The following is a 164,719-nucleotide window of genomic DNA, read 5'->3' as shown; positions in this document are numbered from 1 at the left end:
TCCGGCGACCCGCGCAGGGGTCCCGCCGACCCGCGGTCGCGCCGCTCCGAGGCGGCCTTCGAGGACACCCAGTCGATGCAGGAGGTCGCCGCGGCCGGTCCGGCGGCGCCGCGGCGCGAGCCGTCCGGCGCCGAGACGGTCGTGAGCCGCGACGCGGGGCCCCGGCGCTCCCGCAGGGCGCAGGGTGGTCCCGCCCGCGCCGGCGCGACGGGCGCGTTCGGCGCGCCCGCGGGCCCGGGCGGCCCCGAAGGCCCGGGTGGTCCCGGCGGACCCGGCGGTCCTGGTGGCCGGGGTCCCGGCGACGGCCCGCCCGGCGGACGCCGGTCCCGCCGGGCGAAGGGCGAGGAGCCGCCCCGCCGCCGCGGCTGGACCCGGTTCCTACCGAACTGGAAGATCGTCATGGCGGGCTTCGCCGTGATCGCGGCCGGCGTCTTCGGCATGATCGCCGTGGCCTACGCCAACACCCCGCTGCCCACCGAGGAGAGCGCCAAGGAGAGCGCCAACGCGCAGGGCAGCACGATCTACTACGGCAGCGGCGAGGTGCTGGCCAAGCTCGGGGTCGAGCGCGTCAAGCTCGACAGCCTGAAAGACGTCCCGCAGCACGTCCAGGACGCGGTGATCGGCGCCGAGAACTCCAGCTTCCGCGAGGACTCCGGCATCTCGCTCTCGGGCATGGCCCGCTCGCTGTGGAGCACCGCGAGCGGCCAGCAGGTGCAGGGCGCCTCGACCATCACCCAGCAGATGGCCCGCGGCTACTTCGACAACCTCACCGCCGAGCGGACGGTCACCCGGAAGATCAAGGAGATCTTCATCGCGGTGAAGCTCGACAAGGAGTGGACCAAGGACAAGGTGCTGCTGTACTACCTGAACATCGTGCCGTTCGGCCGCAACACCTACGGCATCGAGGCCGCGGCCCGGTCGTTCTTCGGCAAGCACACCAGCGAGCTCACCCCCGCGCAGGCGGCCTACCTCGCCGGGCGCATCCAGCAGCCGGGCAACTTCGACGCGCAGGAGATCCAGGGCAACTTCAAGGCCACGCAGGAGCGCTTCACCTACGTCATCGGCCAGATGGCGAGGACCTGGCCGCAGAAGTACGGCAACCTGCCGGCCACCGCCAAGTTCCCGAAGATCCAGAAGTACAGGGCGCGGAACTACAACAGCGGCTTCCGCGGCTACATGATCAACGCTGTCATGGACGAGCTCAAGGACCGGCTGCCCCGCTCCGAGATCGAGACCGGCGGCTACAAGATCAGGACGACGTTCGACAAGAAGCTCATGGACGTCGCCGCGCAGGCCGTGCAGAACAACACCCGGCCCCTGTCGCCCGAGATCCACACCTCGCTCGCCGCGGTCGATCCGCGCAACGGCCGGGTCATCGCCTTCTACGGCGGCAAGAACTACCTGGGCAAGCATCCCGACCAGTTCAACGACGCCTTCTACGCCCGCAAGCAGGCCGCGTCGGCGTTCAAGCCGTACGTCCTGGCGGCCTGGCTCAAGGCGGGCTACAGCCTGAACAGCTACGTGCCCGGCAACGAGACCGTGCCCAAGGTGCTGCCCAACACCACCAAGATCACGAACGAGGAGCGCATGCCCTCGGGCATCACCGTCACCTCGGCCACCGCGCACTCGATCAACACGGCCTACGCGTCCATGGCCTACCAGGTCGGGCTGGACAAGGTGATGGACATCGCCGCCGGGGCCGGCATCCCGCGGGACGAGCTCGACCGGGACGAGAAGGAGCACAAGTTCCTGCTGGCGATCGGCACCGCCCTGGTCTCGCCGCTGGAGCAGGCGAGCGGGTACTCGATCTTCGCCAACCAGGGCAGGCACTACAAGTCCCACGTGGTGCGGCAGGTCGAGGACGTCAACAAGAACGTGGTCATCCCCGAGGAGAAGTCCTTCACCCAGGTGATCGACCCGTCCGCGGCCGCGGACGCCATCGAGGCACTGCGCGCCGTCGTCAAGGAGGGCACCGGCCGCGGCGCCGCGCTGTCCGACCGCCCGGTGGCCGGCAAGACCGGTACCAACAGCGAGAACAAGGAAGCCTGGTTCGTCGGCTTCACTCCGCAGATGTCGACCGCCGTCGGCATGTACCGCGAGCAGTGCGTCACCAAGAAGGGCAAGGTGCTGTCCGAGCGGGAGATCTGCCCGAACGGCAGCACCGGCAAGGAGGTCTCCCTGGGCAACATCCAGGGCGCGACCTACCCGAGCCAGGTGTGGCGGGCGTTCATGGCGGCGGCCATGAACGGCAAGCCCGTCGAGCAGTTCCCCGACCCCGTCAACGGCGGGTCGCCGGAGAACATCGTGCCCAAGCCGATCCCGACGCCGACTCCCTCGGCCGACCCCGGGTTCCCGGACGACAACGGGTTCCCGAACGACAACGGCGACCCCAACGGCCACGGCGACCCCAACGGCAACCCCGACGACAACGGCGGCTGCCTGCCCTGGGACGACAGCTGCAACAACGGCGGCAACGGCGGAGGCGACCCCTTCAACCAGGGCAGCACCCCCTCCGACGCCGCCACCCCCGCGCCCACTCCGACCGCGCCGGGCGGGCGCCGATCGACGCCCGCGCCCTCTCGCTGATCGGACGACGACATGACCCGTTCCACGTCCACGCCGGGTGCCGCCGGCTCCGTGGCGCGTGCCGCCCTGCCATTCGTCCCTCTCGGGCTGCTCGCGGCCCTGGGGGCGATCCTCGCGTACGCGTGGAAGGCGCCGTGCCGGTTCGGCGGGGCGTGGAACGACGGAACGCAGCAGTTCCTCAACTTCTGCTACACCGACATCTATCCGCTGTGGTGGAACGAGAAGCTCGACCAGGGGTTGACGCCCTACTTCGGTCATCCCGTCGAGTACCCGGTCGGCATCGGCTCGCTGATGTGGGTCATCCAGAAGCTCGTGACGGGCACCAGCGATCCGGGCGTCCGGTTCTTCGACCTCACGGTGATCGTCATGGCGGCGTCGCTGGTCGCCGGGGTGGTGGTCATGGTGGCGCTGGCCGGACTGCAGCGCCGGCCGTGGGACGCCGCCTGGTACGCGCTGGCGCCCGCGCTCATCCTCACCGCGTTCATCAACTGGGACCTGATGTGCGGGGCGCTGAGCCTGGGCGCCTTCCTCGCCTGGTCGCGGCGGGCCCACTTCACGGCCGGGGCGCTGCTGGGCCTGGCCATCGCCACCAAGTTCTACCCGGTCGTGTTCTTCGGCCCGCTGCTGCTGCTGGCGCTGCGGACGCGCAAGCTGCCCGCCCTGCTGTGGGCGGTCGGCGGCACGGTGATCACCTGGGTGGTGGTCAACCTGCCGTTCATGCTCTTCGCGTTCGACGGCTGGAGGAGGTTCTACGTCTTCAGCAGCGAGCGCGGAGCCGACTGGGGGTCGCTGTGGTTCTTCTTCCAGAACCGGCAGTGGCCCTTCCTTGGTGACGCCGGGCGGGTGGACATGCTCGGCATCGTGTCGTTCGGCCTGCTGTGCCTGGCCGTGGCCGTGCTGGCGCTCACCGCGCCCACCCGGCCGCGTCTCATGCAGCTCTGCTTCCTGGTGCTGGCCGCGTTCATGGTCACCAACAAGGTGTGGTCGCCGCAGTACGTGCTGTGGCTGGTGCCGTTCGCGGTGCTGGCGCGGCCGAACTGGAAGCCGCTGGCGCTGTGGCAGGTGGCCGAGTGCTGGTACTTCTTCGCGATCTGGCTGTACCTGGTCCACGTCCAGCCGGGCAACGAGACGCTCGGCATCGGCGACGGCGGCTACTTCGCCGCCGTGTGGGCCCGGGCGATCACCATCGCCATCCTGGCGGCGTTCGTGGTCAGGGACATCCTGCGCCCCGAGCACGACGTCATCCGGCAGGGCGGCGTGGACGACCCGGTGGGCGGCGTCTTCGACGGCGCCGAGGACCGTTTCGTCCTGCGGATGCCGTCCCGGACGGCGGTGCGCGAGGCCGCTCCCGAAGCCTCCTGACCCTTGCGTCCAGGAGGCGGCGCTCGGCGTAACCGCTGTGAGCTCCCGGCCGTCCCGGCCGTTCCGGCCGGGACGCGGCGATCGTGCCGGCCGGCTCCGCGGGTTTCCGACCGTCCCGTCCGGGAGCCGGCTCCGAGCTCTTCCCGGCAGCCGGGCTTTTTCCGGTTCTCTCTGATCGAGAAGTCCAGCTTGACCCTCTATTCTCCTATGCGTGCAGACCTCCCCCCCGGAGACCGTTTCCCCGGCGCCCGCACGCTTCTCCGACCGCGAGGCGCTCCTCGCGTGGCTGGGGTCGCGGATCGGGATCATCGTCGCCATGACGGTCGGCGCCGGAGTGCTCAGCAGCGAACAGAAGGACACCCCGTTCCTGGAACGCTGGACGCACTGGGACGCCGGGCTCCTGGTGAAGATCGCGAAGTTCGGCTACGGCGGTGACCCGGCCGAGAACCCGGATGCCGGGCTGCCCGCCTTCTTCCCCGGCATGCCCATCGCGCTGCGCCTGGTCCACGTGATCATCCCCGACTGGTCGCTCGCCGGCCTGCTGATCTCGTTCGTCGCCGGAGCGGTGGCGATGGTGGCCCTCGCGCGGCTGGCCGAGTTCGAGGGCCCCGCGGGCGCAGGACGGCGGGCGGTCCTTGCGATTTTGCTGTTCCCGATGGCGGTGTTCCTGTTCGCCGGCTACAGCGAGTCGCTGTTCCTGGCGTTCGCGATACCCGCCTGGCTGTACGCGCGGCGCGGCGACTGGCCGGCGGCGGCGCTGCTGGCCGCCGGGGCGTCGTGCGTGCGCATCACGGGTCTGTTCCTCGCGCTCGCGCTGATCGTGGAGTACGTCACGCGCCGAGGGAGCCTCCGCCAGGCATGGTGGCTGGCGGTCCCCTTCCTGCCTCTGGTCGCCTATTCGTTCTACCAGCACCAGCGCACGGGAGACTGGCTGGCCTGGCAGCACGCCCAGCAGGCCGGCTGGGGACGGGACATGGTCTGGCCGTGGCAGTCGTTCCTGACCACCTGGCAGATGGCGGCCGGCGACGGTCAGTTCGTGTGGGCGTTCCGCATGGAGGTCGCCGGCGCGCTGCTCGGGGTGGCCGTGCTGATCTGGCTGCTCGTCGCCCGCAGGTGGAGCGAACTGGTGTACGTCGGACTGCAGCTGAGCGCCCTGCTGTTCTCGGCGTACTATCTGTCGGTGCCGCGTTCGGCCCTGCTGTGGTGGCCGCTGTGGGTGATGATCGGCCGGGTGTCGGTGCGCCGCCGCTGGGTGCTGCTGCTGTACGCGCTGGTGGCCGGGCCGCTCATGGTGCTGAACACCTTGACCTTCATGCGCGGCGCCTGGGCCGGCTGACCCGTGCCGGTGTCACCGGCCCCCGCTGGATGGCCTGCCCCGCGTCCGCTGCGAACGCGGTCCGTGCCCGGGCGGGCCGATTCGCGTCCGTCCGCGGGTCGTCCCCCGCCGGGGCGAGGGAACGCCTTACCCCTTTCTCCGGCTCCGTAATCCAGGGGATTTATCCACAGGCTGTGGACTAAAGGTGGTCACGAAGGAAGGCGATGTCGGCCGCCTGCCCGTCGCCGGGTGTCTCGACCACGATCGGCGCCCCCGCGGCGCGGCACACAGACAGGATCAGCTCGGGGTCGATCTGTCCCTTGCCCAGGTTGGCGTGACGGTCGGCGCCGGAGTCGAAGGCGTCCCGCGAGTCGTTGCAGTGGATCAGGTCGATGCGGCCCGTGATGGCCTTGACCCGGTCGACCACGTCGGCGAGCTCTTCGCCGCCGGCGTGCGCGTGGCAGGTGTCCAGGCAGAACCCCACGTCGAAGCCGTCCAGCGCCTCCCACAGCCGGGCGATGCGCTCGAGCCGGCGCGCCATCGCGTTGCCGCCTCCGGCGGTGTTCTCGATCAGGACGGGGATCGGCGTCTCCAGCCGCTCGAAGACCTTGCGCCAGTTGTCGAACCCGACCTGCGGGTCGTCGTCCTTGCCGACGTGGCCCCCGTGCACGATGAGGCCCTTGGCGCCGATCGACGCCGCCGCCTCCAGCTGGCCGGCCAGCAGCTTGCGGCTCGGGATGCGGATGCGGTTGTTCGCGGTGGCGACGTTGATCACGTACGGCGCGTGGACGTAGACGTCGATCTCCGAGGAGGCCAGCGCCTCGGCGTTCTCCGGCAGCACGGGGCCTTTCCACCCTTGCGGATCGCCCAGGAAGAACTGCGCGACCTGCGCGCCGCGGGCCGTCGCGTGGGCCAGGGGATCATCTCGGTCGACGTGAGCTCCGATACGCACCATGGGTCGAGCCTAGCCGTTTCAAGGTCTCCACCAGGGGCAGTAGGGGCGCCAGGCTGGTACGCCCTGATACCCGCGTACCGTGACAAAATAGGAGACGACTGTGGCCTACTACCGCCGCGGGATCAGCCTCTTAGGCCTGATCTACATCCTCATCGGCATTTACGTGGCATGGGTTCACGACTACATCACCCCGAGCCTGCTCAGGAAGATCGCGCAAGCCCTGCTCGCCATCGTCCTGTGGTTCCTCATTCTCCTCGGCATCGACCTCCACATCGGCGGACAGTGACGCGGCGACCTCCACGGACGCGGGGAGAAGCGACGACATGGCACGCCGATCTCCACGCCGGCGGGAAGTGAACGGCGGGGGCGCCTCGGGGGGCGCCCCATCGTGCCGCACCGGACGGGCGTGACGGCCTTCGCGGGTCGGACGGACCGGCCGTCCGGGCCGGTCAGACGAACCCTCCGTGATAGACGCCCATCGCGACGCCGACGAACGACATGACGATGGCGACGATGTTCACCGACCGCTCGGCGGTCGTGGCCGACACATATTGCGAGTACATCCCGACGACGAACCCGACGACCCCCGCCCACGAGGCGACGATGTGCGCGCTCACCACCAGGCCGCTGATGAAGGCGACGCCGCCGCAGGCCAGCGCCACCAGCGTCAGGGCGTTCTCCAGGGTGTGCTTCCTGCCGTCGGTGTTCAGCGACAGGTGGAAGTGCTCTCTGCCGGAGCCGGTGGCAGATCGCATGATGACCACCCCCTTCCTCTTCTCCCACGTTCCCCTTGTGGCGGCGGGCAATCGCGGCAGGTCAGTCGCGGCGCCCTGGTAGACTTCGTGGGCTGCGTTCGTTATGCGTGCCGTTCGGCGTACCCGATCTCGAAGCACGCGGTCGCCCCGCCACCGAAGGCGGGGGCGACGACGTCAGCGTCCTCCTGTCACGGCATGGTGTCGTGACCGCGATAGTCCAGAGGAGGTTGGAAGTCCGCATGCGTCATTACGAAGTGATGGTCATTCTGGACCCGTCCCTCGATGAGCGCACGGTGACTCCCTCGCTCGACCAGTTCCTCACGGTCGTCCGCAACGACGGCGGCACGGTGGAGAAGGTCGACGTGTGGGGTCGTCGCCGGCTGGCCTACGACATCATCAAGAAGTCCGAGGGCATCTACGCCGTCATCGACCTGACGGCGGCTCCGGCCACCGTCAAGGAGCTCGACCGCCAGCTCAACCTGAACGAAGGCATTCTGCGCACCAAGGTGCTGCGCCCCGACATGCACTGAGCGGCTCCGAGTCCGCCGAAGCCCGGCTTTTGTCGGGCCGGAGCCGTACTCTGAGGCCCGACAGGCTGCGCAGACTCACGCAGGAAGGCGAAAGCGACCGATGGCAGCAGGCGACACAACGATCACCATCGTCGGCAATCTTGTCGACGACCCCGAGCTGCGTTTCACCCCTTCGGGGCAGGCCGTGGCCCGGTTCCGCATCGCGTCCACTCCGCGGTTCATGGACCGCCAGACCAACGAGTGGAAGGACGGCGAAAGCCTCTTCCTGACCTGCAACGTGTGGCGTCAGGCGGCGGAGAACGTCGCCGAGAGCCTCCAGCGTGGGATGCGGGTCATCGTGCAGGGGCGGCTGAAGCAGCGCTCGTACGAGACCAAGGAAGGCGAGAAGCGCACGGTCTACGAGGTCGAGGTCGACGAGGTCGGCCCGTCCTTGCGCAACGCCACCACCAAGGTCAACAAGACCGCCCGCCAGGGCGGCGGCGGAGGCGGCGGAGGCGGCGGGTTCGGCGGCGGCGCCGACGACCCGTGGGCCTCGGCCACTCCGGCGCCCGCCGGTGGCGGGTTCGGCGGTGGCGGTGGCGGTGGCTACGGTGGCGGCGGCGGTGGCGGCTACAACCAGGGCGGCTACGGCGGCGGTGGCGGTGGCGGCGACCTGAGCGACGAGCCTCCCTTCTGATCCACTCATCCATTCCAGTAACCGATCGACCATTCCCGCGTCATGCGGGGCTCTCTTAGGAGGAGCACCAAGATGGCGAAGCCGGCACTGCGCAAGCCGAAGAAAAAGGTTTGCCTGTTCTGCCATGACAAGATCTCTTACGTCGACTACAAGGACACGGCGCTGCTGCGGAAGTTCATCTCCGACCGCGGCAAGATCCGTGCCCGCCGGGTGACGGGCAACTGCACCCAGCACCAGCGTGACGTGGCGACCGCGATCAAGAATGCCCGTGAGATGGCGCTGCTGCCGTACACGAGCACCGCGCGCTGACAGGAGGCTTGCGAGATATGAAGCTCATTCTCACCAATGAGGTCTCCGGCCTCGGCGCTCCCGGCGACATCGTCGAGGTCAAGGACGGCTACGGCCGCAACTATCTGATCCCCCGCGGGTTCGCCATGCGGTGGACGCGCGGCGGCGAGAAGCAGATCGATTCGATCAAGAAGGCGCGCGACGCCCGCGAGATCCGCGACCTCGGCACCGCCAAGGAGGTCGCCGGCCGGCTCGGCGCCCTTCGGGTCACGCTGAAGACGCGCGCCGGCGACTCCGGCCGCCTGTTCGGCTCGGTCACCACCGGTGACATCGCCGACGCGGTCAAGGCCGCGGGCGGTCCGCTCCTCGACCGTCGTCGCATCGAGATCACCAACGCGATCAAGAGCGTCGGCTCCCACCGCGTCTCGGTCCGGCTGCACCCCGAGGTGTCGGCCAACCTCGACGTCGAGGTCGTCGGTTCCTGACGGTTCCCGTGCACAGACGGCCTCCGGTCGCCGGCGGTCGCCGGCGGTCTCCGGGGTCTGACGATCTTCGGGTTGTGACGGTCTCCGGCGCCTGAGGTCCCGGTCGCGGCTCGCCGTCCCGCCTTCGCGGGGTGGTCGCGCCGTGGCCCGAGGTCCGGTGAAGGCCCCTTTCCTTCCGGGAAAGGGGCCTTCGTCATCTCTACGGAGCGAAGCCGCAGGTTATCCCTGTTTGCTGCTGGTTGGCGCTATATGTACGAATGCGTGCTTCCCGCTATCCTGGGCGACGAATTCCCTCGGTGAGACGCCTTCTGGAGGCACGTATGCTCCGTCCCTCGATGCTGCCGGCGCTCGGCGCCCTCGCGCTGGTGGCGGTGGCGTGCGCTCCGGCCTCCGACACGACGACCCCCTCCGCCGGCGCGAGCGGCACTCCGCAGGCGTCGGCCTCCTGCGCCAAGGACCAGCTCAAGCTGCTCAAGTCCGGCACCCTGACGATCGCGACCGACAAGCCCGCCTATGAGCCGTGGTTCAAGGACGACAAGCCCGCCAACGGCCAGGGCTTCGAGAGCGCCGTCGCCTACGCCGTGGCCGCCAAGCTCGGCTTCGCCGACGGTGAGGTGTCCTGGGCGAGCATCCCGTTCAACTCGGCGTTCGCGCCCGGCGACAAGCAGTTCGACTTCGACGTCAACCAGGTGTCCATCACCCCGGCCCGCGCGAAGGCCGTCGACTTCAGTAGCGGGTACTACACGGTCAAGCAGGCGGCGGTCGCCCTGGAGGGCTCGAAGTTCGCATCGGCGACCTCCCTGGCCGCCCTGAAGGACGCCAAGATCGGCGTGCAGATCGGCACCACTTCCCTGCAGGCCGTGAAGGACGTCATCCAGCCGAGCGCCGAGCCCAACGTCTACAACGAGCAGATCGACGCGATCACCGCGCTGAAGAACAAGCAGGTGGACGCCCTGGTGGTCGACCTGCCGACCGCCTTCTACGTCACGGCGGCACAGGTGGAGCATTCCAAGATCGTCGGCCAGTTCGGCGCGGGCTCGGGCACCCCCGAGGAGTTCGGCCTGGTCTTCCAGAAGGGCAACCCGCTCGTGAGCTGCGTCGACCAGGCCATCGGCGAGCTGAAGTCCTCCGGCGAGCTGGCGAAGATCGAGACTCGGTGGCTCGGCTCGGCGGCCGGCGCGCCGGAGCTGAAGTGAGCGACCGGGCCCCGGAAGGGAGCCCGGCCGACCCCCGCGTCCCCGGCGGCACGCCAGGTGAGCCCCCCGTGCCCATGGACGGGCGAGCTCAGGCCCCCGTCTCTACGGACGGGCCGGGTCAAGCCCGCGTCTCCATGGACGAACCGGGTCAAGCCCCCGTCTCCGCGGACAGACTTGGTCAGACCCGCGTCTCCATGGACGAACTGGGCCATGTCCGCGGCTCCACGCACGGGCCTGGCCGGGACCGCGCTTCGCGGGAGGGGCCGGGCTCGGATGGCGGGCCGGGCGAGGACGGCTCGTGGCGCAGGAGCGAACGGCAGCGCGAGCGGGAGCGACTGCGCCGCCGCTCGGACCTGCGGTCCGGCTCGATCGCCACGGCGTCCACCGTGGTGTTCATCGTCCTGGCGATCTGGCTGGTCACCACCTCGCCCGGCTGGCCGCGGGTCAAGGAGACCTTCTTCGACCTCGGCGAGTTCTCCGGCGCCCTGCCCGACGTCCTGTGGGGCTTCCTGCTCAACATCAAGATCTTCCTGATCGCCGAGCCGCTGATCCTGGTCGTCGGCCTGCTCGTCGCGCTGGTGCGCAACCTGCACGCTCCGGTGTTCTACCCGCTGCGCGCGCTCGCCGTGCTGTACACCGACGTCTTCCGCGGCGTGCCGACGATCCTGGTCATCTACCTGGTCGGGTTCGGCCTGCCCGCGCTGCGCCTGCAGGGCATGCCCACCGACCTGGCGACCCTGGGGATCATCGCGCTGGTGCTGTCGTACGGAGGGTACGTCGCCGAGGTGTTCCGGTCGGGCATCGACTCGGTGCACCCGAGCCAGCGCGCCGCTGCGCGGTCGCTGGGCCTGACCCACGGCCAGGCCATGCGCTTCGTCGTGCTGCCCCAGGCCGTGCGGCGCGTCGTGCCGCCGCTGCTCAACGACTTCGTCTCGCTGCAGAAGGACACCGCCCTGGTGGCCACCATCGGCCCGCTGGAGGCGCTGCGCCAGGCGCAGATCCACACCGCGGAGACCTTCAACTACACCCCTTATCTGGCCGCGGCGCTGCTGTTCATCGTGCTGACCATCCCGATGGCCCGCTTCACCGACTACCTGGCGGCTCGTTCGCAGAGAAGGAGGGGAGTGTGACCGTGCCGGTCGAGCAGGGGCGGAGCCTGCTGGAGATCGAGGGCGTGTGGAAGTTCTACCACCGCCACAGCGTGCTGCGCGGCATCGACCTGTCGGTGGACTCCCACGAGGTGGTCTGCCTCATCGGAGCCTCCGGCTCGGGCAAGTCGACCCTGCTGCGCTGCGTGAACCTGCTGGAGACCGTCGACGACGGCGCCATCCACCTGGACGGGGCGGAGATCACCGATGTGCGGGCCGACCCCGACGACGTGCGCAAGCGCATCGGCATGGTGTTCCAGGCCTACAACCTGTTCCCCTCCATGACCGTCCTTTCCAACATCACGCTGGCGCCGCGCAAGGCGCACGGCGTCGGCAGGGCCGAGGCCGAGGAGCGGGCACGCGAGCTGCTGGCCAGGTTCGGCCTGGCGGACAAGGCGGAGGCCTACCCCGACCGGTTGTCCGGCGGCCAGCAGCAGCGGGTGGCCATCATCCGCGCGCTCGCCACCCGGCCGCGCCTGCTGCTGCTGGACGAGGTGACCTCGGCCCTGGACCCCGCACTGGTCGGCGAGGTGTTGGAGATCATCCGCGAGCTGAAGGACACGGGGATGACGATGGTCCTGGCCACCCACGAGATGGGGCTGGCCCGGGACATCGCCGACAAGGTCTGCTTCCTGGACGGCGGCGTGCTGCTGGAGCAGGGGACTCCGGAGCAGATTTTCACCGACCCCCGCGAGCCGCGTACCCGCGAGTTCCTGAGCAGGGTGCTCAACCGCCGGTGACCAGCCAGGCGCGCCCGTACGCACGCGAGCCCAGGGTCACCAGACGGGCCGCCATCCACACGCCCAGCGCCGCCCACAACGCCACCAGGCCGCCGCCCAGGTGGACGACGGCGTACGCCGCGGGCAGGTAGACGGCCGTCGTGATCGCCGAGGCCCAGGCCAGATAGCGGCGGTCCCCGGCGCCGATGAGCACGCCGTCGAGCACGAACACCACCCCGGCCACGGGCTGGAGCAGCGCCACCGGCCACAGGACCGCGACCAGCTCGGCGCTCACGGCGGCGTCGGCGCCGAACAGGTGCGGGATGACCGGCCGCAGCGCGAGGGTGGCGGCCCCCAGCGCCACCCCGCAGCCGACGCCCCACACCACCATGGTGCGGGTGGCCGCCCGCGTGTGGTCGCTGCGCCCCGCGCCGAGCGTGCGGCCGGTGATGGCCTGGCCGGCGATGGCGATCGCGTCGAGGGCGTAGGCGAGCAGCGACCAGATCTGCGTGGCGATCGCGTGGGCGGCGAGCTGGGCGACGCCCATGCGGGTGGCCACGGCGGTGGCGGCGATCAGCACGACCCTCAGGCACACCGTCCGGATGATCAGGGCGATGCCGGCCGTACCGGAGGCCCGTACCCCGGCCAGGTCAGGGCGGAGGGAGACCCGGTGCCGGCGGGCCGCGCGGGCGACGACGACCAGGTAGACCAGGGCGCCGAGTCCCTGGGCCGTGACGGTGCCCCACGCCGAGCCCGTGATGCCCCAGTGGAACCCCAACACGAACACGGCGTTGAGCACGGCGTTCAGCGCGAAGGACCCGACCGAGACGGCCAGTGGGGTCACGGTGTCCTGCAGGCCGCGCAGGATGCCCGTGCCGGCCAGGACGACGAGCATGGCGGGGACACCGAACAGGCTGATGCGCAGGTAGGCGACAGCGGGCCCCGACACCTCGGCGGCCGCGCCGAACCACTGGACGATCCACGGGGACAGCGGCCAGCAGACCACGATCAGCGCCAGCCCGATCGCCGTGGCCAGCCACAGCCCGTCGATGCCCTGCTTGACCGCCCGGACGAGGTTGCCCGCGCCGACCTGCCGGGCCACCGCCGCCGTCGTGCCGTACGCCAGGAAGACGCAGATGTTCACCAGGGTGGTGAGCGCGGCCCCGGCGATGCCGAGGGCGCCGAGCGAGGCCGTGCCGAGACGGCCGACGATGGCGTAGTCGACCAGGATGAACAGCGGCTCGGCCACGAGCGCGCCGAAGGCCGGAACGGCGAGCCTGAGGATCTCCCGGCTGCCGACCCGGGGGGTAAGAGTCACTTGTCTATATTGCCCCTTACCTCAGCATGCTCGGCACCGGTCCCGCTGCCCATCGGCCTGTCGCGCGGACTTTCTTTTCTCCACAGCCCGTGGATACCGTTTCCCCTGCTCAGTCGGGGGTCTGTGGTTATCCCCCATGGTTATCCACAGACTTGTCCCCAGCGTGCCCACATCTCCAGGCCAGAACTGCACACGTTATCCACAACGTTGTCGACAGGACGCGTTGCCGCTCGCCCGAGAACCGGCGAAACTGTCACCCCGGCTACTTCGGGGGTGGCACGGGGGAGTCAGGGAGGGCCGCCAGTTGAGCAGTGAAGTCGTGCAGGCCTTCGACGCACCATTCGAGCGTACGCCTCCCAGCAACATCGAGGCCGAGCAGTCCGTGCTGGGCGGCATGCTGCTGTCCAAGGACGCCATCGCCGACGTGGTGGAGATCCTGCGTTCCGACGACTTCTACCGTCCGGCGCACCAGGTCATCTACGACGCCATCCTCGACCTGTACGGGCGCGGCGAGCCGGCCGACGCGGTGACGATCTTCAACGAGCTGTCCCGCCGGGGCGAGATGGCCCGGGTGGGCGGCGGCACCTACCTGCACACGCTCACCGCCATCGTCCCCACGGCCGCCAACGCCGGCTACTACGCCAAGATCGTGCGCGAGCAGGCCATCCTGCGGCGGCTCATCGAGGCGGGCACCCGCATCGTCTCCTACGGCTACGGCGGGCAGAACGAGGAGGTCGACGAGCTGGTCGACCGCGCCCAGGCCGAGATCTACGCGGTCACCGAGCGCCGCACCAGCGAGGACTACCGCCCCCTGTCCGAGATCATGCCCGGCGCGCTGGACGAGATCGAGGCCATCGGCAGCCGCAGCGGCCAGATGGTCGGCGTGCCCACCGGCTTCCAGGATCTCGACGCCCTGATGAACGGCCTCCACCCCGGCCAGATGATCGTCGTCGCCGCCCGCCCGGCCATCGGCAAGTCGACGCTTGGTCTGGATTTCGCACGATCCGCTGCGATCAAGCACCATATGGCCACTGTGGTGTTCTCGCTGGAAATGTCGCGCAATGAGATCACCATGCGCCTGTTGTCGGCCGAGGCGCGGGTGGCGCTGCACACCATGCGTTCGGGCACCATGAACGACGAAGACTGGACGCGCCTCGCGCGCCGCATGAGCGAGGTCGCCGAGGCGCCGCTGTTCATCGACGACTCGCCCAACATGTCGATGATGGAGATCCGCGCCAAGTGCCGTCGTCTCAAGCAGCGCCACGACCTGCGCTTCGTCATCGTCGACTATCTCCAGCTGATGAGCTCGCCGAAGAAGACCGAAAGCCGCCAGCAGGAGGTCTCCGAGATCTCCCGTGCCCTCAAGCTGCTGGCCAAGGAGCTGGAGGTGCCGGTCATCGCGATCTCCCAGCTCAACCGCGGCCCCGAACAGCGCACCGACAAGCGTCCCCAGGTGTCCGACCTGCGCGAGTCCGGCTCGATCGAGCAGGATGCCGACGTGGTGATCCTGCTCCATCGCGAGGACGCCTACGAGCGCGAGTCGCCGCGCGCCGGCGAGGCCGACCTGATCGTGGCCAAGCACCGCAACGGCCCCACCGCCACCGTGACCGTCGCCTTCCAGGGCCACTACAGCCGCTTCGTCGACATGGCGCCTCACTGACCCTCCCCTCCCTTGTAGGGTCTCAACCCATCCCCGCCCACGCCTCCGTAAGCGGCAGCCCCCCGCCCTGTCCCCTCCTCCGCGAACGGCGGCGGCCCCGGCCGGCATTTCTGACGCGGGCGGTCCGACCACCACCACGGGCAGCCCCCGCGACGCGCCTCACGACGGGGAACCGCCGGGGCGGTAGGCGATGCGGCCGGCAGAGCGGAGATCGGACCTGACCCCGGCCAACGCCGCTGACCGGGACGAAGCCGGACCGGCCGTCAGGACGAGGAGTCGCCGGGGTGGTAGGCGATGCGGCCGGTGAAGCGGCGATCGGGCCTGGCCCCGGCGAGCGCCGCTGACCGGGACGAAGCCGGACCGGCCGTCATGACGAGGAGCCGCCAGGCTGGGAGGCGATCTTCCGGAGGGTGTCGGCGGTGAACTCGTCGGCGGGGTAGAAGGACTCGATGGCCAGCTCGGCGACCGTGATGTCCAGAGGCGTGCCAAAGGTGGCGATCGTACTGAAGAAGGTCAGTTCGCCGTCCTCGTGGCGCAGCTTCAGCGGCACGACGATCTCGCCGGGGCCGGGCAGCTCCACCTCGGGTTCCGGCTGGTCGCACGGGTAGGCGCGCAGTTCTTGATCCAGTGTTTCGAGCTGTGGGTCGGCGGTGAGGGCGATCTGGCGGCGCAGCCGGCCGAGCAGGTGGGCGCGCCACTCGCCGAGGTTGACGATGTGCGGAGCCAGACCGTCCGGGTGCAGGCTGGCCCGCAGCACGTTGGCCGGGGCGGCGAGCAGCGTGGGCGACACCAGGCTCGTGAGCACCCCGAGGCTGGTGTTGCCGTCCACGAGGTTCCAGCGGCCGTCCACCACGACGGCGGGGTAGGGTTCGTGCCCGGCGAGGACCTGCTTGATCGCCCGGCGCACCGCCCGCATGCCCGGAGCGTCCAGCGTGGTCTCGGTGAAGACCGGCGCGAACCCGGCCGCCAGCAGCAGGCGGTTGCGCTCACGCAGCGACAGGTCGAGATGCTCGGCCAGGAGCAGCACCATCTCGCGGCTGGGGTTGGAACGCCCGGTCTCCAGGAAGCTCAGGTGCCGGGTGGAGATGTCCGCCTGGATGGCCAGGTCGAGCTGGCTGAGCCGGCGGTGCTCACGCCACTGGCGGAGCAGCTCGCCGACCGGCCGCCGGGAGAGCGCCGTCGTCGTCATGGCCCGACCCTATGCGTCCCCCCGCGCCCCCGCGATTACCTGCCACGTAACGGCCACCAGCACCGCCCTAGCCCCGCCGAAGCCCCCCACCGCCGAACCCCATGTGATGGCCGTGACCATCTCGGCACATCCGGAGCCACCGGGGGCGACGTCCCGCCTGTGCCTGAGCCCGGCGTGATGGCGGTGATGGTCCCGGCACAGCCTGGAGCGGCCGGGGCCGCGTGTTTCCTTGTGCGCGGAGCGGAGCGTGATGGCCGTGGATGCGGGGCCCGTGGGCGCACCCCGCGTGGACCAACGCGCGAGGGGGTGGCTCAGGCGGTGGAGCCGCCGTCCACGACGAGATCGTGGCCGACGGTGAAGGCGGCGTCGTCCGAGGCGAGCCAGAGCACGGCCGAGGTGATCTCCTCCAGCGTGCCGACTCGGCCGATGGGAAGCTGCTCTTTCATGCGGTCGGCGCGGTCGGCCTCGGTCTCGCCCGGGCGCATGGACATGGGGGTGTCGTGCGGTCCCGGGCTGACCGCGTTGATTCGGATGCCCTCGCGGATGCACTCCAGGGCCGCCGTGCGGGTCAGCGCGGTCACCGCCGCCTTGGACGCGGCGTAGGCGCCCAGGCCCGGGACCCGCTTGTGCGCGCCCACCTGGGACGACACGTTGACGATCACGCCGGCGCCCTGCCGGCGCATGGCGGCGATCTCGTGCTTCATCGACAGGAAGACGCCGGTGGCGTTGCCGGCCATGGTGCGCGCCCAGTCGTCCTCGTCGATGTCGGCGACCTGCCCCAGGGCCAAGACGCCCGCGTTGTTGACCGCGACGTCCAGTCGCCCCTGCCTTCGCACGATCTCGGCGACGAGCCGGGCGACCTCCGGCGAGCTGGTCACGTCGGCGGTCAGGGCGGCCGCCCGGCCGCCCTCGGCCTCGATGAGCCGGACCGTCTCCTGGAGCGGCCCCTCGCGGCGGCCGGCCACGAACACCGTCGCGCCCTCGCGAGCGAAGCCGCGTGCGACCGCCCGGCCGATGCCCGAGCCGCCACCGGTGACCAGAACCGTCCGGCCGTGGAATCTCATCGCTCCCCCTGATGGTGATGCCGCATGTGTCGCGACGCTTATTAGATCGTTCGTTCTTGAAATAGCTGACGTTTTGAGTGACCGCCCACTGCGGAGTCGGTGGTCACGCCGACGCCGGCCGGAAGGTGGTCAGCCGAGCACCGACAGGGCCTGGGCCGCGGCGTCGCGCACCCGTGCCGGGTCGGGGAAGCCCTTGCCGACCACCCTCAGCCCTTGCAGGAAGACCAGCAGGAAGCGGGCCAGCGCCCTCGGGTCGCGACCGGCGGGCAGTTCGCCCTGGGCCCGCGCCCGGGTCAGCGCCGACGCCAGCGCGGTCTCCATGGCGGTCCAGTTGGCGTCCAGGATGCGGGTGACCTCCGGGTCGCCCGGGAGCATCTCGGCCGCCGCGTTGACCACCATGCACCCCCGGCGCCGCCCGTCATCGAGGGCGTCGGCGGCGTAGGACTCGACCAGCGCGCGCACCGCCGGCAGAGCCGGGCCCGGCTGGGACAGGATTTCGACGAGCGGCGGGTTGCGGGTCTCGATGTAGCGGCGCAGGGCGAGCACATACAGGTCGTGCTTGCCGCCGAAGGTGGAGTAGAGGCTGGCGCGGGCGATGCCGAGCGTCTCGACCAGATCGGCCATCGACGTCGCCTCGTAACCGCGCTCCCAGAACAGCTCGAGCGCCGCCTGGAGCGCCTTCTCGGGATCGAATTCCTTCGTGCGTGCCACGGCATGGGACTCTATCAAGAACGATTGGTCTAAAACAACCCTGAGACCACCCCGTCTATCCCCACGGACGGTTTCCCCGACGAACCGTCCCTGGCGCACAGCGTGTTCTGTCACTCCCAGCGGAAGAACCGCACCGCGAACGCTCCGGCGGCCAGTGTCCAGGCGGCGAGGACGGCGAGGTGGAGAGGCTGTGGGGCGGCACCGGCCCAGGCGTCGCGTAACACCTGGCCGAACGCTCCCGTCGGGGTGAAGTCGCTGAACCGCACCAGGGTCTCGGGCATCAGCTCGCGAGGAAGCCACATGCCGCCGAGGAACAGCAAGGGGAACATCACCACCGCGCCGACGCCGCCGGCGGCACGGCCGTTGGGCACCACGGCGGCGACCGACAGGCCGATCGCGAAAAGAGCGCACACTCCAAGGACGAAGGACAGCACGAACCACGGCAAGGCGGCAGGCACGTGCGTGTCCAGCACGAGGTGCCCGAAGAGGATGGTGAGGAACGCGGCCAGCAGCGCCACGGCCAGGTTCAGCACCAGTTGGGCGCCCAGCAGGGTCGCCGGCGAGGCGGGCGTGATGGACAACCGGCGCAGCACGCCGCGCTCGCGATAGGTGGCCAGCACGGTGGGGATGACGCTGAAGGCCGAGGTCGCCACCGCCAGCATGATCATCATCGCGGGCAGCTGGGTGTCCACCACCCGCTGACCGCCCAGCGAGGGGTCGGGTTCCCGAAAGCCCGGAATGGCGCTGCCGAGGATCAGCAGCAGGCCCAGTGGGAGCACGAGCGTGAAGAAGGCCGTCAGAGGGTCGCGCAGATAGAGCCTGGTCTCGGTGAACAGCACCTTGCGCAGCGCACCGGGCCTGGGCGGAGCCACGTGGGGAGGGCGCGAGCGGGTCGTCGTCATGGGGGCTCCTAAGAGGCGTCGGCGGCCGGGCGGCCTGTCAGGGCGAGGAAGGCGTCCTCCAGCGTGGCCTGGTCCATCTGGAGGCCCGCGGGAACGACCTGGCAGGCCGCGAGGGCCTTGGTCACGGCGAGCAGCAAACCCTCGGACCCGGTCACCGTGACCGAGTCGCCTTCACGGGTCAGGCTCGCGACCTCGGGGAGCGCCCTGAGCACCTGGTCGGCGTCAGGAGCGCTGCGGAACCGGACGCGCTGGCCGCCGTCCACCCGGGCGATCAGGCCCGCGGGCGTGTCCACCGCGGCCACGCGCCCCCTGTCGATCACCGCGACGCGGTCGCAGAGCCGCTCGGCCTCCTCCATGAAGTGGGTGACCAGGACGATCGTGACGCCGCGTCGTTTGACCTTCTCGATGAGCTCCCAGGTCTCACGGCGGGCCATGGGGTCGAGGCCGGTGGTCAGCTCGTCCAGGACGGCCACGCGAGGGTCGCCGACGAGCGCGAGGGCGATCGACAGGCGCTGGCGCTGCCCGCCGGACAGCTTGGCGAACGGAGTGTCGCGTTTGGGACCGAGCCCGACCTCCTCCAGCAGCGCCCGCCAGTCGGCAGGGCGATCGTAGAAGGAGGCGTACAGCTCGAGGGCCTCCCCGACCCGCAGCCTGTCGGGGAGCGAGCAGTCTTGCAGCTGCACGCCGACCCTCTGGCGGAGCACGGCGCGGTCGCGGCGCGGGTCCAGGCCGGTGACGGTGATGGCGCCGCCGTCGGGGACGCGAAGGCCGCACACGCACTCGACGGTCGTGGTCTTGCCGGCGCCGTTGCGGCCGACGACGCCGAACAGCTCGCCCTCGTGCACGGTGAACGACACCTCGTCGACCGCCACCTGCTCGCCGTACACCTTGCGCAGGCCGGCGATCTCGATGATTTCCATGCCGCCGACGGTAGGAAGCGCGGCGTCGCGGCGGAATGCGGCTGCGGCCCGGACGGAGGTGTACCTAGGTACACCTTCGAACGGGCGCCACGGCCACTGTGAGCTAAGTGCCCGATGCCGCAGACTTGACGGCATGGTTCTCAGGACGGTGGTCGGCTTCGGGCGGGCTTTGGTGCTGCTCGCCCTGGCCGTGGTGAACGCGGCGCTCGCCGCGGTGGCGCTGCTCGTCTTCCTGCTGTGCTTCGGCCTCGGCCTGGTGTTCCTGTTCCCGGCCACCATCCGCCTGGTCCGCCGCCGCGCCGTCCAGGCGCGACGGCTCGCGCTGGCCTGGGCCGACGTGCAGATCGTCCCGCCTTACCGCGCCGCTCCGCCGCCGCCCGTGCCGCAGCGCGACGGCTGGTACCGCGAGGGCCGCAGCCTGTACCGCACGTCCCTGGTCCCGAACTTCAACCGCACCTTCGAGTGGATGTTCAAAGACCCCGCCACCTGGCGTGACCTCGCCTGGCTGCTCGGCGACCCGCTGATCGGCGGCGTGGCGGTCCTGCTGCCGCCGCTCCTGGTGGCGTCCGGGGTGGCGCTGATGGCGCAGGGCCCGGTACAGGCGGTGGCCGGGGTGCTGCTCGTGCTGGCAGGGCCGCTGCTGGCTCCGCGCGCGGTCCGCCTGCACGGCGTGTGGACGCGGTGGCTGCTGGCCCCCACCTACCGCGCCCGCCTGACCAACGCCATGGCCCAGCTGACGCGGGTGCACACCGACGCCATCGACACCCAGGCCGCCGAGCTGCGGCGCATCGAGCGCGACCTGCACGACGGCGCGCAGGCACGCCTGGTCGCCATCGGCATGACCCTCGGCGCCGCCGAAGAGCTCGTCGACTCCGACCCCGCGGCCGCCAAGGCCCTGATCGCCAAGGTGCGCGAGGCGTCCGCCGCGTCGCTGGTCGAGCTGCGGCAGCTCGTGCGCGGCATCCACCCGCCCGTGCTCGCCGAGCGCGGCCTCGGCGACGCGGTCCGGGCCCTGGCCCTCGACAGCCCGCTGAAGGTCTCGGTCAACGTCGACCTGCCGGCCCGCCCCGAGGCCCCGGTCGAGTCCGCCGTCTACTTCGTGGTCAGCGAACTGCTCACCAACGCCAGCAGGCACGGCGGCGGGCGCCATGTCGCGGTGGACATCAGCCGGCGCGGTCCCGCCCTGCGCATCACGGTCATCGACGACGGTCAGGGCGGCGCCGACCCTTCGCGTGGCAGCGGCCTGCGCGGCATCGAGCGGCGAGTGGCCGCGTTCGACGGCGTGCTGGCGCTGTACAGCCCAGTGGGAGGTCCGACCACGGCCAGCGTCGACATCCCTCGCGCCTTCGCCGGGCACGCCGCGTGCCGCGTCACCCTGCCGCCCTGGAAACACAGGCTGATGGCCGTGTGCTGGGGCTTGATGTGGCTGCCGTTGTTCCCGCAGGGCCTCGTCGCGGCGGGTTTCAAGATCTTCGACGCCGATGAGCGAAGCTGGTTCCTCGCGCTCTACCTGCCCGAAGTGTTCCAGTGGCCCGCCATCATCGGCATGATCGTGCTCGGAGTCGCCATGGCCGTCACCGCCTACGGCCTCACCCAGGAGATCAAGAGGGCCGAGGCCGGAGCGGCCGCGTGAGGGTCGTCCTGGCCGAAGATCTCTACCTCCTCCGCGACGGCCTGGTCCGCCTGCTGCAGGCCCACGGGTTCGAGATCGTCGCGGCGGTCGAGTCGGGGCCCGAGCTGCTCAGGGCCCTGCTCGACGAGCGTCCCGAGGTGGCCGTGGTCGACGTGCGGCTGCCGCCCACCTTCACCGACGAGGGGTTGCAGGCGGCGCTGGCGGCCCGCCGCTCCATCCCCGGCCTGCCGGTGCTCGTCCTGTCCCAGCACGTCGAGCAGCTCTACGCCAGAGAGCTCCTCGCCGACGGCACGGGCGGGGTGGGTTATCTGCTCAAAGACCGCGTCTTCAACTCCGCGCAGTTCATCGACGCGGTACGGCGGGTGGCAGGGGGCGGCACCGCCATGGATCCCGATGTCATCGCCAAGCTGCTGGCCAGCAACGCCCGCCACGAGCCGCTGGGCCGGCTCAGCCCGCGCGAGCGCGAGGTGCTCGAGCTCATGGCCGAGGGCAGGTCGAACGCCGCCATCGCGCAGCGCCTGTTCCTCAGCGAGAGCGCAGTGGCCAAGCACACCGCGAACATCTTCGCCAAGCTCGATCTGGCCGTGTCCGACGACGACAACCGCCGCGTCCTCGCCGTCCTCGCCTACCTCAACGGCACCCGAGCCTGACCCCTCGACACGCGGGGAGAAGGGCCCGGGCTGAGCCGAGGCGGTGCTCGTTCAGGTGGTTCGGGCAGGTCAGGGGGCGCCGATGGTGATCGGTCGGGTGTGGGTCCTTGGAGGGGAGGGCGGTTCGCCCAAGTTGGGCGGGGGTGATGGTGAGTGCTCAACGGGTAAATGTCCCACCCAGGCGCTACCTTGCTGGAAAGCAGACGTGAGCGAAGGGGATGGATCAGGGTGAAGTTCCAGGTGAACCGCGATGTCCTCGCCGACGCGGTGGCGTGGAGCGCCCGGACGCTGCCGGGCCGTCCTGCGATGCCCGTCCTGTCCGGCATCCTGCTGGAGGCGCTCGACGACAGCCTCACGCTCTCGGTGTTCGACTACGACGTCTCGGCCCGCGCCGTGATCGACGCCGAGGTCGCCGAGCCGAGCAAGGTGCTGATCCCCGGCCGGGTGCTGGCCGAGATCACCCGCAGCCTGCCGGGGGAGCCCGTGCAGATCGTCACCTCCGGCGCCGAGGCCGTGCTCACCTGCGGCGGCGCCGAGTTCGGCCTGCTCACCCTCCCGGTGGAGGACTTCCCCACGCTCCCCGCCATGCCGCCCAGGGCCGGCGCGGTCGGGGGCGGCGTCTTCGCCGCGGCCGTCGCCCAGGTGGCGGTGGCCGCCAGCCGCGACCTGACCCTCCCCATGCTCACCGGCATCCGCATGGACATCGACGGCGCCAACGTCTGCCTGGCGGCCACCGACCGCTACCGCATCGCGGCCCGCGACTTCCTGTGGCACTCCGAGGAGCCCGACCAGCGGGCCGCGGTCATGGTGCCCGCCCGGGTCATGGTGGAGGTGGGACGCTCCCTGCGCGCCGGGGAGGTGTCGATCGGTTTCGACGCGGGAGTCGCCGGGTTCGAGTGCGCGGGGCGCACGACCACCGTTCGCCTGCTGGACGAGCAGTTCATCGACTACCGGGCGCGCCTCGCCGAGACCTGGGCTATCCGCGCCGATGTCACGGTGGCGCCGTTCGTCGAGGCCATCAAGCGCGTCGCCCTGGTCGCCGAGCGGCACACCGCGATCAGGCTGTCGTTCACGCAGGGGCAGGTGCTGGTGCAGGCCGGCGGCGGCGAGATCGGCCGGGGCGCCGAGGCGGTGGCCGCCGACCTGGAAGGCGACGACATCCAGATCGCCTTCCAGCCGCACTACCTGCTCGACGGCCTGGCCGGGGTGGAGACCGAGAAGGCGAGCATCCACATGGCCTCGCCCACCCGGCCGTCCCTGATCACCGACGAGGGCGACGACCCTGCGTTCCGCTATCTGGTGATGTCGCTGCGCCTGGCCTGAGGCCGGCCGGCGGGCCGGCCTTCTGGGCCGAAGCCGCTTACCACCGACCAGGGCGATGACCCGGCGTTCCGGTATTGAGTGAGGTCGCGCGCCTGCCTCGGGGCAGGCTGGGGCCGGCCTTCGGGGCGGCGGTCAGTCGAGAAGTTCGGGGGTCTCGGTGAGGGCGATCGCGATGTGCTCCATGCACGCGTGTCCCGCGCGCTCGGCGGCGGCGGCGTCACCGGAGGCGATGGCACGGGCGATGGCGTCGTGCGGGATATGACCGTTCTGGAGGGGCGCGCCCGCGGCGGCGATGCTGGCGCGCAGCGCCGCGGAGAAGTCCTTGTACAGCTCGATCAGCACGCGGTTGTGCGTGGCCTCGACCACCGATACGTGGAAGGCCAGGTCGGCCTCCACGAAGGCGTCGACCTCGCCCTCGGCCCACGCCTCCTCGCGGCGGAGCAGGGCGGCCTCGATCAGCTCGATGTCACCCTCGGTGCGGCGGACGGCCGCGAGCCGGGCGGCCTCGACCTCGAGCGCGCGGCGCACCTCGAGGATCTCCAGATGCTCGGCGGTCCGCAGGCGCCGCGCCATTGCCCCTGAGAGCTCGCTGGTGGCGCGCACGTACGTGCCGTCACCCTGGCGGCATTCGAGCAGGCCGGCGTGGGTGAGCGCGCGCACCGCCTCCCGCACGGTGTTGCGGCCGACGCCGAGCTGCTCAGCGAGGACGGTCTCCGTAGGGATCTTGGCGTGGAGATGCCAGGACCCAGAGGTGATCTGCTCTTTGAGCTGCTCGATCACCTGGTCGACGAGGGAAGCCCGCTGCGCCGTACGCAGACTCACAGTCTGCCTCCTCCGGGTAACCAATCATCCTACGAGTCAATGATTGGTCGACCTTATTTATTCCAGGGCCCCGCGGCCAAATCCGGGGGCCCTGGTTGGAGGCCTACCGTGCGAAGACCGTCGCGGTGACGGCGCCGGCCACGGTCGACCTGACCCCGACCGCTTCGAGTGCCTTACGATACGCGCGCGTCTGCCGCCCGCGGTCACCGGCCTTGCCCCACAGGTCGCCCAGCTCACGCCAGACCTCGGCGATCTCGCGGTCGCGGACCGCGCCCGAGGACGGCACCGCGACCAGGGCGTCGCCCGCGCGCTCAAGGTGGCCCCTGACCGCGTCGTCGGACCGTGCCAAAGCACTCTCGGCGAGCACCAGGTGGGCCGAGGCCCTCATGGTGCGGGGCTCGTCGGCGAACAGCTCCAGCGCCTTGGCCGCCAGCTCGTCGGCGCCGCGGCCGTCTCCGGACCGCAGGTGCACCCGGGCGAGAACGACCAGGCTGTGCGCGTACTCCACCGACTCGGCGGGCAGCACGGAGAAGACCTCCGAGGCGCGGGAGACCAGCGCGTCGGAGTGCTCCCTGCTGGACCGTGCGGCGGAGATCTCGGCCCAGCGCATGGCGATCTTCGCCATCTGGACCGCGACGCGGGCGGGCCGTCCGGCCGCCAGCGCGTCGTCGGCGAACTGCGCCGCGAGCGCGGAGTCCTCACCCTCGGCGGCCGACACGCTGGCCTGCCAGAGCGAGAGGATCTCGGTCGTGCGGTCGTCCGGCACCGGTACGCCCGTGACCTCGAGCACGTGCTCGACGTACGAGAGCCCGATCTCGGCGTCGGCGAGCGCCGCGGCCAGGTCGACCGACACCTCGCCGTGGAACAGTGACAGTTGTGTCACCTGCTCCAGCGCCTTGGCGCCGAGGTCGCGGGCGCGCATGATGTCGCCGGCCTTGTGGTAGCACCGGCACAGCGCGACCGTGAGCGGAAGGTCGGCCAGCCGCTCGGGGTGCGCGGCGGCCTCGCGGCGAAGCCGCTCGTACGCCTCGACCGCGCGGCCGAGCTTGCCCTGCGCCTCCAGCGCACGCGCACGGCCCAGCCGTGCGTGCGCGGCGAGCAGCGCGTTGTCCTCTCCGGCGGCCTTGACGATGTCACCGAAGCGGTCGGCGGCGAGGGCCGCGTCCCCGTGGTGCAGCTCCAGCTCGGCATGGCGCAGGCCGAGCTCGGTGTCGATGCGCTGGCGCGGTTCGATCCCGTGGAGCAGGAACTCGGTGGTGCATCCAAGGCGCTCCGCGAGAAGGCGGGCGACCACCGGCGTCGGCGTGCGCTTGCCGGACTCGATGAGTGAGACATAACTGTCGGAGAGGTCGGGTCCGGCCAGCTGGGCCTGAGACATACGCCTGCTCAGACGCAGCCCGCGGACGCGATCACCGATGGTTCCCTGACTCGGCATGTGATCTCTTAAGGCGATGTTATGGTCAATGGTCTCGCCATGATGGCACGAAGCAGCCGAATCGGGTATACCCACGTCAAGAATCCCGAGGGGCAAGTCTGTCTCACCCCTCGGGATTCAGGACGAACCCGGACTAATCGTCGTCGTCAGAACTGGGAAAGAGCATCTGGCAAACCTCGAGGTACAAGGTCTCCGGATACGGAATGAAGGGGACGGTCGAGAGCGCCTGGTCCTGACCGGCGGACTCCAGGACGAACTCGCCGTAACCGAGCATGCGGCCGAGCAATGAGCGCTGGAAGCTCATGTCGGTCACCTTGCCGAGTGGCATCATCGCCACCCGGCGAGTGATCAAACCGGTGGTAAGGAGCATGCGTTTGGACGTCACCACAAAGTAGTCGACGGACCACTCGGCCACTTTCCACACGAAGCGAATGAGTAAGAGAAGCCACGCCCACCAGACGATCACCAGTGCCTGGGCTCCTTGGTTCTCGCCCAGCCACTTGCTCAGCAGCCCCGCCAGGACCAGGCCGCCGAAGACCTCGGCGACCGGCCGCAGCAGCACGGCCGGGTGGCGCCGCACCATGATGACCTGGTGTTCGTGGGGCAGAAGGTAACGATTGACCGACGACGGAGCAGAGTCCCCGTGGGTCACAAGTCTCATGTCAGCTTCGCGACGAATAGCGCCAGCGAATCCGCGGCGTTCACCACAGTGTCCATTGCTCCTCTGACCGCGCTAGCCGCGTCAGCCGGTCTGGTGAACAGGTAGAAAGCCACAAACGCGATGGCTGCGTACGTTAGAACCTTCTTGACCTGCACTGCCGCCTCCGTTAACCAACTCACCCACTGCACCCACCGTATACATTACCCAGCTGATTCGCTCGGTAAAGGCATCCCGACCCCACAGTCTTTAGGGGTCTGGATGTGACCTGCGTCACCCTTGCTCGCCGGCGACCGCGGCCAGCACCTGGAGGTGCTTGCGCGCGATGCGCTCGACGAGGCTCGGGTACGCGTAACCAGTGACCTCCATCGCGCCGTGGTGCGCCGCCTCTACGCAGCGTGTCACCGTCGCGGCGGGATGGACCCCGGCGAACTCGACCTTCAGCGCGGTCTCGACCTGTGTGTAGGCGTCAATATCCGGCAGTTGGTCCATCGCTCTCCCAGGTGTGCGTCCACGGCCCCGCGGGGGCCGGGAACACAGTGACATTGTCATCACTCTGTGTACCCTCTGAAACACAGTATGTAACGAAGGGTGTGTCAACCTGGGGACGAAGAAGGAAAAAGAATCAGACGACGCCGTACAGGCGGTCTCCCGCGTCGCCCAAGCCGGGGACGATGTAGCCGTGCTCGTTGAGCCGCTCGTCCAGGGCGGCGGTCACCACACGCACCGGGTTGCCCGAGTCGGTGAAGACCTGCTCCAGATATTGCAGCCCCTCGGGCGCGGCGAGCAGGCAGATGGCCGTGACGTCCTCGGCGCCGCGCTGGAACAGAAGCTGGATGGCCGCCGCGAGCGTGCCGCCGGTGGCGAGCATGGGGTCGAGCACGTAGCACTGGCGGCCCGAGAGGTCTTCGGGCAGCCGGGTGGCGTAGGTCTCGGCCTTGAGGGTGCCCTCGTCGCGGATCATGCCGAGGAAGCCGACCTCCGCCGTGGGCAGCAGGCGGGTCATGCCGTCGAGCATGCCGAGGCCCGCGCGCAAGATCGGCACGACCAGGGGCGCGGGACGGGCGAGCCGCACGCCGTGGGCGGGCGCCACCGGGGTGGTGACCGTCGCGTCGGTGACCCGTACGTCGCGCGTGGCCTCGTAGGCCAGCAGCGTGACCAGCTCGTCGGCGAGCCGCCGGAACGTGGGGGAGTCGGTGCGCACGTCCCTGAGAGCGGTCAGCTTGTGAGCGACCAGCGGGTGGTCAACGACGAGGGTCTTCATGGCTGCCAACGCTATCCTCTGCGCCCGGGTGAACGGTACGAGCGGTCCGGTAACCCCCATCACACCCCAAGCGGGTCGGGGGCGGCCGTTTTTGATCACAATTTGCCCGAGGGGCCTACGGGGCCCCAGTGATTCTGGGAGCATGGCCAACCGTGAGAACCGCGTCGGTGGGGTGAAGATGACAGACGTAGATGCTCTTGACTTCGCCATCGTGGTCTACCGCGAGGACGACCGCTGGGAAGCCGAGATGTTGCCGGTGGGTCTCACCGCGGACCTCCACGGGCTGATCCATGCTCTTCGGCAGCAGCCGAGCATGGGCGCCACGATTGGCCTGGTCGCCGTTGGGGATGACTTCTTCGTGGCATTAAGGGTGTTCGGCGAGCGCGTCGACGTCTTCCTGTCCGACATCACCGCGTCGTGGGACTGGCCGCTCGCCCAGCAGGTGCTGGAGTACCTCGACGTCCCCGTGCCGGAGGAGGAGGAGCTCGACATGGTCCTCCCGGCCGGAGACCTGTCGATCTTCGCCGATCTGGGCCTCGACGAGATGGAGCTGGGCGCCCTCTCCGGTGATCTCGAACTGCTTCCTGACGAGGTGCTCTCCAGCATCGCCGCGCGGCTGGGCTTCTCCCAGCCGTTTGAACGTGCCGTCGACTCAGCCATCGGCTGACCTCGGGAGCCCCGATCATGCCCTCGAGACCAACACACAGCGCTCTGTTCGCCGCGGCCTTCGTCCGCACGCCCCAGGGGTGGAGCGGCGCCGAGGTCGATCTCACCAACGCCGAGATCGCCGACGACCTGGGCGACGCCGTCCAGGACGCTCTGGGGCTGAACGGCGAGGAGCTCGCCCTGCTCTGCGTCGAGGTGGAGGACGAATGGTTCGCGCTCGTCCGCTACGACGACGACGCCGAGCCGCGCGCCTTCCTCTCCGACGCCCACGCGGCGGCCGCTGACGGCCTCGGCGAGCTGTTCAACGAGCTGGCCGGGGTCGTCGTCCCCGACAAGGAGGCCGATCTCGGCGTCCGTCCCGCCGGCGACTTCGAGCTGCTCAGCGACCTCGGCGTCAGCGCCGAGGAGCTTTTGGAGCTGAGCATGGAGGAGGGGGTGCTTCCCGCCGACACCCTCTCGGTCATCGCCGAGAAGCTCTCCTTCGCCGATGAGCTCGACCGGCTGCACTAGCGCCTTCCCCCGCGCGGCCTCGCCGGCGGGCCCGCGGCCGTGAGCGATCCGGCGCAGGGCGAGTTCGAGACGCCCATGCGGCTCGCGCTCGAGCAGGCCGCGCTGGCCGGCGAGCGTGGCGAGGTGCCCGTGGGCGCCGTCGTCCTAGGGCCCGGGGGCGAGGTGCTCGCGGTGGCGGGCAACGACCGGGAGGCGAGCGCCGACCCGACCGCCCACGCCGAGGTGCTCGCCCTGCGCGCGGCGGCCCGCGTGCGCGGTGAGTGGCGGCTGAGCGGCTGCACCCTGGTGGTGACCCTGGAGCCCTGCACGATGTGCGCGGGGGCGGCGGTGCTCGCCCGGGTGGACACGATCGTCTACGGGGCGGCCGACGAGAAGGCCGGCGCGGCGGGGTCGCTGTGGGACGTGGTGCGCGACCGGCGGCTGAACCACCGCCCCGAGGTGATCCTCGGGGTTCTCGCCGGGGAGTGCGCGGCCGTTCTCCGGGACTTCTTCGCCGACCGGCGCCACTGAAACCGGCATTTGGTGCATACCAGACGATGAGCGCGCGCGAACAGGGCCCCGGATCCGGTAGGCTGCTCGGCGGTGGAGTCGCCTAGTGGCCGAGGGCGCACGCCTCGAAAGCGTGTGATGGGGCAACCTATCCGTGGGTTCAAATCCCACCTCCACCGCCACCACTTGGCGGCTCCGATGCAGGTCAGTGACCTCGCTCGGAGCCGCCAAAGTCGTCTCTAGGGCCGTTTTGGTCACACGCTGGTCACAGACCCGCTTTGATCTTGGAATTCGGCGCGTCATTTCTCGTCTCCCGCGACAAGAGCGGCGACCCGGGCGGCAGCATCGGCCTGCATCTCGATGTCTACATGGCTGTAGGTCCCGAGCGTGATCGCGACGTTCGCATGTCCGATGCGCTCCTGAACGATCCGCGGTGAGATGCCTGCTCGAAGAGCCAGCGTCGCCCACGTATGCCGGGCGCCGTGCACCGTCAGCCGCGGCAGCTTGAGCCGCTTCACCGTGTGGTCCCAGTGGTAAGAGAACGTCTTCGGGTGAAGGGGACCACCGTCCACCCTGCAGAACACCAAGCCCTCGTCGGCGTACCCGGGGCCGAGCGCGAGCTTCTCGGCGGCCTGGCGCTTGCGATGCTCGCGGAGAGCACGGAGTGACGTCTCGTCGAGCGCCACGGTGCGCCGGCCTTTCGCCGTCTTCGGCTCCGACCATGCCATACCGGGGGAGTCCTTCCGGCGGGCATCCACCGTGATCAGTGCTCGCCGGATGTGGAGCCGGCCGCCCTCGAAGTCGATGTCATCCCACTTCAGCCCGAGCAGCTCACCGCGGCGCATCCCCGTACCAAGTAGCAGGGCGAAGCCGCCGTAGAGACGATGCTCGGCAGCACCGGCCAGGAAGGCGCGGACATCGGCGGCCTTCCACGTCTGCATCTCCGGCTTCTGCGACTTGGGCGGGTCCGCATCGTCGGCAGGGTTGCGGACGATCGCTTTCCATCGCACGGCGTCCTTGAGCGACCGGTGAATGATCGTGTGGATGTAGTAGGTACTGCGACGCCCGAGAGGCCGATGTCCATCCTCGCCAGCAAGCAGGAGCGCATACAGGTGGTTGAGGTGCCCACCCTCGATGGACTGGAGCTTGCGGTTGCCGATCGCCCGGCCGGCGATGTGGAGCCGTACGTTGCGCGCGTAGGACTCGAAGGTGCTCCGGCGGATGGTGTGCTCGATCGCCGGTAACCAGGTGGCCGTGAGGAACTCGCCAAGTGTCTGGTTCTTCGGAGCGACGTACGTCTGTTCGGCCAGCGAGGTCAAGATGCTGGTCAGCTCTGCTTGAGCGGCCCGCTTCGTCTTAAAGCCCCGGCGCCTGGTCTGCTTCCGTGGCTTCACGCCTGGGGGTGTGATGTCGACCACGAAGTAGTAAGTGCCGTTCTTGTCCAGCTTGATGCTGCCACTTCGTCCGTCGCTCACCGCTCGCCGGCCTTTCCTTGGATACTCGCACCCAGTTCGCCGACCTCCCGTGCGCGCTTCACCCAGTGCCGCGCGGTCCGGTCAGAGGTGAGGCCGAAGTGTTCGGCAACTGCCCTGGTGGGATTGCCGCCAACGTTGGCCCTATAGACGTCGGCGACTTGCCGAAGTAGCTCCGGCGTTAGCTTGACACGGGTCTGCCCTCGGAGCTCTCTCACGGCGCGGATAGCTTCTGCGGCATCATCCGGATCGACGTGAACCGACGACACCTTCGCGCCGTTCTCGGCAACCTCGAAAGATCGGGCTACGCGGGATATCGCGAGTTCGAGGAGATCCTCAGTCCGAACAGATCGCACGTCAGCACCTCGGAGTTCGCGCCCTCCGTCCGGGCAAGTCAGGTGGATCTCTCTGCACTGTGGGACGCCGTTGATCACGGCGAATTCGGCTCGCAACGTGGGTTCGTTGCCCTCAGAGTCCTCGCTAGTCAGGGTGAACCTTTCGGGGGCGTGCCGTCTCAGGTCCCCCATCTCGACCCATGGCGCAGTAAGCGAACTGCTGATCTTCACCTTCATCACCACGTCAATCTCCTAGTGCTAGGCAAGCAACTTGTAGGCAACTGTCCTAGCAACTACAGTCCAGCGTGTAAGAGACTACGTGCCATGACAGCTACCGACAATGTCCGACTCAAGCCGAACTCTACGGGAGTCGAGTTGCCCAACCCGAAGACTGAGCCGACGATCTCCGTGCCGCGTGCTGGGGAGATCCTCGGTCTTAGCCGTGACGGCGCTTACGACGCTGCCGCCCGCGGCGAGATCCCCACTCTCCGATTCGGTCGGCGTCTTGTTGTGCCGACCGCTCACCTGCTGGCCATGCTTGGTCTCGGCGAGCAGGTCGGTGCGGTCTGATGCTGCCCCTCGACAACGCCGAAGGGCGGACCCCCGGCCAGGAGTCCGCCCTCACTTCGGCGCCCTACAGCACCAACAACGCTGCTAGCCACACTACCCGCCGCCACGGCCGGCGTCACGCGATCCCCGGGCAACTCCCTCTTGTCCGGGCCGCGACCGTCCACGAGCCCTATCCCGGCCAGAAGCGGGCGATGGTCCTGCCGGACGACGTGTGCCCGCGCTGCGGTTTCAAGCGCCTGCACTGGTCGGACTGGCCGGCGCCCGCGTTGCTGCGCAAGCGTTGCCGTTGTGGCTGCGGCTACGAGTTGACGCTCTACCCGATGAAGGCGAAGCGCCGTAGCGGACGAAGGGCGGCTGCCTGATGGGTGCCGCTCTTGATCGCGTCCTGGCCGCGTGTCGCGAGCGTGGCCAGGACGTGCGCAACCAGGGTGCCGAGTACGTCACCCTGTGTCCCGCCCACGATGACCACAAGCCGTCCCTGTCGTTTCGTGACGCGGCCGGCAAGGTGGTCATGTACTGCCAGGTTGGATGTGCGCTGCAGGACATCGCCGCCGCGCTCAACCTGCCCATGACAGCGCTGTTCGACGAACAGAGCTACACCGGCAAGCGCGGCATTGTGGTGGCGGAGTATCGCTACGCCGATGAGCAGGGGCGCCTGCTGTACGTCAAGGAACGGCGTGTGCCGAAGGACTTCCGCATGAAGCGCCCGAACGGGCGCGGCGGGTGGGTCACCAACGAGGTGTTCAAGGGCAGCGAAGCCCCGCCGAAGGTGCTCTATCGGCTGCCCGAGGTCGTCGAGGCGGTAGCCAAGGGTCATCCGGTGTTCGTCGTCGAAGGGGAGAAAGACGCCGACAACCTCGCCGGCCGCGGCTATGTCGCGACCTGCAACCACGAAGGTGCCGCCCTGCCCGGGCAAAAGCCGAAGTGGCTACCCGTGTACGGCGACACCCTGAAGGACGCCGACGTGGTCATCATCGCCGACCGTGACGAAGCGGGTTACGCGCACGCTGCAGCGATCCACGCCGACCTGACCGGCAAGGCGAAGAGCGTCACCGTCCTTCAGTCTGCGGTGGACGAACCCAAGTCCGATGTATCCGATCACTTCCGAGCCGGGTACGGCATCGAAGACCTGTTGCCCGTCGAGTTCGACCATGAGCAACTGCATGCCATCTCGGCGCCACACCTTCCGGGCATCCCCGACTACCCGGTTGATGCACTCGTCGGTCCCCTGCGTGAACTCGTCCTGGCGAGCAAGTCTGCCGGGCTGTCCCCGGGCCTGGTGGGTGGCGCCGGGCTGGCGGCTCTGGCGACTGCCGCGAGCATGGCAGATCTGGAGATCTACGACTCGTGGGTTGAGCGGCCGTCTCTGTGGGTGCCGCTGATCGCTCCTCGGGGGGCCGGTAAGTCGCCGGCGCAGGACTTCGCGTACCGGACCCTGCGGGACCTGAACGCCGCGAGCTGCCAGCAGTTCCATGACCAGCTGCAGATCTGGAACGAGACCCCTAAGAAGGACCGGGGACCACGGCCGGCGGACACCTCACTCCTGGTCGACGACACGACGATCGAGATGATTGCCCGCTTCCTCGCGCGAGGTAACGGCACTGGCAGTGTGGACGTCGACGAGCTTCGCGGGTGGCTGGAGTCGATAGGCCGCTACCGGTCTGGTGGTGATGGGGGAGAGCGCGGCCGTTGGCTGTCACTGTGGTCGGGTGCGCCGTGGCGGTATCAGCGGGTCTCCAACGACACTGAGCTGTTCGTCCGCCGCCCGGTCGTGACCATCTGCGGTGGACTCCAGCCGCCGTACCATCACCTGCTGGGCAGCGAGGACGACGGTTTCCGTCCGCGCTGGCTACCGCATCTCGTCCAGCTCGATACCAGCTTGAAACAGGGCAAGCCTGGCGACACGACCCAGTGGGACAAGGTGATCACCACCCTGTACGGGTCGCGTGAGGCTCGCACCTGGCGGATGTCCACGTTGGCGCACAACGTATGGAACGCCGCCCAGAGCCGATGGAAGCGCGAGGCCGGTGGAACCGAGACGGCATCGGTAGCCGCAGCGCTCATCAAAGCGGACCGGCAGTGCGCACGGGTCGCGCTGGTCATCGCCGAATCCATGGCGCCGGGTGCCGGTGGCGAGGTGTCGCGCGAGGTGATGGAGTGCGCCGTCGCCCTGGTGGACTACACGCTCAACTGCTGGCGTGCCATGCCGGACAGGGACGGCCTGACCCTGTCTCGTCGCGATGAGCGGCTACAGGAAGCCGTGGACGCCCTCGCTGACTGGCTTGAGCAGCACGGCGGCAAAGCTGATCGGCGTCAACTCACCCGAGCCAAGGCAGCCAAGTGCCGCACCGTCGCGGAGCTCAACCAGGTGTTGGCGATGTACGAGGAGATCTATCCCGGGTCGGTCCGCGAGGAGCGGACGGGGACCCGTGGACCGACCGGCACGGTGGTCTACGCGCCTCGCAGATCTCCAAAACGGCCCTTAAGTGAAACTGTCGACGTCGACAGTTCCGGTAATAGCCATTCCGGGAATGCTGCCGAGGAACCCGCAGGTCACAGCGTTATAGCTCTTCGGGGTCGAACTGTCGACACTGGCGACAGTTCCGGTGGTGACAGTTTCCCGTCGACAGTTACCGACATCCGTGAGCGTGTGAGGGCCGTGGACATCGGCCCGTGCGTGAAGTGCCAGACCCCCACCAACAGGTACGGCGAGAACTCCAACCCGCTGTGTGCTGACTGCCGGGCGGGTGGTGCCGCGTGACCGCATACGGGTCTAGCACCGTAAAACGCCATCGGCGGACGCGTGCCGAACTGGAGAGCATCGACCAGGCGATCGTCGAGGCGATCCTGGCGGACTACCCGGTCACCCTGCGGGGTGTCTTCTACCGGGTCGAGTCCGCAGGTGTGGTCGACAAGAGCGACGACGGATACCGGCTCGTAGGCCGGCAACTCCTCAAGCTCCGCCGTGCTGGCGTGGTCCCCTACCACTACATCACCGACGGAACCCGCTGGATCACCCGGCCGACTACCCACACTGACCTTGACCAGATGCTCGCGGACGCCGCCACCTCCTACCGGCGTTCCCTGTGGCACTCCCAACCGGTCGACGTCCACATCTTCACCGAGAAGGATGCGATTTCCGGCGTGATCCTCCCCGTCACCCAACAGTGGGACGTTCCTCTCGGAGTGCTCCGCGGATTCGCGTCCGAAAGCTTCGCCTGGTCCGTGGCCAGGACGATCGAGGCGTCCGGGAAACTCACCTACGTCTACCAGCTCGGCGACCACGACCCGTCGGGGCTCGACGCTTGGCGCGACTTCACAGAGAAGGTCGTCCAGTTCGCGCCCACCTCGCCGATCATGTTCGAGCGCCTGGCGGTCACCCTGCCCCAGATCGCTAACCTCCGGCTGCCCACACGGCCGACCAAGAGGACTGACAGCCGGGCGCGCGGCTTCCGCGGTGAGTCGGTGGAAGTTGACGCCATCCCGGCCCGCATGCTCCGGCAACTCGTCGAGGACGCCATCACCCGGCACATCGAGCCCGAAGCGCTCCGGCTGACCCGGGTAGCCGAGGAGTCGGAGCGCAGCATCCTGACGCAGATCGCGAACCTCGGTTGGGATAACGAGGCCACCGAGTGACCGACCGGCGCGACTCGCCCTCTGCTGTCTCTCTTGCGGGAACAGCAGGGGGCGTACTGCCATCCTGGCTGATCAAGTACCTGACCCTCGACGCCCGGGACAAGCTCATCGCCGGACAGCGCGTCGACCCGCGAGTAAGAGACCTCCTCCAAGAACAGTTCACTTTGTCCGATTCGCTGTCCACTTCTGGGCCCGGCTCCACCACCGCCGACATGCTCGAACAGCGCAAGAGTTACAGGCGGTTGAGCGAGGTGGCGCGGGAGGTGGGCGTAGCCCCGTGGACCCTGCGTCGCCTCGCCCGATCCGGTGACATCCGCGCGTGGCACGCCGGGCCGGAGTCGCACTGGTTGGTCGATCCCGAGTCCGTCACCGAGTACCTACGGACCCGGAGGACTAAGACCAGTGACTCGACCCAGCCTCTACGAAGCGGTAGCAGCCAAGACCGCGGCTAGCCTCGACGCCGGCGACACCCGCACCCGAGCACGCCACGCCCAACTCGGCCTGCTCGACGGTCTCGCCCAGCTCGCCCGCGACGCCGAAGACCCGGCCGTCGCCGCCGGCCTCACTCCCGTCCAGCGGACCGCCGTCGCCGCCTACCGCACCCGACAGGCCCGCCTCGCCCAGCAGGACGGAGACGACCAGTGACCACCCTGTGGGACGAAGCGATCGCCAAGGCGCAGAAAGAGCAGGCCGCCAACGAGAACCTGCTCGAAGTCCTCCGCGCCCGCGCCGTCGAGGGCGACCCCACCGTCACAGCCGTCGACCTCGCCGAACAGGAAGCGAACATCCGCTTCGCCGAGGTGCTCGTAGAGCGGGCTCGCCGAGACGCGGCCAACGCCAAGCGCGCCGGCCTCGACGTCAAGGCCACCCAGCTCCGCGACCGGGCACGCGAACTCGTCGAGCACGAGGGGACGATCCTGGCCCAGCTCATCGCCAACGCCCTGTCATCCCTCGTGCCGCTCGTCGACTACGCCACCACCCTGCACGCCGACACCAGGCAGACCATCAGCGACCTCGACGTCATAGGCCACCAGATAGCCGACCTCGACCCCGCGCGCCCCAGTCGTGCCGATGTCCTGCGTGAACACCTGAACATCGCCGTAGGCACCGACAGCAACGGCCACGCGGCCATCACCCTGTTCGCAGACGGCGATCAGGCGGGCCGCGTGCTCCGCGCCGTACGACCCGAACGCATCATCGGCGCTCTGATCGAACTCGTCCTCGACCCCGACACCGCACAGCGCATCCTCAAAGACGGCCACGTCCGGGACGTGTTCACCGCGCTCCCCGCCACAGCCGACGCCATCGGCCTCACACCCGAAGACGCCGGCGCGTTCGTCCGCGGCAACCCGGGCCGGAACATCATCGCCGCACGGGTCCGCGACCACGTCACCACCAACCACGACACCCCAGCAAACCGGACATAACGGTGAACAAGGGACGGGAGGGGACTAAGCCTCTGACCTGCGGAAACGCCAGGACCGAGGGTGAGAACGCTCGCAGTTCGCGGGAACCTGAGTTTCACCCGTGCGCGCGCGCGAGGGGGCAGGCGTGATTGATCTGGATTCGTTGGGGCCGCGTGGGGCGCGTCTGTGGGCGTCGCTGGTGGCACGGGACGAGTCGTTGAAGGGTGAGGATGCCCCGGCTCGTGAGGTGGCTCTGACGGCGTGCAGGACGGCCGACAGGGTGGAACGCCTGGAGGAACTGGCCGAGGTGACGGAGCCGGTTGTCGAGGGCCGTACAGGGCCGGTGATTCACCCGGTGTTCGCCGAGGTGCGCCAGCAGGCCGCGCTGTTGGCTCGTCTGGTTGCGGCGTTGCGGCTGCCGGATGAGGAGAGCGGGAAGCGTCCGCAGCGCCGGCAGCTCCGCGGGGTGCAGCAGCCGACCGGTTCGACGCCGGGGACGGTGTCGTCGTTGGAGCGTGCCCGTAAGGCCGCGGGGAGGGGTTGAGTCGTGCCGTGGCGACCGGACTTCGAGGGGCAGCCCTGCTCGCTCGGGTATGAGGTGGCGGACTGGATCACGGCCTACTGCTGTCATGGTCCTGGGGACATTCAGGGTGAGCCGATCGTGCTGGATGACGAGTGGCTCGCGTTCCTGGTGGAGGCGTACCGGATCGACCCGGTGACGGGCCGGCGGGTGTACGACGAGGCGGTGCTGTCGAGGCCGAAGGGGCGGGCGAAGTCGGAGCTTGCGGGGTGGATCGGGGTGGCCGAGGGGTTCGCCCCGGTGCGGTTCGACGGGTGGAACGCCGCCGGTCAGCCTGTGGCGCGGCCGGTCCGGTCCCCGCTGATCAAGTGCCTTGCCACCGAGGAGAACCAGGCCGGCAACACGTTCGAGAACATCGCCTTCATCGCCGGGGAGTGGGGCCCGGACGCCCACCCGGAGGTGTTCGGCGGGGTGTCTGGCATCCGTCAGTACCAGTCGGCGTCAGCGATCTACTTGCCGCAGGGCGGGGAGATCCGGGCATGCACCGCGGGGTCGGCGTCGAAGGACGGCGGCAAGGAAACTCACGTCGTCGCCGACGAGACACACCTGTACGTGCTGCGTGAACTCAAGTCGATGTATGCGACGGTGCGGCGCAACCTCGGCAAACGGAAGATCGCGCAGCCTTGGATGAACCAGACGACGACGGCGTACCGGCCCGGGGAACAGTCGATCGCCGAGGAGACGCTGGTGGCGTGGCGGAAGGGTGAGCTGTCGCCGGCGGTGTACGTCGACCACCATGAGGCGCCCGGGGAGGTGGACCTGGACGACCGTGACCGGACGCTGGCACAGCTCCGCGAGGTGTACGGCTCCGCGGCGGGGTGGATCGACCTTGACCGAATCTACAGGGACATGCGCGACCCGCGTACCTGCCCGGACGATGCGACGGCGGCGCGCTACTTCCTGAACCGGGCGATCGCGGGTCATGACGCGTGGCTGGACATGGCGGTGTGGGAGCGCCAGGCCCGCGCCGAGGTGGTCGCGCCGGGGACAAAGATCGCACTCGGCTTCGACGGTTCTCTACGGGACGACGCCACGGTCCTGATGGGTTCGCGCCTGGACGACGGTTTCCTGTTCCCTGTGGGCATCTGGGCGAAGCCGGCAGGCCCGGAGTCGGGGTGGTGGGAGGTGCCGCGCACGGACGTCCTGGCCGCGGTGCGGGAGGCGTTCGCCCGGTACGAGGTGTCCCGCATGTATGCCGACCCGCACGAGTGGCGCTCTGACATCGACAAGCTCGCCGAGGATCTCGGCTCAGAGCGGGTCCTGACCTGGGAGACGCGCCGGGATGTGCAGATGTCCGCGGCGCTCGACCGGCTACGCACGGACCTGATCGCGGGCACGGTGTTCCATGACGGTGACCGGGTGGTGGCCGATCACGTGGGTAACGCCTACGTGCGGCGCCGCGGGTCGTATGTCCTGGTACGCAAAGAGCATCCGCAGTCACCCCGGAAGATCGATTCGGTGGTGGCGGCTGCTCTGGCCTACGAAGCGCGATGCGATTCCCTGGCTGCGGGGGCGCTTCGGCCGGCGCAAGAGAACTTCATCTACACGGCGTCGTCTACACGGTTGCCGCGCTCTTATGGGCGGCGTTGGTGACGTGGCGGCCCGCCCGGTGCCCTGGCGAGGGATGACGGACCGCCACGCCTTACCCGCCCAACCCGGGCGACGGTTGCCAGGCCGGGCGGGGGCTTTCAGTCACTCCGAGCGAGGTTGAACCACTCCTCGACCCACTTGCGACACCAGTCCTCGGCTTCATCTCGGGTGACGCACAGCCGGACCGGCATCTTGTGGTCGATCACCAGGAACACGCGGCCCTCCCACTGTGAGCCGCGGGGGATGACCGCACACACCTTGGCGCGATGGACCCAACCGACCCGGCCAGCCGGGTACTTCTGGGACCTCTCCCATGTGAGCGGGACGGGGCTCACAGGTGCGGCGCCATCCGGCCGAGGGCTTCCTGTGCGGCCACGCGGGCAACGACGTCGAGGAGGTCGTCCCCATCGACGGTGCGCCAGCAGCCGGCCTCCTCGGCTACCCGGCTGAACCGGCGCTCTCGGCTCGCCCAGTAGCGGCCGGCGTCGCTGGTGAAGACCCGCCAACCGGTCAGGGTCTCATCGATGGTGGGAGCCATACAGTTGTCCACGGGTCAGGACCTGCTTCCTGATCAAGGGCCCGCCGCGGTGGTTGCACACCTGCGTCGGGCCCGCCGTTTGTGGCGCCCTCGGCCTCTCTCCGATCACTCGTCCGGTGTGGCCGAGGGTAATCAGAGTATGACGCGGCATAGAGCGGTGTATAGCGGTAGGCCGCTACCTGCAGATATGTGCAGCTCAGAGCAGTTCTAGCGTGTGCTGTATGGCAGGTGACAAGGTCGCGCCGTTCGTGCAGAGCGGGCCGGCGTACGTCTATATGCAGGTGGCCGATCACGTCGTCGCGCGTATCCGCGCCGGCGAACTCAACCCTGACGCTCGCCTGCCCGGCGAACGCTCGATGGCCGAGGAGTACGGCGTGGCCATCGGCAGTATCCGGCGGGCCGTCGAGGAGCTGCGCGACCGCGGCTACCTGGTGACCCTGCCAGCGAAGGGCACGTACGTGGCGCCGCGCGACCAGTGGCCGGCCGACGAGTCCTGAACTGTGGGCGTCTCGCCCATGATCTGAGTTGCCCTCTCGGCAACGCAGGTCGCCGAGGGTCCGCCCCGAGCGCGCGAGGGTCGCAAACCCTTCGCTTGAGCGAAGGGTTTAACCAGAACGTCCGCCCCGGGCGCGCGGGGGCCGTCTGATCTTGCCGACGACCGCAAGGTGATCTTCGCGGCGCCGGGGGCGTGGCACCGTGGCACCCTCGGGTGGGGGCTTGGGGGGAGTGTTACAGGCCAGAGGGGTGCCACCGACCGTGGCACCCCTCGTGGCCCCTTGCGTGGCAGGGGCGTGGCCCCTGGCCGTGGCACCCGTGGCAGCAAGATCAAAACGGCTGCGCGTTCACTCCCACGCGCAGCCGTGCGCGCGTCAGTCGACCTCGGGCCGCTCGGGCATCAGGTACCGCTGAGCGTCGTCGTCGTACCCGCCGAGGATGCCCGCCTCGACCAGCCGCTTGAGTTGCTTCTGCACCCACGACCGGGACACGCCGCCGTCCTCCCATAGGGGCTTGAGGTCCCCGGAGGAGAAGTCGCGGGCGCCAACGCCCCACAGCACCTGCAGATGGTGTATCAGCGCCGCGCCGCGTTCCTCGGCGGTGAGCTTGGGCCCCTGGTCGAACGTCCACGGCGGGTCGCCCTGGCCCAGGTCGGGGATCTCGTCGTCGAGGCCGGCCTGGACGGTCGTGTCGGGGTCGTCGGTGTCCAGGTACTCTCCGGCCACGTTGCGCACGTCCTCATCATCGTCGCCATCGCCCTGGCCGTCGAGGAGGTCTTGCGGCGTCTCGGAGGTTCGTGCCAGCGCCGCGGTGGTCTCGTCGACCGGCTTGGCCGTGGCCGGCCACTGCGCGGCGTGGGCGCGCATCGCCGCGTTGGCCTGCTCGTCGTCGAACTGGTCGCCGGCCACGCCCCAGGCGTAGGTGCGCAGCGGCATGGCGATGCGCTCCCGGGCGATGGTGGGGGCGCCCAGGTAGGCCATGCCGGGCTGGCCGTTCTCCCACAGCTCGGGCCGCGCCCCGGCGTCCTGCATCGCCTCTGACAGGCCGAACGAGGCGTCCCCGGAGGACTGCACGCCAAAGCACATGTTGCCGAGCTGGCCACGCGCGATCGTCGGCATCTGCGAGTAGTCCGACCGTTGCAGCGACAGCACGATCGTGCCGCCGCCAGAGCGCAGCGCCTTGACCAGAGACAGGAACTTGTCCATCTCGGCATCGGACATGGCGTCGAAGATGTCGGGGCACTCCTCCAGCCAGATCAGCCAGTACGTCAGCCCGCATCCGGGCTTCCACTTCTGCAGACCCTTGGCGGCGAGCTGGTCGGTGCGTTCCTTCACCCGCGCCTGCAGCTCGCGAAGCATCTCCCGGGTGCCGGCCGGGGTGGTCTCCAGCCGGTGCAACGCCGTGGCGAGCGGGCCGAGGGTCTGCTGTCCCTTGGTCACGTCGGCGGCGAACACCGCGACGTCGCACCGGGTGATGGCCTCGCCGAGCAGGTTCCAGCACCCGCCGATGGACTTGCCCGCGCCGGACATGCCCATGATCTGCAGGTGGTGCCCGGTGACGACGTACAGCACCTCATCGAGGTCTTGCCACAGGCCGATGCGCAACGGGTCGGCGATCGAGGCGCCCGGCTTGGACGGCCCCGGCCAGGAGATGGGGTGCTTCATCACCCGCGGGTCGGAGATCACGACGTTCGCCTGACTGGCGTCGTCGGGGTCGATCGAGGTGATGATGGACCCGGGCGGCAGCGGGATGCCGGACTCGATGTACGGCACCTTCCTCTGTAGGTCGTCGGCGGTGTGACGGCCCTGCTCAAGCTGGATCTTCCCCTCGACCTTGTGGGCGCCGGCGTTGGTGGTGGTCGCCTCGATTGCGGGCATCCCGGCCCGGCTGGCGCCCTGGCCGAACAGCAGCGACAGCGGGTCGGAGATCACGCCGGGCTGGTCCCAGCCCTTCATGCGGATGACGCTGCGGATGTTCCAGGTGAGCGCCACGGTGAAGCCGCCGATCAGCGCCAGACGGCCGGTGAACACCCCCGCCGGGCCGTTGATCGTGGCGGCGCACACCCACGTCCCGCCGAGCAGCGTCGTCAACGTCGTGTGCGTCTTACCCCACGGGCCGCGGGCGTGGGACTGGCCGAACGTGACCCCGGTCAACACCAGGATGGCGACGGCCATCAGGAACATGGTCCAGGCGATGACCTGCGGGTCGTCGGAGTCGAGGACGAAGTGGAAAGCCGCGCCCACGCCGAACACCAGCGTGTAGGCAACCCAGGGGCTCGCCAGGGCGAACAGCTTGGACACCTCGCGCGCGGTGACCTTCGACAGGCTCGACTCGGTGTCGACGGACACCAGGTCTTTGGTGCGGCCGGCCATCACACGTCCTCCCAATTGAAGGTGCTCTTACGCCGCTCGGGCTTCGCCTGCGGCAGCACCGACACGAATTCCTTGCGGAACTGGCTGGCGAACTTCACCAGCTCGACCCCGGCGCCCTTCTGCAGCTCGGCAGCGCGCTTGAGCCGCTTCACCACCCGCCGGGCCCGCAGCTTGACGTCGGGCCCGCCCAGCAGCGCCAACGCCGGGTGCCCCTTGAACGAGCGGATCAGCACCTCATACAGCTCGTCGGCGCCCATGTCGAACTCCTCGCACAGGTCACGGCACAGCCCGCGGCCGGTCTTGGCGTACTCGGTGATCGACGCCGGGCCCTCCCATGGGATCGTGGCCAGCTCGGGAATGCGGGCCTTGCCGCTCTCGGCGGTCACCTGTCCTCCTCCTGGCCGTCGACCATCTCGACGTCGTAGACCAGCGGCTCGACCTCGGCGCCCTCGGCCGGCGGACCGTACCGGGCTATCGCCCACAGCCCGCCGGCGACGACGGCCAGGCGCCGGGCGTGCCAGCGAACCGGGCGGATGCCGATCCGGGCGGTCACCCAGTCATCGACGGCGGTGAGCAGCAGCAACACCACGGCGCGGATGGCAGCGCCGATGGCACGCCAGTCCTTGCCGTGGCGGGTGGGGTGTTGGAGCATTGAAGATCCCTCCTAAGGGGTTGGGACCCGCCCCCAGGTACGGCTTGCGAGGCATGAACCTGGGGGCGGGTACGCGGTTACTGGGCGGCGAGCGTCGCCAAGTACGCCTTGACCAGCGCGGCTTTGTCCTGGCCGACGTTCAAGGTGTCCTTGATCTGCCTGATTGACGGCGTGGTGCCCGTGATGATGTCGGGCAGGAACCGGGAAGCGGCGGCTGTCGCCAACTCCTCGGGAAGCGGCTCGGGTACGTACCCGAGGGTGTGGGGTACGGCCTCGACCTCGGGCACCTCGGCGACCGGCCCGGACACCGGGACGGCCTCGACGAGCGTGACCGGCTCAACCTCGACCGGCGCCGGCGACTCCTCGGCGGGCGCGTGGGCGTCCCTGGACAGCATGTGTCCCAGGGCCGCGCCCATGCCGAGCACCAGCACCGGCAGGCAGGACACGACGGTGGTCACCTGCCAGGGCGCCGACGAGCGGCCCGAGGTGGCGAGCAGGTGATATCCGACCTGTCCGAGCATGCCTAGCAGCAGCGACCCGAGCGCCGACCACTTGGCAAAGGCCCGGGTCGGCGTCGAGGCGTCGCGGGCCGACAGCCACGCGTGCAGGGCGTAAGCCGCGTAGGCCTCGACGCCGATCGGCAGCGTGACCGCCGTGTTGATCGTGAACTCGGAGATGCCCGGCAGGGGCTTCACCGGGCCGAACCCGGTGAGCTCGCCGAGACCGACCCAGCCGGACCAGGTGGCCACGCCGGCGGGCAGGGCGAGCAGCAGCAGGGGCCAACGGCGCGTCATCGGTCGGTCTCCTCATCGTGCGGGGTGGTGGCGTCCGCCTCGATCTGCGAGCCGAGGCGCGGCATGACCATGAAGCGCTGGGCGTAGTAGTCGACCGGCTCGTCCCGCTCGCCGAGGAGGATCTGGCCCCGGCCGAGCGCCGCGATGAACTCGCCCACCTGGTTCAGCGGCAGATCGGCGAGCGCGTCGGACAGCACGGCCGCGCCATGCGTGGAGATGTCGGCCCGCTCGTCGAGACGACGGTGGTCGGTCGAGTCGACGAACACGCGGATCACGGCCGGGGCGAGAACGCCGTCCACCTCGATCTGCAGCAGGACCAGGTTGGCGGTCACCCGGCCGGCGTCGAACGTCCCCAGGTCGAGGGAGTGGGAACGGCTACGCGGGTCCAGGTGCGAGCGGGCGCACCAGGTGACCGGGCAGGGCTGCGGACTGGTCACGCGCCACCCCCGACCGACAGGCCGGCCGCGGCCAGGTCGCCCTCGAACCGGTCGAGCAGCAGCGTGGCGGCGAACTGGCCGAGACGCTCCCGGTCCTCGACGGGCAGGATCGACTCCAGCCAGTTCCACATGTCGTCGTCGTGGACGGCCAGGCCGAGACGCTCGGTCGCCTTGGTGGTCTCGCGGACAGCGGTGGTGTACCCGGCGACGAACGCCACGCGCAGGACGTTGGCGATCTGCCCGGTGTCGATGAGCTGGCTCACTGGGCACCCCCGGCGACCCGGAGAGCGCGACGCGCGGCCAGTTCGTCACGGGCGGCGCTGCCGAAGCTGCGGGCGGTCGCGGTCTGCATGACGTCGCTGACGGTCTTGTACGCGTCGAGCATGGTGTTCATCGCCGACGCGAGAGCGGTCATCTCCTCGACCGTGAACGTGACGTCACGGCCGGCCTTAACCTTGGACACTAGGGTCCCCTCCTGGTAGAGCAGGTTCGGTGGATCTAGGGCCTGTTCGGTGGTAGGACACCGGGCAGGCCCGTTATCGAAACTTTGTTGCGGCACTCTGTTCTGATGAAACCGTAGCGTCGCAACTAGACAGAGCGCAACCCTGTTCCGGTACTCTGTTCGGCATGAGTGAAGATGTCGACCCGCTTGACGCCCTCGACGAGAGCACTCGCCGATACCGCGAGACCGAGCTGGCGCACGAGGAATCCCGCAAGGCCGTCATTGCCGACGCCTTAGCCGCCTTGCGAGCAGGGAAGCGGCCCACTGATGTTGTCGCACACTCGCCATTCACCGATACGTACGTGCGGAGACTGGCAAGAGAGAACGGCATCGAGGCGGCAAGGAAGAGGCGAAGTTGAGTCCAGTGCGCTGGAGTGGTCACAGCGCCGGTCACGAACACGGTCCGACTGCGGTCTATAGGACCGAAGGAAGGGCGGGAACCGAGGGCGCTTTCCTGGTGAAATGTCGATTCGATCCGACACGGTTCTACGGGGACCAATAGGCAATGTCGGAGTTCAAATCCCACCTCCACCGCCACCACGAAGGGCCCGCGCCGGGCGACCGGCCGCGGGCCCTTCGGCGTCACCGCGCCTACACCTCGTCGAACGGCTTGGCGTAGGCGAACGCGCCGCGCGTCGCCGGGGTGTAGGCGGCCAGCGGGCGCGCCTGGAAGTGCTCACCCCAGGCCGCGACCGGCGGGACGACGCCGAACTCGGCGGCCGGCCGGAAACCGAACCGCGGATAGTAGTCACGATGGCCCAGCAGCACGACGAGCGGTTCGTCGAGCGCGTCCGCCGCCGCCAGCACCGCGTGCATGAGCGCATGACCGACGCCCTGACGCTGATGGGCGGGCAGCACCCCGAGCGGCCCCAGTCCGAGCACGGGAGCGGAGTCCACGGAGGCCCGGCTGCAGACCACATGGCCAAGGACGGCGCCGTCCGCCCCTGAGGCGACCAGTGAGAGACGCGGCAGCCACGCCTCGCAGGCCCGCAGCGCGTCCACCAGGACGGCCTCCACGGTCGGTTCGCCGGGCGCGTCCGGCTTGGCGAACGCGGCGTTGTGCACTTCGCGGATGGCGGGGATGTCCGCCGGTACCTCGCGTCGGATCAGCATCCGCTCAGGCTGGCCGTGCCGGGACAGGGGTGTCAACGCGATTGTTCCGCGCCGGCCAGCGGACGGCCGCCAGGGCCGCGGACGGCTTGGCGCGCGCCGGGCGGGCGGCTTCGGGGGGCTCCGCGCCCGTCATTCGGGCGCGGAGCCGCCGCGGGACTCGTCCAGTTCGAGAACCCGCGCGTGCAGGACCGAACGCTGGTGCAGGGCGGCCCGCAGCGCGCGGTGCAGGCCGTCCTCGAGGTAGAGCTCGCCGCGCCACTGCACCACATGGGGGAACAGGTCACCGTAGAAGGTCGAATCCTTGGCGAGCAGAGAATGCAGGTCGAGCACCGCCTTCGTGGTCACCAGAGAGTCGAGCCTGACCTGCCGCGGCGGGATCTGGGCCCACTCTCGATGCGACAGGCCATGCTCGGGGTACGGGCGGCCATCACCGACTGACTTGAAGATCACCCTATGTAGTTTAGGAGAGATTTCCTGTTTGCCTGCTTCAGCGGGTGCGCGCTGAAGCCCTGATCAGGTCAGATGCCTCCGGCGAAGGTGTCGCACTTGGCGGGGTCGCCCGAGTCGTAGCCGGTGCTGAACCACTTGGTCCGCTGCTCGGCGGTGCCGTGAGTGAAGGACTCCGGGTCGACGCGGCCCTGCGTCTTCTCCTGGATGCGGTCGTCGCCGACGGCGGCCGCGGCGTCGAGCGCCTCCTGGATGTCGGTCTGGGTGAAGGGCTTCTCGTAGAAACCGGTGTCCACGGCGTTCTTCGCCCAGACACCGCCATAGCAGTCGGCCTGGAGTTCCAGCCGGACCGAGGCGCTGTCGGCGCCCTGGCTGTTCCCCCCGACGCGCTCCATGGTGCCCAGCAGGTCCTGGACGTGATGGCCGTACTCGTGGGCGATGACGTACGCCTGGGCGAACGGGCCGCCCTTCGCGCCGAACTTGCTCTGCAACTCGTCGAAGAAGCTCAGGTCCAGGTAGACGTGCTTGTCGCTCGGGCAGTAGAACGGCCCCACCTGCGAGGTGGCCTGACCGCACCCGGTGTCCACCGCCTGGGAGAACAGAACGGTCTTCGCGGGCGTGTAGGTGCCGCTGCCGCCCTGCCCGAACGCGTCCTTCCAGTACGCCTGGATGCTGTTCACCACGCCCACGACGCGGCAGTTCTCCGACTGATCGGCGTCGGAGCCCTTCTTGCACTCTTGGGACAGGTCGGAGGTCGGCTGGACGCCCGTGGTGTCCCCACCGCCGTCCCTGCCGGTTATGTCACCGGGATTGATCCCGAATATCAGCGCGGCGATGAGGGCGATGATGCCCGCCGCGCCTCCTCCGATGGCGAGCCCGCCACCGGGGATCCCGCCCCCGCCACCACGGTTCTCGACCTGTGAGGCGTCGAGGTCGACATCGTCACGGAAGTCCATCGGCCCGTCTTCCCTTTGTCTCGGTCCTCGGGGTGTCGGCCACTCCGCTGCCCCGCAGAGAAACGATCATGCATGATCGCGGGTACACGCACGTCACGCCGTGCGCCGGTGACGCTCCGTCGCCGATGGCGACGCCTTCGGCCAAGCCCGTCACCGCTGAATGCCAACGGAAGGCCGTGATCGGCTCCACCCGGGCACCGGGTACGGGATCTTCGTCCTGAAGCGGGCTAGCGTGCTGATCGACGATCACTGCCGGTGATACGGAGGTCACCTTGGGTGCGAGAAACGAGGTGCCGCCCCCTCGTCGCGAAGAAGCGCACTGGACGCACGAGGACGCGCGGTGCTCCGATCCCGACGGCGGGCCGTACCCGGGACGTGAGGACGCGCCGGACCCGGTTCGCGATGACGTGCCGGACTTCGTCCGCGATGACGTGCCCCCTCCGGCCTACTTCCTGCGCAGCCTTCCCGCCATGCCGGTGACCGCGTGGCTCAGGGCCTGGGCGACGTCCCTCGGCCCGTTCGCCGCCGGGCTGGTGCTCGCGTTCGCGATGGGCGCGGGTGTGGCGCTGGGCCTGCACCCGGCGTGCGGCGGCGCCGCCGTCCCGCACGCCCGGGTCTCGTCCGCCGGCCACTGAAGCCCCATCGACCGGCCTCTGGCGAACACCCCGGCCGGCCGCTGGAGAACGCGCCGGCCGGCCGCTGAAGGGCTCGCGGGTCGTCTCGCCGGTGGGCTCTGAAGGCTGAAAGCACGAAGGCCCCGGTTGGATCGACCGGGGCCTTCGTGTTCTTGCTGCTCAACCAAGCGCGGAGGATAGGAGATTCGAACTCCTGAGGGGTTGCCCCCAACACGCTTTCCAAGCGTGCGCCCTAGGCCAACTAGGCGAATCCTCCGCCGAGAAGCTTACCGGACTTCGGAGCCTGCCGAGACCATGGAGATGACGACGAATCGGTCTCGACGTTCCCCGGCGGCTGCGCCCCGAGCACTGCCGCGCACGGCTAGACTGTCACCGGACCCCTCGCACGGCGTCATCCTGTGAACCTCCCCAGGGCCGGAAGGCAGCAAGGATAAGCGGGCTCTGTCGGGTGTGCGAGGGGTCTCTTCGCTGGAGCCTCGAGGCGGTGTCGTCACATGATCGCGACGATCGGCACACACGACCCTGAAGACGCTTCGGTGATCACCCACTCCGACCCCCTAGGCGAGGAGACGGCATGAGTCTCGCTCTCTACCGCAAGTACCGGCCTGGGACGTTCGCCGAGGTCAAGGGTCAGGAGCACGTCACCGAGCCACTGCGGCAGGCGCTCAGCACCGGCCGCGTCAACCACGCCTACCTGTTCAGCGGGCCGCGCGGGTGCGGCAAGACCTCCAGCGCGCGCATCCTCGCCCGCTCGCTCAACTGCGAGAAGGGCCCGACGCCCGACCCCTGCGGCGAGTGCGAGTCGTGCGTGGCCCTCGCGCCCACCGGGGTGGGCCACCTCGACGTCATAGAGATCGACGCCGCCTCCCACGGAGGCGTGGACGACGCCCGTGACCTGCGCGAACGCGCGTTCTTCGCCCCGGTGTCGGCGCGGTTCAAGATCTACATCATCGACGAGGCGCACATGGTGACCCGTGAGGGTTTCAACGCGCTGCTCAAGCTCGTCGAGGAGCCCCCGCCGCACCTGAAGTTCGTCTTCGCGACCACCGAGCCCGAGAAGGTCATCGGGACCATCAAGTCGCGCACCCACCACTACCCGTTCCGGCTGATGCCCCCCGCGACGCTGCGGCAGCTGCTGGAGGAGATCCTCCTGTCGGAGTCGGTGCCGTACGAGCCGGCCGCGCTGCCGCTGGTCGTGCGCGCGGGGGCCGGCTCGGCCCGCGACTCGCTGTCGATCCTGGACCAGCTCCTGGCCGGCGCCGACGAGGTCGGCATCACCTACGCCCGCGCCGTGTCCCTGCTGGGGTACACCGACGGCGGGCTGCTCGACGAGATCATCGCCGCGTTCGCGCGGCGCGACGGCGCCGCGGTCTTCCAGGCGGTCAACCGGGTGGCCGAGGGAGGTCACGACCCGCGCCGGTTCGCGATGGACCTTCTCGAGCGCTTCCGCGACCTGGTCATCCTCGCCAACGTGCCGGAGGCGGCGCACAACGGCCTGCTCGACCGCCCGGCCGACGAGCTCGAGCGGCTGGCCGGGCAGGCCGCCTCCATGGGGCCCGGCGAGCTGACCCGCGCGGCCGAGGTGTTCAACGCCGGGCTGATCGAGATGCGGGGCGCCACCTCTCCCCGTCTGCTGCTCGAACTCATGTGCGCCCGGGTGCTGCTCCCGGCCGTCGACCAGGGCGAGGCCGCGATGCTCGCCCGCCTCGAACGGCTGGAGCGCGGCGGCGTGGTCGCGGCGGCCGCGCCGGCGCCGGGCGCCGCGACCTCCGGCACGCGGGCCGGCGCGGCGCACGAGCCGCGGGGCGCCGGCGAGCCGCAGTACCCGCAGCCGGGCCAATCCCAGCGCGCGCCCGTTCCAGATGTCCAGGAGGCCCCTAGGCAGGACATCTCCGGTCAGGGCCGGCCGCCGGTCGAGGCGAGGACGCCCGCCGCCCGTCCGCCCGCGGACGACTGGCCCGCCCCCGCGCGGGCCGGCGCCGCCCGCGCGCAGGAGGGCTCGGCCGCTCCCCAGTCGCCCGCGCACCGGCCGGACACCCCCTCCGCCGGGCCCGTGGTCCAGGCGGCGTCCGGCGCGTTCCAGCACACCTGGCCGCAGATCCTGGACGTGCTCAAGCGGCGCTCGCCGGCCGTCTGGGCGAACGTCAACACCAACTCCCAGCTGATCGGCGTCGAGGACAACATCGTCACGCTGGGCTTCAGCCAGGTCGGCGCCATGCGCAACTTCATCAACGGCGCCAAGGACGCCGTCGTGGCCGCGGCCATCGCCGAGGTCATGGGCGGCAACTGGCGGGTCGAGGCCGTGGTCGGCAACGCGCCCGGCGGCGGCGCGCCCTCGACTCCGGCGGTGCGGCAGGCGCCCGCCGCCAGGCCGGCGCCCGCGCGGCAGGAGGCCCCGCCGGCGGCGGCGCAGGCTCCCGCCCAGCCGGGCCCCACAAGCGCCCCGGCACCGGCGCGGCGGCAGGCTCCGGCCTCCGCGCAGCGGCCTGCGGGGGCGGCGTCCACGGCGTCCACGGCAGAGGAGCCATGGCCGGACGCGCCGCCGCCGGACGACGAGGGGCATCCTCCGGGCCCCGGGTTCACCGCCGCCCGTCCAGGGCTCGCCGCGGCGCGCTCGGCCGCGCAGGCGGCGGCCCAGGCCGGGCCGCGCCAAGCGGGCGCCACCGGGTGGCCGGACGCCGTCCCGGGCCGTCCGGGGCCGGCGTCGGTCGAGACCGACGAGGTCGATCCGGACAACGACGCCGACGCGGACGCCGACGCCCTGACCGGCATGGCCCTCGTCCAGCGCGAACTCGGCGGCCAGATAATCGGCGAGATCGACCACACCTAGCTAGTCGCCGGTGGCGATGACGCCGGCCTTCTCGATCATCAGCACGGCGCTGCGCACTGGGACGACGGGCCTGTGCATCAACCCGGCCGGGACGGTGAAGGCCTGCCTGGGGCCGAGTTCGACCGTGTCGGCGTCCTCCAATTCGATGCGGAACAGCCCGTCCAGCACGAAGAAGAACTCATCCTGCTCATCGTGCTTGTGCCAGTGGTACTCCCCTTGCATGACCCCCAGCCGTACCCAGACGTCCCCGACCTGGATGAGGGTCTGGTTGTACCAAGGGTCATCGACCTGGTCGATCAACGCTTGGACGTCCATGGTCTGCAGGGTGGTGAACAGCGGCTGGTAATGGATGGCGTAGTCGGGCTGTGACACGGTCTCCTCCTTGCGAGGCGGCGGCCATGGGCGAACTCGGCTCTTTCGGGACGGCCCGAGGTCAGGACGTGGTGGTGATGGGGGCGATGCGGGGGGAGGCCAGGCGCACATAGTCGTGGGTGGCCAAGGCGATCGAACGGTCCAGTCGGGCGGCGTTGAAGAACAGCTCCGGCACCCGCATCAGCGCCGGGTCGGCGATGACCTCCAGCCCGGGGTGGTAGCTGAAAGGCAGTACGGTTCCGCTCACACTTCCCGCCAGTTCTTCGGCCTTGTCGCGGCCGGCGAAGGCGACGTAGGTCCCCTTCAGCGACTCCTTGACCGCCTGCAGGTCCAGGCGGGCGTCACCGGGAACCACGGCCAGCACATACCGGGTCCGCTTCTTGCCGAGCTTGACCATGACGATCAGGCACTTGGCCGCGTGCGCGACGTCGTGCCCGCGCAGCGCGCTGACCACCTCGGTACGTCCTTCGGGCGGATGGTCTATGAGTCGGTAGCGGGCCCCGGCCGCGTCCAGATCCGTGATCAACCGTGCGTAAAGCCCCGTGTCGAACGCGTCGGTAGCTTCGAGGCCGAGGCCGGCGGTATCGCCCTGCAGCTCACCACTCACCGCTCAACATCTCCTTCGCCTCGGCGATACGGTCCTCATCGCGCTGATAGAACACCCACTGTTTGATCTTCTTGCCGCGCACCAGACCCGCCTGCGAGAGCACCCGTAGATGCTCACCACAGGTCGGCTGGCTCACCCCGAGCTTCTGGGCGATCAGCAGCGAGCAGACGCCGTCACGCACCAGGTCACCGTCACGCTGCGGCGGAAAGTGGCGCTCCGGGTCACGTAGCCACTCCAAGATGAGCAGGCGCCTGTCGTTCGCCATCGCCTTGATCAGGTCCACATCGAGCACTTAGGGAATATGGCAATTTGCTAATTGCCTGTCAAGCATGAGTGCGCCGCGGCGGCCGCTGCACGGACGGGCGTGCACATCATGCGGTCTTGACGTTATGAGTGCTGTTCCTTGACACCGTCGCCGTGCCGGTTCTGGGACGCTGGAGTCGCGCACCGGGCGGGGGCGGCGCGCCCGGTCGGGCGGTACGGTCACGACCGTGCCGGCATGATCGTCGAGGGCCGGGGCCACCCGGTGCGATGTGGTCCGCACCTGGGGCGGGCATCTTCGGCGCCGTGTCCCGCGGCCGGTCCCCGCTTGCCTACAACGGACGTCGCCAGTGCAACATCCGTGGCAAACCCCGTAGGCTCGTGCCACACGCGAAGCCATGAGGAGCGCACGATCGTGAATCCAGGTGATGTCAACCTGCAGCAGTTGCTCGAGCAGGCGCAGCTCATGCAGCAGCAGCTCGCGACCGCACAGCAGGAGCTCAACGACGCGGAGGTCGAGGGCACGGCCGGCGGCGGCCTGGTCGTCGCCACCGTCAACGGGAGCGGCGAGCTGCTCGAACTGAAGATCAGTCCCAAGGCCATCGACCCCGGTGACCCGCAGGACACGGCCGACACGATCGCCGACCTGGTGATCGCGGCGGTGCGCGACGCCGTCCGCGCGGCGGCCGACCTCCAGCAGGAGAAGCTCGGCCCGCTGGCCCAGGGCCTCGGCGGGGGCGGACTCCAGCTTCCGGGGTTCTGACCGCCATGTACGAGGGGGTCGTCCAGAACCTGATCGACGAGCTGGGCCTGCTTCCCGGCGTCGGTCCCAAGAGCGCGCAGCGCATAGCTTTCCACCTGCTGGCCGCCGACCCGGCCGACGTCAAGCGGCTGGCGCACGCCTTGCTGGAGGTCAAGGAGCGCGTCCGCTTCTGCCGCGTCTGCGGGAACGTCGCGGCCGAGGAGGAGTGCCGCATCTGCCGGGACGCCCGGCGCGATCCCCATGTCATCTGCGTCGTCGAGGAGTCCAAGGACGTCGTCGCCATCGAGAAGACCCGCGAGTTCCGCGGCCGCTACCACGTGCTGGGCGGGGCGATCAGCCCCATCGAGGGCGTCGGCCCGGACGACCTGCGCATCCGCGAGCTGATGACGCGGCTGGCCGACGGGCGGGTCACCGAGTTGATCCTCGCGACCGATCCCAACCTGGAAGGGGAGGCCACGGCCACCTATCTGGCCAGGTTGGTCAAACCGATGGGTTTGAAAGTCACACGATTGGCCAGCGGTCTGCCAGTGGGCGGAGACCTCGAGTACGCCGACGAGGTCACCTTGGGCCGCGCTTTCGAAGGACGGAGGCTGCTGGATGTTTGACGAGTGGAACGCCATGGCGGACCGCATCGCCGCGCACGCGCAGAACTATCTCGACGGCTTGACGAGACTGGCGGGCGGCGAGGGCGGCGACGCCATGCTGCCCATGCTGCTCGTCGAGGTCTCGCAGGTCAGTCTGGCGGGTGCGCAGCTCGGAGCGGCGCAGGATGTGATCCTGCAGGGCAATTTCGAGCCCGCGACCGGTCCCGACCCCGACCTCGACGGGGTGCGCACGGCGCTCGCCACGCGTCTTGGCCCGGTGGACGACTACGCCGAGGTGTTCGACCCCTACAAGGACACCGGGGTCACGGCCTACCGCCTGTCGGACGACCTGGCGGCCGTCGCGGCCGATCTGATCCACGGGCTCGGCCACTACCGCGCGGGGCGCCCGCTGGAGGCGCTGTGGTGGTGGCAGTACTCGTACTTCAACACCTGGGGCAACCACGCGGGGGCGGCCATGCGGGCGTTGCAGGCGCTGGTCGCCCACACCCGCCTGGACGTGGTGGAGGAGACGACCACCGCGTGAGTCCGGCGGCCGGCGCGGGGGCCCCGCGCCGGCACGGTCGTCCGTGGGATCAGTTGTACACAGGCAGGTCCGGTTCGGGCTGGTCAGCGGGGTCGGTTGTCCACATGCTGGGCTTAATCGGCGGCGGTCATGGGTGCCCCCAGTAGACTGTGAGCTCCGCATACTGAACCTTTGGGAGACATCCCGTGGCGCTCGTTGTCCAGAAATACGGTGGTTCCTCCGTCGCCGACGCCTCCCGCATCAAGCGGGTGGCCCAGCGGATCGTCGCGACGAAAAAAGCCGGCAACGACGTCGTGGTGATCGTCTCGGCGATGGGCGACACGACCGACGAGCTGCTCGACCTGGCCCAGCAGGTGACGCCGCTGCCCCCCGGGCGCGAGCTCGACATGCTGCTGACCGCCGGCGAGCGCATCTCGATGGCGTTGCTGGCGATGGCCATCGCCAACCTCGGCGACGAGGTGCGGTCGTTCACCGGTTCCCAGGCCGGCGTGATCACCGACTCCACCCACGGCAAGGCGCGCATCATCGACGTGACGCCCGGCCGCATCCAGGAGGCCGTGCGCAGCGGGCAGATCGCCATCGTCGCCGGCTTCCAGGGCGTCTCCCAGGACACCAAGGACATCACGACGCTCGGGCGGGGCGGTTCCGACACCACGGCCGTCGCGCTGGCGGCCGCCCTGGGCGCCGACGTCTGCGAGATCTACACCGATGTCGACGGCATCTTCACCGCCGATCCGCGCATCGTCCCGGCCGCCCGCCAGATCCCCCGCATCTCCTACGAGGAGTCGATGGAGATGGCGGCCTGCGGCGCCAAGATCCTGCACCTGCGCTGCGTGGAGTACGCCCGGCGGTTCAACCTGCCGATCCACGTCAGGAGCTCGTTCAGCAGCAAGGAAGGCACCTGGGTCGTCTCCGATCCCCACACTGAAGGAACCGAGATGGAGCAGCCGATCATCTCCGGCGTCGCGCACGACCGGAGCGAGGCAAAGATCACTGTCGTCGGGGTTCCCGACAAGGTCGGAGAGGCCGCGGCCATCTTCAGAACGCTCGCGACCGCCGAGATCAACATCGACATGATCGTGCAGAACATCTCGGCCGCAGCCACCGGGCGCACCGACATCTCCTTCACGCTGCCCTCGGCCGACGGCACCTCCGCCGTCACGGCCCTCAAGCGCATCCAGGAGCAGATCGGCTTCGAGAAGATCCTCTTCGACGACCAGATCGGCAAGGTCTCGCTGATCGGGGCGGGCATGCGCTCCCACCCCGGCGTCACCGCCACCTTCTTCGGCGCCCTGGCCGACGCCGGCATCAACATCGAGATGATCTCGACCTCCGAGATCCGCATCTCGGTCATCGTCAGCCAGGACGAGGTGGACGCGGCGGTCGCCGCCGCCCACCGGGCCTTCGACCTCGACAGCGACCAGGTCGAGGCCGTGGTCTACGGAGGCACCGGAAGATGAACGCCCACGAGCACACCGGCGAGGAGAGTGACCGAGCAGTGAGTTCCGACAAGCCCACCCTGGCCGTCGTCGGCGCCACCGGAGCCGTCGGCACGGTGATGCTGGAGATCCTGTCCAGCCGCCCCGACGTCTGGGGCGAGATCCGCCTCATCGCCTCACCCCGCTCGGCCGGCAAGAAGCTGGTGGTCCGCGAGCGGGAGGTCGAGGTCGTCGCGCTGTCGCCCGAGGCGTTCGACGGGGTCGACGTCGCCATGTTCGACGTGCCCGACGAGGTGTCGGCGCAGTGGGCGCCGGTGGCCGCCTCCCGCGGCGCGGTCGCCGTGGACAACTCCGGCGCCTTCCGCATGGATCCCGACGTGCCCCTCGTGGTGCCCGAGTGCAACCCCGAGGCGATCGCCCGGCGGCCCAAGGGCATCATCGCCAACCCCAACTGCACGACGCTGTCGATGATGGCCGCCCTCGGCGCTCTGCACCGCGAGTACGGCCTGCGCGAGCTGGTCGTGGCGTCGTACCAGGCCGTCTCCGGCATGGGCGTCGCGGGGCCCGAGCGGCTCTACGACGAGATCGCCGCGGTGGCGGGAAACCGGGCCATCGGCACGGTGGCCGGCGACGTCCGCAAGGCCGTCCCCGACCTGGTCGACTCGCCGTTCCCTGCTCCGCTCGCGTTCAACGTGGTGCCCGCCGCGGGCTCGCTCAAGGAGGACGGCTGGTTCTCCGAGGAGCTCAAGGTCCGCAACGAGTCGCGCAAGATCCTCGGCATTCCCGACCTGAAGGTCTCGGCCACCTGCGTCCGCGTACCGGTCATCACCACCCACTCGCTGGCCGTGCACGCCACCTTCGACGAGCCGGTGACGGTGGCCGCGGCCCGGGCGGTGCTGGAGGCCGCGCCGACGGTGGTCGTTCTGGACGACCCGGCGAAGGGCGTGTTCCCCACCCCTGCCGACGTCGTGGGCACCGACCCCACCTACGTGGGGCGCATCCGCCAGGCGCTCGACTTCCCCAACACGCTCGACATGTTCGTCTGCGGCGACAACCTGCGCAAGGGCGCCGCACTGAACACCGCCGAGATCGCCGAACTGGTCGCCGTCGAACTCTCCTCCCGCTGACCCACCCGCACACCACTCGATCGCGTCCGCCCTCGGCCGTTACGTCGCGTTCCGCTTCGGCCGCGGGCGGGTGCGGCGTGGGTACCGGAGTGGGTCGATAGTGACATGCGCGACTGGACGCGCCGGCCGCCGTCCACCCGCGCGATCAAGTGCGCGCGTGCCCCGTGCCGCCACGCGCCTCCTCGGGCCGCCGACACAGCCCCGGAGCGGGCGATCGCTCCATCGCAAACGATCGCCCGCTCCGGGAGTCACTGGGCACACAGGCGGCCGGCGGCAAGCCTGTTCGGCGGGGTTCGGGCCGGTCGGAGTGGTCTGCCCCGTTGGGGTCGTGGTGTGGGTGTGGGGTGGGTCAGAGGAATGTGATGTCCCAGTGGCTCGGCTCGTTGGCGTAGGTGGTGTGGCCCTGAGGGCGGTGCTCGTAGAACAGCCGGGCGCCGTCGCCGCGGACCCGTCCCCGGTACTTGCTTCTGATGAACCGGTCGATGCACCGGTTGTGGGCGACGTCGATCTTGTAGCCCTTGCCGTGGCTGTGCACGCCTCCGGCGTGGCCGGTCTCGGTGCCCCCCGTGACCAGGACGTCGCAACCGCTGCGGCGCTTGAGGTCGACCAGGCCCCACAGCGTCTGCAGCCGCACGGTGGCCAGCGAGGTGCAGGAGTGCCGGTGCCGGTTGACGCAGTTGCCCGACGACCGCCATCGCAGGCCCGCCCGCTGGAGCCGCCTCGCGGCCTGCGGGTGCCGGAGCCGCAGGCCTGGGTACAGCAGATGCCGCCTCCACAGCATCGGGCTGACCATCCCGGAGGCCATGGCGACGCGCTGAGCCATGCGCGGCGACGCCGCCGCGCGCCGCGCGGCGGCCACCCGGACGACGACCGGCGCCCGGCGGACGCCTACCGCGGGCAGGCCTCGGCGGGCTCCTACTGCGGGCAGGCCTCGGGGGACGCCTGCCGTGGGCAGACCTAGCAGACCTCGGCGGGCTCCTACTGCGGGTAGGCCTCGGCGGATGGGGGCGGCCATGCGGAGGAACGCTTCGCGGCGCGAAAGGCCTGCTTTGGGAGCGAAGGACCCCCGGCGTGTGGCCTTCGGCGTGAGTGCTCTTCGACCGGCGCCGGCGGTGTTCACGATGAGGTTCGCGCGCCGCGTCGGAGCGGTCTCGATGGCAAGGCGTGCGCGCCGGGACGGAGCGGCTTCGACGGCAAGGCCTGCTCGCCGGTGGTTCGTGATCGCGCTGGAGGACATGGAGGTGCGGACCGCCGAGGTCTCCGGAGCGAGGGCCGCCGCGTTCCTTGACGTCGCGGTCACCCTGACGCGGGCGGCCTTCGGGGTCTGCGGAGTCTTCGGGGTCTGCGGGATGACCTTGACCCGAGCCGCTTTGGTGATGGCCGCGGTCGCCTTGAGCCGAGCCGCTTTCCGGAGGGCCGCGGTCGCCCGGGCGGGAGCCGCCTTCGGGGTGGTCGTGGTCAGGGTGGTGCGGGGCGCCTTTCGAGCGAGGGCGGTGTCCGCGGGGGTGGCGGACCGGGTGAGGGCGGTGCCGGTGCGGGTGGTGCCGGTGCGGGTGGTGGCGCGGCGGACTGCCGCGTCCGGGCCGGCCGCCTCAGGGATGCCCCTTTCGGGTGTCACCCGTTCCGGTACCGCCGGATCGAGGGCGACCTGCCGCGGGAAGCGGGCTCCGGCGCGGCCGGAGGCCATGCCGGAGCCGCTCGACGTCGTGCCGAGCCGATCGGGCGCGGAGCGGAGGTCCGTGCCGCCCGGCCGTGGAGCGGCCGCCGAGGCGGGCTCCGCCGAACCCAACGCCGTCACTGTGATCTGCACGGCGAGCAACGCGCAGGCACCAAGCCACGCGGGCCCCCGTGTGCATGGATGCACACCCATATTGATCCTCTGTCGCAAGGCGCCCCTCCGCCAGAGGATCTATCCCACCCGCCCAAAGTGCTGACTCCACTACTCTGCGTGTTTTTGCGGGAAAATGGCGGGCATGCTGTGCGTCTGTGACCATGGAGGGTTCCTGGCCGTACAGTTGCCACGTGGTCGAATCGACGCCGAGAGCGCGTGGGGGAGAAAAGACCCGGGAGGTCATCGTCGAGACGGCCCTGCGCCTGTTCAGGGAGCGGGGGTACGAGGCGACGACCATGCGGGCCATCGCGGCCGAGGCGGGCGTCTCCGTAGGAAACGCTTACTACTACTTTTCGTCGAAAGAGCAGTTGGTCCAGGCTTACTACGATCGGGCGCAATGCGAGCACGAGGCCGCCTGCCGGGAGCTCCTGGCGGGCGAGCGCAGGTTCGCGGCCCGGCTGAGCGGGGTGCTGCGTGCCTGGGTCCGGGTGTCCGAGCCGTACCACGGGTTCGCCGTCAAGTTCTTCAAGCACGCCTCGGAGCCGAGCAATCCGCTGAGTCCTTTCAGCGGGGAGTCGGCGCCGGCGCGGGAGGCGGCCATCGCGATCTACCGGGAGGTCGTGGAGGGCTCCGCCGACCGCATCGACGCGGAGCTGCGCGAGGAGCTGCCCGAGCTGCTGTGGTTGTCCTCGCTGGGAGTGGTGCTGTTCTGGGTCCATGACACCTCGCCGGGGTGCGAGCGCACGTACCGGTTGATCGAGGTCATGGTGCCGCTGATCGACCGGCTGGTGGGGCTGTCCCATCTGCCGGGCCTGCGCGGGGTGACCAAGGACTTCATCACCGCCATGCGGGAGCTGCGCGCCTGAGCCGCCGTGAACGGTGAGATGACCCGTGCGCGGCATACCGTCCGGTTGGTATGGTCGGCCGTCAGGAGGTGGACAGTGAAGCGCTGGGGCATCACGATCCCGTTCTTCGACCGCACGATGGCCGAGTCCAAGGAGCTGGTGACCGAGCTTCCGGGGCTCGGTTACACCGACGCCTGGTCCGCCGAGGTCAGCGGCACCGATGGCTTCGTCCCGCTCGCCCTGGCCGCCGACTGGGCGCCCGCGCTCCGGCTGGGCAGCGCGATCATCCCGGTGTCCACCCGGGGTCCGGGCCTGCTCGCCATGTCGGCCGCCACACTCGCCGACCTGGCGCCCGAGCGGTTCGTGCTCGGCATCGGCGCCTCGTCCCCGGTGATCGTCGAACGGTGGAACGCCGGGGAGTTCGTCAAGCCGTACGCCAGGACGCGTGACACGCTGCGCTTCCTCAGGAAGGCCCTCGCGGGCGAGAAGGTCACCGAGAGGTACGAGACCTTCGAGGTGAAGGGCTTCCGGCTGGAGCGGGCGCCGAAGGTGCCACCGAAGATCGTCCTCGCCGCGCTGCGTCCGCGCATGCTGGGCCTGGCGGCGCGGGAGGCCGACGGGGCCATCACCAACTGGCTCTCCCCGCAGGACGTCCGCACCGTGCGCGCCGAGCTCGGACCGGAGACCGAGCTGATCGCCCGCCTGTTCGTCTGCGTCAGCGAGGACGCGGAGAAGGTCAGGAAGCTCGGCAGGCGCATGCTGGCCGCCTATCTGACGGTGCCGGTGTACGCGGCCTTCCACGACTGGCTGGGACGGGGCGAGGTGCTTCGTCCAATGCACGAGGCGTGGGCCGCGGGCGACCGCAAGGGCGCGCTCGACGCGATCCCGGACGAGGTGGTGGACGCGCTCATCGTGCACGGCGACGCGGCGACCTGCCGGGCGCGCATCGAGGAGTACGTCGCCAACGGGCTGACGACCCCCGTGCTGGCTCCGATCGCGACGGGTGAGGTCCCGATGGCTCAGGCCGTCCGCGACCTCGCTCCGGCCGCCTCCATCTCGTCCCCGGCCGGCTGAGGGCCGCGCGGCGAGGACGGGCGGCCAAGACGCGTGGCCAAGAAGCGTGGCCAAGGCGCGTGGCCAAGGCGGGCGAGGGGAGTGCCGGCGGCGAGGTCGGGCGGGGAGACCGCGCCGGCGGGCCGTCCGGGACGGAACTCCGGGACGGGGGCGGGCGTTATCCGGGTGCGGTTGGGTAGTGGCGTCCCTCGACGAGTCCCGACCGTGCGCGTGTGGCGGTGGCACAGACGGAGGTGGCCCTCATGAGCAAGGCTGGACGCGCGGCCGCGGCCTACCGCGCCTATCAGGACATCAGCCGCCCGGGCTCGCCCGGGCTGATGGCGCGGCTCAGGGCACTGCCGAGGATGATCGGTGGCGCGCTGCGCGGGGAGTACAGCGACCTGGGCAAGGGCAAGCTCGCTCTGATGGGCCTCGGCATCGTCTACATCGTCTCGCCGATCGACGTGCTGCCCGACTTCCTGCCGCTGATCGGGGTCGCGGACGACTTCGGCGCCTTCCTGTGGCTCATGAGCTCGCTGCTGGGCGAGAGCGGCCGCTACCTCGACTGGGAGCGCAAGCAGGTGCGCGGCGAGGTCTCGGGTGTCTCCGAGGTCTCCGAGGTCTCGCGGTGGCGGCGTCGCTCGCGGGCCTAGTCTTCGCCCTCGCGCAGCAGCCAGGCCCGGGACGGCAGGGGATGGCCGAACAGACGGGCGGCGTTGCCGTAGGCCACCCTGCCGATGTCGGCCGGGGGAAGGCTGCCCAGGTTGCGGGCCAGGGCCTGCTGGACATCCGGCCAGGTGGACTCCGAGCGCGGGTAGCCGCTCTCGAGCAGGACGTGCTCGAGCCCGACGGCCAGGCGCACGCCGGACAGCGCGTAGTCGTCCAGCGTGCCGAAGTAGAAGTTGCGGCGGAGCACCTCGCTCGGCTTGAGCCCGCCCTCCCAGGTCGCCTCGTCCGCGACCGGATGGTCCAGGGCGTAGTCGGCCCGCGCGGCCAGCATGGGTAGCCATCCGACGCCGCCCTCGACGATGAGGATGCGCAGCTTGGGGAAGCGCAGCGGGATGCCCGACCAGAGCCAGTCGGCGCAGGCGAACATCGCGCTCGCCGGGATCATCGTGGTGATGGCCTCGATGGGCGTGTCCGGCGAGGGCACCGGCGACCACGACGAGGCGCCGGTGTGCAGGCAGACGACCGTGCCGGTCTCTTCGCAGGCGGCGAAGAACGGATCCCAGTGGCCGGTGTGGATGGAGGGCAGCCGCAGCCGGGTCGGGAACTCGGGGAAGACCACCGCCTTGAACCCGCGGGCGGCGTTGGCGCGGATCTCCTTGGCGGCGACCTCGGGGTCGGGCAGCCAGGGGAGCTGGAGCGCGATGATGCGCTCGGGGTAGGTGCCGGCCCAGACGTCGCAGTGCCAGTCGTTCCACGCGCGGATGAGCGCGAGGCCGAGATCCTGGTCGCGGGTCTTGGCGAAGGCCATGCCCGCCTGCACGGCCAGCATGCCGGGGAAGCTGAGCGCGGCCCAGACCCCGGCGATGTCCATGTCCTTGACGCGGGCCTCGATGTCGTGGCAGCCGGGCCGCATCTCCTCGAAGCGCACCGGGTCGAGCGTCCACTGGTCGCGCGGAAGGCCGGCGCCGGCGTCCATGCCGGCGCACGCGTAGGTGGCTCCGCCGTATCGCCACACCTGATGGCCCGCGTCGGTCTCGACGACCTTGGGGGCCATGTCGACGTACCTCTCGGGAAGCCGGCCTTCGAACAGATCCGGCGGTTCGATCAGGTGATCGTCGACGCTGATGATCACATAATCTCGCCGCCTCGGCTCGGGGTCAGGGGGCAGCGATGAGTTCACAGGGAAAACCGTATGCCGCAGGAATAACACCAGACAAGCTGGGAGGTCTCCGATCGGTATCCGTTCGCGCGCGCAGCGGTGTCCGCCGCCGTGAGAGCCCTTACCTCAAAACGTGACGATTACGACAAGCGGTCGGTCACGGGACGCTCGCTCGCGGCGCGGAAAGCGGCCGGTGGCAGGCTCGTGGCCGCCGGTGGCAGCCCGGTGGCAGGTCGCTGTCAATGGCCGGTGGGGGGCCGGTGGAAGGCGGCCGTCAATGGCCGCCGGTGGCGGGGGCTTCCCCGGCGACCGGCTGGTCGGCGCCGGGAGCGGGGAGGGCGTCGGTGGCCGGGGCGGCGTCGCTCTCGGCCCTGAGGTCGTGCGCCTCGCGGCGGATCAGGGTGAACCACCCGCCGATCGCGATGCCGATGAACAGCCACCACTGGACGGCGTAGGCGAGGTTGAGGCCGCCGCCTCCGCCCAGGTCGGGCTCGGGGACCGGGTCCGGCGCGGCGGCCGCCACGGGCTGCTGCGCCGTCAGCTCGACGTACCCGCCGAACAGCTTGTACGGCATCGTCCGGGCGAGCTTCGCGGTGTCGATCAGCAGGACCTGGCGGGGCGGCAACCCGGCGCGGTCGGTGATGCCGGTGTTGTCCTCGGTCTCCGCGGGGCGTAGCCGGCCGGTGACACTTACCTCACCCGCGGTGGGCGGCGGCACCTCCGGCGGGGCCTCGGCGGTCGGTCCCATTTGAACCCAGCCCCGGTTGACGATGACGGCGGCGCCGTCCGCGGTCACCAGCGGAGTGATCACGTAGAAACCGGCCTGCCCGTTCTGCGGGCGGCGGCGAACCACCAGCTCATGCGCCTGATCGAAGCGGCCGGTGACCGTGACGGTGCGGAACTTCACCGCCTCGGGCACGCTCGCGCCCGGCCGGTCCAACTCGGCGAGCGGGACGGTCGCCGCGGCGATGTTGGCGTGCGCCCGCTCGCTGGCCGCCGACCGCTCCTCGTAGCGCCCGAACTGCCATCTGCCCAGGAAGACGAACGCGGGGATGAGCAGCAGGACCAGCAGGTGGAACGCCAGCCATCGCGGTCTCAGCAGGAACCGGTACACGCTTTCAGCCTAGGCAGGCCGGTGAGTGGTCCAGGACCCGGCCACGGCAGGCGGCCACCGCGGTCACGCCATGCGCGTCCTTGTACGTGGTGAAGGTCCCCCCACCGGCCGATCATGATCTCGTGGAACCACTCGCGGACGGGGAAGGCATGCCGTACGGTCGTACCGATTTCATCCACGGCACGTCGCTCTGTCCCGCAGGAGCCGTCTCGCATATGACCGCGTCCACTCTCGCGTCGCCGTCCGCCGCCGCCCCGCACCCGGCGTTGCCGAGGATCTCCGTTCTCGTCCGGCACGCGGCGCCGCGCGTGCTGGAGGGCATGATCCTGCCCGTCGCCGTGTTCTACGCGGGCCTGCTGGTGGCCGGGGTCAACGGCGGGCTGGCCATGGCGGTGGCCTGGGTGTACGGAGGGGCCGCGCTGCGGCTGGTCAGGCGGCAGAGCGTTCCCGGCACCGTGCTGCTGGCGATACTGGCGATCACGGTGCGGGCGGCGCTGGCGCTGGTCACCGGTGACGTGGTCATCTACTTCCTGCAGCCGACGCTCGGCGTGTTCTGCGCGAGCCTGGCCTTCCTGGCCACGGCCGCCGCGCCGCGCCCGCTGATCCAGCGGGTCACCACCGATCTGGTGCCGCTGCCCGAGCATCTGCTCCACCATCCGGTGATGCGCCGGTTCTTCAGGCACCTGTCGCTGTTGTGGGGAACGGTGCAGTTCGTCAACGGGACGCTGAGCCTGTGGCTGCTGTTCAGCGAGTCGATCGAGACCTACCTGATCGTCCGGACGTCCGCGGTGGCCGTCCTCATGGTCGCCGCGGCGGGGGTCTCGCTGCTGGCCTTCCGGCGGGTGCTCCGCGTCCTGCAGAGGCTGTGACCGGGCGGCCGTGAGTCGCGGCCGGGACGGGCTCGGGGCCGGTTCCTCGATGCCGCGATGGGCTGGCTTGGCGATGCCCGGCGTCAGCCGGCCAGGCGCGCGCCGGGGCCGAGGCGGGGGGTGACCTCGCGGGGCGAGGGCACCTCGTGGCCGTCCGCGCAGCGCATGTGCAGTTCGACGGGGGAGCCGCAGTCGCGGTGGGTCAGGACGACCGAGGGGCCGTCGGGGTCGGCCACGTAGCGGTCGCCCCAGTGCATCAGGCTGACCATGATCGGGTACAGGTCGAGGCCCGCCTGCGTGAGGCGGTACTCGTCGCGGCTGCGGCTGCCGGGCTCGCGGTAGGGGACCTTGCGGAGCAGCCCTTCCTCGACCAGCCGCGTGAGGCGGGCGCTGAGCACCTGGCGGGGGGCGCCGGTGCCGGCCTGCATGTCGGCGAACCGGCGCACGCCGTTGAAGATCTCCCGTAGCACGAGGAGCGTCCATTTCTCGCCGATGACCGCGAGCGTGCGCTCGATCGAGCAGTTCTCCACCCGGAAATGGGTTCGCCCGGACATGGAGGCATCGTAGGCGTTCATTTCCCTCCCTCCAATGCGGCTAAGTCTAGTTGACAGACTCAGGCGGGCTGGGCGAGTCTGGGTTCATGATTCAGACTCAGGCCGACTCGCGTCGTGCGCTCCCCTCCGTTCCCGGGACGCCCGCGCCCCGACCGGGTACGGCGCCGGTCGCCGCGGTGCGCGTCCGTCCCGCCCGGATGGACGACGAGGACAGAGTGCGGGCCTTCGTCGCCGGACTGTCCCTGCGCAGCCAGTCGCTGCGCTTCTTCGGCGGAGTCCCGCGGCCCGGCAGGGCGCTGGTGAGCGCCATGGTCACCGTCGGCGAGGCGCGCGACGTCCTGCTGGCCGTGGACGCCGGCGAGCGGATCATCGGGCACGCGATGAGCTTCACCCGGGACGGGTCGACCGAGATCGCGGTGGTCGTCGCCGACGCGTGGCAGGGCGTGGGGCTCGGCTCGCGGCTCGTGCGCAGGCTGCTCGCCCGTGCCGTCGCCCGCGGCGCGACGGCGGTGACCATGGACGTCATGGGAGAGAACCGCAAGGTGCTGTCCATGATCGCCCGGTGGTGGCCGCACGCGCGGATGCGCGTGGTCTCCGGCACCGTCGAGATCGCCGCGTCGCTCGAGGCGGCGCCGGCCGGCTGAGCCGCACGCCCCGCCGCCGCCGTCGCTCCCAAGGTCGTTAGGATGGGGTGCGCTCGGAGGGTTGTGCCCCGGGGTTTGCAGAACAAGGTTCTGTTGAGTCACCATTGACATCGTGAAGACCGCGAAGAACGGACGAGACGGCCGCACCCGCATCATCGAGGGTGCCCTGCGCCGCTTCAGCCAGGACGGAGTCTCGGCCACGACGCTCGCCAGCCTCCGCGAAGAGAGCGGCGTCAGCGTGGGGAGCTTCTACCACCACTTCGCCAGCAAGGAACACGTCTTCGGGGTGCTCTACTCCGAGATCCAGAACATGTACCAGCAGGCGTTCGTGGAAGAGCTGTGCCGCCATGACAGCGCCCGGGGCGGCATCGAGGCGATCGTCGCCATGCACATGGCCTGGTGCGGCGAGCACCCCGAGCGGGCCCGCATCCTGATCAGCGAACGCCCGCCCCGCCGCGACGAGCCGGGCGGCCCCGAGGTCGCCGAGTCCCGGCGGGCCTTCTTCCGCCAGGTGTCCGACTGGTGGCGCCCGCACATGAAGGACGGCGTGCTGCGGCCGGTGCACCCCACCATGTGCTACGTGCTGTGGCTCGGCCCGGCCACCGAGATGTGCCGTCTGTGGTTCTCCGGGGCCCACCAGCCGACCGAGGAGGAGATCAGGTCCCTCTGCGAGGCCGCCTGGCTGAGCCTCCGGCTCGCCTGACCCGGCGCGCCTGCGGCCGGGGGTCCCGGCCGGCCGCCTAGAGTGGGCCACCCCCGTTCCGCGCGGCACAGGATGGGGGCGACCCTCATGGAGGTAGGGCTCGGGCTGCCCGTCGGTGACCTCGCGGTGCTGCCCGACTGGGCGTCCCGCGCCGAGGCCGGTCCGTTCTCGGCCCTCGGCCTGCTCGACCGCCTCGTCTACGACAACCCCGAGCCGCTGGTGACCCTCGCAGTCATCGCCGGGGCGACCTCCCGCGTCCGCCTGATGACCGAGGTGCTGGTCGCGCCCCTGCGACCGGCCGCCCTGCTCGCCAAGCAGTGCGCCACGCTCGATCGGCTCTCCGGCGGCCGCCTGACGCTCGGGATCGGGGTCGGCGTGCGCGAGGACGACTTCCGGGTCGCGCAGGTCGACTACCGCGGGCGCGGCCGGCGCCTGGACGAGCAGATGAGGACCATGCGGCGCCTGTGGGCCGGCGAGGCGTACGGCGGGGGCGCCGGGCCGATCGGGCCCGCGCCGGCCCGCACCGGGGGTCCCGAAGTGCTCTTCGGCGGCTTCGTCCCGGCGACCGCCGACCGCGTGGCGCACCACGGCGACGGTTTCCTCGGGGCGATGTTCGGGCCGCAGGACATGGGCCGCTTCTTCCGGACGGTGGAGCGGGCGTGGCGGTCGGCCGGGCGCGAGGGCCGTCCACGGCTGGTCGCGCAGGCCAACGTGGCCCTCGGCCCCGGACAGGTCGTGGACGACGCCGGGCGGGCCTTGCGGGCGTACTACGACTTCGGTGACTACCGGCACAAGGTGGTCCAGGGGCTGCTGACCACGCCGGACGCCGTCAGGCACGCCGTCACGGCCTTCGGCGACGTGGGCGCCGACGAGGTGATGCTCTACTGCTGGTCCGCCGACCCCGGCCAGGTCGGGCGCATCGCCGACGCCCTTCCTTGAGCCGATCGCTCCTGCGGTTCCCCTTCCCGTTTCGGCGCGCCCGCGTACCGAAAGCTCTAATCGTCTTGACAAAAAACTTTGTCGGTGAGACGGTACGACCAGAGGCGCTGATCGGGGCCCGCGAAGGCGGCGATCACGCCGGGGACGACCGCGTGAACGACCACCGACCACGAAGGAATGTGCGATGAACGCCAATGGTGAGATCACCTCCGACCTGCGGGCCGGGCGGCGCGAATGGATCGGGCTGGCCGTGCTGGCTCTGCCGACTCTGCTGATGTCGCTGGACATCAGCGTGCTGTACCTGGCGCTTCCCCAGCTGAGCCGGGGCCTCGGCGCCGACTCCACCCAGCAGCTGTGGATCCTGGACATCTACTCGTTCATGCTCGCCGGGTTCCTGGTCACCATGGGCACCCTGGGCGACCGCATCGGCCGTCGCAAGCTCCTGCTGGCCGGCGCCGCGGCCTTCGGCGCCGCCTCGATCCTGGCCGCGTACTCGGTCAACCCGCAGATGCTCATCGCCTCCCGTGCGCTGCTCGGCATCGCCGGGGCCTCGCTCATGCCCTCCACGATGGCGCTGATCCGCAACATGTTCCGCGACCCCAAGCAGATGGGCGCCGCGATCGGCATCTGGTTCGCCTGCTTCATGGGCGGCATGACGGTCGGCCCGCTGGTCGGCGGGCTGCTCCTTGAGCACTTCTGGTGGGGCTCGGCCTTCCTGCTCGGCGTCCCGGTCATGGCGCTGCTGCTGGTCGTCGGCCCGCGCCTGCTGCCGGAGTACCGCGACCCGAATGCCGGCCGCCTCGACCTGGCGAGCGTCGCGCTGTCCCTGGCGGCGATCCTGCCCGCCATCTACGGCCTGAAGGAACTGGCCCGCGACGGCGCGCACGCACTGCCCGTCGCCTCCCTGGTCGCCGGTGTCGCCATGGGCGCCGTGTTCGTCCTGCGCCAGCGCGGGCTCGCCAACCCGCTGCTCGACCTGCGGCTGTTCGCCAACCGCACCTTCAGCACCGCGATGGGCGTCGGGCTGGGGGCGGGCGTCGTGATGGCGGGCACCACCCTGCTGTCCAGTCTCTACCTGCAGACCGTGCAGGGCCTGGGCCCGATGGACTCCGGCCTGTGGCTCCTCCCGCAGAACGTGGCCATGGTGGCCGGCTCGATGGTCGCCCCGGCGCTGGCCCGCAGGATCCGCCCCGCCTACGTCATCGCCACCGGCCTGCTGATCGCTGGCGCCGGTCTGGTCGCCCACACCCAGGTCCCGGCCGTCGACGGTCTGCCGCTGCTGGTCACCGGCCTGGTGCTGGCGTCCTTCGGCATCGCCCTGCCGATGTCGCTCACCATGAACCTCATCATGGGCTCGGTCCCGCCGGAGAAGGCCGGGTCCGCCGCCTCGATCACCGAGACCAGCGGCGAGTTCGGCGTCGCCCTGGGCGTCGCGGCCATGGGCAGCCTCGGCACCTTCGTCTACCGCACCGAGCTCACCGACGGCCTGCCCTCGGGCGTCCCGGCCGGCGCGGCCGACACGGCGCACCAGAGCATCACCGCCGCGCTCGGCGCCGCGCAGCAGGTCGGCGGGCAGCTCGCCGCCGACCTGGTCGAGACGGCCCGGGTCGCCTTCACCAGCGGGCTGAACGTCGTCGCCGCCGTCGGCGCGACCGTCTTCATCGGCCTGGCCGTCCTGTCGGCGATCGTCTTGCGGGACAGCGGCGTCCCGGCCGGTCAGCCCGCTCAGCCCGAAGACACCGACGCGGCCGGTGCGGTCCTGGCGAGCGTGAACTGACCCTGGAACCGCGAGAGCCCGCAACCCCGGGACCCCTCCCCCGGAAAGCCGGAGCCGGGTGGCCACGACGGATCGTCGGCCACCCGGCTCCATCCATGTGCCGGGCAGGGCGCGGCCGGCGCGGTCAGGCGGAGGCCCCGCCGACCGGCGTACCGGCGGGGCCGGACGCCGTGGGCTCGGGACCACTCGCCGGGGTCGAAGGGCCAGGGTCCGTCGCCGACAGGCCGAGACCCGACCCCGGGGGGTCGAGACCGGCCCCGGATGCCGGGCCGGGGTCGGGCGTCCGCGACGCGGATTCCCTGTGGTGGGCGGCCACGGCCAGATCCAGCAGGAACGGCGCGAACAGCCCCGCGAGCGCGGCCGCGATCCTGACGGGGATGGACTCCCCGGCGAGCATCGCCGAGACGATCGCGAGCGCCATGGACGCCGCGGTGAGCAGGGCGGTCCGCCGGCGCGGGATCCGACGGACGTGGGCGATCAGGGGAGGAACGGCGTCGCCCACGGCCAGGCCGGCGACGTAGGCGCCGCAGACCAGGACTCCGACCGCGACGACGACGCCGGGCGGCGGATGACCCGTGATGTGCGAGATCGCGGCCGCGATCGCACCGGAGGCCACCGCGGCGGTCCGGTGCGGGGTCGAGATCGGCATGGAGCCGCGTCCTTTCAAGGGAGTCCGCTATGAAGAAGCGCCCCGCGCGGAGGGCGTCAGAAGTCGGCTATCAGATCGGTGAGCACCGTTCCGAGGGACGCTGGGTCGGTGGCGTAGTACACCCCCCCGGACGTGGCGTCGGCGATCCTAGCCATTGCTTCGGCGGCCTTGTCGTCGATGTCCCCGCCGTAGGCGACGAGCATCACGCGGACCGCACACCTGCCGTTGACGGGATGGCTCAACTCGTTGACCAGCCGGTCCAGCTCGCGCCCGCCGTCCTTGGCGTTCGCGCCGTCGGTGAGGACGACGACCGTGCCGGTCTCACCGCCCGTGCACCCGTCGGCGACCTTCTCGACGGCGTCCGCGATGCTGTCGTACAGGCCCGTCCTGCGGCGCTCGCCGCCGTGCCGCACGGTGAAGAACCGCTGGAACGCGGCGCGTACCTCGGCCACGGTGTTCTTCGAGGTGACCGGGGAGAACGGCCGGATGTCCTCCCAGTCGCGACCCTTCTCCGGGTGCAGGGTCGCGAACACCCGGACCCCGAGCCGGTCGCCCTCGTGGAAGGCCGCGAGCATCTGGGCGACCCCCGCGAGCGCGATGTCGATCTTGATGGCGCCGGTGTCCCGTACGGGGTCGCTCATCGAGCCGGAGTAGTCGACGAGCACTTCGGTGCGTAGCGGCTTGCGAAGCTCGGTCGCCCACACGGTGAGCGCGTCGTCGAACACCCCGCGCGGGCAATGGTCGTCGGCGGTGACGCAGGGCGGAAGGCGCAGATGGTAGCCCTCCAGCACCCGGTCGTAGACCGACCTGTCCGGATACAGCTTCTTGATCTGCGGGCCGCCGAGGACGTATTTGCCGGTCTCCTGGTCGGGGATCCGGAAGCCGAAGTCCTGGAACTCCCTCTGTTGTTCCGGCTGGAGAAGGTGGTCGCGGAAGTCGCGGGCCGCCCGGTTCTCCACCTCATGCAGCTTCGGCTCGGGGTCGATGAGGACGAACGGGTGGTCCGACATCAGCGAGCGGTCGGCCAGGAAGATCGGCGACAGCGGGTCCTGCGGCTCCTCGCCCTTCGTGGCGCTCCGGCAGCCGAGCCCGACCTGCCGGCCGGTGTTGTACGACCACACCGTCTGCTCATCCACCACGACCGCCTGCCTGACCTTGCCGTCGGCGGACTCGCGGGTCAGCTCGCACAATAGGTCGTTGGTGGTCGCGCCGTAGTGGGTGAAGGCCATCTCCATCCGCCGCACGCCGTCGCGCGCCCGCTTGCGCAGATCGAGGATGCGGGAGTCGGGCGTCCCGTCGTCCTTGTCCCGCACCACGTCGTAGATCATCTGGGCCGCGCCCTCGTTGGGCCGGTCGCCGGCGGCCTCCCAGATCATGCCGAGCTCGGCGGCCAGCCCCATCGTGGACAGGTTGGGGTTGGTCTTCCCCAGGGCCGGGTCACAACCGGTGGGGTAGCAGGTGGTCAGCGCCTTCCAGGTGATGGTGTCGCCGGAGAGCTTGCTGAGCTTGTCCCTGTGCGACCGGGGCACCGCGACGACCATCGGCGAGCGGGCCAGGGACCGGGGCGCGGTGTTCTCCAGCCCGAGCTGGTTGTCGGTGCAGGTGAAGGCGGTCTGCTTACTCCCGCACGAGTCGGTGCGCTCCTTGAGCTGGACCCACCACATGGTGGAGGCCGGGAGCCAGATCAGCGGGTAGTCGTCGAACGGCCCGGGGGTGTCCACCGCGCCCGGCATGTCGTGCCGGCGCCAGGCCTCGATCAGCTTGAGCAGCACCGATCCCGACTGGGACTCCAGGACGTCCAGGCAGACGCGCCTGCCGTCCACCTCGTGGCCGTGCGGGCCGGTGAACTCCTGCGCCATCCGCCGCATGGCGTCGATCTTGTCGATGGACGCGATGACCGGGATCCGCGTGTCGCCGACGCAACCCGTCCCCTGCGGCTTCGTGGTCAGGCCTCCCGAGAACGGGATCAGTGCGGAAGCGGCCAGGACGGCGGCCACCGCACCGCTGAACCGGAACCGACGTGAAAGACCGGCCAAGGTGCTCCCTCTGAGAAATCGCTACGAGAGCCATATGGTGCCAGATATCGCCATTCACAACTGTATCGATGGCGTATGCCGGTCCGTGCGGACGGGGTCATGTCGAATTCAGTGAACGCGCCGGTGAATGTGGATCGTATCTATTCCCGCATACGGCCCGGCCGGATGCGGGACCGTTCTGTGATGAGGGTGAACCCGCAGGTCGGCACACCGGGGGCGTCCGCCCGGTATGCCGACCTGCGGATAGTGACATTCTCTATTTGTCATGATTTGTGCTTGATGCTCCCCGTGGTGGGTGGAGGAGCCTCACGCGCAAGAACTTCCGCGCATGACGATTCCGGCGGAAATTCGACAGGGACGCCCGGATATCTCACGCCGGCCGTGGGAGCCGGTCGCGGAGTCCTGCCTGCTGGATCCAGGCCGGGTACGGAGGAAGGGCGTCGCGGCTCACCTCGTCGAGCCGGGCCAGGTCGTCCTCGGTCAGCGTCAGTTCGGTGGCCGCGAGGTTGTCGGTGAGCTGGTCCACCCGCCTGGCGCCGATGATGACGCTGGTGACGGCGGGCTGTGCCAGCACCCAGGCGAGCGCGACGCGGGCCGCGCTCACCTCGTGGCGGGCGGCGATGGCCTTCAGCACGTCGATGACGTCGTAGGCCTTCTCCGTGTCGACCGGCACGAACTGCCCCTGGGCGTGCCGCGCGCCGGCGTCGGAGACGCCGTTCCGGTCGGTCTTGCCCGACAGCAGGCCGCCGGCGAGCGGGCTCCACACCATCAGGGCCAGCCCCTCCGACCGCAGCATCGGGATCAGCTCCCGCTCGACGTCGCGTCCCACCAGCGAGTAGTACGACTGCACCGAGACGAACTCCGCCAGGCCGCGCGCCGCCGACACGCCGAGCGCCTTGGCGACCTCCCAGGCCGCGAGGTTCGAGCAGCCGATGTAGCGGATCTTGCCCTGGCGCACCGCGTCGTCCAGCGCGCGCAGCGTCTCCTCGATCGGCGTATAGGGGTCGATGCTGTGGATCTGGTACAGGTCGATGTGGTCGGTCCCCAGCCTGCGCAGGCTGTCCTCGAGGCTGCGCGCGAGGTGCAGGCGTGAGAGGCCGACGTCGTTCGGGCCAGGCCCGGTGCGGGCGGCGAGCTTGGTGGCCAGGACGACATCGTCGCGGCGGCCCTTGAGGGCTTGGCCGAGCAGCGTCTCGGACTCGCCGTCCGCGTACATGTCGGCGGTGTCGATGAAGTTGACCCCCGCGTCCAGGGCGGTGCCGACGATCTGGTCGGTGTCGTCCTGCCCCAGCCCGCCGACCATCTTGAACACCGGGTGGTCGGCGCCGCCGAACGTCATCGCGCCCAGGCAGAGCTCGGATACGTAGACCCCCGTACGGCCCAACGGTCGATATTTCATGTTTTGTCCCCCTTGTTACCGTTCGTCTTGCAGGTTACGGAGTTCGTCAACGACAATCCATGCGTGAAAGTCCGTTTTTCTTGAGCGATCGTCCGGAGGTCGCGTGGACCCTCTGTCGAACGTGCTGTCGCTGCTGAACGTCGAGAGCGCCCTGCCCCTGCGTTTCGAGGCGGGCGGCTCCTGGGCGATGACCTTCGACGGGTACCCGCACGTGAAGTGCGGCGCCGTGCTCGCCGGTTCGTGCTGGATCGCCGTCGGCGACCTCGCGCCCGTGCTGGTCGAGGCCGGCGACTGCTACCTGATCAACGGCGGCGCGCCGTACCGCATGTTCAGCGACCCGCTGGTCGAGCCCGTCCACGCCTCCGTCGCGTTCCGCGAGACCGTGGACGCGGTGCTCCGCTGGGGCGGGGACGAGGTCGTCATCGTCGGCGGGCCGATCACGCTGGACACGGCGAACGCCCGGCTGCTGCTGGACGTCCTGCCGCCGTTCGTCCACGCGCCCGCCGAATCCGACCAGGCCGAGGTGCTGCAGGCGGCGCTGCGGCTGCTGGCCAGGGAGAACGCCGCCCCGGGGCTCGGCAGCGAGTTCATGACCGACCGGGTCGCGCAGATCATCTTCATCCAGATCCTGCGCGCCCACGCGCGGGCCGCCTCCGGCGAGGGCCGCGCGCCGGGCGGCTGGCTCAGCGCCCTCATGGACCCGCAGATCGGCGCGGCCCTGCGGCTCATGCACCAGGACAACGGGCGCCGGTGGACGGTGGCCGAGTTGGCCGCCGAGGTCGGCATGTCACGGTCGAGCTTCGCGGAGAGGTTCAGGTCGGCCGTCGGCTCGGCGCCGCTGGACTACCTGCTGCGCTGGCGCATGCACTCGGCCGGTCAGGATCTGCGGGCGACCGGCCGGACGATCAGTGCCGTGGCGGCCGCCTGGGGCTACGGCTCCGAGAGCGCCTTCAGCAACGCCTTCAAGCGCGTGATGGGCGTCTCTCCGCGGGCCTACCGCGCAGGCCGCGGCGCGGCGCAGGCGGCTAGGTGAGCTGACGGAGGCGGGTGGGGACGCGCCAGACCTCCTTGTCCAGGGAGATGTCCAGGCGCATGTCCATGCGGTGGCGGCGCAGGCCGGGGACCCGGAAGCGGTCGTGCACGTCGAAGCGCCCGCGGCGGGGATAGCCGAACCCGAGCGCGTCGGGCAGCACGCGCAGATCGTCCCGGTTGCCGCAGCGCGGACAGGTCCACGCGACCAGGTCCATGCCGCGGTTGTAGTCGTGGCAGGCGAGGAAGTACTCCTCCGGACGGAACCGGGACTCGCAGGCGAAGCACGGGATCAGCATGGAGATCCGCTCCTTGGTGCAGGTGGTGCGGGCGTACGCCCCAGGTCTACCTGTACCCGCTTACGTGCGGCTTGCCGTTCACTTGAGCGCCCGGTACCCCAGGTTGATCCGCCGAGGGCCCGCTTGCAGGGGTGCGATCGGCCGTTGATCCGACGTTGAACCCCGGGCGCGAGCCTTGACGGCAGAGGCGCGGAGCTTGGGGGGTTCAAGATCCGTGCTGACGTCCGGCCGGTCGTCGTCGTGAGGCGGCCGGTCGCCGCGAAGGCGCCACCGGTGACCAACCGGGCCCCCGGCGCCCCGCGGCGGCAGACGACCGGCCGGGCACTTTCACCCCCAGATAGGGCAGACAACGCCGTCATGCGACATATCGGGATGCAGAGTGATAAATCACGTGTGGATGACCAGGTTGGACGACGAACCCATGAGCGGGGTCCGCGAGCTAATCGCCGACCTGATCCAGCTTCAGGAGCGCGCGCAGGTCGTCGGCCTCGGGGGAGCCCAGCCGGGTGAAGATGTCCAGGGCCCGCTTGAGGCAGTCACCGCTGCGCCGGACGCTGCCGAGCCCGGTGAGGGCACGGCCTAGCACGGTCAGCGACAACGCCTCGCCGTACGGGTGCCCGATCTCCCTGCTCAGCGTGAGCGCCTGCTCGGCGTACCGCGCCGCGTCCTTGTAACGCTCGGCGGCGATGAACGTCTCGGCGAGCCGGGTGCACACCCGCTGCTCCCACACCTTCTGGCCGCCGGCGCGGAAGAAGTCCAGGCACTCGGCGTGATGGACGACCGCCTCGGTGAGGCGGCCCACCCGTGACAGGACGATGCCGAGCTGGTACCGCGCGCGGGCCATGCCCGGCTCGCTCCCCAGCTCGGTGAAGATCGCCAGCCCCCGGTGGGCGGCGGCGATCGCCTCCTCGCTGTTGCCCAGGCCCAGGTGGTCGCGGGCGGAGTAGCTGGCCACCAGGGCCTCTCCGGCCGCCGCGCCGATGTCCTGGTAGGCCTTGAGCGCCGAGTCGAACAGGGCCAGCGCGTCCTGGTGGCGGCGCCTGCGCCCGGCGACGACGGCCAGGCCGTTGTAGATCTCTCCCCTGACGATGTGGTCGCCGGTCGAGTCGGCCAGGTCCAGGGCCGCGCGGAACTGCTCCTCGGCGTCGCCCATCCGGTTGCTGCCGAACAGCACGCGACCCAGGACGTACCGGCAGCGCAGCTCGCTGACCTTGTCGTTGACGGCCTGCGCCGCGACGATCACCGCGCCGGTGCGCGAGACGAACTCGCGGCCGTAGGCGCCGGACTCCAGCAGCGGCTCCATCGCTACCAGCAGGTCGGCGGCGGGTGACAGCGCCTCGACGGAGGGGCCGGACTCGGCGATCTGCCCGATGATGGCGAACATCGCCTCGGCCTCGACGGTCAGCCAGGTCACGGCCTCGTCGGCGCCCGCGAAGGTCCGGCCGGGCACGCCCGAGGACACCAGGTGGTCGGAGATCACGCTGCCTTCGTAGGCGAGCCGGTGCGCCGCCTGGGCCGAGGTCAGGTAGAACCCGAGCAGCCGGCGCAGCGCCAGCGCCCCCGCTTCGGGGCTCTCGGTGGCCTCCGCCTGCTTGCGGGCGAACAGCCGCAGCAGGTCGTGGAAGCGGTACCGGCCGGGCGCCGGGGCCTCCAGCAGGCTGACGTCGACCAGCGACTCCAGGATGTCCTCGGTCTCGATCATGCTGAGCGACAGCACCGCCGAGGCCGCCTGGATGCCGATGTCCGGCCCGTTCGGCAGCGAGAGCAGGCGGAAGGCCCGCGCCTGGCCGGGGTCCAGGTGCCCGTAGCCCAGCGAGAAGGTGGCGTCCACGGCCAGGTGCCCGATGCGCATCTCGGAAAGGCGCCGGCGCTCGTCCGCGAGCCGGGGCACCAGCGAGGCCACCGTCCACGACGGCCGGGCCGCGAGCCTGGCCGCGACGATGCGGACGGCCAGCGGCAGGAAGCCGCAGATGGCGACCACGTCCATGGCCGCGGGGCGCTCCGCCGCCACCCGCTCGGCGCCGGCGACCGCCGAGAACAGCGTCAGCGCCTCGTCCGGCTCCATGACCTCAAGATCCAGCAGCCGGGCCGAGGGCAGGTCGGCCAGCTTCCCCCGGCTCGTGATGATCGCCGCGCACCCGGCCGTCCCGGGCAGCAGGTGCTCCACCTGCTCGGCGTCGCGCGCGTTGTCCAGCAGGACGATCATCTGCCGGTCGGCGAGCAGCGAACGGAACAGCGCGCCGCGCTCGGCGAGGCCGTCGGGGATGATGTCCACCGGGATGCCGAGCGCGCGCAGGAACGCCGCCAGCACCGACTCGGGGGCCGTCGGCTCCTTGCCGTAGCCGCGCAGGTCGGCGTACAACTGCCCGTCGGGGAACACGTCGTGCAGCGAGTGGGCCACGTGCACGGCGACCGCCGTCTTGCCGACCCCGCCGATGCCCGAGACGGCCGCGACGGGCATGCCCTCGGAGCCGGTGGCGCTGGTCAGCAGCGTGCGCAGCCGGTTGACGACCTGCCTGCGGCCGGTGAAGTCGCTGACGGCGGCCGGGAGCTGGGCGGGACGGGGCATCTCCTGGAAGCCCTCGTGCTCGGCCTCGGCGCTCTCCGCGCCGGAGAAGGGCGTCTCGCCCGTGGTCCTCGCGGCGGGGGTGTGCGGGGCGCCGCCCTGCTCGCCGCGGTCGGTGGTCCCCGCCGGGGCGGGAGGGGCCGCGGGGCGCCGTTCCTGCGGGGTGGGCGCCCACGCGAGCCGCGGATCGGCGCCGAGGATGCGCTGGTGGAGCGAGGACAGCTCGTGGCCGGGGTCGATGCCCAGCTCCTCCACCAGGGCCCGCCGGGTGTCGGAGAACACCGCCAGCGCCTCGGCCTGACGCCCGCAGCGGTAGTAGGCGAGCATGAGCTGGCCGCGCAGTCGCTCGCGCAGCGGGTGCTCGGCCGTCAGGGCGATCAGCTCGGGGATGACATCGGCGTGCCGGCCGAGCTGGAGGTCCAGCTCCATCAGGCTCTCGACGACGCCGATGCGCCGCTCGACGAGCCTGCCGCGCTGGCTCTCGATGTACGGGCCGAGCGCCCCGGCGAGCGGTTCCCCCGACCACAGGGCGAGGGCGTCGCGCACGGTGGCGGCCGCGCCCGGCAGGTCGCCCGCCTTGCGCCGCGCCTCCGCCGCGGCCACGGAACGCTCGAAGAGCGTCAGGTCCAGGGCGTCGGGCGCCAGGCGCAGCGCGTACCCCCGTCCCACCGATGTGAGCAGCTCAGGACGCATGCGGGGCGAGCGATCCGGCTCCAGTACGGCCCGCAGCCGCGACACGTACGTGCGCAGCGCGCCGAGCGCGCGCGGCGGGGCGTCCTCCCCCCAGATGGCGTCGATCATCTCCATCGGGGTCACCGCGCGGCCCTCGCGGAGCAGCAGCATGGCGAGGATGGATCGTTGCAGAGGGGTGCCCAATTCGACCTCGCGGCCGGACAGCCAGGCCTGAACCGGTCCGAGCACCGCGAAGCGAAGGCCAGCCGCAGCCTCTTGACCAGCCATTTTCCCTGCTTCTCCACCCTCAAGACGGTTCTATTGGCAAATGATAGGTCCCCAGATGCTTTATTCCCTATGCGGCGCCCGTCGCGTTAATCGAGTCGTTGATTTCTCGTTGATCTGCCGTTGACCGGTCGCGGCGATGCTGATGGCACGTCGAACGCGGCCCACCGAAGGGGGGCGGTCACGGGCGGCGGCGGCACCGCCGCCGGATCCGGGTCAGGGGAACCGGGATCCGGCAGGAGCCGGGCAAGTGCCTTGCAGGCGGAGGTAAGGCCGTTGTAAGCGCCCTGCAGGCGATGGGTTCTATCAATTTGGTCATAAGCCCCGAAGCACCAAGCACACGGGGGAACCCGCAATAGGAGAACCGCAATGCACCGCTCGATCCGCAACGTCCTGGGCCTGGCCGCAGCCTCCGCCGTCATCGCGGTGGGCCTCCCCGCCCTCGCCACCTCCGCCTCCGCGGCGACCGCCACGAAGACGGCCTCCGCCTCCAGCTACGACTTCGACGACGACTGGGGCTACTACTACTCCAAGTACTTCAACGGCTCCCGCGCCAAGGCCCGCGGCACCGTCTACGAGGACGAGGACGGCGACTTCCACGTCGAGGGCCGGCTGTACGACAAGTCCTCGCCGGGCTGGCTCTGCGGCTACGTCCAGGTCAAGTTCGAGAACGAGGACGGCGACGACTCGACGTACTGGGCCAAGAAGTGCGGCTCCAGCGGGTCCCGCTACTTCCACTTCTCCTCCGACGACGTCGACAACATCTCGGTCCGCGTCTGCTACTGGGACAACCACCACGCCGCGAAGAAGTACTGCGGCCGCTGGAACTACGTCTACGAGAGCGACGGCGACGAGTGATCCAGGCCACCGAGGCGTCCGCCGGATGAGGCCACGGCCTGATCCGCGCGGCGAGCCCGCGGCACGTTGGGGACGCGCCGCGGGAGCACCACAGGGGACGCCCCAGGGGGTTGAACGGGGGAAGTGAGACCTCCTGGGGCGTTATTCACCGGGGAGACCCGGAGGACACGGGGGAAGTGCCGGGGAGCCGGGTCGCACGGGGGGTGCGCCGGGGAGCCGGAGACACGGGGGAAGTGCCGGGGAGCCGGGCGGGGGGTGCGCCGGGGAGCCGGAGACACGGGGGTGGTGCCGGGGAGGCCCGGAGAGCAGGGGGAGCTCGCAGTACACGGGGGAAGCGGGGGGAAACACACAGCCCGCCCAGTGGCCGGGGAGGCTACCGGGCGGGCTGCGCGTTCCATGGGTTCATCGAAGGGACGGGGAGCTCACGCGGCTTCCACGAGACCGAGTCTCGCGTGCATCCGTTCTCGAACCACCGGCCATTCACCGGCCAGGATGGAGTAGTACGCGGTATCTCGGACCGTGTCGTCGGCGCCTCGGCTGTCCGCCCGCCGCACACCGTCCAGGTGTGCGCCGAGGGCCTCGATGGCGGCCCGGGAACGCAGGTTGCGTACGTCTGCCTTGAGGGTGATGCGGTGGACCTGCCAGGTCTCGAAGGCGAGCGAGAGCATCAGGTACTTGCTCTCCCGGTTCACGCTGGTGCCCTGGGCCGATGCGGCCAGCCAGGTGTAACCGATGTCCGCCACGGACGGGACCTCGCCCACCACGCCTCGCGTGCCCGGAGGCCAGGGCAGGGGTCCCTGCCAGTACTCCAGGTGCATGAGACGGGTGGCACCGACGACTCTGTCGGTGTGCAGCCACCGGATGGCGAAGGGCATGGTGCGGCCCTCCGCCTGCTCAGCCTGAGCGGCCTCGACGTACGAGGTCATCTCTTCCCGACTGGCGGGAACCCGAGTGAAGGCGTAGGTGGAACGGTCTTCACTCGCCGCGGCGACCAGGTCGTCGACCACCGCGAGGCTGAGTGGTTCCAGGCGCACGGAGCGCCCGGACAGGGTGACAAAAGCGGGCATGAGCACATGATGAGGGCTCCATTGCAGACTCTGCGCCAAATCGGATGGAACTTCTAGGTGAGCGTCCAGGAAAGCGGTGATCATGAGGGTAAAGGCGCAGGTCAGAGCCATGATCACCGCACTGTTCCGGTGCTGGTCGACGGTAAAGGTTCGGTAATGCCGATCAGGGTGCCGCCGGTGCCAGCGAGGCGGGCGGCCAGGCCGCCGGACACCCCCTCGGAGTGAGCGCCGCGAGGGCGCCGTCAAGGTGCGAAAGGGCGGCCGCCACCCACGGCAGTTCGAGCGGTTCCGGGCTGTTGAGCGCGGCCAGCCGCCGCTCCTCGTCCTCGCCGTACAGCAGGCTCGTGGCGACCCGGACGCTCAGGTCGGCGGGCCGGTCGCCGAAGGCGGAGCCGGGCAGGACGCCCACGCCGTGCCGTTCGAGCAGGCCGGTGGCCAGCTCGCCTGAGGTGCCGAACCGTCCGAGCGGAGTGAGGTCGGGATACAGGTAGAAGCCGCCCTGGGGCTCGGCCACGATGGCGCCCGCCCGCGTGAAGCGGCCGGCCACCGCGCGGGCCACGATGCCGTGCAGCCTCCTGCTCGCGGCCACCCGCTCGACCAGCTCCGGCGGTTCGGTGTAGGCGTAGGCCGCGGCGTGCTGCACCGGGGCGGCCGGGCTGGACCAGATCTCCGAGGCCACGGCGAGCATCGCCTCCCGGAGCGGCCACGAGGGCAGCCGCGCCACGCCGATGCGCCACCCGCCGAGGGCGAGGCTCTTGCTCAGCCCGCTGGTGACCACGGTGCGCTCGGGCGCGACGTCCGCCGGGCTGAGAAATTCGGCATCGGGATCGTGGACGAGGTCGCGGTAGATCTCGTCGGAGATGATCGTGAGGTCCAACTCGCGGGCGACCTGGGCCAGGCGGCGCACGGTTCGCGGGGTCGCGAGCCTGCCGGTCGGGTTGTCGGGCAGCGTCACCAGCACCGAGCCGACCGTGCGTCCCCGGGCGCGCGCCCGTGAGACCGCCGCGGCCACCTGCTCGGGATCGGGCGTCCCCCCCTCGCCGGAGGGCGCCGGAACCATGATCGGCTGCACGCCGGCCAGACCGGTCTGGGCCGCGTAGCTCACCCAGCTCGGCATCGGCAGGACGATGTCGCCGCCGATCGCCAGCAGCAGGGCGTACAGCAGCGGCTTGCTGCCCGGGCCACAGACCACCAGGTCGGGATCGGTGGGAAGCCCGCGGCGCTCCCAGTAGCCGGCCGCCGCCTCGCGCAGGGCCGCCGCGCCGGCGACCGGCCCGTAACCGTTCTCCCGCGAGGCCGCCTCGAGGCGCTCGCGCAATGCCGGGTGGACGGGGAGGCCCGCCTCGCCGAAGGCCAGGTTGAGAACCCGTTCTCCGGCGCGGCGTCTTCGGGCGATGTCCTCATTAGCTGCCAGGGTTGCTGAAAGCGTGACATTCATCGTCATAACCTCCTGGTGTCTGGGGACCTGCCCAGCTTGAACGGGTACACCCATCGGCACAAGCGAGGCTTTTCGGTGGTGAGCACAAGGAGAACCGATGCTCGACTTACGGCGGCTGTCCCTGCTCCGCGAGTTCGCGCGCAGGGGCAGCATCGCCGCCACGGCGGCGGCGCTCGGCTACAGCGCCTCGGCGGTGTCGCAGCAGCTCGCGACCCTGGAACGCGAGTCGGGTTCGGCGCTGTTGGACCGCACATCCCGCAGCGCCGAACTCACGGAGGCCGGGTACCGGCTCGTCGAGCACGCCGAACGCATCCTCGCCATGGTGGAGACCGCCGAGTCCGACCTGTCGGCCCATGCCGCCACGCCCTCGGGGCGCGTGGTCGTGACCGCCTTCCCCACGGCGGCCGTCGCCTTCGCCCCGGTCCTCGTGCGGTCGCTGCGCCGGCACACCGCACTGTCGCTGCGGCTGCGCCAGGGCCGGTCCGGCCGCGGCATCAGGGAGGTCGAGGCGGGAGAGGCGGACATCGCGCTCGTGGACGACTGGTACGGCGGCATGCGTTCGCGTGGCACCGACACCTTGCGCGTGCTGCCGCTGCTGCACGACCCCATCGTGCTCGTCGTGCCCCGCCGGCACCGGATGGCCGACCCGTCGGTCCCGGTCGACATGCTGACCCTGCGCGACGAGCCGTGGATGGCCACCCCCGACGGAGAACCGTCGCGGATGGCGGTGGACCGCCTGCTGTCGGACGTCGGAGGCGCCCTGCCTGTGCCTTGGGAGTTCGAAGGGCTCGGCACCATCCTCAGCCTGGTCGCCAAGGGCATCGGCATCGCCGCGGTGCCGGCGCTGGCCCTGGCCGCCGGAGTGCGGGGCGTCGCGGTGCGCGAGATACCCGGCAACCCGGTCACCCGGGAGGTGCGGGCCGTCGTCAGGACGGCGAGCGTCAACCGTCCGTCGGTCGCCGCGACGCTGCGAGCCCTGCACGTGGCGGCCCGCTACCTCGCCGCCGACCTCGCGCCCGTCCGGTCCTCCACCGACTAGTGCGGTGACCACATGCGTTCACCGGGCGCGGCTCTCCACCCCCGGCCATGTGCCGCAGTGATCGGCGCCGGGTCGGCGGGTCGTGGTACGGCGATGCCGGCGCCTGCTACGGCGCCGGAGCCGGTGAACGTTCGTGGGCAGCGCACTAGCGGGCGCGGCCGCCGTGGCGGTGCGGGACCGGCCGGTGCGGGACCGGGCGGGGCGAGGACGGCGGGGCAGGCGGGGCCGGAGGCCGGGCCGCCGCCGCGCCTCAGGTCAGCAGTCGACCAGGTCGGGCCGCTGGTTGAGGATCTGCGCGCGGGCGGTGACGAACTGCGCGTGCGCCTTCTCGGCCGCGGGGTCGAAGACCGCGACGCGGTGGCAGTTCTGGAAGGCGAGCCGCACCCCGAAGTGCCGTTCGAGCGCGCCGCGCATCGCGTCGCTCGCCAAGCAGCGCAGCAGCTGGCCCCGCGCCGCCTCGTCCGGCGGCGGCGTGAGGTTGTCGGCGAACTCGGCGCCGCTCTGCTCGCGTTCCCGGACCAGCCCGGTGATCAGGGACCAGGCGTACGGGAGCGAGTCGCGGACGCAGGCGAGGAACGCCTCGTCGTCCACGTCGCCCGCGCGGGCCTGGTCGACGAGCTCGTTCGGAACGGTCAGCGACATGCGGGTTCTCCTCTCGAGATGGGCGGGTCCGACGTCAGGCGTCAGGTCGGACCGGCTCCAGGTGGCGGTGGGGGGACGGTCACATGGGCGGCGCGTGCCGCCGCGGGGGTCGTCCGGCGTCGTCCGGAGTTCCGGCATCGCGGCCTCACAGCCTCGTGCAGGCTCGTCCGGCGTCGTCCGGCGTCGTCCGGCGTCGTCCGGCGTCGTCCGGCGTCGTCCGGCGTTGTCCGGCGTCGTGCGGCGTCGTGCGGCGTCGTGCGGCGTCGTGCGGTGTCATCCGGCGGGGACGGTGGGGCGCTCGCCGAAGACGAAGCCGTGGTCGATCTGCTTGCGCAGGTCTTCCCCGGTGGCGCGGTTCGCCCAGGCTTCGGCGTTGCGGACGTGGAACTCGATGGTCTGCCGGCCGAACCTCTCCCAGTCCTTCTCCTGCGCCTGTACGCGCGCGAGGAGCGTCACGAGGGCCTGCCGGTTGGCCGGCTCCAGGTCCTCCAGGGTGAACGCGCGGCCCTGCTCCATGGCGCGGACGGCCGGCGAGTGCTCCAGGCACACCAATAGGTCCTCGCCCACCTGCTCCTGGAGGAAGGCGACGTCGGCCGCGGAGTGGACCTTGTTGCCGACCACCGTGATGGGCACGTCGAAGTCGCGGGCGTGGTCGCGGTACTGGCGGTAGACGCTGACGCCCTGCCGGGTGGGCTCGGCCACCAGGAAGGTCATGTCGAACCGGGTGAACATGCCCGAGGCGAAGGAGTCGCCGCCGGCGGTCATGTCGACGATGACGTATTCGTCGCGGCCGTCGACCAGATGGTTGAGGAAGAGCTCGACCGCGCCGACCTTGGAGTGGTAGCAGGCGACGCCGAGGTCGTCCTCGCTGAAGGGGCCGGTGACCATGAGGCCGAACCCCTGGACGGCGGTGGTGAACCGGTCGGCGAAGAAGGGGTCGTCGAGACCGACCAGGCGCGACCCGCGGCCGGGCGGAGTCGTCTTGACCATGGAGCCGGCGGAGGCGATCAGCGGATTCTCGCCGCGCAGGTACTCCTTGATCTCGCCGATGTGGACGCCCAGCGGCTCGGGCAGCGCGGCCGGGTCCAGGCCCAGGACCAGGCCGAGGTGCTGGTTGATGTCGGCGTCGATGGCGACCACGGGGCCGCCCTGTCGTGCGACGTAGCGGGCGAAGAGCGACGACAGCGTGGTCTTGCCGCTGCCGCCCTTGCCGACGAAGGCGACTCTCATGCGGGAAATCCAATCTGGTTATGAAAACCATTGCAAGTACCGGCGGCCTCATCATGCCACGCCGCACCGGCTCTCCTCGTCGGCTTCCGGCTCCTCCGGCTCGTCTTTCACCTGCTCTTGCCCTGCCCGAGGCTTGTCCGAGGCCCGCCGGGCAGTCCTGGCCCGGCCGGCGCGGCGGCCGTCCACAACCTGTGGGCGGCGGTCGGGCAAGCGTCCCTTGTCCCCGGCGGCCGGCCGGTGCGTTGTCCACAAGCGCGGTTGCTGTTCGCCCTTTCTGTCCGAGAAAAGCCGCGGGAAGACGTTCTCTGTCCACAGCCGGTGGATTCGGTGGGCTGAGGGCGGCGCGCGTTGAGTAGGGTTCCTGTCGTCCAAGCACTGAGAGGGTGATACGGGTGGCGGCCACTTCGACTCCGCCGGCGTCCGACGAACGCGCCGACGACAAGCTTCGTGCCTGGCTGTTGCACGGGCTTCTGCAGTCCGACCGCAAGTCCGTCGGTCACCACGCCGAGCCGGCGCCGCACGAGCAGCACCACTGGTGGCAGGTCATGTGCCTCACCGGTGTCGACTACTTCTCGACCCTCGGCTACCAGCCGGGCATCGCCGCGCTGGCCGCCGGCGCGTTGTCCCCCGTCGCCACGCTGCTGCTCGTCGCGCTCACGCTGTTCGGCGCCCTGCCCACCTATCGCGCGGTGGCCGCCGAGAGCCCCAACGGCCTCGGCTCGCTGTCCATGCTCGAGGGCCTGCTGCCCGGGTGGCGGGGCAAGCTGCTCGTGCTGTTCCTGCTCGGGTTCGTCGCCACGGCCTTCGTCGTCACCATCACGCTGTCGGCCGCCGACGCGACGGCCCACCTCCTGCAGAATCCTTTCGTCCCCGACTTCTTGGAGGGGTGGAAGGTCCCGATCACACTGCTGCTCATCGCCCTGCTCGGCGTGGTGTTCCTCGGCGGCTTCAGTGAGGCCATCGGCCTGGCGGTCGTGCTCGTCGCGGTCTACCTCGCGCTGAACGTCGTGGTGGTGGTCACGGCCGTCGCGCAGGCGGTGGCCCACCCCGCCCTGGTGGGCGACTGGCGGCAGGCTCTGGTCACCGAGCACTCAGGGCCGCTCGCCATGATCGCCGTCTCGCTGTTCGTGATGCCCAAGCTCGCGCTCGGCCTGTCGGGCTTCGAGACCGGCGTCGCGGTGATGCCGCTGGTCAAGGGCGACCTGGCGCAGCGCGTCAAGGGCGCCAAACTGCTGCTCACCACCGCCGCGCTCATCATGAGCGTGTTCCTCATCGCCAGCAGCTTCGCCACCAGCGTGCTCATCCCGGCCAAGGAGTTCCACGAGGGCGGAAAGGCCAGCGGGCGGGCGCTCGCCTACCTCGCCCACACCTATCTCGGCGACCTGTTCGGCACCGTGTACGACCTGAGCACGATGGCCATCCTGTGGTTCGCCGGGGCGTCGGCCATGGCCGGCCTGCTCAACATCGTGCCGCGCTATCTTCCCCGCTACGGCATGGCCCCCGACTGGACGAGGGCCGTTCGGCCCCTCGTGCTGGTGTTCACGGCCATCGCCTTCGCCATCACCGTCTTCTTCGACGCCGGCGTCGAAGAGCAGGGCGGCGCGTACGCCACGGGCGTGCTGGCGCTGATCCTCTCGGCCGCCGTCGCGGTGACGCTGTCCTGCTGGCAGAAGCGCCATCTCCGCAGGACCGTCGGTTTCGGCGTGGTCGCGCTGATCCTCGCCTACACCGCGATCGCCAACATCATCGAGCGCCCCGACGGGTTGAAGATCGCGTTCTTCTTCGTGCTGGCCATCATCGTCACCTCGCTCATCTCCCGGGCCACCCGCTCCACCGAGCTGCGGGTCAGCGCCATCGAACTGGACGAGGAGGCCAAGCGCCTCATCGACGTGCCCGGGAAGATCCGCATCATCGCCAACGAGCCCGACGCCCGCGACCGGCAGGAGTACGCCGACAAGGACCACGAGACCCGCCGCAACAACCACCTCCCCGACGACGAGCCCCTGCTCTTCCTGGAGGTCACCATCGAGGACGCCTCGGAGTTCCACTCCGAGCTGTGCGTGCGGGGCGAGGAGCGCCACGGCTACAAGATCCTCACGGTCGAGGCCGCGACGGTCCCGAACACGATCGCGGCCGTCCTGCTGCACATCCGCGACGAGACGGACAAGCTGCCGCACGTCTACTTCCACTGGTCCGAGGGCAACCCGATCGCCGCACTCCTGCGCTACCTGGTCTTCGGCGGCGGCGACGTCGCCCCCCTCACCCGCGAGGTCCTCCGCCAAGCCGAACCCGACGACACCCGCCGTCCTCCGGTCCACGTCGGCTGACCCCCGGATCCACCTCGGTCGCCTGTCGGGGAGCCGGTGGGTGGGGCGTCAGGGGTGGGGGGTTGGGGGGTGGTAGTACTTCAGCACGGCGTCGTGGGTGGGTTCGAGGCGGTCCCACTCGGTGCGGGTGGTCACCCAGTCGATGACGCTGATCCGGCCGCCAGAGATGATCATCCGCTGCAGCTCGTGGTACGGGACGCCCTTGACGGCCCATGAGTGGTATCCGGGGCCGGTCCAGGTGCTCTCCCATTCCGCGACGACCACGCCCTTGGCGGGAGCGGAGCCCTTGCGCACGGCCAAGGTGACTCCGGGTGTGCCGCCGTCGGCCGGTGTCGGCGGCGTCGCCGATGCTCCGGGCGTGGTGGGTGTCCTCGGTGTCGCCGATGCTCCGGGCGTGGTGGGTGTCCTCGGTGTCGTCGGTGCTCCCGGCGTCGTGGGTGCTCCCGGTGTCGGCGATGTGGTGGCGGGGGAGGATCGTGTGAAGCTCGCCGGTGTCGCCGGGGTGGTGGGAAGCTTCTCCAGGCGGATCCTGCGGTACTTGCGCACCGACCCGGACAGGGACGTCTCGACCTCGGTGAGCAGGTCCAGCGGGTCCCGCCCATGGGCATCGACGACCTCCACGCCCAGATAGGCGGTGCCCGTCGGCGCCGCCCAGGTGTGCCGGCCGTCCTGTACGGACAGTCGCCAGCCGCGCGGCACGCCGGCCCTCCAGCCCGCGTCCGCGTCGTACCACTTCATCCGCAACCGGTCCGGGGCCGGTGACGCCGTCGCGGGGGCGGCCGCGCGGGTGGACAGCGTGCTCGACGTGGGAGCCTCCGTGGACGGCACGCCGTCCCGTCCGGAGGACGTGGTGTCCGGCGGGCGCAGCATCGCCCACCCGCCGACGGCGCTCGCGATCACCACGGCCGCCGCCACGCCGGCCAGCAGCTTGGTGTGGCCGGCCAGTCTCGGAGCGGTCGCGGCGGGCGTCGCCGCCGGTGAGCGGAGCGGCTCCAGCAGGGCCTTCGCCGCCGACGCGCTCATCCGCTTCGCCGGGTCCTTGGCCAGCAGGCCGGCGAGCACCGGGCGCAGTTCGACGGGCACCCGGGCCAGTTCGGCGTCCTGGGTGAGCAGCGAGGCGAGCGGCCCCATGGAGTTCTCGAACGGCGGGCGGCCGACGACGGTCGCGAACAGCGTGGCGCCCAGCGACCACAGGTCACCCTCCGGGGCGGCGGGCGCGCCGTCGAGGCGCTCGGGCGCGACGAAACCGGGCGACCCTATGGTGCCGCTGCGCTGCGCGTACGGGTCGCCGAGCGAGGTGGCGATGCCGAAGTCGCTGAGCACCACCCGGCCGTCGTAGCCGATCAGGATGTTCGCCGGTTTCACGTCACGGTGGACGACGCCGGCGGCGTGCGCGAGCGACAGGGCCGTGAGCACCTCGCTCGCGATCGTCGCGGCCCGGGGCACCGAGAGCGGCCCTTCGCTGCCGAGGACGCGGTCCAGGGAGCGGGACGGGACGAGCTCCATGATGATCCAGGGGTGCCCCTCCTCCTCGGCCACGTCGTAGACGCCCACGATGGTGCGGTGGTTGAGCCGCGCCGCCGTGCGGGCCTCGCGTGAGGTCCGGTGGAGCATCTGGAGCCGCTGGCGGGAGTCGAGCCTGGGCGGGACCAGGACCTCCTTGACGGCGACCGGCCGGTCGAGGAGCGTGTCGTGCCCCTCCCACACCATTCCCATGCCGCCCTGCCCGAGGGCTCGCACCAGCCGGTACCGCTTCACCACCAGTTGCCCAGGTGTTCCCATCCAAAATGCCCCTTCGCGGGCGATAGAGCGAGAAGTCAGCAGACGGGAAGTCTTCCACAGTTGCCGCCACCGCCGCGCTCCAACAACGCCGTCCCGCATGAAGGTCGCCGGCGCCCACCGCCGCGCCGTCCCGCTCGGTTCACCGTGCCGGCGAGTGGTCTGGCGGGACGCGGTCGAAAGGGTCCGGGTATGCCGACGGCGCGAACAGGTACGCGAACGGGTGGCCGTCCAGCCTGGGAGCCGTGAACGTGGCGGTGAAAGACCCCATGGCCGGGACTCCGTGCCCCCTGGCCACGAGTGGCTCGACACCACCACTGGGCCGGTGAAGACGAAACGGCCCGGACCTCCGTCGGCTGGGCAGAGCTCCGGTGCGGCTTGATGGGGTCCGGCCGCCTCCGGACGGACGCTGTTCACGCGCCTCAGCGCGCGGACGCGGTGGTCGGGTCGCCGGGAACGACGCTTTCAGACAGGTGGGGCGGTGAGGGGTGGGAGGGAGCCGGTGGCGATGTGGGCGAGGGTGATCTCGGTGAGCGTCTCGTTCTCGAAGGTGCGCAGCGCGGACCAGACCTCGGCGAGCGGCCCCGCGACCCCGGGGAACCGCTCGCTGTGGGAGGGCACCCCCTCGACGACGAGGATGACGTCGGCCAGCGTGATCTCGGTGGCCGGCCGGGCGAGCCAGTACCCGCCCTCGGGACCCCGCTGGCTCTCGATGAGCCCCGCGCGCCGCAGCTGGAGCAGGATGTTGTCCAGGAACCTGCGGGGGATGTCCTGGGAGCTCGCGATCCGTTCGGCCGGCACCGGGCCGGGAGGAGCGGCCGCGAGCTCCGCGGCGGCGCGGAGGGCGTACTGCGTCCTGGCGGAGATCCGCATCAGCCGACCGGCTGGTCGAGCCCCCAGCGGCGCCTGAGAGCGTTGTCGGCCGCACCGAAGCACATGTCCACGACGATGCCGATGACCAGGATCACGATCATCGTCGCGAGGAGACCGGGTGCGTCGGACAGTTCACGTGCGTTGTCGAGCTGCTCGCCGATCGAGGTCTGGTGCGCGATGATGACCAGCAGCTCGCCGGCCATGAGGGACCGCCACGCGAACGCCCAGCCCTGCTTGAGGCCCGACAGGAACGAGGGCAGCGAGGCGGGCAGGATGACGTGCCGGTACAGCGCCAGCCGCCGCAGGCCGAGGATGTGCCCGGCGCGCAGCAGAATGGGCGGGGTGTAGTCGACGCCGGCGATCAGCCCGTTGGCGATGGACGGCGCGGCGCCGAGCACGACCACGAACAGGATGGCGCTCTCGCTCAGCTTGAACAGCAGGATCGCCAGCGGGAACCACGCGATGGACGGCATGGTCTGCAGGCCGGTGATCAGCGAGCCGAACGCCGCGCGCAGCGGGCGCACCCGGGACACCGCCGCGCCGACCACCAGCCCCACAAGGACGGCGACCGCGAACCCGAAGATGGCGCGGCGCATGGTCACCGCGACGGCCTGGTAGAAGTCGCCGTCGCCGAGGCGGTGCCCGAGCTCGCCGAGGACGGTGATGGGGCCGGGGAGGACGTACTCGGGACGCCAGCCGCTGAGCACCACCACCTCCCAGATGGCGAAGACCAGGAAGATCGCCGCGATCATCGGCCATGCCCGTGACCAGACGCGCGCGGCGACGCCGCGCCGCTCCTTGCCCGACAGCTCGAGCGCGTCCAGTCCGGCGAGGTGCTGGGAGAGGTCGGCGGTCATCGGTCGGCTCCCGCGGGGACGGCGCCGGCCGCGGACACCGCCTGCGCCGGTCTGGCGTGGCGCAGCACCTCCTGGCGGAGCCGGTCGGTGATGGTGGAGGCCAGACCGGCGACCTCGCCGGAGTCGGTGCGGCGCGGGCGCGGCAGGGTGACGGCGTAGTCCTCGATGACGGTTCCCGGCCGGCTGCTCAGCAGGACCACCCGGTCGCCGAGTCGGACGGCCTCGCGCACGTTGTGCGTCACGAACAGGACGGTCAGTCCCCGCTCGCGCCAGATGCGCTCCAGCTCGTCGTGGAGCAGGTCGCGGGTCATCGCGTCCAGCGCGCCGAACGGCTCGTCCATGAGCAGCACGTCGGCCCGCTGGGCGAGGGCCCTGGCGAGGGCGACCCGCTGGCGCATGCCGCCGGACAGCTCGTGCGGCCGCTTGCCGCCGAAGCCGGCCAGGTGGACCGTCTCCAGCAGCTCGGCGGCTCGCGCGCGGCGTTCCTTCTTGGTGGTGTTCCGGGCGGTGCCGGTCACCCGCAGGGCCAGCTCGATGTTGGACGAGACCGTGAGCCACGGGAACAGGGCCGGCTCCTGGAACATCATCGCGATGCGCGCGCCGCCGGTGTCGATCGTCCCGGCCGTCGGGCGGTCGAGCCCGGCGACCAGGTTGAGCAGCGTGCTCTTGCCGCAACCGGACGCGCCGAGCAGGCAGGCGAACTCGCCTTTGCCCACCGACAGCGTGACGCGGTCCAGGGCGAGCAACTCCCTGCCGTACACCTTGGAGACCGCGTCCAGCCGGACCGCGGGCTCGTGCCCGTCGACCCGGCTGGAGCGCAGCTCCCTGCTCGGAGCTGTCACTTCGACTCCTCACCCGGCGCCCCCGCCGGCCGGTGGCCGTCGGCGCCGTTTGGGCTGTTTCGACCTGCGGTGCCCGTCCGTCCGGGGGCGCCGGTGGAGCGGGGCGGCCGGCCCGCCCGGCCGCGGGGGCCGGACGGGCCGTGCTGAGCGTGATGAGCGGGGTGCCCGCCCGTGAGGGCGGGCGCGGTCACTTGTCGTTCACCGCCTGCTGGCCCTTGGCGGCGAGCACCTCGTTGAGGATCTTGAGGTCGTAGATGCCGTTGAGGTCCACCGGGTCCAGCAGCCCGACCTTCTGCGCGTGGTCGGCGCTGGTGACCAGGGAGGAGGCGATCGGGTCGTTGGTGAAGGTGATGTTCTTGAAGGCGCTGTCCAGCACCTCGGGCTTCAGCGGCTTACCGGTGAGGTCCTGAAGCTCGGCGTTGATCGCCTCCTTGGCGCCCGCCGGGTCGGAGTTGATGTAGGCGGTCGACTCGACGTGCCCCTCGATCAGCTTCTTGACCAGGTCGGGGTGCTCCTTGAGGAACTGCTGCCGGACGATCAGGTGGGTGATCACGAACTTCTTGTCCGGCCACAGGTCGGACTCGTTGACCAGGATCTTGCCCTTGCTCTCGAGCACCAGGCGGCTGGCGAACGGTTCGGGCACCCACGCGCCGTCGATGTCGCCGGTGGCGAAGGTCTGCAGGGTCTGGGAGTTCTCCTGCGGGACGATCGAGACGTCGCCGCCGCCCTTGGTGTCGGTCTTCAGCCCCTTCTCCTGAAGCCAGTAGCGCAGCGCCACGTCCTGGGTGTTGCCGAGCTGCGGCGTGGCGATCTTCTTGCCCTTGAGGCCGGCGACGTCGTTGATGGTGGGCTTGACGACGAGGTACACGCCGCCGGAGGCCGAGCCGGCGACGATCTTGATGGCCTGGCCCTTGGACTTGGACCAGGCGTTGATCGCCGGGTTCGGCCCGATGTAGGTGGCGTCCACCGCGTCCGAGAAGATCGCCTCGGTCGCGGCGGGGCCGGCGTTGAAGGTCGCCGTCTTCAGCGTGACGTTCGAGCCCAGAGCCTTGGCGAACAGGCCCTTCTTGACCCCGACCAGGGCCGTGGAGTGCGTGATGTTCGGAAAGAAGCCGAGGCGGACCTCGGTCTTGGCAGCGTCGCCGCCGGAGGATCCCCCATCCCCTCCGCAGGCAGCCGCGAGGGCGGTCACCGCGACCGCGGCCACCACGGCCGCCATCCCTCGTAGCCTGCGAACCCTCATTGACCTCTCCCTAATTCCTACTTAATAAGTCGGTTAGGTGTCATAACACGACATGCGGAGCCACATGTCAAGCGGGAGCGGGGTTTCGGACGCCTGTCGTTATCGCTTCGTGTCCCTGGCCGGTGGCCTCTACCAGCCCATATGACGAAATATGCCGTTATGTCTGCGAGGGGGCTGAGAGGCCGGTCAGCCGATGGCGAGGCGGTAGGCGTGGCCGGCGCTCGCCTGGAAGGCGGCGGTGTCGCCCTCGACGGCGCAGGGCACGCGCGTGCGGCAACCGTTCAGGAACGCCGGGTTGCGCAGCCGCACCTCACCGTCATGGCCGGCCAGGACGCGCACCTCCACCAGCTCACCGTCCCGCCAGGTGGCGCCCACCGTGTGGCCGCCCCGGGCGCGCAGCCCGTCGAAGGAGCCGTCCGGCCACGCCGAGGGCGGCGCGGGCAGCACGTCGATCACCCCGAGGTGGCTCTGCAGGAGCATCTCGGCGACGCCGGCCGTCGTCCCGAGGTTGCCGTCGATCTGGAACGGCGGATGCGTGCTCCACAGGTTCGGATGCGTGCTGTGCCGCAGCTGCTCGGCCAGCAGGTGGTGCGCCCGGTCGCCGTCCAGCAGCCGCGCCCAGAGGTTGATCTTCCAGGCCCTGCTCCAGCCCGGCCCCGCGTCGCCCCGGTGCTCCAGCGCCACCCGCGCCGCCTCGCCGAACTCCGTGCACGGGTGGATGCGGCGGCCCGGGTGCAGGGCGAACAGGTGGGACAGGTGCCGGTGGGTGTCCTCGGGGTCGTCCCAGTCGTCCCGCCATTCCTGCAACTGGCCGTAGGGCCCGATGCGCAGGCCCTCGTCCAGCTCGCCCAGCGCCTTGAGCACGCGGTAGCCCGGCTCGATGCCGAGCTGGTCGGCGGCCTCGGCGGTGTTGGCCAGCAGGTCCCACACGATCTGCTGGGAGACGGCGGGGCCGGCCGAGAAGGGCCCGTGCTCGGGGGAGTGACCGGGTGAGACCACCAGGCCGCTGTCCTCGACCAGGTTCTCCAGCCAGAACTCGGCGGTCTCGCTGAGCAGGGGGTAGGCGTGGTCGCGCAGGTAGGCGAGGTCGCCGCCGAACAGGTAGCGCTCGTAGACGTGCTGGGCGAGCCACGCGGCCGCCTCGGGGAACCAGAACGCGGTCGGCCAGTCGTGCACGCCGGTGAACCCGAAGGGGTTGGTGCTGGAGTGGACCACCCAGCCCGGGGAGCCGAACATGGTCGCCGCGGTGACCCTGCCGGGGACGCGCAGCGCGTCGACGAAGCGCGTCAGCGGGGCGGCGCACTCGCTCAGCGCGGTCACCTCGGCCGGCCAGTAGTTCATCTGCACGTTGACGTTGGTGTGCCAGTCGCCGTTCCAGGGCGGGGCGGGGCTGTCGTTCCACAGGCCCTGGAGGCCGGCCGGCAGCGGCGAGTCCTCCCGGGAGGAGGCGATGAGCAGGTAGCGGCCGTAGGCGAACAGCAGCGCCTCCAGCGCACGGTCGCCGGGCCCGCCCCGGCCGTACGCCGCGAGCGCCCGGTCGGTCGGCGGCGGGCAGCCCGCCGCGCCGCCCCCGATGTCGAGCCGGACGCGGTCGAACAACCCGCGGTGGTCGGCGACGTGCTCGGCGCGCAGCTCGCCGTACGGGCGGGCGCTCGCGCGGTCCACGTGCGCGGTGACCGCCGCGCCGGGAGGCGCCCCGCGGTAGCCGGGGTGGGCGCAGGCGTAGTCGGTGCCCGCCGAGAAGACCAGCGTGACCGCGTCGGCCCCCCGGACGGCGACCGCGCCGGGCTCGTCGGTCCGGGCGCCGCCCTCCGCGATCACCTGGACCTGGCCCTCGTAGCGCAGCCCGTTGTCCTCCAGCGTCCCGCGCAGCGTCAGCCGGCCCCCCGCCGCGGCGTACTCCGGCGGCGCGGTCAGCGGACCCGGGGCCAGGCGCACGGTCAGCGAGATGTGGCCGGGACGGTCGGCGGCCAGGCGGACGACGACCGCCTGGGCGGGGTGACTGGCGAAGTGCTCGCGCGTGAAGCGCACCTCGCCGGCGGTGTAGCGAACGGTGGCGACCGCCGTCGTCAGGTCCAGCTCCCTGCGGTAGTCCGACACGTCGCCGCCGGGAGAGGCGATGTCGAGCAGCAGGTCGCCGAAGGGCTGGTAGGCGCCGAAGCCGGGGATGCGGCCGTCCAGGCCGGCGGGGTTGCCGAGCAGGTGGGCGGCCTCCACCGGGTCGAGGCGGCCGTGTTCGGCCAGGCGCCGCCTGACCTCGGCCAGGACGCCCGGTCGGGGGGCGGGCCAGTCGCCGGACCGGTAGCCGCCGGGCCCGGCGTCCTTGGACCCCGGGCCGCCGGTCCACAGGGTGCTCTCGTTGAGGGCGAGCCGCTCGGAGCCGAGCCGGCCGAACACCATCGCGCCCAGCCTGCCGTTGCCGATGGGCAGCGCCTGCCGTTCCCACGCGTCGTGCTCATCCGGCCCGTCGGCGGGCCGGTCGTACCACAGGCTCTGCATGTCTCCCCGATCAGCGTGGTGATCGAGTGAATCCTAACGAGATTTATAAGATTCAGTTACAAGAAGCGTTAGGTGACGTTTGTTCCGTTTGTGACGATATGACGGACGGGGTCGCTGAGGCGCGCGACCCGCTCGCCGCCGGGTCGCCGGGGGCGCCTCGCCGCGTGCGGGTGGAGGCGGGCAGCGGCACCCCGGTCGTCTCGGAGACCTTCTCCCTGATCAGCGCCCAGTCGGGGGCGGCCGTGTCGATCAGCGGCGGAACGAATTGCACGCTCTCCAGAGGGGCGTCCTTTATCCTGCGAGAAAGGGTCATAAACGCTGGAAGCGATTCTTGAGGTATATCTGTGGATATGTAGCGCTTTGCCGCATCAGCGAGCCGGCCGAAGCTCCTGATCACCGTGAACGGGTCCGCCTGCCGGGCGACCGCGTCCAGCAGGCACCGCTGACGCCCCATGCGGACGTAGTCGTCGCCGTCCGACCGGGACCTGCCGAACCACAGGGCCTCCGCGCCGCTCAGCCTGCGGGTGCCGGCCCGCAGCACGCCGCCCGCGAGGCCGTACGGGATGTCGTTCTTGACGGTCACCCTGACGCCGCCGGTCGCGTCGATTATCCGCGCGAAGCCCTTCATGTCGACCATCGCGTAGTAGTCGATCGGAAGGCCGAGGATGCCGCCGATCGTGCGCTTGAGCAGGTCGGGCCCGCGCCGTCCCGCCGGGACGCCCGGCACCGACTCCGGGTGGTCCTCGGCCCACTGGTACACCTCGTTGAGCAGGCCGGGATGGTTGAGCGTGCCGTCGCCGGCGAAGCCGCCGGGGAACATCCGCCGCGCCGGCCCCTCGGGCATGGGCACGTGCTGCAGGTTGCGCGGCAGGCTGAACAGCACCGTCCTGCCCGTCCTTGTGTCGATGGCCGCCACCGACATGCTGTCGGTGCGCGCTCCCGGACGCCGGGCCGCCGCGTCCGCTCCGAGCAGCAGGACGTTCACCCGGTACCTGCCCTGCCACGGATCGGCGGAGGCGGCGCCGCGCGGGGCGAACACCGTGGTCACCACGTCGCGGCCCACGTACGCCAGCCGCGCGGCGTAGAGGGTGGGCAGCAGGGCGGCGGCGCACATCACGCCCACCGCGGCCCGCCCGAGCGAGCGTCCCGGGCCGCCGAGCCCCGGGGGCCGGACGAGCCGGTAGGACGAGACGATCACCGTCGCCCAGGCGAGGCCGAGCAGCACCGCCGCGACGGCGAGGGCCGCCAGCCGGCCGGGCCGCGCCACGAGCGCGAGCACCTCGGGGCGCAGCGCCGTGGCCGCCGCCGTCAGGCCCGCCACCAGCAGGACCTGCGCCGCGAGCAGCGCCGCGCCGGCCGCGCGCCGGCCTGCGAGCAGGTGGGCCAGGCCCCACACCAGGGCCGCCGCGAGGGTGAGCCCGAGCGCCCCGCTCAGCCGCAGGGAACCCCGATCGCCTCTCATCGGCATCGCGCCTTCCGAAACTCCCACTCCGTCGGTAATCGATAACAGATTAGTAACGGAGAGTGGCGGCACGTCCGTGTAAGCCCGCGACACACCGGAAAGATCTTCCGGTGGCCGCGGGACGAAACGGCGACCATCGGGCGGAAACCGCGTTTCGCTGGTCGCGCGCCGGCTGCCTCGACCGGAACGGCCGTTAGGCGGGGGTGCGACGGAGGCGCTTCGCGCGACCGGGCCGTGCGCCGGTCGTGCGAAGCGGTCGCGGGTCACCGCCGGACCGGCGTTCCGCCGGCCGGCGGGCGGTCACCAGGTGACGGGGACCTCCAGCAGGCCACCGGTCAGACGGTCCGTGCGGGTGCGCAGCTCCTCCACCGGCACCGCCAGCTCCATCGTCGGGAACCTCTGGAAAAGGGCGCGGAACACCTCGGTCAACTCGACCCGGGCCAGGTTGGCGCCGATGCAGTAGTGCTGGCCGTAGCCGAAGGCGACGTGCGGCTCGGAGGTCTCGCGCCGGATGTCGAAGACGTCGGGGTCGGCGAAGACGCCCTCGTCGCGGTTGGCCGCCGAGGGGATGAGCACGACCGCCTCCCCCGCGCGGATGGTCACCTCGCCGTACTGGATGTCGGTCTTGGCGTACCGCGGCAGGCCGTGGTCGGACGGGGAGGTCATGCGCAGGATCTCCTCGACCGCGGCGGGCGCGAGCGAGGGGTCGGCCGCGAGGGCGTCGCGCTGGGCGAGGTCGCTGAGCAGGAACACCACCCCGTAGTCGATGCGGTTGAGCGTCGTCTCGTGCCCGGCGAACAGCAGGCCGGCCCCCAGTCTGGCGATCTCGGTGTCGTCGGCGTCCATCCCGGCCAGGTCCGACAGCACGTCCTCGGAGGGGTGCCTGCGCTTGTGCTCCACCAGTTCCAGGATGTAGGCGGAGAACTTCTCCATCGCCGCCGAGGACGCCGCGGGGTCGGTGGTGATGGCCATGCCGTCCGACAGCGCCCGGAACAGGTGGCGGTCCTCGAACGGCACGCCGAGCAGCTCGCAGATGACCAGCACCGGCAGCGGGAAGGACAGGTGCTCGTGCAGGTCCAGCGGAGGCGCGTTGCGCGCCATCTCGTCGAGCAGGCCGCCGACCAGCTCCTGGACGTGGCCGGACAGCGCCTTCATCCGGCGCGCCGAGAACGCGGGCGCCAGGAGCTTGCGCATCCTCTGGTGCTCCTGCTTCTCGGTGTCGAACTCGCCCATCGGGCCGCCGAGCATCACCGATCCCGACACCCTGGCCGCCGAGGCGGGGTCGGGGTGCGAGCGGCCGAGGCGGTCGTCGGCGAACATCCGGCGGACGTCCTCGTAGCCGGTGACCAGCCACACCTCGTCACCGACCGGCGTGCGGACCCTGGTGATCGGCGCGTGCTCCCGTAGTTCGCGGTACGTCGGCGGCACGTCGAGCTTGTGGCGGCGCTGGAACGGCATCTGCGGGAGATCTGACACGGTGGCGCCCCTCTGGTCGGTTCGCTTCCCCATCGCGAACGGTCATCTCGACCGTCGCATTTGCGCATCGATCCCGCAATGCCCATTGTCAATACTTGTCATGACAGATTGTGATCCACTGGGCCACGGCCAGCGGGTTCACCAGTGCGCCGCTCCGCGGAAGGACGTCGGAGAAGGACGGTATCCGAGGCGCTCGCGGGCCGCGGTGATGTCCAGCGTGCGCTCCACGGCGAGATGGCCGGCGGCGTACCGGGTGAGGCGCGGCGGGTCCGGGCGTCCCAGCACGCGGAAGGCGGTCTCGGCGGCGGCCGCCAGAGGCCGGGCGACGGCGGCGGGCAGGTACGCCGGGCGCGCCGTGACGCCCCGCTCTCGCAGGAACCACCGCAGGGCGTCGTCCAGCACGACCGGCTCGGCGTCGGTCACGTTGAACACCCCCGCCGCCACCGGACCGGCGGCGGCGAGCACGCACGCCTGGGCCAGGTTCTCCACCGAGGTCAGGCTGATGCGCTGATGTCCGTCCCCGACGGCCCACAGACGGCCGCCCCGGACCGCGCCGAGCAGCCGGGGCAGCAGCGTGCGGTCGCCGGGGCCGTAGACGGCGTGCGGCCGCAGCACCACCGCCGAGTCCCGCACCAGCCGCTCGGCCAGCGCCTTGGAGGCGCCGTAGGCGTTGACGTGCCGCGCGGCCCGGCACTCGTCCTCGCGCGCCATCACGGTCGGCCGGAACGGGTCGTACACGCTGGCGGTGCTGACGTGGACGAACCGGGCGCCGGGGAAGGCCCGCAGGACCCGCAGCGTGCCCCGGGCGTTCACCTCGAAGAACTCCCGGGCCGGGCCCCAGTCGGTCACGCTGCCCGCGCAGTGCACCACCGCGTCCACCTCGGGCAGCTCATCGGGCGGCGCCCCGGTGATGTCCCACGAACGGTACGGCGCCATGGTGCCCGTGGACGGCGGTGACACGGCCGCTCCCCGGTGACCGCCCGGCACCGCGCCCGTCATCCTCATGGGCACGTGGGAGCGGCGGCCGAAGGCGTGGACCTCCCATCCCGCCGCCGTCGCGGCCCTGCACACCGCCCCGCCCACGAATCCCGACGCCCCGGTGACCGCCATCCTCATCGACCGCCGCCGGTGTGTCTCGCGACCGCCGCGCGCAGGCGGGCGCGGTCGAGCTTGTCCGTCCGGCCCGCGCGGGGGAAGTCGGGCAGTACCTCCACCCGGTCGGGCAGCGCCCCGGCGTCCACCCGGTCCGGAAGGGCACGGCGCAGCGCCGCCGCGTCGAAGCCCTCGTCGGGGCGGACGGCGAGCACGACCTCCTCGTCACCGGTCTCGGGGTCGGCGACGCCCACGATGGCCGCCTCCGCCACGCCGGGCAGCGCGGCCAGCGCCGGCTCGTACAGGCCCGGGTAGATGTTCACCCCGTTCCGCAGGATCATGTCCTTCTTGCGGCCGAGCAGGATGAGCCGGCCCTGTTCGTCGAGGCGGGCCAGGTCTCCGGTGGCCACCTCTCGCAGCGGCGGTTCACCGAGGTACCCGCGGGCGAGCTGCGGTCCTGAGATGTACAGTTCCCCGTCGGCGGCGATCCGCGCGGCGACGCCGGGGAGCGGCGCGCCCAGCAGGTCGCCCTCCCGGCAGGCCAGTTTCTCCTCGGCGGAGACGATCGCGATGGGCAGGGCCTCGGTCATCGCGTACACCGACCAGATCTGGGCGCGCGGGGCCGCGGCGCGGGCGCGGCGCAGTACGGCGGGCGGGGAGGGGGCCGTGCCGAGCAGCAGACAGCGCAGGGTGCCGGGAAGCCGGTCGTCCTCCCGCAGGATGCGGTCCAGCCGCACCGGGACGCAGAAGGCGTGGGTGGCGCCCCGCTCGGCCAGCTCGCGGGCGAACGGCCGTGCGCCGGGCAGCGACCAGGTGGCGCCGGCCATGAGGGCGGGCAGGCCCAGCATGAGCTGGTCGGTGTGCACGACGTCGCCGGGGGCCAGCGGGACCGCCGAGCCGAACGACGCGGACCCTTCGGCGAGCGACCCCCGGGTATGGACGACGCCGCGCGGCCGTCCCGTCGTGCCCGAGGTGAACGCCACCACGGCCGGCTGGTCCGGCCGCGCGGCCGGACCGTCGCGGCCGGGAGGGCCCGGGTCCTCGAACGGGCCGGCTCCCTCCAGCGGCGCAGGGTGAGGCGAAGAGGCGCGGTACACGGCGCGCAGTGGTATGGCGTCGCGGGGGACGCCGGGGAGCCACGGGCCGGCGTACAGATGGCGCACCGGACGGCCAGGGGCGGGGTCGCGCAGGTGCGGCAGCGACAGCCCGCGATGACGGGCCAGAGCACGCAGGGGCCCGCTCAGCGTGTATGCCACCGAGTCGGCGACCACCCATGCCGGCACGGCGGTGGCCAGCCGCGCGGCGGCCACGTCGGGGGCGAGGCCGGGGTCGGCGAGGACCAACATCCCTCCGGCCGCCACCGCGCCGAGGGCGAGCGCCACGGCATCGGGGCCCGGACGCGCCGCGAAGAGCACCCCGTCGCCCGGCCGGAGCCCGGTCATGGCCCCCGCGACGGCGAGGACCCGGCGCCGGAGTTCGCCGTACGTCAGCGTCGCGCCACGCCCGTCGATGACCGCGACACCGCCGGGAGCGCGCCGGGCGGTCTCGAGGACGCCGGTGACAACGTCGTTCACGCGGGCACCCGCCTCGTCGGGAGGTCGCCGGCGGGGCCGGTGTCACCGGGATGGTGTCCGTGCGAAGTCGCCGCCGTCCGAAGGTCGTTCACGCGGGCACCGCCCTTATCCACAGATGCCGGTAGGTGGGGATGAGCACGCCGCGCGCCGCGCGGCGGCCGCTCACCCGGACATCGTGCGCCAGGACGGCGCCGGCGATCGCGCGGATCTCGGCCAGCGCCAGCGGGTAGCCGATGCAGAAGTGCGGGCCGGCCCCGAACCACAGGCGGCGCAGCTCCGGCGGGTGCGTCCGCGCAGGGTCGAACGGGCCGTAGGCGCGCGCGCAGTTGTGGGTCACGATGAGCACGCGGTCGCCCGGCCGCACCGGCACCCGCCCGACGCGGGCGGGGGCGGCGACCGAGCGCAGCATCACCGGCGTCGGGGTGGTGACCCGCATCGCCTCCTCGATCGCCCGGTCCAGCTCCAGCGGCCCGGCCGGCCGGGACCGCGCGTCGTGCAGCAGCGCGACGAGCCGGGGGACGAACGTCGCCACCGTCTCGGTGCCGGTGAGGAAGAACGCGCCCGCCGCGCCGCGCGCCTCGGCCGCGGACAGGCCGAGGGACCGCATGCGGCCCATGACCGTCGTCTCCTCGCCCCGCTCGTAGGCCGCCGCGGCGATGTCGCCGACGCGGTCCAGCACCCCGCGGGCGAGCGCGACCTGCCGCGCGGACAGCCGGCGCGAGCGCAGCGACACCATGGACACGATGCGCTCGCCGTCGGCGTACATGGCCCGCGCGTCGCCGGGGGAGACCTCGCCCATGCCGATCAGCCGGCAGATCACCGCGCCCGCCATCAGCCGCGTCTCCGCCACCAGGTCCACCGCCTCGCCGCGCGCCAGCCGCTCCGACAGCCCGGCGAGCGGCGCCCGGAGCACCTGGTCCACCAGCGAGGCGACCTGGGCGGGGGTGAACAGCGGCGCCAGCTTGCGGCGCAGCGCGGCGTGCGCCTCGCCTTCCATGTTGAGCAGCACGGACGGGCCGAGCACCGGCGTCCACAGGTCGCCGGGAGAGCCGGGGCCGTCCTTGCGGAAGCGTTCGTCCATCAGCACGGCGCGGGCGGTCGCGGCGTCGTTGACCACGACGCCGAGGCCGGGAAGCCGCACCACCGGGCCGAGCCGGGCGAGCAGCCGCATCAGCGGGTAGGCGAACGGATGGGCGGCCAGGTGGAGGCGGGTCTCGTGGGAGGCGCCGTCCGGCGCCCACCGGCGCGGGCGGGCGCTCGCCGTGGCGCTCATCGGACGTCGACGACGTCGGGACGGTAGTGGTGGTCGGCGTACCAGGCCAGCGTGCCCGCCAGGCCGTAGGCGCGCAGGCGGCGCACCGAGCCGTACACGACCACGTCCCGCCGCGAGGCGTACGCGCCGGTCACCTTGCGCACCCGGTTGACCAGCGCGCGGTCCTCGTGCACCTCCTCGATCGCCGTGCGGGGGAAGCCGCCCGACCGCTCGTAGAGCGAGGCGGTGATGGCCAGCGTGGCGCCGGGCATCATGACGTAGGGCCCGAGGTAGGCGGCGTCGCGGTTGCCGGGACGCAGGCGGCCGAACGCGGCGGCGACGCCGACCACGAACGGGATGAGGCGCCGCTCCCACAGCTTGAGCGGGAACTCGTCGGTGCGGGGGCGCAGCTTGCCGCCGACCATCTCGAGCCCCTCGCCGAAGGCCCGCCTGATCGCCCGCACCCAGTCGCGGCGCGGCACGCAGTCGGCGTCGGTCCTGGCCAGGTGGGTGGCTCCCTGGGCGATGGCGTGCCGCACGCCGGTGTCGGAGGCGGCGCCGGTGCCCTTGCGGGACTCCTGGACGACCCGGATGGCCATCGAAGACGTGGCGGCATAGGACTTCACCACCTCAGCGGTGCCGTCGGTGCTCATGTTGTCGACCACGAGCACGGTGAAGGCGGGATCGTCCTGCGCCTCGAGCGCGCGCAGGGTGGCCTCGATGCCCGTGGCCTCGTTGTACGCGGGGATGACCACCCACAGGTCCATGGCGCCGGCCGTCACAGGTCCGCGAACAGGACGCCGAGGCTGACGCCGCCGCCGAGACCGAGCAGCGCGACGCGGTCGCCGGGCCGGGCGCCGGCCGCGCAGAGCTGGAGCGGCAGGGTGGCCGAGGCGCAGTTCCCGTGCTCGGGCAGCGTCACCGCCAGGCGGTCCTCGGGGATGCCCAGCGCCTGGGTGAGCACCGCCAGGTAGGGCAGGGCGACCTGGTGCACGGCCACCAGGGAGAAGTCCTCCCAGGTGAGCCCGGTGCGCTTGAGCGCGTCCAGGAAGATGTCCGGTCCGACCAGCTCGAACGCCTCCTTCAGCCGCCGTCCGTCGCCGCGGAAGTAGGAGTACTCGGGGTCGCGCGGGTGGGCCGAGCCGCCGCCGGGCAGCGTGCCGATCGCCCATGCCCTGGAGTCGGCGGAGAAGTCGCGGTAGAAGATGCCGCGGTCGGCGTCCGCGGTGACCAGCACCGCCGCTCCGGCGTCCGACAGCGTGTATCCCGCGAAGGCGTCCACGAACTGCGCCCGCCCCTCGACCCGCCAGCGGACCGCGCGGGAGGGCATCTCGCCCGTGCAGACCAGCACCTTGCGATGCGCCCCCGTGCGGATCAGCGCCTCGGCGACCTGAAGCCCGTTCAGCAGGCTGTTGCAGGCGTTCTTGACGTCGAACACCGGGCACGACAGCCCGAGCTTCGCCGCCACGATGTGCGCGGTCGCCGGCTCCACCATGTCCTGCGAGGCCGAGGCGAAGATCAGCAGGTCGGCGTCGCGGTGGTCCAGCAGGCGCGCGGCGGCCACGGCCAGGTCGGAGGCCTGCTGGTCGTCGGACGCCACGTGCCGGCGCACGACGCCGGTCATCCGCTCGATGACGCCGCGGTGCGGAGCGTACCCCTGGATCCGCGCCTCCACCTCATCACTGGTCATGGTGTGCTCGGGCAGATGCGTCGCGACGCCCGATATCCGGGCCTTCATCGCGCCCCTTAGTGTCATCGAATGACCCCCGTTGTCGGCAATCTACCGAACTTGGACGCATCAGCGGCGCGGCCGGTGCGCGCGGCTCAGGTCGCGGGGATGAGCCCGGTGCTCACGGCGGCGATGACCAGGACGCCGACGGCGACGCGGTAGACGATGAACGGCGTGAAGCGGTGGGTGCTGATGTACCGCATGAGCCAGGCGATCACGGCGTAGCCGACGACGAAGGACACCACGGTGGCCACGATCGTCGGCCCCCATTTCGGCGCCCGGCCCTCCCCGATCTTGAACAGCTCCAGGACGCCCGACATGAGCACGGCCGGGATCGCGAGCAGGAAGGAGTACTCGGCGGCCTCCTCGCGGCGGTAGCCGAGCAGCAGGCCGGCGCCCGTCGTGCCGCCGGACCGCGAGACGCCCGGGATGAGGGCCAGAGCCTGGGCCAGGCCGTAGGTCAGGGCATGCGGCAGGTTGAGGTCCTTGTCCAGGATCAGCTCGTTGCGCGCCATGCGGTCGGCGACCGCGAGCAGCAGGCCGAAGACGATCAGGCACCCGCCCACCAGGCGCAGGTCGCGCAGCGTGGTCTCGATCGTGTCCTGGAACGCCAGGCCGAGCACGCCGATCGGGACGCTGCCCGCGATCACGTACCAGCCCATGCGCGCCGGCGGTTCCTGCCGCAGCGCGGGCGTCCACAGGGACCGCGTCCAGGTGGAGATGATCTCCCAGATGCGCGCGCGGAAGTAGATGAGCACGGCCGTCTCGGTGCCGAGCTGGATCACCGCGGTGAAGGCGGCGCCCGGGTCGTGCCAGCCGAAGAACGCCGACACCACCCTGATGTGCGCGCTGGAGGAGATGGGCAGGAACTCCGTCAGCCCTTGCACCAGACCCAGCACGAGCGCCTCGAACCAGCCGATCAATGCACAACACCTTCCGGGGGAGGGCGGCCGGAAGCGGAGGACCGGCGGCCACGCGTGGCGGGGGTCTCGCGCGGCGCCGCCCGCCTCTCGCGGTCATCCGGCGATCGTCGGCGGACCGCGCTTCAGGCGAGGCTAGCGGACTCGGGGGTCGCGGTGACCGGCCGGACGGCGGGCCCGTCAGAGGGGGGAAGAGAACGGGCCAGCTCACGGGCCAGGTCGGTCATGCCGCACGCGCGGACGCCGTCGACCATCATGCGCAGGTCGCCGGCGACCCGGGTGGAGCGCACCTCCGCCGCCAGCGCGACCGCGCGCCTGGCCTGCTCGGCGCCGGCGTCGCGGTCGCCCTCGCGGACGCGCAGCACCGCCAGGCGGATGAGGCAGCGCAGCCCGGTGCGCGTGCGGCTCTCCCCGAGCCGGCCGAGCGCCGCCGTCAGGTGGTCGCGCGCCCGCGCGTCCTCGCCGAGCTGGAACAGCGCGAGGCCGAGCGCGCTGTCGTGGTGGCCTGGGGCGACGGTGATGTGGTGCGCCCAGTCGGGCGCGAGCGCCGGTTCGGCGCGGCCCAGGGCCTCCTCGGCGAGCCCGATGTGGCGCAGCCCGGCGGCCCGGTCGCCGGCGGTGGCGCAGTGGCGGGCGGCGACGGCGTGGAGGTTGGCCCGCTCTGCACTGGAGATGCGCTCGTCGCCGAGCGCGAGGCGGAGGATCTCGACGCCGTCGCGGGGGCTGCCGAGGTCGGTGAGGGTGACCGACAGGTCGAGCATCGTGTGCGCCCGCAGGTCGCGGTCGGCGCCGCGGGCCGCGGAGTCGAGGGCGAAGGTGAGGATGCGCGCCGCCCGCTCGGCCCTGCCCTGGTCGTAGGTGGCCCAGCCCAGACGGTCGGCCAGCAGCCCGACGGCGGAGGAGAGCCGTTCTCGCGTGGGCTCGGCCATGGGGCGGTCGTGCAGCTTCACCGCCCATTCGAGCGTGCCGCGGGCCATCGCGATCGCCGCGTCGCCTCCGCGGGCGAGATCCATGCGCATGTAGAGGTCGGCGGCGGCCTCGACGGCGTGCACCTCGGGTAAGCCGACCCTGGTCGGCAGGTCGCCGGCCAGGCCGTCGAGGAGGCGCGTCACCGGCTCGCCGGCGGCGACTCCCATGGACGCCGCGGCGATGACTGAGAGTAAGCCCCTGCGCTTCATGTCATCGACGGTACCCTTTTCAGGCGCACCGCTATCGGAGTCAAGAAGTGCGGCAAGGGCGGTGGCCGCGGGCCCGAGAGCGGTCTGGTAGTGCAGGACGAGCGAGGGGGTCACCTCGCGGTCCCCGCGCTCCACCCGGCTCAGGTGACCTGCGGAAACGCCCGTTCTGGCCGCGAGCTGCCCCAGGCTGAGGCCGGCGTCGCGGCGGGCCGCGCGCAGATCGGCACCGACGATCATGGCCACTCCAGCTGTTGCGGCAACGCCGTGCGGCATCACGGAAACGGTGACACCGCGTCATCGAACCCTCACACTGACCGTAGCGCGGATGTCACTCGCGCAGACCGATGACGCCGTAAATGGCAGGCCGATATGCGTGCATGGTGTGCCTTGAGCGGATTTGATGGGCAAGCGAGGTGCACTCAAGTGCGACAGCTCAGCACCCTTCCCGCCCGCCGGCCGTCCTTACCCGGACGCCCGCACGAGGGGGCGAGGTGAGCCGCCCGCCGGCGGACGCGCCCGGGTGGATCGTGTTCCGCTCGGACGCCGGCCGCTTCTGGGCGACCCGCCTCCGGTTCGACGACGCGATCGAGGCGGCGGGGGTGTGGCGGACCGTCGACGCCGACGACGCCGCCACCCTCGCCGCGCTCATCGCCGAGCAGGAACGCCGCGTCCGCAGGGACCCCTGAACCGCGGCGCGCCGTTCCCCTGCTCGTCTTCAGAGCGCGGCGCGCCGCTCACGCGGTCGTCCTCCCGGCGGTGGCGCGCCCCTTCCTCTCGCGGGCCGCGGCGCGACAGTCAGACGTCGACGCGGGCCGCGGCGCGGCCGTCAGACGTCGACGCGGGCCTCGGGACGGTCCGGCAGCTCCCAGTGGGTGTGGTACACCCCGTCGCGGTCGGTCCTGCGGTAAGTGTGGGCGCCGAAGAAGTCCCGCTGCGCCTGGATCAGCGCCGCCGGCAGCCGGTCGGCGCGCAGCCCGTCGTAGTAGGCCAGGGAGCTGGCGAAACCGGGAGCGGGGATGCCGTTCTTGGTCGCGGTGACGGCGACGTCGCGCCAGGCGTCCTGGGCGGCGCCGACCTCGGCGGCGAACCGCGCGTCGGTCAGCAGGGTGGGGGTGCCCGGGTCGGCCTCGTAGGCCTCGCGGATGCGGTCGAGGAACTTGGCCCGGATGATGCAGCCGCCCCGCCAGATGGTGGCCATCGCGCCGAGGTCGATGTTCCACCCGTACTCGGCGCTGCCCGCCTGGATCTCGTTGAAGCCCTGCGCGTAGGCCACGACCTTCGAGGAGTACAGGGCCTGCTCGACGGCGTCGGCGAAGGAGTGGTCCAGCCCGCCGCCGGAGGGGCCGGCGAGCTCGCGCGCGGCGCCCCGCATGTCGACGTGGCCGGACAGCGACCGGGCGAAGACCGCCTCGGCGATGCCGGTGACCGGGACGCCGAGGTCGAGGGCCGCCTGCACGGTCCACCGGCCGGTGCCCTTCTGCTCGGCCTGGTCGAGCACCACGTCCACGTAGGGCCTGCCGGTGGCCCGGTCCACGTGGGAGAGCACGTCGGCGGTGATCTCGATGAGGTAGGACCCGAGCCGGCCCTCGTTCCAGGTGCGGAAGGTCTCGGCGATCTCGCCGGGCGACATCCCCGACGCCCTGCGCAGCAGGTCGTAGGCCTCGGCGATGAGCTGCATGTCGGCGTACTCGATGCCGTTGTGCACCATCTTCACGAAGTGCCCGGCGCCGTCCGGCCCGACGTAGGTGCAGCACGGGACGCCGTCGACCTTGGCCGCGATGTCCTCCAGAATCGGGCCCAGCGACTCGTAGGCCTCGGGCGACCCGCCCGGCATGATGCTCGGGCCTTCCAGGGCCCCCTGCTCGCCGCCGGAGATGCCGACGCCGACGAAGTGGATCCCCCGGTCGCGGAGCGCGTTCTCCCGCCGCCGGGTGTCGGCGAAGTGGGCGTTGCCGCCGTCGATCAGGATGTCGCCGGGTTCGAGCAGCGGCGCGTACTCCTCGATCACCGCGTCCGTCGAGGCGCCGGCCTGAACCATGATCACCATCTTGCGCGGCCGGGCCAGTGAGGCGACGAACGCCTCGGGCGTCTCCGCGGGGATGAACTCTCCCTCGTGGCCGAACTCGTCCATCAGCGCCTTGGTCTTGGTGCTCGTCCGGTTGTGGACGGCGACCGTGTACCCGTGGCGGGCGAAGTTGCGGGCGAGATTGCGGCCCATGACCCCTAGCCCTGTCACACCGATGACCGCTTGCTGTGCCATGTCCGATCACTCTCCTTCTGATCCGGCAATACGCCGTGCGTGCCCACCCGGTTCGATGGAGTGAGGGAACCCCCACGCTGGGCCATCTAGGTAACCCGGGCATCGGCCGGATCAATTCCGGAGAAGTCGTCCTATCGGGCTGTCCTCCAGGTGGCTGAGGAGATCATGGCAGTCCTTGTAGACGGCTTCGGCCCCGGCCTCCACCAGGGAGGCGGTGTCGATGCCCCCGGAGCGCAGGCCCGCGCAGGTCACCTTGGCCGAGCGGGCGGCCAGCATGTCCCAGACGGAGTCGCCCAGCATGACGGCGTCCTGCGGGCGCAGGCCGGCCTTCTCCAGTGCCTGCCGCACGGGTTCGGGATGGGGTTTGGACTTGTCGACGTCGTCCGCGTGGACCATCTCGGAGACCGCGTCCTGCGCGCCGGTCACGGCGATCAGCCGCTCGGCCTGGTCCTTGGGCGCGCTGGTCGCCACCACGACGATCAGGCCGCGCGCGGCGACCGCCTTGAGCAGCTCGCCCGCCCCCGGCACCGGCCGCACCTCGTCCATGCGCGGCTTGTAGAGCCTGGAGTGCGTCGCCGAGATCGCCTCGGCCTCCTCCGAGGTCGCCCCGGGCAGCAGATAGTCGATGAGCGCCTGGTCGGCCCGCCCGATGGCCCCGTGGACGTCCACCATCAGGATGTCATGGCCCTGCCGCCGGAAGCCCTCCCACCAGGCCACCACGTGCAGGTAGTTCGTGTCGACCAGCGTTCCGTCGATGTCGAAGATGACTCCGCGTCGCATCCTTCACCGTCCCTGTGTGACGCCGGGCACTCGCCCGCCCCCGTGCCGTTCGGGCTCCCCATGGCGGACCCGGCCCGCCGTGCCGGATCTCGCCGCATGGATCGCGGAGAGTGGCACATGCCCGTTCCCGTACCCCGGACGGCGCGGATCCAACTAGCCGGCGGCGCGGTGGCGCGCGGCCCGCGGGGTGCCGGGTGCCGGAGCAGGAGTCCTGCCGGGCGCCGGGTGCCGGAGCAGGAGTCCTGCGGGCGGCCGGGACGGCAGTTCCCGGGGTCAGGTGTCGGAGCAGGAGTCCTGCGTCGCGTCGATGCCCTTGAGGTCGTCCTCGGAGGTCGCGATCGGCTTGAGGCCCTTCCAGTCGGCGCCGATGACCAGCACGAGCCGCGCCGTCTTCACATCGGTGACCGGCAGGTTGCGCGAGAGCACGAGGTCGCCGGCGAGCGTAGGCACCCGGGTCTGCCCGTCGGCCGCGTATCTGATCGTCGTCTTGGCGTAGGGCTTCTTCTTCAGGTCGCCGACCTTCACGACGCTGTAGCCCCGCTGCTCCAGCGCCGCGGCGACCTGCGCGCCGAGGCCGCTGCGGTAGGTGCCGTTCTGCACCGAGATCTGGATCTTGGACTTCGGGATCTTGGTGGTCTGGCGGCCGGTCTTGACGTTCGAGCCCTTGATCTTGGTGTCGGTCGCCACCAGCCGGAAGAGCTGCCTGGCCTGCGGCTGGACCCACTCGACCCGGCCGGGCTGGGTGAGGGAGTAGCGCCACGGCGTCGTCACGAAGCGGATGTCGCCGGCCGCGAGTCCCTGGGCGCTGGTCGCCAGGTCCTTCATGACGCCGACGGTGAGCTGGGGGTCGGTGGTGACGGACTTGGTGGCCGCGTCCAGGAAGTGGAACAGGCGGGCGGGGTCGGTGAGGGTGGCGCCGCTCATCGCCTTCTTGATCATCGAGGCGATGAACATCTGCTGCCGCTGGATGCGGCCGATGTCGGACCCGTCGCCCAGGCTGTAGCGGGCGCGCACGTAGCCGAGCGCCTCCTCACCCTTGACGAGCTGGCGGCCGGCCTGCAGGTGCAGCATGGCCTTGACGTCGTTGATCGGCTTGGGCACGCAGATCTCGACGCCGCCGAGCGCGTTGACCATGCTCTTGAACCCGGTGAAGTCGACCTTGGCGAAGTGGTCGATGTGGATGCCGGTGAGCGATTCGATGGTCTTCCAGGTGCAGCCGATGCCGCCGAAGTTGAACGACTCGTTGATCATCCCGACGTGCGGGCGCTGGCCGGTCAGGCCGTTCTTGGGCGCACAGGCCGGCAGTTGCACCAGCGAGTCGCGCGGGAAGCTGATGAGCAGCGCGTTGCCCCGGTCGGGCGAGATGTGTGCGAGGATGATCGTGTCGGTGCGCTCGCCGACTTCCCTGTGGCCGTACTTGACGTTCGCGCCCGCGCGGGTGTCCGAGCCGACGATCAGGATGTTCAGCGCCTTGCTCACCTTCGCGGGGCGGGTGCCGAGATCCTTGGCGTCGACGTTCACGTGCTTGATGTTGCCGCTCAGCTTGGTGTAGGCGCCGACCAGCGTCCCGCCCGCCGCGAGCGACACGCCCGCGACCGCCGCGACCAGGCACCACAGCCACGGTTTCCACAGCCCCTTGGCGCCACCCCGGGTCCCGCCCAGAGGCGGCTCCACGGGATGGGTAGGGCGCACATCGACAAGCCCGCCGTTCATTGTCCCCACGGAATGGCCAGGGCTGGTGGCCTCTGGCCACACGCCGACTACAGGCGCCGGATCCACCCGCCCGGCAAGCCGCGAGCCAGTCTAGCCATGGCCGTCATCTTTGTGGTGACGTGTCGCAGTATTCGCAGGAAATCATCGGTTTTGAGCTATTTTGACCGGCCGTTCGGCGGCGAGTCGGCGGCCCATCATCTGGGCCGGACGCTCGACGAAACGGTGGCCCAGGGCAGCACAGGCGACCACGGCGGCGAACAGCGCCGCCTCCCAGGCCAGCCGCACACCGATCGTCATCGCCGAGGGATCGACGGTGATCCGCCGGACGACCTGGAGCACCAGCGGGTGCAGCAGATAGATCGAGTAGCTGACCAGGCCCAGCCAGGCGAGCACGGGCGGAATGGCGCGCCGGCGCAGGGCGAGACCGGTGGCGAAGGTCAGCCAGGCCCCGATCATGGCGGTCGACCAGCTCCACTTGAACGCCTGCTGATCGGCCTCCGGCATGCCCCAGCCGGGCCCGAGCCACACCGCGGCGGCGACCGCCAGCACCGGCACCAGGCAGATCGCCCAGCCCCACCGCGCGCGCAGGGCGGCCGAGCGCTCCATGTGGTGCAGGGCCGTGCCGCCGAACATCGTCGCCATGATCGCCAGGCTCTGCCAGGCGCCCACCCTGCTGTTGAGGGCGAGCAGCGCCACGGCCAGGACGGCGAGGGCCACGGCCCCGTGCCGCCGCACCTCCGGGCGCCCGGCCAGCACGGCGGCGAACCCGCCGGCCAGGACCGCCGCGGCGACGGCCACGACCGCCTCCACGCCGAGCCCCCGTGACAGCAGCCCGGCGGGCACGAGCGCGCCCGCGATCGGCGCGCCCACCGCGAACGCCAGCGAGGCCCGGGTCCCGGTCCCGCGCGCGCCCAGCACGAACATCGCCGTCACCAGCAGGTAGAAGGCCATCTCGTAGGACAGTGTCCAGAAGACGTTGACGACGCCCGGCACCTGCAGCAGGTCCTGCAGCATCGTGAGGTGCGCGAGCGCGGCGGTCCACGGCCGGTCGGCGATCTGGCCGGGCAGTGTGGTGTAGACCCCGGCGACCGCGAAGGCCGCGCCCGCCGCGGCGGCGAGCGCCCACAGCGGGTACAGGCGGAACACGCGCGTGATCCAGAACGCGCGGACGTCGCCGCGCCGCTCCAGCGAGATCGGTACGACATAGCCGCTGACCAGGAAGAACACCAGGACGCCGTACTGCCCGAAGTCGAACCAGGGGCTGATCACCCCGCGGATCTCCGGGAGCAGCGGGTCCAGCGAGTGCTCGAAGACCACCACCAGCGCGGCGAACCCGCGAAGGGCGTCCAGCCAGGACTGCCGCGTGCGACGCGGGGTCGGACGCATGGTGGGCGGGGGCGGCGGGAGGGTCGCGACCTGCATTCGCGGCTGGCTACCCGCGATGCCCGCGGGTCTAACCCGCCTCCGGCGGTTTTCACCCGATGAGCGGCACGTCGTGGCCCGCCCGTCACCGTGCGGTCACCCGCGGGCGGCGCCGCCCGGCGGACCGCCCGTCACGGTCCGGTCACCCGCAGGCAGCGCCCGCCCGGCGGACGGCCCGTCACGGTCCGGACACTCGTGGCCGGCGCCCGCCCGGCGGACCGCTCGTGACGGTCAGGTCACCCCGTGCGCGGCGCTCGGTCGTCAGCCGGGTGGCTTTTCGTGGGCGTGGTGCAGCAGGCCGGTGATGACGTTCTCCAGGGTGACGATGCCGGCCACCGTGCCGTCGTCGGCGGTGATCGCGGCGAGCTGCGCCCGGCGCCGGCGCATCGTCGCCAGCACGTCCGCCATGGTCGTCCGGCGGCCGACGTGCGGCAGTTCGCGGACCGGCAGCGGCTCGTCCGGCGCGTGGCCGTTGAGCGCGTCCAGGACGTGGAGGTAGCCGCCCAGCCGCCCGGCCGCCCCGCTCACCGGGAAGCGCGAGTGGCCGTACCGGCCGGCGTACTGCTCGAGCTCGGCCGCCCGGGTGGTGGCCGGCACGCTGACCACCTCGCCGATCGGCACCATGACCGACTCCACCGGCCGGGCGTACAGGGCCAGGGCGGCGATCATGCGGTCGTGCTCGTCCCGGTCCAGCAGCCGGTGCCGGTGCGACTCCTGGATCAGCGCGGGCATCTCGTCGGAGGTGAAGACCGACCGCACCTCCTCGGTGCGCGGGATGCGCAGCGCCCGCAGCACGCCCGCCGCGATGGCGTTCACCACGACCAGCAGCGGCCGGGTCGCGCGGGCGACGACGCGCAGGGTGGGCACCAGCCACAGGGCGGCGCGGTCGGGGCCCGACAGGGCGAGGTTCTTCGGCACCATCTCGCCGATGATCACGTGCGCGGACACCACGATGATCATGGCCAGGGCGAACGCCGTCGGGTGGACCAGGCCGGGCGGCAGCCCGAGCGCGGCGAACAGCGGCTCCAGCGCGTGCGCGAGGACCGGCTCGCCGACGGCGCCCAGAGCCAGCGAGGCGAGGGTCACGCCGAGCTGCGCGGCGGCGAGCATCAGCGGCACGGCGTCCATGGCGGCCAGCACCGCCCGCGCCCGCCGGGAACCCTCCTTGGCGGCCGGCTCGATCTGGGTGCGGCGCGCGGAGATCAGCGCGAACTCGGCGCCGACGAAGAACCCGTTGACCGTCAGCAGGACCACGATGGCCAGGGCGTCCAGAATGGTCATCGGTCCTCCTCCGCGTCCGGGGCGGTCAGCGTGATCTGCTCGATGCGGTGCCGGCGCACGGTGTCGGCCCTGAGCGTCCAGCCGTTCACCACCACGCTGTCCCCCGGGTCGGGCAGGCGGCCGAGCCTGCTGATCAGCAGCCCGGCGAGCGTCTCGTAGGGCCCCTCCGGCATCTGGAAGCCGGTGCGCTCCTCCACTTCGTGGGCGCGCAGCAACGCGGGGACGGCGATGGAGCGCCCGGGCGCGAGCAGGGCGCCCGTGGGCTCGTCCGAGCCCTCCTCGGGCAGGTCGTACTCGTCGGCGATGTCGCCGATCAGCTCCTCCGCCAGGTCCTCCACGGTGACGATGCCGGCGAAGCCGCCGTACTCGTCCACGACGACCGCCATCTCCCGGCGGGCTGTGAACAGGCGTTCCTGGACGGTCTCCAGGTCGAGCGTCTCGGGGACCAGCAGGGGAGGCCGCCGGATCGCCGCCACCAGGGTCGCGGCCCGCTCGGACTCGGGCACGGCGAAGGCGTCCACGACCGAGGCGACGCCCACGATGTCGTCCATCTCGCCGCCGGACACCGGCAGCCGCAGGTGGCGCTCGCGCCGGGCCAGGGTCAGGAACTCGGCGACGGTGCCGGTGTCGGTCACGGTAACGCAGTCGGTGCGCGGGGTCATGGCCTCGGCGGCGGTGCGGTCGCCGAAGCTCAGCGCGCGGCGCAGCATGGCGGCGGTGGTGCCCGGCAGGGCGCCGGCCTCCGCGGACTGGCTCATCAGCAGGCTCAGCTCGTCGGGGGACCGGGCCGAGGCCAGCTCGTCCTGCGGCTCGGCCCCGAGCGCGCGCACCAGCGCGTTCGCGACCGCGTTGCATCCCTTGATCAGCGGGGCGAACACGGCGGAGAACGCCCGCTGCACGGGCACCGAGACGCGGGCCATGGCCATGGGGCGGGAGAAGGCGGCGTTCTTGGGCACCAGCTCTCCGAGCACCATCTGGCTCACCGTGGCGACGAGCAGGCCGAGCAGCGCGGCCACGCTCTCGGCGGCCCGGGCGGGCAGGCCGGGGACCAGCTCGACGAGCGGGCGCAGCAGATGCGAGATCGCGGGCTCGGCGATGACGCCGAGCAGCAGCGAGGTGATCGTGATGCCGAGCTGGGCGCCGGAGAGCTGGAAGGACAGGCGGCGCACCGCCGCCAGGATGCCCTGGGCACCCCGGTCGCCCGCCGCGGCGAGCCGCTGCACCTCGCTCCGCTCGACGGTCACCAGCGAGAACTCCGCCGCGACGAAGACGCCGTTGGCGATGACCAGGGCCAGCGCGCCCAGCAGGAAGATCCAATCGACGATCACGGTGTCGCCCTCCCGTGGAGCCGCTCCTTCCGTGGCTCGGACTCCACGCCATGTCCGGCTCTGGCCGGAACCGTACCGGCACGGCTCCGTGCTGGGAACGCCGGGCCCGGCGCCCGCGACCGCCGAGGGCCGGCGGCGGCCGGGCGAACCGGCGGCCGGCCTCCCCTAGGCACGGCGGCGCGCCGACCGGATACTACGCGCAGGCGAGCGACATCGGGGCCGTTGGGCGCAGGGGCGCGGAGGGACCGGTGAAGGCCGTCGGCGATGGCGATACGGGGCAGATACCAGGCAGGAGAGCAAGGCCGCCGCCTGGCGCGCACGACGGCCCGCCGTGGCCGGCCGCCGGAGGCCGAGGCGAACGGCCGAAGGAGGCAATGGTGCTCGGCAAGAAGCTCACCGAGGCACGCTGGACGCACATCGCCCTGCCCAGCGGCGACCTCGACAAGGCCATCGAGTTCTACACGACCATGACCCCGCTCGTGGTGGCCGCCAGGCACGAGGACAAGGACGGGCGCAACGCCTGGCTGTCCAACGACAAGCAGGTGGAGACGCCGTTCGTGCTGGTCCTGGTGGAGTTCGCCAAGGACAGGGGCCGCCGGCAGCCGCAACTGGCGCCGTTCGCGCATCTCGGCATGGAGGTGCCCACCCGCGAGGACGTCGACGAGATCGCCCGCCGGGCGCGCGAGCTCGGCTGCCTGCACTGGGAGCCGATGCGACTGCCGCCTCCCGTGGGCTACGTCTGCGCCCTGACCGATCCCGACGGCAACGTTGTGGAGATCTCGCACGATCAGAAGGTGTTCGAGGAAGTACGCACACTCTGGGCCGACTGACGGCGCGCTCCGCCGTCCGCCGGTGGCGGTCCGCCGCGCGGCTTTGCGCCGAACGGCGGACGAGCGCGGAGTGAAGCGCTTCACTAGAGCTGGATTCCAGCACGGTCCACGATCGTCCGACGCGGCCCGGCCCGCGGGGCCGGTCCCGCGCACGAGAAGGAGTGCCATGCGCATCGCCCGTATCGCGCCGTGCGTGCGCGGCCCGCCCCGGCGTCGCCCGTTCCGGCAGGTCTGACACCGCACCCGAGGGGCGTGCCACGCCCATCTCAGTCGGCAAGATCCGGAAATCCACCATAAGAGGTGATCGATACTGTGGTTCCGCCTACCACCGCGATCGCGGACGTATTGCAACTGCGGGGCCAGACGGGCTGGCTGAGCCCGCCGCTGCGCCCCGTCCACCGGGCGCCGGGGCTGCTCGGCCGGCCCCGTACCGTGCGGCTCGCCCCGGGACCGGGCGAGCACGGCCTGGAACCGCTGCGCGCGGTCATGGACGAGTGCCTGGACGGCCGGGTGATCGTCGTGGCCGGCGCCCAGGCCGCGGCCGGCGCCGTGTGGGACGAGATCATGACCCGGGCCGCGCTGGCCCGGGGAGCGCGCGGCCTGCTCGTGGAGGGCGGGGTGCGCGACGTCAACGCCTATCGCGACCTCGGCCTGCCCGTGTGGGCGCTGTACGAGGCGACGGCCGGTCCGGGCCCGGACGTGCACGTCGCCGCCCTCGGCGGCCCCGTGGAGATCGGAGGCGTGACGGTGGACGAGAGCGCCACCATCGTCATGGACGGCTCGGGCGTGGTCGCCCTGCCCTCGACCGACGTCTTCGCCGACTCCTATATGTACGCCGACGCCGAGGAGAACGTGGTCACGGCGCTGCGCGAGGGTGCCACCCTCGCCGAGGCCAACCGGTACAAGGAGGACATGGTCACCAAGCTGCTCCGCGCGACCTGATCCGCCCCGCCACCGGTCTCGGGGGCCGGCTTCACGGCGTCGCGCCGCGGGGACCCGGCCGCTTCCAAGGCGCCGCCGGCCCCGCGGCGCGTACCTGCCTTCCACCGGGCGGGTCCGCGCCGCGGCGCCGGCGGGAGCGGTCAGTCCTTGAAGGCGTCCTTGACGTCCTTCGCGGCGTCCTTCACCCGCTCCCCGGCCTGCTTCAGGTTGCCCTTGGCCTCGTCGGCCTCGCCTTCGGCCCTGAGCTCCTCGTCGTCGGTCGCGTCGCCGACGCCCTGCTTGATCTTGCCCTTGAGCTGCTCCGCCTTGTTCGAGATCTTGTCGTCAGCGCCCATGATCCGGCCCCCTTCACTGTGGGTCTGTCCCGCTAGTGCACCTGTCCGGTGCGAGGGCCGGTAAACGCCGCCGCCCGCTAACCAGTGCGTCAAGTCCCGGCGGGGCGCCGACAAAGCCGGTCAATGAGCCTTGACCAGAAACCTCGCCATGGCCGGGAAACCCGGACATACTCGATCACGCGCGGGCAACAGCGGTAGTGCGGTTCCGGCGATGTAGCGCGGTTCCGATGATGAGGAAGCAGGACGATGGCCTCTCCCCGGCGCTCGATCGTGGTCGTGACCACGGCGGTGACCGTCGCGGCGCTCGCCGTGCTGTTCGCGGCACTGGTGTCCGGCGGCGGCTGGCCCCCGCAGCAGATCCCCGGCCTTCCCTCGCCAGGCCCGCTGACCACCGCGGGCCTGCCGGTCGTCCGGGTGCTGCTCGACGTGTGCGCGGTCGCGACGGTCGGCACGCTGTTCGCGGCCACGGCGCTGACCGGCGCCCCGGGCGAAAGGCGTGCCGTCACCCGCGCCGCCGGGCCCTGGGCGCTCGGCTGGGCCCTCACCGCGGCGCTCACCCAGATCCTCACCATGTCCGACCTGCTCGGACTGCCGATCGGGCAGGCGCTGGAGTCGGGCTTCCTGACCACCTACAGCATGGAGGTGCCGCAGGGGCAGGCGTTCCTGCTGGTGATGCTGCTGGCCGTGGCCGTGGCGGTGGGGAGCACGCTGCGCCTCGGCTCGCGCGCCGGCGTCCTGCTCCTCGCCGTGGCGCTGTTCGCCGTCCTGCCGCCGGCCTACGTCGGGCACTCCGCGTCGGCCGCGGACCACAACATCGCCGTCTCCAGCCTCATGGCGCACATCGGCGGGGTGACGCTGTGGGTCGGCGGCCTGTTCGCCCTGGTCGCGCACCTGCGCCGTTCGCGGGCCACCGGGGCCGCACGGGTCGTCGCGGTGCGGCGGTTCAGCGCGGTCGCGCTGTGCTGCTTCGTCGTCGTCGGCTTCTCCGGGCTGGTCAACGCCTGGATCCGGCTCGGCGGCGCGGCCCAGTTCTGGGAGACCCGGTACGGCCTGCTGGTCCTGGCCAAGATCGCGGCACTGGGGGTGCTCGGCTGGTTCGGCTGGACCCACCGCCGCGGCACCATCGCCGCCCTGGAGGCGGAGCCCGTCGCTGCGCGGTCCGTCGCTGCGCGGTCCGTCGCTGCGCGGTCCGACGGTGAGCGGTCCGACGGTGAGCGGTCCGACGGCGAACAGCCCGACGCTGAGCAGATCGACGGCGAAAAGGCCGATGGTGAGCGGTCCGACGGGGAGCAGGCGCCGGCCGGGGGGAGGTTCCTGCGGCTGGCGACCGCGGAGGTCGGGGTGATGGCCTGCACGATCGCGCTCGCGGTCGGCCTGTCGCGCACCCCGCCGCCGCGCGCCGACGCCCCGCACGGCCAGCACGAGCTGCTCGGCTACTCGCTGCCGCCGTTCTCCCCGTGGCGGCTGCTCACCGAGACCCGTCCCGACCCGCTGCTGATCCTGGCCGTGGCCGGCGTGGCCGCGGCCTACCTCGTCGGCGTGTGGCGGCTGAACCGCCGTGGGGAGGGGTGGCCGGCCGGCCGCACGGCGGCGGCGCTGGCGGGCGTGCTGGTCCTGCTGTACGGGGTCGCGGGCGGGGTGTCGGCCTACGGTCCCGCGCTGTTCTCCGTGCACGCCCTGCAGTACGCGCTCGTCGGCACCGTCGGCCCGGCCCTGCTCGCTCTCGGGGCGCCTCTGGTGCCGTTCAGGGAGGCCGCGCCGCTGCTGGGCCGCGGGGTGAACGGCCCTGTGGCGACGGCGCTGACCCACCCGGCCGCCGCCACGGCCGTGTACGCGGCGCCCTACTTCGTGCTGTACGTCACCGGCCTGTTCGACCAGGCGCAGTCGAGCCTCGCCGTCCGCCTGACCGCCATGGCCGTCATGGCGCTCAGCGGGACGTGGTTCTTCTCGGTGGCCCTCGGACTCGACCCGCTGTCCCGGGTGATCGGCCCGGCGGCCCGCGTCCGCATGCTCGCGGGCGCGCTGGTCGTCCAGGTCTGGACGGCGCTGCTGTTCCTCGCGGGCCCCCCGCAGGGGCCGGACTGGTACGCCGCCCTCGCCATCCCCTGGGCGCCCGACCGCGCCGCCGACCAGAGCACGGGCGCCCTCCTCGGCGCCGGCCCCGCCGCGGTCACGATCGCGCTGCTGATCGTCCTCATGACCGCCTGGCGGCGGCGGGCCGGCCGGCGCCTCGCGTCCCAGGACGCCCCGCCCCAGACCCACGCGACTCGGCCGTGACCCACGCGACGCAGCCGTGACCCACGCGACGCAGCCGTGACCCACGCGACCCGGCCGTGACCCACGCGACGCAGCCGTGACCTGCGGGGCCCGGCCGTGACCCACGCGATCCGGCCGTGATCTGCGCGATCCGGCCGTGACTTGCGCGGGCCGGCCGTGATCTGCGCGATCCGGCTGTGACTCGCCGTGACCTGCGGGATCGGGCCGTGACCTGCGGGACGCAGCCGTGGTCAGCGGGAACTGGCGGTGACCTGCGGGACCTGGCGGTGACCTGCGCGACCTGGCGGTGACCCGGGCGCTGCGCCGGGATCCGCGGCGCCTTTAGAGTGTGGCCATGACGCGGTCGCCTTCCCCCGACCCCGCGGACGGGGCCCCCGGCACGCTCGCGCGACGGCTCGGCACCGGCGACGCCGTCGTCATCGGCCTCGGCTCCATGATCGGCGCGGGGGTGTTCGCGGCCTTCGGCCCCGCCGCCGCGGCGGCCGGGTCCGGGCTGCTCCCGGCGCTCGCGCTCGCGGCGCTGGTGGCCTACTGCAACGCCACCTCCTCGGCCCGGCTCGCCGCCCGCCACCCCGCCTCGGGCGGCACGTACGTGTACGGCCGCGAGCGCCTGAACGAGTTCTGGGGGTACCTCGCCGGCTGGGGCTTCGTGGTCGGCAAGACCGCGAGCTGCGCGGCGATGGCGCTGACCGTGGGCGCCTACGCCTGGCCCGGGCACGAGCACCTGGTGGCGGTGGCGGCCGTGGCGGCGATCACGGCGGTCGACTACGCCGGCGTGCACAAGGCGGCGTGGGTGACCCGGCTGATCGTGGCGGTCGTCCTGGTGGTGCTGGCCGTCGCCGTCGCCGCCTGTCTCACCGGCGGCCGGCCCGCGCCGGTCGCCTCCGCCGGGGCGACGGCCGGCGGGGTGCTCCAGGCGGCCGGGCTGCTGTTCTTCGCCTTCGCCGGCTACGCCCGCATCGCGACCCTCGGCGAGGAGGTGCGCGACCCGGCGCGCACCATCCCGCGGGCCATTCCCGTGGCCCTCGGCGTGACCCTGGTCGTCTATGCCGCCGTGGCCTTCGCCCTGCTCGCGACGCTCGGCCCCGGGGGTCTGGCGCGCTCGGCGGCGCCCGTCGCGGACGCCGTCCGCGCCGCAGGGGCCGGCGGGCTGGTCCCGCTGGTCACGGTGGGGGCGGCGACGGCCGCGCTCGGGTCGCTGCTGGCGCTGGTCCTCGGCGTCTCGCGCACCGTGCTCGCGATGGCCAGGGACGGGCACCTGCCCCGCCCGCTGGACGCCGTGCACCCGCGCTTCCGCGTGCCGCACCGCGCCGCGCTGGCCGTGGGCGCGGTGGTGGCCGTCGTCGCCGGGACGGCCGACGTCCGCGGCGCGATCGGCTTCTCCTCGTTCGGCGTGCTGGTGTACTACGCGATCGCGAACGCCTCGGCGCTCACGCTGTCAGCGGACGAGGGCCGCCCGCCGAGGGCGGTGCCGGTGATCGGGCTGGCGGGCTGCCTGCTGCTCGCCTTCAGCCTGCCTCTGCCGTCGGCGCTGGCCGGGGCCGGGGTGCTGGCCGCCGGGGCGGTCGCCTGGGCGGCGCGAAGGGCGTGGCGACGCTCCTCCTGACGCCCCCGGCGGCGCCGCGTCCGTGGACGAGGGCGCGTCCGTGGACGAGGGCGCGTCCGTGGACGAGGGCGCGTCCGTGGACGACGGTGTGGCCGGCCGGGTGAGGTCCCGGCCGGCGTCCGGGAACTAGAACAGCCAGTCCAGCAGGCCGGTCTTCTTGGTCTCGGTGGGGCTCGGCACGGGCGCCTGCGTGGTGGGCGGAGCCTGCGTGGGAGCGGAGGTCGTCGGCGAGGCCGTCGGCTTGTCGTCCTGGACCTGCGGGTCGTCCTCCGGCTCCTGCTCACGCTCGGTCGGCTTCGGCGCGGGCGGGGCCGAGGTGTGCCGGGTGCGGGTCGGCGTCGGCCGGGGCGTCGGCTCCGGCGGCGTCCGCGGGCGGGCGGCCGTCGTGGGCGCGGTCGACGGCGAGGGGCTGGGCGTCAGCGTCGGCTCCGCGGTCTCGTCGGGACCCGCGGCACCGGTGGCCTCGTCGGTGGGCGTGGCGGCGGCCGTGCTGTCGGTGGCGGGCGCCTTCTGGCCGGCGGGGGTGCAGTCGGCGGGGGCCGCGCACGCCGCCTCGGACTTGGAGCCGACCGAGGAGGAGACGATCCAGCCCCCGGCGACGGCGAGCACCACGATCGCGACCATGGCGAGGATGAGGCCCTTGTTCTTGCTGCCCTTCTCCTCCTCGAGGTCGGCGTCGCCCGTCCAGCCGGAGCCGAGGAACCCGCGGCGCTCCTCGGTCGCGGGGCCCTGCTCGCCGTCGGGGTCCCAGTCCTCCCCGTCCGGGCGGGCGTAGCCCTCGGGCCGCTCGTAGCCTTCCGGCCGCTCGTGGTCCTCGATCGCGGGGTAGCCCTCGGTGTACTCGCCGGGCTTCTCGTGGCCCTCTGCGCGGTCGTGGCCCTCGGGAGCCTCACTCCGCTCGTAGTCGGGGCGCTCGGGCCGCGCGGGGTCGTCGTGGTGCGGGCGGACGGGCTCCTGCCCGGGCGTCCATCCGTCGGACAGCACGTCGCCGCCGGGACGCTCCGCCTCCGCGGCCCACTCGATGCTGAAGGGACCGGTCTGCTTCAGAGGATCCTCATCATGGGATCTCGGGTTGCCGTCGCGGTCCATATCGAACCTCTCTGCTCTAGAACCTGGCCGCGCACCTGCATAGCAGCTCGGACAGCGGCCTGTCCGGAAACTTCACACTTTTTCCAACTTTCGCAATCTTCCCATGGGTCACCCCGGCCACAGGCCGGAATCGGGAACAAGGCCGCGATCTCCGTCCGTCCGTAACCCCGTCGCCCACGGCACGGCGGACGGCTTTCCCACGCGTTCCGGCACCCGGATACCGATCTGCCGGTGGTCGTCGTATTTTGGGTATATGGCGTCACTAAGCGGGTGAAAGCGCAGGTGGCGGGCAGGTGGTGGCAGGGCCGAACGTCCCATCGCACAGGCGCCGTAAGACCCTGCCAGGTCGCTCGGTCATGGCCGAGTCTGGAAAGCAGATTCCCTGACAGGGAGGTGCCCCATGCGATCCTTGGCCAGGTGGACGGTGAGGTGTGCCCGCCGATATCGGTTCGATCACAACCCATTACGCCGCCGATCCGACCGCATCGAGGCCATCGCCGTGCTCGTCACACTGCTGGCGCTGCTGATCAGCGTGTGGCCGGCCGCCATCGCCGCTCATCTGGTCTACCAGCGCGGCGTGGCCGCCGAACGCCTGGAGCCGGTCCAGCGCAAGCAGGTCACCGCCGTCCTGATGGAGGACGCCGCCAGCACCAGCACGGTCTCCTCCCAGGGCGCCGTGCTCGGCATCAAGGCCAAGGTCCGCTGGTACACCCCGGACGGCCGTCCACACACCGAGACCCTGGCCGTTCCCGCCCAGGCGAAGTCCGGCTCCACTCTGGAGATGTGGGTCGACGCCTCGGGTCGTCCGGTCGCCGCTCCCCGGACGCACGCGCAGACCGTCGCCGACACGGTCGTCGCCGGTCTCGGCGTGCTGTTCGCGGCCTGCGGAGTCCTGTTCACCAACCTCGCGCTGTTCCGGTGGCTGCTCGACCGCCGTCGCTACGCCGAATGGGACCAGGCATGGGCGGGCGCCCACCAGCGGTGGCGGCGGCCACGGCAGCCGTGAGAGCGGTGACGCCGTGAACCGGTCCGTGGTCGTCGGCGTCGACGGTTCGCCCCCCTCGCTGGCGGCCGTGCGCTGGGCCGCCGAGGACGCCGTACGGCGCCGGCGGGGCCTGCGCGTCGTCCACGTCGTCGACCCGTGGGTCTTCGACCAGCCGCTGGCCACCCCTCCGGGATTCCGCGACTCCCTGTCGGAGCTGTCGGGCAATGTACTCGCCGATGCCGCGCGGGAGGCCGCCGAGCGGGCGCCCGCGCTCGCGGTGGAGGCGGCCACGCTCACCGGCACCGTCCGCGAGCAACTGCTGATCGCCGCGAAGGACGCCGAGGCGCTGGTCGTCGGCAGCCGGGGCCTGGGCGGGTTCCTCGGCCTGGTCCTCGGCTCGGTGTCGATGGGCGTCGCCGGGCGCGCCGGCTGCCCGGTGGTGGTCGTCAGGCACACCGAGCCCGCCGCGTACGGCGAGATCGTCGTGGGCCACGACGCCTCGCCGGAGTCGGAGGCGGCACTGGAGTACGCCTTCGAGGAGGCCGCCCGGCGGCGGGCGGCGCTCCGCGCCGTCTACGCCTGGCAGGTGGACTCCATGCTGCCGATGTTCGGGGCCTACGGCGCCGACCTGGAGAGGGTCTACGAGTTCGGCGCGCGTGCCGCGCAGGAGCAGCTGTCGCCCTGGCGGGAGAAGTTCCCGCACGTGCGGGTGCGCGACTCGGTCGTCCAGGCCCACCCGATCGAGGCGCTGTGCAGGGCGTCGACCGAGGCCGACCTGCTCGTCGTCGGGTCGCGAGGAAGGGGCGGCCTCGGCTCGGCCGTGCTCGGCTCGGTCAGCCACGGCGTGCTCCACCACGCCTACAGCCCGGTCGCGGTCGTGTGCTCACGGACCGTTCGGCCGGCGGAGGAGGGCCGGGACCGATGAGCGGCGGCCTCCGGCGAGGAAGGGGAGGCGAGGCGGATGAAGCAGAGCCTCCGGCTCGGTCGCGTGGCCGGCATCCCGGTGGGCGCCCACTGGTCCACGCTGGCGATCATCGCGCTGATCGGCTGGGCCCTGGCCGGCTCGGTCCTGCCCGAGGCCGTCCCCGGACTGCCCCCGGTGCAGTACTGGACGGTCGCCGTGGTCACCTCCGTGGTGTTCCTCGGCACTCTGCTCGCCCATGAGCTGGCGCACGCCCTGGTAGCCCGCCGCCGGGGCATCCCCGTGCGGTCGATCACCCTGTGGCTGCTCGGCGGCGTCACCGAGTTCGCCGGGGAGGAGGCGAAGACCCCGAAGGACGAGTTGCAGGTGTCGGCGGCGGGGCCGCTCACCAGCCTGGCGCTGTCGGGACTGTTCTTCCTGGCGTCGCTGCCGTTGCAGGGACCGGCCGTGCTCGTCCCGGCCGTGCGGTGGCTCGCGCTGATGAACGCCGTGCTGGCGGTGTTCAACATGCTGCCCGGGGCTCCGCTGGACGGCGGCCGGGTGCTGCACGCCATCCTGTGGCGCCGGCACGGCGACCGCCTGCGGGCCGACCGCTCGGCGGCCCGTGCGGGGCAGGCGCTCGGCATGGCGCTGATCGCGATCGGCGGAGCGGAGCTGCTCCTGCTGGCCTGGACCGGCGGCCTGTGGACGATGCTGATCGGGTGGTTCCTCGCGGGGGCCGCGCGCAGCGAGAACATCGCCCGCGCGGCCCACCGGGGGCTCGCCGGGTGGCGGGTGCGCGATGTCATGACCCCCTCGCCCGACCTCGCCCCCGCCTGGGGTGACCTCGACGACTTCGTGGGCAACGTGGCGCTGCGCTCGCGGCAGACGGTGTTCCCGGTGGTCGACTTCGCGGGGAGCCCGGCGGGCACCCTGTCGCTGGAGAGGCTGACGGCCATCCCTGCGCGGCAGCGCCACGACAGCCGGGTGGCGAGCGTGTGCAGGCCGCTGTCCCCCGACCGCGTGCTTGGCCCGGACGACGACGCGGGCCGCATCCTCGGGCTGTCGTCCGTCGGCGGGGAACTGGTGGCCGTGGTCGCCGACGCGGGTCACGTCGTCGGCATGGTGACCTCCGCCGACCTCGCCCGCGCCCTCCAGCAGGCCGTCCTGCGCACCACCACGGCCGCCCCGCCCTCCGGTCATCCCGGGCCGCCGCTCCACCCCCACCCCGACGCGCCCGGCGACGAGCCGCCCGACCGGCGCCTGCCCGGCTGACCGGAGTGCCGTGCACCGTCGCGCACTCGTCTCAGCCGTCGCGGCAGCGGAGCAGCAGCATCGCGGCGTCGTCGTGGAGCGGCGCGTCGACGTGGGCGACCAGGTCGAGCCGCAGGGCCTCCAGCGCGGCCTCAGGGTCGTCGTCCTTGAGCAGGAACGCCCGTTCGGTGAGCGGGTAGAAGCGGCCCGCGCGGTCGCGGGCCTCGATCACCCCGTCGGTGTAGAGCAGGATCTGGTCGCCCGGCGCGAAGTCGACCTGGTGGGGGTTCGGGCCGTCGACCTCCAGCACCGCCAGCCCCAGTGGCGGGGCGGTGTCGTCCGGCTCCGCCAGCGTGATCTCGCCGTTGGCGCGCAGGATGAGCGGCGGCGGATGGCCGTAGTTGAGCAGGGTGAGCCGCCCGCAGGGGTCGGCGTCCACCAGGATGGCGGTGACGAACTCCTCGCCCGACAGGCGCCGGTTGAGTGCCTTCTCCAGCCGGCCGCTGACGCCGCGCAGGTCGGCCTCGTCGTGGGCCGCCTCGCGGAAGGCGCCGAGCACGAGCGCCGCGGTCTCGACGGCCTCCAAGCCCTTGCCCTGCACGTCGCCGACGATGGCGCGCACTCCGCCGGGGCCGGTGACCACCTCGTAGAGGTCGCCGCCGATGCGCGCCTCGGCGTTCGCCGAGGTGTAGGAGACGGCCGCGCGGAGGTGGCCCGCCAGCCGGGGGACCGGCCTGAGCAGCACGCGCTGCGCGACCTCGGCCACGGAGCGGACGGTCGCCAGCTCGCGCTCGCGGCGCTGCCGCCCCACCGTGGCCAGGATGCTCGCCGCGGTGACCCCGGCGATGGAGATCAGGCTCATGTTGCTCTGGCGGTCGCCGAGGACCCCCGCGTACAGCGCGAGGAGCAGCGAGAGGATCAGCGCCACGACGCCGATCACGACCGTGCGCCGCACGCCGCCCACCAGGCTGGCGAACGCGGAACCGACGGCCAGCAGGGAGAGGTAGTTGAGGTCGGGCCCGGAGATGACGTCGACCGCGGCGACGATGCCCAGGGAGGCGAAAGGCAGCGCGCCCATGAGCCGCTGCGTTCTGCGACTGACCGCGCTCATAGGCGGCGTCCCGCTGCCGTGACGGTTCGTTCTCGCTGCCGACCGTTCGTCACAGGATGCCTCCGTGGAATAGGACCTTCTCGGTGGTGTGCCGACCAGGCTTCCCGGTGCTCCGCGGTAACTGTAACAAGGCGGCGAAAGGGCGAACAGCGTTCTGGCCTTACGCGATGGCCACAGCCGTGAACGGTGCGGCGACGGAGACGACGGGCCGGGGCAGCCGGCGAATCGGAAGTGAGCCGGCGTTCGCGGGGAACCCGGGTCACGAAAAAATCTTGAGTTACGGTGAAATGGGATAATTTCCACCATTTACCGCTTATGCCAGAAAGCACCTCGACAACCTCACAACTACAACGAACTGGACGCCCTCCGGCGTCGGAAAGCCGGATCGAGCCTGCCCGAGCGCAATTCTAGCCGGGAGGTCTCTGAAGGGCTCATGAATCGAACTTTACTCGGGGATCAGCCGGCCGGGACCGATTCGATACAGGCCCTCGATTTTCCACGACCGGTCCGCCTGGAAGCCCTCCGATAATGCTTTGAGACGATAAATCATGCTCAGGCGGGCAGCTTGCTATCAGTCGTTGGTGGGAGTTCGTCGATGCACGGGCAGGCGGGCGGTGAAGCACGCGCCGCCGCCCCCGCTCTCGGTGACGGCCACGGCGCCGCCGTGCAGGACGACGATCTCCCGGACGATCGCCAGGCCGAGGCCCGACCCGCCCGCGTCCCTCGTGCGGGCCTCGTCGAGCCTGGTGAAACGGTCGAAGACCGCGTCGCGGTCCTCCACGGGAATGCCGGGCCCGTCGTCGCGCACCTCCAGCACGGCGCCGTCCCCGTCCGCCCCCTCGGCGGCCACGCGGACCTGGACCGACGACGTCGCGTGCCGCACGGCGTTGTCCACCAGATTGACGATCATCCGCGCGAGGTGCGGGCGGGAGCCGCGCACCACCACGTCCGGCTGGACGTCCAGCTCGACGCGAATGCCCGCCCGCGGGCGCGGGCGCAGCGACTCCTCCGCCGCCACCTGCCCGAGGTCCACCTCGTCGGCCCTCGGCGGCGCCCCGGCGTCCAGGGCCGCCAGCAGCAGCAGGTCGGCGGCCAGCGACTGCAGCCGCCGCACGTCGCACAGTGCCTCGACGGCCGTCTCGCCGGCGGGGGCCAGCTCCAGACGGGTGCGCAGCGTCGCGATCGGGCTGCGCAGCTCGTGGGCCGCGTCGGCGACGAAGCGCCTGTGCTGCTCGACGGCCCTCTCCAGGCGGTCGAGGGTGGCGTTCACCGTGCGGGCGAGCGCCGCGACCTCGTCCCGCGCCGCCGGCACGGGTACGCGCCGGTGCAGGTCGCGCGCGGTGATGTCGGCCAGCCGGGCCCGTATGGCGGACACCGGCACCAGCGCCCGGCCGACGAAGAACCAGGTCATCGCGGCCACCAGAAGCAACAGGACCGGGATGCCGAAGACCAGCAGCCGATTCAGCACGGCCAGCGCCTCACGCGCCGGGCCCAGCGAACTGCGCGCCATGACGGTCACCGGCCCCGCGCCGGTCTCCACGACGGTGCTGGCCGTCGTGTACGCCCCGGCGCCCCAGCCGGGGCCCGGGGCCTCGGCGGGAAGCCCGATATGGACGTCCGGGTCGGGCACCGTCCGCAGGGAGGCCTCGCTCGGCGCGCCGGATGCGCCCTCCTTGGTGATCGTGAGCGCGGCGCCCTTCGCCGAGCCGGGGACACCGGGTGCCTTCACGGGGCCGGAGGAACCGGCCGTCTTCGCAGGGCTGGGGGAGCCGGCCGTCTTCGCGGCGCCGGATGTACCGGCCGTCTTCGCGGGGCCGGATGTACCGGCCGTTTCCGCCGGACCGGGCGATGCGGCTCTCTTCGCGTCGGACTCGGGGACCGCCGGCATGGGGGCGACGGCCAGGCGGCTCGCCGCCACCCCGGCCCGTTGCGCGGCCTCCGCGTTCGCGCTGCGCTCCAGGTCGGCGCGCAGGATCGTGGTCAGCGCGACGGCCGCCGCCGCGAGGGCGGCCGCGACGATGAGGGTCGCGGCCACGGTCGCGCGCAGCCGGACCGACCACCGCATCAGCGTCGCCCGTCGAGGCGGTAGCCGGCGCCCCGCACGGTGACCAGGGAAGAACGGCCGAACGGGGTGTCGACCTTGCGCCGCAACGCGCTGATGTAGACCTCCACGATGCTCGGATCGCCCTCGTAGGCGAAGTCCCACGCCTGCCGCAGCAGCTCGGCCTTGGAGACCACCTCGCCCGGCCGCCGGGCGAGGCCGTGCAGCACCGCGAACTCCTTGGGGGTGAGGGCGATGTCCACCCCGGCGCGGCTGCACCGCATCCCGGCAGGATCGACCACCAGGTCGCCGACCGTCAGCGCGACCGGCCGCTCCCGGCCGCCCCGCCGCACCAGGGCACGCAGCCGGGCCAGCAGCACGACGTAGGAGAACGGCTTGGACAGGAAGTCGTCGGCCCCGTTGTCCAGCGCCTCGGCCTCGTCGTACTCGCCGTCCTTGGCCGTCAGCATCATGATCGGCGTCCAGTCGCCCCCGTCGCGCAGGCGCCGGCAGACCGCATACCCGTTCAGCCGGGGCAGCATCACGTCGAGCACGATCGCGTCGTAGGCATTTTCGGCCGCCATCCACAGGCCCTCGGGCCCGTCGTGGGCGACGTCGACGGCGAAGCCCTCGTTCGCCAGGCCGTTCTTGACCAGGGCCGCCAGGCGGCGCTCGTCCTCGACCAGTAGCACGCGCATGGGTCAAGGGTGCCGGACGCCACCTGAAAGGCGGCTTAAGATCATTTCGGCTGGCTTCAGGGTGGCTTCAGGTGACCGTCGGCAGAGTCTTTCTCCGTCGGACCCGCAAGGCCGGCCCGCGAGGGGCCGGCCGGTCACTAGGAGAAGCTCATGATCGACAAGCGCCTGCGCGTGGTGCTGTCCGCAGGGGTGCTCGGGGTGGCCCTGGCCGCCACGCTCACCGCCGCCGCGAACGCCGACAACGCACCCGGCGACGACCCCGTGGGGCTCCATGCGACCCGCGTCTGCGGGCACACGATGACGCTGGTGCGCAAGGACGGCAAGGTCTACCTCGACGACGGCACGGGACTCAAAGAGCTGAAGCCCGGCGACGCGGCGCCCGCGGTCCCCGCCCTGCCGCCGACCGGCCAGGCGCCCGAGACGGCCACCCCGCCCCACGGCGACGCCCCCGAGACGGCCACCCCGCCCGACGGCGACGCGCCGGAGAAGGGCGCTCCGCCCGCCGGTGACGCGCCGGAGGGGGCGACCACGGCCCCGGTCGTGCCGGATGGCGGCGGCACGCCCCTGGCCACGCCCGACGCCACCAGGACGCTGACCACGGTGCCCGATGGCGAGAGCGTGCCGCCGGCCGCCGGGGCGCCGGAGCCCGGGGAGAAGGCCGAGATCCTCCGCGCGGAGAAGGACACCAGGGTGAGCGGGACGGCTCCGGACGGGGACGGGAAGGGCGCGGGCACGTTGACCTGCGCCGTGCCGGCCCAGGCCCGGGAGGACCGGCAGGACGGCGGGGCCCGGGAGACGCGCCAGACCCATGAGTCCCGACAGGAAGAGCAGGCCGAGTAGGCCGACGACGGGCGAGGCGGCCGGCGGCCCCGGCTCAGGAGCCGCTACAGCCAGTGCTGCGTCCACGAACGATCGCCGGGTCGGGCGCCGTAGTGCGGCGCCGTTATCGCCGTACCACGACTCGCCGACCCGGCGCCGATCACATGCAGCACATATCAGCTGAAGAGAGCCACACCCGGTGGTTACCGCGCCAACGGGTGGGCGGCCCGGCTTGGGGGCGTTCGCGGGCCGGTGGCCTCAGCCTGGAGAGCCATGCCCGGTGAAGGTATGTGGTCACCGTGCCGACGGGTGGGCGGCCCGGCTTGGGGGCGTTCGCGGGCCGGTGGCCTCAGCCTGGAGAGCCACGTCCGGTGAAGGCGTGTGGTCACCGTGCCGACGGGTCGGGACTGGCTCAGGGGTGTTCGCGGGCCGGTGGCTTGAGCTGGAGCTCGTCCAGCAGGCTGCTGGTGGCCGCGGCGACCGCCTCGACGGCCCGCTCGAACGCCTCGGTGTTGCGCGCCGACGGGGCGCGGAACCCTGAGATCTTGCGGACGTACTGCAACGCGGCGGCCCTTACGTCGTCGTCGGTGACGTCACTGGTGTAGGGCTCGCGAAGTGTCTTGATGCTCCGGCACATGAAAGGACGGTACGTCATGGGCGCGGAGGGCGGGGGACCCCGTCCCAGGCGCAGGGGTGACCCCAGCGGGCGGGCGCGCGCCGGCGTCGCCCCGGCGGGGGCGTGGTACCACGGGAACCCCGGCGCGCGGGGCGATCCGGCGGCCCGCGGCGTGGTAGCCCGGGGGCCCCGGCGCGCGGGGCGGCCCGGCGGCCCGCGGCGTGGTACTCCAGGGCCCCGGCGTGCGGGCGGCCCGGCGGCCTGCGGCGTGAAACGCGAGCCCCGGCGTGCGGGCGCACGGAATGGGGGTCGGCCTGGCCGCGTCGCGTCTGTGGCTCCGTATGCCGGGAAACTCCCGGTAAAGCGGCGGTCGGCGGGCGTTATCCGCCGACTTCCGGAGGGGATGGGCACTACATCTCTGACTGACGGAGGCCGCCATGGCGCAGAAGACGACCGCCGCCCCGAAGGACGCCGAGCGCGGACGCGCCGACACCGGCCCCGAGGATTCCGCGCGCCCCGCCGCGCGGAAGGCGGAGCCTCGGCGAGGCGCCGTCCGGAGTGCCGCGTCGGGGTCAAGTGGCTCCCGGGGTGCGGCGTCGGGGTCGGGGGGTTCCCGGAGTTCCGCGGCGCGATCGGGTGGTGCGCGGGGTGCCGCGTCGGCGTCGGGGGGTGCCCGGGGGGCCGCGTCGCGGGCGACCGGCGCCCGGAGCGCCGCGTCGGGGTCGGGCGGCGCCAAGGGGGAGGGGGCGCGGGACGAGGCCGCCGCGCCCGCGCGGCGCCATCGGGCCCCCGCCTCGCGGCCGGCGGTGACGCTGCCGCTGATCGGGCGGGTGGTCCTGCCGCCGCCGGACCGGCTGGCCTTCTACGCGGCGCTGGGCCTGCTCTCAGCCTTCAACATCATCGAATGGCCGCTGGCGCTGGTCATCGGATTGGGGCACTTCCTGGCGGAGCAGCGTCTTTCGCGCGTCCTGCGAGGCATTGGACAGGCGGCGGAGGCCGTCTAAAGTGAATGCCGCATTTCCGGTTGATGACCGTCAATGCCGATGAATATCACTCATCGTCAATAGCGCGCAAAATTCCAACACGCCGACCATCGGCAACGGACCGCAAACCTGGCAACAAGTCTCGACAGGGGGCGGATATCGGCGTTCGGTGAATCGGTTGTGGTCCGTTCGGCTCGGGTACATGGTCCTCGCCCGCCGAAATAGGACAAAGGAGTCATATCAATGACTTTCAACCCTCTGGAACAGCAGGGAATCCCGCTGGACCGGCAACTGCGCAACTGGCGGGAACTCAACGTCCCCCAGCTCGACCCGGACCATTCCGACCCCTACGCCCGCTGCCGGGTCATCACCATGAACGGCATCGAGGTCGAAGCGATCATGTTCGGCCACCACTTCGCCCGGCACTGCCCCGATCTGGACGTGCGGCGGCAGCTCGCCGAGGTGCGCTACATCGAGCAGCAGCAGCAGAAGGCCGTGAACTGGCTGCTGCCCGGCCTGGCCTCGGTGCTGGAGACCACGATCGCCTACGAGCAGGTGGCCGTCGACCTGACGGCCTGGGTCGCCCGGATGGAGCCCGACCCCTACCTCAAGCAGGCGTTCGAGTTCGGCATGCTGGAGGACTTCGACCACCTGTACCGGTACGCCAACCTGTACGAGCTGATCGAGCACCGCAAGGCCGAGAAGATCGTGGACGCGCTGACCGAGGTCATGCCCGGCCGGCCCACGCCCCTGCACCACCGGCACCCGATCGACAACGTCCGCGACCACTACGACAAGGACACCGCGAGCCCGATCTCCAAGCTGCACACCCTGACGATCATGGCCGCCGAGCAGCAGACCATGAACTTCTACATGAACGTCGGGCCGGAGTACATGGAGGAGATCGCCCGCAGGCTCTACCAGGAGATCGGGCTCATCGAAGAAGAGCACGTCACCCACTACGAGTCGCTGCTCGATCCGAACGAGACCTGGTGGGAGATGCTGGTCAACCATGAGTACAACGAGTGCTACATGTACTACTCGTTCATGGAGACCGAGTCCGACGACCGGCTGAAGTCGATCTGGGAGCTGCATCTGGCCATGGAGCTGGAGCACCTGCGCATCGCCTGCGACCTGATGCGCCGCCACCAGGGCCGCGAGCCGGCCGAGATCCTGGCGCCGAGCTTCCCGGAGCCGGTGACCTTCGAGCCGAACAAGATCTACATCCGCGAGATCCTCGCCACGCAGATCGACCTCACCACGCTCGGGACGGGGTACGTGCGCGACGCGCACGAGCGGTTCCAGCGCTTCCAGGACCGGTTGCACGGCGGCGAGCCGGCGCCCAGCGACCAGGTGCTGGAGGAGACCACGGCGAAGTTCGGGCAGGACTACCGGATGGAGACCGAGGGCCCGCATCCCGTGCCCAGCATGCGCCGTCCCGCCCACTGACAGGGGACGGACGACCGGCGCCCGCGCGGCGCGGCACCGCCCGCCCGGCCTTCCCAAGGACCGGGCGGGCGGTGGCGTGTGCGGTCGTCGGTCAGGTGTTCTTCTTGCCCATCGCCTGGCGGACCACGTCCCGGACGCGGTCGAACATGGCCGTCGGCGTTCCGACCAGGACGTTCTTGGTGGCCGACTCCACGCCCGGGTGCGGGTGCGTCGGGGCGAGCGCCTCGGCAGCCTTGACCCCGAGCGCCATCGCCCGCCGCTCGGCCGAGTTGGTCTCCCGGACGAGCTGGGCGAACTCGTAGCGCTCCTCGGCCCGGGCGTGCTCCTCGACGGCGATGCGCAGCTTCTGCAGGTGCGAGGGGAACGAGGGGTCGTCGGTCCCCCGCTCCTCCATGAGGGTGAGCAGCTGCTTGGCCTCGTTCTCCTCGCGCAGCCGCTCGTCGACGATGGCGTCGCCGCCGTCGAGCGCGCGCCTGGCGTAGGGGTGGACGACCTCCTCCTCGGCGGTCTCGTGGACGGCCAGCAGGCGCACCAGGTCCTGGAACGCCTCGGCCCGCGTCTCGTCGGTGGCCTGCTCCACCTCGTCGAACATGTCCCTGATCTCCGCGTGCTGGCGGATCAGCAGTCCCACCACGTCGCTCTCGTCCATCAGCTCAGGCATGGTCTTGCTCTTGGCCATTGCGGTTCCCCCCGTGTCGTCGCCGCGGTGGCTCGGTTCTCCGCCGTCGGGCAATGAAGACCTTCCCCACCGCCGCTGGCGACACGGACATCTGCCGACAAGGGCCAGCAAAGAGGTCATATGCGGAGCGGAACTCCCTGGATGCCGGAACTCCCCCGATGCCGGAAGTCCCCGGATGCCGGAACGCCTCGGGTCCACCGGCAGGTGCGGGAGTACGGCCGGGGGCCGTACTCCCGCGAAGGGCGCGGCTCAGCTCGCGGCGCAGGTGTATCCGGACGGCACCGAGGTGGTGCCGTCGGGACGGCCGCCCTGGAAGCCGAACGTCGTTCCGGCGCCCGGCCCGAGCGCGCCGTTGTAGGAGGCGTTGCGGGCGGTCACCGTCTGCCCGCTGGTGCTCACGGTCGCGCCCCACGACCCGGTGATGGTGTGGCCGGAGGGCAGGGTGAAGGTCACCGTCCATCCCTTGATGGCGGCGGTGCCGGTGTTGGTGACCGTGATCGGCTGGATGACGTAGCCGTTGCCCCACTGGCCCTGCGTGGTCGCCGTGACGCTGCATCCGCCGGTGCCGCCGCTTCCCGCCGTGGTGGTGAAGGTCACCAGGGCGGAGTCGCCGGAGAGGTTCCCCGCGCCGTCACGGGCCCGCACGTAGACCTGGTACCGCGTGCTCGCGCTCAGCCCGGTGAGGGTGATGGAGTTGGTGGTCGTCTGCCCGAGCCGCGGGTCGGTGCTGCCCTGCTCGCGGTAGACGTCGTAGCCGGCCAGGCCGGAGCCGCCGGAGTCGGTCGAGGCGGTCCAGGTGAGCGTGGCGCCCGAGGAGGTCACGGCGGAGGCCGCCGGGGTGCCCGGGGTGCTCGGCGGCGTCGTGTCGGAGGGGTCGCCGCCGCCGAAGATCGACGCCTGCCTGGCCGTCTGCTTGATGCCGTTGGCGCCGTTGAAGATGCGCTGACCCCAGGACGTCAGTGCGCTGGGGTTGAAGTTCGTGACCATGTCGAGGTACTCGACGCCGCCGCTGTTGCCGCTCCACGACCAGCCGAGGTAGCCGATGCCGCGCGACTGGGCCTGCGCCATGATCGTGTCCTCGTCGGGGTCGCCGTCGGAGTGCATGTTGCCGAACTCGCCGACGACCAGCGGCAGCCCGGCCGTCCGGAAGGCGTCGAAGTAGGCGTTGATCTCCGCGGCGGTGTCGAAGACCCCGTACATGTGGATGGAGAACACGGTGTTGCGCTGGGAGTCGGCGGCGGCCACGGTGGCGGCGGTGTCCCGCATGACGAACTGCCAGTCCTGGCCCCAGTTGGGCGCGTCCACCATGATCAGGTGCTGGAAGCCGCTGCCGCGCAGGCGGCTGATCGCGTTCGAGGTCGCCTGGGTCCAGCCGCTGACGTTGTTGTTGCCGTACGGCTCGTTGCCGATGTTGAGGATGACGTAGTCCTCCTGGCCGACCAGGGCGCTCTTGACGCTGATCCAGTAGTCGACCGCCGCGTCGAGCGTGACCGCGCCGCTCTGCTCACCGTAGCCGGTGGTGTCGTGGTTCTCCAGGATGCAGATCAACCGGTTCGCCTTGCACTGCGCGATGACGTTCGCCACGTCGCTCGCGCCGTTGGCCGTCCAGCGCCCGCCGCTCAGCACGACGCGCACCGCGTTCGCGCCGAGGGACTTCATGCCCGCGAGCGAGGAGGTGGTCTGGCTCGCGTACCAGGTGTGCGCGTGGCTGACGCCCCGCAGGACGAAGGTGCCGCCGTTCGCCTCGACGATGTTCCTGCCGCTCACGTGCAGTCCGGCCGCGGCGCCCGCGGGCGGTGCGGCGGCGAGCATCGAGACCAGGAGCGCGAGCAGGGCGGCCGTCGCCGCCGCCGCCGTTCGGAGTCGCTTTCTCATCGATCACCTTTCATGGGAGGCCATTAACCGGTTAAGTCGCACGGCGGACGCCGCTGAGTCCGACGGTCGGGGAGCGCTCTCATGGTGGGTGGGTCGCGTTCGGATGTACAGCATGGGGCGCGCGCCGGACGGCACGGCGCGCCCGCGCCGGCCCCGGCGCGGGCGCGCGACCGTCCCGCGACATCGCAAGACGCCGGCACGGCGCCGCGCCGGGCTCGCGCCCCGGCGGTGGGGGGTGGGAGGAGGAGCTGAAACTTTCAGCTCGTCAGGGGCGCGCGCAGACCGTTCCGCCGGTCGGAGACGAGCGCACGACGGGCCGGTCTCCGGCCGGGGGAAGGAGGAGGGGAAGGGGGGCGGCCGGTCAGAGGAAGATGCTCTGCGGCACGGTCACCCCCAGGCTGGAGATCGGGCACAACCGGTCGAGCGCCGCGGCGATCTCGGGCACCACCTCCAGAGTGGCGCGCACCACCGGGTCGGTCACCTTCAGGTACGCCAAATGCCGGATGCCGTGCGCGACGACGTTCGCCACGGTCATGTCGTCAGGCGTGGGAGTGGCCGGCGCGCCTCCTCTCGCCACGCGCATGTAGGGCAACCGCACGGCGGGCAGGTGCGTCCACGGGTCCGGGCACACCGCGTACGTCAGCACGACCTCGCCGCTCGGCTCGTACCGCCAGCTCGTCGAGTGCACGGTCACGCTCACCTGCTCGGCGCTCACCCCGGCGGCACGGCGGGCGGCCTGGTCGGGGTTCTCACCGGGCAGAGGCGTGGTGACCAGCCGGCGGTAGGACCAGCCGCCGGAGGAATCCGCCCGCAATGCGAGGGTCTCGACCATCACCGTCGCCGTAGAAGTGCCGATCTCTTGTGTCAGCATGCGTTTCCAATCCCGTCATCGGCCCACCCGTGGGCGCCCCCCATCAGGGCTATTGCAACGAGTATGCAGGAGCGGTCACCACGCATCGCATCTTTGCTATTGCCGTAAGTGCCGCATGTGTGCTGGCTTGGACTCGTGCATGAGGAGGCGAGTGCGATGCCGGAGAGACCGGGAGTGCTGGTGCTCATGGGATCGGGGGAGACGGCCCCGACCATGGTGGAGGTCCACCGTTCCGTGGTCGGCAGATTCGGCCGGGGACCCCGGGCCCTGTTGCTGGACACGCCCTACGCGTTCCAGGAGAACGCGGCCGACATCTCCGCCCGCGCCCGGCGTTACTTCGCCGACAGCGTCGGGGTGAAGGTGGAGGTCGCGTCGGGCTCGGGCGCGCTGATCGAGGCCGACTGGGTCTTCTCCGGGCCGGGCAGCCCGACCTACGCGCTCGATCATTGGCGGGGGACGGAGGTCGGCGCCGCCCTGAAGGCCAGGGTGGGCTCCCGCAGCGGCGCCACGGTGCTGGCCTCGGCGGCGGCGTGCACGGTGGGGGTGGCGGCCGTGCCCGTCTATGAGATCTACAAGGTGGGCGCCCAGCCGCACTGGCGTGACGGGGTCGACATCCTGTCGTCGCTGGGGCTGCCGGTCGTGGTGATCCCGCACTACGACAACACCGAGGGCGGCACGCACGACACGCGCTTCTGCTATCTGGGCGAGCGGCGGCTGTCGCAGATGGAGCGCGAGTTACCCGACGAGGTCGCGGTGCTCGGCATCGACGAGCACACGGCCGTCGAGATCGACCTGCGGGCCGAGACCGTCATGGTGCGCGGACGCGGCGCGCTGACCGTCCGCCGCCAGGGCGCGCAGACCGAGTTCCCCACCGGCAGCACCCTGGCACTGGCGGAGCTGCGCGAACTGGCCAAGGGCGTCTCGGGGTTCGTCCCCGCCGCGCCGGTCGCCCAGGCGCCCGAGGAGGAGTCCTCCAGCGCCACGCTGGCCGAGTCGGTGCAGCGGTGCGAGTCGCGGTTCGACGCCGCCGCCGCGTCCGGCGACGCCGGCGCGCTGAGCGAGGCCGTCCTGGAGCTGGAGGGCGAGATCACCCGGTGGGCCGCCGACACCGAGGAGGACGAGGGCGGAGTGGACCAGGCCCGCGCGGTGCTGCGCCACCTGGTCGCGCGGCTCGGCGGCCTGGCCGACCTGAGCTCCCCGCACGACCGGCTCGCGCCGTTGGTCGAGCCGCTGGTCGCCCTGCGGGGACGGCTGCGCAAGGAGGGGGCCTACGACACGGCCGACGCGGTGCGGGACGCGCTGGCCGAGGGGGGCGTCCTGGTCGAGGACACCCCGCAGGGCCCGCGGTGGATCCTGCGCTCCTGATCTCTCGGGGAGGCATGCCCGCCATTCGGGGGTTATTGAGTCGAATGTCCCATTCGATGGCGGGCACATCTTCCCTATGGCCAGAACGACGCAACCCCGTGACGTGGCCGTCGGTGACGCGGTCACCTGGAAGAGCCACGGATCCACCGCCTCAGGGACGGTCGAAGAGAAGATCACCGAACGCACCGAGCGAGCCGGCCGTGTCGTGGACGCCTCGGAGGAGGAGCCGCAGTACCTGGTGCGCAGCGACAAGAGCGGCAGGACCGCCGTCCACAAGGCGTCGGCCCTGCGGAAGAAGCGCTGAGATGGCGAAGGACGAGCACCGCGTCGCCGCGGAGTTCGGCGAGGCGGTCAACATGACGCCCACGGAGATCGAGCGGTGGCTGGACACCCCGCAGTCCCAGGCCGCCGGGGACAAATCGGGCGGCGGGGAGTCCACCGGGCACGCCTCCGGCCGCCGCATCGCGGAGATCCTCCGCAAGAAGGCAGGGGACCTCTCCGAGGACGACTACGCCCACATGCGGAAGGTCACCGGCTACGTTCACCGCCACCTCGCGCAGCGCCCCTCCCACGACGTCCGGGACTCCCGCTGGCGCCACTCGCTCATGAACTGGGGCCACGACCCGTTCAAGTGACCCCGTCCTGACCGGCGTTCCCGCGCCCTTCCAGGACTAGGGCCGTTCGCGGCGGGCAGAGGGTGACCCATGGTCGATGAGGGACTGGTGTTGCTGCTGGCGTGGAGCCAGCTGCTCGCGCTCCTGGGCCTGCTCGGGTACTTCCTGCTGCGGGGCAGGTCATGAGGCCCCCCGCGCCGCCGGGTCCCGTGCCGCGCCCGGGGAGGCGCCGACTCGCGCGCGCCCTCCCGCAGGCGGCGCTGCTCGCGGTCCTCGCCACCGGGTGCGTCAGCCCGGCCTGGGACGACCACGACTACGGGCTCAAGGCGGGCGCCACCGCCCAGGCCGCCGCGTCCAGCGTGGAGCTGGTGCGGCTCGCGGTCAGGGACCACGACCGGCTCACCACCCCGTACCTCAAGACGGTGCTCACCGAGGCGTCCGGCGACCTCGGCAGCGTGAACGACCAGTTCGGCGGGGTGCAGCCGCCCTCCGACGCCGCCGACCGGCTGCGCACGCAGGTCACCGACCTCACCTCGCAGGCGGAGGAGGAGGTCCAGGGCCTGCTCATCGAGGTCAGACGGGACGGATTGCGCGACCCGCGCGGGGCCGACCGCAGGCTCGGGGAACTCGCCGGGCGGCTGCGGGAGATCGAGGAGGCCCACCGGTGAAGAAGCTGTTCGCCGTGACCCTGGGTATCCTGACCGCCTTCGGCGGGTTCGTCGACATCGGGGACCTGGTGGCCAACGCCCTGGTCGGCGCCCGGTTCGGCATGTCGCTGGCCTGGGTGGTCATCGTCGGCGTCATCGGCATCTGCCTGTTCGCCGAGATGTCCGGACGCATCGCGGCCGCCTCCCAGCGCCCGGTCTTCGACCTGGTGCGCGAGCGGCTCGGCCCGCGCGCCGGCCTGGTCAACCTCGGCGCCTCCTTCTTCATCAACGTGCTGACGCTGGCCGCGGAGATCGGCGGCGCCTCGCTGGCGCTGGAACTGGCCACCGGCGTCAACTACCTGCTCTGGGTGCCCGGCGTGGCGCTGGTGGCCTGGCTGGTGATGTGGCGGGTCAAGTTCGAGACGATGGAGCGGATCTTCGGCCTGGCCGGGCTGGCGCTGGTCGTCTTCGCGGTGGGGCTGTGGCTGCTCGGCCCCGACTGGGGGCGGCTGGCCCACCAGGTGACCCACCCGCCGTCCGACGAGGGCGTGCCGACGTACTGGTACTACGCGATCGCGCTGCTCGGCGGGGCCATGACGCCCTACGAGGTGTTCTTCTTCTCCTCGGGCGGCGTCGAGGAGCGCTGGACGCGCAAGGACCTGGTCACCTCCCGGGCCAACGTCTTCGTCGGGTTCCCCCTCGGCGGCTTCCTGTCGCTGGCGATCGCCGGATGCGCGGCCACGGTGTTCCTGCCGGTGCACGCGCAGGTGGACACCCTGGGCCAGATGGTGCTGCCCGTCGGGCTCGGCCTCGGCCAGGTCGGTCTGGCGCTGGTCATCTTCGGAATCTTCGCGGCCACGTTCGGCGCGACGCTGGAGACGGCCCTGTCGTCGGGCTACACGCTCAGCCAGTACTTCGGCTGGCAGTGGGGCAAGTACGTGCGGCCGCGGCAGGCGTCGCGGTTCCACGCGGTGGTGCTGGTGGTGACGATCGTGGCGGCCGCCCTGGTGCTCACCACCGTGGACCCGATCAAGGTGACCGAGTACTCGCTGGTCTTCTCGGCCGCCGCGCTCCCGCTGACCTACCTGCCGGTGCTGATGATCAGCAACGATCCCGACTACATGGGCGACCAGGTCAACGGCCGGTTCTCCAACGCGCTCGGCACGGTCTACATGGTGCTGCTCGTCGTGGTCGCCGTGGCGGCGATCCCGCTGATGCTCGCGACGAAGGCGGGACAATGAGCCAGAAGGCCAGGACCCTGCACGCCCAGCTCCACCTGCTGGACCGCCAGGTGGTGCACGCCGGCGACGGCCGCCTGGTGTGCAAGGTGGACGACGTGGAGCTGGCGGCCGGTGAGGACGGCCGCCCGTACGCGACCGCGATCCTCAGCGGGCCGCTCGCGCTCGGGCCGAGGATCGGCGGCGTGGCCGGCCGGCTGATCGTCGCCACCACGGAGCTGTTCCGGCCGGAGGAGCGCCCGGCGCCGCAGCGCATCCCGATGGCGCTGGTGTCGGAGATCGGCAGCGCCGTCCAGGTGAGCGGGGATCCCCCGGAGGCGGCCCTCGAACGCTGGGTGCGCGAGCACCTCATCGCGCCCATTCCCGGCAGCGACGGCGGCGGCGAGGCGCAGGACGGCGGCGACGAGGAGCCGCCCGCTCCGCGTCCCTCCGCCGAGCCCGAGGACGGGAATCGCACGCGCCTCGCGCCGCTCCTCGGCCGCCGGGTCCTCGACGCCGACGGCGCGCCGGTCGGGCAGGTGGCCGACGTCCAGCTCACCCAGGACGGCCCCCTGCTGGAGGGCGTGCAGAACGCCTTCCAGGTCTCCGGCCTCATCGTGGTCCCCCGGCACACCGGGCAGCTGTTCGGGTACGAGCGCGGCCCGGGGGGCCAGGCGCCGGCGCTGGTCAAGACGATCATCCGCCGCCTCCACCGGGGCAGCAGGTACGTCGCCTGGCCGCAACTGGCCTCGCCGCTCCCGGACACCGGCCCGATACGGCTGTCCGCGCGCCTGGCGGAGCTGTCCTCCCTCGCCGAGCTCTACGAGCGGGACACCGCAGGGTGACGGTTTCGGCGCCCGATGCGGGGGCAGCCGAAGACCGATCCCGTACTAGAGGCAAGGAGAGCAGGATGCCGACCGCACGAGAGATCATGACCCCCAACGCCGAATGCGTGCTCGCGGACGAGACGGTCTTCGACGCGGCGGAGAAGATGGCCCGCCTCGACGTCGGCTCGCTCCCCATCTGTGGCGCCGACAACCGGCTGAAGGGCATGCTGACCGACCGCGACATCGTGGTCAAGGTGCTCGCCAAGGACAGGTCGCCCAAGGACTGCACGGCCGGCGAGCTGGCCCAGGGCGAGGCCGTCACCATTGGCGCCGACGACGACGCCAAGGAGATCCTCAGGACCATGGCCTCGCACCAGGTGCGCCGCCTGCCGGTCATCGACGGCCACGAGCTGGTCGGGATCGTCGCGCTGGCCGACGTCGCCCGCGCCCTGCCCGACTCGCCGGTGGGCGACCTGGTCGACGCGCTGACGGCCGACTGAGCGGCGCGGCCGGCCGGATGACCGGCCGCCGGCCCGCCCGGCGGGTGCCGGACGTGCGGAGAGCTCCGGCCCGGAGGCACTAGGCCGGAGCTCTCCGCAGGTCACGGCATTCCGGACGGCCCTTTTCCCCGCGGTCCGCGTGAGTTCGGGACGAGCCGGGGTAGCGGAGATGCATGCGTTGGCGAGCGATCCCCGGACCCGTGGCGATGGCGGTTCCACGGCGCGGCAGGGCGCGGGGACGGCGCGAGTCTGGGGCGACGAGGCTCAGGCGGCTCGCGGACGACACCGTCTTCCTGCACCGCTTCGCCCACGGCCGGCTGGTGCGGGCCGCCGGGTGCACGCCGCGCGGCGAGCGGCCCTACCGGTGCGATGTGGGGAGCTGAGCATGCGGACGATGTACGTGGTCACCCTGGTGATCATCGTGGCCGGTCTGACGTACTTCCTGCGACCTCGCACACGGCGACGAGCGTCGAGGGCTGAGCCCGCCGGGACGGGCTCGGCGGGTCAGGCCGGATCTTTCCCCGGTGCGGCGGCCTCTTCGCGGGGACGGACGACCGCGACGGGGCAGTGGGACCCGTGCAGGGCGCCGTGGCCGACCGAGCCCAGCACCGCCCCCCGGAACCCGCCGAGCCCGCGCGACCCCGCGACGAGCAGGTCGGCCTTCTCCGAGGCCTCCACCAGGGCGGGGGTCGGATGCCCGCACACGGCCGACTCCGCCACCGGCACCTCGGGGTAGCGCTCCCGCCACGGCGCGAGCCACTGCCTGAGGCGCTGCGTCCCGGACTCGAAGACGTCCCGCATGACGTCGGTGTAGCCGGCCGCGAGCGGCGAGAACACCGGAACCGCCCAGGCGTACACCGCGTGGACGCGCGCCTCGCGCCGCCGCGCCTGCTCGAAGGCGAACTCCAGGGCGGCCTCGGAGTGCGGTGACCCGTCGACGCCCACGGCGATCTCGCCGAACCGCTCGCGCGGCAGGTCGCGGACGACCACGACCGGTCCGGCGGCGTGGCCGGCGAGGGCGACGCCCACCGATCCGACCATGAGCCCGGTGAAGCCGCCCATGCCGCGGCTGCCGAGCACGATGGCGTCGGCCCGGCCCGACTCGTCCAGCAGCCGCTCCACGACGGCGCCGGTGACCAGCTCGGTGGTCACGGCGAGGCCGGGCGCCCGTTCTCCGGCCCGCTCGGCGGCCTTCGCCAGCACGCCCTCGCAGTAGTCGGTGAGCGACTGGTCGAACCCCTCCACGCGGTGGAAGGGGTACTCGTTGGCCCACGGCTCGCGGACGTGCACGATGCGCAGGGCGCCTCCCGCGCGCGCGGCGTCGTCGGCCGCCCAGTCGACCGCCGCGAGGGCGGAGGGGGAACCGTCGACCGCGACGGTGACAAGCCCGAACATGTTCTTCTCCTTCGTCGTGCCGGACGACCCGGCCGGTCCGCGCCGCTGCCCGTCTTTCGCCGGATCACCGGGACCCGGTCCGCCGGGACATCCGCGTGGCACTGTCATCCTCGTCCCAGGCGAGCCCGCCCACCACGTCCACCACGCCGGTGACCCGCGCGATGGCCCGGCCGCGCCGGTCACCCGTGCCCGCCGGGCGCCCCGGGACGCGGCGGCGCCCGGCACGCGGCGGCGCCCGGGAGGCGGCGGAACGCGGGACGGGGCGGGCACATGGGCCTTTCGGCCCCAAGGGCTGGGACCAGTGCCCCGGGTACCCGGCCCCGCCAGGGGGAGGACGACGGTGGGGCGAACGCCGCCGTTCCCGGCCGCCGGAGCACCGGCGTGCCGAAGGGAGGGAGAGCCATGGACACTCGCACGCCGTCCGGCACCGTGGCGGAGGCGGTCAGGGCCGCGGTGGAGGCGGCCGTCCACGCGCCGTCGGTGCACAACACCCAGCCGTGGTCCTTCACCGTGACGGGCGAGGAGATCAGCCTGCGGGCCGACCGCGACAGGCTCCTGTCCGTCGCCGACCCGGCGGGCCGCCAGCTGCTGATCAGCTGCGGCGCCGCCCTGCTGGACGTGCGGATCGCGCTGCACGCCCTCGGCTACACCCCCGAGGTGCGGCTCCTGCCCGACCCGGACCGTCCCTCCCTGCTGGCCAGGGTGCGGCCGCGGCCGGGCCCGGCGCCCGACGAGGCGGCCCGCGCGTTGTACGAGCAGGTCGAACGGCGCCGCACGCACCGGGGCGGGTTCACCGAGGAGGCGGTGCCCGAGGCTTTGGCGGACGCGCTGGTGCGCGAGGCGGGCATGGAGGGCGCGCGGCTCACGCCGGTCCGGTCGGGGCCCGCCGTCCGCCTGCTCGGCGCCATCACCAACGCGGCCCAGGAGGCGCAGTCGCAGGACCGCCTGTTCACCCTGGAGCTGATCCGCTGGAGCCGGCCCCCCGGGAGCACCCGGCGCGACGGGGTGGTGGCGGAGGCGTACCCGAGCACGCCGCCGCACACGCATCCGCAGCGGTTCGCGCAGCGTGACTACGCCCACGGCCACGGGTGGGGCGGCGAGGCCGGCGATCCGGCGGCGAACGCCACGGGGCTGGTCGCCGTGCTCACCACGGCGGGCGACACCCCCGAGGACTGGCTGGCCGCCGGTCAGGCGCTGCAGCGTGTCCTGCTGCACGCCTCGGCCCACGGGGTGCACGCCGCCTTCCACACCCAGGCGCTGGAGATGCCCGAGTTGCGGGAGTTCCTGCGCCACCAGGTGTGCTCGGGAGAGCACCCTCAGATGATCATGCGGCTGGGCCGCGTTCCCCGGGAAGGCGTCAGCGTCCGCCGCCCGGCCGCCGAGATGGTCGAGGAACGCTGAACCCGGCGGCCGGGTGTCGTCCCCTGGTCGCCGGACCGGCGGTCGGACCACCCGCCGAGCCCGGCGGCCGGAGAGGCGCCGAGCCCGTCGTTCTCGCCGCCGCCGGATCGCCGGCCGCGGTGGGGTGCGAACGCGTCGTACCCGGAGGCGGCCGTGGAGGAGATGGGGGTCAGGGCAGGTTCCAGGCCGTGGCGAACGCCTCGATCTCGGCCTCCATGAGGGTGGCGGGCCGGTGCCCCATGCCGTCGAACTGGCCCTGGACCTCCAGGCTCACGACGCCGTGCAGGCGGGACCAGACGACGACGGCCCCGGCCAGGGCCGTGGCGGGGTCGCCCTCGGGGGCGTGGGCTCGCACCCATGCGGCGACGGGCGCGTTCTCGGCGGCCCACCGCTCCATCTGGGCCGTGAGCCCCTCGGCCTCCGGCGGGCGGACCCCGTGCGCGACCACGGCGAGGAAGGGGCCGAGCGCGGCCCTGGCCCGGTCGAGCGTCTCGGGCGGGGCGGCGTAGTCGGGGGACGGCGTCCCGGCGAGCAGGTGGTACAGGTGCGGCGCGGTCACGGCCCACTCGCGGTAGGCGGCGGCCAGAGCATGCAGGCGTTCTCGGGGGGACCGCCCGGCCGCCGCTCCGGCCGCCGCCCGCACGGCCGCCGCGGCCGAGTCGTAACCGTCGCTGATCAGCTCGGTCAGCAGGTCATCGCGGTTGCGGAAGTACTTGTAGAGCGCGGGGCCTGTGACGCCGAGCTGCTTGGCCACTGCATTCAGGCTGAGCGCCGCCGCTCCGCCGGACGCGATCTGGGCGAGGGCGGCCTGTTTGATCTCGGCGCGCACCTGGTCCCGGTAGCGCTGCCGCGGTGTGCCGTCGCGGACCGCCATGCGAATCACCCTCTCGACGCCGTCGGCATGCTCACGCTCGTTATATGCCGTAACCAACGATAGAGGATTGTGCCGCGCGCGCCGGTGCCCGCCTCAGGCCCCCGGGCCCCGCGCCCCGTCCGGCAGGTCGCGGCCGGCGATGACCAGGGTGTCGATGGCGTCCCGCACGCCGTCGTCGGTGGGCACCGGACGGCGGACGCGGCCGGCGCGCACGACGGCCAGCGGCGCCAGCGACGCGACGACCGACTCGGGCGTGTAGAGGACGGCGGCGTCGCGCGGGCCGCCCACGCCCTCCTCGAGGTTGGTGACGTCGTGCCCGACGATCAGCAGGCGGCCGCCGGGCGCCACCGCGCCCGCGGCCCCGCTCAGCACGGGGGCCAGGTCGTCCGGCGGCAGGTGCAGGTAGGCGATGAGCACCAGGTCGTAGGCCATGGGCTCGGGACGGTACTCGCACAGGTCGGCCATCACCCACTCGACGGCCACCTCGCGCTCGCCGGCCATCCGCCGGGCCTTGGCCAGCCCCGCGGCGGAGAAGTCGACGCCGGTCATCCGCCATCCGCGTTCGGCGAGCCACACGGCGTTGCGGCCCTCGCCGGCGCCGAGGTCCAGGCCGCGGCCGGGGCGCAGGCCGGAGAGGTGCTCGACCACGAAACGGTTGGGCTCGGCGGTCCAGAGCAACCCGCTGGCCTCGTAGCGGCGGTCCCACTCCGCGTTCTTCATGCGCCACCTCCGGGGGCGATCATATGCCCGGCGGGGCCGCCCGGCCTCCGGCGCCGCACGGCGGTCACTCCTCGCCCGAGAAGCGCTCCCAGGCCGACTGCCGGGTCATGCCGAGCGCCGCTCCGATGCTCGCCCAGGTGACCTTGCGTTCGCGCAGGCGCAGCACCCAGTCGCGAAGGTTCTCCTCGACCTGTTTGCCGACGGCGGCGACGCGGGGCAGGTGCTCGAGGATCTGCCGGTCCGTCATGGCATCCCACGCCGGGATGCGCGGCTCGCCGGGCAGGTCGGGCGTCTCGATGATCGTGAGGCACAGGCGCACGCATTCGTCGCAGATGAAGACGCCCGCGCCCGCGACGATCCGTGTGACCTCGTCGCGGCCCTTGCCGCAGAACGAGCACCGCACCGTCGGCGTCGTGTCGATGATCGTGGCCATCGCCGGTCCTCCCGCCCTCGTGTCAGGCATCTCCTGACGGACATCGAGGAACGTATCGCGTCAGGCGATTCCTGACAAGGAGCGGACGGCGGAGATCAGAATGCGGGCGGCGAAAAATCAGAGAAGAAATTCGCGGTCCGTGTCGATGCGCGGTGGCCTCGCTCGACGCCCGGGTGAGAGCGGAACACCGCACCGCGACACACCGCACACGGAAGGACTCCCATCATGGCCGCCACCTCCCTCACCCCCGGCACCGCCGCCACCGCCCGCCCCCGCGTCCTGCGCAGGGTCCTGTGGGCCTTCCAGGTCCTTTTCGGGCTGTTCCTGATCGTGGCCTCGGCGCTGCCGAAGTTCGCCGGCCAGAAGGACGCGGTGGAGACCTTCGCCCAGATCGGCTGGGGCCAGTGGTTCCGGTACGTGACCGGCGCCGTCGAGCTGGCCGGCGGCGTCGGGCTGCTGGTCCCCCGCCTGGCCGGGGCGGCCGCGACCGGGCTCGTCGGCCTGATGATCGGCGCGGCCCTGACCCAGATCCTGGTCATCGACCCCGTCTGGGCGCTGATGCCGATCGGCATGGGCGTGGTGTTCGCGCTGATCGCCTGGGACCGCCGGGAGCAGACCCGCGACCTGGTCCGCTCCCTCACGCGCTGACCCGCCACCGGCCGGCGCCGCGCGCTCGACCGGCCGTGCCGGAGCCGGCCGGTCGAGGGCGTGGGTCAGGCCGACGCGGCCCGAGGTCGTCGGATGTGGTCCGGCGTGACCGGGGGGCCGGGGGGCCGGGGTCAGCCGGAGCAGCCCAGGCGCTGGGTGCTCAGCGCGATGTCGTCGAGCCACACCTCGTACGACCCCGGGGACGGGTTCGGCTGGTAGAGCTGCCAGCCGAGCTTGACGGTGTCGAAGCGGGGGAAGACGAAGTCCACGTCGTTGCCCCCGTGCTCGTGAGTGGAGGCGCTCAGCTCGGGCCGCGGCACCCCGTCGAACCAGGTCGAGATGCGGTTGTCGGTGGCGTCCATCCGCCACTCCACGCACTGCCACACGCCCGCGCGGGACGGGGCGGTCTCGCGCCAGTTCGTCCAGTCGCCGGTGGGGCCGCCGTCGGCGCCGACTCCCCAGAGCGCGGTGCCGCCGCCGACCACGGGGACGTACTGGCCGCCGAGCGGGCGGACGACCTCGGGGCCGGCGCCGGTCGCCTCGATGAGGGTGTAGTGCGCCCAGTCGGGCGCCACGGGGAACGCCTTCACGCGCAGCCGCACCCGGCCGTAGAAGCCGTTCCCCGGCGGGGCGAAGTCGTCCACCTTCAGGAAGGCCCGCCCGTTGCCCTCGGTGCGCACGCGCAGCGCCTTCTGCCCGGCCCGTCCGCCGGGAACGCGCTCCACGGTGAGGGCGCCGTGCTTGGTGTCGACGCCCCACGCGAGGCTGGCGGCGCCGCCGATGGGCAGGTTCTGGAAGTCCTCGCAGAACAGCAGGGTCTTTCCGGCGCAGGTGCCGGGCCCCCACCGCCCGGCGCTCTGGACGGTGCTCTGACCGGCGCTGTGACCGGCATCGCGGCCGGGTCCGGCGGCCTCGGCGACCGGCGTGGCCGTCAGGGGAAGCAGCATGGCCAGGGAGGCCATGGATAACCATTTCCGCACGACGTGCTCCTTCGCGACAGATGATCCGAACGTAAGCTACGGGAAATGGGAGCGCTCCCATAGAGACGGCGGCCTCCCGGAAAGGCACGAGGGCCGCCCCGCCCGGATGCCCCGCATGGGACGCCAGGTCGGAGCGGCCCTCGACGCCGCCGGCGCTCAGGCGCCCGGCTCGGCCACCGTGAACGTTGCATGCAGGTGGCGCGTGTGGTCCACCTCGCGGACCGGCCCGGTCAGCGTCACCGCCGCGACGAGGCGCGGGTCGGTGCTGGAGGCGGCCAGCCGCAGTTCCAGCTCTCCGGGCTCGACGATCCGCCGGCCCTGGCGGCCGGTGAAGGAGGCCAGGTCGGCGGGCACGGTCACCCGCACGCGGCTCGCCTCCCCCGGCGCGAGAGGCACCCGCGCGTACCCGATCAGGCGCTGGACCGGCTGCACCACCGTGGCGACGGGGTCGTGCAGGTAGAGCTGTACCACCTCGGTGCCCTCGCGGTCGCCGGCGTTGCGCACGGTGAATTCCAGGGTCACCTCGCCGTCCGTGCCGATGCGCGCGCCGTCGCCGGACAGGTCCGACCACTCGAACGCCGTGTACGACAGGCCGTGGCCGAAGCCGAACGCGGGCGTCGGGTCGATGTTGGACACCTCGGTGGCGTGCGCGAGCCGCGCCGACAGGTAGGTGGACGGGTGCACGCCCGGCCGGCGCGGGATGCTCACCGGCAGGCGGCCCGACGGGTTGATCCGCCCGCTGAGCACCCCGGCGATCGCGGAGGTGCCCTCCTGGCCCGGGAAGAACGACTGGACGATCGCCGCGGCCCCCTCCACGGCTCCGCCCAGCGCGTACGGCCGGCCGGCCAGCAGGGTGGTGACGACCGGCCTCCCCGTGGCGATCAGGGCGTCGAGCAGTTGCTGCTGGACGCCGGGCAGCGCCGCGGACTCGGCGTCGCACCCCTCGCCGCTGGTGCCCCGGCCGAACAGGCCGGCCCGGTCGCCGAGCGCCGCCACCACGACGTCGGCGCCGCGCGCCAGCTCGACCGCCTCGGCGAAGCCGCCGGTGTCCGGCCCGTCCACGGTGGCGCCGGGCGCGGTGACGATCTCGGCGCCGGGGAACTCGGCGGCCAGCGCCTCGCGCAGCGTGGGCAGCCCGATGCCGGTGGGCACGTCGGGGTGGTGGACCAGGACGTGCAGGGGGAAGGAGTAGCAGCCCAGGACGGCCAGCGGGTCGTCGGCGTTGGGCCCGATGACCGCGATCCTCTCCGGCCGCCGCAGCGGCAGCGTCCCGTCGTTGCCCAGCAGGACGATGGCCTGCTCGGCGATGCGCCGCGCGATGTCCCGGTTGGCCGGCGAGTCCAGGTCGATCGACCCGCGCAGCGCCTCGGCGTCGCTCAGGTCGGCCCCCGCGAGCCCGGGCGGCACCGGGTTCCAGCCGGGGTCGAGCAGGCCGAGCCGCGCCTTCTGCACCAGCACGCGGCGCAGCGCCCGGTCGATCAGCGCCTCGGGGACCCGCCCGGCGGCGATCGCCTCCACCAGGGGCCGCCCGAAGGTCTTGACGGTCGGGAGCTCCACGTCCACGCCGGCGGCCAGGGCGGCGCCCGCGGCCTCGGCCCAGTCGCCCGCCATGCCGTGCAGCGTCTTGAGGAAGGCGATGCCGAAGTAGTCGGCGACGACCGTGCCCTCGAACCCCCAGGTGTCGCGCAGCAGGGTCGTCAGCAGCCACTCGTCGGCGACGGCGGGCATCCCGTCGGTGTCGGTGTAGGCGTGCATGACCGAGCGGACGCCGCTCTCGCGCACGGCCATCTCGAACGGCACCAGGATGACATCGGCGCGCTCGCGGGGGCCCATCGCCACCGGGGCCAGGTTGCGGCCGGCCACCGAGGCGGAGTATCCGGCGAAGTGCTTGAGCGTGGCGATGATGCCCGCCGACTCAAGGCCCTGGATGTAGGCGGTGGCGATGGTGCCGACCAGGTAGGGGTCCTCCCCGATGGTCTCCTCGACGCGCCCCCAGCGGGCGTCGCGCACCACGTCCAGCACGGGGGCCAGGCCCTGGTGGACGCCGACGGACCGCATGTCGCCGCCGATGGCGCCCGCCATCTGTCGGACCAGCGCGGGGTCGAACGTGGCGCCCCACGACAGCGGCACCGGGTAGGCGGTGGCGCCCCAGGTGGCGAAGCCGGCCAGGCACTCCTCGTGGGCCAGGGCGGGGATGGCGAAACGGTTGGCGCCGGTGATGCGCTGCTGGGTCCTCAGCAGGGACAGCGCGCCGACGGCCGGGTCGACCGGTGCCGTGCCGAAGGGCCGTGTCAGCTGTCCGAGGCCGTTGGGCAGCAGGACGTCCAGGTCGATGGCGTCGTCCATCTCGTGCTGGTGCGGCGCGACCTCCCCGCCCTCGCGGGACGCGCCGACCCAGACACCGAAGAGCTGCGCGACCTTCTCCTCGACGGTCATCTCCGCGATCAGGGCCTCGACACGGGTCTCGGCGTCCTGAGCGGGGTCCTGCCAGAGGGGGGTGGCGGGGTCTGTCTCAACGGACACGATTGGGGTCACTTTCCTCCGACGCCCCTCAGCCCCTTGCCGGGGCACGACGGGCGAACAGATACACGAGAAGGATGGGGACCATGCAGAGCATCACCGTGGCCGGCGGTCCGTCTTGATCAGACGGAGGCGATCGGGAGGAAAGTCGCCTCGGGGGGCGCCATCGACGGCCATGGCCTCCTACGGCTCCGGCGTGATGCCACGCATCACCCCGGACGGCACGAGTCCGGAGACCGGCAGCGCGAACGGCTCATACGAACCTTTCCGAAAAGTTTCGAGTCCGTTTCCGAAACGTGTCGGCTACGTGGACAGTAAGGGGCGGTGGACATCGAGATCAACGGTCGGGAGGCAGAGCTGCCAAACCGTTATTCGCCGCAGAAGTATAGGCATCGGAACGTCGCTGATGACACCTCTGATGCTCACAGAAGTGCGCTGAGACGACGGGCGAAGGACGGCGCCGCCTTCCGAAAGTTTCAGAGACGCGCGGAAATCGGGCGCCGGACACGGGTCGAGCGCGTCAACAGCCGATCGGGGGACGCCCCGCCTGGAGAGGTCCAGGGAACGACCGGGTGCGAGTGTGCGTCACTCCGTCGAGGAGCACTCGATCGGCTCTGTCGCATGTCACCCGCTCTCGGTGACCCATGCGGGCAGCGATGGCCCGACGGGATGGCGCAGCAGCAGCAGCAGGCGCGTTCGCGGCATGCGGCGAAATCTCTCCAGCGGCTGTGCCGAGTGGCGCGCTAGAGGGTCGGGGTTAACACGATCACGCTTTTACTTGACGGGCGGGAGGCTTTTTGTGAATCTCTCGTTCTCCATTTGCCCGTGGTTTTTCGGTGGCCTTTGTCCTACCATGAGCGCGTGGCCGTGATCGGTAAGCGTATTCGCCGTGTTCGTCGACGCCGTGAAATGGGTTCCGTCATACTCCCCCCACTGGGACAGGTGGCGGACTCGCCTACTGGCACCCCCTCTCACCAGGCACAACGCGCCCCGGACCCCATTCCGGTGAGCGTCGTGTCCGAGTCGTCTTTCACCGTCCGGGGCCACGGAGTGCACAGTGTCTTCGAGGAGAGCCTGCGCGCGATAAAGCGAATGCCGGATTTCCGGCGGGTTTCCGGATTGCGTGCCTGCCGTAAAGACGTGGTCCTTCACGTGCACACCATGGGCCCGTTCGCGGCGCTGCGGATGATGGTTCATCGCGGTCCGGCGCTCATCAGCGCCCACGTCACCCCCGAGACGCTCATCGGCAGCATCAGGGGCGCCCACCTCGTACGCGGACTGGTCGAGCGCTACATGCGCGGCGTGTTCGACCTGGCCACGATCGTGCTGTCGGTCAGCAAGGCCACGACCGCGGAACTGGAGCGGCTCGGCGTGCGAGCTCCGATCGTCCTGATGAGCAACGCCATCGACGAGGCCCGCGTCCGCCCGCTGGTCGCCCGCCGCGAGGAACTGAGGCGAGGGTTCGGCTGGGACGGCCGCATGGTCGTGCTCGGCGTCGGGCAGGTGCAGCCGAGGAAGGGCGTGGAGGAGTTCGTGGCCTGCGCCCGCGCCCTGCCGCACGTGCGGTTCGTCTGGGTGGGCGGCATGCAGTTCGGCATGCTGTCCGAGGCCCGGCACGACCTGACGCGCCTGCGCGAGACCGCCCCCGGCAACGTGACGTTCACCGGCCTGGTCCCCCGGGAGGAGGTCTTCGCGTACTGCGCGGCGGCCGATGTGTTCTTCCTGCCGTCCAAGCACGAGACCTTCGGCCTGGCCACGCTGGAGGCCGCCACCGCCGCGCTGCCCGTGGTGGTGCCGGACCTGCCGTGCTACCGCGACTGGCTGAAGGACGCCTACCTGCACGCGCGGACGGTGCCGGAGTTCGCCGAGCTGCTCGGCGGCCTGGAGGACCCCGAGGTGCGCGCCACCTGGGCCGGGCTCGCCTCCGCGGCGGCCGCCGCCCACGACTCCCGGACGCTCGTGGACGGCCTGCGCGACGCCTACCTCCTGGCCGCCGCCCGTCACCGCGGCCGGCCGGCCTCGGCGCCGGACAGGTAGCGGCGCAGGCTCCTCGCCTCGGCGGCGAGCATCCCCGGGTCGTCGCCGGGCACGAACTCCAGCAGGGCGGACATCGGCCGGCCCGTCGAGGCGAGCAGGCCCGCGACCTCCCGCCACAGCGCCGCCCGGTGGTCCAGCGGCCACCGCTCCCGCGGCGTCGGCCACCAGCTGAACACGTGCACCGCGTCCACGCGGTCGAGCACGGCGCGCAGCCCGTCCAGCGCCCGCTCGTCGGGCATCCCGTTCGGCGGCTGCCAGTACGTGCGCAGCCCCGGGACCTCGTCCAGCATCGCCCTGGCCGAGCCGGCGTCGTCGGTGAGCGTGCCCGAGTGGTACTCGGTGGCGACGGTGAGGTCACCGGCGCTGTCGACGCACCGCTTCAGCGCGTCCAGCGTGCTGCGGCGTCCGGCCGGGCCGGCGTCCGCCGAGGCCCGGTCGCCGGCCCACACCCGCACGCGCCGGGCGCCGAGGGCGCGGGCCGCGGCCAGCACCCGCCGCCACACCCGCCGGTCCTCCTGCGGGTCGGCGATGGCGCCCGCGCGGTAGTACGACCCGAGGGACGGCACCTCCAGGCCGGCGGCGCGGGTGGCCTCGGCCACGCGGGCCGCCTCCGCCTCGTCGCCGAGCGGGATGTGGGCGTCCTGGCCCCATTCGATCTGGGCGAGCCCGGCCCGCGCGGCCAGCGTGATGACACGGTCGGCGGACAGCGCCCGGTAGGTGACGCTGCACACCCCCGCCGTGAGCGGCGGCCCGCCGCCGCTCATGCCGCCACCCGCCCGGCGGGCAGCAGGGGGGCGACGACGAAGCGCGTGGTGGCCCACCCGGCGTACAGCAGGGGCGAGCACAGCACCAGGCCGCCGGCGACCGGCCTGGCCAGCACGACGGCCGCCGCCAGGGCGAGCACGGCGACCGAGGCGGCGGCGAGGTACCAGCGCCGCGCCACCAGGTACAGGCACGGCAGGACGGCGTCGCGCGTGCGCGCGAACCGGCCGGGCGGCGGCTCGGCCGCCAGCACCAGCACGGCGACGACGGCCGCCATGACCAGGACGGCCGCGGTCACGAAGAACGGCACGAGCGCCGGGCCCCACGGCGTGCCCGCGACCGCGGCGACGTCCACGGCCAGCACGCCGACGGCGGCGAGGCCGGCGGTCCAGGCGGCCAGCGCCCGGGGCGCCGCCCGGCGGTAGGTGCGCCAGAACGTGCCGGCCACCCGCGCGGACCCCTCGCCGATCCCGGCGAAGCAGCCGAACGCCCCGGCCAGCGCCGGCGCGCACACCGGCGACAGGACGGCGAACAACGGCCAGGACGCGAACGGGTCGCCTACCAGCGCCAGCGCGATGACCAGCGGCGCGCAGGCGACGGCCAGCAGGAGGTTGGTCATCAGAGCGGTGTACACGCCGGCGAACACCGTGTCGTAGGTGGCCTGCCGGGCCGGCCGCAGCAGCCTGCGCATCGCGCTCACCCCTTCAGCCCGCTCGTGGCGATGCCGCGGATGAAGTAGCGCTGCCCGAACAGGAAGAGCACCAGGATGGGCAGCACCGACAGCACCGCGCCCGTCATGATCATCGCGTACTCCGACTCGTACTGGCCGACGAACGAGCGCAGGCCGAGCTGCACGGTCCACAGCTCGTTGCTGGTCAGGTAGATGAACGGCCCCATGTAGTCGTTCCAGGTGGTGACGAAGGTGAGCAGGGCCAGGCTGGCGAGCGCCGGCTTGGACAGCGGCAGCATGACGCGCCGGTAGATGCCGTACTCGCTCAGCCCGTCGATGCGCGCGGCCTCGCACAACTCGTCGGGGATGGAGGCGTAGTACTGGCGCATCAGGAACACGCCGAACGCGCCGAACGCCTGGATCAGGATGATGGACCAGTAGGTGTCGGTCAGCTCGGCCCGCCGCATCATGATGTACTGCGGCACCATGTAGGCCTGCCACGGCACGGCGATGGTCGCGATGTAGGCCAGGAAGAGCGCGTCGCGGCCGGGGAAGCGCACCTTGGCGAAGCCGTAGGCGGCGAAGCTGCCGGTCAGCACCTGCAGGACGGTGATGGCGGCCGACAGCAGCACCGAGTTGCCGAGGTAGGTCAGCATCGGGACGCGGTCCCAGATCTCGGCGAAGTTCGACCAGCGCGGTTCGCGGGGGATCCACTCGAGCGGGATGGTGAACACCTCGTTGTCGCGCTTCAGCGACGCCGACACCATCAACCCGAACGGGACGAGCACCAGCAGCGCCACGGCGGCGAGGGCGGCGTACGCCAGCGCCGTGCGCAGCGGGCGGGGCCGCGCGCCGTCGCCGGCCGTGCGCGCCGGTCGCCGCGCGGCGCCGTCGTCCGCCCCGGGCCGATCGGGCGCGGCCGTCGCCGTGGGGAGGCCGTCCGGCAGGGTCATCGCACTCGCCTCCGCTCGTTGAACCGGAACTGGACCACGGTCACGGTGAGCACGATCGCGAAGAGCACGAGCGCGATGGCCGAGGAGTACCCGAAGTGGCCCTCGACGATTCCCTCCCGGTACACCAGCTGCGACAGCACCAGCGTGCTGCGTCCCGGCCCGCCCTTGGTCATCACCACGATCAGGTCCAGCACCTTGAAGCTCTGGATCGTCAGCATGACCAGGACGAAGAACGTCGTGGGCCGCAGGCACGGCAGGGTGATGCTCCAGAAGCGGTGCCAGGCGTTCGCCCCGTCGACCTTGGCGGCCTCGTGGTACTCCACCGGGATCGTCTGCAGCCCCGCCAGATAGAGCACCATGTAGTACCCCATGTCCCGCCACACGCTGGTGACGATCACGGCGGGCATCGCCCACGTGGTGCTGGCCACCCACCGGGGCGGCTCGGCCACGCCCAGCGCCTGGAGGAGCTGGTTGACCGGGCCCGCGTCCGGGTTGAACAGCATGTTCCACACGACCGCGACGGCGACCAGCGAGGTGATGTAGGGCAGGAACGCCACGGTGCGGAAGAACCGCGCCCCGCGGACCTTGCTGTTCAGCGCCAGCGCCATCGCCAGCGCCGCCACCAGCGTCAGCGGGATGTGGCCGGCGGCGTAGTACAGGGTGTTCAGCAGGGCCACCCGCACGGTCTGGTCGCCGAGCAGTCGCCGGAAGTTCGACAGCCCCACCCACTCGGGCGTGCCGTAGGAGTCCCAGTCCATGAAGGCGAGCGCGAACGCCGCCAGCACCGGCACCAGCGTGAACACGGCGAAGCCGATGAAGTTGGGCAGGATGAAGCTCCACCCCACCACCGTGCCCCGCCAGGGCCGTCGCCGGGCGGCCGCCGGCCCTGGCGGGTCGTGCGGCGCCACGGGCGCGGGCCGCGTCGTTGCGTGGATCATTGCGGTCCTTCGTGCGGGTCAGGCAGGCACATCGGAGGGTGACCGGAGGCCGGCCGGGCATGGGCCGTCACCGGGTCAGTTCAGGACTTCGGTCTTCACCCGGTCGTTCATGGCGCGCAGGCCGTCGTCGACGGACTTCTCGCCGACCATGATGAGCTGGTGCTCCTCGTTGAGGATGGTGTCGACGTCGGAGCTCTTGTCGCTGACCGGCATCTCCAGCACGACCTTGTCCGGCGCGAACGCCTTCTTCGACAGCGCGTCGGACGGCATGCCGTCGAGGGAGAAGTAGGCGTCGGTGATCTCCGGGGCCTGCAGCGCCGGCACGACGCCGACCTTGACGATGGCCTGCGCGCCCGCCCGGCTCGCGGCGAACGCGACGAACTTCCTGGCCGCGTCGGCGTGCTCGGACCTGCTGTTGACGGCGAAGGCGGTCGGCGCGCCGAAGGTGGTCACGCCGGTGGCGCCGGGGCGTTGCGGCAGGGGGGCGAGGCCCCAGTCGACGTCGGTGGCGCCCTTCTTCTTCGCCTGGATGACGCCCGCGGCGTACCAGGTGCCCATCGGCATCATCGCCGCCGCCCCGGTCTCGAACATGGTGCGGTAGTCGGAGTGCTGGGAGGTGGCGGTGCCGAAGTCGAGCACCACGCCCTCCTTCTGCAGCGCCAGGGCCATCTTGTACTGGTCGGCGAAGAATCCGTAGTCGCCGCCGAGCTGGTCGCCGCCGGTCTGGGCCGCCGCGATGGCCTGGACGACCGACCGCCAGGTGTGGTGGTAGGCGCCGTAGACCTTCTTGGCGCCGTCGCCCTTGGTGAGCCGCCGCGCGAGCGAGGCGTACTGGTCCCAGGTGAGGGCCTCGGGCTGCGGCAGGCCGGCCTCCTTGAAGTACTTCTTGTTGTAGTAGAGCAGCCAGAAGTCGTGGCGGAACGGCAGCGCGTAGTACTTGCCCTGGAGGTCGTAGGCGGGCAGGCCCGCGAGCTTGGCGCCGTCGGGGGCCTTGGCCAGGTCGGTGACCTCCAGGAGCTGGCCGCGGCTCGCGTGGCGCGCGTAGTCGGTGAGCGTCTTCATCGCCATCACGTCGGTCCGGTCGCCGCCGGCGAGCATGGTGGTGACCTTCTCGGAATAGTCGTCGGCGGGGATGTCCAGCGGCTTGACCGTGATGCCGGGATTGGCCTTCTGGAAGGCGTCGAAGAGCGCGCCGAACTCGGTGTTCTTGGCGAGGCTCCATCCGGCGACGGTGAGCGTGACCTTGCCGTCGCCGCTCTCCTGACCGCCGCCGGAGCCGCAGGCGGCGAGGGGGAGGGCGAGCGCGGCCACGGCGGCCAGCCATCCCGCGAGACGTCGCCGCGCGCCGCCGGGCCTTGCTGAGGTGGTGGCTGTGCTCATCGATCCGGGTCTCCTCTCGGTCGAGCCGGTGCGGGGCTCTAGGCGCCTGTCGCGAACGCGGCGGGGGTGACGGCGGCCCGGGGCGGCCGGCCAGTCAGGTAGCGCTCGATCTCGTCGAGCGCGCTCTCGCTCATCCGCCGGGTCTCCGCTCCGAGCGACCCGGCGACGTGTGGGGTGATCATGACGTTGGGCAGGTCGTACAGCACCGAGCCGGCCGGCAGCGGCTCGGGGTCGGTGACGTCGAGGATGGCGTCCAGCCGGCCGGCCGCGCACTCGCGTTCCAGGGCGGCGGTGTCCAGGACGGCGCCGCGGGCGGTGTTGATGACGGTCACGCCGTCGCGCAGCCGCGCCAGCTCCTCCGCTCCGATGAGGTGGCGGGTGGAGGGCAGCGCGGGGACGTGCAGCGTGAGCACGTCGCAGCGGCGCAGCAGCTCCGGCAGCTCCACCGGGCGGGCGCCGGCCGCCCGCACCTCGGCGGGGGAGGCGTAGGGGTCGGCGACCAGCACGTCGAGCTCCAGGTCGCGCAGCCGGTCCACGACGCGGCGCCCCACGCGGGAGAAGCCGACGACGCCGACGGTGCGGCCGCGGTTGGACAGTTCGCCGCGGCGGGCGGCGTAGGACCAGTCGTCGCGGTGCCGGCGGGCGTCCTGGGCGAGGAAGGGCGCCTTCTTGCCGGCGAAGATGACGGCGGCGAGGGTGAACTCGGCCACCGGGATCGCGTTCTCGTCGGCGGCGTTGGTCACCAGGATGCCGCGGCGCCAGACCTCGTCGGTGACGAACGAGCGGACGGTGCCGGCGCAGTGGAAGACCGCCCGCAGCCGGGGCGCGTCGGCGAGGCGCTCGGCCGTCAGCGGGGGGCAGCCCCATGAGGTCACCAGCACCTCCACCTCGCGCAGCCGGCGCCGCGCGCGGGCGGCGTCCAGGTCGTCGGTCAGGACGGGCTCGCCAAGTTCGACCAGCTCGCGCAGCCGCCGGAGCTGTGGCTCGTGGAACTGCACCCGGTAGTGGGCGGGGTCCATGACCAGCAGGGCCTGCGGGCGTCGTCGCTCGGTCACGCGCGGGTTCCCTTCGTCTGGGAAGCGCTTACCAGTGCGCCGATCATGTCCGGTCATGACAATCATGTCAACGGTGTGTTATGCACAAGAAATCACAACTTCTGATCACTTCTGATCGATATGTGCGCGAGGTGCCGAGGAGGCGTCCATGAACCCCTGGCGGGAGTTCGACGATCGGGAGCTGTCCCCCTACACCGGATGGACCAGGAACCACTGGGCGGCCCTCGCCGACCACCTGCTGCTGTCGGCCCGGCGATACGCCTCTCCCTCGCACGCCCGCATCGGCTTCCCCGGACCGCCGGGCGGCTACGGGGCCGACGTCGACGCGCTGGAGGGCTTCGCCCGCACCTTCCTGGCCGCCGGGTTCCGGGTGGCCGGCGAGGACGGCCGCGACCCGCTGGGGCTGATGGAGTGGTACGCCGAAGGTCTCGCCGCGGGCACCGACCCCCGCTCGCCCGACCGCTGGGTGCGGCTGGACGAGCACGGCCAGGCCAAGGTGGAGGCCGCGTCCATCGCCATGGTGCTCCACCTGACCCGGCCGTGGCTGTGGGACCGCCTCGGCCCGGTCGTGCGGGAGCAGGTCGTCGACTACCTCGCCCCCGCGATCGGCGCGGAGTACCCGCCGATCAACTGGGTGTGGTTCCAGATCGTCGTCGAGCAGTTCCTCGCCTCGGTCGGCGGGCCGTGCTCGCGGGAGGACATCGACGCCGGGCTCGCGCTGTCCGACGGCTTCGCCCGCGAGGACGGCTGGTACGCCGACGGCGCCGAGCGCTCCTACGACCACTACGCCGGGTGGGCGCTGCAGTTCTACCCGTTGCTGTGGACCGAGATGGCCGCGGGCGACGAGCGCGCGGACTCCCGGCGGCCGGTGTACCTGCGGCGGCTGGAACGCTACCTGGACGACGCGTTGCACCTGGTGGGCGCCGACGGCTCGCCGCTGATCCAGGGACGCAGCCTGACCTACCGGTTCGCCGTGGCCGCGCAGTTCTGGGTAGGCGCGCGGGCCGGGCTCGGGCGGCCCTCGCCCGGCCTGCTGCGCCGCGCGGCCTCCGGCGTCGCCCGCCACTTCGCCGACCACGGCGCTCCCGACGGCGACGGCGTGCTGAGCCTCGGCTGGCACGGTCCGTGGCGGCCGATCGCCCAGTCCTACTCCGGCCCCGGCTCCCCGTACTGGGCCTCGAAAGGGCTGTTCGGGCTCGCCCTGCCGGCCGGCCACCCGGTGTGGACGGCGGTCGAGGAGCCGCTGCCGGTGGAGTCCGGCGACTTCCACCGGGTGCTCCGCGCCCCCGGATGGCTGGTCGGCGGCACCCGGGCCGACGGCGTCGTGCGGGTGGTCAACCACGGTGCCGACCACTCCTTCCCCGGCTCGCACCTGACCGACTCGCCGCTGTACGCGCGCCTCGGGTACTCGACGGCCACCGCGCCCGTCCTGGCCGGGGAGCACGCGGCGCGCCCGCTGGACCAGTCGGTGGTGCTGCTCGACGCGGACGGGACGCCCAGCCACCGCACGGGGTTCCAGGCCCTGCCCGCCCGCCGCCTGCCCTCCGGGACGCCGGTCGGCGCCTCGCGCTGGCGGGCCCACTGGGTCACCCCCGAGACCGATGGCCCGGACCACGGGCACGGACGCTCGGGACCGGTGCGCCTCGGGCCGTGGATCGAGGTGGTCTCGGTCGTGCGCGGTCCATGGGAGGCCCGGCTGGTACGGCTGTCGCCCGCCGAGGGGACGCCGTGGGACGGCCCGCTGCGCGTCGGCGGCTGGCCTCTGCCCGCGGACGGGCCCGACGAGGCCGCCGGCCGGAGCCGGTTGTGCTCGCGCGTGCTCGGCGGCCCGGGGCTGGAGGCCTCCGGAGTGGTCCGCGCCGAGGACTCCTCGCCGCTGGCCCCGTGGACGCTCGTGCCCTGGTGCGCCACGCCCGCGGCCGCGCGGCCCGGCCGGTGGTACCAGGCCCTGGTCTACCTCGGCCGGGGCGAGCCCGCCGGGACGCCCGCCCTGTCGTGGGACGGTCCGGCGTCGGTGCGGCTGAGCTGGCCCGACGGCGTCCGGGACGTCGTGGACCTCGCGGCGGGTGAGGTCACCGCGGAGCCGACGAGGAGGAGCGCACCATCAGGCGGGGCGCGATGACGACGCGGTGGGCGGGGCGCTCGGCGCCGCCGCCGGCCAGGCGGGCCGCGAGCAGCTCGAACGCCGCCCGGCCGACGGCCGCCTTCGGCGGGCGCACCGCCGTCAGCGGCGGATCGCACAGCTCGGCGACCTCGTCGTCGTAGGCGACCAGGCTGAGGTCGCCGGGCACCCGGACGCCGCGCAGCTGGCAGCGTTCCACCAGCGACATCGTCTCGGGGTCGGAGTGGACCAGCATGGCCGTCGTCCCCGAGGCGAGGCAGGCGTCGAGCACCTCGTCCAGCACGGCGGCCCGCCCGGCGTCCCCGGCCGCGTTCACGTCCGGCACGTCCGTCAGGTCCAGGCCGAGCTCCTCGCACGCCTGCCGCCACCCCCGCCGCACGTGCGCGGTCGTCGGGCTCTGCGCGGGGGTGAGCAGCCCGACCCGCCGGTGGCCGAGCGTGGCCAGGTGCCGCACGGCCATGGCGGCGCCGAGCGCGTGGTCGCTGACCACCGACTCCATCGCCTCGCGGAGCGGCCCGACCGTGGCGGCGCGCTCGAGCAGCACCACCGGCACCTCGGCGGACTGCAGCCAGCGGACCAGCGCCTCGCCCTCCTCGCCGGTGGTGGTCGGCGCGACCAGCAGGCCGTCCACCTCCATCGACTCCACCAGCCAGGCGAGCTGACGCCGCTCGTCGTCGGCCTGGTAGGTGGCGCCCCGCAGCACGACCCGCGCGGAGGCCGCCGCGGCGGCCTCGCGCACGCCGCGGATCACGTCGGGGTAGTAGTAGGTCAGCGACGGCACCACCACGCCGACCGTGAGCCGCCGCCCGGCCACGGTCGCGGGCTGCGGGACCACCGGTGCGTCCCGCTCGTCCCCGCCTTCCATGACGGCCCCGCCGCGGACCCGGCGGATGACCCCCTGGGAGGCCAGCAGGGCGATGTCCCGCCGGATGGTGATGACCGAGACGTCCAGCTCGGCGGCCAGCTCGTCGGCGCGCACCACGCCGCGCCGGCGCAGCAGGTCGACCACCTGGGCGCGGCGCTCGTACGGCAGCGGGGCGGGCGAGGGCCCCCCGGCGGACTCTGTCATGGCTCCCCCTCCCCAGAGACAGCCATGGTACCGATCGTTGTTGATCGAAGCTGACCGGTCCCCGCGCGGCCGCGACACGCACGGCTGGACGCGTTCGAACCTGTGTACGAACCTGTGGACACTGGGGATAACTCCGGGCTTCCCCTGGACAGGCCCCGCTTCGTCCGGGTCCGAGGGAGCAGATGGGGCATCCTTTACCATTGGCGCATGTCACGAGGATCTCCCGCCGTCCAGCGCGCCGAGCGAGCGCTGACGGCGAAGGGGACCGCCACCCGGGCGCGCATCATCCACGGCGCCGTCGACCTGGTCCGTGAACGCGGGCCGGCCAACGTCGGGCTGGACGACATCCGCGCCGTCACCGCGACGAGCAAGAGCCAGCTGTTCCACTACTTCCCCGACGGCAAGGCCGATCTGCTGCTGGCCGTGGCCGCCTACGAGGCCGAGCAGGTGCTCGCCGACCAGCAGCCCATGCTGGGCGACCTCACCACGTGGGAGAAGTGGGAGGCGTGGCGCACGCGGGTGGTCGAGAAGTACGACGCGCAACGGCGGCGCTGCCCGCTTTCGGCGCTCACGGCGCAGCTCGGCCTCTCCAACCCCGCGACCCGCACCATCGTCACCGGCATGTACGACAGATGGCACGCCCATCTCGCGGCCGGGGTCCAGGCGCTGAAGGACTCCGGCGAGATCGCGCCCTCCGTCGACGCCGGCCGCGCGGCGACGACGATCCTCACCACGGTCTGCGGTGGCGCCACCATGTTGCAGGCCACCGACGACCTGTCCTACCTGGAGACCGGCCTCGCCGACGTGCTGGACGGCCTGCGCCGCCGGGCGCCGACCGGCTCGCCGTGCTGAACGGCCTGGGCCACCCGGCGCCGGCCGGCTCGCCGTGCTGAACGGCCTGCGCCGCCCCGCGCCGATCTCGCCGCGGTGATCCACGGCCCGCGTCCCGGCTCCGGTGGGACGCGGGGCCGGCGGTGCGTCCACGCCGACGGGCGTCTCCTCGGGGTTGCCCTTGACCTGCGGGTCAGGGGTTAGGGTCTCGACGCCTTGTCGACCGCAGACCTTGAGGAGCGTCCCATGCCGCACCTGCCGCAGGTGTCCAGAGAAGTCCGGCTCGCCGTCGCGACCGGCGGCCTGCCCGAGCCGGATCACTTCGTGGTCGCCGAGGTGCCGGTCCCGGCGCCGGGCGAAGGCCAGGTGCTGGTCCGCAACCGGTTCTTCCACGTCTTCGCCGCGCTCCGCACCCTGATCGGCGGGAGCGTGCGGGACGCGCCCTTCCCGCCGCTGCGTCCCGGCGACACGCTGTTCGGCGCGGCGGTCGGGGAGGTCGTGTCGGCGCCCGCGGACAGCGGGGTGCGCCCGGGCGACCTGGTCTCGCACTGGCTGGGCTGGCGCGAGTACGCGGTCGTGCCCGAGGGCGGGTTCACGCCGCTGGGCGACGCGCTGCCCGACCCCGCGGCGCACCTGAGCCAGGGCGGCCTGGCCTACACCGCGTTGACCAGGGACGCCGAGGTCAGGCCCGGCGACACGGTGCTGGTCACCGGCGCCGCCGGCGCGGTCGGGTCGCTCGCCGGCCAGATCGCCCGCCTGCTCGGCGCGGGCAGGGTGATCGGCAGCACCGGCTCGGCGGAGAAGGCCGGCCGGCTGGTCTCCGAGCTCGGGTACGACGCGGCCGTGGTCCGCGGCGGGGAGCCGATCGGCGAGCAACTGGCGAAGGCCGCCCCCGACGGCATCGACGTCCTGCTGGACAACGTCGGAGGCGAGCAGCTCCAGGCGGCGGTGGCGGCGGCCCGGCCCGGTGCCCGGTTCGTGCTGGTCGGAGCGCTGTCCGGGCAGATGGCTCCGGAGGGGACCGGCGGGACGGCGCCGGTCGAGCTCGACACCTACCGGCTCATCCTCCGGCGCCTGTCCATCCGCGCCTTCCAGGGCGCCGACGAACGGACGCGGTCGCAGTGGGCCGGGCTTTTCGGCGGCTGGCTGCGTTCCGGAGCGATCACCTTCCCGCACGTCCGGGTGACGGGCATCGAGAACGCCCCCCGGGCGTTGTACGACACGATGCGTGGACGGCATTTCGGGACCGTCATCGTGGAGCTGTAGACCTCTGGGAGGACCGATGCGCATTGGCGACGCGGCGGCCGCGGCGGGGACCACCCCGCGGGCACTGCGCCTGTACGAGCAGCGCGGGCTGCTGCCCCCGCCCCGTCGCACGGTGACGGGGCAGCGGGAGTACGGGCAGCGCGACGTGGACCGGGTGCGCGTCATCCGCGAGCTGCTGTCGCTCGGGCTGACCATCGAGGACGTGAGCCGCTGCGCCGACCGCCTGCACCTGCTCGAAGGCGGCAGACTCCCGGCGCGCGGCGCCCCCGGATGCACCGCTTCGAGCGGTGTGGTCGAGCGCCGGCTCGCCGTCCTCGACGCGGAGATCTCCCGCCTGACACACCTGCGCGATCAGCTCGCCTCGCGGGCCGGGGTGCGGGCCGCGAAGACCCCCTGAGCCCTGCGGACGCCGCGTCCGTCCCCGGCGGAGCGTCGCGCAGGTCTCGCCGGCACCGGGGCGCCGAGGCGGATGCGCGGCCGCCCGCGGGGAGGGTTCATCGGGTCGCGCCTAGAGGCGGTCGAGGGCCAGGTTGAGCGACAGGACGTTCACCGCGGGCTCCCCCATGAAGCCGAGGCCCCGTCCCGTGGTGTTCCGCTCGATGAGGGCCCTGACCTTGTCGAGCCCGAGCCCGCGCTCCCTGGCGACGCGGGGTGCCTGGAGGGCGGCGTAGGCCGGACTGATGTCGGGGTCGAGGCCGGACCCGCTCGCGGTGACGGCGTCGGGGGGGACGACGGCGGTGGCGGTGCCGCGGACGGTGACGGTGCGGCCGGCGGCGTGGTCGTCGCCGGGCTTGCCGCATTCGACCTTCACGCCCTGGTAGGTGGTGATGAAGGGGGTGGCGGGGCAGGCTTGGTTGACGCTGACGGCGCGGGTGGGGGCGCCGGTGGCGGGGAAGACCTTCAGGACGGCGCCGACGCCGTCGGGGGTGCAGTAGGGGCGGGCGCCGCTGACCCCTTCCAGCTCACCGACGGCCTTGCTGCGGGCGCACACCTGGGTGAGCAGGCTTTGCCTGCCGGTGTCAGGGTTGCCCTCGTCGTCCTTGGCGCCCGGCACCGGCAGGACGTCCAGGACGTCCTCCGGGCCGAGGTTGCTCGCGGCCGTGGACGTCGGGTCGTATCCGTCGCCGGCCGCCGACGGGCGCGACTGGAAGTACGTGCGCACCGGGTTGCCGTCGGCGTCGGTGAAGCGCTGTCCCAGCAGGGCGCTGCCGACGTCCTTGCCGGCCTTGTCGTGGACGATCGAGCCGTTGGCGCCGTCGTGGAAGACGGCCTGGGCGACTCCGGTCGCCACCAGCGGGTAGATCACTCCGGTGATCACGGTGAGCACCAGCAGGGCGCGCAGGGCGGCCAGGTGCCGGTTGATCCAGCTTGGCAGGCGTTGCATCAGGACATCCCCGGAAGGAACTGGACCAGCAGGTCGATGAGTTTGATGCCGATGAACGGGACGATGATGCCGCCCAGGCCGTAGAGGTAGAGGTTGCGGGTCAGCAGTTGGGAGGCGCTGGAGGGGCGGTAGCGCACTCCGCGTAGTGCCAGGGGGATGAGGGCGATGATGACGAGGGCGTTGAAGATGACGGCGGACAGGATGGCGGATTGGGGGGTGGCCAGGCGCATGATGTTGAGGGTGTCGAGGCCGGGGTAAACGGCGGCGAACATGGCGGGGATGATGGCGAAGTATTTGGCGATGTCGTTGGCGATGGAGAAGGTGGTGAGGGCGCCGCGGGTGATGAGGAGTTGTTTGCCGATCTCGACGATTTCGATGAGTTTGGTGGGGTTGGAGTCGAGGTCGACCATGTTGCCGGCTTCTTTGGCGGCGGAGGTGCCGGTGTTCATGGCGACGCCGACGTCGGCTTGGGCCAGGGCGGGGGCGTCGTTGGTGCCGTCGCCGGTCATGGCGACGAGTCGTCCGCCTTGTTGTTCGCGTCGGATGAGGGCGAGTTTGTCTTCGGGGGTGGCTTCGGCGAGGTAGTCGTCGACTCCGGCTTCGTCGGCGATGGCTTTGGCGGTGAGGGGGTTGTCGCCGGTGATCATGATGGTCCGGATGCCCATCGCGCGCATGTGGTCGAAGCGTTCGCGCATGCCTTGTTTGACGACGTCTTTGAGGTGGATGACGCCGAGCACGCGGGCGGTTCCGGCTGTGGTGATCTCGCAGACGACCAGGGGGGTGCCGCCGGAGGCGGAGATGCCGTCGACCAGCGGGCCGACTTCGCTGGTGGGGTGGCCGCCGTGGTCGCGCACCCACTTCATCACCGAGGTGGCGGCGCCCTTGCGCACCTGCCGTCCTGCCACGTCGACCCCGGACATGCGGGTCTGGGCGGTGAAGGGCACCCAGTCGGCGTGGTCCAGTTCGCCCGGGGCGCGCTCGCGCAGCGCGTAGGTCTGCTTGGCGTGCACGACGATGGAGCGGCCTTCGGGGGTCTCGTCGGCCAGGCTGGCCAGTTGCGCGGCCTCGGCCAGCTCGCGTTCGTCCACTCCGGGGACGGGCACGAAGTCGGAGGCCTGGCGGTTGCCCAGGGTGATGGTGCCGGTCTTGTCCAGGAGCAGGGTGCTGACGTCGCCGGCGGCTTCGACGGCGCGGCCGGACATGGCCAGGAC

The 164,719-nt window shown here is 71.7% G+C and carries 162 protein-coding genes, 2 tRNA genes and 1 other RNA gene; 76 read left to right on the top strand and 89 right to left on the bottom strand.

Annotated features, from left to right (window positions below; all coding sequences use genetic code 11):
• The 3 genes from ABZU32_RS20580 to ABZU32_RS20570 all read left to right on the top strand — a co-directional run.
• A partial coding sequence (locus ABZU32_RS20580) for a transglycosylase domain-containing protein (protein ID WP_354924266.1) occupies positions 1-2,586 on the top strand: 2,586 nt, incomplete at its 5' end.
• A 12-nt stretch (positions 2,587-2,598) separates the two neighbouring features.
• Entirely contained in the window at positions 2,599-3,948 is a 1,350-nt protein-coding gene (locus tag ABZU32_RS20575) for a glycosyltransferase 87 family protein (RefSeq protein WP_354924265.1), read from the top strand.
• A 211-nt stretch (positions 3,949-4,159) separates the two neighbouring features.
• Entirely contained in the window at positions 4,160-5,284 is a 1,125-nt protein-coding gene (locus ABZU32_RS20570; RefSeq protein WP_354924263.1) for a mannosyltransferase family protein, read from the top strand.
• Positions 5,285-5,462: 178 nt separating this feature from the next.
• On the opposite strand, the gene ABZU32_RS20565 is transcribed toward ABZU32_RS20570, so the two are convergent.
• Complete coding sequence (locus ABZU32_RS20565; RefSeq protein WP_354924261.1) at positions 5,463-6,218, bottom strand: deoxyribonuclease IV; 756 nt, start codon at positions 6,216-6,218, stop codon at positions 5,463-5,465.
• 100 nt (positions 6,219-6,318) lie between these two features.
• Here ABZU32_RS20565 and ABZU32_RS20560 point away from each other — a divergent pair, with 100 nt between their 5' ends.
• Positions 6,319-6,504 (top strand): hypothetical protein, encoded by a 186-nt coding sequence (locus tag ABZU32_RS20560; RefSeq protein WP_354852089.1) that lies wholly within the window; start codon positions 6,319-6,321, stop codon positions 6,502-6,504.
• Between the two features lie 163 nt (positions 6,505-6,667).
• Here the strand turns inward: ABZU32_RS20560 and ABZU32_RS20555 are convergent, their stop codons facing one another.
• Entirely contained in the window at positions 6,668-6,973 is a 306-nt protein-coding gene (locus tag ABZU32_RS20555) for a hypothetical protein (RefSeq protein ID WP_354852088.1), read from the bottom strand.
• A 239-nt stretch (positions 6,974-7,212) separates the two neighbouring features.
• On the opposite strand from ABZU32_RS20555, the gene rpsF reads away from it, so the two are divergent.
• From rpsF to ABZU32_RS20520, 7 genes are all read left to right on the top strand, one after another.
• Entirely contained in the window at positions 7,213-7,503 is a 291-nt protein-coding gene (gene rpsF, locus ABZU32_RS20550; RefSeq protein ID WP_354852086.1) for a 30S ribosomal protein S6, read from the top strand.
• 100 nt (positions 7,504-7,603) lie between these two features.
• Positions 7,604-8,179 carry a single-stranded DNA-binding protein gene (locus tag ABZU32_RS20545; protein WP_354924259.1) on the top strand — a complete coding sequence of 192 codons (576 nt, stop codon included), beginning with the start codon at positions 7,604-7,606 and terminating at the stop codon, positions 8,177-8,179.
• 72 nt (positions 8,180-8,251) lie between these two features.
• The gene (rpsR, locus tag ABZU32_RS20540; RefSeq protein ID WP_061256131.1) at positions 8,252-8,488 is read left to right on the top strand and encodes a 30S ribosomal protein S18; all 237 of its coding nucleotides are present in this window, start codon (positions 8,252-8,254) and stop codon (positions 8,486-8,488) included.
• Positions 8,489-8,505: 17 nt separating this feature from the next.
• Complete coding sequence (rplI, locus tag ABZU32_RS20535) at positions 8,506-8,952, top strand: 50S ribosomal protein L9 (RefSeq protein ID WP_354852081.1); 447 nt, start codon at positions 8,506-8,508, stop codon at positions 8,950-8,952.
• Between the two features lie 320 nt (positions 8,953-9,272).
• Positions 9,273-10,148: an ABC transporter substrate-binding protein gene (locus ABZU32_RS20530; protein ID WP_354924257.1), complete on the top strand. Its 876-nt coding sequence runs from the start codon at positions 9,273-9,275 to the stop codon at positions 10,146-10,148.
• A gap of 194 nt (positions 10,149-10,342) precedes the next feature.
• Complete coding sequence (locus tag ABZU32_RS20525; RefSeq protein WP_354924255.1) at positions 10,343-11,278, top strand: amino acid ABC transporter permease; 936 nt, start codon at positions 10,343-10,345, stop codon at positions 11,276-11,278.
• Entirely contained in the window at positions 11,275-12,036 is a 762-nt protein-coding gene (locus ABZU32_RS20520; RefSeq protein WP_354924253.1) for an amino acid ABC transporter ATP-binding protein, read from the top strand. The genes ABZU32_RS20525 and ABZU32_RS20520 overlap by 4 nt, the downstream gene beginning before the upstream one ends.
• Here ABZU32_RS20520 and ABZU32_RS20515 read toward each other — a convergent pair.
• A complete protein-coding gene (locus ABZU32_RS20515; protein WP_354924252.1) occupies positions 12,023-13,333 on the bottom strand; it encodes an MATE family efflux transporter in 1,311 nt (436 codons plus the stop codon). The genes ABZU32_RS20520 and ABZU32_RS20515 overlap by 14 nt on opposite strands.
• A gap of 304 nt (positions 13,334-13,637) precedes the next feature.
• Between ABZU32_RS20515 and dnaB the strand changes: the two genes are divergently transcribed.
• Entirely contained in the window at positions 13,638-14,993 is a 1,356-nt protein-coding gene (gene dnaB, locus ABZU32_RS20510) for a replicative DNA helicase (protein WP_354924250.1), read from the top strand.
• Between the two features lie 367 nt (positions 14,994-15,360).
• On the opposite strand, the gene ABZU32_RS20505 is transcribed toward dnaB, so the two are convergent.
• The 5 genes from ABZU32_RS20505 to ABZU32_RS20485 all read right to left on the bottom strand — a co-directional run bounded on the left by ABZU32_RS20505 (position 15,361) and on the right by ABZU32_RS20485 (position 19,779).
• Positions 15,361-16,182, bottom strand: a complete 822-nt coding sequence (locus ABZU32_RS20505) for a helix-turn-helix transcriptional regulator (protein ID WP_354924247.1) — start codon at positions 16,180-16,182, stop codon at positions 15,361-15,363.
• Positions 16,183-16,493: 311 nt separating this feature from the next.
• Positions 16,494-17,246, bottom strand: a complete 753-nt coding sequence (locus ABZU32_RS20500; protein ID WP_354924245.1) for a glucose 1-dehydrogenase — start codon at positions 17,244-17,246, stop codon at positions 16,494-16,496.
• Between the two features lie 129 nt (positions 17,247-17,375).
• A complete protein-coding gene (locus ABZU32_RS20495) occupies positions 17,376-17,957 on the bottom strand; it encodes a TetR/AcrR family transcriptional regulator (protein ID WP_354852068.1) in 582 nt (193 codons plus the stop codon).
• A 110-nt stretch (positions 17,958-18,067) separates the two neighbouring features.
• On the bottom strand, positions 18,068-18,859 hold the full coding sequence (locus ABZU32_RS20490; RefSeq protein WP_354924243.1) for an ABC transporter permease: 792 nt from the start codon (positions 18,857-18,859) through the stop codon (positions 18,068-18,070).
• Positions 18,860-18,867: 8 nt separating this feature from the next.
• The gene (locus ABZU32_RS20485) at positions 18,868-19,779 is read right to left on the bottom strand and encodes an ABC transporter ATP-binding protein (protein WP_354924241.1); all 912 of its coding nucleotides are present in this window, start codon (positions 19,777-19,779) and stop codon (positions 18,868-18,870) included.
• A gap of 133 nt (positions 19,780-19,912) precedes the next feature.
• Here ABZU32_RS20485 and ABZU32_RS20480 point away from each other — a divergent pair, with 133 nt between their 5' ends.
• From ABZU32_RS20480 to dnaN, 3 genes are all read left to right on the top strand, one after another.
• Positions 19,913-21,412 carry a histidine kinase gene (locus ABZU32_RS20480; protein ID WP_354924239.1) on the top strand — a complete coding sequence of 500 codons (1,500 nt, stop codon included), beginning with the start codon at positions 19,913-19,915 and terminating at the stop codon, positions 21,410-21,412.
• A complete protein-coding gene (locus ABZU32_RS20475; protein WP_354851697.1) occupies positions 21,409-22,062 on the top strand; it encodes a response regulator transcription factor in 654 nt (217 codons plus the stop codon). Before ABZU32_RS20480 ends, ABZU32_RS20475 begins: the two co-directional genes overlap by 4 nt.
• A 228-nt stretch (positions 22,063-22,290) precedes the next feature.
• Positions 22,291-23,385, top strand: coding sequence for a DNA polymerase III subunit beta (dnaN, locus tag ABZU32_RS20470; RefSeq protein WP_354924237.1), 1,095 nt, complete (start codon positions 22,291-22,293; stop codon positions 23,383-23,385).
• A 132-nt stretch (positions 23,386-23,517) separates the two neighbouring features.
• On the opposite strand, the gene ABZU32_RS20465 is transcribed toward dnaN, so the two are convergent.
• The 6 genes from ABZU32_RS20465 to upp form a co-directional block, all read right to left on the bottom strand.
• Positions 23,518-24,207, bottom strand: coding sequence for an FCD domain-containing protein (locus ABZU32_RS20465; RefSeq protein WP_354924235.1), 690 nt, complete (start codon positions 24,205-24,207; stop codon positions 23,518-23,520).
• A 103-nt stretch (positions 24,208-24,310) separates the two neighbouring features.
• Positions 24,311-25,642, bottom strand: coding sequence for a helix-turn-helix transcriptional regulator (locus ABZU32_RS20460; protein WP_354924233.1), 1,332 nt, complete (start codon positions 25,640-25,642; stop codon positions 24,311-24,313).
• Positions 25,643-25,775: 133 nt separating this feature from the next.
• A complete protein-coding gene (locus ABZU32_RS20455; protein WP_354851690.1) occupies positions 25,776-26,303 on the bottom strand; it encodes a PH domain-containing protein in 528 nt (175 codons plus the stop codon).
• Positions 26,300-26,458: a hypothetical protein gene (locus ABZU32_RS20450; protein ID WP_354851688.1), complete on the bottom strand. Its 159-nt coding sequence runs from the start codon at positions 26,456-26,458 to the stop codon at positions 26,300-26,302. The genes ABZU32_RS20455 and ABZU32_RS20450 overlap by 4 nt, the downstream gene beginning before the upstream one ends.
• Before the next feature lie 115 nt (positions 26,459-26,573).
• Complete coding sequence (locus ABZU32_RS20445) at positions 26,574-26,792, bottom strand: three-helix bundle dimerization domain-containing protein (RefSeq protein WP_354851687.1); 219 nt, start codon at positions 26,790-26,792, stop codon at positions 26,574-26,576.
• 133 nt (positions 26,793-26,925) lie between these two features.
• Positions 26,926-27,564 carry a uracil phosphoribosyltransferase gene (gene upp / locus ABZU32_RS20440; RefSeq protein WP_354851686.1) on the bottom strand — a complete coding sequence of 213 codons (639 nt, stop codon included), beginning with the start codon at positions 27,562-27,564 and terminating at the stop codon, positions 26,926-26,928.
• A gap of 178 nt (positions 27,565-27,742) precedes the next feature.
• Here upp and ABZU32_RS20435 point away from each other — a divergent pair, with 178 nt between their 5' ends.
• From ABZU32_RS20435 to ABZU32_RS20420, 4 genes are all read left to right on the top strand, one after another.
• Positions 27,743-28,231, top strand: coding sequence for a tRNA adenosine deaminase-associated protein (locus ABZU32_RS20435; RefSeq protein ID WP_354851704.1), 489 nt, complete (start codon positions 27,743-27,745; stop codon positions 28,229-28,231).
• Between the two features lie 17 nt (positions 28,232-28,248).
• Positions 28,249-28,740 (top strand): tRNA adenosine deaminase-associated protein, encoded by a 492-nt coding sequence (locus ABZU32_RS20430; protein WP_354851684.1) that lies wholly within the window; start codon positions 28,249-28,251, stop codon positions 28,738-28,740.
• Positions 28,741-28,815: 75 nt separating this feature from the next.
• On the top strand, positions 28,816-29,250 hold the full coding sequence (gene tadA / locus ABZU32_RS20425; RefSeq protein WP_354851702.1) for a tRNA adenosine(34) deaminase TadA: 435 nt from the start codon (positions 28,816-28,818) through the stop codon (positions 29,248-29,250).
• 71 nt (positions 29,251-29,321) lie between these two features.
• A tRNA-Ser gene (locus ABZU32_RS20420) sits at positions 29,322-29,411 on the top strand.
• A 117-nt stretch (positions 29,412-29,528) separates the two neighbouring features.
• Here ABZU32_RS20420 and ABZU32_RS20415 read toward each other — a convergent pair.
• Positions 29,529-30,704, bottom strand: a complete 1,176-nt coding sequence (locus ABZU32_RS20415) for a tyrosine-type recombinase/integrase (RefSeq protein ID WP_354924231.1) — start codon at positions 30,702-30,704, stop codon at positions 29,529-29,531.
• 58 nt (positions 30,705-30,762) lie between these two features.
• Entirely contained in the window at positions 30,763-30,837 is a 75-nt protein-coding gene (locus ABZU32_RS20410) for a hypothetical protein (RefSeq protein WP_354924270.1), read from the bottom strand.
• A gap of 523 nt (positions 30,838-31,360) precedes the next feature.
• Between ABZU32_RS20410 and ABZU32_RS20405 the strand changes: the two genes are divergently transcribed.
• From ABZU32_RS20405 to ABZU32_RS20365, 9 genes are all read left to right on the top strand, one after another.
• Positions 31,361-31,606 (top strand): helix-turn-helix domain-containing protein, encoded by a 246-nt coding sequence (locus ABZU32_RS20405; RefSeq protein ID WP_354924229.1) that lies wholly within the window; start codon positions 31,361-31,363, stop codon positions 31,604-31,606.
• Positions 31,606-31,968, top strand: a complete 363-nt coding sequence (locus tag ABZU32_RS20400; protein WP_354924227.1) for a hypothetical protein — start codon at positions 31,606-31,608, stop codon at positions 31,966-31,968. The genes ABZU32_RS20405 and ABZU32_RS20400 overlap by 1 nt, the downstream gene beginning before the upstream one ends.
• The gene (locus tag ABZU32_RS20395) at positions 31,968-34,367 is read left to right on the top strand and encodes a DUF3987 domain-containing protein (protein WP_354924225.1); all 2,400 of its coding nucleotides are present in this window, start codon (positions 31,968-31,970) and stop codon (positions 34,365-34,367) included. Before ABZU32_RS20400 ends, ABZU32_RS20395 begins: the two co-directional genes overlap by 1 nt.
• Positions 34,364-35,242, top strand: a complete 879-nt coding sequence (locus ABZU32_RS20390) for a hypothetical protein (RefSeq protein ID WP_354924223.1) — start codon at positions 34,364-34,366, stop codon at positions 35,240-35,242. The genes ABZU32_RS20395 and ABZU32_RS20390 overlap by 4 nt, the downstream gene beginning before the upstream one ends.
• Positions 35,243-35,454: 212 nt before the next feature.
• The gene (locus ABZU32_RS20385) at positions 35,455-35,694 is read left to right on the top strand and encodes a helix-turn-helix domain-containing protein (protein ID WP_354924268.1); all 240 of its coding nucleotides are present in this window, start codon (positions 35,455-35,457) and stop codon (positions 35,692-35,694) included.
• Positions 35,645-35,887, top strand: a complete 243-nt coding sequence (locus ABZU32_RS20380) for a hypothetical protein (protein ID WP_354924221.1) — start codon at positions 35,645-35,647, stop codon at positions 35,885-35,887. The genes ABZU32_RS20385 and ABZU32_RS20380 overlap by 50 nt, the downstream gene beginning before the upstream one ends.
• Entirely contained in the window at positions 35,884-36,669 is a 786-nt protein-coding gene (locus ABZU32_RS20375; RefSeq protein ID WP_354924219.1) for a hypothetical protein, read from the top strand. The genes ABZU32_RS20380 and ABZU32_RS20375 overlap by 4 nt, the downstream gene beginning before the upstream one ends.
• A gap of 124 nt (positions 36,670-36,793) precedes the next feature.
• Positions 36,794-37,192: a hypothetical protein gene (locus ABZU32_RS20370; RefSeq protein WP_354924217.1), complete on the top strand. Its 399-nt coding sequence runs from the start codon at positions 36,794-36,796 to the stop codon at positions 37,190-37,192.
• Positions 37,193-37,309: 117 nt separating this feature from the next.
• On the top strand, positions 37,310-38,821 hold the full coding sequence (locus ABZU32_RS20365) for a hypothetical protein (protein ID WP_354924215.1): 1,512 nt from the start codon (positions 37,310-37,312) through the stop codon (positions 38,819-38,821).
• Between the two features lie 328 nt (positions 38,822-39,149).
• Here ABZU32_RS20365 and ABZU32_RS20360 read toward each other — a convergent pair whose 3' ends face one another.
• The gene (locus tag ABZU32_RS20360) at positions 39,150-39,356 is read right to left on the bottom strand and encodes a hypothetical protein (RefSeq protein ID WP_354924213.1); all 207 of its coding nucleotides are present in this window, start codon (positions 39,354-39,356) and stop codon (positions 39,150-39,152) included.
• Between the two features lie 221 nt (positions 39,357-39,577).
• Here ABZU32_RS20360 and ABZU32_RS20355 point away from each other — a divergent pair, with 221 nt between their 5' ends.
• Positions 39,578-39,853 carry a winged helix-turn-helix domain-containing protein gene (locus ABZU32_RS20355; protein ID WP_354924211.1) on the top strand — a complete coding sequence of 92 codons (276 nt, stop codon included), beginning with the start codon at positions 39,578-39,580 and terminating at the stop codon, positions 39,851-39,853.
• 372 nt (positions 39,854-40,225) lie between these two features.
• Here the strand turns inward: ABZU32_RS20355 and ABZU32_RS20350 are convergent, their stop codons facing one another.
• The 7 genes from ABZU32_RS20350 to ABZU32_RS20320 form a co-directional block, all read right to left on the bottom strand.
• Complete coding sequence (locus ABZU32_RS20350) at positions 40,226-42,223, bottom strand: hypothetical protein (protein WP_354924209.1); 1,998 nt, start codon at positions 42,221-42,223, stop codon at positions 40,226-40,228.
• Positions 42,223-42,609, bottom strand: a complete 387-nt coding sequence (locus ABZU32_RS20345) for a hypothetical protein (protein WP_354924207.1) — start codon at positions 42,607-42,609, stop codon at positions 42,223-42,225. The genes ABZU32_RS20350 and ABZU32_RS20345 overlap by 1 nt, the downstream gene beginning before the upstream one ends.
• Complete coding sequence (locus ABZU32_RS20340) at positions 42,606-42,875, bottom strand: hypothetical protein (protein ID WP_354924205.1); 270 nt, start codon at positions 42,873-42,875, stop codon at positions 42,606-42,608. The genes ABZU32_RS20345 and ABZU32_RS20340 overlap by 4 nt, the downstream gene beginning before the upstream one ends.
• Before the next feature lie 77 nt (positions 42,876-42,952).
• On the bottom strand, positions 42,953-43,669 hold the full coding sequence (locus tag ABZU32_RS20335) for a hypothetical protein (RefSeq protein ID WP_354924203.1): 717 nt from the start codon (positions 43,667-43,669) through the stop codon (positions 42,953-42,955).
• Positions 43,666-44,106: a hypothetical protein gene (locus tag ABZU32_RS20330; protein ID WP_354924201.1), complete on the bottom strand. Its 441-nt coding sequence runs from the start codon at positions 44,104-44,106 to the stop codon at positions 43,666-43,668. Before ABZU32_RS20330 ends, ABZU32_RS20335 begins: the two co-directional genes overlap by 4 nt.
• The gene (locus ABZU32_RS20325; RefSeq protein WP_354924199.1) at positions 44,103-44,369 is read right to left on the bottom strand and encodes a hypothetical protein; all 267 of its coding nucleotides are present in this window, start codon (positions 44,367-44,369) and stop codon (positions 44,103-44,105) included. Before ABZU32_RS20325 ends, ABZU32_RS20330 begins: the two co-directional genes overlap by 4 nt.
• Positions 44,366-44,569 (bottom strand): hypothetical protein, encoded by a 204-nt coding sequence (locus tag ABZU32_RS20320; protein ID WP_354924197.1) that lies wholly within the window; start codon positions 44,567-44,569, stop codon positions 44,366-44,368. Before ABZU32_RS20320 ends, ABZU32_RS20325 begins: the two co-directional genes overlap by 4 nt.
• Positions 44,570-44,733: 164 nt before the next feature.
• Here ABZU32_RS20320 and ABZU32_RS20315 point away from each other — a divergent pair, with 164 nt between their 5' ends.
• Complete coding sequence (locus ABZU32_RS20315; protein ID WP_354924195.1) at positions 44,734-44,967, top strand: hypothetical protein; 234 nt, start codon at positions 44,734-44,736, stop codon at positions 44,965-44,967.
• Positions 44,968-45,199: 232 nt separating this feature from the next.
• Here the strand turns inward: ABZU32_RS20315 and ABZU32_RS20310 are convergent, their stop codons facing one another.
• The 3 genes from ABZU32_RS20310 to ABZU32_RS20300 form a co-directional block, all read right to left on the bottom strand.
• Positions 45,200-45,721: an N-acetyltransferase gene (locus ABZU32_RS20310; RefSeq protein ID WP_354924194.1), complete on the bottom strand. Its 522-nt coding sequence runs from the start codon at positions 45,719-45,721 to the stop codon at positions 45,200-45,202.
• 129 nt (positions 45,722-45,850) lie between these two features.
• Positions 45,851-46,171 (bottom strand): type II toxin-antitoxin system VapB family antitoxin, encoded by a 321-nt coding sequence (locus tag ABZU32_RS20305; RefSeq protein WP_354851680.1) that lies wholly within the window; start codon positions 46,169-46,171, stop codon positions 45,851-45,853.
• A gap of 68 nt (positions 46,172-46,239) precedes the next feature.
• Positions 46,240-47,124, bottom strand: a complete 885-nt coding sequence (locus ABZU32_RS20300; protein WP_354924192.1) for a neutral zinc metallopeptidase — start codon at positions 47,122-47,124, stop codon at positions 46,240-46,242.
• Positions 47,125-47,396: 272 nt separating this feature from the next.
• On the opposite strand from ABZU32_RS20300, the gene ABZU32_RS20295 reads away from it, so the two are divergent.
• The gene (locus ABZU32_RS20295) at positions 47,397-47,759 is read left to right on the top strand and encodes a hypothetical protein (protein ID WP_354924190.1); all 363 of its coding nucleotides are present in this window, start codon (positions 47,397-47,399) and stop codon (positions 47,757-47,759) included.
• Between the two features lie 170 nt (positions 47,760-47,929).
• Here the strand turns inward: ABZU32_RS20295 and ABZU32_RS20290 are convergent.
• Positions 47,930-48,015: transfer RNA gene (locus ABZU32_RS20290), tRNA-Ser, on the bottom strand.
• Positions 48,016-48,131: 116 nt separating this feature from the next.
• Between ABZU32_RS20290 and ffs the strand changes: the two genes are divergently transcribed.
• An RNA gene (gene ffs, locus ABZU32_RS20285) (signal recognition particle sRNA small type) lies at positions 48,132-48,227 on the top strand.
• A 106-nt stretch (positions 48,228-48,333) separates the two neighbouring features.
• Positions 48,334-50,589, top strand: a complete 2,256-nt coding sequence (locus ABZU32_RS20280; protein ID WP_354924188.1) for a DNA polymerase III subunit gamma and tau — start codon at positions 48,334-48,336, stop codon at positions 50,587-50,589.
• Here ABZU32_RS20280 and ABZU32_RS20275 read toward each other — a convergent pair whose 3' ends face one another.
• The 3 genes from ABZU32_RS20275 to ABZU32_RS20265 form a co-directional block, all read right to left on the bottom strand.
• Complete coding sequence (locus tag ABZU32_RS20275; protein ID WP_354851674.1) at positions 50,590-50,961, bottom strand: cupin domain-containing protein; 372 nt, start codon at positions 50,959-50,961, stop codon at positions 50,590-50,592. It lies immediately after the preceding gene.
• A 61-nt stretch (positions 50,962-51,022) separates the two neighbouring features.
• Positions 51,023-51,568 (bottom strand): YbaK/EbsC family protein, encoded by a 546-nt coding sequence (locus ABZU32_RS20270; RefSeq protein ID WP_354924186.1) that lies wholly within the window; start codon positions 51,566-51,568, stop codon positions 51,023-51,025.
• Positions 51,558-51,860 carry a helix-turn-helix domain-containing protein gene (locus ABZU32_RS20265; protein ID WP_354851670.1) on the bottom strand — a complete coding sequence of 101 codons (303 nt, stop codon included), beginning with the start codon at positions 51,858-51,860 and terminating at the stop codon, positions 51,558-51,560. Before ABZU32_RS20265 ends, ABZU32_RS20270 begins: the two co-directional genes overlap by 11 nt.
• 384 nt (positions 51,861-52,244) lie before the next feature.
• On the opposite strand from ABZU32_RS20265, the gene ABZU32_RS20260 reads away from it, so the two are divergent.
• The 5 genes from ABZU32_RS20260 (at position 52,245) to ABZU32_RS20240 (ending at position 56,286) form a co-directional block, all read left to right on the top strand.
• Positions 52,245-52,592, top strand: a complete 348-nt coding sequence (locus ABZU32_RS20260) for a YbaB/EbfC family nucleoid-associated protein (protein ID WP_354924184.1) — start codon at positions 52,245-52,247, stop codon at positions 52,590-52,592.
• Between the two features lie 5 nt (positions 52,593-52,597).
• Entirely contained in the window at positions 52,598-53,197 is a 600-nt protein-coding gene (gene recR / locus ABZU32_RS20255) for a recombination mediator RecR (RefSeq protein ID WP_354851666.1), read from the top strand.
• Positions 53,190-53,720, top strand: coding sequence for a DUF5063 domain-containing protein (locus ABZU32_RS20250; RefSeq protein ID WP_354851664.1), 531 nt, complete (start codon positions 53,190-53,192; stop codon positions 53,718-53,720). Before recR ends, ABZU32_RS20250 begins: the two co-directional genes overlap by 8 nt.
• Positions 53,721-53,905: 185 nt before the next feature.
• Positions 53,906-55,180, top strand: coding sequence for an aspartate kinase (locus ABZU32_RS20245; protein WP_354924182.1), 1,275 nt, complete (start codon positions 53,906-53,908; stop codon positions 55,178-55,180).
• Between the two features lie 38 nt (positions 55,181-55,218).
• Positions 55,219-56,286, top strand: coding sequence for an aspartate-semialdehyde dehydrogenase (locus tag ABZU32_RS20240; protein WP_354924179.1), 1,068 nt, complete (start codon positions 55,219-55,221; stop codon positions 56,284-56,286).
• 349 nt (positions 56,287-56,635) lie between these two features.
• On the opposite strand, the gene ABZU32_RS20235 is transcribed toward ABZU32_RS20240, so the two are convergent.
• Positions 56,636-57,109, bottom strand: a complete 474-nt coding sequence (locus tag ABZU32_RS20235) for a hypothetical protein (protein ID WP_354924178.1) — start codon at positions 57,107-57,109, stop codon at positions 56,636-56,638.
• Positions 57,110-58,308: 1,199 nt separating this feature from the next.
• On the opposite strand from ABZU32_RS20235, the gene ABZU32_RS20230 reads away from it, so the two are divergent.
• The 3 genes from ABZU32_RS20230 to ABZU32_RS20220 all read left to right on the top strand — a co-directional run bounded on the left by ABZU32_RS20230 (position 58,309) and on the right by ABZU32_RS20220 (position 60,668).
• Positions 58,309-58,983 carry a TetR family transcriptional regulator gene (locus tag ABZU32_RS20230; RefSeq protein WP_354851656.1) on the top strand — a complete coding sequence of 225 codons (675 nt, stop codon included), beginning with the start codon at positions 58,309-58,311 and terminating at the stop codon, positions 58,981-58,983.
• A 75-nt stretch (positions 58,984-59,058) separates the two neighbouring features.
• Complete coding sequence (locus tag ABZU32_RS20225; RefSeq protein WP_354924176.1) at positions 59,059-60,036, top strand: LLM class F420-dependent oxidoreductase; 978 nt, start codon at positions 59,059-59,061, stop codon at positions 60,034-60,036.
• Between the two features lie 242 nt (positions 60,037-60,278).
• The gene (locus tag ABZU32_RS20220) at positions 60,279-60,668 is read left to right on the top strand and encodes a YkvA family protein (protein ID WP_354924174.1); all 390 of its coding nucleotides are present in this window, start codon (positions 60,279-60,281) and stop codon (positions 60,666-60,668) included.
• Here the strand turns inward: ABZU32_RS20220 and ABZU32_RS20215 are convergent.
• Both ABZU32_RS20215 and ABZU32_RS20210 read right to left on the bottom strand, forming a co-directional pair.
• The gene (locus tag ABZU32_RS20215) at positions 60,665-61,864 is read right to left on the bottom strand and encodes an amidohydrolase family protein (RefSeq protein WP_354851648.1); all 1,200 of its coding nucleotides are present in this window, start codon (positions 61,862-61,864) and stop codon (positions 60,665-60,667) included. The genes ABZU32_RS20220 and ABZU32_RS20215 overlap by 4 nt on opposite strands.
• A gap of 253 nt (positions 61,865-62,117) precedes the next feature.
• Positions 62,118-62,957 (bottom strand): SURF1 family protein, encoded by an 840-nt coding sequence (locus ABZU32_RS20210; RefSeq protein ID WP_354924172.1) that lies wholly within the window; start codon positions 62,955-62,957, stop codon positions 62,118-62,120.
• A 215-nt stretch (positions 62,958-63,172) separates the two neighbouring features.
• Between ABZU32_RS20210 and ABZU32_RS20205 the strand changes: the two genes are divergently transcribed.
• Entirely contained in the window at positions 63,173-63,826 is a 654-nt protein-coding gene (locus ABZU32_RS20205; protein ID WP_354924171.1) for a VC0807 family protein, read from the top strand.
• 83 nt (positions 63,827-63,909) lie between these two features.
• Here ABZU32_RS20205 and ABZU32_RS20200 read toward each other — a convergent pair whose 3' ends face one another.
• Complete coding sequence (locus tag ABZU32_RS20200; RefSeq protein WP_354851641.1) at positions 63,910-64,380, bottom strand: helix-turn-helix domain-containing protein; 471 nt, start codon at positions 64,378-64,380, stop codon at positions 63,910-63,912.
• Positions 64,381-64,466: 86 nt separating this feature from the next.
• Between ABZU32_RS20200 and ABZU32_RS20195 the strand changes: the two genes are divergently transcribed.
• The 4 genes from ABZU32_RS20195 (at position 64,467) to ABZU32_RS20180 (ending at position 68,443) form a co-directional block, all read left to right on the top strand.
• On the top strand, positions 64,467-65,024 hold the full coding sequence (locus ABZU32_RS20195) for a GNAT family N-acetyltransferase (protein WP_354924169.1): 558 nt from the start codon (positions 64,467-64,469) through the stop codon (positions 65,022-65,024).
• A 112-nt stretch (positions 65,025-65,136) separates the two neighbouring features.
• Complete coding sequence (locus tag ABZU32_RS20190; protein WP_354851637.1) at positions 65,137-65,727, top strand: TetR/AcrR family transcriptional regulator; 591 nt, start codon at positions 65,137-65,139, stop codon at positions 65,725-65,727.
• Between the two features lie 87 nt (positions 65,728-65,814).
• A complete protein-coding gene (locus tag ABZU32_RS20185) occupies positions 65,815-66,666 on the top strand; it encodes an LLM class flavin-dependent oxidoreductase (RefSeq protein ID WP_354924167.1) in 852 nt (283 codons plus the stop codon).
• Between the two features lie 184 nt (positions 66,667-66,850).
• On the top strand, positions 66,851-68,443 hold the full coding sequence (locus ABZU32_RS20180) for an MFS transporter (protein WP_354924165.1): 1,593 nt from the start codon (positions 66,851-66,853) through the stop codon (positions 68,441-68,443).
• A 124-nt stretch (positions 68,444-68,567) separates the two neighbouring features.
• Here the strand turns inward: ABZU32_RS20180 and ABZU32_RS20175 are convergent, their stop codons facing one another.
• From ABZU32_RS20175 to ABZU32_RS20165, 3 genes are all read right to left on the bottom strand, one after another.
• The gene (locus ABZU32_RS20175; RefSeq protein ID WP_354924163.1) at positions 68,568-69,092 is read right to left on the bottom strand and encodes a hypothetical protein; all 525 of its coding nucleotides are present in this window, start codon (positions 69,090-69,092) and stop codon (positions 68,568-68,570) included.
• 56 nt (positions 69,093-69,148) lie between these two features.
• On the bottom strand, positions 69,149-71,128 hold the full coding sequence (locus ABZU32_RS20170; RefSeq protein WP_354924162.1) for a substrate-binding and VWA domain-containing protein: 1,980 nt from the start codon (positions 71,126-71,128) through the stop codon (positions 69,149-69,151).
• Between the two features lie 370 nt (positions 71,129-71,498).
• Positions 71,499-72,527: an aldo/keto reductase gene (locus ABZU32_RS20165; RefSeq protein ID WP_354924160.1), complete on the bottom strand. Its 1,029-nt coding sequence runs from the start codon at positions 72,525-72,527 to the stop codon at positions 71,499-71,501.
• Positions 72,528-72,630: 103 nt separating this feature from the next.
• On the opposite strand from ABZU32_RS20165, the gene ABZU32_RS20160 reads away from it, so the two are divergent.
• Positions 72,631-73,560, top strand: a complete 930-nt coding sequence (locus tag ABZU32_RS20160; RefSeq protein WP_354924158.1) for an AraC family transcriptional regulator — start codon at positions 72,631-72,633, stop codon at positions 73,558-73,560.
• Here the strand turns inward: ABZU32_RS20160 and ABZU32_RS20155 are convergent.
• The gene (locus tag ABZU32_RS20155) at positions 73,553-73,855 is read right to left on the bottom strand and encodes a hypothetical protein (RefSeq protein WP_354851618.1); all 303 of its coding nucleotides are present in this window, start codon (positions 73,853-73,855) and stop codon (positions 73,553-73,555) included. The two genes, ABZU32_RS20160 and ABZU32_RS20155, sit on opposite strands and share 8 nt — an antisense overlap.
• A 439-nt stretch (positions 73,856-74,294) precedes the next feature.
• Positions 74,295-77,342 carry a BTAD domain-containing putative transcriptional regulator gene (locus ABZU32_RS20150; protein WP_354924156.1) on the bottom strand — a complete coding sequence of 1,016 codons (3,048 nt, stop codon included), beginning with the start codon at positions 77,340-77,342 and terminating at the stop codon, positions 74,295-74,297.
• Positions 77,343-77,747: 405 nt separating this feature from the next.
• On the opposite strand from ABZU32_RS20150, the gene ABZU32_RS20145 reads away from it, so the two are divergent.
• Positions 77,748-78,236 (top strand): hypothetical protein, encoded by a 489-nt coding sequence (locus ABZU32_RS20145; RefSeq protein WP_354851612.1) that lies wholly within the window; start codon positions 77,748-77,750, stop codon positions 78,234-78,236.
• A gap of 422 nt (positions 78,237-78,658) precedes the next feature.
• Here ABZU32_RS20145 and ABZU32_RS20140 read toward each other — a convergent pair whose 3' ends face one another.
• Together ABZU32_RS20140 and ABZU32_RS20135 are read right to left on the bottom strand one after the other, a co-directional pair.
• A complete protein-coding gene (locus ABZU32_RS20140; protein ID WP_354851700.1) occupies positions 78,659-79,414 on the bottom strand; it encodes a GNAT family protein in 756 nt (251 codons plus the stop codon).
• Between the two features lie 52 nt (positions 79,415-79,466).
• The gene (locus tag ABZU32_RS20135) at positions 79,467-80,741 is read right to left on the bottom strand and encodes a pyridoxal phosphate-dependent aminotransferase (protein WP_354924154.1); all 1,275 of its coding nucleotides are present in this window, start codon (positions 80,739-80,741) and stop codon (positions 79,467-79,469) included.
• A gap of 97 nt (positions 80,742-80,838) precedes the next feature.
• Between ABZU32_RS20135 and ABZU32_RS20130 the strand changes: the two genes are divergently transcribed.
• Positions 80,839-81,780 carry a LysR family transcriptional regulator gene (locus tag ABZU32_RS20130; protein WP_354851607.1) on the top strand — a complete coding sequence of 314 codons (942 nt, stop codon included), beginning with the start codon at positions 80,839-80,841 and terminating at the stop codon, positions 81,778-81,780.
• Positions 81,781-82,035: 255 nt separating this feature from the next.
• Here the strand turns inward: ABZU32_RS20130 and ABZU32_RS20125 are convergent, their stop codons facing one another.
• Both ABZU32_RS20125 and ABZU32_RS20120 read right to left on the bottom strand, forming a co-directional pair.
• Positions 82,036-82,422: an SCO5389 family protein gene (locus tag ABZU32_RS20125; RefSeq protein WP_354924152.1), complete on the bottom strand. Its 387-nt coding sequence runs from the start codon at positions 82,420-82,422 to the stop codon at positions 82,036-82,038.
• A gap of 273 nt (positions 82,423-82,695) precedes the next feature.
• Complete coding sequence (locus ABZU32_RS20120) at positions 82,696-83,652, bottom strand: ATP-binding protein (protein WP_354924150.1); 957 nt, start codon at positions 83,650-83,652, stop codon at positions 82,696-82,698.
• Positions 83,653-84,044: 392 nt separating this feature from the next.
• On the opposite strand from ABZU32_RS20120, the gene ABZU32_RS20115 reads away from it, so the two are divergent.
• Entirely contained in the window at positions 84,045-85,979 is a 1,935-nt protein-coding gene (locus ABZU32_RS20115; RefSeq protein WP_354924148.1) for an amino acid transporter, read from the top strand.
• A 48-nt stretch (positions 85,980-86,027) separates the two neighbouring features.
• On the opposite strand, the gene ABZU32_RS20110 is transcribed toward ABZU32_RS20115, so the two are convergent.
• The 15 genes from ABZU32_RS20110 to ABZU32_RS20040 all read right to left on the bottom strand — a co-directional run bounded on the left by ABZU32_RS20110 (position 86,028) and on the right by ABZU32_RS20040 (position 104,992).
• Positions 86,028-87,761, bottom strand: coding sequence for a serine/threonine-protein kinase (locus ABZU32_RS20110; RefSeq protein ID WP_354924146.1), 1,734 nt, complete (start codon positions 87,759-87,761; stop codon positions 86,028-86,030).
• Between the two features lie 462 nt (positions 87,762-88,223).
• Positions 88,224-88,631 carry an Rrf2 family transcriptional regulator gene (locus ABZU32_RS20105; protein WP_354851592.1) on the bottom strand — a complete coding sequence of 136 codons (408 nt, stop codon included), beginning with the start codon at positions 88,629-88,631 and terminating at the stop codon, positions 88,224-88,226.
• On the bottom strand, positions 88,631-89,488 hold the full coding sequence (locus ABZU32_RS20100; protein ID WP_354924144.1) for an ABC transporter permease: 858 nt from the start codon (positions 89,486-89,488) through the stop codon (positions 88,631-88,633). The genes ABZU32_RS20105 and ABZU32_RS20100 overlap by 1 nt, the downstream gene beginning before the upstream one ends.
• Entirely contained in the window at positions 89,485-90,330 is an 846-nt protein-coding gene (locus tag ABZU32_RS20095) for an ABC transporter ATP-binding protein (protein WP_354851586.1), read from the bottom strand. The genes ABZU32_RS20100 and ABZU32_RS20095 overlap by 4 nt, the downstream gene beginning before the upstream one ends.
• Positions 90,331-90,517: 187 nt before the next feature.
• On the bottom strand, positions 90,518-91,573 hold the full coding sequence (locus ABZU32_RS20090; RefSeq protein ID WP_354924142.1) for an ABC transporter substrate-binding protein: 1,056 nt from the start codon (positions 91,571-91,573) through the stop codon (positions 90,518-90,520).
• 186 nt (positions 91,574-91,759) lie between these two features.
• Positions 91,760-94,072: a glycoside hydrolase family 95 protein gene (locus ABZU32_RS20085; protein ID WP_354924140.1), complete on the bottom strand. Its 2,313-nt coding sequence runs from the start codon at positions 94,070-94,072 to the stop codon at positions 91,760-91,762.
• Between the two features lie 52 nt (positions 94,073-94,124).
• Positions 94,125-95,534 carry an LCP family protein gene (locus ABZU32_RS20080; RefSeq protein WP_354924139.1) on the bottom strand — a complete coding sequence of 470 codons (1,410 nt, stop codon included), beginning with the start codon at positions 95,532-95,534 and terminating at the stop codon, positions 94,125-94,127.
• A 300-nt stretch (positions 95,535-95,834) separates the two neighbouring features.
• Entirely contained in the window at positions 95,835-97,010 is a 1,176-nt protein-coding gene (locus ABZU32_RS20075; protein WP_354924137.1) for a cytochrome P450, read from the bottom strand.
• A 138-nt stretch (positions 97,011-97,148) separates the two neighbouring features.
• A complete protein-coding gene (locus ABZU32_RS20070) occupies positions 97,149-98,126 on the bottom strand; it encodes an NAD-dependent epimerase/dehydratase family protein (protein WP_354924135.1) in 978 nt (325 codons plus the stop codon).
• The gene (locus ABZU32_RS20065) at positions 98,123-99,676 is read right to left on the bottom strand and encodes a class I adenylate-forming enzyme family protein (protein WP_354924133.1); all 1,554 of its coding nucleotides are present in this window, start codon (positions 99,674-99,676) and stop codon (positions 98,123-98,125) included. Before ABZU32_RS20065 ends, ABZU32_RS20070 begins: the two co-directional genes overlap by 4 nt.
• Positions 99,677-99,764: 88 nt before the next feature.
• On the bottom strand, positions 99,765-100,949 hold the full coding sequence (locus ABZU32_RS20060; RefSeq protein WP_354924131.1) for a cytochrome P450: 1,185 nt from the start codon (positions 100,947-100,949) through the stop codon (positions 99,765-99,767).
• Positions 100,946-101,710 (bottom strand): glycosyltransferase, encoded by a 765-nt coding sequence (locus ABZU32_RS20055; protein WP_354924129.1) that lies wholly within the window; start codon positions 101,708-101,710, stop codon positions 100,946-100,948. The genes ABZU32_RS20060 and ABZU32_RS20055 overlap by 4 nt, the downstream gene beginning before the upstream one ends.
• The gene (locus tag ABZU32_RS20050; RefSeq protein ID WP_354924127.1) at positions 101,707-102,666 is read right to left on the bottom strand and encodes a ketoacyl-ACP synthase III; all 960 of its coding nucleotides are present in this window, start codon (positions 102,664-102,666) and stop codon (positions 101,707-101,709) included. Before ABZU32_RS20050 ends, ABZU32_RS20055 begins: the two co-directional genes overlap by 4 nt.
• Positions 102,667-102,752: 86 nt before the next feature.
• A complete protein-coding gene (locus ABZU32_RS20045) occupies positions 102,753-103,580 on the bottom strand; it encodes an undecaprenyl-diphosphate phosphatase (RefSeq protein WP_354924125.1) in 828 nt (275 codons plus the stop codon).
• A 122-nt stretch (positions 103,581-103,702) separates the two neighbouring features.
• Positions 103,703-104,992: a helix-turn-helix transcriptional regulator gene (locus tag ABZU32_RS20040; protein WP_354924123.1), complete on the bottom strand. Its 1,290-nt coding sequence runs from the start codon at positions 104,990-104,992 to the stop codon at positions 103,703-103,705.
• A gap of 254 nt (positions 104,993-105,246) precedes the next feature.
• On the opposite strand from ABZU32_RS20040, the gene ABZU32_RS20035 reads away from it, so the two are divergent.
• A complete protein-coding gene (locus tag ABZU32_RS20035; RefSeq protein WP_354924121.1) occupies positions 105,247-105,441 on the top strand; it encodes a hypothetical protein in 195 nt (64 codons plus the stop codon).
• A gap of 140 nt (positions 105,442-105,581) precedes the next feature.
• On the opposite strand, the gene gndA is transcribed toward ABZU32_RS20035, so the two are convergent.
• The 6 genes from gndA to ABZU32_RS20005 all read right to left on the bottom strand — a co-directional run bounded on the left by gndA (position 105,582) and on the right by ABZU32_RS20005 (position 113,539).
• On the bottom strand, positions 105,582-107,015 hold the full coding sequence (gndA, locus tag ABZU32_RS20030; protein WP_354851548.1) for an NADP-dependent phosphogluconate dehydrogenase: 1,434 nt from the start codon (positions 107,013-107,015) through the stop codon (positions 105,582-105,584).
• A 111-nt stretch (positions 107,016-107,126) separates the two neighbouring features.
• Positions 107,127-107,795 (bottom strand): HAD family hydrolase, encoded by a 669-nt coding sequence (locus tag ABZU32_RS20025; RefSeq protein ID WP_354851545.1) that lies wholly within the window; start codon positions 107,793-107,795, stop codon positions 107,127-107,129.
• A 273-nt stretch (positions 107,796-108,068) separates the two neighbouring features.
• On the bottom strand, positions 108,069-109,508 hold the full coding sequence (locus ABZU32_RS20020; RefSeq protein ID WP_354924119.1) for an LCP family protein: 1,440 nt from the start codon (positions 109,506-109,508) through the stop codon (positions 108,069-108,071).
• Between the two features lie 141 nt (positions 109,509-109,649).
• Complete coding sequence (locus tag ABZU32_RS20015) at positions 109,650-110,930, bottom strand: acyltransferase (protein WP_354924117.1); 1,281 nt, start codon at positions 110,928-110,930, stop codon at positions 109,650-109,652.
• Positions 110,931-111,191: 261 nt separating this feature from the next.
• Positions 111,192-112,211, bottom strand: a complete 1,020-nt coding sequence (locus ABZU32_RS20010; RefSeq protein WP_354924115.1) for a hemolysin family protein — start codon at positions 112,209-112,211, stop codon at positions 111,192-111,194.
• Positions 112,208-113,539, bottom strand: coding sequence for a hemolysin family protein (locus ABZU32_RS20005; RefSeq protein ID WP_354924114.1), 1,332 nt, complete (start codon positions 113,537-113,539; stop codon positions 112,208-112,210). The genes ABZU32_RS20010 and ABZU32_RS20005 overlap by 4 nt, the downstream gene beginning before the upstream one ends.
• Positions 113,540-113,913: 374 nt before the next feature.
• On the opposite strand from ABZU32_RS20005, the gene ABZU32_RS20000 reads away from it, so the two are divergent.
• The gene (locus ABZU32_RS20000) at positions 113,914-114,369 is read left to right on the top strand and encodes a VOC family protein (protein ID WP_354851532.1); all 456 of its coding nucleotides are present in this window, start codon (positions 113,914-113,916) and stop codon (positions 114,367-114,369) included.
• Between the two features lie 312 nt (positions 114,370-114,681).
• Positions 114,682-115,311 (top strand): RraA family protein, encoded by a 630-nt coding sequence (locus tag ABZU32_RS19995; protein ID WP_354851529.1) that lies wholly within the window; start codon positions 114,682-114,684, stop codon positions 115,309-115,311.
• A 140-nt stretch (positions 115,312-115,451) separates the two neighbouring features.
• On the opposite strand, the gene ABZU32_RS19990 is transcribed toward ABZU32_RS19995, so the two are convergent.
• Positions 115,452-115,646, bottom strand: a complete 195-nt coding sequence (locus ABZU32_RS19990) for a CsbD family protein (protein ID WP_354851527.1) — start codon at positions 115,644-115,646, stop codon at positions 115,452-115,454.
• Positions 115,647-115,892: 246 nt separating this feature from the next.
• Here ABZU32_RS19990 and ABZU32_RS19985 point away from each other — a divergent pair, with 246 nt between their 5' ends.
• Positions 115,893-117,923 carry a cytochrome c oxidase assembly protein gene (locus ABZU32_RS19985; RefSeq protein WP_354924112.1) on the top strand — a complete coding sequence of 677 codons (2,031 nt, stop codon included), beginning with the start codon at positions 115,893-115,895 and terminating at the stop codon, positions 117,921-117,923.
• Between the two features lie 334 nt (positions 117,924-118,257).
• Positions 118,258-119,529, top strand: coding sequence for an APC family permease (locus ABZU32_RS19980; RefSeq protein ID WP_354924110.1), 1,272 nt, complete (start codon positions 118,258-118,260; stop codon positions 119,527-119,529).
• Between the two features lie 126 nt (positions 119,530-119,655).
• On the opposite strand, the gene ABZU32_RS19975 is transcribed toward ABZU32_RS19980, so the two are convergent.
• Positions 119,656-120,618 carry a hypothetical protein gene (locus tag ABZU32_RS19975; RefSeq protein WP_354924108.1) on the bottom strand — a complete coding sequence of 321 codons (963 nt, stop codon included), beginning with the start codon at positions 120,616-120,618 and terminating at the stop codon, positions 119,656-119,658.
• 400 nt (positions 120,619-121,018) lie between these two features.
• Here ABZU32_RS19975 and ABZU32_RS19970 point away from each other — a divergent pair, with 400 nt between their 5' ends.
• From ABZU32_RS19970 to ABZU32_RS19960, 3 genes are read left to right on the top strand one after another with little or no spacing between them, the layout of a single operon-like run.
• Positions 121,019-121,624, top strand: coding sequence for a hypothetical protein (locus tag ABZU32_RS19970; protein ID WP_354851517.1), 606 nt, complete (start codon positions 121,019-121,021; stop codon positions 121,622-121,624).
• 13 nt (positions 121,625-121,637) lie between these two features.
• The gene (locus tag ABZU32_RS19965; RefSeq protein WP_354924106.1) at positions 121,638-122,528 is read left to right on the top strand and encodes a universal stress protein; all 891 of its coding nucleotides are present in this window, start codon (positions 121,638-121,640) and stop codon (positions 122,526-122,528) included.
• A 36-nt stretch (positions 122,529-122,564) separates the two neighbouring features.
• Complete coding sequence (locus ABZU32_RS19960; protein ID WP_354924104.1) at positions 122,565-123,779, top strand: site-2 protease family protein; 1,215 nt, start codon at positions 122,565-122,567, stop codon at positions 123,777-123,779.
• 31 nt (positions 123,780-123,810) lie between these two features.
• On the opposite strand, the gene ABZU32_RS19955 is transcribed toward ABZU32_RS19960, so the two are convergent.
• The 3 genes from ABZU32_RS19955 to ABZU32_RS19945 form a co-directional block, all read right to left on the bottom strand.
• The gene (locus ABZU32_RS19955; RefSeq protein ID WP_354924102.1) at positions 123,811-124,869 is read right to left on the bottom strand and encodes a PP2C family protein-serine/threonine phosphatase; all 1,059 of its coding nucleotides are present in this window, start codon (positions 124,867-124,869) and stop codon (positions 123,811-123,813) included.
• Between the two features lie 571 nt (positions 124,870-125,440).
• A complete protein-coding gene (locus ABZU32_RS19950; protein WP_354924100.1) occupies positions 125,441-126,934 on the bottom strand; it encodes an ATP-binding protein in 1,494 nt (497 codons plus the stop codon).
• Positions 126,934-127,608 carry a response regulator transcription factor gene (locus tag ABZU32_RS19945; protein WP_354851503.1) on the bottom strand — a complete coding sequence of 225 codons (675 nt, stop codon included), beginning with the start codon at positions 127,606-127,608 and terminating at the stop codon, positions 126,934-126,936. The genes ABZU32_RS19950 and ABZU32_RS19945 overlap by 1 nt, the downstream gene beginning before the upstream one ends.
• A 150-nt stretch (positions 127,609-127,758) precedes the next feature.
• On the opposite strand from ABZU32_RS19945, the gene ABZU32_RS19940 reads away from it, so the two are divergent.
• Positions 127,759-128,448, top strand: coding sequence for a hypothetical protein (locus ABZU32_RS19940; protein ID WP_354924099.1), 690 nt, complete (start codon positions 127,759-127,761; stop codon positions 128,446-128,448).
• A 391-nt stretch (positions 128,449-128,839) separates the two neighbouring features.
• Here the strand turns inward: ABZU32_RS19940 and ABZU32_RS19935 are convergent, their stop codons facing one another.
• Positions 128,840-129,064 (bottom strand): DUF2277 domain-containing protein, encoded by a 225-nt coding sequence (locus tag ABZU32_RS19935; protein ID WP_354851498.1) that lies wholly within the window; start codon positions 129,062-129,064, stop codon positions 128,840-128,842.
• Positions 129,065-129,849: 785 nt separating this feature from the next.
• On the opposite strand from ABZU32_RS19935, the gene ABZU32_RS19930 reads away from it, so the two are divergent.
• Positions 129,850-130,047 carry a hypothetical protein gene (locus ABZU32_RS19930; protein WP_354851495.1) on the top strand — a complete coding sequence of 66 codons (198 nt, stop codon included), beginning with the start codon at positions 129,850-129,852 and terminating at the stop codon, positions 130,045-130,047.
• 222 nt (positions 130,048-130,269) lie between these two features.
• Positions 130,270-131,475, top strand: coding sequence for a hypothetical protein (locus tag ABZU32_RS19925; RefSeq protein ID WP_354924097.1), 1,206 nt, complete (start codon positions 130,270-130,272; stop codon positions 131,473-131,475).
• 91 nt (positions 131,476-131,566) lie between these two features.
• Here the strand turns inward: ABZU32_RS19925 and ABZU32_RS19920 are convergent, their stop codons facing one another.
• The 3 genes from ABZU32_RS19920 to ABZU32_RS19910 all read right to left on the bottom strand — a co-directional run bounded on the left by ABZU32_RS19920 (position 131,567) and on the right by ABZU32_RS19910 (position 134,900).
• A complete protein-coding gene (locus tag ABZU32_RS19920; protein WP_354924095.1) occupies positions 131,567-132,154 on the bottom strand; it encodes a hemerythrin domain-containing protein in 588 nt (195 codons plus the stop codon).
• A 249-nt stretch (positions 132,155-132,403) separates the two neighbouring features.
• Positions 132,404-134,029: a cellulase family glycosylhydrolase gene (locus ABZU32_RS19915; protein ID WP_354924093.1), complete on the bottom strand. Its 1,626-nt coding sequence runs from the start codon at positions 134,027-134,029 to the stop codon at positions 132,404-132,406.
• Positions 134,030-134,390: 361 nt separating this feature from the next.
• Positions 134,391-134,900, bottom strand: coding sequence for a hypothetical protein (locus ABZU32_RS19910; protein WP_354851484.1), 510 nt, complete (start codon positions 134,898-134,900; stop codon positions 134,391-134,393).
• A 156-nt stretch (positions 134,901-135,056) separates the two neighbouring features.
• Here ABZU32_RS19910 and ABZU32_RS19905 point away from each other — a divergent pair, with 156 nt between their 5' ends.
• The 8 genes from ABZU32_RS19905 to ABZU32_RS19870 all read left to right on the top strand — a co-directional run bounded on the left by ABZU32_RS19905 (position 135,057) and on the right by ABZU32_RS19870 (position 140,453).
• Positions 135,057-136,265: a hypothetical protein gene (locus ABZU32_RS19905; protein WP_354924091.1), complete on the top strand. Its 1,209-nt coding sequence runs from the start codon at positions 135,057-135,059 to the stop codon at positions 136,263-136,265.
• Positions 136,266-136,341: 76 nt separating this feature from the next.
• Entirely contained in the window at positions 136,342-136,569 is a 228-nt protein-coding gene (locus ABZU32_RS19900) for a DUF2945 domain-containing protein (protein WP_354851478.1), read from the top strand.
• A 1-nt stretch (position 136,570) separates the two neighbouring features.
• Positions 136,571-136,900 (top strand): DUF3140 domain-containing protein, encoded by a 330-nt coding sequence (locus tag ABZU32_RS19895; protein WP_354924090.1) that lies wholly within the window; start codon positions 136,571-136,573, stop codon positions 136,898-136,900.
• 161 nt (positions 136,901-137,061) lie between these two features.
• Positions 137,062-137,547, top strand: a complete 486-nt coding sequence (locus ABZU32_RS19890; RefSeq protein ID WP_354924088.1) for a hypothetical protein — start codon at positions 137,062-137,064, stop codon at positions 137,545-137,547.
• A complete protein-coding gene (locus tag ABZU32_RS19885) occupies positions 137,544-138,767 on the top strand; it encodes a divalent metal cation transporter (RefSeq protein ID WP_354924086.1) in 1,224 nt (407 codons plus the stop codon). The genes ABZU32_RS19890 and ABZU32_RS19885 overlap by 4 nt, the downstream gene beginning before the upstream one ends.
• Positions 138,764-139,588 (top strand): hypothetical protein, encoded by an 825-nt coding sequence (locus ABZU32_RS19880; RefSeq protein ID WP_354924084.1) that lies wholly within the window; start codon positions 138,764-138,766, stop codon positions 139,586-139,588. The genes ABZU32_RS19885 and ABZU32_RS19880 overlap by 4 nt, the downstream gene beginning before the upstream one ends.
• A gap of 65 nt (positions 139,589-139,653) precedes the next feature.
• Positions 139,654-140,070: a CBS domain-containing protein gene (locus ABZU32_RS19875; protein ID WP_354851463.1), complete on the top strand. Its 417-nt coding sequence runs from the start codon at positions 139,654-139,656 to the stop codon at positions 140,068-140,070.
• Positions 140,071-140,243: 173 nt separating this feature from the next.
• The gene (locus ABZU32_RS19870; protein WP_354924082.1) at positions 140,244-140,453 is read left to right on the top strand and encodes a hypothetical protein; all 210 of its coding nucleotides are present in this window, start codon (positions 140,244-140,246) and stop codon (positions 140,451-140,453) included.
• Positions 140,454-140,574: 121 nt separating this feature from the next.
• On the opposite strand, the gene ABZU32_RS19865 is transcribed toward ABZU32_RS19870, so the two are convergent.
• The gene (locus ABZU32_RS19865) at positions 140,575-141,465 is read right to left on the bottom strand and encodes a universal stress protein (RefSeq protein ID WP_354924080.1); all 891 of its coding nucleotides are present in this window, start codon (positions 141,463-141,465) and stop codon (positions 140,575-140,577) included.
• A gap of 402 nt (positions 141,466-141,867) precedes the next feature.
• On the opposite strand from ABZU32_RS19865, the gene ABZU32_RS19860 reads away from it, so the two are divergent.
• Positions 141,868-142,866, top strand: coding sequence for a nitroreductase family protein (locus ABZU32_RS19860; protein ID WP_354924078.1), 999 nt, complete (start codon positions 141,868-141,870; stop codon positions 142,864-142,866).
• Between the two features lie 169 nt (positions 142,867-143,035).
• On the opposite strand, the gene ABZU32_RS19855 is transcribed toward ABZU32_RS19860, so the two are convergent.
• The 3 genes from ABZU32_RS19855 to ABZU32_RS19845 form a co-directional block, all read right to left on the bottom strand.
• Positions 143,036-143,740: a TetR/AcrR family transcriptional regulator gene (locus ABZU32_RS19855; protein ID WP_354924076.1), complete on the bottom strand. Its 705-nt coding sequence runs from the start codon at positions 143,738-143,740 to the stop codon at positions 143,036-143,038.
• 93 nt (positions 143,741-143,833) lie between these two features.
• Positions 143,834-144,460, bottom strand: coding sequence for a class I SAM-dependent methyltransferase (locus ABZU32_RS19850; protein ID WP_354924074.1), 627 nt, complete (start codon positions 144,458-144,460; stop codon positions 143,834-143,836).
• A 64-nt stretch (positions 144,461-144,524) separates the two neighbouring features.
• Positions 144,525-144,893, bottom strand: a complete 369-nt coding sequence (locus ABZU32_RS19845) for a ClpX C4-type zinc finger protein (protein ID WP_354924072.1) — start codon at positions 144,891-144,893, stop codon at positions 144,525-144,527.
• A gap of 225 nt (positions 144,894-145,118) precedes the next feature.
• Here ABZU32_RS19845 and ABZU32_RS19840 point away from each other — a divergent pair, with 225 nt between their 5' ends.
• Complete coding sequence (locus ABZU32_RS19840) at positions 145,119-145,541, top strand: DoxX family protein (RefSeq protein WP_354924071.1); 423 nt, start codon at positions 145,119-145,121, stop codon at positions 145,539-145,541.
• Between the two features lie 131 nt (positions 145,542-145,672).
• Here the strand turns inward: ABZU32_RS19840 and ABZU32_RS19835 are convergent, their stop codons facing one another.
• Entirely contained in the window at positions 145,673-146,521 is an 849-nt protein-coding gene (locus tag ABZU32_RS19835) for a hypothetical protein (RefSeq protein ID WP_354924069.1), read from the bottom strand.
• A gap of 156 nt (positions 146,522-146,677) precedes the next feature.
• A complete protein-coding gene (locus ABZU32_RS19830; protein WP_354924067.1) occupies positions 146,678-149,044 on the bottom strand; it encodes a glycoside hydrolase family 3 N-terminal domain-containing protein in 2,367 nt (788 codons plus the stop codon).
• 906 nt (positions 149,045-149,950) lie between these two features.
• On the opposite strand from ABZU32_RS19830, the gene ABZU32_RS19825 reads away from it, so the two are divergent.
• On the top strand, positions 149,951-151,078 hold the full coding sequence (locus ABZU32_RS19825) for a glycosyltransferase (RefSeq protein ID WP_354924065.1): 1,128 nt from the start codon (positions 149,951-149,953) through the stop codon (positions 151,076-151,078).
• Here the strand turns inward: ABZU32_RS19825 and ABZU32_RS19820 are convergent.
• The 6 genes from ABZU32_RS19820 to ABZU32_RS19795 form a co-directional block, all read right to left on the bottom strand.
• Complete coding sequence (locus ABZU32_RS19820) at positions 151,042-151,842, bottom strand: TIM barrel protein (protein ID WP_354924063.1); 801 nt, start codon at positions 151,840-151,842, stop codon at positions 151,042-151,044. The genes ABZU32_RS19825 and ABZU32_RS19820 overlap by 37 nt on opposite strands.
• A complete protein-coding gene (locus ABZU32_RS19815; RefSeq protein ID WP_354924061.1) occupies positions 151,839-152,531 on the bottom strand; it encodes a hypothetical protein in 693 nt (230 codons plus the stop codon). Before ABZU32_RS19815 ends, ABZU32_RS19820 begins: the two co-directional genes overlap by 4 nt.
• A 5-nt stretch (positions 152,532-152,536) precedes the next feature.
• Positions 152,537-153,463 carry a carbohydrate ABC transporter permease gene (locus ABZU32_RS19810; RefSeq protein ID WP_354924059.1) on the bottom strand — a complete coding sequence of 309 codons (927 nt, stop codon included), beginning with the start codon at positions 153,461-153,463 and terminating at the stop codon, positions 152,537-152,539.
• Complete coding sequence (locus ABZU32_RS19805) at positions 153,460-154,401, bottom strand: sugar ABC transporter permease (RefSeq protein ID WP_354924057.1); 942 nt, start codon at positions 154,399-154,401, stop codon at positions 153,460-153,462. Before ABZU32_RS19805 ends, ABZU32_RS19810 begins: the two co-directional genes overlap by 4 nt.
• A 75-nt stretch (positions 154,402-154,476) precedes the next feature.
• Positions 154,477-155,781 (bottom strand): sugar ABC transporter substrate-binding protein, encoded by a 1,305-nt coding sequence (locus ABZU32_RS19800; protein ID WP_354851421.1) that lies wholly within the window; start codon positions 155,779-155,781, stop codon positions 154,477-154,479.
• 38 nt (positions 155,782-155,819) lie between these two features.
• Positions 155,820-156,836 carry a hydroxyacid dehydrogenase gene (locus ABZU32_RS19795; protein ID WP_354924055.1) on the bottom strand — a complete coding sequence of 339 codons (1,017 nt, stop codon included), beginning with the start codon at positions 156,834-156,836 and terminating at the stop codon, positions 155,820-155,822.
• A gap of 148 nt (positions 156,837-156,984) precedes the next feature.
• On the opposite strand from ABZU32_RS19795, the gene ABZU32_RS19790 reads away from it, so the two are divergent.
• Positions 156,985-158,958 (top strand): DUF2264 domain-containing protein, encoded by a 1,974-nt coding sequence (locus ABZU32_RS19790; RefSeq protein WP_354924053.1) that lies wholly within the window; start codon positions 156,985-156,987, stop codon positions 158,956-158,958.
• Here the strand turns inward: ABZU32_RS19790 and ABZU32_RS19785 are convergent.
• Entirely contained in the window at positions 158,909-160,027 is a 1,119-nt protein-coding gene (locus tag ABZU32_RS19785; protein ID WP_354924051.1) for a substrate-binding domain-containing protein, read from the bottom strand. The two genes, ABZU32_RS19790 and ABZU32_RS19785, sit on opposite strands and share 50 nt — an antisense overlap.
• Before the next feature lie 207 nt (positions 160,028-160,234).
• On the opposite strand from ABZU32_RS19785, the gene ABZU32_RS19780 reads away from it, so the two are divergent.
• The 3 genes from ABZU32_RS19780 (at position 160,235) to ABZU32_RS19770 (ending at position 162,521) form a co-directional block, all read left to right on the top strand.
• Positions 160,235-160,879 carry a TetR/AcrR family transcriptional regulator gene (locus ABZU32_RS19780; RefSeq protein ID WP_354924049.1) on the top strand — a complete coding sequence of 215 codons (645 nt, stop codon included), beginning with the start codon at positions 160,235-160,237 and terminating at the stop codon, positions 160,877-160,879.
• A gap of 225 nt (positions 160,880-161,104) precedes the next feature.
• The gene (locus tag ABZU32_RS19775) at positions 161,105-162,124 is read left to right on the top strand and encodes an NADP-dependent oxidoreductase (RefSeq protein WP_354924047.1); all 1,020 of its coding nucleotides are present in this window, start codon (positions 161,105-161,107) and stop codon (positions 162,122-162,124) included.
• A gap of 16 nt (positions 162,125-162,140) precedes the next feature.
• Positions 162,141-162,521, top strand: a complete 381-nt coding sequence (locus tag ABZU32_RS19770) for a MerR family transcriptional regulator (protein WP_354851404.1) — start codon at positions 162,141-162,143, stop codon at positions 162,519-162,521.
• Between the two features lie 111 nt (positions 162,522-162,632).
• Here the strand turns inward: ABZU32_RS19770 and ABZU32_RS19765 are convergent, their stop codons facing one another.
• Both ABZU32_RS19765 and kdpB read right to left on the bottom strand, forming a co-directional pair.
• Positions 162,633-163,508: a potassium-transporting ATPase subunit C gene (locus tag ABZU32_RS19765; protein ID WP_354924046.1), complete on the bottom strand. Its 876-nt coding sequence runs from the start codon at positions 163,506-163,508 to the stop codon at positions 162,633-162,635.
• Positions 163,508-164,719, bottom strand: a 1,212-nt coding sequence (gene kdpB, locus ABZU32_RS19760) for a potassium-transporting ATPase subunit KdpB (protein ID WP_354924044.1), incomplete at its 5' end; no start/stop codon positions are given. The genes ABZU32_RS19765 and kdpB, both read right to left, overlap by 1 nt.

The sequence above is a fragment of the Sphaerisporangium sp. NPDC005288 genome (assembly GCF_040607475.1).
Lineage (GTDB): Bacteria > Actinomycetota > Actinomycetes > Streptosporangiales > Streptosporangiaceae > Sphaerisporangium > Sphaerisporangium rhizosphaerae.
This window is presented reverse-complemented; position numbering and strand designations above follow the sequence as displayed.

What these genes read in the sequence shown, in the direction of transcription:
- ABZU32_RS19840 (WP_354924071.1), top strand. Translation starts at nt 145,119, where the DNA reads ATGGCCGCCACCTCCCTCACCCCCGGCACCGCCGCCACCGCCCGCCCC.
- ABZU32_RS20220 (WP_354924174.1), top strand. Translation starts at nt 60,279, where the DNA reads ATGAGCAAGGCTGGACGCGCGGCCGCGGCCTACCGCGCCTATCAGGAC.
- ABZU32_RS20385 (WP_354924268.1), top strand. Translation starts at nt 35,455, where the DNA reads ATGCTCGAACAGCGCAAGAGTTACAGGCGGTTGAGCGAGGTGGCGCGG.
- tadA (WP_354851702.1), top strand. Translation starts at nt 28,816, where the DNA reads ATGCGGCTCGCGCTCGAGCAGGCCGCGCTGGCCGGCGAGCGTGGCGAG.
- ABZU32_RS20455 (WP_354851690.1), bottom strand. Translation starts at nt 26,303, where the DNA reads ATGAGACTTGTGACCCACGGGGACTCTGCTCCGTCGTCGGTCAATCGT.
- ABZU32_RS19790 (WP_354924053.1), top strand. Translation starts at nt 156,985, where the DNA reads ATGAACCCCTGGCGGGAGTTCGACGATCGGGAGCTGTCCCCCTACACC.
- ABZU32_RS20085 (WP_354924140.1), bottom strand. Translation starts at nt 94,072, where the DNA reads ATGCAGAGCCTGTGGTACGACCGGCCCGCCGACGGGCCGGATGAGCAC.
- ABZU32_RS20175 (WP_354924163.1), bottom strand. Translation starts at nt 69,092, where the DNA reads ATGCCGATCTCGACCCCGCACCGGACCGCCGCGGTGGCCTCCGGTGCG.
- ABZU32_RS19820 (WP_354924063.1), bottom strand. Translation starts at nt 151,842, where the DNA reads ATGAGCGGCGGCGGGCCGCCGCTCACGGCGGGGGTGTGCAGCGTCACC.
- ABZU32_RS20100 (WP_354924144.1), bottom strand. Translation starts at nt 89,488, where the DNA reads ATGACCGCCGACCTCTCCCAGCACCTCGCCGGACTGGACGCGCTCGAG.
- rplI (WP_354852081.1), top strand. Translation starts at nt 8,506, where the DNA reads ATGAAGCTCATTCTCACCAATGAGGTCTCCGGCCTCGGCGCTCCCGGC.
- ABZU32_RS19810 (WP_354924059.1), bottom strand. Translation starts at nt 153,463, where the DNA reads ATGACCCTGCCGGACGGCCTCCCCACGGCGACGGCCGCGCCCGATCGG.
- ABZU32_RS20405 (WP_354924229.1), top strand. Translation starts at nt 31,361, where the DNA reads ATGACAGCTACCGACAATGTCCGACTCAAGCCGAACTCTACGGGAGTC.
- ABZU32_RS19970 (WP_354851517.1), top strand. Translation starts at nt 121,019, where the DNA reads ATGCGATCCTTGGCCAGGTGGACGGTGAGGTGTGCCCGCCGATATCGG.
- ABZU32_RS20165 (WP_354924160.1), bottom strand. Translation starts at nt 72,527, where the DNA reads ATGAAATATCGACCGTTGGGCCGTACGGGGGTCTACGTATCCGAGCTC.
- ABZU32_RS20575 (WP_354924265.1), top strand. Translation starts at nt 2,599, where the DNA reads ATGACCCGTTCCACGTCCACGCCGGGTGCCGCCGGCTCCGTGGCGCGT.
- ABZU32_RS20120 (WP_354924150.1), bottom strand. Translation starts at nt 83,652, where the DNA reads ATGAGAGTCGCCTTCGTCGGCAAGGGCGGCAGCGGCAAGACCACGCTG.
- ABZU32_RS19780 (WP_354924049.1), top strand. Translation starts at nt 160,235, where the DNA reads ATGTCACGAGGATCTCCCGCCGTCCAGCGCGCCGAGCGAGCGCTGACG.
- ABZU32_RS20250 (WP_354851664.1), top strand. Translation starts at nt 53,190, where the DNA reads ATGTTTGACGAGTGGAACGCCATGGCGGACCGCATCGCCGCGCACGCG.
- ABZU32_RS20400 (WP_354924227.1), top strand. Translation starts at nt 31,606, where the DNA reads ATGCTGCCCCTCGACAACGCCGAAGGGCGGACCCCCGGCCAGGAGTCC.
- ABZU32_RS20340 (WP_354924205.1), bottom strand. Translation starts at nt 42,875, where the DNA reads ATGCTCCAACACCCCACCCGCCACGGCAAGGACTGGCGTGCCATCGGC.
- ABZU32_RS19800 (WP_354851421.1), bottom strand. Translation starts at nt 155,781, where the DNA reads ATGAGCACAGCCACCACCTCAGCAAGGCCCGGCGGCGCGCGGCGACGT.
- ABZU32_RS20310 (WP_354924194.1), bottom strand. Translation starts at nt 45,721, where the DNA reads ATGCTGATCCGACGCGAGGTACCGGCGGACATCCCCGCCATCCGCGAA.
- ABZU32_RS19870 (WP_354924082.1), top strand. Translation starts at nt 140,244, where the DNA reads ATGCGTTGGCGAGCGATCCCCGGACCCGTGGCGATGGCGGTTCCACGG.
- ABZU32_RS19980 (WP_354924110.1), top strand. Translation starts at nt 118,258, where the DNA reads ATGACGCGGTCGCCTTCCCCCGACCCCGCGGACGGGGCCCCCGGCACG.
- ABZU32_RS19895 (WP_354924090.1), top strand. Translation starts at nt 136,571, where the DNA reads ATGGCGAAGGACGAGCACCGCGTCGCCGCGGAGTTCGGCGAGGCGGTC.
- ABZU32_RS20315 (WP_354924195.1), top strand. Translation starts at nt 44,734, where the DNA reads ATGAGTGAAGATGTCGACCCGCTTGACGCCCTCGACGAGAGCACTCGC.
- ABZU32_RS20130 (WP_354851607.1), top strand. Translation starts at nt 80,839, where the DNA reads ATGCTCGACTTACGGCGGCTGTCCCTGCTCCGCGAGTTCGCGCGCAGG.
- ABZU32_RS20135 (WP_354924154.1), bottom strand. Translation starts at nt 80,741, where the DNA reads ATGAATGTCACGCTTTCAGCAACCCTGGCAGCTAATGAGGACATCGCC.
- ABZU32_RS20025 (WP_354851545.1), bottom strand. Translation starts at nt 107,795, where the DNA reads ATGCGACGCGGAGTCATCTTCGACATCGACGGAACGCTGGTCGACACG.
- ABZU32_RS20530 (WP_354924257.1), top strand. Translation starts at nt 9,273, where the DNA reads ATGCTCCGTCCCTCGATGCTGCCGGCGCTCGGCGCCCTCGCGCTGGTG.
- ABZU32_RS20140 (WP_354851700.1), bottom strand. Translation starts at nt 79,414, where the DNA reads ATGGCTCTGACCTGCGCCTTTACCCTCATGATCACCGCTTTCCTGGAC.
- ABZU32_RS19945 (WP_354851503.1), bottom strand. Translation starts at nt 127,608, where the DNA reads ATGCGCGTGCTACTGGTCGAGGACGAGCGCCGCCTGGCGGCCCTGGTC.
- ABZU32_RS20545 (WP_354924259.1), top strand. Translation starts at nt 7,604, where the DNA reads ATGGCAGCAGGCGACACAACGATCACCATCGTCGGCAATCTTGTCGAC.
- ABZU32_RS19910 (WP_354851484.1), bottom strand. Translation starts at nt 134,900, where the DNA reads ATGCTGACACAAGAGATCGGCACTTCTACGGCGACGGTGATGGTCGAG.
- ABZU32_RS19850 (WP_354924074.1), bottom strand. Translation starts at nt 144,460, where the DNA reads ATGAAGAACGCGGAGTGGGACCGCCGCTACGAGGCCAGCGGGTTGCTC.
- ABZU32_RS20040 (WP_354924123.1), bottom strand. Translation starts at nt 104,992, where the DNA reads ATGATCGTCGGTGCCGATCTGCGCGCGGCCCGCCGCGACGCCGGCCTC.
- rpsR (WP_061256131.1), top strand. Translation starts at nt 8,252, where the DNA reads ATGGCGAAGCCGGCACTGCGCAAGCCGAAGAAAAAGGTTTGCCTGTTC.
- ABZU32_RS20485 (WP_354924241.1), bottom strand. Translation starts at nt 19,779, where the DNA reads ATGGAAATCATCGAGATCGCCGGCCTGCGCAAGGTGTACGGCGAGCAG.
- ABZU32_RS20300 (WP_354924192.1), bottom strand. Translation starts at nt 47,124, where the DNA reads ATGGACTTCCGTGACGATGTCGACCTCGACGCCTCACAGGTCGAGAAC.
- ABZU32_RS19815 (WP_354924061.1), bottom strand. Translation starts at nt 152,531, where the DNA reads ATGCGCAGGCTGCTGCGGCCGGCCCGGCAGGCCACCTACGACACGGTG.
- ABZU32_RS20460 (WP_354924233.1), bottom strand. Translation starts at nt 25,642, where the DNA reads ATGCCGAGTCAGGGAACCATCGGTGATCGCGTCCGCGGGCTGCGTCTG.
- ABZU32_RS19905 (WP_354924091.1), top strand. Translation starts at nt 135,057, where the DNA reads ATGCCGGAGAGACCGGGAGTGCTGGTGCTCATGGGATCGGGGGAGACG.
- ABZU32_RS19985 (WP_354924112.1), top strand. Translation starts at nt 115,893, where the DNA reads ATGGCCTCTCCCCGGCGCTCGATCGTGGTCGTGACCACGGCGGTGACC.
- ABZU32_RS20060 (WP_354924131.1), bottom strand. Translation starts at nt 100,949, where the DNA reads ATGAGCGCCACGGCGAGCGCCCGCCCGCGCCGGTGGGCGCCGGACGGC.
- ABZU32_RS19920 (WP_354924095.1), bottom strand. Translation starts at nt 132,154, where the DNA reads ATGGCCAAGAGCAAGACCATGCCTGAGCTGATGGACGAGAGCGACGTG.
- ABZU32_RS20525 (WP_354924255.1), top strand. Translation starts at nt 10,343, where the DNA reads ATGGACGAACTGGGCCATGTCCGCGGCTCCACGCACGGGCCTGGCCGG.
- ABZU32_RS20145 (WP_354851612.1), top strand. Translation starts at nt 77,748, where the DNA reads ATGCACCGCTCGATCCGCAACGTCCTGGGCCTGGCCGCAGCCTCCGCC.
- ABZU32_RS20350 (WP_354924209.1), bottom strand. Translation starts at nt 42,223, where the DNA reads ATGGCCGGCCGCACCAAAGACCTGGTGTCCGTCGACACCGAGTCGAGC.
- ABZU32_RS20185 (WP_354924167.1), top strand. Translation starts at nt 65,815, where the DNA reads ATGGAGGTAGGGCTCGGGCTGCCCGTCGGTGACCTCGCGGTGCTGCCC.
- ABZU32_RS19925 (WP_354924097.1), top strand. Translation starts at nt 130,270, where the DNA reads ATGACTTTCAACCCTCTGGAACAGCAGGGAATCCCGCTGGACCGGCAA.
- gndA (WP_354851548.1), bottom strand. Translation starts at nt 107,015, where the DNA reads ATGGCACAGCAAGCGGTCATCGGTGTGACAGGGCTAGGGGTCATGGGC.
- ABZU32_RS20000 (WP_354851532.1), top strand. Translation starts at nt 113,914, where the DNA reads ATGGTGCTCGGCAAGAAGCTCACCGAGGCACGCTGGACGCACATCGCC.
- ABZU32_RS19940 (WP_354924099.1), top strand. Translation starts at nt 127,759, where the DNA reads ATGATCGACAAGCGCCTGCGCGTGGTGCTGTCCGCAGGGGTGCTCGGG.
- ABZU32_RS19875 (WP_354851463.1), top strand. Translation starts at nt 139,654, where the DNA reads ATGCCGACCGCACGAGAGATCATGACCCCCAACGCCGAATGCGTGCTC.
- ABZU32_RS19880 (WP_354924084.1), top strand. Translation starts at nt 138,764, where the DNA reads ATGAGCCAGAAGGCCAGGACCCTGCACGCCCAGCTCCACCTGCTGGAC.
- rpsF (WP_354852086.1), top strand. Translation starts at nt 7,213, where the DNA reads ATGCGTCATTACGAAGTGATGGTCATTCTGGACCCGTCCCTCGATGAG.
- ABZU32_RS19855 (WP_354924076.1), bottom strand. Translation starts at nt 143,740, where the DNA reads ATGGCGGTCCGCGACGGCACACCGCGGCAGCGCTACCGGGACCAGGTG.
- ABZU32_RS20430 (WP_354851684.1), top strand. Translation starts at nt 28,249, where the DNA reads ATGCCCTCGAGACCAACACACAGCGCTCTGTTCGCCGCGGCCTTCGTC.
- ABZU32_RS19990 (WP_354851527.1), bottom strand. Translation starts at nt 115,646, where the DNA reads ATGGGCGCTGACGACAAGATCTCGAACAAGGCGGAGCAGCTCAAGGGC.
- ABZU32_RS19765 (WP_354924046.1), bottom strand. Translation starts at nt 163,508, where the DNA reads ATGCAACGCCTGCCAAGCTGGATCAACCGGCACCTGGCCGCCCTGCGC.
- ABZU32_RS19770 (WP_354851404.1), top strand. Translation starts at nt 162,141, where the DNA reads ATGCGCATTGGCGACGCGGCGGCCGCGGCGGGGACCACCCCGCGGGCA.
- ABZU32_RS20090 (WP_354924142.1), bottom strand. Translation starts at nt 91,573, where the DNA reads ATGAGGGTTCGCAGGCTACGAGGGATGGCGGCCGTGGTGGCCGCGGTC.
- upp (WP_354851686.1), bottom strand. Translation starts at nt 27,564, where the DNA reads ATGAAGACCCTCGTCGTTGACCACCCGCTGGTCGCTCACAAGCTGACC.
- ABZU32_RS19785 (WP_354924051.1), bottom strand. Translation starts at nt 160,027, where the DNA reads ATGACAGAGTCCGCCGGGGGGCCCTCGCCCGCCCCGCTGCCGTACGAG.
- ABZU32_RS19900 (WP_354851478.1), top strand. Translation starts at nt 136,342, where the DNA reads ATGGCCAGAACGACGCAACCCCGTGACGTGGCCGTCGGTGACGCGGTC.
- ABZU32_RS19915 (WP_354924093.1), bottom strand. Translation starts at nt 134,029, where the DNA reads ATGAGAAAGCGACTCCGAACGGCGGCGGCGGCGACGGCCGCCCTGCTC.
- ABZU32_RS19865 (WP_354924080.1), bottom strand. Translation starts at nt 141,465, where the DNA reads ATGTTCGGGCTTGTCACCGTCGCGGTCGACGGTTCCCCCTCCGCCCTC.
- ABZU32_RS20195 (WP_354924169.1), top strand. Translation starts at nt 64,467, where the DNA reads ATGATTCAGACTCAGGCCGACTCGCGTCGTGCGCTCCCCTCCGTTCCC.
- ABZU32_RS20500 (WP_354924245.1), bottom strand. Translation starts at nt 17,246, where the DNA reads ATGAGATTCCACGGCCGGACGGTTCTGGTCACCGGTGGCGGCTCGGGC.
- ABZU32_RS20555 (WP_354852088.1), bottom strand. Translation starts at nt 6,973, where the DNA reads ATGCGATCTGCCACCGGCTCCGGCAGAGAGCACTTCCACCTGTCGCTG.
- ABZU32_RS20395 (WP_354924225.1), top strand. Translation starts at nt 31,968, where the DNA reads ATGGGTGCCGCTCTTGATCGCGTCCTGGCCGCGTGTCGCGAGCGTGGC.
- ABZU32_RS20010 (WP_354924115.1), bottom strand. Translation starts at nt 112,211, where the DNA reads ATGACCATTCTGGACGCCCTGGCCATCGTGGTCCTGCTGACGGTCAAC.
- ABZU32_RS20490 (WP_354924243.1), bottom strand. Translation starts at nt 18,859, where the DNA reads ATGACGACGACCCGCTCGCGCCCTCCCCACGTGGCTCCGCCCAGGCCC.
- ABZU32_RS19775 (WP_354924047.1), top strand. Translation starts at nt 161,105, where the DNA reads ATGCCGCACCTGCCGCAGGTGTCCAGAGAAGTCCGGCTCGCCGTCGCG.
- ABZU32_RS20565 (WP_354924261.1), bottom strand. Translation starts at nt 6,218, where the DNA reads ATGGTGCGTATCGGAGCTCACGTCGACCGAGATGATCCCCTGGCCCAC.
- ABZU32_RS19955 (WP_354924102.1), bottom strand. Translation starts at nt 124,869, where the DNA reads ATGAGCGCGGTCAGTCGCAGAACGCAGCGGCTCATGGGCGCGCTGCCT.
- recR (WP_354851666.1), top strand. Translation starts at nt 52,598, where the DNA reads ATGTACGAGGGGGTCGTCCAGAACCTGATCGACGAGCTGGGCCTGCTT.
- ABZU32_RS20125 (WP_354924152.1), bottom strand. Translation starts at nt 82,422, where the DNA reads ATGTCGCTGACCGTTCCGAACGAGCTCGTCGACCAGGCCCGCGCGGGC.
- ABZU32_RS20445 (WP_354851687.1), bottom strand. Translation starts at nt 26,792, where the DNA reads ATGGACCAACTGCCGGATATTGACGCCTACACACAGGTCGAGACCGCG.
- ABZU32_RS20335 (WP_354924203.1), bottom strand. Translation starts at nt 43,669, where the DNA reads ATGACGCGCCGTTGGCCCCTGCTGCTGCTCGCCCTGCCCGCCGGCGTG.
- ABZU32_RS19935 (WP_354851498.1), bottom strand. Translation starts at nt 129,064, where the DNA reads ATGTGCCGGAGCATCAAGACACTTCGCGAGCCCTACACCAGTGACGTC.
- ABZU32_RS20155 (WP_354851618.1), bottom strand. Translation starts at nt 73,855, where the DNA reads ATGCTGATCCCGTGCTTCGCCTGCGAGTCCCGGTTCCGTCCGGAGGAG.
- ABZU32_RS19825 (WP_354924065.1), top strand. Translation starts at nt 149,951, where the DNA reads ATGGGTTCCGTCATACTCCCCCCACTGGGACAGGTGGCGGACTCGCCT.
- ABZU32_RS20200 (WP_354851641.1), bottom strand. Translation starts at nt 64,380, where the DNA reads ATGTCCGGGCGAACCCATTTCCGGGTGGAGAACTGCTCGATCGAGCGC.
- ABZU32_RS20015 (WP_354924117.1), bottom strand. Translation starts at nt 110,930, where the DNA reads ATGCAGGTCGCGACCCTCCCGCCGCCCCCGCCCACCATGCGTCCGACC.
- ABZU32_RS20355 (WP_354924211.1), top strand. Translation starts at nt 39,578, where the DNA reads ATGGCAGGTGACAAGGTCGCGCCGTTCGTGCAGAGCGGGCCGGCGTAC.
- ABZU32_RS20360 (WP_354924213.1), bottom strand. Translation starts at nt 39,356, where the DNA reads ATGGCTCCCACCATCGATGAGACCCTGACCGGTTGGCGGGTCTTCACC.
- ABZU32_RS20205 (WP_354924171.1), top strand. Translation starts at nt 63,173, where the DNA reads ATGACCGCGTCCACTCTCGCGTCGCCGTCCGCCGCCGCCCCGCACCCG.
- ABZU32_RS20080 (WP_354924139.1), bottom strand. Translation starts at nt 95,534, where the DNA reads ATGAGAGGCGATCGGGGTTCCCTGCGGCTGAGCGGGGCGCTCGGGCTC.
- ABZU32_RS19845 (WP_354924072.1), bottom strand. Translation starts at nt 144,893, where the DNA reads ATGGCCACGATCATCGACACGACGCCGACGGTGCGGTGCTCGTTCTGC.
- ABZU32_RS19975 (WP_354924108.1), bottom strand. Translation starts at nt 120,618, where the DNA reads ATGGACCGCGACGGCAACCCGAGATCCCATGATGAGGATCCTCTGAAG.
- ABZU32_RS20505 (WP_354924247.1), bottom strand. Translation starts at nt 16,182, where the DNA reads ATGACGACGACGGCGCTCTCCCGGCGGCCGGTCGGCGAGCTGCTCCGC.
- ABZU32_RS20180 (WP_354924165.1), top strand. Translation starts at nt 66,851, where the DNA reads ATGAACGCCAATGGTGAGATCACCTCCGACCTGCGGGCCGGGCGGCGC.
- ABZU32_RS20435 (WP_354851704.1), top strand. Translation starts at nt 27,743, where the DNA reads ATGACAGACGTAGATGCTCTTGACTTCGCCATCGTGGTCTACCGCGAG.
- ABZU32_RS20105 (WP_354851592.1), bottom strand. Translation starts at nt 88,631, where the DNA reads ATGCGGATCTCCGCCAGGACGCAGTACGCCCTCCGCGCCGCCGCGGAG.
- ABZU32_RS19860 (WP_354924078.1), top strand. Translation starts at nt 141,868, where the DNA reads ATGGACACTCGCACGCCGTCCGGCACCGTGGCGGAGGCGGTCAGGGCC.
- ABZU32_RS20050 (WP_354924127.1), bottom strand. Translation starts at nt 102,666, where the DNA reads ATGAAGGCCCGGATATCGGGCGTCGCGACGCATCTGCCCGAGCACACC.
- ABZU32_RS19960 (WP_354924104.1), top strand. Translation starts at nt 122,565, where the DNA reads ATGAAGCAGAGCCTCCGGCTCGGTCGCGTGGCCGGCATCCCGGTGGGC.
- ABZU32_RS20280 (WP_354924188.1), top strand. Translation starts at nt 48,334, where the DNA reads ATGAGTCTCGCTCTCTACCGCAAGTACCGGCCTGGGACGTTCGCCGAG.
- ABZU32_RS19890 (WP_354924088.1), top strand. Translation starts at nt 137,062, where the DNA reads ATGAGGCCCCCCGCGCCGCCGGGTCCCGTGCCGCGCCCGGGGAGGCGC.
- ABZU32_RS20480 (WP_354924239.1), top strand. Translation starts at nt 19,913, where the DNA reads ATGGTTCTCAGGACGGTGGTCGGCTTCGGGCGGGCTTTGGTGCTGCTC.
- ABZU32_RS20020 (WP_354924119.1), bottom strand. Translation starts at nt 109,508, where the DNA reads ATGAACGGCGGGCTTGTCGATGTGCGCCCTACCCATCCCGTGGAGCCG.
- ABZU32_RS20070 (WP_354924135.1), bottom strand. Translation starts at nt 98,126, where the DNA reads ATGAGGATGGCGGTCACCGGGGCGTCGGGATTCGTGGGCGGGGCGGTG.
- ABZU32_RS19950 (WP_354924100.1), bottom strand. Translation starts at nt 126,934, where the DNA reads ATGCGGTGGTCGGTCCGGCTGCGCGCGACCGTGGCCGCGACCCTCATC.
- ABZU32_RS20235 (WP_354924178.1), bottom strand. Translation starts at nt 57,109, where the DNA reads ATGGCTCAGCGCGTCGCCATGGCCTCCGGGATGGTCAGCCCGATGCTG.
- ABZU32_RS20110 (WP_354924146.1), bottom strand. Translation starts at nt 87,761, where the DNA reads ATGGGAACACCTGGGCAACTGGTGGTGAAGCGGTACCGGCTGGTGCGA.
- ABZU32_RS19805 (WP_354924057.1), bottom strand. Translation starts at nt 154,401, where the DNA reads ATGATCCACGCAACGACGCGGCCCGCGCCCGTGGCGCCGCACGACCCG.